Genomic DNA, 228,355 nt, shown 5'->3' on the forward strand with positions numbered 1-228,355 from the left:
CCAGCTCGAGGAACACCTCCTCCAGCACCGGGCCACGCCGCTGCAAGTGCGACAGGGCGACTCCGGCCGCCGCAGCGATGGCACCGAGATGGGCCGGCTCGGCGCCGCGCACGGTGAAGCCGGAGCGCAGGGGCGTGTACGCGATGCCCGCGGCATCCAGAGCATTCGCCAGCGCCGTGCGGTCGGGGGCATCGATGACCGTCGCCACGTCGTCCGCGCCGACGAGGTCGCCGATGTCGCCCTCGTACACCAGCCGGCCGCGGGAGATGACCAGCAGCGCCGACACCGTCTGCTGCACCTCGGCGAGCATGTGCGAGGACACCAGCACCGTTCGTCCTTCGCCGGCCAGCTGGCCGAGGAAGCCGCGCAGCCACTTGATCCCCTCGGGGTCCAAGCCGTTCGCGGGCTCATCGAGCACCAGCACGCCGGGATCTCCGAGCAGGGTGTACGCCAGGCTGAGGCGCTGACGCATGCCGAGCGAGAAACCGCCCACCTTGCGACCGGCGGCGTCGGCGAGCCCCACGAGGCCCAGGACCTCGTCCACTCGTCCGCGCGGGAGCCCGGCGGCCTGCACGGCGACGGTGAGGTGGCCGGCGGCGGTGCGACCCGGATGGAAGCTGGAGGCCTCGAGCGCGGCGCCGACCGTCTGCAGGGGGTGGCGCAGCTCCGAGTACCGGCGGCCGCCGATGGTGGCGCTGCCCGAGGTGGCGCGCACGAGCGCGAGCAGGATGCGCAACGACGTGGTCTTGCCCGCGCCGTTGGGGCCGAGGAAGCCGGTGACCCGTCCGGGCTCGACGCGGGCGGTGAAGTCGTCGACGGCGCGGACCGCACCGAATGTCTTCGTGACCCCACGGAACTCGAGGAGGTGTCCTTCGGGCATCGTCATCCTCTCGTCATCGCCGACCTTCGTCGGCCGTTGCCTCCATCCTGCCCGATCGGCCCGCGCCGGCCGGGTGCCCGCGCGGGAGGCGCCGAGACCGACGGCGCGGGTAACGTTGCGAGCGTGAGCGATGCCGCCGAACCCACCGTGCTGGTCCGCACCGTCCGGGGAGTGGGCCACCTGACCCTCAACCGTCCGCGCGCCATCAACGCACTCGACCTGGGCATGATCCAGACGATCTCCGCCGCCCTGGACCGCTGGGAGCACGACGCCGACATCGAGGTGGTGCTGCTGGACGGTGCGGGCGAGCGGGGCCTGTGCGCCGGGGGAGACGTGCGGGGCCTTCGCGAGTGGATCGTCGCCGGCCGGGTCGACGAGACCGCGCACTTCTTCCGCGCCGAGTACGCCCTGAACCTGCGTATCGCCACGTATCCGAAGCCGATCGTCGTCGTCGCCGACGGTGTGACGATGGGTGGTGGCATCGGGCTGGCCGGGCATGCGGCGGTCCGTGTCGTCACGGAACGCTCGCGCCTGGCCATGCCCGAGACACGGATCGGTTTCACTCCGGATGTGGGCGGCTCGTGGCTGCTGGCGCGCGCGCCCGGACGGCTCGGCGAGTACCTCGCGCTGACCGGCGAGGCGATGGATGCCGCGGACGCCCTCGCTGCCGGCTTCGCCGATGCGCTGGTGCCGAGCGAGCGGATCGGAGACCTGCGCGCGGCGCTGGCCGATCGTGCCGACCCCGGGACCCCGGCCGAGATCGTGCTGCTGTTCGACGAGACGTCGGGGCCGTCTCGGCTCGTCGCGGCTCGTCCGTGGATCGACGACGCTTTCGCGGCCGACACCGTCGCCGAGATCATCGCGCGGCTGCGTGCGCGGCCCGAGGCGGATGCCGTGGCCACCGCCGAGACGCTCGCGGCGCTCGCGCCCACCGCGTTGACCGTCACGCTGGCCGCCGTCCGTGCCGCCCGGCGGTTGCCGGATCTTCGCGCCGCGCTCGCGCAGGAGTATGGCCTCGTACTGTGGTTCGCCCAGACGCAGCCCGATCTGCCCGAGGGCATCCGGGCGCAGCTGGTCGACAAGGACCGCGACCCGCACTGGCATCCGGCCGCGCTCGCCGACCTCGAGGACGGGCTGGCCGAGCGGGCGCTGGCGTTCGAGCCGCCACTGGCGCTGTGGGCGCCGCGATGACGCGCACGCGCGCGCACCGCAGGTGGTCGATCGGCGTCGCGATCGACCAGTTCTTCTTCGTCTTCGCGGGGCTGGCGGCCATCTGGCTCGCCTATCTGGGCTTCACCGAGAGCTTCGCGGTCGGGTGGTGGGGCATCCTCGGCTTCCTGCTGTTCTGGCTGCTGCTGGCCTACCTCGTGCTGCCCCGACTGCACCGGATCCTGACGACGATCTACGTGCCCGACTACTTCATCGGTCGCGCCCGCACGAGCGACGGGCTTCTCGGCGACCCTGTGAACCTCGCCTTCCTGGGAGACGGCGAGCAGATCGAGCGGGCGATGCGGGCCTCGGGGTGGACCAAGGCCGATCCCGTCACCTTCGCGTCGTCCTGGCGCATCGTCACCTCGACCCTGCGTCGCCGCAGCTACCACGAAGCCCCGGTGAGCCCCCTGTTCCTCTTCGGCCGTCAGCAGGACTTCGCCTATCAGCAAGAGGTCGACGGCAACCCGGCGCAGCGCCACCACGTGCGCTTCTGGAGATGTCCGGACGGGTGGCTGCTGCCGGGAGGCCGCCGCGTCGACTGGCTGGCGGCGGGCACGTTCGACACCTCGGTCGGGCTGTCGCTGTTCACCCTGCAGGTCACCCACCGCATCGACGCCGACACCGACGTCGAGCGCGATCACATCGTCGCCACTCTCCGAACCGGCGAGCCGGCCGTGCGGGTGGACGTGATCGCGGACTTCTCCACGGGCTACCACGCCCGCAACGGCGGCGGGGACAGCATCCGCACCGATGGCGACCTGCCCGTGGTCGACGTGCGCGCCGTGCGCATCTCCGAGGAGGCCGTCGCATGAGCGGGCAGCGGCACGTGCGGCCCGAGCGTCGGCCGTCCTACGAGCCGGTGACCCGGCTGCTGCAGCCGATCGCCCATGACCCGAAGATGCCGCGGCCGTCGACGACGGTGACCGGTGCCGCCCTGGTGCTGCTGAGCGCGCTCGTCGGGATCGCCTCGATGGTCGAGCTCGCGGTGAACTGGACGGGCTACGCGAGCCAGCTCGTCCTCGATCTCGACGGCGGCGATGTCACCCCTGATCTGGCCGACGCCTCTCTCGCGGTCCTGCTCGTCGTTCTCGGTGCGGCCGTGGTGATCCAGCTCGTGTGCGTGATCCTGCTGTTCTTCGGCAGCAACCTCGCACGCGTCGCGGTGATGAGCGTCGCCACCCTGTCCATCGCCAGCGCTTTCGCGAGCTGGTGGGCGCGCGATCAGGAGATCACGCTGTTCACGACGCTGCCCGCCCTGGCGCTCGACATCCTCGTGCTGCTCGCCCTGTCCAGCCGCAGCGCCGCGGCCTACGCCCGTCGCAACGAGAAGCGCTGAGAGGTCCCGTGTTCGACAGTCCCCTTTCCGCGTCCGCCTACGAGGTGCTCGGGGTCGCGGCGGATGCCGCCGACGACGAGCTCCGCAAGGCGTATCGCCTGCGGCTGCGTCAGACCCACCCCGACACCGGCGGCGATGCCGCGCTCTTCGTCCACGTGCAGCGCGCGTGGGAGCTCGTCGGCACGCCGGATGCCCGGAGCGCCTACGATCGCGGTCACGGTTTCGGCGCCTCGGCGCCGTCATACGGTCCGGACGGCGCCGACGGTGACGGCAGCGGCGCCGGCACGAGCTGGCGTCCGCCGTCGCGCCCGGCCGACACGCGCCCGCGGGCGCGTTCGTTCGGTCAACCCGGGGGCTGGCGCCGCGAGCGCTATCTGGATCTCATCCGCGAGTGGGCGGGGCGCGGCACCGAGCTGCCCGACCCGTACGACCCGGCGCTGGTGCGCGCGGCCCCGCGCGAGCTGAAGCGGATGCTCGCGGATGCCCTCGCCGAAGAGGCCAGTGCGCGTGTCATCGGTGACCTGGGAATGGGGTACACGGTGTGGCACGACGTCGCCGTGGACCCGCGTGATGCGTCTGTGAAGGTCGATCACATCGTGCTCGGACCGAGCGGCCTCTACGCTCTGCTCAGCGAGGATCTCGGTGGTCCGGTGCGACTGCGCCGCGGTGAGCTGATCGGTGACGGTGTCGAGGGTTCTCCGATCGCCGACCTGGTCACGGGGGCACGCGTGCTGGCGCGCGCGGCGCGTGTCCGCTTCAGCGGCGCGATCGTCGTGCTGCCCGACGACGACGTCGTCAGCGCGATCGAGGAGATCGGCAAGGTGCGCTCGCTGCCGGTCGCGGTCGTCGCCCGTTCGGCGTTGGCGACGGTGCTCCGGCGGGGCCTGACCGGGGCCCGCGACATCGGCGGCAACGAGCTGTTCGACGTGCGCACACGCCTGCAGCAGACCGTGCGCTTCGTCTGAGGAGCGTCCGGCTCGCCGTCTAGGGTGAGGGCATGGACCCCGCCGGCTGGACCTTCGTGATCCTCGCGCTCGCGGTCATCGCGTTCGTCAGCGGCAAGGTGCCGTTGGCGCTCGTCGCCGTGGGTGTCGCGCTCGCGCTCTGGGCCACCGGGGTGCTCACCCTCGGCGAGGCGTTCGCCGGGTTCGGCGACCCCACGGTGCTGTTCATCGCGTCGCTGTTCGTCGTGAGTGAAGCGCTGGATGCCACGGGTGTCACGGCCTGGCTGGGCCATCAGGTCGTCACCCGCGCGGGCGCGGGCAGGGCCCGCCTCACCGTCGTCATCGGCGCTCTGGCGGCCGTGCTCACCGCTTTCATCTCCATCAACGGCGCCGTCGCCGCACTGCTGCCGGTCGTGGTCGTCGTCGCCGTACGTGCCGGCATCGCTCCGTCGAAACTGCTGATCCCGCTGGCATTCGCCGCCAGTGCGGGCTCGCTGCTCACGCTCACCGGCACCCCCGTGAACATCGTGGTCAGTGAGGCCGCCGTCTCCGCCGGCGGGCGGGAGTTCGGCTTCTTCGAGTTCGCGCTCGCCGGCATCCCTCTCGTGGTGTGCACCGTCGTCATCGTCGCGCTCGGCGGAGGACGGCTGCTGCCGTCTCGTAGTGCCGAACGTCTGAGCGATCTCGCCCCCGATCCGCGTGAGCACGCCCAGACCCTCCGCGACAGCTACGACGTCGACCTCGACACCGGCCGCCTGTTCAGCGTGCGCGAGGGCGTCGCCGAGGTGCTGGTCTCGCCCCGCTCGCGCCTCATCGGGCGCACCGCATCGGCGGGCATGACCACGAGCGAGCAGAACCTGGTGATCCTCGCCGTCCGCCGCGGCGAGGAGGACGGGCCGAACGCCTCACGCGGCACCGGTGTCGCCGGATCGCTCGTGTTGCGCGCCGGTGACGCGATGCTGGTGCAGGGGTCGTGGGCTGCCCTGACGCGCTACACCCAATCGCCCGACGTCATCGCCGTCACACCTCCCCAGATCCTCCAGCGCGCGGTTCCCCTCGGCCGAGGCGCCAAACGGGCCATCGGCATCCTGGCGGTGATGGTCCTGCTGCTCGCGACGGGCCTGGTTCCCGCAGCCGTGGCGGGACTGCTCGCGGCCGGAGCACTCGTGCTGACGCGGGTCTTGAGCGTTCCGCAGACCTATCGCGCCATCTCGTGGACCACCGTCATCCTCATCGCCGGGATGGTCCCGCTGTCTTCCGCCTTCGTGTCGACGGGCGCCGCCGACGTCGTCGCGGGCGCCGTCCTCGGCGTCATCGGCACCGGTTCACCCCACCTGGCGCTGCTGGTGCTCTGCGTGCTGACGATGGTGCTCGGCCAGTTCATCTCCAACGTCGCCACCGTCCTGGTCGTGATCCCCATCGCCGTCGCGATCTCGCAGTCGCTCCAGGTGAGCGTGCAGCCGTTCATGATGGCGCTCACCGTCGCCGGAGCCGCGGCATTCCTCACACCGGTCGCGACGCCCGCGAACCTCATGGTGATGCAGCCGGGCGGCTATCGGTTCGGCGACTACGGCAGGCTCGGGTTGCCGCTGATGTTCGTGTACCTCGCGGTGGCGGTGCTGTATGTTCCGCTGATCTGGCCGTTCTGACGCCGCGCGCCGCCGCGGGCGGGCTCAGTTCGCAAGTCCCCAGAGCTGCAGCGGGTGGGTGAGACGCCACCACGCGTCGGGGTCGGGGAGGTCGGCCGTCAGATGCACCCCGACGGTGGTCCCGCCCAGGGGGCCGCGCACCAGCACCTGCCCGACGGCGGCATTCGCCGTGCGGGCCTGTCCCAGATCGAGCGTCGTGGTCGTCGTCGCCGCTGCGACGTTCCAGAGGATCACGGCCGCGTCGGCATCCGTCACGATGTTCGCCGTCGCCCCCCAGGCGGTGCTCACGACGCCGGCGAGCGTGCCGGCCGGCAGCGTGAGGGGCCTGGAGACCTCGGCCGTGACCTCGGACAGCAGACGCGCCGTCTCCTGATCGCGTGCCTCCGCCGTGGGCTGGCCGAGCGCGGTGGCGTAGACGCGCACCGGCGTGGAGCCGACGGTGATGTCCTTCGCGGCGAGCAGATTGTAGAACGCCGCCAGGCTGCCCGTCTTCAGGCCCACCACGCCGGGATCGCTCAGCAGATCGTTCGTGTTGGTGACCTCGCCCGCGCCGGGCAGCTCGACCGTGCGGGTGCGGGCGATCTCCGCGACCACCGGGTGGGCGAGGGCGATCTGCGCCAGGGTGACCAGGGCGGCCGGCTCGGCGGTGTTGGCCGGGTCGATTCCCGTCGGTTCGGACAGCGTGATCGCCCCGAGGCCGTGCCGGTCGAGCCAGGCCCGTGCGGCCTGCGCGAAGACCTCGTCGGTGGGCCAGAGGGTGCTGGCGAGTCGATTGGTGTAGTTGCCCGCCGAGCCCATCAGAATGCCCTGCAGCATCTGGTACTCGCTGAGCGTGCCACCGACGGGCACGTCCAGCGCCGATTCGTCGTCGGCCAGGTAGTCCCAGTAGGTCTGGCGGTCCCGCGAGGTGAAGGTGAACTCCGGGCCGGACTGTCCGACGGCCAGCGGCATCTCGTCGAGGATCATCAGGACGGTGACGACCTTGGAGATGCTCGCCATCGACACGGGTGCGCTCGAGGAGGCCGCGACGGCATCGAATCCCGCGACTCCGACGGCGCCGGCACCGGCGGCCGGCCAGGCCACTGTCGAGGCGGTGGCCACCGGCCCATCGGGCGTGATCTCGCGCACGGTCGGCGCGACGGCCCACAGCGGCCACAGGAGCGTCGCAGCCGCGTAGGCGCCGCAGACGCCGACAGTGGTGAGCAGCGGCACGACCACGCCGGCGCGCAAGGGCGAACGCCGCGGACGCCTCTGCAGCAGGTCGGGCGCGGCGGTGGAGGCCGCCGACGTGTCCACCGCGCCGGTGACGGTCTCGTCGTCGACCCAGGCGAGCGCGCGGCGGCCCGCGCGATTGCGGACGACGATGGTGTCGGTCGGGGCGGTGCTCTCCCGCAGCGCGCGGCGCGACGGCGGGGGCGCGGCGTCCGAGGTCACCCGCCCAACGTACCCGTTCGCCGCTATACTCGAGCGCACAACCACGGGAGTCCGGTGAGCCGGGCTGAGAGGAAGCGATCCACGCTTCGACCGTCGAACCTGATCCGGATCATGCCGGCGCAGGGAGGAGAGAATATGCACGCGTCTGCGTCCCCGTCCACCACCACCTCGTCGGATGCCGCGGCATCCCATTCCCGTATCGGTATCGGCCGTCTGCGCTGGAGAGTTGTCGACATCGTCGTCGCCAGCGTCATCGGCGTCGCATCGGGCCTGATCTTCCTGCTCTGGAACATCGGCTACCTCGGCCCCAAGAGCCTGCTCGACCCGCTGCTGCCCGGCATGCAGGGCCTGCTGGACGGTCCGTGGTTGTTCGCCGGCGTGCTCGGAGCGCTCATCATCCGCAAGCCCGGAGCGGCGCTGTACACCGAGACGCTCGCCGCCGTCGTCTCCGCCCTCGTCGGCAACCAGTGGGGCGGCTTCCTCACTCTGGAAGCCGGGCTCGTCCAGGGGCTCGGAGCCGAGCTCGTCTTCCTGCTGTTCCTCTACCGGACGTGGAAGCTGCCGGTGGCGATCCTCGCCGGAGCCGGCGCGGCCATCGCGGGGGGCATCAACAACCTGATCCTCTGGTATGCCGGGGCCGACGCCGCGTTCACCGTGATCTACATGATCTGCACCACCCTCTCGGGCGCCGTCATCGCCGGAGCCCTGTCGTGGGTGCTCGCCCGGGGCCTTGCCGCGACCGGCGCGCTGGATCGTTTCGCCGTGGGGCGCGAACGCCGCGACCTCGTCTGACGTGGCGGTCGACCTCGGCGGATCGGTCGCACCGGCCGCGGTCAGCGCCCACGGATGGGGCTGGCGACATGCGTCACGGCGGGCCTGGGCGGTGCGCGACGTCTCGTTGCGCATCGACCCGGGTGAGCGCGTGCTCCTGCTCGGCGCTTCCGGCGCGGGCAAGTCCACCCTGCTCCAGGGACTTGCCGGGGTGCTGGGCGGCGACGAAGAAGGAGAGTCGGCGGGAGCGCTGCTGATCGACGGGGCACCGGCCGCGGCGGCGCGCGGACGGGCGGGCCTCGTGCTGCAGGACCCGGACGCGCAGGTGATTCTGGCGCGGGTGGGCGACGACGTCGCCTTCGGCTGCGAGAACCTGGGCGTGCCGCGCGAGGAGATCTGGCCGCGGGTGCACGCCGCACTGGATGCCGTGCGGCTGGACGTCGGCATCGACCGGCCCACGCACGCGCTGTCGGGCGGGCAGAAGCAGCGCCTCGCCCTCGCCGGCGCGCTCGCCATGCGCCCGGGGCTGCTGCTGCTGGATGAGCCGACCGCCAACCTCGACCCGGTGGGCGTCGCCGACGTCCGCGACGCCGTGGGACGCGTCCTCGACGCCACGGGGGCGACGCTCGTGGTCGTGGAGCATCGCGTCGATGTCTGGCTGCCCCTCGTCGACCGGGTGATCGTGCTCGGGGCTGACGGCCTTCTCGCCGACGGCCCCCCGCAGAGCGTGCTCGGCGCGCGGGGTGCGGAACTCGCCGATGCGGGCGTCTGGGTTCCCGGCATCCCTCCGGCCGTGCCTCCCCCGCCCGCTGCCGGCGCGGGGGAGGGGCTGCTGCGCGCGCGGGAGCTGGCCGTCGCGCGGGTGCGCGGCGTGCCGGTCGCGACCGGCATCGATCTCGAGGTCCGCGCGGGTGAGGTGCTCGCGATCACGGGACCCAACGGCGCCGGCAAGTCGACGCTCGGGCTCACCCTCGCGGGACTGCTGCGCCCGGCATCCGGCGAGCTGTCGGCCTCCGCGCCGCTCGCCGCCGGCGCCGCGCCGGCGCCGATCGCGTGGCGCTCACGTGAGCTTCTCACCCGCATCGGCACCGTCTTCCAGGACCCGGAGCATCAGCTGCTCGCCCGATCGGTGCGCGGCGAGCTCGAGGTCGGGCCGCGCGCGCTCGGGATGGACGAGGCCGCCTGCGCCGCCCGCGTCGACGAGCTCCTGGAACGCTTGCGGCTGAGCGCGCTCGCCGCCGCCAACCCGTACACGCTGTCGGGAGGGGAGAAACGCCGACTCACCGTCGCCGCCGTCCTCGCCACCGCCCCGCGTGTGCTCGTGCTGGACGAGCCGACCTTCGGTCAGGACGCGCGCACGTGGGCGGAGCTGGTCGCGTTGCTCGCCCGCCTGCGCGACGACGGATCGGCGATCGTGGCGATCACCCACGACGAGGCCGTCGTCGACGCGCTCCGCGCCCGGCGCTTCGCCCTGGGTGCGCAGGCGGCGGCATGAGCCTGCTCGCCGCGAACACGTGCACCCGGCCCGGTGTCGTCGCACAGCTCAACCCGGTCGCCAAGCTCGCCGCCAGCGCCGTGATCGCCCTGACCCTGATCGTGACGCTGGACTGGGTGTCGGCTGCGGTCGCGCTGGCGCTGGAGAGCGTCCTCTTCCTGTTCGCGGGGCTGCGCTGGCGCGAGTTCTGGATGCGGACGTGGCCGGTGTGGCTGGCCGCGCCCCTGACGGCCCTGACGATCGCGCTCTACGGCGCGGCGTCCGGGCCGGTCTACGTCGAGTGGTTCGTCGTGCGCATCAGCGAGGGCTCGCTCACGCTCGCCGTCGCGACCTTCTTCCGTGTGCTCGCCGTGGCTCTGCCCTCGGTCGTGCTGTTCGTCACCGTCGATCCCACCGATCTGGCCGACGGGCTCGCCCAGGTCTGGCACCTGCCCGCGCGCTTCGTGCTCGGCGCGCTGGCGGGACTGCGGATGGTCGGACTGTTCCTCGAGGACTGGAGGGCTCTCGAACTGGCCCGCCGGGCCCGCGGCATCGCCGATCAGGGTCGGATTCGACGCTTCGCCGGCATGGCGTTCGCCCTGCTCGTGCTCTCCATCCGGCGCGGCTCCAAGCTCGCCACCGCGATGGAGGCCCGCGGCTTCGGTGCTCCCGGTCGCCGAACCTGGGCCCGCGTCTCCCGCTTCGGTGGGCGGGAGTGGATGCTCGTGGCGGTGGGCGTCGCGATCTCGGCGGTCTCCGTGTCGGTCGCCGTCGCCGCGGGCACGTGGAACTTCATCCTCGGCCCGCGTTGAGCGGCAGCTCCACGACGCGGCGGGCGAGCGCCTCCTCGACGACCAGTTCGGTGATCAGCCCCGCCGCCAGCGCGCCGCGCAGCGCGTCGATCTTGGACAGGCTCGACACGGCGCACAGGCGACGAGGGATACGGCGGATGACGTCGAAGGAAGGCCCGCTCGAGCGGTCGTTGAGCTCGATGCCGGAGGTCGAGCCGTCCAGCCGGTAGAACACGGTGGCGCAGTCGCCGACGACGCCGTCGCGCAGCAGCATTCTCAGGTCCTCCCCGGTCAGGTAGCCGCCGGCATAGACGTGCGAGGGAACGTCGGCCTGGGGGGAGCCCAGCCCGAACACGAACACCTGCACGCGCGCCTGCGCGTCCACAACGCGGCGGATGGAGCGCTCTCGCCACAGCAGCTGCTTCGTATGCGGGTCGTCGAACAAGGCGGGCACGGGAAACTGCTGGACGTCGGTGCCGAACGCCTGGCCGAAGCGCTCCAGAATGGCACCCGAGTAGCTGATGCCGGAGGTCGACTCGTTCGCCGCGCCGTTCATCTGGACGATCTGCGATTCGCGCAACCGCTTGGTCGGCAGGTGGCGGGCGATCGCCGACACCGTCGCACCCCAGGCGATGCCGATGCTCGCCTGGGGATCGAGCGTGGTCGACAGGACGTGCGCCGCGGTGCGCGCGGTGCGCTCCAGGCGCTCGGCGTCGGTCGTTCGCGGCGGAGTGCTGACGACATGCACCGAGATGCCGTAGCGCTCGGACAGTCGGCGGGCGACGACGCTCGTGGCCTCCTGCGGCGAATGAACCGTGATCTCCACCAGGCCGATCTCTCGGGCGTGCGCGATCAGGCGCGAGACCGACGATCGCGACAGCTTCATCTCGGCGGCGATCTGCTCCATCGTCTGGTCCTGCACGTAATACAGCTGTGCGGCGTGCAGCGCGTCACGGGCTCGCGCCTCGGCGTCGGTCTCGATGCTCACGGGTCCTCCTGATCATGCACATTCGTGCAGAGTGCGGGCTACGATGCACGTATGTTCAGATCGTTTGCGCGTTCGTTCACCGACGTTTCAGTGTAGATCCGTTCCACCGTGAAAAACGCGCGGCGAGACACTGCGAAGCCGCGGAAGGAAGAGCGATGACCGAGTCGAAGGCGACGATCCGTCCGAACATCCAGGCCCTGAAGGACCGCCCCCATGCGGAGGTCCTGATCATCGGGGGTGGCATCAACGGCATCGCGACGTTCCGCGACCTCGCCCTGCAGGGCGTCGACGTCGCTCTCGTCGAACGCGATGACTATGTCAGCGGCGCCTCCTCGGCATCCAGCCACATGATCCACGGCGGAGTGCGCTACCTGGAGAACGGCGAGTTCCGTCTCGTGAAGGAGTCGGTGACCGAGCGCAACCGGCTCGTGCGCAACGCGCCCCACTTCGTGCGCCCGCTGCCCACGACGATTCCGATCCACCGCACCATCTCCGGCATCCTCACCGCCCCCTTCCGCCTGCTCGTCACGCACGGTCGTGGCAAGCCGAGCGAGCGCGGTGCGCTGCTGATCAAGCTCGGCCTCGTGATGTACGACACCTTCTCGCGCGACGGGGGCGCCGTGCCGCGCCACCGCTTCCACGGCCGTCGCCGCTCGCGCGAGCTGTTCCCCGACCTCGACGACCGGTTCCGCTACACCGCGACCTACTACGACGCCTCCATGCACGACCCCGAGCGGCTCGCGCTCGACGTGCTGCGCGACGGAGCGCGGGAAGAGTCCGCGCGCGCTGCGAACTACGCGCCCGTCGTCGGCGCCGACGGCACGGCGGTCATCATCCGCGACACCGTCACCGGCGAAGAGTTCCCCTTCACCGCCGACGTCGTCGTCAACACGAGTGGGCCGTGGACCGACATCACCAATGGCGCTCTGGGCGCCCCTACCCGCTTCATGGGGGGGACGAAGGGCTCGCACATCGTGCTGGAGAACCCGGAGCTGCTGGAGGCGACCCGCGGCAACGAGATCTTCTTCGAGGCGGCCGACGGTCGGATCGTTCTGATCTACCCGCTGAAGGGCCGCGTCATGGTCGGCACGACCGACATCGACGCCGACCCCTCGACCCCGACCGTCTGCACCGACGACGAGATCTCGTACTTCTTCGATCTCATCGCCCAGGTCTTCCCGCACATCACGGTGGACCGCTCGCAGATCGTCTACACCTTCTCGGGCATCCGTCCGCTGCCGCGTCACGACGACGTCGCCCCCGGCTTCGTGTCGCGCGACTACCGCATCGAGAAGGCGCGCCTGGGCGGGGCCGACGGCGTTGCGGTGATGAGCCTGGTCGGGGGGAAGTGGACGACCTTCCGCGCCCTCGCCGAGCACCTGTCCACCGAGGTGCTCGCCGCGCTCGGCCGCCCGCGTCGGATCTCGACGCTCGATCTCGCGATCGGCGGCGGCGCCGGGTATCCGCGCACCGACGCCGACCGGTCCCGCTGGCTCGAAGCTCACCGCGGAGCCCACAGCGCCGCCTTCGCCGATCGCATGCTGGAGCGCTACGGCACCTACGCCACCGAGATGCTCGCAACGCTTCCGGTCAACCAGCGTCCGCTCGAGCACGCCCCGGGCTACTCGGCGGAGGAGATCGCCTTCCTGGCCGAGCGCGAGGAGGTGGTCACACTCATCGATCTGCTGCTGCGCCGCACGCACATCGCCTTCGTCGGCGGCGTCACCGCCGAGACCCTCGCCGAAGTGGCCGAGGCAGCGGCCCCGGTTCTCGGATGGGATGCCGATGCCATCCGTGCCCAGATCGACGATGCGGCCCGCGTGCTCCAGGAGCGGCACCGCATCGACGTCGAGACCTCCCACCTGGCGCCCTTGAGCGCATGAGAGGCAGGAGGAGCCGCTTCTAGAATCCGGCGCGGCCTGACGCCGGCATCCCCTTCAGGTCATCCTTCCCGCCCGGCGGCGTCGCCGGGGGAACCTCTGCAGAAAGGTCAATGCTGACATGCACGACATCAATCTCGGGCTCTACTTCGTGTCAGAGCTCGTCGGGACGGCGATGCTGCTCCTGCTCGGCGGCGGCGTCGTCGCCAACGTCATTCTCGCCAAGTCGAAGGGCTTCGGCGGCGGCACCCTGATGATCAACTGGGGCTGGGGCCTGGCGGTGTTCGCGGGTGTGCTGGTCTCGTCCTACTCCGGCGCGCAGCTGAACCCCGCCGTGTCGATCGCGCTGCTGATCGCCGGAAAGATCGGCGTCGCGCAGTTCTTCGTGGCCATCGCCGCGCAGCTGGTGGGTGCGTTCGTCGGTGCGGTGCTCTGCTGGCTCGCCTACAAGCAGCACTTCGACGAGGAGCCCGACGCGGCCACCAAGCTCGGCGTCTTCTCCACCGGTCCCGCCATCCGCTCCTACGGCTGGAACCTGGTGACCGAGGTCATCGGCACCTTCGTGCTCGTGTTCGTCATCTTCGCGTTCGCCGATTACGGTGACGTCCAGATCGGCACCCCGGGCGCCCTCGGCCCGCTCACCGCCGTCCCCGTCGCCCTCCTCGTGGTCGGCATCGGCGCCTCGCTCGGTGGGCCGACCGGCTACGCGATCAACCCGGCCCGTGACCTCGGCCCCCGCATCGCGCACGCGATCCTGCCGATCAAGGGCAAGGGCTCCAGTGACTGGTCGTACGCGTGGGTCCCCGTCGTCGGCCCGCTGCTCGGTGGCACGATCGCCGCGCTCGCCGCACCGGCGCTGCTGCACCTCGCGCACCTCTGATCCGTTCCCGATCCTCAACACAGACACCTAGACAAGGACGTCCACTCATGAGTGACTACATCATCGCCCTCGATCAGGGCACCACCTCCAGCCGCGCGATCGTCTTCGACAAGAAGGGCTCGATCATCTCCGTCGGCCAGAAGGAGCACGAGCAGATCATGCCGCGCGCCGGCTGGGTCGAGCACGACCCGATCGAGATCCGCGACAACATGCGCGAGGTCATCGGCATCGCGCTCGGTCGTGCAAACCTGACGCGGCACGACATCGCCGCGGTCGGCATCACCAACCAGCGTGAGACCGCCGTCGTGTGGGACAAGAACACCGGCATCCCGGTGTACAACGCGATCGTCTGGCAGGACACGCGCACCCAGCCCATCGTCGACCGGCTCGCGGGCGACGTGGGAGTCGAGCGCTACAAGGACATCGTGGGCCTGCCGCTGGCGACGTACTTCTCGGGCACGAAGATCGTCTGGATCCTCGAGAACGTGGAGGGGGCGCGCGAGAAGGCCGAAGCCGGTGACCTGATCTTCGGCACGACCGACACCTGGGTGCTCTGGAACCTGACCGGCGGACCCGACGGCGGCGTGCACGCGACCGACGTCACGAACGCGTCCCGGACGCTCTTCATGGACCTGAAGACGCTCGAGTGGCGCGACGACATCCTCGCCGACTTCGGTGTGCCGCGCTCGATGATGCCCGAGATCCGCTCCTCCAGCGAGGTCTACGGCGAGGCGCGCGACACCTCGCTCCTGCGCGAGACCCCGGTGGCCGGTATCCTCGGCGACCAGCAGGCGGCGACCTTCGGCCAGGCGGCGTTCGATGCCGGCGAGAGCAAGAACACCTACGGCACCGGCAACTTCCTGATCTTCCAGACCGGAACCGAGATCGTGAAGAGCGAGAACGGCCTGCTCACGACGGTCGGCTACAAGCTGGGCGACGGACCGGCGCACTACGCACTGGAGGGATCGATCGCCGTCACCGGGTCGCTCATCCAGTGGCTGCGCGACCAGCTCGGCATCATCTCCTCCGCCCCCGAGGTGGAGGAGCTGGCCACGAAGGTCGACGACAACGGCGGCGTGTACTTCGTGCCTGCCTTCTCGGGCCTGTTCGCGCCGTACTGGCGTCCCGACGCCCGTGGCGCGATCGTCGGTCTCACCCGCTTCGCGAACCGCAACCACATCGCCCGTGCCGCGCTGGAGGCCACGGCCTTCCAGACGCGCGAGGTGCTGGATGCCGTCAACGCGGACTCGGGCGTCGACCTCACGGAGCTGAAGGTCGACGGCGGCATGATCGCCAACGACACGCTCATGCAGTTCCAGGCCGACATCCTGGGCGTTCCGGTGGTGCGGCCGGTCGTCGCCGAGACGACCGCGCTGGGCGCGGCGTACGCGGCCGGACTCGCGGTCGGCTTCTGGAACGACCTCGACGAGCTGCGGGCCAACTGGCAGGAGGACAAGCGCTGGACGCCGAACGACGATGTCGCCGAGCGTGAGCGCCAGCTGCGCCTCTGGAAGAAGGCCGTCACCAAGTCGATGGACTGGGTCGACGCCGACGTGAACTGATCTCGCCTCCGCGCGACACCCGGATCGGGGTCGCATACGGTCGCCTCTCGCGAGAAATGACGGCCGTATGCGACCCCGATTCCGTTCGGCGGGGCGGGGGTCAGGTCGCGTTCCAGAGGTCGCGGTAGAACCGCATGCGCTCGGCATCCGCCGCGACGCCGTAGGCCTGCAGGAGGGCGCCCTCCCAGCCCGGTCCGTAGTTCCACTCGGTGCTCATCGCGGCGACCGCGATGTCGGCCCAGCGGTCGGCGACGCCGAGTGCGCCGAGGTCGACGTGGGCGCTGAAGCGACCGTCGTCGTCGAGCAGCGTGTTCGGGCAGCACGCGTCACCGTGGCAGACGACGAGTCGATCGACCGAGGGCGCTGCCGCCCGCTGCAGGGGGAGCCGGATGCCGCGCCGCTTCGCCGCCCTGACACGAGCCGGCACCGACCAATCGAACGGGCAGTCTCGCACGGGCAACGCGTCGTGGAGTGCGCGCAGCCCTGCTCCGACGGCGGCCACCGCCGTCGCAGGGTCGGCGAGCCAGTGCGGATCGACGGCGGACCGCGCCGGGATCGCCCGCGTCACCATCCACTCGTTCCGGTCGTCGGCGCCGTGGACCAGCACGTGCGGCACCGGCGTGTACGCGCCCGCCCAGGCCAGCCGCGCCGCTTCGCCGGCCATCGTCGTCTCCGCGTTGCGCGGCCCGTGCTTGATGTAGCGACCGTCGTCGGTGCGGAAGGTGACTCCGCCGATCGCGTTGCGCCAGACCGGCGTGAGGAGGGCGCCTCCCGCGAGCCGGCTCAGGGAGGGGGGAACCTCGATGTCGTCGCCGGGGATGCTCACGGCATCCATCCTGCCTCTCGCGCCCGTGGCGGCGTCCATGGTGAGATGAAGTGTGCCCACCTCCGTCGCCCGCCGTGTCGGCGCGCTCACCGCTCTCGACGACACCGATGGGCCGGCTGTGGCTCTCGGGGATGCCGCGGCTCGCCACGTTCGTCTGCGTCCCGACGGCCTTCAACCCGCCCTCGGCGACGCGCCCGCGGGCTTCGTGCCCTGGGCGCAGGTGCGTGCGCTGGTCGCCGACGTGCCGACGACGTGGTGGCCGCATCCTGCCCTCGGCGACACCCTCGTTCCGCTGATCGAGGGCATCTTCGGCGGCTCGTCGGGGGATATCGCCGAGACGCCGACCTTTCCCGTCCGGGTCACGACCGACGACGGTGCGGTCCTGGAGTGGCGTGCGACGGCGCATTACCTCTCGGGATATCGGCGGCGGGATGCCGCGCTGGCGGCGCGTCTCGTCGGTCACATGGTCGCCGTTGCGGACTCGCGTGCGCTGCTCGCACGTCCCGACGACCTGCTGTCGCGACTGGGGGAGATCCTCGGCCCGCGCTGAGATGGCATGGTGAGACGTAGTACCGCGTATGCTGGCACTCAGTAGCACGATCCGTCGCTGAGCGACGGGACCGGCCCGGACTTCGAAGGAGAATCCATGGACATCGCCGGCGCATCCGCGCTCGTCACCGGCGGGGCCAGCGGCCTCGGCCTCGCCACCGCCCGACGGCTCGCCGATGCGGGCGCCCACGTCGTGATCGTCGATCTCGCCTCCTCGGCCGGCGCCGACCGCGCCGCGCAGCTCGGCGGCACCTTCGCGGCGGCCGACGTCACCGACCCGGCCCAGATCGCCGCGGCCGTCGAGGCCGCCGCGGCACGGGGACCGCTGCGGGTCGTGGTCAACTGCGCGGGCATCGCCCCGCCCGCCAAGGTGCTCGAGCGCGACGGGTCGCCGAGCGACCTCGCCCACTTCGAGCGCATCATCCGCGTCAACCTCATCGGCACGTACAACGTCATCGCGCAGGCCTCCGCCGCCATCGCGAAGACGGAGCCCGCCGACGGCGGCGACCGCGGCGTCATCGTCAACACCGCGTCGGTCGCGGCGTTCGACGGTCAGATCGGTCAACCCGCCTACTCCGCGAGCAAAGGCGGTGTGCACGCGATGACGCTGCCGATCGCCCGCGAGCTGGCGCGCTACGGCATCCGCGTGGTCACGATCGCCCCCGGGATCATGGAGACGCCGATGCTCGCCGGCCTGCCCGAAGCCGCGCAGGAGAGCCTCGGGCAGCAGGTGCCCTACCCGGCCCGGCTCGGCAGGCCCGACGAGTACGCGAGTCTGGTCGCCGAGATCGTCCGCAACGGCTATCTCAACGGTGAGACGATCCGTCTCGACGGCGCCATCCGGATGGCGCCGAAGTGACCGCCTCGATCATCCACACCCGTGACGGCGCGCTCGCGCGGCTCACGTTCAACCGGCCCGCGTCGCTGAACGCCATGGGCTTCGAGATGGGCACGCTCTGGCGCGACCTCGCCCACGAGATCACCGCGGATCCGACGGTCGGCGCGATCGTGCTGGATGCCGCGGGCCCCGCCTTCTGCGCCGGCGGCGACGTCGTAGAGATGGCGTCCTCCGGCTCGGGCGGCGAAGACATCACGGCCATGGCCCACATCATCCACGACGGCATCCGCACGTTCGTCGAGTCCGCCATCCCGATCGTCGCGGCGGTGCAGGGCGCCGTCGCCGGCGGCGGCCTCGGGCTCATGCTCACCGCCGACTACGTCGTCGCCGGACCGCGCGCGCGGTTCGTCAGCAAGTACGCCAACATCGGGCTGACTCCCGACCTCGGCGTCTCGACGCTTCTTCCCGCGGCCATCGGGCAGACGCGTGCGCTGCGGATGCTGCTCGACGACGTCACGATCGATGCCCCCACGGCGCTGGAGTGGGGTCTCATCACCGAGATCGCCGACGATCCGGGGGCTCGCGCCGCGGAGCTCGCCCGGTTCTGGCTGGGCGGCGCGACGGCCGCGTTCGGGCAGGCCAAGCGCCTCGTGCGCGCCGGCGCGCGGCGCGCCTTCGCCGACAACCTCGACGACGAAGCCCGCACGATCGGCGCCAGCTTCGACACTCCACAGGCGAAGGCCCGTGTCGCCGCGTTCGCCGCGGCATCCACCTCTCCGACCTCTGACAAGGAACGCGCATGACCCTCGCCGGAAAGACCATCCTCATGTCCGGCGGCAGCCGTGGCATCGGCCTCGCCATCGCGCTGCGGGCCGCGCGCGACGGCGCCAACATCGCCCTCATGGCCAAGACCGACACGCCGCACCCCAAGCTCGACGGCACCGTGCACAGCGCCGCGGCCGAGATCGAGGCGGCCGGTGGGCGGGCACTGCCGATCGTCGGCGACGTGCGCAACGACGATGACATCACCGCGGCGGTGCTGAAGACCCACGGCGAGTTCGGGGGCATCGACATCGTCGTGAACAACGCCTCGGTGATCGATCTGTCGGGCTCGCTCGAGCTCGCCGCGAAGAACTACGACCTCATGCAGGACGTCAACGTCCGCGGCACGTTCATGCTCAGCCGTGCGGCCGTGCCGATCCTGAAGGATGCCGAGAACCCGCACATCCTGTCGCTGTCGCCGCCGCTGAACATCACGCCGCGCTGGCTGGGTGCCCACACCGGCTACACCCTCGCCAAGTACGGGATGACGATGGCGACACTCGGGATGGCGGCGGAGTTCGCGGAGCACGGCATCGCCGCCAACACCCTGTGGCCCGAGACGACGATCGCCACGGCCGCCGTGCAGTTCGCCCTCGGCGGCGACCGGATGATGAAGGTCAGCCGCACCCCCGAGGTCTACGCCGACGCGGCGTACGAAGTGCTCACGCGTCCGGCGCGCGAGTACACCGGTCAGACACTCATCGTCGAGCAGGTGCTGCGCGATGCCGGGGTGACGGACTTCTCCCGCTACGCGGCGACACCGGGCACGCCCGACCACGAGCTGTTCCCCGACATCTTCCTCTGAGCCCTGCGTTTCGACTCGTCGCTGCGCTCCTCGCTCAACGACCGGAGGTGTCACTCCCGGTCGTCGAGCGAGCGGAGCGCGTCGAGACGCGGTGTCAGATCAGGCCGAGGCGCGTCAGGGCGTTGCTGACGCCGTCCTCCAGCACACCGGTGGTGACCATGTCGGTCATCGCCTGCAGTTCGGGATCGGCACCGCCCATCGCGACGGCGGTGCCCACGACCTGGAACATCTCGACGTCGTTCCAGCTGTCGCCGATACCGATGGCGTCGGCGGCATCCATCCCGAGCACCGCGAGCACCTCGGTGATCGCCGCGCCCTTGTTGACCCCCTGCTGGCAGATCTCGCCGTTCGAGCCGCCGGGCAGCGGGATGGAACCGGGGATCACATGGAACTGCGGTCCCAGCTCGTCGGCGGCGCGGGTGAGCGTGTCGCTGGCCGTGCTGAGGAAGGTGGCCTTGACCACGGCATCCAGGTCGACCTCGTCGAGCGGACGGTAGTGGTTGAGGAGGGCGACGTCCTCCGAGGCGTCGGCCGCCGCGCGTTCGTCGACCGGGGGATGGGTCCGCACGAAGCGGCGGGCGTGCTCGAGCACGCCGGGGCTGACGTAGACCGTGCCGTCGGTCTGCAGAAAGTAGTGCGCCCCGTGCTCCTCGAAATAGGCGATCATCCGGTCGACGAGGGGGCGCGGCATGAGGTGCGCGACGATCTGCTCGTCGCCGCGGACGGCGAAGGCGCCGCCGTTGGTGATGGCGCCGTCGACGGGGATGGCGCGAACCTTCGGGTTGATGTCGCCGGCCGCGCGACCCGTGCACAGGTACACCAGGTGACCGTTCGCGCGTGCGGCGGCGATGGCGACCGGCGTCGAGGCCGACATCTGGGCCCCGTGTTCGAGGATCGTCCCGTCGATGTCGATGAAGATGATGCGGCGGCGGGACGGGGTTATCGACGAGGAGCTCACGGCATCCATTCTCCCCGGTACGGCTGAACTCCCGGTGTCGCGGTGGTCACCGGACCGAACGTCAGTGCTTCGGCCCGGTGATGAGCAGGATGCCGCCGAGCCCGATCATCATTCCGCCGCCGGTCGCGGTCAGCCGCTCGATGCGCTTCGGCGAGCGCGCGAACCACGTTCGTGCCGCGGCGGCGGCGAGCACCCACATCGAGTCGGACACGACGGCGAGCACCGCGAACACCAGGCCGAGCTCCAGGAGCTGCAGCGGCACCGCGCCCGCCTTCAGATCGACGAACTGCGGCAGCACCGCGACGAAGAAGGCCAGCGTCTTCGGGTTGGTGACGCCCACGACGAAGCCCTGCCAGAGCTGACGGGCGTGCCCGCGCGGCAGCCCGGTCAGATCGGGCGCCGCTGCCGCGCTCTTGCGGTGGCGGATCGCCTGGATGCCGAGGGCGACGAGGTACAGCGAGCCGATGACCTTGAGGATCGTGAACAGGACGATCGACTGCGCCACGAGCGCGCCGACCCCGACCGCGACGAGGGCGACGATCGGGATGAGCGCCAGGCTCACGCCGGCGACGCTCAGCAGCCCGCCCGTGCGGCCGAGCGCGAGGGTGCGACCGACCGAGAACAGCACCGCCGGGCCGGGGATCAGGATCAGCACGAGCGCCGTCAGCGCGAAAGCCAGCAGGTTCTCCCAGGGCACCATGGCGCCAGTTTAGGGCTGCGTACCGCCCCTCCCGCGGCGAGCGGCTACGGTGGCACCGATGACTTCCCCCACAGACCTGCGCACCGCTGTCCGCGACCGTCCTCTCGTGCTCGACGGCGGTCTCGGTACGCTGCTCGAAGCGCGCGGCAACGATCTGAGCGGCCGTATGTGGTCGGCACGGTTGCTGCGCGACGATCCCGATGAGGTCCGCGCCGCCCATGCCGAGTTCGTGGACGCCGGCGCCGACGTGCTGGTCACCTCCTCGTACCAGCTCGCGTACGGCGTCGGGCTGGATGACGACGAGGTGGACGAGCTGCTGCGTCGCAGCGTCGTGCTCGCGCGCGAGGCGGGCGAGGCGTTCGTCGCGGCATCCGTCGGCCCCTTCGGCGCCGTCCGCGCGGACGGCAGCGAGTACACGGGCGCCTACGACGTCGACGTCGACGTGCTCCGCGCCTTCCACCGGCGTCGGCTCGCGGTGCTGGCGGATGCCGGGGTCGACGCCCTGGCCATCGAGACGATCCCGAGCCGGCTCGAAGTGCAGGCGCTCGCCGCCGAGCTCGACCGTCTCGGCCGCCCCGATCTGCCGGTCTGGATCAGCCTGTCCGCAGCCAGCAGCGGCTTCGCGGGTGCGGATCTGGCCGCGGCCCTCGCCGACGCGGCCTCGGCGCCGGGCGTCGTCGCGGTGGGGGTCAACTGCTGCCCGCCCGACGCGGTGGCACCCGCCCTCGCCGCGGTGCCGCCGGGTGTGGTCGGCATCGCCTACCCGAACTCCGGCGAGCATTGGGATGCCGCCGCCCGCGTCTGGAGGGGCGAGGGCGGCGTGCCGACGGCGCTGGCGAGTGCGTGGATCGCGGCCGGCGCCCGGCTCGTCGGCGGCTGCTGCCGCACGACTCCGGCGCACATCGCGGCGCTGGCGGCCTCGATGCGCTGACGGCGCGACGGCGGCGTGCGGCGTGCGGCGTGCGGCGTGCGGGTCAGATCAGGCCGTTGCGGACGAACGCGAGGTAGAGGCCGTCCTCGTCGATCGCGGCGGTGACCTGATCGGCCAGCTCCTTCACGCCGTCGACCGCATTGCCCATCGCGACCGCGGTGCCGACCGCGGCGAACATCTCGACGTCATTCCAGTTGTCGCCGATGCCGACCGCGTCGCGTGCGTCGAGGTCGAGTTCGGTGAGCAGCGAGCGGATCGCGGCTCCCTTGTGCACGCCGCGCGGAGCGATCTCGCCCGAGGCGGCGAAGGCCACCGGGATGGTGCCCCCGACGACCTCGAAGTCGTCCGCCAGCTCGGCCAGAGCCCGCGCCGCGGCATCCTCGTCATCGGTCACGAACACGAGCTTCGCGAGGAGCGCCTCATCGATCTCGTGCGGCTCGTGGAAGACCTTGCCCGGAAGGCCGGCGGCACCGAACCTCTCGGCGAACAGCGCGGACAGCTCCGCCGAACCGAACAGTTGGTCGTACGACTGGAAGTAGCCGTGCAGATCGTTCTCGACCAGGTAGCGCTGCAGCCGCGCGACCTCGTCGGGAGTGAAGAGGGTGGCCGAGACGATCCGCCCACCGAGGCTGGCGAACGCGCCGCCGTTGGTCACGGCGCCGTCGAAGCCGATGTCCATCAGCTCGCCGTGCAGCTCGGCCGTGCCGCGCCCCGTGCTCAGGAACACCAGGTGTCCCCGAGCACGGGCGGCGCGGATCGCCTCCACCGCTGAGAGCGGGATGTGGCGCCCTGCCTGCATGATCGTCCCGTCGACATCGAGGAAGATCGCGCGGGTCATACGGTCAGCGCACCGCCGTTCGTGCGGATCACGTCGGCGTACCAGTGGAAGGACTTCTTCTTGTAGCGATCGAGGGTGCCCGACCCGTCGTCGTTGCGGTCGACGTAGATGAAGCCGTATCGCTTGCTGAGCTGGGCGGTGGATGCCGAGACCAGGTCGATGCATCCCCAGGAGGTGTAGCCCAGCACGTTCACGCCGTCGGCGATCGCCTCCCCGACCTGCACGAGGTGGTCGTTCAGGTACGCGATGCGGTAGCCGTCGACGACCGTCTTCACGCCGTCGATCTCGACGAGCTCGTCCTTCGCGCCCAGACCGTTCTCCACGATGAACAGCGGCTTCTGCCACCGGTCCCAGAACTGGTTCAGCACCAGGCGCAGCCCGACCGGGTCGATCTGCCATCCCCACTCGCTCGCCTCGAGCGTCGGGTTCGGCACGCCGCCCATGATGTTGCCCTCGCCCGTGACCTTCTTCGCGGGGTCGGCCGTCGCGGCCACGGACATGTAGTAGCTGAACGAGACGAAGTCGACCGTGTTCTGCAGGTCTTCGCGATCCTGGTCGGTGATCTCGAGCTCGATGCCCTTCTCGCGAAGAGTCCGCAGGAAGTAACCCGGGTAGGCGCCGCGCGTGTGCACGTCGCCGTAGACCAGGTTCGAGTGGTCGAAGTCCATGACCGCCAGCGCGTCGGCGGGCGACGGCGTCAGCGGGTAGACCGGCATCGACAGGACCATGCAGCCGATCTGGGCGTTCGGGGCGACCTCCCGCGCGATGCGGGTGGCGCGCGCCGAGGCGACCAGCTCGTGGTGCATCGCCTGATAGAGCGTCTGCTCGCTGAGCTCGCTCTTCGGCGTGTTGATGCCGCCAGACATGAACGGTGCGTGCAGCAGCGAGTTGATCTCGTTGAAGGTCAGCCAGTACTTCACGCGGGAGCCGAAGCGCTCGAAGAGCGTGCGGGCGTAGCGCTCGTAGAAGCCGATGAGCCGCCGGTCCGTCCATCCGTCGTACGTCTCGGCGAGATGCAGCGGCGTCTCGTAGTGCGAGATCGTGACGAGCGGCTCGATGCCGTGCTTGTCGAGCTCGTCGAGAAGGCGGTCGTAGAACGCCAGCCCCTCCTCGTTGGGCTCCGTCTCGTCGCCCTTCGGGAAGATGCGGCTCCACGCGATCGAGAACCGGTAGGTCGTGAAGCCCATCTCCGCGAACAGTGCGATGTCCTCGGCGTAGCGGTGGTAGTGGTCGATGCCGACCAGCTTCAGGTTGTCCTCGGTGGGGACCGCGGTGCGCGGGCCGACGATGCCGTGGGGCATGACGTCCTGGACCGACAGTCCCTTGCCGCCCTCGTTGTAGGCGCCCTCCAGCTGGTTGGCGGCGGTGGCGCCTCCCCAGAGGAAGCCCTCGGGGAAGGGGGATGTGGTGGTGCTCATGATGATTCTCCTTGCGTGTCCGGTGTCACTTCGCGGCGGTGACGGAGTCGACCGACACGGCGGTGAACAGGGGCTCACCGTGGGCGATCGGGCCGGACGCGGCATCCGTGATGGCGGGGTACAGGTCGGGGTTGGTCACGATGACAGGCGTCGTCAGGTCGTATCCGGCCTTCTCTATGGCGTCACTGTCGAACTCGACGAGCAGGTCGCCCGCGGCCACCTGCTGTCCGGTGGTCACCTTCACGGAGAAGTGGGCGCCGCCCAGCTTGACGGTGTCCAGGCCGATGTGGATCAGGACTTCGGTGCCGTCGGCGTGACGCAACCCGAACGCGTGACCGGTGGGGAAGGCGGCCACGACCGTGCCGGCGAACGGCGCGTACACGGCTCCGGAGCGCGGCTGGATCGCCACGCCCTGGCCCAGGGCGCCGTCGGCGAAGGCCGCGTCGGCCACCTCGTTCAGCGGGATGACGGTGCCGTCGACGGGAGCCAGCACCGTGACATCGTTCGCGGCGACCGGGGTGGGGGTGGCCGTCGCGACGGTGTCATCGGCGGGCTCCTTGAAGCCGACGATCACGACGAGCAGGAACGGGAGCACGATCGCGGCGAGCAGGCCCAGGCCCAGCATCACCATGTTGCCGTTGCCGAGCAGGGCGGTCAGCGCGAGGCCGGAGGGGACGACGAACGCCTTGGAGAAGACGCCGCCGAGAGCGATGATCGCGCCGCCCAGGGCGCCGCCGACGACGCCGAAGGCGAACGGGCGCTTGAGGGGCAGGTTGATGCCGTAGATCGCGGGCTCGGTGATGCCGGCGAGGAAGCCGGAGAGTGTCGCGGGAGCCGCGAGCGACTTGAGGTTCTTGTTCTTCGCGCGCACCCAGACACCGGCGACGGCACCCGCCTGGGCCAGCACGGCGGCGAACACCGGGCCGATCAGCAGGATCTGACCGGTCGTCTGGAACTCCACCTGGAAGACCGGGACGAGACCCCAGTGCAGACCGAAGATGACGAACACCTGCCACAGGCCGCCCATGATCGCGCCGCCCGCCCACGGGGCGACCTCCCACACCCAGCTGACCGCGTTGCCGACGCCGCGCGAGAGCAGGTCGGAGATCGGACCGACCACGACGAACACGAGCGGTACGGCGACGAGCACGACGATCATCGGAGTGACGAAACGGCGGATCGCGGCGGGGAGCTTTGCGTAGAGGAACTTCTCGGCGTGACTCTGCAGCCACACGACGATGATGATCGGGATGACGCTGGAGACGTAGCTGACCATCGTGAACGGGATGCCGAAGAACGTGAGGTCGGGGGCGCCGTTGAGTGCGACGATCGTCGGATAGACGAGGGCGCCGGCGATGGCCAGCGACGTCCACTCGTTCGCCTTGAAGTAGCGCGCCGCGGTGATCGACAGGACCATCGGCAGGAAGTTGATGAACGCGTCGGACAGCGCGAACAGCACGACGTAGGTCGAGGAGGCGGGGTCGATCCAGCCGAAGGTGGCGGCCGCCGACAGGAACGCCTTGAGCAGGCCGGTGCCCGCCAGGGTCCATAGCGCCGGGGTGAAGATGGCCGAGATCATCGAGATGAAGCGGTTGAAGAGGTTGCCCTTCGGGCCTTCGGCCGGGGCGCTGTCCTGGCCGCCGCCGACGCGGGAGATCTTGCCGATCTCCGCGAACACCTCGGGCACGTCGTTGCCGATGACCACCTGGTACTGGCCGCCGGCCTGGGCGACCGTGATGACGCCCGGAACCGCCTTGACGGCCCCGGCATCCGCCTTGCTCTCGTCCTTGAGGACGAAGCGCAGACGCGTCGCACAGTGCACGAGTGAGGTGACGTTGTCTTCGCCGCCGACGCCGGCGAGGACGCCGGCCGCGGTCTTTGCGTAATCCGCCATCGGATTCGCCTTTCCTTGTGTGTGAAGGGATGCCGGGCACCTGTGCCCGGGCAACAAAAAAACCTGGACTCGGGGAATGCCGAAGCATTCGGTGAGTCCAGGTTTCGCCCGCTTGCGCGGTAACGATCCAGGGATCTGCGATCAAGTTACCACAGGGTCGGTTTCTGTGCCAGGGGTGACCTGTGCGCGGAGGCGTTCGACATGGACGATGAGATACAGCAGCTCTTCGTCGGTCAGATCCGACCCGGTCGCGCCGCGCACGTACGCCTTCACGTGCTCGGCGATCTCGTGCGAACGGGGGTAGCTGTGCTTGGCGAACTCGAAGAACGAGGTGTCGCCGCTGGCCAGCATCGTGCGACTCACGAGACGCTGCAGCAGGAACTGCACATGCAGGATGAAGCGGGCGTAGTCGGGACCTTCGACGTCGAGGCGCACGCCGAGGGACTGCTCGACGACCTCCACGACGTGCTGCACCCGGCGAAACAACAGCGCGGCCGTGCCGTTCGGCTCGTCGCGCGTCGCGTTCAGCAGGTGCATCGTGAGGAAGACGGCCTCTTCGGCGGGCAGCTCCCGGTCGAGGCTCGTGGCGATGGAGGTGGCCATGTGCTCGGCGGTCGCAAACTCCTGCGGGTGCAGCACGCGCAGTTCGGGCATGGATGCCGTCGTGATCCGCATCCCCTTGTCGAGGCGCTCGATCACGTAGGCGACGTGGTCGATGACGGCGATCGTGAAGCGCCGCCCGAGGTCGCGCCCGAGCCGGCGCTCCGCCTCGTCGACCGCCCGGGTTGCCGCTTCGATGATCGGATACGGCACGTCGGCCAGCAGTCGTCGCTCTCGCTCGCCGTCGGCGCCGTTGTCGAGGATGAACGTCTTCTCGACCTTGGCCGGATCGAGCACATCATCGGGCTTCAGCCCGAACGCGAGGCCCCGTCCCATCAGCACGCGCTCGCGCCCGGACTCGTCGATGGCGATGACGACGTTGTTGTTGAGCACCTTGTGCACCGGGACGGCGTGCGTCGAAGGGGTGCGCCGAGCGGATGCCGCGGCGTCGGGGGTGCTCATGCTGAGAAGTCTAGAAGTCGCGCGACGGACCGCTCCGTCGATTTCGTCGTTGTAAAGGTTTCATTACGTACTGAAAGTTCGAAAGATTTAACCCCTACTGTGTGGGTATCTCGCCGGTCCTGCTCCTCGCCGGTGAGGCGCAGCACCTCACCCGTCCCGCAACCCGCAATGAGGAAACCATGAAGAAGAGGCTCTTGGCCGCGGCGGCCACGGTGGTCGCCGCCGCCCTCGCCCTGTCCGCGTGCAGTGCGACATCATCAGATTCCGGCGCCGCTCAGAAGACGGAGATCCGCGTCGCCTCCACCGATCCGCAGCTGATCATCCCCGGGCGGCAGTCCGTCGCCTACGACGTCAACATGGCGGTGTGGTCGCCGCTGGCGTTTTTGAACTCCGACGGTTCGCTCGATTACGTGCAGGCCGAGTCGATCGCGTCGCCCGACGCGACGACGTGGACCGTGAAGCTTCACGACGGCTGGACCTTCCAGGACGGCACGCCGGTGACCGCGCAGAGCTACGTCGACTCGTGGAACGCGGTCGCGTACGGTCCGAACGCGTTCGAGAACTCGGGTCAGTTGGCCAACATCGCCGGCTACGCCGACCTCAACCCGAAGTCCGGGACGCCGACCACCGACAAGATGTCGGGGCTGAAGGTCGTCGACACCGACACCTTCACCGTCACCCTCATCGGACCCGACAGTCAGTTCCCCCTCCAGGTGACGCAGGCGCAGACCGCGATGTACCCCATGCCTGCATCCGCGTTCACGGACTTCACGGCCTACAACAAGCACCCCATCGGCAACGGTCCGTTCCAGTTCGCGCAGGACTACGTCGAGAACGAGCCGATCGTGCTCGACACCTACCCCGGCTACAAGGGCGACAAGCCCACGATCGACCGCATCACGTTCGTCCCCTACACCGACAGCGAGACCGCGTACACCGACGTCCTGGCAGGCAACCTCGACGTCGCCGGCGTCCCGGCATCCAAGCTCACCCAGGCCTCGACCGACTTCGGCAAGCGCCTCTACTCGTTCGCCGCGCCCGGCATCTCCTTCCTGGGCCTGCCGCTGTGGAACGCCGCCTACCAGGACGTGCGGGTTCGTCAAGCCATCTCGATGGCGATCGATCGCCAGGCGATCATCGACGTCATCTACGGCGGCACCTACGACCCCGCGACGGCGTGGACGCCCGCGATCGAGCCCGGGACTCCGACCGGCATCTGCGGTCAGTACTGCACGTTCGATCCCACGGCGGCCAAGGCGCTTCTCGCTCAGGCCGGCGGATTCACCGGCCCCATGGAGATCTACTACCCCGGCGGCGGCGGGCTCGACCCGCTCTACCAGGCGATCGCGAACCAGCTGCGCCAGAACCTGGGCATCGATGCGACGGCCAAGCCCAGCGCCGACTGGGCCGAGTTCCTGCAGAACCGCAACGACCAGAACATCACCGGTCCGTTCTTCTCACGCTGGGGAGCCCTCTACCCCAGCCAGCAGGCGACGCTGCGCGTCTTCTTCATCAAGGGTGGCGGCTGCAACAACTGCATCCCGTGGTACAGCGACGAGGTGGCTTCGGCCATGACGGCAGCCGACGCCGACCTGTCGACGGACGGATCCGCTTACGCCTCGGTGCAGCAGATCATCCAGAAGAACTTCCCGGCGGTGCCGCTGTTCTTCGAGAAGTACTCGTACGTCACCTCCCCGCGAGTCGCCGAACTCGTGACATCCCCGGTAGGCAACCCCACCTACCGTTCGATCGTCCTCTCGAAGTGACGATCAGGGTGCGGAGCGTCCACCCCCCCCCGGACGCTCCGCACCCACCCTTCGACCGCGCCGACCGCGCAGGAGTGCCCGTCATGCCCTTCCCCTCCCTCGCAGAGCTCGATGCCGGCGATGTCCCCGCCGACGGCTTTCCGACCGTCGAGGAGCTGCATGTCGATCTGATGGAGCTGTGCCGCGCACACCCCGACCGCATCACGGCATCCGTCATCGGGCACTCCCGCCTCGGTGAGCCGATCGACCTCTTCACCGTTGCGGGCGGGGCGCGCACCGTGGTCGTGGCGGGAGGCGTGCATCCCAACGAGCCGATCGGCTTTCGCACGATCCAGCACCTCGCACGACTGCTGATCTCTCAGCCGGACGCCTACGGGTTCGATGCGACCTGGCATCTGGTGGCCTGCATCGACCCCGACGGCACTCGCCTGAACGAGCAGTGGTTTCCCGCGCCGCTGCGCCGCGACGACTACTACCGGGGCTTCTATCGCCCGGCGCCGGACGAGCAGGTCGAATGGTCGTTCCCGTTCTCGCACCGCGGCTTCGGCTTCGACGCGCCGATCCCCGAGACCTCCGCACTCATGGAGTTGTTCGACCGGGTCGCCCCGGACGTCTTCGTCGGCTTGCACAACGGTGAGTTCGGCGGGGTGTACTTCTACACCAACGAGCGCGACGGCGCCCTCGCCGGCGAGCTCAGCACGATCCCGGCACAGTTCGGACTCCCGCTCGATGTCGGCGAGCCGGAGATGCCCGACCTCGACGTGCTCGCCGATGCCGTGTTCCGGGCGCCGCTCACGCGTGAGCAGATCGATCGACGCATCGCGCGGGGGCTCGACGACGGCCCGCAGGCGGGCGGCGCGGGCACGGCGGACTACCTCGAGCGCTTCGGCACGACGACGATGATCGCCGAACTTCCCTACTGGGTGCATCCGGACGCGGCCGACCTCACCGACGCAGGCGTCTCCTACCGGGAGGTGATCGCGGCGAAGGCGGCGGCGCTGGACGAGTTGCACGAGCTGATGGGCGGCATCCTCCACGCCGTGCGCGGCGCCCTGACGATCGACTCCCCGTTCCGGCGCGCGAGCGCGGCGTTTGCCGTCGGCATGGGCGCCGTCGCCGCCGCCGAACGCGCGCGGATCGCCTCCGCCGAGACAGACCGCCCCGCCACCGTCGCCGAGGTGTTCGGCAACACGGAGGCGGTGCGCACGTTCCGGTTGCGCTTCGCCGGCATCCTCCGGCGCGCCCTGGATGCCGAGGTGCACGCCGGGACCGCCGCGCCCGTCGTACGCACCGCGCTCGCCGAGCTGACCGCTCGCTGGGAGGAGTGGCTCGCAGCGGACCCCCACGCCGGGCTCGCGCCGGTCCGGCTGAACGCTCTCGTCGGCGTGCAGCTGGCCGCCCTGTTCGCCACCGTCCGCCACCGTGTCGTGCGGAGCGTTGCATGAGTGCCGCGCGCCGCGTGGGCGGACGGCTTGTCGAGTTCGTGATCGTCGTGCTGGGGGTCACCTTCATCATCTATGCGACGGTGTGGGCGCTTCCCGGCGACCCGATCGCGGCCTTGGGCGGCGACCGGCCTCTGCCCGCGAACGTCGTCGCTCAGCTGCGCGCGCAGTTCCATCTCGACGAGCCGCTGTGGCAGCAATACCTGCGCTATCTCGGCGGATTGTTCACGGGGAATCTCGGGACGACCTTCAGCGGTGTGCCCGTCGCCGACCGCATGGCCTCACGGTGGCCCGTGACGATCACGCTCGCCCTGACCGCGTGGGTGATCGAGGTCGTCCTGGGCGTGGCGCTCGGGCTGGTGTCCGGGCTGCGCCGCGACAGCGCGATCGACCGCACGGTGCTGTTCGGCACCATCCTGGCCACCTCCATCCCCGTCTTCGTGGTCGCCGTCAGCGCACAGCTCATCTTCGGACTGCAGCTCGGATGGTTCCCGATCGCAGGGACGGATGCCGGGTGGCCGATGTCCTACCTGCTGCCCGCACTCGTCATCGCGCTCTTCGGGCTCGCCTCCATCACCCGCCTCATGCGCGGCAGCGTGGTCGACTCGATGGACTCCGACTTCGTCAGGACACTGCGAGCCAAGGGCATGCCGCGCCGACGCATCGTCGGCCTGCACGTCATGCGCAACTCCGTGGCGCCCGTGCTGACCTTCGTCGCGATCGACCTCGGCTTCCTCCTCGGCGGCGCCGTGGTCGTGGAGGGCATCTTCAACCTGCCCGGCATCGGCCAGCTCCTCTTCGGCGCCATCCGCACGCACGAGGGCCCGACGATCGTGGGTGTCGGCACGACGCTGATCCTCATCTTCCTCGTGCTGAACGTGTTCGTCGATCTGCTGAACGCGTTGCTTGACCCCCGGAGCCGTCATGACTGAGACCGCCGTCGTCGCCCTCGAGCACATCACCGTCAGCAGAGGCGTCTGGGCGAGCCTGCGCCACCGCGTGCTCTTCTGGCTGAGCGTCGCGATCCTCACCGTGCTCGCCGTCATCTCGCTGGCGCCGGAGGTGATCGGAGGGCTGTTCGGTCAGCCCGATCCGCGCGCCTGCAACCTGCGCGACAGTGCCCAGCCGCCGAGCGCCGCGCACGTCTTCGGGACCGATCTGCAGGGTTGCGACGTCTACGCCAACGTCGTCCACGGCACCCGGACCTCGCTGTTCATCGGTCTCGTCGCGACCGTGATCGCGCTGCTCATCGCCGTGGTCGTCGGCACGCTTGCGGCCTACTTCGGCGGCATCGCCAACACGGTGATCTCTCGCCTGACCGATGTCTTCCTCGGCTTTCCCTTCATCCTCGGGGCGATCATCGTGCTCAACAGCGTCGGGGAACGCACACCCCTGATCGTCGCGGTGGTGCTGGCCGTCTTCAGCTGGCCGACCCTGGCGCGCCTGGTGCGCACCTCGGTGCGGACGGTACGCCGGATGGATTACGTGAGCGCTGCCCGCGCCATGGGCATCTCGCACACCCGCACCCTCCTCACGCACGTGGTGCCCAACGCGCTCGGTCCGGTGCTGGCGATCACGGCGACGATGGTGGGGAGCATCATCGTGGCCGAATCCACCCTGACCTTCCTCGGCGTGGGACTGCGCGCGCCGTCGATCTCGTGGGGTCTGCAGATGGCGAACGCGCAGTCGTACTTCGGCACATCACCGCACATGCTGTTCTTCCCGGCCCTCTTCCTGAGCGTGACCGTGTTCGCGCTCATCACCCTCGGCGACATCCTCCGCGATGCGCTCGACCCGAAAGGACGCCGTCTGTGACCGCTTCCGTCCGTCCCACCGACACCGACTCCGGCGCCGCGGAGCGCCGACGGCGCGCCGTCGCGGATGCCGCGAGGTACGCGGCCCGCTGGTTCGGCTTCCTCGGCGCCCAACGGGAGGTCCCCGGCATCCAAGCCGCCATCCGCATCGACGGCGAGTTGGTCCTCGATTTCGCGTGGGGCGTCGCCGACGCCTCGACCGGTGAAGCCCTCACCGGTGAGCACCTGTTCCGCATCGCCTCGCACTCGAAGACCTTCACGGCGACCGCGGTGCTTCAACTCGCCGAACGCGGCGAGCTGCGCCTGGACGACGCCGTCGCCGCCTGGATCCCGGAACTCGCTGAGACGGAACTGGCCGCCGTGACCGTCCGCGAACTGCTCGCTCATCAGGGCGGGGTGGTGCGCGACGGCCGTGACGCCGACTACTGGCAACGCGGCGGCGCGTTTCCCGACCGTGCCCGACTCATCGAGATCTGTCGTGCGGAGGGGCGGGTGTACGCCCGCAACGAGTTCTTCAAGTACTCCAACATCGCCTACGGCCTGCTGGGGCTGGTGATCGAGGCGGCATCCGGCGTGGAGTACGACGAGTTCACGCGCACCGGCATCTGTGAGCCTCTGGGGCTCGTGCGTTCCGGTTCCGAGTGGCAGCAGGTGCGGCAGGACGAGTATGCGTCCGGTCACACGGCGCGCCTGGCCGATGGTGCGCGCCGCGTCATCCGGCACGTCGACACCCGGGCGCTCGCCGCGGCGACCGGGTGGTTCTCCACCGCGGCCGAGACGACCGCGTATCTCAGCGCGCATCGCATCGGCGACGATCGCCTCCTCTCCGATGACGGCAAACGGCAGGCGCAGCACGCGCACTCCCGCATCGATGTGGGGGGCATTCGACGCGACTACGGACTCGGGTTCGAGCTGCACACCCTCGACGGGCGCCGACTGGTCGGCCACAGCGGCGGGTACCCGGGGCACATCACCCGCACCTGGCTCGACCCCGACGACGGGATCGCCGTCAGCGTCTTCACGAACGCCATCGACGGTCCCGCCGACCTCCTCGCGACCGGGGCGATGGCGCTGATCCGTCTCGCGCTCTCCCACGCGGACGACGACGACCGTGCGGCGCTGCCGGAGGAGCGTTTCGCGAGCCTCTGGAGCGTTCTGGACGTCGCGCACCTCGGCGGCGCGACCTTCGCCCTGCATCCGGCGGCCGACGACCCCGCGCGGTCGGCGGAGCGCGTCGAGATCGACGACGACGGCACGCTGCACCTGCCTCGTCGAGACGGTTTCGGTGCCACGGGCGAGCCGGTCGAGGTGGCGCGGACAGCGGGTGGTGCGGTGGAATCGATCTCGTGGAGCGGCATGACCATGTGGCCTCACGCCGTGTTCACCGAGGCCATGGCACTCCCCGACCCGGGGACGGTTCTGGAGAGGATGTCGCTGTGAGCGAGGAGATCGATCGACAGGCGGAGCCGCTCAGCGAAGAGGCACGCACCTTCGTCGAGGACTTCGCGTTCTCGTGGGGCGCGGCGGGAAACCCGCGGATGGACGGGCGGGTGCTCGGCCTGCTTCTCATCGTCGACCGCCCGTTCCTGTCGTCGGCGCAGATCGCCGACATGCTGGGCGCGAGTGCCGGCGCCGTCTCGATGTCCACGCGGGCCCTCGTGAGCCTCGGCTTCTTGAAGCCGCACTCTCTGCCCGGTGACCGCAACCGCTACTTCCGGGTGGAGGAGGACGTCTGGGGCAGCTTCCTGGCGGGCGAGCGCGACTACGCGCGGCGCGTCACCTCCACCATCGAGTACGGTCTCGACATCCTTCCGGACGATGCCGCCGGCCCCCGCACCCGCCTGCAGAACGCGCGGCGCTACATGATCTGGCTGATGGGCTACCACCGCAAGATGCTGGCCGACTGGCAGGCCTATCGTGATGCCGACATCGACGAGGACGTCGCCCCGTGACCTTGTTGCTCGACGTCCGCGACCTCGCGGTCGACTTCACCACCGGGGGCGAGACGACCCCCGCCGTGCGCGGCGTATCGTTCACGCTCGCGCGCGGAGAGGTGCTCGCCCTCGTGGGTGAGTCCGGCTCGGGCAAGAGCGTCAGCGCGCTGGCGCTGGTCGGGCTGCTGCCGCGCAACGCGGTCGTCCACGGGCAGGCGCTCCTGGACGGCGACGACCTGCTCTCGATGCCGCCCGCACGTCGGGAGGCCGTCCGGGGCACGCGGATCGGCGTCGTCTTCCAGGATCCCGGCAGTGCCTTGGACCCCGTCTTCTCCGTCGGTGCGCAGATCGAGGAAATGCTCATCGTCCACCGTCCGCAGATGACGCGATCCGAGCGACGCGCCCGCGTGATCGAGCTCCTGGAGATGGTCGAGATCGCTGAGCCGCACAAGCGTGTCTCCAGCTATCCGCACCAGCTCTCCGGCGGACAGGCCCAGCGCGTCATGATCGCGATCGCGCTGGCGTGCGATCCGGAGATCCTCATCGCCGACGAGCCGACGACGGCCCTCGACGTCACCGTGCAGCGCGAGGTGCTGGACGTGCTCCGACGCCTGCGCGACAGGGTCGGTACGGCGATCATCATGATCACGCACGACATGGGGGTCGTGGCGGACATCGCCGATCGTGTCGTCGTGATGCGCGAGGGGATCGTCGAGGAGGCTGCGGGGGTGCACGCGCTGTTTTCGGCGCCCGCCGCCGATTACACGAAGCGGCTCCTCGCGGCGGTCCCCCGGCTGGGGGCGCCCGAACGCCCGGACCCGGCCGGCAGTGCGGTCGTCCTCGACGTCGACGCTCTGTCGGTCGTCTACGGACGGGGACGGCGCGCCGTGAACGCGGTGGACGACGTGTCGCTCCAGGTGCGAGAAGGTGAGATCGTCGCGCTCGCCGGCGAGTCGGGATCGGGCAAGTCCACCATCGGGCGCTGCGCCCTCGGGCTGACGCCCATCTCCTCCGGCACTGTGCGCGTCTCCGGTGTCGACCTCCGCGCCGTACGCGGACGCCGCGCCGTGGAGGTCAAGCGCCAGGTCGGCGTCGTCTTCCAGAACTCCACCGCGGCGCTGGATCCGCGGCGGACGGTCGGCGAGGCGATCGCCGAGCCGCTCCGCGTGCATCTGGGGCTGCGCGGCTCCGAGCGAGACGCGCGGGTCGGCGAGCTGCTGGATGCCGTGGGCCTGCCGGGCGCGTGGCGTCGTCGGTATCCGCATGAGCTGTCCGGCGGTCAGCGTCAGCGCGTCGCGATCGCACGATCGATCGCGTTGCGACCTCGTCTGCTGATCGCCGACGAGCCGACGAGCGCCCTGGACGTCTCGGTGCAGGCGACCGTGCTGGAGCTGCTGCGCGAGCTGCAGCGCGACCTCCGGTTCGCCTGCCTGTTCATCAGCCACGACCTCGCGGTCGTCGACGAGCTGTGCGATCGCATCGTGGTGCTGCAGCACGGACGCGTCGTCGAAGAGGGGCCGCGCACCCAGGTGCTGCGGGAGCCGCGACACCCCTACACGCGGGCCCTGATCGCCGCCGCGCCCGTGCCCGACCCCGTCGCGCAGGCGGAGCGTCGCAGCGCCTGACGTTTCGTTTCGATCTCGGCGCTTGACGCGTGCGCCGCGGCAGGTCAATAATCACTCCAGACGTTAAATCGATTTATCACGAGGAAGTGGTGACATGGCTCGCGTTCGCATCTCCGACGTGGCGGCGGCGGCCGGCGTGTCGGTCACGACGGTCTCGCTCGTGCTGAACGACGTCGAGTCGCGCATCTCCCAGGACACGCGCGAGCGCGTGCGTGCTGCTGCCGCAGCCGTGGGCTACGAGCCCAGCGCCCTCGCGCGGGGGCTTCGCCAGCAGCGCACGAAGACCGTCGGACTCATCTCCGACCAGATCGCGACCACCCCGTTCGCCGGTCGGATGCTCGCCGGCGCGCAGGACGTCGCTCGCGCGAACGACCATCTCGTCTTCCTCGTCGACACCGGCTCGGATGCCGCGGTCGAGGACGCCGCCATCCGCGCGCTCACGGCGCAGCAGGTCGACGCGCTCATCTACGCGGCGATGTGGCACCGCATCGTCCCGGCCGGCGTGAACCTGCCCGCCGACACGGTGCTGCTGGACTGCCGCCCGGCGGAGGGCGTCACCGGCTTTCCCAGCGTCGTCCCCGACGATCGCGCGGGTGGAGCGGCGGCCACGCGCGAACTCGTCGCGGCCGGTCACTCCCGCATCGCCTACATCGATACGGACGAGGACCCCGGGCGGCCGATCGCCGCCGACCTGCGCCTCGAGGGCTACCGCGAGGTGCTCCGCGATGCGGGCATCGCCGTCGAGGACGACCTGCACGTGCACGGAGAGACCTCGCACCGCGGGGGGCGGGATGCCGCTGAACGCCTGCTCGACCTCCCGCCGGAGCGCCGCCCGACGGCCATCTTCTGCTTCAACGACCGCATGGCGACGGGCGCCTACACCGCGATCCACGCGCGCGGGCTGCGCATCCCCGAGGACATCTCGATCATCGGCTACGACGACCAGCAGTTCATCGCCGCCGAACAAGACCCCCCGCTGACCACCATCGCCCTGCCCCATTACGAGATGGGCCGCTGGGCTATGGAGGTCGCACTCGGCATCCGTGAAGGGGGAGTGGATGCCGTTCACCAGATGGAGTGTCCCGTCATCCGACGAGACTCCGTGGGCCCGCCGCCGGCGCAAGTCGCCAAACCGAACCGGCGACGGACCTCACAACACACCGAGCGGTCGCGATCCGCGACCCCCGACCGGTGATCGGCGCACGCGTCGATCACGAGACAAGGAAATCACAATGAAGCGCACATCCGTGTCGGTCCTCGCTGCGGCGGGGCTCGTCGGGGTGCTGGCACTGACCGGCTGCGGTCAGGCCGGCAAAGGTGACAGCACGACCGCGGACGGTCGTACCAAGCTGACGATGTGGACGCACTCGGCCGGAAACCCCGCCGAGCTCGCCGTCTACCAGCAGATCATCTCCGACTTCAACGCGTCGCAGGACCAGTACGAAGTCGTCGAGGAGTCCTTCCCGCAGGGTGCCTACAACGACGCCGTCGTCGCTGCCGCGGCATCCGGAGACCTGCCCTGCCTGCTCGACCTCGACGGGCCGATCATGCCCAACTGGGCGTGGGCCGGCTACCTGCAGCCGCTCGGCATCGACACCAAGATCACCGACGCCCTGCTGCCGACCGCCGTCGGGAAGTGGGACGGGCAGATCTACTCCGCCGGCTACTGGGATGCCGCGCTGTCGATCTTCGCCCGGAAGTCGGTGCTGGAGAAGAACAACATCCGCATCCCCACCGTCGACAAGCCCTGGACGAAGGACGAGTTCGGCTCCGTGCTCTCGACCCTCAAGGCCGCCGGCTACGACACGCCGATCGACATCGGCGCCGAGGACAAGGGCGAGTGGTGGCCGTACGCCTACTCGCCGTTCCTGCAGAGCTTCGGCGGCGACCTCATCGACCGCAAGACGATGCTCACCGCCGACGGTGCGCTCAACGGCGCCGACGCCGTCGCCTGGGGCACGTGGTTCCAGAACCTCTTCAAGGACGGCTACGCCAACGCGAACGGCACGGTGGGAAACCAGGAGTTCGTCGACAACAAGGTCGCGCTCAGCTACACGGGCGTCTGGAACGCGCTGGCGTCGGTGGACGCGGTCGGCGATGACCTCGCGATCCTGCCTCCGCCGGATCTGGGCACCGGCCCGAAGATCGGCGGCGGTTCGTGGCAGTGGGCCATCTCCAAGGGGTGCAATGACGCCGACGGAGCTCGCAAGTACCTCGAGTTCAGCTTCCAGGACAAGTACATCACCCAGTTCGCCGACCAGCAGATCGTGATCCCGGCGACCGACTCCGCGGCGCAGGCATCGAAGTACTTCAACGACAAGGGCGTGCTGCGCCCGTTCGTCGAGCTCTCGCAGAAGTTCGCGGTGCTGCGGCCTGAGACGCCGGCCTATGCCGTGATCTCCACGACGTTCGAGACTGCCGCGAAAGACATCATGAACGGCGCCGACGTCAAGACCTCGCTCGACCAGGCGGTCAGCGAGATCGACGCCAACATCTCGTCCAACGACGGATACGGCTTCACCAAGTGAGCCTGAGCGGGTGGGGCGTCACGTCCCACCCGCTCCGCTCGACGACCTCGAAAGAGTCACCATGACTGTCACCCCTGCCACCGCCGTGGCCGAGAAGCCGCGCCGTGCCCTGAGCCGCTTCCGCTCCATCCGCGGACGCGAGACCTGGGCGGGCCTGGCGATGATCGCCCCGGCCGGCATCCTCCTCGTCCTGTTCCTCGTCATCCCCGTGCTGCTCGCCTTCGGGCTCTCGTTCACGAACGCGCGCCTCATCTCGCCGAACCCGCCGCGCTTCGTCGGGCTGGACAACTTCGCCCGTGCCTTCGGCGCTGACCCGATGTTCCTCCAGTCGGCCTGGAACACCTTTCTGTTCGCGCTCGTCGTGGTGCCCGTCCAGGCGGGCCTCGGCCTCCTGCTCGCCGTCCTCGTCAACCGCCGGATGCGCGGCGTCACCGCGTTCCGCGTGATCTTCTTCATCCCCGTCGTGACCTCGATCGTGGTCGTGTCGATCCTCTGGAAGTTCATGTACCAGAAGGACGGGCTCATCAACTCGTTCATCGACACGCTCACCTTCGGCGCGTGGCAGAGCGTCGACTGGCTCAACAACCCCGCGACCGCGTTGCCGGCGATCATCGTGCTGTCGATCTGGCAGGCGGTGGGCTTCCACATGATCATCTGGCTGTCCGGTCTGCAGACCATCCCGGAGGAGCTCTACGAGGCCGCGAAGATGGACGGCGCGAGCCCTTGGCGCCAGTTCACGAGCGTCACCTGGCCGGGCCTTCGCCCCACCATGGTCTTCGTGCTCGTCACGATCACGATCGCAGCCCTCGGACTGTTCGTGCAGGTCGACGTCATGACGCAGGGCGGGCCGACCGGGTCGACCTCCACGATCGTCTACCACGCCGTCCGCAAGGGCTACCAGCAGCAGGAGATCGGCTACGCCGCCGCCATCTCTCTGATCTTCTTCGTCGCGGTACTGATCATCGCGCTCGTCCAGCGCCGATTGACGCGAGACAAGGACTGAGTCATGACCGCCACCCTCACCCCCGCGCGCTACGTCGCCCGCAAGGACGCCAGCGAGAGCCGTCGTCGCCGCATCGGCCGGATTCTCACGTACGTCGTGATGAGCGCCTTCGGCATCCTGTTCCTGTTCCCGCTCGTGTTCATGTTCGTCTCGAGCCTCAAGCCCGACGCCCAGATCCTCCGCGACGTGAACTCGCCCGCGGCGTTCCTGCCCGTCGGCGACATCAGCCTCGACAACTACTTCGGCGTGTTCGACCGCGTCCCCGTCGCCCAGTTCATGTTCAACTCGGTGCTCGTCACCGTGCTGACCGTCGGGCTCGGCCTCATCGTCAACTCGATGGCGGGCTTCGCCCTGTCGCGCCTGCGGTGGAAGGGACGCCTCGTCGTGATGGCGCTGATCATCGCGACGCTGATCGTCCCGTTCGAGACGATCGCCGTCCCGATGGTCTACTGGGTCTCCCAGCTGCCGACCCTCGTCATGGAGGGCGGCGTGCTGAAGTACGACTTCGGGTGGCTGAACACCTATCAGGTGCAGATCGTGCCGTTCATCGCCAACGCGTTCTCGATCTTCCTGTTCGCGCAGTATTTCTCGACCATCCCGGCATCCTTGGACGAGGCGGCGCGCATCGACGGAGCGAGCTGGTTCACCATCTACCGCCGCATCATCGTGCCGCTGTCGGGGCCGGCGTTCGCGACCGTCGCGATCCTCACGTTCCTCCCCGCCTGGAACCAGTACCTCTGGCCGCTCATGGTGGTGCAGAAGGAGGGGCTGCGGCCCGTCATGGTCGGGATGCAGTACTTCTTCCAACTGAACACGGCGTGGGGAGAGGTGATGGCGTACACCTCGCTGATCACCCTTCCCGTCCTCATCGTGTTCCTCATCTTCCAGCGCGCGTTCGTCAGCAGCATCGCGGCCAGCGGCGTGAAGGGCTAAGCAGCTATGTTCGACCTCTCCTCCTCCTGGGTGTGGGACTACTGGTTCGCCGACGACGGCGAGACCTACCACCTCTTCTTCCTCTACGCCTCGCGCGCCCTCCACGACCCGGACGCGCGCCACTACCGGGCCTCGGTCGGTCACGCCGTGTCCGACGACCTCGTGACGTGGACGCCGGTGGCCGACGCCATCGTCCGCGGCGAGGCGGGCAGCTTCGACGATCTCGCGACCTGGACCGGCTCGACCGTCCGCGGCGACGACGGGCTCTGGTACCTCTTCTACACGGGCTCGTCGCTGGCCGCCGACGGCAAGAACGTGCAGCGGATCGGCTGCGCGACCTCGCCCGACCTCCTGGTGTGGACGAAGGCGCCGGGGCCGCTGCTCTCGGCATCCGGGCCCTGGTACGAGACCCTCGAGAACGGCGGCTGGCACGACGAGGCCTTCCGCGACCCGTGGGTGTTCGCCGACCCCGACGGCGACGGCTGGCACATGCTCGTGACCGCCCGCGCGCCCGAGGGGCCGGCCTTCGGCCGCGGCGTCATCGGCCACGGCTGGTCGCCCGATCTGAAGTCGTGGGAGCTGCGGCCGCCGCTGTCGGCGCCCAGCGAGCGGGGCTTCGGGCAGCTCGAGGTCATGCAGGTCGAGGTCGTCGACGGATGGCCCGTGCTGCTGTTCTCCTGCCTTGCGGAGCACGCGATGCCCGCCCGCGCCGTCGAGCGCGGCGGCACGTGGGCGGTTCCCGCGGCGAGCGTGCTCGGACCGTTCGACGTCGAGGCGGCCTACCCCGTCACCGACGAGAGCCTCTACGTTGGGCGGCTGCTCCGACGGCGCGACGACGGCCAGTGGCTGCTGTTCGCGTTCCGCAACCTCGACGAGCACGGGGCGTTCGTAGGCGGGATCACCGATCCCATGCCCGTCGGCTGGGTCGATGGCCGCCTCACGGTGCTCGCACATGCCGGGGTCGCGGCTCCTCCCGCCGCGCATCCAGGCGGCCTCGGTACCCTGGAGTCATGACCGAGCCCAGCCCCGTGCGCACCACCCGTCCCCGTCAGGTGCGCCCGCGCGCGGAGGGCTGGACCCAGCGGCTCGACGCCGACGGCAAACCGCTGCTGCAGTTCGCCGCGCCCAAGCGGGAGATGCCGCCGGTGCACCTGGCGGACTTGACGCCCGAGCAGCGCGTCGAGAAGGTCAAGGAGCTGGGGCTTCCGGGGTTCCGGGCGAAGCAGGTCGAGAAGCACTACTTCCAGCACTACACGTCGGATGCCGCCGCGATGACCGACCTGCCGGCATCCGGTCGGGAGGAGTTCGTCACGGGGCTGCTGCCGCATCTGCTCACCGAGGTGCGACGGCTGGAGACCGATCGCGGCGACACGATCAAGTTCCTCTGGAAGCTGCACGACGGCGCCCTCGTCGAGTCGGTGCTCATGCGTTACCCCGGCCGCATCACGCTGTGCGTGTCGAGCCAGGCCGGCTGCGGCATGAACTGCCCGTTCTGCGCGACCGGTCAGGCGGGGCTCACCCGCAACATGTCGGCTGCGGAGATCATCGAGCAGGTCGTCCGTGCCAACGCCGCGATCCGCGCCGGTGAGCTGGGCCCCGCCGAGCACGCCGACGAGCGCGTCACGAACATCGTGTTCATGGGCATGGGGGAGCCGCTCGCCAACTACAACCGGGTGATGCAGGCCGTCCGCACGATGGTCGACAAGGATCACGGGCTCGGGATGAGCGCGCGCGGCGTCACGGTGTCGACCGTGGGCCTCGTGCCGGCGATCAACAAGCTCGCCGCCGAGGACATCCCGGTGACGTTCGCGCTGTCTCTCCACGCTCCCGACGATCAGCTTCGCGACGAGATGATCCCGATCAACTCGCGCTGGAAGGTCGACGAGGCGTTGGATGCCGCGCGCGGCTACTTCGAGAAGACGGGTCGCCGGGTCTCGATCGAATACGCGCTCATCAAGGACATGAACGACCACGCGTGGCGCGCCGATCTGCTCGCCACCAAGCTCAACGAGCGCGGCCGCGGCTGGGTGCACGTGAACCCGATTCCGCTGAACCCGACGCCCGGCTCGGTGTGGACCGCGTCCGACAAGGATGTGCAGCGCGAGTTCGTGCGCCGCCTCAACGAGGCCGGCATCCCCACCACCCTCCGCGACACCCGCGGCAAGGAGATCGACGGGGCCTGCGGCCAGCTCGTCGCCACCGAGGAAGACCGCGCCGTCGCGGCATCCGTGCCCGTCGACTGAACCGGCGGGTCGCGCCGCGCGCGCTGCCCTCGCGCTGCCGGAACTGCAAGGCCTGCTGCCCGACACGCCGGTGCGGGGTGGCCAGTAGCGGCGTGTCGCCCGGCATCCCTTGCAGTTCGGTTCGAAGGGGCGGGGGATGGCGCCCACGCGGGCGGCTGATGCCGAGACCGCACCATCCTGTCAAGCCTGACCCCGCCCATAGGCGGCGGCAGTAGCGTGGAGGAATGGTCAACTATCGCTATCTCGGCAACAGCGGATTCAAGGTTTCGGAGATCACCTACGGCAACTGGGTGACCCACGCCTCCCAGGTGGAGAACGACGCCGCCATCGCCACCGTGCACAAGGCGCTGGATCTCGGCATCACGTCGTTCGACACCGCCGACACCTACGCCAACACGGCCGCCGAGGTCGTGCTCGGGGAGGCGCTCAAGGGCCTCGAGCGCACCGACTACGAGGTCTTCACGAAGGTCTACTGGCCCATCGGCAAGAAGGGACCGAACGACCAGGGTCTCTCGCGCAAGCACATCTTCGACGGCATCCACGGGTCGCTGCGCCGCCTGAACGTCGACTACGTCGACCTGTACCAGGCGCACCGCTACGACTACGAGACCCCGCTCGAAGAGACGATGCAGGCCTTCGCCGACATCGTCCGCCAGGGCAAGGCGCTCTACATCGGCGTCAGCGAGTGGACGGCCGAACAGCTGCGCGAGGGCGCCGCTCTCGCCAAGGAGCTGAAGTTCCAGCTCGTGAGCAACCAGCCGCAGTACTCGGCGCTGTGGCGCGTCATCGAGGGCAAGGTCGTGCCGACCTCGGAGGAGCTCGGCATCTCGCAGATCGTCTGGTCGCCGATGGCGCAGGGCGTGCTGAGCGGCAAGTACCTGCCCGGTCAGCCCGTGCCCGCCGGCTCGCGTGCGACCGACGAGAAGAGCGGGGCGAACTTCATCAAGCGCTTCCTGCTGGACGAGACGCTCGCCGCCGTGCAGAAGCTCAAGCCGATCGCCGAGCAGGCGGGCCTCACCATGCCGCAGCTGGCGATCGCGTGGGTGCTGCAGAACCCGAACGTTTCGGCCGCCCTCGTGGGAGCCTCGCGTCCCGAGCAGCTCGAGGACTCCGTCAAGGCGTCCGGCGTCGTGCTCGACGCCGAGGTGATGTCGGCGATCGATGAGGCTCTGGCGCCCGCCGCGGTCACCGACCCCGAGGAAACCTACAAGGTCTCGCCCACTTCGCGTCCGCTCTGAGCCGTCTCACGGTGAGACGCGGCGGCTGACGCGCATGGCCACGACGAGCGCCGGCATCCTGCTGTACCGGATCGATCCGGACGGCACGGTGTCGGCGCTCGTCGCACATATGGGCGGTCCGTTCTGGGCGCGCAAAGACGAGGGCGCCTGGTCGATCCCGAAGGGCGAGTTCGACCCGTCGCAGGAGGCGGCGTGGGATGCCGCGGCGCGCGAGTTCCGCGAAGAGCTCGGTGTCGCCCCTCCCGATGTGCCGTACGTCGAGCTCGGCACGTTCGCGTACTCCTCGGGGGCCAAGACCGTCACGGTGTTCTGCGGCGACGGCACCGGATTCCTGACCTCCGATGCCGACCGCGCCGCGCTCGTGTTCGGCGAGTTCGAGATGGAGTGGCCGCCGCGGTCGGGGCGTCGCCAGTGTTTCCCGGAGGTCGATCGTGTCGAGTGGATGCCGCTGGCCGACGCCCGTCGGCGCGTGGTGGCCGGTCAGCGACCGGCGCTCGACGCCCTCGGGGGGCTTCTCGGCTGACCGGTGTTCATAACTCCGGAGTTTCGCGGTGCCGCAAACGTGTCGGGACGGTGAGGTCACCCTGGAGCCCCGCATTTCCGGAGTTGTGAACCGCGGCGGTGCGGAACGCGAGCGGCCACATGCGCCGGTGCGGCGACCTCTTGCGCCCGCGCCACAGGCGGCGAAGACTGTGCGCGATGGAAGGGGTCCTCATGGCACACGGCGACATCACGCACATCGACATCCCGGTCGCGGATCTGGCGCAGGCCGCGGCGTTCTATTCCGAGCTGTTCGGCTGGCAGATCGCGGAGCCGCCGGGCTTCGAGGGCTACCCGATGTGGTCGGCGCCCAACGGCATCAGCGGTGGCGGGCTCGCCCCGCGCAGCGACGGGTTCACCCAGCCGCGTTCGTACGTCGAGGTCGATTCGATCGACGACACGATCGCGACGGCGAAGGCGGCGGGCGGGACCGTCGCCATGGGCAAAGAGCCGATCACCGCGAAGAGCTGGTGGGCCGTGATCGTCGACCCCGACGGCAACCACATCGGCCTGTTCGAGGGGACGACCGAGGACTAGCGCTTCTTCTTCGGCGCCGCGGAGACATCGAGCTGAGGGTGCAGCCCGCCCAGCGACGACCAGGCACTCGCCGTGCCCTTCGCGGCGTGCTCGGCACCGCGGACGGCACGTTCGTCGGCCCACTCGTTGAGCACGTGCCCCTGGTGGCCGCGGACGTGCTCGAGCACGACGTCGGGCAGGCCCGCTGCACGCCGGGCGTCGCGCACCTCGATCAGCTGCTCGAGGAGGTCGCGGTTCTTGGTGGGGGCGCCGGTCGAGGTCTTCCAGCCGCGCCGGCGGTGCCCGTCCATCCAGGAGGAGTACGTGTCGATCGCGTACTTCGAGTCGGCCTGCACGACGAGGTGTGCGACGTCGGCGTGGTCTTCGATCGCCTTCAGCAGGCCCATGAGCTCGCCGATGTTGTTGGTGCCGCTCGGGATCGCACCGGCCGCCCAATGTCCGTCCTCGCCGACCCACGCCCAGCCGGTCGGTCCCGGGTTGCCCTTGCAGGCGCCGTCGGTGGCCACGGTGTACGTGTCGGTCGGGTCGGTCGCGGAAGTCACCGTTCGACGCTACTCGATGGGGCCGGCGACGGATGCCGCGGGACGTAGGGTGATCGCGTGGGCGAGGACTGGCGGCTGACGGGACAGGAGGCCTATCTCCTCGGCCGGCCCCTGCGCCTCGCGCCGTGGGTTCCCTCTCGGCCCGGTGGGGATCATGACCACTGCGAGTTCTGCTGGGCGGAGATCTCTGACGATGAGACCGGCCAGGCCGATTTCTCGGAGGCATGGGTCATCGCGGACGACAACCGGACCTGGGTCTGCCCGGCGTGCTTCGACGACTTCCGGGAGACGTTCGGTTGGGTCATCGTGGAGTAGGCGGTCGCCCCGATAATGAGTGCATGCTCGAGCGTCTCAACGTGCCGGTGGTTGTCGCGGCATCCGCCGACGAGATCACGATTCGACGGGCGCGCACGGACGACGTGCGACGGCTCATGGAGCTGCTCTCCGACGACCCGATCAGTGCGAGCCGTGGTGATATCGCCGATGACAGCGACGGGCCGGTGTATGCCGCCGCGCTCGAACGGATCATCGCCGATGCCGCCAACGACCTCGTCGTGGCTGTGGACGCGCACGGAGCCGTCGTGGGAACGCTTCAGCTCACGCTCATCCCCGGCATGGCGCGCCGGGGCAGCACCCGCCTCCTCGTCGAAGCCGTGCGGGTCGCCAGCGCGCAGCGAGGTGCCGGAGCGATGATGCAGTGGGTCACCGAGCGCGCCGCCGTCGACCTCGGTGCGGACCTCGTGCAGCTCACGTCGGATGCCGCACGTGTCGACGCGCACCGGTTTTACGAGCGCATCGGTTTCGTCGGGTCGCACGTGGGTTTCAAGTATCGGGTTCGGCCCGCCGCCGAAGGGGCGACGGCATGACCGCTATGCGCGTGACGACGGAGCTGGACGAAATCGATCTGGACATCGTCCACCGCTGGCTGTCGGAGGAGGCGTATTGGGCGCTCGGGCGCAGCCGTGAGCTCGTCGAACGCGCCGCCCGGGCGTCGCTGAACTTCGGGGCGTTGGATGCCGACGGCATGCTCGTCGGCTATGCGCGCGTCGTGACCGATCGGGCCACGTTCGCCTGGGTGTGCGACGTGTTCGTCACGCCTTCCGCGCGCGGCGTGGGCGTCGGTACGCTGCTGGCCGAGACGATCGCGGCCACGGTTCGGCCGTGGGGACTGAAGCGGACCATGCTCGCGACCGCCGACGCTCACTGCGTCTACGAGAAGGTCGGTTTCGTGCCGCTGCCGCATCCCGAGCGGATGATGGTCCTCGGCGGCTGATCCGTGCGTTGAGCGGGTTGTTCCCGCAGGATCGCGGCGCACGAACTCCGCAGAAATCGATGAACTCCGCATCCATCGGGGTGATCGGGTGCGGAGTACGTCACAATCTGCGGAGTTCGTCGGGCCTGGGGGCGCGTCGGGGCGACGAGAATGGCACCATGACCACTCCGCGCCCTGCGCTCACTCTCGTCGGCGGACCCACCGCGATTCTCGAGTACGCCGGCATCCGCCTGCTCACGGATCCGACGTTCGACGAGCCGGGTGACTATCCTTCGGGATCGGTGACGCTCCACAAACTCACGGGTCCGGCCCTCGGCCCCGACGAGGTCGGCGACATCGACGTCGTGCTGCTCTCGCACGATCAGCATCCCGACAACCTGGATGCCGCGGGTCGCGCCTTCCTCCCGGGCGCCGGTGCCGTGCTGTCCACGCCCGCGGCGTCGGCCCGCATCCCGGGCGTCCACGGCCTCGAGTCGTGGCAGACCTCGACCGTCGGCGACGTCGAGATCACCGCCGTCCCCGCCCTGCACGGGCCCGAGGGTGCCGAGGAACTGTCGGGACCGGTCACGGGGTTCGTCCTGCGCGCCCCCGGTCACCCGGTCGTCTACGTTTCCGGCGACAATGCCGACACCGCGCTCGTCGCCGAGATCGTCGAACGCATCGGCACGATCGACATCGCCGTCCTGTTCACCGGCGCCGCCAACGTGGGCCGCTTCGGCGACGGCGACCTCACCCTCAACGCCCGCACCGCCGTGGAGGCGGCGCGGGCGCTGGGGGAGGCGATCATCGTTCCGGTGCACGCCGAGGGGTGGCACCACTTCACCGAGACGCGTGAGCGCCTCGAGCGCGAGTTCGCCTACGCGGGACTCGCCGACAGGCTGCTCGTGCCGGTGGCGGGCGTGCCGCTGGCGCTCTGACCCGACGTCGCGCCGGCCTTCGACAACCGCAGCCACGTCTCGACGACGGTGTCGGGGTTGAGCGACACCGACTCGATGCCCTCCGCGACGAGCCACTCGGCCAGATCGGGATGATCCGACGGTCCCTGCCCGCAGATGCCGACGTATTTGCCCGCCGCGCGGCAGGCGGCGATCGCCATCGACAGCAGGCGCAGCACGGCCGGATCGCGCTCGTCGAACGTCGATGCCACCAGTCCCGAGTCGCGATCGAGCCCGAGGGTCAGCTGGGTCATGTCGTTCGAGCCGATCGAGAACCCGTCGAAGAACTGCAGGAACTGATCCGCGAGCAGCGCGTTCGACGGCAGCTCGCACATCATGATGACCTTGAGGTCGTTCTCGCCGCGGCGCAGGCCGTTCTCGGCGAGCAGCTCGACGACCGCATGGCCCTCGCCGACGGTGCGAACGAACGGCACCATCACCTGCACGTTCGTGAAGCCCATCTCGTCGCGCACGAACCGCAGCGCCTCGCACTCCATGTCGAAGCACGCGCGGAAGTCGGGGGAGATGTACCGTGACGCGCCGCGGTAGCCCAGCATCGGGTTCTCCTCGTGCGGCTCGTACAGCTCGCCGCCGACGAGGTTGGCGTACTCGTTCGACTTGAAGTCGCTGAGTCGCACGATCACCGGCTCCGGCCAGAACGCCGCCGCGATCATCGACACGCCCTCCGCCACTCGGCGCACGAAGAAGTCGCGCGGCGCGTCGTAGGCGGCCGTCGCGTCGGCCACACGGCCGCGCAGCTCGCCCTCCAGTGCGTCGAACTCCAGCAGCGCCCGCGGGTGGATGCCGATCTGCCGGTTGATGATGAACTCCAGCCGCGCCAGCCCCACACCGCGGTGAGGCAGCCGCGAGAACGAGAAGGCCTGGTCGGGCGTGCCGACGTTCATCATGATCTTCACCGGCGCCTCCGGCATCGAGTCCAGCCGCGTGACCTCCTCCTCGAAGGGCAGGATGCCGCGGTAGACGAACCCGGTGTCGCCCTCCGCGCACGACACGGTCACCTCGTCGCCGTCGGTCACGATGGCCGTGGCATCGCCCGTGCCGACGACGGCGGGGATGCCGAGCTCGCGTGCGATGATCGCCGCGTGGCACGTCCGCCCGCCGCGGTTGGTGACGATCGCGCTCGCGCGCTTCATGATCGGCTCCCAGTCGGGATCGGTCATGTCGGCGACGAGCACCTCGCCCGGCTGGAACTCGGCCATCTGGTCGAGACTGCGCAGCACCCGCGCGGGTCCGGCGCCGATGCGCTGACCGATCGCCCGTCCGGCCGTCGCGACCTCGCCGCGCGCGCCCAGCACGAAGCGGCGGATGACCCCGGCCTCCACCCGTGAGACGACCGTCTCGGGCCTGGCCTGCAGGATGTAGAGCCGTCCATCGATGCCGTCCTTGCCCCACTCGATGTCCATCGGCCGGCCGTAGTGCTCCTCGATGATCAGCGCCTGGCGTGCGAGCTCGACCAGGTCGGCGTCGTCGATCGAGAACCTTCGGCGCTCGGATGCCGGGACATCCTCGAACCTGGTCGACGCGCCCGCTTCACGGGCATCGGTGTAGCGCATCGCGATGGCCTTCTCGCCGACCGAGCGCTTCAGCACCGCCGGGCGCCCTGCGCGCAGGGCCACCTTCGAGACGTAGAACTCGTCGGGGTTGACCGCGCCCTGCACGACGGCCTCGCCCAGTCCGTACGAGCTCGTGATGAACACGGCATTCTCGAATCCCGACTCGGTGTCGACGGTGAACATGACGCCCGCCGCGCCCACGTCGGAGCGCACCATCTTCTGGATGCCGGCCGACAGGGCCACCTCGTCGTGGTCGAACCCGTGGTGGGCGCGGTACGCGATGGCGCGGTCGTTGTACAGCGACGCGAACACCGAACGGATGGCGGCGAGCACGTTGTCGATGCCCGCGACGTTGAGGAAGGTCTCCTGCTGGCCGGCGAAGGAGGCGTCGGGGAGGTCCTCGGCGGTCGCCGAGGAGCGCACCGCGAACGAGGCGCCGGGGTGCTCCGCCGTCAGCCGCTCGTACGCGGTGCGGATCGAGGACTCCAGTTCCGCGGGGAAGGGCTGCTCCTCCACCCACGCCCGGATCTGCGTGCCGGCGTGGGTGAGGGCCGCGACATCCTCCACGTCGACCTCGGCGATCGCCGCCGCGATGCGCTCGCGCAGCCCTCCTTCGGCGAGGAACTCACGATAGGCGTCGGCGGTCGTGGCGAAGCCGCCGGGAACGCTCACGCCGGCGGCGGACAGGTGCGACACCATCTCGCCCAGAGACGCGTTCTTGCCGCCCACGGCGGGGAGGTCGGCCATGCCGAGCTGATCGAACCAGAGGATGCTGCTCATGTGTCGAGCCTTTCGGTGGGTGCGGTGTGCGCGGTGTGTGCGGTGGAAGGGGAAGCGGAAGAGTCAGGTGCGGAGCTTGAGGGACTGCATGATCACCGCTGACATCTCCTCGACGCTCTTGGTCGACGAGTTCACGAACGGGATGTGGGTGCGCCGGTAGAGGTCTTCGGCGCGGCGCAGCTCGAGGGTGCACTGCGCGAGGCTCGCGTACGTCGAGTCGGGCCTGCGCTCGTGGCGCACCTGGCTGAGTCGCAGCGGCGTCGTGGTCAGCCCGAAGCAGCGCGCCGCGTAGGGGGCGATCGCTCGCGGCAGTCCCTCGGTGGGAAAGTCGTCGTCCGTCAGCGGGTAGTTCGCCACGAGCAGTCCGTACTGCAGCGCCAGGTACATGGTCGTCGGCGTCTTGCCGCAGCGCGATGGTGCGACGATCAGCACGTCGGCCTGATCGAGGGCGCGCATGCTCTGCCCGTCGTCGTGCTCGATGGCGTACTCGACCGCGCGCATCCGCGCGAAGTACTGCTCGGTGTCGCCGACGGTGTGGAACGAGCCGAGCTGTTCGGATGCCGTCGTGCCGAGCGCCGCCTCGAGCTCGGTGAGATGGCCGCTCAGGAGGTCGATGTGGGTGGCGCGAGCACCACCGAGCGTGCGTGCGACCGCGGGCGAGCGCACGGTGTGGAACACGATGGGCTGCATCCCGGCATCCGCTGCCCTGTCGATCTCGCGGGCGACCGCGGCCGCACCCTCGGCCGAGTCGACGAACGGCACGGTGTGATGGCGGAAGGAGACGCCCGGGAAGTTGACAAGCAGGGCGCGGCCCAGCGTCTCCGCGGTGATGCCCGTCGAGTCGGAGACGAAGTAGGCGGCACGGGGCGTCGTCACACGGCCCTCCTCGTCGTCTCGGCGGTCCCCGACGGCGGATCGGGGGTCGGTCCCATGACCGATTGCTCCGAGACTACGAAAGATGCGGCATACCTCTGCGCGTATCAGCGCGAAAGAATGGTCATTCTTGACGCTGTGGCAGAAAAGAAGAGGGGCGGATGCCGCAATCCCTGCGGCATCCGCCCCCTTCCCGGCGCGGCGGGACGTGCACTCAGATCTGAGAGCGCGGCCCCGGCTCGACGATCTTGTTGAAGCCGGTGACCGGCTGGTTCTCATCGAACGACACCACGGGGCGACGGAAGCCGCGGGTGAGGATGACGAGGTACACGAGCCCGAGGCCGGTCCAGATGAGGCCGACGGTGAGCGCGTGGTCGTCGAGGTTGACCCACAACAGTCCCGTGAGCGCCATGCCGATCGCGGGCATCACGATGTAGTTGAAGATGTCGCGCGGGGTGCGACGACGTCCCTGGCGAACGGCGAACCAGGCGATCACCGAGATGTTCACGAACGTGAACGCGATGAGGGCGCCGTAGTTGATGTAGTCGACGATCTGATCGAGCGTGAACGCGATGGCCGCCAGGCTCACGATGCCGACCAGCACCACCGTGAACGCCGGCGTGTGGGTGCGCGGGCTGATGTAGCCGAAGAAACGCTTCGGCAGCACGCCGTTGCGGCCCATCACCAGCAGCATGCGGGCGACCGACGCGTGCGAGGCGAGCCACGACGCCAGCGTGGCGGCGAAACCCGCCGCCGTCAGCACCGACTGCAACACGATGCCGCCCACCTGCGAGCCGATCTCCGGCAGCGTCGAGTCGGCGATCGCCTCGGGCGGGAACGCGTCGCTGGACGGGAAGCGCAGCTGCGTGAAGTAGGCCGCGACGAGGAAAATCGCGCCGCCGACCAGCACCGTCAGCAGGATGGCGCGCGGCATGGTCTTCGGGTTCTTCGCCTCCTCCGCGTACATCGTGACGGCGTCGAAGCCGATGAACGAGAAGCAGACGATGGTCGCGCCGGCCAGCACCGCGCCGAACTCGACCTCCGGGTGGAAGAACGGCTGCACCGAGGCGACCGTGCCCGCGCCAGCGCCCTGCACCAGCTGCACGATGACCATGACGACGAACACCGCCATGACGACGATCGAGAAGATCAGCAGGATCATGTTGACGTTGGAGGTGCCGCGCATCGTCAGGTAGATGATCCCGGTGACGGCCGCGGTGAAGCTCACGACCCACACCCAGCCGGGGATGTCGGGGAAGAGCGCCTCCATGTAGCTGCGGAGGATCAGAGCGTTGACCATCGGCAGCAGCAGGTAGTCGATGAGTGACGTCCAGCCGACGAGGAACCCGAGACTCGGGTGCATCGATTCGCGGACGTACGTGTACGCGGAGCCGGCGCTCGGGATGACCCCGACCATCTTGCCGTAGCTGATCGCCGTGAAGCCCATGACGACGAGGGCCAGGGCGTACGCGGCGGGCACGACGTTGTTGGTCTCGACGGCGACGTTGCCGAAGGTGTCGAACACGACCGTGGGTGTCATGTAGCCGAGGCCGAGGCCGACGATCGACCACACCCCCAGCGAACGGGCAAGGGTGGCGGAGCGAGAGGATGCCGACGTGGCGGCGAGTGACTCGTTCGTGATTCCTCCTGATGATGAGGTGTTTCGGGTGCTCGAAATACTAGGGTCGGCCTGTTTCGTTTGTGTAGCGTCGCCGTCACCGCTGATGACGCGTCGGCGCCATGTTCGGACGATTCGACCGAGGATCGTCCGTTCGCGGACGAAGGGTGCGGGCTCAGACCCCGCGCAGCCCGTCCGTGCGCTCGAAGATGAGGCTCGTGTTGGTCGCCGCGACGATCGAGTGCGTGGAGAGGTGGTCGGTGACGAAGGAGCGCAGGTCGGCGCTGTCGCGCCCGCGGAAGTGGATCACGAAGTCCTCAGCGCCGGCGACGTAGAAGTACTGGGCGACGTCGGGGTGGGTGCGCAGCTCCTCGGCGAACCGGGTCAGCTGCGCGCGCGCCCCGGGGCGGATCCGCACCGAGACGAGCGCCTCGGTGCGATAGCCCAGCGCGGCGGGGTCCACGTCGACCGTGAAGCGGCGGATCACCCCGCGGGAGACGAGCCGCGAGATGCGCGCGTGCACGGTGGATGCCGCCAATCCCAGCGTCGCGGCGAGGCGGCTCAGCGGCTGGCGGGCGTCGCTGCGCAACTCGTCGATGAGTCGGAGATCAGCGGCATCCATCGACGTATCTGCGGAAGAAGCGGCCATGTGCCGAGCATAGTTCGATCGGAGTGACTGATTTCACTGAATCTTCGGATGCTCTTGTCGTGCATCGAGCGGGCTGACATCGTGATCGCGCTGCACCGCTCCACTCCCCTTTCCGCGGACCATTTTGAAGGAGTCCCGCCCATGATCATCGGTGTTCCCGCAGAGATCAAAGACAGCGAGCGCCGCGTCGGCATGACGCCCACCGGCGTCGACGAGCTCTCGGCGCACGGTCACCGTGTGCTCATCCAGAGCGGCGCCGGCGTCGGGTCGGGCTTCAGCGACGACGCCTACCGTGCCGCGGGAGCCGAGATCGTCTCCGAGGCCGCCGACGTCTGGGGCGCCGCCGACCTGCTCGTCAAGGTCAAGGAGCCCATCGCACCGGAGTACGGCTTCCTCCGTAAGGACCTGACGCTGTTCACCTACCTGCACCTGGCCGCCGCCCCGGCGCTCACGCAGGCGCTCCTTGATGCCGGCACCACCGCGATCGCGTACGAGACCGTGCAACTGCCCGACCGTTCGCTGCCCCTGCTCGCGCCCATGAGCGAGATCGCCGGGCGACTGTCGGTGCAGGTCGGTGCGCAGCAGCTGCTGGGCCCGGCCGGTGGCCGCGGCATCCTGCTCGGAGGCGTCCCCGGCACCCCGCGCGGGCGGGTCGTCGTGATCGGCGGCGGCGTCGCCGGCACCCACGCCGCGCAGATGGCCGTGGGACTGGGGGCACACGTCACGATCGTCGACCTGTCGATCCCGCAGCTGCGCCGCCTCGACGAGCGTTTCGACGGCCGTGTGGACACGCGGGTGTCGACCCGTTCGACCATCGCCGACCTCGTCGCCGATGCCGACCTCGTCATCGGCTCGGTGCTGGTGCCGGGCGCGGCGGCGCCCAAGCTCGTCACGCTCGACATGGTGGAGCGGATGCGCCCGGGCTCGGTGCTCGTGGACATCGCGGTCGATCAGGGCGGCTGCTTCGAGGGCACGCACGCGACCACGCACACCGACCCGACCTACCGGGTGCACGATGCGATCTACTACGCCGTCGCCAACATGCCCGGGGCCGTGCCGCTGACCTCGACCCTTGCGCTCACGAACGCGACGCTGCGCTACACGCTCGCGCTCGCCGACCTCGGCACCGACGCCGCGCTCGCCGCTGACGCCTCGCTGGCGGCGGGCCTGTCGATCCGCGGCGGCGAGGTGATCGACACCCGCATCCTGGCCTGACGAACGCCGCAGATACGAACGAACTCCGCATCCGATCACGCGATCGGATGCGGAGTTCGTCGCATTCTGCGGAGCTCGTGATCCGGGTCAGAGCCGGGCCCAGGCCTCCGTGAGCACGGAGCGCAGGATCTGCTCGATCTCGTCGAACTCGGCCGGGCCGATGGTGAGCGGCGGGGCGAGCTGGATCACGGGGTCGCCGCGGTCGTCGGCGCGGCAGTAGAGCCCCGCGTCGAACAGCGCCTTGGAGAGGAAGCCGCGCAGCAGCCGCTCGGACTCGTCGTCGTCGAAGGTCTCCTTCGTGGCCTTGTCTTTGACCAGCTCGATGCCGAAGAAGTACCCGTCGCCGCGCACATCGCCGACGATGGGCAGGTCGAGCAGCTTCTCGAGCGTCGCGCGGAACACGGGCGAGTTCTCGCGCACGTTCTCCAGCAGCTTCTCCTCCTCGAACACATCGAGGTTCTCCAGCGCGACGGCCGCCGAGACGGGGTGTCCGCCGAAGGTGTAGCCGTGCGGGAACGACAGGTCACCGTGCGCGAAGGGCTCGTAGACGCGGTCGTTCACGATCGTGCCGCCCAGCGGCGCGTAGCCGCTGGTGACGGCCTTCGCGAACGTGATCATGTCGGGCTGGTAGTCGTAGGCCTGAGCCCCGAAGTAGTGGCCGAGGCGTCCGAAGGCGCAGATCACCTCGTCAGAGACGAGCAGCACGTCGTAGCGGTCGCAGATCTCGCGCACCCGCTGGAAGTAGCCGGCCGGGGCGGGGAAGCAGCCGCCGGCGTTCTGCACGGGCTCGAGGAAGACGGCGGCGACCGTTTCGGGTCCCTCGAACTGGATCATCTGCTCGATGCGGTCGGCGGCCCACAGGCCGAACTCCTCCGGCGTGCCGCCGCCGAAGCCGGACTCCGCGGCGCGGTAGTAGTTGGTGTTCGGCACGCGGAAGCCGCCCGGGGTGACCGGCTCGAACATGTGCTTCATGACCGGCAGGCCGGTGATCGCGAGGGCGCCCTGCGTCGTCCCGTGGTACGCGATCGCCCGGGAGATGACCTTGTGCTTGGTGGGCTTTCCCTGCAGCTTCCAGTAGTGCTTGGCGAGCTTGAACGCGGTCTCGACCGCCTCGCCGCCGCCGGTGGAGAAGAAGACGTGGTTGAGGTCTCCCGGTGCGAGGTTCGCGATACGGTCGGCGGCTTCGATGCCCGACGGGTGGGCGTACGACCAGAGCGGGAAGAAGGCGAGCTCCTCCGCCTGCTTCGCGGCGGCCTGGGCGATGCGGCGGCGGCCGTGGCCGGCGTTGACGACGAACAGGCCGGCGAGCCCGTCGATGTAGCGCTTGCCGCGCGAGTCCCAGATGTGGTGGCCCTCGCCCTTGACGATGATGGGCACTCCGGGGCCCTCGGTCATCACCGACTGGCGTGCGAAGTGCATCCAGAGGTGGTCGCGGGCCTTGGCCTGCAGGTCGGCGTCGTCGATGGTCATCGTGTCCCCCAGTTGTAGAGCTGACGGTGGAGTTTGAGGTAGACGAAGGTCTCGGTCGAGACCACCTCGGGAAGGGCGCGGATCTGCTCGTTGAGCAGGTCCATGAGGTCGTCGTCGTTCTCGCAGACGACCTCGACGAGCAGATCGAACGATCCCGCCGTCGACACCACGTAGCTGATCCCCGGCAGGGTCGACAACTGCGCGGCGATGCCGCGGGTGTCGCCGGCGATGCGGATGCCGATCATCGCCTGACGGGCGAAGCCGAGCTGGAGTGGGTCGGTGACGGCGACGATCTGCATCACGCCCTGGTCGACGAGCTTCTGCACGCGCTGACGCGTCGCTGCTTCGCTGAGACCGACGGCCTTCGCGATCTCGGCGTACGGTCGGCGCCCGTCCTCTTGCAGCTGCTCGATGATCGCTTTGGACGCGGCATCCAGGGTCTGTCGACGCGAGGGCGCGGTTTCCGTCGTTTGGGGCATGATCGGCGACGATATCAATCGCCGCAGTGAATAATCAAGACTGAATCAGAAGTTCGCGACGGACGCCTGCCCGCCGCGCCCCGCCCCTCCGACCTCACTGGATTCGGAAACGTGCAGCAGAATCGGATGCCGTCAGCCGCCGCCGCCGCATCCGTTGACGTCCGCCGCATCCGTTGCGGCCGCCCGGTCAGCGCATGGTGTCGAGGATGCCGGTGAGGTCCTCGAACGTGGTGCGGGGGTTCAGGATCGCGAACCGGGCGTTCGCGCGGCCCTCGTGGCTCGACGGCGTGACGAAGGCGTGCTGCACGTCGAGCAGGCGCTGCGACCACGCCTCGTAGTCGGCGCGCGTCCAGCCGTCGCGCTCGAACACGACGACGCCCAGTTGCGGCTCGCGCACGAGGGAGAACCCGGGCCGAGCCGCGATCTCGTCGGCGATCCGCCGGGCGAGCACGATCGAGGCGCTGACCGCCTCGCGGTAGGCGGCCGCGCCGTGGGTGGCGAGCGAGAACCACAGCGGGAGTCCCCGGGCGCGGCGGGTGAGGTGGGCCGCGTAGTCGGACGGGCTGTAGTCGGAGCGGTCGGTCAGGGTGTCGAGGTACTCCGCGTGCTGCGTGTGCGCACGCCGGCCCTGCTCGGGGTCGCGGTAGATGAGAGCGCAGGCGTCGAAGGGGGCGAACAGCCACTTGTGCGGATCGACGATCACCGAGTCGGCCTGCTCGACGCCGGCGTACAGGTGACGGGCGAGGGGTGACAGTATGCCGGCGAGGCCGTAGGCGCCGTCGACGTGCAGCCAGATGTCGTGGGCGTGGGCTGCCGCCGCGACGCCGGCGATGTCGTCCACGATGCCGAAGTTGGTCGAGCCGGCGGTCGCGACGACGGCGAACACCCGCTCGTGCACGTCGGCGAGCACCTCCGCGACGGCGTCGCCGCGCAGCACCCCGTCGGCATCCGTGGGCACCGTGATGACATCGACGTCCATGACCCGCGCCGCCGAGGCGATCGAGGAGTGCGCCTGCGAACTGCAGACGACCGCCCAGCGGGTCGGCGCGGCGGCGCCGGTGTCGGCGCGGTGCGCGCGCGCCGCTTCCCGCGCGGCGACAAGGGCGGAGAGGTTGCCGAGCGTGCCGCCCTGCACGAAGACGCCGCCCGCGCTCGCCGGCAGACCGAACTCGTCGGCGAGCCAGCGCAGCACCTCGTTCTCGGCGTGCACGGCGCCGGCGCCCTCCAGCCAGGAGCCGCCGTAGAGTGCGCTCGCCGACACGACGAGGTCGAACGCCGCCGCCGCCTTCGTGGGCGCGGTCGGGATGAAGGAGAGATACCGCGGGTCGTCGGTCGTGATGCAGGCCGGGGCCAGGACGTGCGTGAACACCCCGAGTGCGCGCTCGGCGCCGACCCCCTCTTCGGAGATCGTCCGCCCCGCCAGTCGGCTGAGCTCGGCGGCGGGCAGCGGCTTGTCGAGCGGCGTGTCCTGCGCGAGCAGGCGTTCGCGGGAGTAGTCGAGCACGAGGTCGACGATGCGGCGCGTCTCGGGGGTGACATCGTGCATGCGGGCGGCGTCGGTCATGTGCGGTCCTTCAGTGCGGGGGTGCGCGGCGGCACCGGTCGTTCGGGGGTGAGCGTCTCGATCGCGCAGCCGAGGCGCAGGAGTGCGACGTCGTCGCCCGCGCGTCCCGCGATCGTGAGGCCGATCGGCATCCGGATGTCGTCCATGAGCCCCATCGGCACCGTCACGGTCGGGATGCCGAGGTGACGGATGGCGAGGTTGCCGTTCGCGACCCAGACGCCGTTGCGCCAGCCGAGCTCGGCGGAGGCCGGGTTCACGTCCATGTCGGCGGGTCCGACGTCGGCGACGGCGGGGAAGACGACCGCGTCGAGCCCGAGGCCGGCCATCCATTCCTCCAGGTCGACCCGCCGGGTGCGCTCCAGGCCCCTCAGCCCCTCTTCGAGCTCCGGCATGTCGCGCCAGGTCATTCCGGGGTTCTCCCGCACCCAGTCGGGGTAGGTCGCGATGTCGTCGTCGAACCCGGTGTAGCGGTCGGGGAGCGCCCCCTCGGGGTGCGGGAAGATCCGTGCGCCGTCGACGTTCGTGAGCGAGGACAGAGCGGGGTCGCCGTTCGCGGCGAGGAAGTCCTCCCACGCCCACGCCGACAGGTCGACGATCTCGCGCCGCAGGTAGGCGGGCGAGACGAATCCGCGCGTCGCGATGGTCGGTGCTTCCGGCCGGTCGCCCTCGTAGGTGCTGACCACGGGGAAGTCCACCTCGACGACCTCGGCGCCCGCCGCCTCGAGGGACGCCCGCGTCTGCTCCCACAGCGCGATGATCGACGCGCGGGTCTGGATGCGCTGGCCGGTCGGGCCGCCGATGCCCGGGGCGGGGGAGGTTCCGGCATTCGGGTCGGCGTTGATGTACATCCGGGGGATGCCGAGGCGCAGGCCCGCCACCGACGCGCCCGCGCCGAGCGCACGGTAGTCGTCCGGGCGCACGGCGGACGGCGCCGGCAGCGGGATCCACGGCTGTGTGCGCCAGAAGTCGCCGCGGGTGTCGGGGTCGTCCGCGACGATCACGTCGAGCACTTCGAGCAGGTCGGCCATCGTCCGGGTGTGGGGGACGACGACGTCCATCGTGGGCACGAGCGGCCAGTTGCCGCGCGTGGAGATGACGCCGCGCGAGGGCGTGTAGGCGCACAGCGCGTTGTTGCTCGCGGGCCCGCGGCCGCTCGACCACGTCTCCTCGCCGAGTCCGAACGCCGCGAAGGATGCCGCCGTCGCCGTGCCCGACCCGTTCGACGATCCGGAGCCGAACGGCGCGGTCAGCCAGTCGGCGCCGTACGGGCTCTCCGCCCGTCCGTAGACGCCGCGCTGCATGCCGCCGTTGGCCATCGGTGGCATGTTCGTGAGTCCCAGGCAGATCGCCCCACCCGCCCGCAGGCGCTCGATCGTGAACGCGTCGCGCTGGGCGACCAGTTCGGCGAAGGCGGGGGAGCCCGCCGCGGCGGTGAGTCCCCGCACGAGGTAGCTGTCCTTCGCCGTGTAGGGGATGCCGTCCAGGGGTGAGAGAGTCTTGCCGCGGGCGCGACGCTCGTCGGATGCCGCGGCTTCCGCGAGCGCGTCGGGGTTGCGGACGACGACCGCGTTCAGGGCGGTCGCGGTGGCGGGTCCGTCGTAGGCATCGATGCGCGCGAGGTAGGCCTCGATGAGTTCGACGGCCGTCGCACGCCCGTCGTCGAGGGCGGCGCGCAGCTCGGCGATCGAGGCGTCGACGACGTCGATCACGAGGTCACCCCGCGCGGCAGGGCCGGCTGCTGCTGCGTGATGCAGTGGATGCCGCCGCCGCGCGCGAAGATCGGGCGGGCGTCGACCGTGACGATCTCGCGCCCCGGGTAGGCGTCGGCGAGGATCGCGCGGGCCTCGGCATCCGCTTTGTCCTCGCCGAAGCCGCAGGCGATGACGCCGCCGCCCACGACGAGGTGGTTGACGTAGCTCCAGTCGACGAAGCCCTCGCCGTCGCGCAGGGTCGCCGGCGCGGGCAGCTCGACGACCTCGAGACGGCGTCCGGCGGCGTCGGTCTGAGTGGCGAGCAGCTCGCGGAGCGCGGCACTGACGGCGTGGTCGGGGTGCGCCGCGTCGCGCTGCGTGTGCAGGAGCACGCGACCGGGGGAGGGGAAGGTCGCGACGATGTCGACGTGGCCGTTCGTGCCGAAATCGTCGTAGTCGCGGGTGAGGCCGCGCGGCAGCCAGATCGCCGTCGTCGTGCCGAGGGTGCGGGCGAGCTCCGCTTCGACGCGCGCGCGATCGGCGTAGGGGTTGCGCCGCGGGTCGAGCTGCACCGTGTCGGTCAGCAGCACCGTGCCCTCGCCGTCGACGTGGAAGCCGCCGCCTTCGGCGACCAGGGTCGAGGAGATGAGTTCCGCGCCGACCTCGGCCGCGACGATGCGGGCGTGCTCGGCGGAGCGTTCCCAGCGTGCCCAGTCGTGTGCGCCCCAGCCGTTGAAGATCCAGTCGACCGCGCCGAGGACGCCGGGGCGCTCGTCGTCGATCACGAACGTCGGGCCGTGGTCGCGCATCCAGAACTCGTCGACGGGCGCTTCCAGGACCGTGACGTCACCCGGCAGCATCCTCCGGGCGCGCGCGAGCTCGGACGGATCGACGACCATCGTCACCGGCTCGAAGCGGGCGATGGCCGCGGCGACCTCCGTCCACGCCGCGTAGCCCTCTTCGCGCTCGGCGTCGGTGTCGCCCAGGGTTGGTCCCTCCACGGGGAAGGCCATCCACGTGCGCGCGTGCGGCGCGGTCTCGCTCGGCATCCGCCAGCTCATCGGCATCCTCGACTCTCGTGCGGTCCTGGAGTAGCTTATTGATCACATGATCAACTCATCGGAGGGTAGCGAGCCGATGCCGCAGACGTCAACCACCGGGCGCGCACGATTGAGCGCCGAGCAGCGCCGGGAGCAGATCGCGGGCGCTGCGCGCGAACTCGCGCTCGCCGACGGGCTGGATGCCGTGACGCTGCGTGCTGTCGCGACGCGCATCGGCGTGGCCTCGGGGTTGGTCGCCCACTACATCCCGAGCATGGACGACCTGGTCGCCGACACCTTCTTCGACATCGTCGCCGGCGAGCTCGAGGAGGTGCGGGCGTTGCTTCCCGACGCTGCCGCTCCCGTGCGGATCGGCGCGCTGCTGCGGACGACGCTGGATCCCGCACGCCGCGACGTCACCCTCGTCTGGGTGCAGGCGTGGGCACTGGGCACGCGCAACGCTCCGCTCGCCGAGCGGGTGCGCGCGGCGATGGACGCCTGGCGTGCGCTGATCGCGGAGGAGGTCTCTCGGGGGATGGCGGCCGGCGTCATCCCGGCGGGTGACGCAGAACCGCTGGCCTGGCACCTGCTCGCCATGATCGACGGACTCGGCGCGCACGGCCTCGTCGGCTGGGGCGCGGGTATCGATCCGGTGTCGCCCGTGCTCCGTGCCGCGGCGGGACTGCTCGGCGTCGAGGTCGGTGCGTTCAGTCCAGACTCGCCATGACGTGCTTGAGGCGGGTGTAGTCCTCGAAGCCGTAGACCGAGAGGTCCTTGCCGTACCCGGAGTGCTTGAAGCCGCCGTGGGGCATGTCGGAGACGAACGGGATGTGCGCGTTGATCCAGACGCAGCCGAAGTCGAGGTCGCGCGAGAACCGCAGCGCTCGCGCGTGCTCGCGGGTCCAGACGGATGCCGCGAGTGCGTACGGCACCCCGTTGGCCAGCGCGAGCGTGTCCTCCTCCGACGTGAACGGCTGCACCGTGAGCACCGGGCCGAAGATCTCCTGCTGCACGACCTCGTCGTCCTGGCGGACGCCGGTGACGATCGTCGCCTCGAAGAAGCAGCCGGTGTCGCCCTGCCGGCGCCCGCCGATCGCGATCGACGCGTGCGACGGCAGCCGGTCGACGAACCGCTGCACCCGCGCGAGCTGGTCGGGGTTGTTCACCGGGCCGAAGAAGGCCTCAGGGTCATCCGGCGCGCCCGTCTTCGCGTGATCGCGGGTGTGGGCGACGAGCTTCGCGATCAGCTCGTCGTGCACCGCGGCATCCACGAGCACGCGCGTCGCGGCCGTGCAGTCCTGGCCGGCGTTGAAGAACGCGGCCTCCACGATGCCGCGCGCGGCCCGATCGAGGTCGGCGTCGGCGAACACGAGCGCCGGCGCTTTGCCGCCGAGCTCGAGGTGCACGCGCTTGAGGTCCCGCGCGGCCGAGGCGGCCACCTGCATCCCGGCGCGCACCGAGCCGGTGATCGCGACGAGCTGCGGGGTGGGGTGCTCGACCAGCATCCGACCGGTCTCCCGATCGCCGAGCACGACGTTGAGAACCCCCGCGGGAAGGATCTCGGCGGCGAGCTCGGCGAGGCGCACCGTGGTCTGCGGCGTCGTCTCGCTCGGCTTCAGCACGACGGTGTTGCCCGCCGCGAGGGCAGGACCGATCTTCCACACCGCCATGTTCAGCGGGTAGTTCCACGGCGTCACCTGCGCGACCACGCCGATCGGCTCGCGGCGGACGTACGACGTGAAACCCTCCGCGTACTCCGCCGCCGCCCGCCCGTCGAGGTCGCGGGCCGCGCCCGCGAAGAAGCGGAGCTGGTCCACCGACTGCACGATCTCGTCGGCGACGAGGCTCGCGCGCGGCTTGCCGGTGTCCTGCGACTCCAGATCGGCGAACTCCTCCGCGTGCGCCTCCAGCGCATCCGCGAGGCGGAACAGCAGCAGTTGGCGCTGGGCGGGCGTCGTCCGCTTCCACGTGTCGAAGGCGCGGGATGCCGCCGCGAACGCGGCATCCACCTCCGCCGCCGTCGAGACCGGAGCGTGGCCGTAGACCTCGCCGGTCACGGGGCTCACGAGCGGCAGAGTCGCACCCGATGACGCGACCGGCACGCCGTCGATGATGTTGCGGAGCACCGCTGTCGACGCGGTCACGACGCCACCTCGGCGTCGGTGACCTCCAGCGCGCGGTCGATGACGTCGAGGCCGCGCACCAGATCGTCCTCCGAGATGATCAGCGGCGGCGCCACGTGCACGCGGTTGAAGTGCGTGAACGGCCACAGGCCCGCCTTCTTGCACGCCGCCGCGAACGCGGCCATCGGGGCGGCATCCGCCCCCGACGCGTTGAACGGCACGAGCGGCTCGCGACTGTGCCGGTCGCGCACGAGCTCGATCGCCCAGAACAGGCCCAGACCGCGGACCTCCCCGACCGACGGATGCCGCTCGGCCATCTGCTCCAGTCGCGGGCGCACGACGCGCTCGCCGAGGTCGCGGACGCGCTCCAGGATGCCGTCGCGGCGGAAGACCTCGAAGGTCGCCACACCCGGGGCGCAGGCCAGCGGGTGGCCGGAGTAGGTCAGCCCTCCCGGGAAGGAGACCGTGTCGAAGTGCGCGGCGATCCGGTCGGAGATGACGACGCCGCCCAGCGGCACGTAGCCCGAGTTCACGCCCTTCGCGAAGGTGATGAGGTCGGGCACGACGTCGAAGTTCTCAAACCCCCACCAGGTGCCCAGGCGCCCGAAGCCGACCATGACCTCGTCGGCGATGTAGACGATGCCGTAGCGGTCGCAGAGCTCGCGCACTCCCGGCAGGTAGCCCGGCGGCGGGATCAGCACGCCGTTGGTGCCGACGACCGACTCGATGATGATGGCGCCGATGGTCGAGGCGCCTTCCAGGATGATCGTCTGCTCGAGATGGGCGAGCGCACGCTCGGCCTCCTGCTCCTGCGAGTCCGCGTGGAACGGCGACCGGTAGGCGTACGGGCCGAAGAAATGCACGACCGAGGCGTCGGCCGGCTCGTTGGCCCACCGGCGCGGGTCGCCCGTGAGGGTGATCGCGGTCGAGGTGTTGCCGTGATAGCTGCGGTACATCGCCAGCACCTTGCGCTTGCCGGTGACCAGGCGCGCCATCCGGACCGCGTTCTCGTTGGCATCGGCCCCGCCGTTGGTGAAGAACACCTTCGAGAAGCCGTCGGGAGCGATCTCGCTGATGCGGCGCGCCAGTTCGCCGCGCGTGGCGTTGGCCATCGACGGCTGGATCGTGGCCAGCCGCCCCGCCTGCTCCTGGATCGCCGCGACGAGGTCGGGATGCTGGTGGCCGAGGTTGAGGTTCACCAGCTGCGACGAGAAGTCGAGGTAGCGGGTTCCCGCGTAGTCCCAGAACGTCGCGCCTTCGCCTCCCGCGACCGGCAGCGGGTCGATGAGCGCCTGCGCGCTCCACGAGTGGAAGACGTGGCTGCGGTCGTCGCCGCGGACGGCGGCGTCGGCCGCCGGGTCGGCGATCGGGTCGATGGTGCTCATGATGTCTCCTCCGGATGCCGCGGACTCAGTGGTTGCTCGGGAAGCCGAGGCTGATCTGGCTCTCGCTGGGGTCGGGCCAGCGGGTCGTCACGACCTTGCTCCGCGTGTAGAAGTGGATCGACTCCGGGCCGTAGATGTGCGAATCGCCGAACAGGGAGTTGCGCCACCCGCCGAACGAGAACGCGCCCACCGGCACCGGGATCGGCACGTTGATGCCGACCATACCGACTTCGATGTCGAACTCGAACTGGCGGGCGGTGCCGCCGTCGCGCGTGAACACCGCGGTGCCGTTCGCGAACGGACTCGCGTTGATGAGAGCGACCGCCTCGTCGTACGTCGCGACGCGGGCGACGGAGAGCACGGGGCCGAAGATCTCCTCGTCGTAGACCTTCATGCCGGGGGCGACCCGGTCGACGAGCGAGACGCCGATGAAGAAGCCATCGCCCTCGAAGCGCTGTGCGGTGCCGTCGACGACGACCGTCGCGCCCTCCGCGGCGGCGCCGGCGACGTACGAGGCCACCTTGTCGCGGTGCTCGCGGGTGATGAGCGGTCCCATCTCGCTCGCGGCATCCGTGCCCGGCCCGATGGTCAGCCCGGCGATGCGCTCCGCGACCTTCGCCACGAGGGCGTCGGCGACGTCGTCTCCGACCGCGACGAGGACCGAGACGGCCATGCAGCGCTCACCGGCCGACCCGTAGGCGGCCGAGACGGCGGCGTCGGCCGCGGCATCCAGATCGGCGTCGGGCATGACGACCATGTGGTTCTTCGCGCCGCCGAGGGCCTGAACGCGCTTGCCGGCCGCGGCGGCCCGCTCGTAGATCGAGCGGGCGATCGGGGTCGAGCCGACGAAGCTGACGGCACGGACGGTGGGGGAGTCGAGGATCGCGTCGACGGCCACCTTGTCGCCGTGCACGACGTTGAGGACACCGGCGGGAAGGCCCGCCTCCTCGTACAGACGCGCCAGGAAGAGGGCGGCGGAGGGGTCCTTCTCGCTCGGCTTGAGGACCACTGTGTTGCCGCAGGCGATGGCGGATGCCGTCATCCACAGCGGCACCATCACCGGGAAGTTGAACGGGGTGATCGCGCCCACGACGCCCACCGGCTGCTTCACCGAGTGCACGTCGACGCCCCGCGACACCTGTTCGGCATGCTCGCCCTTCAGCAGGTGCACGAGCCCGGCGGCGAACTCGACGTTCTCGATGCCGCGGCTGATCTCGCCCTTCGCATCCGAGAGCACCTTGCCGTGCTCGGCGGTGATGATCGCGGCCAGCTCGTCGGCGCGTTCGACCAGCAGGTGGCGGAGGCGGAAGAAGACGTCCGCCCGCTTGATGAGGCTCGTCGCGCGCCAGGCCGGCAGCGCCGCCGCGGCCGCCGCGATCGCGGCATCCGTCTCGGCGGTCGACGCGAAGGCGACCTCGGCCTGCACGGCACCGGTCGCGGGGTCGTAGACGGGGCCGGTGCGTTCGGTCGATCCGACGGACTGGCCGGCGATGTGATGACGGATGAGGTCCATGAGTGCTCCTGTTCGGACAGTTCGACCGGGTCGTGACATGCTTATGCTGACGGAGCACAGGGGGGAGACGCAGGTGTCTGATCGTCGCGATGTGGACGGTTCTCGGACAGAACGTCCGGCCGCCGTTCTGCCGACCGTCTCCGAGGTGCTGGCCCTCGACGCCTTCGCGCCCGGCGCGCCGGTCGTCGTCGTCGTCGGCGGAGCCGCGTTGGAGGCGCCCGTGCGCTGGGTGCACGTCTCCGACAGCGCGGATGTCGCGCGGCTGCTCGAAGGCGGAGAGCTGCTCCTGTCCACCGGTTCGGGATGGCCGGACGATCCGCGACGGCTGGCGCACTTCGTCGCGCAGCTGGCCGAGGTGGGCGCTGCGGGCATCGTGCTCGAGCTGGGCGCCCACTACCGCTACGTGCCGGCGGTGCTGGCCGATGCCGCACGCAGCGCCGACATCGCGCTGATCGTGCTGCACCGAGAGGTGAAGTTCGTCACCATCACCGAGGCCGTGCACCGCCGGATCATCGCCGACCAGACGGCGGCTCTGGAGGCCCGCGACGCGGTGCGCACCCTGTTCACGGGACTTGCGCTGCGCGGGGCGCCGACGGAGTTCATCGTCGAGCAGGTCGGTCTCACACTGGCCGCCCCGGTGGTCTTGGAGAGCGTCGGACACGAGGTCGTCGTCGCCCACGTCGGCGGTGCCACCGAGACCCGCACGCTCCGCGACTGGGCGCGTCGGTCCCGCGCCGCCGCCTCGGCACCCGACCGGGAGGGGCGCACGATCGTGCCGGTGGAGGCCCGCGGCATCCGCTGGGGATGGCTCGTGGCGCTGCCCGGCGCCGCCCACCTCGCCGGACGCGACGCCGTGCTCGAGCAGGCGGCCACCGCGCTCGCCCTCGGCAGGCTCGCCGATCCCGGCGGCGAGGAGTGGTCGCGGCTGGGGCGTCGGCGCGTGGTCGACGCGCTGATCGACGGACGATTCACCAGCCTGTCCGCGGTGGCGGCGCGATTGGATGCCGCGGGCATGCCCCTCGTCGGCACGGTGGCCTTCGCGGCGGTCGCCCTCGTGTCGTCGGGCCGGGGCGGCGACGCGGTCACGGTCGCGGCCGCCGCCGACATCGCCGCCGCGGCGGTCGGCGCGCGGGTCGTGTGCGGCACGAGCACGACCCTCGACGACGGGTCGGCGCTGGTGCGCACGCCGCTGATCCTGGCGGTCGCGGGCCGCGCGACGAGCGCTGCCGACAACCGTGCCGACGCCTTCGCCGTCGCACTCGAAGACGCCTTGCGGGCGGGGTCGACGTCGGCGCGGGCGCGGGTCGTGCTCGGCCCGGGCGCGGTCATCCCCGCGCTCGAGCCCGCGGCCGCGTACGAGCGCGCGGTCGGAACGCTCGTCGCGGGCCTTCGCGAGACGATCGACCTCGTCGGTGCCGACGACAGCTTGCGCGGTGCTTCCCGCCGCGGCGCGGACGGCCGGCGCGTGGCCGAGCGTCCCCTCACCCGGGTGGTGGCGGCGCTGCGCGACGATCATCGCCTCGTCGCGCACGCGGAGCGGATGCTCGATCCGGTGCTGGCCGACGGTCGCGCTCGGGGCGGCGACCTTCTCGAGGTGCTGACGGCGCTGCTCGCGCATCCGTCCAACCGCACGGCGGCCGCCGAAGCGGCGCACCTGTCGCGGTCTGTGTTCTATCAGCGCATCGCCCTGCTCGAAGACCTTCTCGGCGTCGATTTCGACGATGGGGAGCAGGTCGCAGCTCTCCATGTCGCCGTGCTGACCCATCGGCTGCACGCGGCCGGGTGAATCCGCACGCGGTTGGCGCCTTCTGTATGCATTAGGGCGCCGAAAGTGGTCATCTCTTCCTCGCAGCCTCGCTGATGTATACACTATGGGTGTCGAGAGGAGACCGCGTGCGTGCCAGTGACCGTGCCTACCGGGTGCTCCTCGACGAGATCCAGTCCGGCGATCTGGCGCCCGGCACGGTGCTCGCCGAAGTCGAGCAGTCCGTCCGCCTGGGCGTCAGCCGCACGCCGCTGCGCGAAGCACTCGGGCGCCTCCTCGCCGACGGCCTCGTCGTGCAGCCGTCGCCGCGCCTCACGGTGGTCAGCGACATCGATGCCGGCGACATCCGCGAGCTCTTCGAGGTGCGCCGCGCCCTGGAGGAGACGGCCGCGCGCCTCGCCGCCGGCGGGGCAGAGGGAGCGCTGTTCGCAGCGTTGGCCGGTGAGTTCGCCCGCACGGATGCCGCCGCCGACCCCGACGCCTACTACGCGCTCATCGCGCGCTTCGACGAAACGCTCGACGCGGCCGTCGCCAACGACTACCTGACCGCGGCCCTGAAGACCGTGCGCACCCACCTCGTCCGGGTCCGCCGGCTCGCGCGCGACAATCCGGCGCGGCTCGCGGCATCCGTCGCCGAGCACCGCCTGATCGCATCCGCCGTCGCCGCAGGCGACGCGGAGCTCGCCGCGCACGCCACCCACGTCCACTTGCACAACGCGCTCGTCGCCATCCTCGCCTCGTTGGAAGGAACCCCATGACCGTCATCCACCACGTCCGTGTGCACCGGAGCGAAGAGAACCTCGCCCGCGAAGACCAGCTCGCACACAAGATCGCCGAGGTCGCCGCCGACCCGGTCGCCGTCGAGCCCGCCGTCGTCGAGATGATCATCAACCGCCTCATCGACAATGCGTCCGTGGCGGCGGCATCGCTCACCCGGGGCCCCGTCACCGCGGCGCGCGCCCAGGCCCTCGACCACCCGGTCTCGCGGGGAGGTTCGGGTGCGACGGTGTTCGGCGAGCCGAACGAGGTGCGCACCAGTCCCGAGTGGGCGGCGTGGGCGAACGGGGTGGCCGTGCGCGAGCTCGACTACCACGACACCTTCCTCGCCGCGGAGTACTCGCACCCGGGCGACAACATCCCGCCGATCCTCGCCGTCGCCCAGCATGTCGGCGTCGACGGCGCGGCCCTGGTGCGCGCCATCGCGACCGGCTACGAGATCCAGATGGACCTCGTGCGCGCCATCAGCCTGCACAAGCACAAGATCGACCACGTCGCGCACCTCGGTCCGTCGGCGGCCGCCGGCATCGGCACCCTGCTCGGGCTCGACGCCGACACCATCGCCCAGGCCGTCGCGCAGGCGCTGCACACGACCACGGCCACTCGTCAGTCCCGCAAGGGCGAGATCTCCACGTGGAAGGCGCACGCCCCCGCCTTCGCCGGCAAGATGGCGGTCGAAGCCGTCGACCGGGCGATGCGCGGGCAGACCTCCCCGTCGCCGATCTACGAAGGCGAGGACGGCGTCATCGCATGGATGCTCGATGGCAAGGATGCCGCGTACGACGTTCCGCTTCCCGCGCCCGGCGAGCCCAAGCGTGCGATCCTCGACTCCTACACGAAGGAGCACTCCGCCGAGTATCAGGCGCAGGCGTGGATCGACCTGGCCCGAAAGCTCCACGGCAGCCACCCCGAGCTCGCCGACCCGGCGAAGGTGGAGAGCATCGTGCTGCACACGAGCCACCACACCCACTACGTGATCGGCTCGGGAGCGAACGATCCGCAGAAGTACGACCCCCAGGCCTCCCGCGAGACCCTCGACCACTCGATCCCGTACATCTTCGCCGTCGCGCTGCAAGACGGCGGCTGGCACCACGTCGACTCGTACCTGCCCGCTCGCGCCGCCCGCGAAGACACGGTGGCGCTGTGGCACAAGATCACGACGGCGGAGGATGCCGAGTGGACGCGTCGCTACCACTCCGAAGACCCGGACGAGAAGGCGTTCGGCGGCCGCGTGGAGATCCGACTCACGGACGGCTCGACGCTCGTCGACGAGATCGCCGTCGCGGACGCCCATCCGCTCGGGGCGCGCCCGTTCGCCCGCGCCGACTACGTGCGCAAGTTCCGCCTGCTCGCCGAGCCCGTGCTCGCCCCGGCCGAGATCGAGCGGTTCCTCGCCCTCGCCGAGCGGCTGCCCGACCTGACCGCCGACGAGGTGCGGGAGCTCAACATCGTCGGCCGCGACGGCGTGCTGGCCACGGCGGCGAGCCCGAAGGGGCTGTTCTGATGCTGTACAGCCAGACCCCGGCATCCGAGAAGCGGCGCGTCCTGCGCGAGCGTCTGCGTGCGGGGGAGTTCGTGCGCTTTCCCGGCGCGTTCAATCCCCTGTCGGCGCGGCTCATCGAGCAGAAGGGCTTCGAAGGCGTCTACATCTCCGGGGCCGTGTTGAGCGCCGACCTCGGCCTTCCCGACATCGGCCTGACGACGCTGACGGAGGTTGCCGGGCGCGGTCAGCAGATCGCCCGCATGACCGAGCTTCCCGCGATCATCGACGCCGACACCGGCTTCGGCGAGCCGATGAACGTCGCCCGCACCATCCAGACCCTGGAAGATGCGGGGCTGGCGGGCACCCACATCGAAGACCAGGTGAATCCGAAGCGCTGCGGTCACCTCGACGGCAAGCAGGTCGTCGACACCGGCACCGCCCTCCAGCGCATCCGCGCCGCGGTCGACGCCCGCCGCGACCCGAACTTCCTCATCATGGCGCGCACCGACATCCGTGCCGTCGAAGGCCTGGACGCCGCCATCGATCGCGCCAAGGCGCTCGTGGATGCCGGGGCCGACGCGATCTTCCCCGAGGCGATGCGCGACCTGAGCGAGTTCGCGGCCGTGTGCGCCGCCGTCGACGTGCCGGTGCTGGCGAACATGACCGAGTTCGGCAAGAGCGACCTGTTCACCGTGGACCAGCTCCGGGGCGCGGGCGTGCAGATCGTCATCTGGCCCGTCTCGTTGCTGCGGATCGCGATGGGCGCGGCATCCCGTGCGCTGGATACGCTGAACGACGAGGGGCATCTGACCTCGCGTCTGGGCGAGATGCAGCACCGCGCCGACCTGTACGACCTGATCGACTACGAGTCGTACAACCATTTCGACTCGGACGTCTTCAACTTCCAGATCACGAAGGAGTGACATGAGCGACCAGCAGATCCAGCCCCAGATCCACAAGGGCCTCGCCGGTGTCGTCGCCGATGCGACCGCCATCAGCAAGGTCAACCCGGAGACGAACTCACTGCTCTACCGCGGCTACCCCGTGCACGAGCTGGCCGCCACGCAGTCCGCCGAAGCGGTCGCGTACCTGCTGTGGAACGGCGAGCTTCCCACCGACGACCAGCTCGCCGAGCTGCGCGCGACCGAGCGGCAGCACCGGGCGCTCGCCGACGACGTCAGGGCCGTCATCGACCTGACCCCGATGGATGCGCATCCGATGGACGAGGCGCGCTCGGCCGTGAGCGTCCTCGGTGCGCGCGATCTCGCCGGCACCGGGTCGGTGCTCGACGCGAGCGGCTCTCGCGAGGAGAACCTGGCCCGCAGCATCCGTCTGTTCGCCGCCCTCCCCGCGATCGTCGCGTACGGTCAGCGTCGTCGCCGCGGACAGGAGCTCATCGCCCCGCGCGACGACCTCGACTACGCGGCGAACTTCCTGTGGATGACCTTCGGCGAGGAGTTCGACCCGGTGGTCGTCGACGCGTTCAACCGCTCGATGATCCTGTACGCGGAGCACTCGTTCAACGCGTCGACCTTCACGGCGCGGGTCATCACCTCGACCCTCAGCGACCTGTACTCGGCCGTGGTCGGTGCGATCGGTGCGCTCAAGGGACCGCTGCACGGCGGTGCGAACGAAGCTGTGCTGCACATCTTCGACGAGATCGGCGATGCCGACAACGTGGCGCCCTGGCTTGATCGAGCCCTCGCCGACAAGCGCAAGATCATGGGCTTCGGTCACCGCGTCTACAAGCACGGCGACTCGCGCGTGCCGACGATGAAGGCCGCCCTCGACACGCTCATCGCCTACTACGACCGCCCCGATGTCGAGGCGCTCTACGCGACGCTGGAGCGCGAGTTCGTCGCCCGCAAGGGCATCTACCCGAACCTCGACTACCCGTCGGGTCCCGCGTACAACCTGATGGGCTTCGACACCCTGACCTTCACCCCGCTGTTCGTCGCGGCGCGGGTCGTCGGGTGGACGGCGCACATCATGGAGCAGGCGGCATCCAACGCGCTCATCCGTCCGCTGTCGGCCTACAGCGGCGTGGACGAGCGTCACATCGAGGGGTTCGTCGACGAGGCCGGCACCTCGACGATTTCGCTGCGCGCCGCCGAAGCCGAGGGCTGAGCGCTCATGCGTTCCGCCGTCATCGTCGACGCCGTCCGCACCCCGTCCGGCCGCGGCAAGCCCGGTGGCGCCCTCAGCGGCATCCATCCCGTGGACCTCGCCGCCTCCGTGCTGCGGGCGACGCTCGAGCGCAACGGCCTGGAATCGGCGCAGATCGACGACGTGCTGCTCGGCTGCGTCAGCCAGGTGGGTGCGCAGACGATGAACATCGCGCGTCAGGCGGTGCTCGCCGCGGGATTCGATGAGCGGGTTCCGGCGACGACGATCGATCGGCAGTGCGGGTCGAGTCAGCAGGCGGCGCAGTTCGCGGCGCAGGGTGTCATGGCCGGCCAGTACGACATCGTCATCGCCGGCGGCGTCGAATCCATGAGCCGCGTGCCGCTCGGGGTCGCGGCGTCGGTGGCCGGCTCGCCGTTCTCGCCGGGCCTGCACGCCCGCTATCCCGACGGGCTCGTCAACCAGGGCGTGTCGGCCGAGCTGATCGCGGCGCGGTGGGGATTCTCGCGCGAGGAGCTCGACGCGTTCGCCGCCGAGTCGCACGAACGCGCCGCCGAAGCGCAGGCCCAGGGGAGGTTCTCCTCGCAGGTGCTGTCCATCGACGGTGTCGAGGTCGACGAGACGGTGCGGGCGGGAACCACCGTCGCGGGGCTGGCCGCGCTGGCGCCGTCCTTCCGCACGGACGCGATGGCCGAGCGCTTCCCGGAGATCGCGTGGCGGATCACGCCGGGCAACTCCTCGCCGCTGACCGACGGTGCCTCCGCGGTGCTCATCATGAGCGAGCAGAAGGCGCTCGAGCTGGGGCTGACGCCGCGGGCGCGCTTCCATGCCTTCGCCGTCGTCGGTGACGACCCCCTGATGATGCTGACGGGCCCGATTCCCGCGACGCGCCGCGTGCTCGAGCGCAGCGGGCTGACGATCGACGATCTCGACGCGTACGAGGTCAACGAGGCGTTCGCCCCGGTGCCGCTCGCGTGGGCCGCCGAACTCGGCGCGGATGCCGCCAAGCTCAACCCCTGGGGAGGGGCGATCGCCCTCGGGCACGCGCTCGGCTCCAGCGGTACGCGCCTGCTCGGCACGCTTCTCGCGCACCTCGAGGCCACCGGGGGACGCTACGGGCTGCAGACCATGTGCGAGGGCGGCGGCATGGCCAACGCCACGATCATCGAACGGCTGTAGGGGTGGCGTTTCGACTCGCTGCGCGAGGAGCGCAGCGAGTCGAAACGCACTACGCCCGCGGCACCCGCAGGGTGACGATCTCGAACGGCCGCAGCGCGAGGTCAGCGTGCGTCGCGTCAGCCGCGGTGATCGACGTGGGCTCGATCTCGCGCTCCAGCAGATCCGTCTGGGTGAGCTTCGCCGCGTCGAACCCGAGGCTCACGCGCGCCGCCGCACGACGGCCGAGGGCCTCATAGAGGCGCACGACGACATCGCCGCTGCCATCCTCGGCGAGCTTGACCGCTTCGACGACGACGCCCTCGTGGTCCACGCTCACGAGCGGCGCGATCTCGGTCACGTCCGCCTCGATCGTCCGCACCGGGAGGTTCGCCCGGTAGCCCTCCCGCACCGCCGTCTGGACGTCGGCGCCCACCGCGACTCCCACGTGCAGGTGATGACGACCCTGATCCTGCGTGGGGTCGGGAAACAGTGCGCCGCGCACGAGCGACAGCCGCGCGGTCGTCACCGTGCCGCCGCCGTCCCGCGCCTGGCGGGTGATGTCGTGGCCGTAGGTCGAGTCGTTGACGATCGCGACACCGAAGTCGGGCTCGGCCACCCGCACCCAGCGATGGGCGACGGTCTCGAAGCGCGCGGCATCCCACGACGTGTTCGTGTGGATCGGGCGTTCGATGTGGCCGAACTGGATCTCCGAGGCGGCGGTGTGGGTGTGCACGTCCAGCGGGAACGCGAACTTGAGCAGCTTCTGCTGCTCGTGCCAGTCGATGTCGAGGTCGAACGACAGCACCCGCGATCCCTCGTCGAGCCGGATGCGCTCGACGAGCTGCGACGCACCGAACGTGCGCGTGACGACGATCACGTCAGCCTCGACGGCGATCGAGGCGGCGCCGTCGAGATCGGTCACGTGGTGGCGGTAGTGGGCGTCGATGTCCCACGCGTCCCACTGCGTCGGGGTGTCGCGATGCAGCTGCGGCAGTCCGAGCGCGCCGCCCGGGGCGACGGCCTCTCGCCCCGAGGCGAGGTCGACCAGCGAGGTGACGAGGCCGCGGCCGTCGATGCGGGCGCGGACGATGCCGTTGTCGAGCACCCATCCGTCCTCGTCGACGCGGGGCGTGACGGATGCCGGGAGCGCCGCGGCCGCGGCGCCGAGCGCCGGAGCGCCGGACCGCTCGTGCGGCGCCGCGTTGACGGCGAGCAGATGCGGCCCCGTGCCGGCGATCGCTGCGAGGCTGTCGGCGATGATCTCCTCCAGCTCCCGGGCGACGGCCGCATAGTTGCGCTCCGCGTCACGGTGGACCCAGGCGATCGATGAGCCGGGCAGGATGTCGTGGAACTGCTGCAGCAGCACCGTCTGCCAGATGCGGGCCAGGCGCTGCGCCGGATAGGGGGTGCCGACGCGCACGGCGGCCGTCGTCGCCCACAGCTCGGCTTCGCGGAGCAGATGCTCGCTGCGCCGGTTGCCTTGCTTCGTCGGCAGCTGACTCGTGTACGTGCCGCGGTGGAACTCGAGATAGAGCTCTCCGGCCCACACCTCGGGGGCGGGGTATTCCGCTTCGGCCGTCGTGAAGAAGCGCTCCGGCGTGGAATGGACGGTCCGGGGCGACCCCTCCAGCGAGGCGGCGCGTGCGATGGCCGCCGTCATCTCCCGCGTCGGGCCGCCGCCGCCGTCGCCGAATCCGTACGGCAGCAGCGACACCGTGCCGCGCCCCTTGTCGGCGTAGTTGCGCTCGGCGTGGGCGAGGTCGGCCGAGGAGACGTCGGAGTTGTACTTGTCGACCGGCGGGAAGTGGGTGAACAGCCGCGTCCCGTCGATGCCCTCCCACTGGAAGGTGTGGTGCGGCATGCGGTTGGTCTCGTTCCACGAGATCTTCTGGGTGAGAAACCAGCGCGCGCCGGCGGCCTTCGCGATCTGCGGCAGCGCGCCGGTGTAGCCGAACGAATCGGGCAGCCAGACCTCTGGAGTGTCGATGCCGAACTCGCGCTGGAAGAAGCCCTTGCCGGCGACGAACTGGCGCGCCAGCGCCTCACCGCCCGGCATGTTGGTGTCGGATTCCACCCACATGCTCCCGACGGGGATGAAGCGTCCCTCTCGCACGCGCTCGACGATGCGCGCGTACAGGTCGGGGTAGTACTGCTTGACCCATGCGAACTGCTGGGCGGACGAGCTCGCGAACACGTAGTCGGGGTCCTCGTCCATGAGCGAGAGCACGTTGGAGAAGGTGCGGGCGACCTTGCGTGCGGTCTCGCGCACCGGCCACAGCCACGCCGAGTCGATGTGGGCGTGGGCGACCGCGTGCAGCGTGTGCGCACTCGCGTGAGCCGGGCGCGCCAGCAGCGGAGCGAGCACGGCGCGACCGGCGGCCGCGGTGCCGGAGACGTCATCCGGGTCCACCGCGTCGATCATCGCCTCGAGGCCCGCGAGGATCTCGGCACGGCGCGGGCTCGCGGCATCCAGCTGCTGCGCCAGCCCGTGCAGCGCGACGGTGTCGGCACGCAGCGCCGCGACCTCGAGATCGCGAAGAGCCACGTCCACCTGTCGCAGACGGTAGATGTGGTCCGTTCCGGCGGTCGCCGGGTCGCCCAGCGGCGTCGGCTCGAACGTGAAGAGGCTGCCGACGTCGGGGTTGGATGCCGCTTCGATGAACACGTCGATGCGCCCGTCGGCGTCGATCGCCTCCGTCACGGCGTTGTTGAAGGGGGCGATGCCGCGCAGCGGTCGCCCGTCCGTGGTCCACACCATCGCCTCGCTCTGGAAGCCGACCTGACCGCTCGTGAAGCCGAGGTCGACCAGCAGCTCGGCGCGCGTGCCCGCCGGCAGCGAGCCGTCGGTATCCCGCCACGACGACGGCACATGGCCGCGCACGCGCAGCCATGTCGTTCCCCACGGGCGCCCCCACGCGCGTCCCACGGCGAACGGGGCGAAGTCCGCGGCGCTCGCCTCGGCGAAGGACACCGGCTCGCCCGGCGCCTCCCACAGTTCGATGTCGAGGGGGGCCGTGGTGCGGTGGATGTTCGCGGTCAGCCGCTCACGGAGGAAGCGGTCGATGCGCAGCTGGGCGAGAGCACTGCGGTCGTGCATGGGGAGGTCCTTTCCGGACGGGGAGGGGAGAAGGAGGAAGGAGGGCTCAGCCCTTGACGCCGCCGGCGAGGGCGAACGAGCTTCCCGTCAGGCGCTGCATCAGCAGGTAGAGCACCAGGATCGGCACGGAGTAGACCATCGCGAAGGCCGCGAGCTGGCCGTAGGCAACCGCGCCGTGGTTGCCGAAGAACTGGAAGATGGCGACGGATGCCGGCATCTTCTCGGCGCTGAACAGGAGCACGAACGGGACGAAGAAGTTCCCCCAGGCCTGCGTGAACACGAAGATGAAGACGACGCCGATGCCGGGACGCATGAGCGGCAGCACGATCTGCGCGAGCGCCCGCATCGGGGATGCGCCGTCGACCCATGCCGCCTCTTCGAGCGACACGGGCACGGAGTCCATGAAGTTCTTCAGCATCCAGATCGCCATCGGCAGCGAGGTCGCCGCCATGAAGAGCACGACGCCGAGTAGCGAATCCAGCAGCCGCAGCTGCACGAACATCGCGTACACCGGCACCATGAGCGCGGTGATCGGCAGGCACGAGCCGAAGAGCACGCTGTAGAGGAAGCCGCGCTGGAAGCGCATGTTGAAGCGCGACAGCGGATAGGCGGCCAGGATGCCGACGACGACGGTGAGCGCGGCCGTTCCGAACGAGATGATCGCCGAGTTCCACAGCGGCAGGAACGACTGGTTGAACGTCAGCACCTGCGCGAAGTTGTCGAACGTCACGCCGTCGGGGATCGACATCGACACCGTCGCGGCCGGGTTGATCGACGAGAGCACGATCCACGCGATCGGCACGACGAAGATGATGCCGAGCACGACGAGGATGATGTTCGCGAGCCACCGGCCGCGGTTGCGCACCGGCGAGTCGACGGTCAGGGTGCTCATGGCGGCGACGCTCATGATTCGACCTCCGGCTTGAGGATCTTGATGTAGAGGATCGCGAAGACGGCGCCGAGCACGATCGTCACGGCGGCGATCGCGGTGCCGTAGCCGACCTGGGCGAACTTGAACGCCTCCTGGTAGGCGAGAACGGGAAGCGTCGAGCTGCGCGTGCCGGGACCGCCACCGGTCATCACCCAGATGAGACCGAACGTGCCGACGGTCTGCAGGGTGGTCAGCATGAGGTTCGTGGCGATCGAGCGGCGGATCATCGGCAGCGTGATGAGGAAGAAGCGCTGCACCGAGTTGGTGCCGTCGATCTGCGCCGCTTCCGTGATCTCCGGAGGAACTTCGGCGAGAGCCGCGTTGTAGACGAGCATCGAGAACGCCGTTCCGCGCCAGATGTTGGCGAGGATGACGGCGAGCATCGGATAGTCGATGAGCCAGCTGACGCTGCCGAGTCCGAGTGAGGTGAGCGTCGCGTTGAGCGTGCCGTCGGAGGAGAAGAAGGCGTAGAGAGCGAAGGCGGCGACGATCTCGGGGAGCACCCAGGAGATGACGACGAGTGTGCTCACGACCGTGGACAGGGCTTTCGAACCTGCACGGGTCAGCACGGCGAGGGCCATTCCCAGCACGTTCTGGCCGATGATCGCCGAGAAGAAGACGAACGACAGCGTGAGGCCGACCGAGCTCCAGAAATCGGGGTCGGAGAACAGCGAGACGTAGTTGTCGAACCCGATGAACTGCGGCTTCGCGGCGCGGTACCCGGTGAGGGCGGCGTTGGTGAGCGAACCCCACAGCGCGAAGATCATCGGTCCCACGAGGAAGATCACCAGCAGGATGATCGCGGGGATCAGCGGTGTGGAGCGGGAGAGTGAACGGAGGGTGCCGCCCCGCCTGCGCTCGGCCCCGTCGGGGGCCGAGCGCAGGGGCGACGATGCGATCGTCGACATGGTGGTCAGTTGCCCTGAGTCACCTTCTGCGCCCCGACGATCTTGGTGAGCGCGCCGTCGTAGGTCTTCGCGGCCTGCTCCGGGGTCGCATCACCGGTGATCACCGACTCCGTCGCCTGCTGGATGGCGCTGGAGATCTGCGAATAGTCGGGCGTCGCCGGGCGGAAGTGGGTGACCTTCACGAGGTCGGCGAAGAACTTGAAGGTCGGGTTGTAGCCCAAGTAGTCCTGGGAGGTGGCGACGTCGTCACGGACGGCGATCTGGCTGTTCTCCGTGTCGTACTTGAGGGTGTTCTCCTTGTTCAGCGCCATCGCGATGAAGTCGAACGCCGTCTTGGGGTGCTTCGTCTGCGAGCCCACCGCGAGCGTCCATCCGCCCGACATCGAGGTCGCGCCCGGGTCGGCACCGTCCTGGGTCGGCATCTTCGCCAGGCCCATCGTCTGCTGCCAGGCCGGCCACGCGTGGTCGCCGGTCATCCATCCGCCCGGCAGCCACGACCCGTCGATCGCCATGGCGACCTTGCCCTGCGGGATCAGCTCGGTCGACACGCGGCTGCCGATCGTGGGGTCCAGAGCGAGGTCGAGCGGGGTCGCGAGGCCCTTGTCGTAGAGCTCCTTGTAGAACGACAGCGAGTCGGTCATGCCCTTCGAGCCCGTCACCCACTTCTGGGAGTCGTTGTCGTACAGGGTCGAGCCGGTGCCGTACATGAGCATCTCGAAGCCCTGCATCGAGGTCTGCTCGCCGGCGGCCTTGCCACCGTAGATGTTGAGTGGCGTGACGTCGGGGACGGCGGCCTTGATCTTCTCGGCGGCCGTGATGATGTCGTCCCAGCTCTTCGGCTGCCAATCGGCGGGCAGGCCCGCCTTCGCGAAGATGTCCTTGTTGTAGTAGATGCCGCGGGTGTCGGTTCCCATCGAGACGCCGTACGTCTTGCCGTCGTCGCCGAGGCCGGCCTGCTTGGCCGCGTCGTAGAACTGGCTCCAGTCCGCCCAGTTCGCGACGTAGTCGTCGATCGGCAGCAGGTATCCGGCGGCGGAGTCGGACTTGATCTGGAAGGTGTCCTCGTAGATCACGTCCGGCGCGGTCTCGGGCGAACCGTTCATCAGAGCGAGCTTGGTGAAGTACTGGTCTTCCGACTCGATCGGCTGCAGTTTCACGGTCGCGCCGGGGTTGGCGGCCTCGAACTCGGGCTTGACCTTCTGGAAGAGGTCGTCGAGTTGATGGAAGGCCGCCGTCTTCTGGTAGACGACGGTGATGGTCCGCTCGCCGGACTCGGTGGCGGGGGCGGCGGGTGCGCTGCCGCTGCAGCCGGTCAGGGCGAGTCCGGCCACCGTGATGGCGGCGGCAGCGCCCAGAACTTTGTATCGCATTCCTGCTCCTTTGCTAGGGGATGGCGTCAGCTCGGCGCTGAGCGTGATTAATCTATCAACTTGATAAATGAGGTCAAGTCACGATTGCATCTCGGCGAGCAATGAGCGCGGATCGCCCTCAGTCGGTGATGAGCAGGTGCGAGGGGCGCGCGGTGAAGGCGCCGTCCAGCACGAGACAGGCGGCTCCGACGGCGGCGACGTCCGTGCCGAGGCGCGATTCCCGCAGGGTGAGCGGGCGCACCGTGGTCATTCCGCCGGTGCGGGGCAGGGCATCTGCGACGGCGGGCCGGAGGAACGGGCTCAGGCGTGCCCAGACGGGGCCGCCGAGGACGGCATCGGTCAGATCGAGGAGGTTGTCCAGCTGCACGAGTGCGCGCGCGATGCGCGCAGCGGCTCGGGTCAACGCCGCGACCGGCTGCGGCTCGCCCTCCAGCGCACGCAGGCACAGCTCGTCGAGCGCGGCGCGAGGATCGCGTGGCGTCGTCTCCCGGGCGGAGCGGAGGCCGGCCTCGCTGAGCAGCGTCGCCGGTTCGAGTGAGACTCCGAGGCACCCGCGCGCGCCGCACCCGCACGCCGGCCCATCCGGGTCGACGATCAGGTGGGCGATGTCCCCGGCGTTGGAGCTCGCTCCGCGCAGAGGAGTGCTGTCCAGGGACAGGCCGACACCGGCGCCGGCGCCGTAGTAGAAGAACAGTGCGTCGCCCAGATCGCCGGCCGGCGTCACCCACAGCTCGCCGACCATGGCGGCGATCACGTCCTTCTCCAAGAGCGCGGGCAGTCCCGTCGTCATCGCCAGCTCCTCCCGCAGTGGCGTGTCCGACCACTCCGGCAGCAGGGGCGGGTTCAGCAGCAGGCCGGCATCCGTGTCGAGGGGGCCGGGTGCGGCGATGCCGACACCCAGGACGCGAGTCGGATCGGGCAACGAGTCGACGAGGTCGCCGGCGACCGCGCTGATCGCCTGGAGCTGTCGGCGGCTGGAGGCGCCGGTCGGCTGGATCTCCCGGTGCTGGACGATGCGACCTGCCAGGTCGAGCAGCACCACCGTGGTCACCGCAGGGTCCAGGTGCACGCCGATCGCGAAGCGCGCCGAGGGTTCGAGCGCGAGCATCGTCCGGGGCTTGCCGGGGCCCGTCCCGACTTTTCCCGCCTCGGCGATGAACCCCTCCGCCGTGAGCCGGCGGGTCACATTGGTGAGGGTCTGCGCAGACAGTCCGGTCTTCTCGGCGAGCTCCACCCGGCTCATGCCGTCGGGGGAGCGCCGGATGAGGTCGAGGATCAGGGCCTGGTTGTAGTTGCCCACGCCGAGGAGGTTCGACCCGCGCGTGCTGAGCATCATCGCCCTCCTCCCGTGGTCGCCGCGCCTTCACGCTAGTACGCGGGACAGCCGGGTGCCCGCAGGAGGGCGATCGGAGCGTCGCGCAAGATACTAGGACGTCCATGTAAAGTGATCGCTGTGCCCTACCGGGCACACCTCCGGCTGTCGATCTGTTTCACAAGGACGTGACGCGATGAGCATGACTGTGTCTCCCCCCCTCTCCGCCGACGAGCGCGGCGCCATCCTCGAGGCCGTGCGCGACTTCGCCCGGACGCGGCTGGAGCCGCACGCGCTGGAGTGGGATCGCGACAAGCGCTTCCCGCGGGAGGTGCTCGCCGAGGCCGGCGAGCTCGGCCTCGGCGGGCTGTACGTGCGTGAGGACGTCGGTGGCACGGCCCTCGCCCGCGAGGACGCCGCGCTCGTCTTCGAACAGCTGTCGATGGGCGATCCCACGATCGCCGCGTACATCAGCATCCACAACATGGTCGCGTGGATGATCGACACCCACGGCACCTCGGCGCAGCGTCACGAGTGGCTGCCGCGGCTGACGACCCTGCGCGACCTCGGCGCGTACTGCCTGACGGAGCCCGGCGCCGGCTCGGATGCCGCGGCCATCACCACCAGTGCGATCGCCGACGGCGACGCCTACGTGCTCACCGGGGTCAAGCAGTTCATCTCGGGCGCCGGAGAGGCGGCGGTCTACGTCGTCATGGCCCGCACCGGCGAGCCCGGCGCGCGCGGGATCAGCGCCTTCCTCGTGCCGGCGGATGCCGAGGGCCTGAGCTTCGGGCCCAACGAGCGCAAGATGGGGTGGAATGCGCAGCCCACTCGTCAGGTGATCCTGGACGAGGTGCGAGTCCCGGCATCCGCTCTGCTGGGTAGCGTGGGCGAGGGGTTTCGGATCGCGATGAGCGGGCTCAACGGGGGTCGGGTCAACATCGCGGCCTGCTCCGTCGGCGGTGCCCAGTGGGCGCTCGATCGTGCCGTGCGCTACGTGCACGAGCGCTTCACGTTCGGTGAGGCGCTCGCCGAACGACAGAGCGTCGTGTTCGCGCTCGCCGACATGGCCACGCAGCTGCAGGCGGCCCGCGCGCTCGTCCGCGACGCCGCCCGCGCCATCGACACCGGGGCCGACGATGTCGCCGTGCAGTGCGCGATGGCCAAGCGGTTCGCGACCGACGCCGGCTTCGAGGTCGCCAACCGGGCGCTGCAGTTGCACGGCGGGTACGGCTACCTGCAGGAGTACGGGATCGAGAAGGTGGTGCGCGATCTGCGGGTGCATCAGATCCTGGAGGGAACGAACGAGATCATGCGGGTGATCATCGGCCGCGACGTTCTGGGAGCATGAGCACATGAGCGACTACTCCACGATCCTCGTCTCCACCCGCGGCCGCGTCGGCTGGATCACCCTGAACCGCCCCGAGGCGCTCAACGCGCTCAACTCGACGCTGGTGGACGAACTCGCCGCCGCGGCGGTCGCGTTCGACACCGACGAACAGATCGGCTGCATCGTCGTGACCGGCTCGGAGCGCGCCTTCGCCGCCGGAGCCGACATCAAGCAGATGGAGGACGCGTCGTCCGTCGAGATGGCGCTGCGCAACCCCTTCGCCGGCCTTGAAGCCTTCTCGCGTGTGCGCACCCCCGTCATCGCCGCCGTCGCGGGGTACGCGCTCGGCGGCGGGTGCGAGCTGGCGATGGCCTGCGACATCATCCTGGCAGCCGACAGCGCCCGCTTCGGCCAGCCGGAGATCACGCTCGGCGTCATCCCCGGCCTCGGTGGCACGCAGCGTCTGCCGCGCGCGATCGGCTACTACAAGGCGGCCGAGCTCGTGCTCACCGGGCGGATGATGGATGCCGTCGAAGCCGAGCGGGCCGGTCTGGTCTCCCGCGTCGTGCCCGCCGCCGACCTGCTCGTCGAGGCGGAGGCGATGGCCGAGCAGATCGCCGCGAAGTCGCTGCCCGTGCTCTACGCCGCGAAGGAGTCGCTGCGGGCCTCGCTGGAGACCAGCGCTGCTGAGGGGCTGCGTTTCGAGAAGCAGGTCTTCACGTCGCTCTTCGCGCTCGACGACCAGAAGGAGGGAATGGCCGCCTTCCGGGAGAAGCGTCCGCCGCGTTTCACGAATCGCTGACGACGTCGCCGGCCGACCGGCGCAGTCGCGCCACGATCGCGACGAGGTCTTCCACGTCGCCGGCCTCGAGCCCCGGCGCGGCGAACACCGCGGCGTTGAGCGCCGCCGTGGCTCGCGCCGCCAGGTCGCGCCCCGCTGTTGTCAGGGCGACCAGCGTTGCCCGGCGATCGCCGGGGTGCGGCTCGCGCGTGACGAGCCCGGCCGCTTCGAGCCGGTCGACGGTGTTGGTCACGCTCGTCGGGTGCACCTGCAATCGGCTCGCCGCCGACGACAGCGGCATCCGTCCCTCGCGGGTGAAGCTCAGCAGCGTCAGCAGCTCGTACCGGGCGAACGTGAGCGAGAAGGGCTTCAGAGTCTCGTCGACGCGCGCCAGCAGGATCTGGTGCGCCCGCATGACGCTCGTCACCGCCGCCATTCCGGCCGCCGCCTCCGGCCAGCCGTGCGCCACCCACTGGCGACGCGCCTCCGCGATCGGATCGCGCGGCGACGAGGGCGTGCGGCTCACGGGGATCTCCTCGAACGGCTCGGCGCTCGGGATGCCGTGCGCGCTGATCTCACGCTAGCGCGGCAGCCGCGGTGTCACCGAGGGTGAACCTGAGTGTCAACAGGTGCGATACTGAGTCGCACCTTCTAGAATGAATGCGTCGCAAGGAGAACCGATGAAGATCGTGGTGCTGGTCAAAGAAGTCCCTGACACCTACGGCGACCGCAAGCTCGACCTCGAGACCGGGCTCGCCGAGCGGTCCGCGTCGGAGCGCGTGCTCGATGAGATCGGCGAGCGGGCCCTCGAGGTGGCCCTGTCGTACGCCGATGCGCACGCCGGCACGGAGGTCGCCGTGGTCTCGATGGCAGCGGAGGAGGCCGCGGCCACCATCCGCAAGGGGCTCGCGATGGGCGCGGCATCCGCGCTTCAGGTCGTCGATCCGGCGCTGGCCGGCGCCGATCTGGGCGTGACGGCGGTCGTACTCGCCGCTGCGGTGCGTCGCATCGGGTTCGACCTGGTCATCACCGGCAACCTCTCCACCGACGGCACCGGCGGCGTGCTGCCGGCGATGATCGCCGAGCACCTGCAGGTGCCGCAGGCCACCGCGCTGTCGGCGGTCACGATCGGCGAGGGCGAGATCACCGGCACGCGCGCCACCGACTTCGGCACTGCGCAGGTGAGCGCGACGCTGCCGGCTGTCATCTCGATCACCGAAGCTCTGCCCGATGCCCGGTTCCCGAACTTCAAGGGCATCATGGCGGCGAAGAAGAAGCCGTTCGAGACCGTATCGCTGGCCGACCTGGGCGTCGACGTCGACCCGTCCGTGGCCGCCCAGTCGATCATGACGGCGGTCGCCGAAAAGCCCCCGCGCGGCGCGGGAATCAAGATCGTCGACGAGGGCGACGCCGCGGACAAGCTCGCGGCCTTCCTCGTCGAGAACCGACTGGCCTGAGAACGGCCCTGGGAAGAAGACGGTGGAGAACGTGATGGTGGATGTCGCCTCGGACTCGATTCTCGTCCTGCTGGATGTCACGCCGGGCGGCGAGCTGGCCAGCTCGGCTGCCGGACTGCTCGGTGCCGCCGCTGGCATCGGCACGCCGGTCGCGCTGATCGTCGCCGACGAGAAGGCGCATGCCGCCCTCGCCGCGGCGGCGGGTGCGCTGGGCGCCGCGGTCGTGCTCACCGCGGGACTCGGCGGCGCGGACGGGTCCCTGACGCTGCCCCTGGTCGATGCCGTGGCCGCGGCATCCGAGCGCGTGAAGCCCGATGCCGTGCTCGTCTCGAACTCCATCGAGGGACGCGACATCGCCGGGCGGTACGCGGCGCGCTCGCGTGCGGCCCTGGCCGTGGACGTGGTCGGCGTCTCCCGCGACGACGAGGGCGTGCTCGCACAGCACTCCGTCTACGGCGGGGCGTACAACGTCACGAGCGCGGCCACCTTCGGCCCTCTCGTCGTCACGGTGCGCCAGGGCGCGGTCGATGCCCGCGCCGCGGCCGTCGCCGAGCCACGGGTGGTTCCGCTGGAGGTCGCCGCATCCGGCGCCCCGTCGGCGCGGATCACCGGCTTCGAGGCCGAAGTCGCGGCATCGTCGCGGCCGGAGCTGCGTGGAGCGGCGAAGGTCGTCTCCGGTGGACGCGGACTCGGCTCGGCCGAGAAGTTCGCGCTCGTCGAGCAGCTCGCCGACGCTCTCGGCGCGGCCGTCGGCGCCTCGCGGGCCGCCGTGGATGCCGGGTACATCCCTTACTCGCACCAGGTCGGTCAGACCGGCGTGTCGGTGTCTCCGCAGTTGTATGTCGCTCTCGGCATCTCGGGAGCGATCCAGCACAAAGCTGGCATGCAGACCGCGAAGACGATCGTCGCGATCAATAAAGACGGCGACGCCCCCATCTTCGACATCGCCGACTTCGGCATCGTGGGGGACGTGTTCACGGTCGTCCCGCAGCTGATCGCCGCCCTCGACGCCAGGAAGGCCTGATGGCGACCGGCGGATCGTCGATGCGTCGCGGGCTGCCGCGCATCGCCGGGGGTGAGCCGTGGCCGCCGGCCGCGAGTGCACCCGCGGAGGTCGCCGTGGAGGCGGCACCTGTCGTGGAGATCACTGTCGCCGACGCAGGCATGGCGTCGTCCGCCGTCGCGCCGACGAACTCGGGGGAACAGGCGACCGCGGTGGCCGCCTCCGCACCCTCCCGCGGCAGCGAGACCGTCGTACGCCGGGGCTTGCCGCGCGTCGCCGGAGGCGAGCCGTGGCCGACCGGCGTCGTCGCTGCTGCCGCTGACACCGAGGCGGCGTACGCGGAGGCGGCCGCGGTCTCCGCTCCGACGCCCCGACCCGCCGCGGCCGACGGCGCCCCATCGGTGCGACGCGGGCTGCCCCGCGTCACGGGCGGCGACGCCTGGCCACCCGCCGACACCGCGGTGGCTGCCTCGACCGCGGTGGCCGTGGCCGCCGTCGATGCCGCGGCGCCCGGTGAGGAGAATGCCTCCGCGGAGGTCGCCCCCGCCGCCGACCGCCCTCTCGTTCCCGCCGTCGCCGAGGGTCCGCGTGCGCCGCTGACCGTACCGCGGACCGCCTGGGCCGGTCGTGCCGCGTCGCGTCGGCCGCAGCCGAAGCCCGAGCCGCAGCGCATCGGCCCGTTCACGAAGACGCAGTGGGCGGGCGCCGTCATCGTCGGCGGGATCGGGCTCCTGTTCGCGGCGGGCATGGCCGTGCTCGCGGTGCGGTTCCTGCTGAGCCTCGACGGCCCGCGCGATTTCCTCGCAACCTACCCCGGTGAGTATCACCTGCCCGACGGTGCGCCCGTCGGCATCCCCGCGTGGCTCGGCTGGCAGCACTTCTTGAACGTGTTCCTGATGGTGCTGATCATCCGTTCCGGGCTCACGATCCGCCGCGAGAAGCGGCCGAGCGTCTTCTGGGCCCCGAAGAACAACCCCAAGGGCAAGACGAGCCTGACGATCTGGTTCCACCAGGGCCTCGACATCCTGTGGCTCATCAACGGCGCCGTCTTCCTCGTGCTGCTGTTCGCCACCGGCCAGTGGATGCGGATCGTGCCGACGAGCTGGGAGGTGTTCCCCAACGCGCTCAGCGCCGCGCTGCAGTACGTGTCACTGGACTGGCCGACCGAGAACGGCTGGGTCAACTACAACGCGCTGCAGCAGCTCGCCTACTTCTCGACCGTGTTCATCGCGGCTCCCCTCGCCGCGATCACCGGGTTCCGCATGAGCGGGATGTGGCCGAAGAAGAACCTCAAGCTCAGCGCCGCCTACCCGATCGAGTGGGCTCGGAAGGTGCACTTCCCGGTGATGCTGTTCTTCGTCGTGTTCATCATCATCCACGTCGTGCTGGTGCTCGCGACCGGGGCGCTGCGAAACCTCAACCACATGTACGCCGCGCAGGGCTCGGTCGACCCGACGGCCTACGCCGACAACTGGACGGGCTTCTGGCTGTTCGTCGTCTCGCTGGTCGTCATCGCCGCCGCATGGGTCGCCGCGCGGCCCCTCGTGCTCGCCCCGATCGCCCGCCTGTTCGGCACGGTCAGCGGGCGCTGACGCGCGATCGCCGCCCCGACATCGGCCGCCGCTCAGCCGAGCATCTCCGCAGAATGCGACGAACTCCGCATCCGATCGGCGATGTGGATGCGGAGTTCGTCAGAATCTGCGGAGTTGGTGAGCGCCGCGGACGGGCGCGGCGACAGTGACGGCGGTCAGCGGACGAAGCGGACCTCGGTGAGCGTCTCGCCGAGGAACGGCTCGGTGTGGCTGGCGCCGTCGAGGGCGAAACCATTGCGCGCGTAGAAGCGGTGCGCCCGCGGGTTGTCCTCGGCGACCCAGAGGTAGAGCTCCTCGTCGGGCTCGGCGGCGGCATCGAACAGCTGCTGCCCGATGCCGGTGCCGTGGAACTGGTCGAGCAGATAGATGAAGTAGAGCTCGCGCGTGCGGGGGGCATCGCGGTCGCGCGCCGGGCCGGAGCCCACGAAGCCGACGATCTCGCCGCCGACGAGGGCGGCGAACATCTTGAACTCGGAACCCTGGTGGGCCCAGTGGGTCCACAGTTCGGCGAGGCGCTTGGGCGAGACGTTTTCCAGAGCAGCCTTGCTGATGAGGTGGTCGTAGGTTTCGTGCCAGCACGTCGCGTGGACACGTCCGAGGGCCTCGGCATCCACGTCACGAACGGGACGGACGACGGTGTCGGTCTGCGCTGAGATGTCGGTGGGGGCTTCCATGGCCAGACTCTACGGCGGCCCTTCGGATTCACGAAATCGACGGATGCCGTGCGCCAACCCCCTCCGGACCCGGTGCGCAGGACTGTGGGAACCCCACAACAGACGCCGGGCGACCATCGCGCAATCCGCTAGCATCGCGCTTCGTGAACGTATGGTGGCGGACCCTCTTGACCATCTGGCGCGCGAAGGTGCTGCTGCATCGGCGCGGCCCGTTGCCGCCGCGCACCGTGGGGCGCATCAGGCTGCGGACGCTCCCGACCGACATCGACCTCCTCGGTCACATGAACAACGGCCGCTACGCCTCGCTGTTCGACCTCGGCCGCTTCGACCTGCTCATCCGCACCGGCATCTGGGATGCGATGAACGCGCAGGGCTGGTACGCAGTGGTCGCCAGCGAGACGGTCACCTTCCGCAAGTCGCTGCAGCTGTGGCAGCGCTTCACGGTCGAGTCGCGCCTCTACGCCCATGACGACAAGGCCGTCTACCAGATGCACCGCGCGGTCGTCGACGGCGAGGTCTACGCCGAGATGATCGTCCGCGCGCGCTTCCTGCGGCGCACCGGCGGCGTGGTGAACACCGACGAGCTGTTCGAGGCGCTCGCGCGTCCGGACGACCTGCCGCCCTTGCCGGAGTGGGTGGCCGACTGGGCCCGCGACAGCGCGCTTCCTTCGACGAAGGCGCCCGCCCCGAGCGTGTGGGACTGAGCCCGCGGCACCGCTCCCGTCAGACCCGACGGTCGATGAACGCCTCGGCGAGAGCGTCGCGGACGCTGCGGATGCCGGGACGGCTGCGGCTGGATCGGCGCGCGGCCGTGAAGATCTCACGGGCCGGGTCGCCCGGAAGCGCGCTCAGGTGCACCGGGGGTGCGCCGCCGGCCCACAGCAGATCCGGGAGCAGTCCGACGGCGTGACCGGCGGCGATCAGCTCGGCATGTCCGCTGAGGTCGGCGAGCTCGAAGCGCACGTCGGGCTCGAATCCCGCGGCGCGGCACTGCTGCATCGCCCATTCACGTGCCGCCGTGCCGCGCGGCTCCATCACCCAGGCGCGCTCGGCCAGCTCGGCGAGCGGTCCGCTCGCCCCCGCCGTCGCCAACCGAATCGGGTCGACGCCGAGCAGATCGCGGTCGAGTTCGGAACGGTGTGGGCGGGTGAGCCCCGGGTACTGCTCGGCGATCGCGAGGTCGAAGCCGCGCGCGCCCAGCTCGAACAACCCTTCTTCGGGCGGCAGCTCCGCGATCTCCACCCGGAGGCCGGGGGCGCGTTCGGCGAGCAGGGTCAACGCGGCGGGGACGAGAGCGCGAGCCGCCGTCTGCAGCACGGCGAGGCGCACCGGCGCGATGCCCAGGCGTGTGTCCTCCAGCTCGCCGCGGATCTCCTCGTCGGCGTCGAGGGCGCGCGCCGCGTATGCCGCGAGCGTCTCGCCGTGCGCGGTCAGCCGCACGCGGCGGCCGTCGGGGGCGAGCAGTGCCACCCCCGCATCGCGCTCGAGCTGGGACAGCTGTTGCGAGATCGTCGACGGGCTGTACGACAGCGCCTCCGCGACGGCGGCGATCGTGCCGCGCTGAGCGAGTTCATGCAGCAGCCGGAGTCGTCTCAGCTCGAACACGCCCGCTCCTCTCGGCATCCGTCGTCGTGTGCGCCGCGGCGCGGTCGCGCCGGAGAAAACATCGACGTCATCGAAGGATATCCATCAAGGATCATCGCTTTTGCCGAATCATATGCGTGCCTCACGCTGGACGCATGCAGACAGTGCACTCTGGAGACGTGACCGACGACACCACCACGCCCCCCTCGGCATCCCCGCTCGCCGACAGCGCCGTCTCCCTGGCGCGACGCTGGGTGGACGAGTCCGCAGCGGCCGACGTCGATCCCGCCGCCGAACGGCTCGCCGGCGTGCTCAAGGACCCCCACGGGCTGCCGTTCACGATCGGCTTCGTCGACGGCGTCATGCGTCCCGAGTCGTTGAGCGCCGCCGCGGCGAACCTGCAGCGCGTCGCGCCGCTGGTGCCCGATTTCCTGCCCTGGTATCTGCGGGCCGCGGTGCGCACCGCCGGTGCCGTGGGGCCGCTCCTTCCGGCGCCGACGGTGCCGCTCGCGCGCCGCGCGCTGCGCGAGATGGTCGGCCACCTGATCGTCGATGCCCGCCCCGACAAGCTGGGCCCGGCGCTGACGGCCATCCGCGCCTCGGGTGCGCGCCTCAACCTGAACCTCCTGGGCGAGGCCGTGCTCGGCGAGGCCGAAGCGCTGCGCCGCCTGGACGGCATCCACGATCTCATCCGCCGCGACGACGTCGACTACGTCTCGGTCAAGGTGTCGGCCATCGCGAGCCACATCTCGATGTGGGCCTTCGACGAGGTCGTCGACCGCGTCGTCGAGCGCCTGCTCCCGCTATACCTGACGGCCTCCTCCTCGCCGGGGCCCGAGTCGGCGCAGACGTTCATCAACCTCGACATGGAGGAGTACCGCGACCTCGACCTCACGATCGCGGTGTTCACCCGGCTGCTGGAGGATCCGCGGCTGCGCGAGCTCGAAGCGGGCATCGTCCTGCAGGCCTATCTCCCCGACGCCCTGCCGGCGCTGCGGCAGCTCACCGCCTGGGCGCAGCAGCGCGTCGACGACGGGGGCGCCCGCATCAAGGTGCGACTCGTCAAGGGAGCGAACCTCGCGATGGAGAGGGTGGATGCCGTCATGCACGGCTGGCCGCTGGCGACCCACGCGAGCAAGCTCGACGCCGACGCCAGTTACCTGCGGTGCCTCGACGAGGCGCTGCGGCCGGAGAACTCCCGGGCGGTGCGCCTCGGCGTCGCCGGCCACAACCTCTTCGACATCGCGTACGCGTGGCTGCTGGCGGGAGAGCGCGGCGTCCGGGGCGACGTCGAGTTCGAGATGCTCCTCGGGATGGCGCAGGGACAGGTGGCGGCGGTCTCGCGCGAGGTCGGCCACGTGCTGCTGTACGTGCCGGTGGTGCGGCCGGACGAGTTCGATGTGGCCATCAGCTACCTCGTGCGCCGACTGGAGGAGAACGCGTCGAGCGACAACTTCCTCTCGGCCGCTTTCGACCTGGCCGATGACCCGGCGATGTTCGCGCGGGAGCGCGACCGTTTCCTCGTCTCGCTGGACCGGGCCGCCGACCCCACCCTTCCCGTCGGCCCTCAGCGGACGCAGGCGCGGCTGGACGGCGGCGCCGCCGCCGCCGCGACACGCCATGCCCTCACCCGCCCGGAACCCGCCCCCGAGATGGCAGAGGGCGCCGCCGACGGCGATCTGACGCAGGTGGTGCTCGGCATCGCCGACGGACGCAGCGACGGCGAGTCCTTCGTCGACACCGCGGTCTTCGACCTGCGCGAATCCGCCGCCGCGGAGGGGGCGCCGGGGTTCGCGAACGCGCCCGACACCGATCCCGCGCTTCCGGCCAACCGCGCCTGGGCCGACGAGATCCTGGCCCGGGTCGCCGCGTCGACGGCGGGAGAGCCGACCATCGCCGCAGCGCGCATCGACGACCCGGCGTCGCTGGAAGACACGGTCGCGCGGGTGCGGGCGGCCGGCGTGCGCTGGGGCGCCGTGCCTGCGGACGACCGCGGGAACGTCCTGCGGGCGGTGGCGCGGGCGCTGCAGAGCCGCCGCGGCGAGCTCATCGAGGTCGCGGCGAGCGAGACCGGCAAGGTCTTCGCCGAAGCCGATGTCGAGGTCAGCGAGGCGGTCGACTTCGCGAACTACTACGCCGCGACGGCGCGTGAGCTCGACCGGGTGAGCGGCGCGGTGTTCGTCCCGGCCGCGCTCACGGTGGTCGCTCCGCCATGGAACTTCCCCGTCGCGATCCCCGCCGGCGGGGTGCTGGCCGCACTCGCGGCGGGATCGGGCGTCGTGTTCAAACCCGCCCCGCAGGCGCGGCGCTGCGCTGCCGTCGTCGCCGAGGCCGTCTGGGAGGCGTTGGATGCCGAGGGCATCGAGCGCGACATCCTCGCCCTCGTCGACATCGACGAGAAGGAGCAGGGTCAGCAGCTGATCGCACATCCCGACGTGGATCGCGTCATCCTCACCGGCTCGTGGGAGACGGCGCAGCTGTTCCGCTCGTGGCGGCGCGACCTGCCTCTGCTCGCCGAGACGAGCGGTAAGAACGCCATGATCGTCATGCCGTCCGCCGACCTGGACCTCGCGGCATCCGATCTGGTGAAGAGCGCCTTCGGTCACGCGGGCCAGAAGTGCTCCGCCGCCTCGCTCGCGATCCTGGTGGGACCGGTCGCGCGTTCCGAGCGGTTCGCCCGCCAGCTCATCGATGCCGTCCGGTCGCTGCGCGTGGGAGCGCCCTCCGATCCGCTGAGCGAAGTCGGGCCGGTGATCGAGACGCCGCGCGGCAAGCTCGACTGGGCCCTCACCACGCTCGAGGAGGGGGAGAGCTGGCTGGTCGCGCCCGAGCTCATCGACGGCTCGGCCGACGCCGACGCCGCCGCCCTCGCCGGGCGCCTCTGGCGGCCCGGCATCCGGGTCGGGGTACGCCCGGGATCGCGCACTCATCTCGAGGAGTTCTTCGGCCCGATGCTGGGGATCATGCACGCTTCCTCGCTGTCGGAGGCCGTCGAGCTGCAGAACGCGGTCGCCTACGGTCTCACCGCGGGCCTGTACACGCAGGACCCGGCCGACCTCGAGCTGTGGCTCGATCAGGTCGAAGCCGGAAACCTCTACGTCAACCGCGGCATCACCGGCGCGATCGTGCAGCGTCAGCCGTTCGGCGGCTGGAAGCGCTCCTCGGTGGGCGCCGGCACCAAGGCCGGGGGCCCGAACTATCTGATCGGGCTCGGCTCGTGGCGTCCCTCGGGCGGGGGTGCGCCGTCCTCGACGCTGCACCTGCGCGGGCTGGATGGGCGCATCACGTCTCTCATCGAGTCTGCCCAGCCGTCGCTGGACTACGAGGCCTTCGAGTGGCTGCGTCGCGGGGCGCTCTCTGACGCCGTCGCCTGGGACCGCGAGTTCGGCCGTGTCAAGGACGTGTCGCGGCTCGGCGTGGAGCGGAACCTCTTCCGGTACCGTCCCGTCGAGGTCGCGGTGCGCGCGACGAAGGATGCCGCGTGGCAGGCTCTGCTGCGCGTGGTCGTCGCCGGGGTGCGCGCCGGTGGCGCGATGACCATCAGTGCGCCGGTGGGGCTGCCGGCCGGAGTGCGCCGCGCGCTCGGCGACCTGGACGTCGCCGTGTTCGTCGAGTCGGACGAGCAGTGGATCGAGCGACTGCAGGTCGCGCGCGCCGACGGTGAGGCGCCGCGCGTGCGGCTGGTCGGGCCCTCGGCATCCGTTGCGGGCATCCACGACGCACTCGTTACCGCGACCGACGGCGATGTCGACATCGCCGTCTACGCCGGAGAGGTCACCACCGCCGGGCGCATCGAACTGCTGCCATTCCTGCGCGAACAGGCCGTATCGATCACCGCGCACCGCTTCGGCAACCCCGACGACTGGAGCGCCGAGGTCATATGACGCGGAAGGAGCCCCTCGATGTCCGCGAGCTCGCGGCATCCGAGGTCGATCGGATCGAGGCGGATGAGCCGCCCGGCAAGGGGTTCGTCCGGGAGATGTGGCGGCTGCAGGCCGCCGGTCAGAGCGTGCTGCTGGTCGCGTGGGACGGCGATGTGCCGGTCGGGTCGGCGCAGCTCGATCTGCGCACGGCGCCGGTCGAGCTGAAGAACCTCAACGTCCGAGCCGACAGCCGGGGCCGCGGTGTCGGCACCGCGCTGATCGCTGCGGCGAAGGCATGGATGCGCGCACGCGGCCACGCGCAGCTGAGCATCGGGGCCGGCGTGGACAACCCCGCCGCGCGACGCCTGTACGAGCGTGTGGGCTTCGTGGGGACGGGGGAGGTCTCGACGATCACCTATGACTACGTGGATGCCGAGGGCATCTCGCGCACGGCCACCGAAACCGACGAACGCCTCATCGCGGAGGTGAGCTGACTCCTCGCGCGCGGTCGAGAAGAGAAACAACTTATCTTTCTGGTGATGGAAGGTTTCGCACGCGAGCATGATCCTGGCGCATCTGGGGAGCGCCAGACGGCGACCGGCTCACGCGCACGAGCGCGTCAGATCCGACCGTCTTGTGACACGCCGGGGGGAGTGTCGCTCTGGGGCCGGGGATTCACTCGACCCCAGAGCTCCCGCGGTCCTCGTCCTCGGATTCGTGCTCGACCGTCTCGACCGACACCATCAGCCCCTTGACGAGCGCGTGCACGCCCAGACCGAACAGGGTCCACGTGCCTTCGGGGACGTCGTCGGATGCGGTCGCCACGACGGTCGGGTGGGGGGTGCCTTCGATCGCCCGCAAGGCGAAGCCCTCCGACATCGCTGCCAGCAGTTCGGTGAAGCCCTCGATGGTGAGCGGACTGCGCAGGCGCAGGCCGTAGGCCTCCATCAGCCAGAGGTAGAACCGTGCGAAGGCTGCGGTGGATCCCTGGCGACGCTCTCGCGTCGCCTCCTGCAGCTCCGGCCAGGTCTCGGCGGCCGCCCGCAGAGCCAGGGTCACGAGGAACTGCTGTGTGTCGATGTCGTGGGCCGGGCCGTCCGTGTCGACCGTGATGCTCTGCACATGTGCAGCGGAGCCGACCCGGATCACGTCGTCACCGTCGGCGCCCGCGGCGACGAGGTCCTCGATCGCGGCGCGCGGATACTCGGCGGGGTCGCTGCGGATGCGCAGGCGCACCATCGCCACCGCGAGATCACGCTGGTAGTCGTTCTGATCGGCCCACAGGCGGTACGCCGCCCCGGTGGTCAGTCCGGCCCGTCGCAGCACTTCCTGCAGGCGGATGTGTTGCACGCCGGCCGCCACGCCGCGCTCCAGCAGCATCTGCATGCCGACACGCAGAAGCAGTGCGCGCGTTTCCTCCCCCGTGCGACGGGCCATGGGACGAATCTACTCAGCGGAATGAACCCCGCAATGGCCTTGACACCCTCGGCGGATGCCGAGGGCGCTCTGGCACAATGGGGATGGCGAGGAACGAGGATCTCGAATGCCCGAGCGTATCGCCCATCACCGCCGGTACCTGATGTGCCGACCCGAGCACTTCACGGTGCGTTATTCGATCAATCCGTGGATGGAGCCGGCGCGACCGACCGACACGGCCAAAGCCGTGCGTCAGTGGCAGACGCTGTACGACACGTACCTCGCCCTCGGTCACGAGGTCGAACTGATCGACCCGCTGCCGGGGCTGCCCGACATGGTCTACACGGCCAACGGCGGCTTCGTCGTCGACGGCCGGGCGCTGGGAGTGCGCTTTCGTGTGCCGGAACGGCGCGGCGAGGAGCGTCCGTTCATGGACTGGTTCGCCGCCGCCGGCTTCGAGGTGATCGAACCGGTCGAGGTGCAGGAGGGCGAGGGGGACTTCCTCCTCGTCGGTGACACGATCCTCGCCGGCACCGGATTCCGCTCCGTCGGCGACAGCCACCGCGAACTCGCCGACGTCTTCGGCCGCGAGGTCGTCTCGCTGCGCCTGATCGATCCCCGGTTCTACCACCTCGACACCGCGATCTGCGTGCTCGATCCCGTCGAGGGTGTGGCCGGGGTGGATGCCGCGAACATCGCCTACCTGCCCTCCGCGTTCGACGAGGCGTCGCTGCGGGTGCTGGAAGAGCGCTACCCGGATGCCATCCTCGTGTCGGACGAGGACGGCGCCGTGTTCGGCCTGAACGCGGCATCCGACGGGCGGAACGTCTTCCTCTCGCCGCGTGCCACCGGGTTCGACGCCCAACTGCGCGAGCGGGGCTACGTTCCCGTCCCCGTCGACCTGTCGGAGCTGCTGCTCGGCGGCGGGGGCATCAAATGCTGCACGCTCGAACTGCGAGGAAACACATGAGCTCCGCCATCTCCATCGACGAGTCCTCCGCCGCCCTCATCGCGGCCGAGGACGAGCACGTCGCCCACAACTACCACCCGTTGCCGGTCGTCATCGCCCGGGGCGAGGGGGCCTGGGTCACCGACGTCGAGGGCAAGCGCTACCTCGATCTGCTGGCCGCCTATTCCGCCCTCAACTTCGGGCATCGCCATCCAGCCCTCCTGGCCGCCGCGACCGCGCAGCTGGGACGGGTGACGCTGACCAGTCGCGCCTTCCACAACGACCAGCTCGGCACGTTCGCCGCGGCGCTGGCCGAACTCTGCGGCAAAGACCTCGTGCTGCCGATGAACACCGGCGCCGAAGCGGTCGAGACGGGGATCAAGGTCGCCCGCGCGTGGGCGTACCGCACGAAGGGCGTCGCTGCGGATGCCGCGACCATCATCGTCGCCGACGGCAACTTCCACGGTCGCACGACGACCATCGTCGGCTTCAGCGACGACGAGCAGGCGCGCGCCGGCTTCGGCCCGTTCACCCCCGGGTTCGTCCGCGTGCCGTACGGGGATGCCGACGCCATCGCCGCCGCGATCGACGAGAACACCGCCGCGGTGCTGGTCGAGCCGATCCAGGGTGAGGCGGGCGTCGTCATCCCGCCCGACGGCTACCTCCGCGCCATCCGGGAGGTGTGCGACCGCGAAGGCGTGCTGTTCATCGCGGACGAGATCCAGTCCGGGCTCGCGCGGGTGGGTACGACGTTCGCCTGCGACCGAGAGCAGGTCGTGCCCGACGTGTACCTGCTGGGCAAGGCGCTCGGCGGCGGGATCGTGCCCCTGTCGGCGGTGGTCGCCGACCGCGACGTGCTCGGCGTCATCCGTCCCGGCGAGCACGGGTCCACGTTCGGAGGCAACCCGCTCGCGGCGGCCATCGGTGCGCAGGTGGTGCAGATGCTGGCATCGGGGGAGTTCCAGACGCGCGCCACCGCGCTCGGTGAGCACCTGGAGGCCACGCTGGCACCGCTCGTCGGCAACGGCGTCACCGCGATCCGCGTCGCCGGGCTCTGGGCCGGCGTCGACATCGATCCGGCGCGCGGAACGGGACGCGAGATCGCCGAGCGGCTGCTGGCGCGCGGGGTGCTCGTGAAGGACACGCACGGTCAGACGATCCGCATCGCGCCGCCGCTCGTGGTCCGTGCGACCGAGCTCGACTGGGCCGTCGAGCAGCTGCGGCTCGTCCTCGAAGGCTGAGAGCCGCCCGGCTTCAGGTCACCGTGACCGACACCCGGGGCCACCCGGTAGCGCCGTCCGGCGCCGGTGGGGCGACCGTCTGCGTCTGCGGCTGGCCGTCGGTCCCGATCGCGCGTGCCACGATCGTGTGCGGCCCCGCCGTCGCCCGCCAGGGGAGGGACCACTGCACCCACGTGTCGGCCGAGATCGCGGTGGCGAGCGTCGCGTCCTGCCAGTCACCGCCGTCGATCTGCACCTGGACGCCGCGAACGCCCACGCGCTGCTGCCAGGCGACGCCGGCGATCACCGCGTCGCCGGCCGTGACCGCGGTGCCCCGGCGGGGGACGTCGATGCGGCTCGCGAGCTTGATCGGGCCCCGCTCGGACCATCCGCGCGGCGTCCAGTAGCCCTGCGCATCGGAGAAGCGCGTGACCTCCAGATCGGTCACCCACTTCGTCGCCGACACGTAGCCGTACAGGCCCGGCACGACCATCCGCACGGGGAAGCCGTGCGCGATCGGCAGCGGCTCGCCGTTCATGCCCACGGCGAGGATCGCATTGCGCTCGTCGGTGAGCGCCTCCAGCGGCGTGCCCGCGGTGAAGCCGTCGATCGACGTCGAGAGCACCATGTCGGCATCCGCCTGCACGCCGGCCCGCGACAGCAGGTGTCGGATCGGGTAGCCGAGCCAGCGCGCAGTGCCGATCAGATCGCCGCCCACCTCGTTCGAGACGCACGTGAGGGTGGTCACGCTCTCTTCCAGGGGAAGGGCGAGCAACTCGTCCCAGCCGATCTCCACCTCGGTGTCGACCTTGCCGTGGATACGCAGTCGCCAGGTCGCCGGGTCGATCTGCGGCACCGCGAGCGCCGTGTCGATCCGGTAGAAATCGCCCGTGGGCGTGATGATCGGCGCGAGCTGCGGGATGCCGAGGTCGGCGCCGGCCGGCACGCTCACCGTCTTCGTGGCGCGCGGAAGAGTGATCGCCGCGCGGACCGCGGTCGCGGCACGGGCCCCCGTCTGCAGCGCCCACCCGCCGACGGCGGCCAGGGCGCCCGTCGCCGCCGCGCCGGCGGTCCAGAGGAGGAAGGTGCGGCGGGTGGCTCCGGCAGGCATCGCGGCGTCCGGCACGGCCCGTGGCGATGCGGCCGCGAGAGCCCGCGGGACGAGCAGGCTCAGCCCGAGGAGGGTCGCCCCGGCGCCGACCGCCGGCGGCACGACGGCGAGGGCCGCGGCATCCGCCCGGGTGACGGCCGCTCCGGCGCCGACGAGACCCAGCACGACGACCAGCGTCTGCGCGGCTCCCATCGAACGGCGGGCGAGCAGGCCCGCCGCCGCGCCCAGCAGGAGCAGCCCGAGGGCGACCGCGGTGACCAGTGCCGCCTTGTCGCCGGTGCCGAACAGGGCGATCGCGAGGTCTTTGCCCCAGGGAGGTGCGAGGTCGATGAGCGCTCCGCCGACGGCGGTGATCGGGCTCGCGCCGACGATGGCGCCGGTGAGTTCTGCGAGGCCCGCTCCGAAGGCCGCCGCGGCGGCTCCGGCGAGCGCGGCTCGACCTCGTGATCCCGTGCGCATGCGCTGATCATAAGTCGCGGATGCCGCCGAGGAGAGGCAATCTGCCGAGGACAGGCAGGTGGGATGGAGGTGTGCCTGCGTCGGGCAGGTTGCCTGTGCCGGGTCGGCGTCTGGAGGCAGAACCGGCGGCATCCGTCGTCACACTCAGGAAACACGGCCCGGGCTAGGCTCATGGCATGGGTGACCTGTTCGACGGATACGGCTCGACGCTGGCTCCGCGCAAGACCGTCTCCGGCGTCGCGGCCTTCGACGAGATGTTCGCCGCGCCCGCCTCCGCCGGCGCCGCAGCGACGTCCCGTCCGGCGTACCGCGAGCTGTATCAGGCGCTCGCCAAGATGACGCAGGAGGAGCTGCGCGGACGCACCGAGTCGCTCGCCAGTTCGTACCTCGCGCAGGGCGTGACGTTCGACTTCGCCGGCGAGGAACGGCCGTTCCCGCTGGATGCCGTGCCCCGCGTGATCCGGTACGACGAGTGGTCGCATATCGAGAAGGGCGTGCAGCAGCGGGTGCGTGCCCTCGAGGCGTTCCTCGATGACGCGTACGGCCATCAGCACTGCGTGCGCGACGGCGTGCTGCCGGCAGCCCTGATCGCCTCCAGCCAGTACTTCTACCGCCAGGCCGCCGGCATCCACTCGGCCAACGGTGTGCGCATCCAGGTGGCCGGCATCGACCTCATCCGCGACGAGAACGGCGAGATGCGGGTCCTGGAGGACAACGTGCGGGTGCCGTCCGGCGTCAGCTACGTCATCTCCAACCGTCGGGTGATGGCCCAGACGCTCCCCGAGCTGTTCGTCTCGATGCGGGTGCGTCCCGTCGGCGACTACCCGAACAAGCTGTTGCAGGCCCTCCGCGCCTCGGCCCCGCCCGGTATCGACGATCCGAACGTCGTCGTGCTGACGCCCGGTGTGTACAACTCGGCCTATTTCGAGCACACGCTGCTGGCGCGGCTCATGGGCGTCGAGCTCGTCGAGGGGCGCGACCTGCAGTGCGTCGGCGGCAAGGTCTTCATGCGCACGACCCGTGGACCGCGCCGCGTCGACGTCATCTACCGTCGTGTGGACGACGACTTCCTCGACCCGCTGCAGTTCCGCGCCGACTCGATGCTGGGTGCTCCCGGCCTCATGCTCGCCGCGCGTCTGGGCAACGTGACCATCGCGAACGCCGTGGGCAACGGCGTCGCCGACGACAAGCTGCTCTACACGTACGTGCCCGACCTCATCCGCTACTACCTCGCGGAGGAGCCGATCCTCAAGAACGTCGACACGTGGCGGCTCGAAGAGCCGGCCGCCCTCGAAGAGGTGCTCGACCGGCTCGACGAGCTCGTCGTGAAACCGGTCGACGGCTCGGGCGGCAAGGGTCTCGTGGTGGGCCCGGATGCCTCGCCGGCGGAGTTGGAGAAGCTGCGCAAGAAGCTCATCCGCGACCCGCGCGGCTGGATCGCGCAGCCCGTCGTGATGCTGTCGACCATCCCGACGCTCGTCGAGGACGGAATGCGTCCGCGCCACGCGGACCTGCGCCCGTTCGCCGTCAACAACGGCGACGAGGTGTGGGTGCTGCCGGGAGGGCTGACGCGCGTGGCGCTGCCGGAAGGCCAGCTCGTCGTCAACTCCTCGCAGGGCGGCGGGTCCAAGGACACCTGGATCGTCGGCGGCGACGCCCCGCACCGCGGTGATCGCGTCGTGCAGACCGCGGGCGGACTGGCGGGGCTGGTCGCCGATCAGGCCTCCGTCACCGAGGCGATCCCGATCATCTACGACGCGCAGGGCGAGCAGTCGCACTCGCCGCAGGATCGTCCCCTGAGCACGCAGGAGCAGCAGGAGCAGCAGCAACAGGGACGCGATGCGCAGGAGGTGACGCCATGCTGAGCCGGATCGCCGAGAGCCTGTTCTGGATCGGACGCTACATCGAGCGCAGCGACGGCACCGCTCGCATCCTCGACGTGCACCTCCAGCTGCTGCTGGAGGACCCCTGGATCGACGAGGACACCGCGTGCCGCTCGCTCATGGGCGTCATGGGCTCGGTGCCTCCGCCGCCCACCGTCGAGGTGACCCGTTCCGACGTGCTCACCAGCCTCGCCGTCGACCGCGCCAACCCGTCGAGCATCGCGTACGCCGTGCAGGCTTCGCGCGAGAACGCCCGTCGGGCGCGTGAGATCGTCTCGACGGAGCTGTGGGAGACGCTGAACACGACCAACTCGCGGATGCCGCGGCGCCTGCACAACGAGAAGGTGCACGAGTTCTTCCAGTGGGTGCGCGAGCGCTCGGCGCTCGCCGTGGGCATCTCCGACTCTTCCACGAGCCGGGACGAGGCGTGGCAGTTCCTGACGCTGGGGCGCGCGATCGAGCGCACGGACATGACCGCACGACTTCTCGCGACGCGTGCGCTGACCGAGGCATCCGGGCCGTCGTGGACGACGATCCTCCGCTCGTGCGGCGCCTACGAGGCGTACCTGCGCACGTACCGCGGGATGCCGAGCGCGTCCAACGCGGCCGAGTTCCTGCTGCTGGACCGGCTGTTCCCGCGCTCGATCATCTACTCGATCGCCCAGGCCGAGGCCTGCATGCGCGAGATCGACCCCGTGGCCGATCGGGTCGGCCACTCGAACACCGTGCTGCGGGCGCTGGGTCGCATCCGCAACGACCTGGAGTACCGTCCCATCGGCGAGATCCTGAGTGAGCTGCCCGATCACATGGAGCGCGTCCAGAAGGTCACGCGGGAGGCGTCGGAGGCCATCCGCGGGCGCTTCTTCCCCACGCACGCCGAGCCGAGCTGGATCGGAGAGACATCATGATGCGGCTGCGGATCGAGCACACCACCGGTTTCGCCTATCAGGGCGACGTGGGAGCGTCGTACAACGAGGCACGGATGCTGCCCATCTCCACCGACAGTCAGTTCGTGCTGAGCTCGCAACTGGACATCGACCCGTCGACGAGCGTCAACTACTACCTCGACTACTTCGGCACTCGCGTCGCCGCCTTCGACGTGCTCGCCGGCCACCGGTCGCTGGAGATCACCGCCCGCTCGCTCGTCGAGGTGCGCCCGCGGCCGCTCGAGTTCCCCGAGCTGAGCTGGGAGCGGCTCGCAGCCGAGAGCGTGCGCTCGATCGGCACGGTGGAGATGCTCGGGCAGTCGACCCGCACGAGCCCGCATCCCGAGGTCGCCGAGCTCGCGCGCGACATCGCCGCCCGTCACGATGAGCCCGCCCGCGCGGCGCTGGAGATCGCGACCGCCGTCGGCGACGCGATGGAGTACATGCACGGCATCACCGGCGTGCATTCGACCGGTGCGGAGGCGTGGGTCGAGCGCAAGGGCGTCTGCCAGGACATCACCCACATCACGCTCGGGGCCCTCCGCGAGGTCGGTATCCCCGCGCGCTACGTGTCGGGATACCTGCACCCGCAGCCGGATGCCGAGGTCGGCGTGCCCGTGACCGGCGAGTCCCACGCGTGGGTGGAATGGTTCTCGGGCGGGTGGCAGGGGTTCGATCCGACCAACAACGCCGAGATCGGCGACCGGCACGTGCTCGTCGGCCGCGGCCGCGACTACAACGACGTGCCGCCGCTGCGGGGCGTCTACGCCGGCCCGTTCAAGAGCAACCTCCACGTGAAGGTCGCCATCACCCGGGAGGCGTGAGACCTCCGGAGATGACTCCGGGATGGCTGGGTAGGCTGAACCGGTGACGACGTGGCGCAGCTCGCAGAAAGCGGATCGTCGCGCACGCCTGCTCAGCGAGGCCGCCGCGCTCTTCGCGCGGCGCGGATTCGCGGCGGTGACCACCGTCGAGATCGGCGAAGCGGTCGGGATGAGCGGACCCGCGCTCTACAAGCACTTCCGGAGCAAGGATGCGCTCCTCGCGGAACTGCTTCTCAACGCGAGCGAGCGTCTGCTGCAGGGCGCTCGCGAGATCGTCGCTGCCGCCCCGGTCACGGATGCCGCGGCGGCGCGCGCTGCGCTGGACGAGCTCATCGCATTCCATATTGGCTTCGCGACCGCGGCCCCCGACATCATCCGCATCCAGGATCGGGAACTGGCCGGACTCGACGCGGAGACCAACCAACGCGTGCGCCGGCTGCAGCGCGAGTACGTGCAGGACTGGGACGCGGTGCTCGCCGCGGCTGTTCCTCGCCTGAGTGCGGCCGAACGCGAGACGCGGCTGCTCGGGGTCTTCGGGCTGCTCAACTCGACGCCCCACAGCGCGCCCGCCAGCGGTGCGGAGGCCGCCGGTATCCTCGCCGCGATGGCGCACCGGGCTCTGGTCGAGGGATGATCACGCCCGTCGCGGCGCCGCGGGCAGGCATCGCATGAGGGTCATGCGCGTCGCGGTGGCCACGACCTCGCCGCGCTGGTTGCGCATCGCGTGGGCGAACTCCACGATGCCCTGCCCCGGTCGGGACGACGACAGGCGCTTTCGGGTGATGAGCGTCTCGGCGTAGAGGGTGTCGCCGACGCGCACCGGCGCCGGGAACGCCACCTGACCGAAGCCCAGGTTCGCCACGATCGTTCCCTGCGTGAGCTGGGCGACCGAGAGACCGACCATCGTCGACAGGGTGAACATGCTGTTGACGAGACGCTCCCCGAACTCGGTATCGGCCGCCCACGCGGCATCCAGGTGCAGCGACTGCGTGTTCATGGTGAGCGTCGTGAACAGCACGTTGTCGGCCTCTGTGACGGTGCGCCCGGGAGCGTGCACGTAGAGCGCCCCCTCGACGATCTCGTCGAAGTAGAGCCCCCGCTGCTCGATCCGTGTCGGAGCGATGTCGTCGCTCATGCGTCCTCCTTCTCGATCGTGGCCACGATGCCGCCACGGGCGACCTGATCGCCGGCGGCGACCCGCAGCCGCACGGTGCCGGCCACCGTGGCGCGCAGCACGTGTTCCATCTTCATCGCCTCCACCGCCACGATCACCTCGCCCACCTCGACGTGGGCGCCCTCGTCGACCGCCACCATGACGACGGTGCCCGGGAGGGGGGAGGTGAGCGTGGGGGAGGCGTCGGCTGCGCGGTCCCGCCCGTGCACCTCGCGATGCGCGCGCACGTGGACCGCGTCGCCGTCAGCATGCAGCCAGAGCCCGCCCGGTCCCGCAGCGAACGGGAAGGAGCGTCCGAGACCGCCGATGCCGACCGTTGCCCGTCCCTCGTCGAGGGCGACCGTGGCGGCTCGTGGTTCGCCGTCACCGACCGCGACGCGCAGAGGCGACGCCCACACCCGCACCCGCTCCCGCCGCGCAGAGGTCTCGAGGTCGAACACGCTCGGTGCCGCCGGACCGAGCCGCCACCCGTCGGTGCGCGCCCAGGGTCCTGTCGGGCCGGTTGCGGTCGCGCACTCGGGCTGTGCGTGCATGACGAGAGCGGCCTCCGCGAAGGTACGCTCCGAGGTCTCGGGAAAGGGCAGGTCGTCGAAGACGCGGGCGATGAGCCCGGTGTCGAGCTCGCCGGCGACGACTTCGGGGCGTTCGAGCAGCAGCCTCAGGAAGGTGAGGTTGGTCTCGAACCCGAAGATCGCGGTCTGCTCGATGGCTCCCACGAGGCGACGCCGCGCCTGCTCGCGGCTCGGCGCCCACGCGATGAGCTTCGCGAGCATCGGGTCGTAGTCGGTGGAGACAGTCACGCCGTCCTCGAGGGACGTGTCGACGCGGATGCCGGGACCCGAGGGGTGCACGACCCGTTCGACGCGGCCTCCGGTGGGCAGGAAGCCCGCCGGCGGGTCCTCGGCGTACACGCGCACCTCGATGGCTTGGCCGTTCAGGCGTACATCCTGCTGGCGGAACGGCAGCGGCTCGCCCGCGGCGATCTTGACCTGCAGCTCCACCAGATCGAGGCCGGTGACGAGCTCGGTGACCGGGTGTTCCACCTGCAGGCGCGTGTTCATCTCCATGAAGAAGAACTCGTCCGGCCTGTCGCCGGGAACGATGAACTCCACGGTGCCGGCGCCCACGTATCCGACGCTGCGCGCCGTCTCGCACGCGGCGGCCCCGATGCGGGCGCGCGTCGCGGCATCCAGCAGCGGGGACGGAGCCTCCTCGACCACTTTCTGATGCCGTCGCTGCAGCGAGCACTCGCGCTCGCCGAGATGAACGACGTTGCCGTGGGTGTCGGCGATCACCTGCACCTCGATGTGTCGTGGCGTCGTGACGTAGCGCTCGAGGAAGAGCGTGTCGTCGCCGAAAGAGGCGGCCGCCTCGCGTCGCGCGGCGGCGACGGCCGCCGGAAGCTGCGCCTCCTCCTCGACGACGTGCATGCCTTTGCCGCCCCCGCCCGCGGAGGGCTTGATGAGGACGGGGAAGCCGACTTTCGCGGCGCCGGCGATCAGCTCCTCGTCGGTGAGGTCGGGGCGGGCCAGGCCCGGAACCGTGGGTACGCCCCTGGCTTCCACCGTCTGCTTGGCGGAGATCTTGTCGCCCATGATCTCGATCGCTGTGGCGCTCGGGCCGATGAAGACGATGCCGGCATCCGCGCACGCGCTCGCGAACGCGGCGTTCTCGGCGAGGAAGCCGAATCCGGGGTGGATGGCCTCGGCGCCGGTCTGCCGTGCGGCATCCAGCACCCGCTCGATCGACAGGTAGCTCTGAGCGGCGGGGGCGGGCCCGAGGCGCACCGCTTCGTCGGCGAGACGGACATGCACGGCATCGGCGTCGGCGTCGCTGAAGACGGCGACCGAGCGGATGCCGAGGCTTCGGAGGGTGCGGATGATGCGCACGGCGATCTCGCCGCGGTTGGCGATGAGGACCTTCGTGATGGTGGTCATGCGATCACATCCGGAAGACGCCGTAGCCGGCATCGGTCATCGGGGCACGGGAGACCACGTCGAGAGCGAGTCCGAGCACGTCGCGCGTCTGCGCGGGCTCGATCACGCCGTCGTCCCAGAGCCGGGCGGTGGAGTAGTAAGGGCTGCCCTGGCGCTCGTACTGCGCGCGGATGGGTGCTTCGAACGCCGCCTTCTCTTCTTCGCTCCAGGCGGTTCCGGCGGCGCTGAGCTGCTCGCCCCGCACGGTCGAGAGCACGGATGCCGCCTGTGCGCCGCCCATGACCGACACCCGCGCCCCCGGCCACAGCCACAGGAAGCGCGGGGAGTAGGCGCGACCGCACATGGAGTAGGTCCCGGCGCCGAACGATCCGCCCACCACGACCGTGAGCTTCGGCACGCGGGCGCAGGCGACGGCGTTGACCATCTTCGCGCCGTGCTTGGCGATGCCGCCGTGCTCGTACTCGCGCCCCACCATGAAGCCCGTGATGTTCTGGAGGAACAGCAGCGGGATGCCGCGTTGGTCGCAGAGCTCGATGAAGTGCGCCCCCTTCAGCGCCGATTCGGCGAACAGGACGCCGTTGTTGGCGACGATGCCGACGGGGTGGCCGTGGATGTGGGCGAAGCCGGTGACGAGGGTCTCGCCGTACTCGTGCTTGAACTCGGCGAACCGGCTGCCATCGACGAGTCGGGTGATGATCTCGCGCGCGTCGTAGGGCGAGGTCAGCTCGACCGGCACCACGTCGTAGAGGGTCTCGGCGTCGTGCAGGGGCGGATCGGCCGGGCCGCGGTCGTAGGGCAAGGCAGCGGGTCGCGGCAAGGTGGCGACGATGTCGCGAACGATCTGGATCGCGTGGTGGTCGTTCTCGGCGAGATGATCGGTGACGCCCGAGATGCGCGAGTGTGTGAGCCCGCCGCCGAGTTCCTCCGCGGTGACGACCTCGCCGGTCGCGGCCTTCACGAGCGGCGGCCCACCGAGGAAGATCGTTCCCTGGTCGCGCACGATCACGGTCTCATCGCTCATTGCGGGCACGTAGGCGCCGCCTGCGGTCGAGGATCCCATCACGGCCGAGATCTGCGCGATGCCGTCGCGCGACATCCGAGCCTGGTTGAAGAAGATGCGGCCGAAGTGGTCGCGGTCGGGGAACACCTCGTCCTGCAGGGGCAGGAAGGCGCCGCCGGAGTCGACGAGGTAGATGCAGGGGAGGCGGTTCTCGGCGGCGACCTCCTGCGCACGCAGGTGCTTCTTCACGGTCATCGGGTAGTACGTACCGCCTTTGACGGTGGCGTCGTTGGCGACGACCATCACGTGGCGCCCCTGCACGAGGCCGATGCCGGCGACGACCCCGGCGGCGGGGGCGTCGCCGCCGTACAGACCGTGCGCGGCGAGGGGTGCGAGCTCGAGGAAAGGACTGGCCCGGTCCAGCAGCAGATCGATCCTGTCGCGAGCGAGCAGCTTGCCGCGGTCGGTGTGCCGTTGGCGCGCGTTCTCGGGCCCGCCCTGTGCGGCTCTCTCGCGCACCTCGCGCAGCGTCGCCACGAGCTCGCGGTACCCGTCCGTCGTCGTCGACACGGCATCCTCATTTCGGTTATCAATCAGTAACCCAATCAGGAACATAGCGCCTGAGGCGAGGATTGTCCACCGTCATCATCGATCTGGGGCTGGAGCACGATGGTGCGGCACAATATTGCGATGAGCACGTCCGCCGAGCAGCCGCCGTCCTACTGGTATGTGGACGAGGACGCGCGCTCGACGTCGGTCATGGAGGCCATGCGCTCCTACCGGGCTGCCGAGGTCGCGATGCGGCGGAGGACCCAGCAGTCGATGGACATGGGGGAGAACGAGCTTCTCGTGCTCCGCTTCCTCGCGCGCGCACGCCTGCGCCACGAGGATGTGACGCCCGTCACCCTGAGCCGCTATCTCGGGATCACCTCCGCGTCCACGACCGCACTGCTGGACCGGCTCGAGAAGTCCGGCCACATCACGCGGACCCCCAACCCCGGCGATCGCCGCAGCGTGCTCATCCGCTCCAGCGAGAAGTCCGATGACGAGGTGCGTCAGACGCTCTCAGCGATGCACGAGCGCATGATGGCGGTCGTTCGCGAAATGGATCAGGACCAGCGGGACACGGTCATCCGCTTCCTCGACGCGATGCGCGTCGCGGTCGATCACATCGACGCGTAGTCGCGAGCGATCGTGGGGTCGGCGATCTCGTCGGCGGCGTCGGTCGCGGCATCCAGGAAGGCGATCACGGCGGCTCGTCCCTCCTCGGACAGATGGTCGATGGTTGTCGCCACGCGGTTCTCGAAGGCGTCGACCAGGGTTGCAACCTCGGCTGCCGCGCGCGCGGTCGGAGCGATGAGGATGCTGCGCCGATCGGTGGGATGGCTCACGCGCTGAACACTCCCGAGGCGCTCCAGCCGGTCGAGCAGGGCCGTCGTCGACGCGGAGCTGATGCCGAGGTGGCGCGAGATCTCGCTCGGCTTGACGTCGGTTCCCGCGCGATCGCAGGCCAGAACGTACTGAAGGATGCGCAACTCGTTCTCGCCGAGGGCGGCATGGGTGCGCACGCGCTGATGCATCTGCGCGTCGGCCGCTCTGAAGCGTGCCAGAGCATCCAGGACGGGGGTCGCGTCGGGCGTGTGTGCGGTCGTCACCTCACCCACCTCCCAGAAGAAGTCATCGCCGAAAAGCTACGGTGCCACCAATATAGCTCATGAATTATCTCGCTTGACTAACTACTTATTCACGGAATAACCTTTCTCGTAACCAACCGGGCGTAACGCACCACACCGAGGGAGTCACGATGGGACGCATGTACTACGGCAACAGCTCCGACGCGATCGAGATCGACGACGTCGACCTCGCCCACCTGCGGATGGTCGCGATGACCAAGCTCCGCCGGTCGGAGGGCTTCAGCCTCACGTTCTCGTCGCCCGCCGACGGGCGGACGGCCCTCTGGGTGCACAGCGCGATTCCGCTGCGCTTCGAGTTCGACGACGCGGAGCCCATCCGCCTCGACCCGGCACGCGTCAACGAGATCGCCCAGGCGGCGGCATCGGCATCCGGAATCGTCATGGAGCGGGCCCTCGCCACGGTGCCGTCGCGTGCAGAACTGGCGGCCGTGGCATGAGTATCGCCGCTCCGGCGTCCGCGGGGCGCGTGACCTGGGCCCGTGTCAGTGAGGACTTCTTCGTCGCCTCACGCACCGGCGACTACGTGGGCTGCGTGGAGGGCACGCCCGACGGACACTTCGTCGGCTTCGACTCGCGCTCGACCCCCGTCGGCCGTTACACGACCCTGGTCGACGCTCAGCGCGCGGTGTTCGGCGCTCATGCCGCGCGGCCCGAACCCGGTGTCGAGTCGCCGTCGACGCGCGCGCAAGCGCTGTGGCAGACGGCGGCGACGGTGAGCGGAATCGTCGCGCTCGGCGCGCTGGCGACCGCCGTGTTCACGACGCCTCTGGTCTAGATCGCACCGCGCGGTGCGGCTCAGACCGCGGCCGTCGATGCGTCGGCGATGGCCTGCTCGGTGCGTTCCTGCAGATAACCGCACAGGTCGGCGAGGGCGGAGAGATCGGCCGACAGGCGAGCCACGCCCGCGGCGTCGAGGTCGAAGCCCTCGGTGCGGGGCTCGAACGTGACCATCCATCGAGCCTGACCGTCGGTGACGATCGGCTGGATATAGGTGACCGTGGAGGCGTTGCTCAAGGCGACGACCACCAGGCCCGATTCGGGCCCCGGCGTGAAGTCCTTCTCGAGAACCGAGACGAAGGAGGGGTCCACGCGCCGGTCGTCGAGGTAGTCGCGCACCCATGCCGCGACCGTCGCCTGGTTGCGATAGGGCATGGGAACCTCGATCCGTGGCTTCAGTGTGCCGGAAGGCACAACACCCATTATGCCGCCCGTGGGCGCAGCGCCGTCGACAGCAGGAGCGACATCGCGGAAACGGGATTCGAGTCGTCCGCGAGCCAGCGGATCTGAATGCCCTCCCACCCCGTGATGACCAGAGCCGCCAGGGCGCTGTCGTCACCGACCGGCGGATCGATCCTCCCGGCGGCGCGATCGGTCGCGATCGCGGCAGCGTAGTCGGCGATGAGGCGCGCGTAGCGCTGCTGGAGCCAGTCGTGTGCCTCGTGTCCCGGGTAGGTCGCCTCCGCCGAGACGATCGAGAACATGCGCACCAGCTCCCGACGGTCGAGGTTGCGCTCGACGATGCCGAGCACGGTCGGGATGAGGCCGTCGCGACGGGTGCGTGCGAGAAAGTCGGCGTCTGCGGCATCCTCCTGCTCCAAGACGGCTGCCAGCAGCGACACCTTCGTCGGGAAGTGATGCATGACCGTCGTCAGGCCGAGCCCCAGCTCGGCGGCGATTTGGCGCAGTGAGCCTCCGCGGTAGCCGTGCGCGCTGAAGATGGCCGTCGCCGACGCGATGATCTCCGCGCGCCGTTCGGCCGACTTCGCGTACGGACCGCGGCGAGCCGGAGTCGGGGTCGTCATGGCATGACAGCGTACCGTGGGGCCCGTCGAAAAACCGTGCATCTGCACGATATTCGAGATAGGATGCCGTCATGGCAACGCAGGCACGGGAGTATCGCTGGGTCCGAGACGGAGCGACGGGGGCGCGGCGCATGCGCTACGGCGCCGACTACAACCCTGAGCAGTGGTCCCGCGACGTCTGGGCCGAGGACATGCGTCTGATGCGCGAGGCCGGCGTGAACGTCGTGTCGCTCGCCATCTTCTCCTGGGCGCTGCTGGAGCCGCGTCCGGGCGAATACGACTTCACCTGGCTCGACGAGGTCATCGATCTGCTGCATGAGAACGGCATCGACGTCGACCTCGCCACGGCGACGGCCTCGCCGCCGGCCTGGCTGTCGCAGCGGCATCCCGAGATCCTTCCGCAGACCGAGGACGGCACCGTGCTGTGGCCGGGTGCCCGCCAGCACTGGCGGCCCACCTCTCCCGTGTTCCGTGAGCACGCCCTGCGACTCGTGCGCGCCCTCGCCGAGCGCTACGGCGAGCATCCTGCGATCATCGCCTGGCACATCTCGAACGAGCTGGGCTGCCACAACATCTACGACTACTCCGATGACGCCGCCCGCGCCTTCCGCGGCTGGCTTCGGCAGCGCTACGGCACGCTCGATGCTCTCAACGACGCGTGGGGCACGGCCTTCTGGTCGCAGCAATACACCGAGTGGGATCAGATCCTGCCCCCGCGCACCGCGCCCACGCACCGCAACCCCGGCCAGCGGCTCGACTTCGAGCGCTTCTGCTCGGATGCCGTCCGCGATCACCTCCGCGCCGAGGCCGCCGTGCTCGCCGAGGTCACACCGGACATCCCGTTCACGACCAACTTCATGGTCGCCCAGAACGTGCGCGACATCGACTACCCCTCGTGGGCGGGCGACGTCGACTTCGTCTCCAACGACCACTACCTGCGTCCCGGAGAGGTCGGCCGTGACGACCTCTCGTTCTGGGCGAACCTCACTGGCAACATCGCCGAGGGGCGGCCGTGGTTCCTCATGGAGCACGCGCCGAGCGCGATCAACTGGCGCGAGGTGAACCCGCCCAAGCGGCCGGGCGTGCTGCTGCGCGACGCGCTGACCCACGTCGGGCACGGCGCCGATGCCGTGTGCTTCTTCCAGTGGCGTCAGTCGCGGGCCGGGGGCGAGCGCTACCACTCCGGCATGGTGCCGCACGCCGGCGCGCACAGCCGCGTCTTCCGCGACGTCGTCGCGCTCGGCGCGCGTCTGGGTGAGCTGTCGGCGGTCACCGGTTCGCACCGCGAGCGTGCCCGCGTCGCCGTCGTCTTCGACTACGAGTCCTGGTGGGTCAGTGGGCGCGACTCGCACCCCACCGACGCGATCCGCTACGACGACGAGACGCTGGCCTGGTATCGCGCGCTGCTGGATCTCGGTGTGCGCGCCGACGTCGTTCCGGTCTCGGCATCCCTCGACGACTACGACGTGGTCATCGCGCCGATGCTGCACGTCATGCCCGACGCGTTGCGCGCCCGGCTGGAGGACGTCGTCCGCAGCGGTCGTCATCTCGTGACGACGTACTTCTCCGGCATCGTCGACGAGCACGACCGGGTGTGGCTCGGGGGCTACCCGGGTGCCCTTCGCGACGTCCTCGGCGTGACGGTGGAAGAGTTCGTGCCGCTTCTGCCCGAAGAATCGGCCCTGCTCGCCTCCGGCGCCCGCGCGGCGCACTGGAGCGAGCGGATCTCCCGCGTCGGCGCCGACGTCGAGGTGCTGGACACCTACGCGGCGGGCGAGCTCGCCGGGATGCCGGCCGTCACCCACCGCCGTGTCGGGACCGGGTCGGCGACCTACGTGTCCGCCGACCTCGGTCGGGAGGGCGCCCGCGCTCTGCTCGAGCGTCTCGCCGGTGAGATCGACGCGCTCGCAGCCGACCCGCTCGCGGCGGGAGGCCGGCTCGAGGTCATCGTCCGCGGGGACGAGGCGACCCGGCACGTGTTCCTCGTCAACCGCACCGACGAGGAGGTCGTCATCGATGCCGCCCGCGTCGCCCCGCGCGGCGTGGAGGTGCTGACCCTGCACGCGGGTCCGGCGGATGCCGCCGCCGTCGGTGCCGGGCGCGGCAGGATGGACGCATGAGGGAGCGCATCGCCTGGGACGGCGGAACGTGGACGACCCCGCCGGCAGCCGTGCGCGCCCAGGGCGATGCGCTGGCCGTCACGGCCGTCGAAGGCAGCGATGCGTGGCGTCGCACCGCGTACGGCTTCATCCATGACACCGAGCACGCGTTGATCGCCCCGCTGCCGGTCGGCACCGCCATGGAGGTCGTCTTCGAGGCCGACTTCACGGCGCAGTTCGATCAGGCGGGCCTGTTCGTGCGCGCCGATGAGGAGCGCTGGATGAAAGCCGGAGTCGAGAACGCCGACGGTGTGCTCGGAGTCGGCGCCGTCGTCACCGACACCATGTCGGACTGGTCGGTCGGGGCCGTGCCGGAATGGGCGGGGCGGCGACTTCGCGTCCGCGTCAGCCGCGGCGAGGACGCCCTCACGGTGCGTGCCGGCGTCGACGGCGAGCCGATGCGACTGGTGCGGGTCGCGCCGTTCCGCGGCGACCTCGACGCGCAGGCGGGACCGATGGTGTGTGCGCCGACGCGCGCCGGCCTCGAGGTCGTGTTCACCGAGTGGCTGCGCACCGAGGCCGACGCGTCGCTGCACTGATCACGCCCGCGGTTCGTATCGTCGCAGCTCCTGGGTGCGCGCGACGAGGTCTCGCAGGTCCTCCAGCTCGCCGGTGATGATGCCGGCCGTGCGCGCCTGGACCAGGATGTTGCCGAACGCCGTCGCCTCGACCGGTCCCGCGACGACCGGCAGGCCGCACCGGTCGGCCGTGCGCTGACAGAGCAGTTCGTTGAGCGCACCCCCGCCGACGAGATGCACGGTGCGCACGTCCACGCCGCCCAGCCGGGACGTGGTGGCCACGGCATCCGCGAAGGCCTGCGCGAGCGACTCGACGATCGCGCGGACGTACGCGGCACGCGTGCGGGGCGGGGCCATTCCGTGCTCGTCGCACCACGCGTCGATGCGCGCCGGCATGTCGCCGGGGGCGAGGAAGCGGGGGTCGTCGACGTCGAACACGGGCGCGGCGGATGCCGGGACCTGCGCCGCGGCGGCCAGCAGCGTGCCCAGAGCGAGTTCCTCTCCGCCGCGCGACCAGCCGCGGACGCTCTCGCTGAGGATCCACAGCCCCATGACGTTGTGCAGCAGGCGCACGCGCCCGTCGACGCCCCCCTCGTTGGTGACGTTGGCCGCGCGCACCGCGGGGGTCAGCACCGGATGGGCGACCTCGACGCCGACCAGCCCCCACGTTCCGCACGAGATGTACGCGGCGGCCTCGGCCCGCATGGGCACGGCGACGACTGCGGATGCCGTGTCGTGCGAGCCCACCGCGACGACGGGAGCCGCACCTCCCACGACCGCCTGGACGGAGGGCAGCAGCTCGCCGATCCGCTCGCCGGGAGCGATGAGGGCGGGAAGCAGCGCGCGCGGCAGTCCGAGAGCGGCCACGAGCTCGTCGTCCCAGCGTCGGGTCCGCGCAGCGAGCAGGCCCGTCGTCGACGCGTTGGTGAGCTCGGCGCGGCGCGCGCCGGTGAGCCAGAAGGCGATGAGATCGGGCATCAGCAGCAGTGTGTCGGCGACCGTCATCAGCTCGGGCGGCTCGGCGGCGAGCTGATACGCCGTCGTGAAGGGCAGGAACTGCAGTCCGTTGCGGGCGAACAGCTCGTCGCGCGCGATGGTGGCCTCCACCGCCGCGACGCCGCGCGCGGTGCGCTCATCGCGATAGTGGAACGGGACGCCGAGCAGCCGACCCTCCCGCAGCAGGCCGTAGTCGACGGCCCACGAGTCCACGCCGATGCTCTCCAGGCGCGCCTCGGCGCGGAACGCTTCGCGCAGTCCGCGTAAGGATGCGCCATAGAGCCCTGCGGCATCCCAATGCAGGCCGTTGCCCAGACGGATCGGATCATTCGGAAATCTCGCCACCGTCTCGGCCTCGAGGATGCCGCGGCCGATGCGCCCGAGGACGACCCGTCCGCTGGTCGCGCCCAGATCGATCGCGGCGACCGCGCGCGGCGTGCTCATCGCAGGAACGCGGCCGCGACACCCGAGTCGACCGGGACGTGCAGGCCTGTGGTGCGCGACAGCTCCGGCCCGGTGAGCACCGACACCGCGTCGGCGACGTTCTCGGGGACGACCTCGCGCTTGAGGATCGTGCGGTTCGCGTAGAACTGGCCGAGATCCTCCTCCTTGACCCCGTAGGTCGCGGCGCGGTTCGCGCCCCAGCCGGCGGCGAAGATGCCCGAGCCGCGCACGACGCCGTCCGGGTTGATGCCGTTGACACGCACCCCGTGCTCGCCGAGCTCGACCGCGAGCAGACGCACCTGGTGCGCCTGGTCGGCCTTGGTCGCGGAGTAGGCGATGTTGTTCGGGCCGGCGAACACGCTGTTCTTCGACGAGACGTAGATGACGTCGCCGCCCATCTTCTGCGCGATGAGCGCCTTCGCGGCCGCCTTCGACACGAGGAAGGAGCCCTTGGCCATCACATCGTGCTGCAGATCCCAGTCCTTCTCGGTCGTCTCCAGCAGCGGCTTCGACAGCGAGAGACCGGCGTTGTTGACGACGAGGTCGATGCCGCCGAACGCGAGGACCGTCGCATCGATCGCCGCCTGGACGGCCTCGGCATCCGCCACGTCCGCGGCGACGCCGATCGCGACGTCCGGCCCGCCGAGCTCGGCGGCGGCGGCCTGGGCCTTGGCGAGGTTGAGGTCGGCGATCACGACGCACGCGCCCTCGGCGGCGAGGCGTCTCGCGATGGCCTTGCCGATGCCCGAGGCCGCCCCCGTGACGAACGCGATGCGCCCCTGGTGGCTCTTCGGCTTCGGAAGGCGCTGCAGCTTCGCCTCCTCGAGCGCCCAATACTCGATGCGGAACTTCTCGGCATCCGAGATCGGCGTGTACGTGGAGACCGCCTCGGCCCCGCGCATGACGTTGATCGCGTTGACGTAGAACTCGCCCGCGATGCGCGCCGTCTGCTTCGTGGCGCCGTAGGAGAACATGCCGACCCCGGGCACCAGCACGATGAGCGGGTCGGCGCCGCGCATCTGGGGGCTGTCGGCGTCGGCGTGCGCGTCGTAGTACGCACGGTAGTCGGCGCGGTAGTCGGCGACCAGCTCGTGCAGGCGGGCGAGCTGGTCGTCGAGGGATGCCGTGGCCGGCAGGTCCAGCAGCAGCGGCTTCACTTTGGTGCGCAGGAAGTGGTCGGGGCAGCTGGTGCCCAGCGCGGCCAGGCGCGGCGCCGACTCGGATGCGAGGAACTCCAACACGGTGTCGCTGTCGGTGACGTGACCGAGCATCGGACGGTCGGTCGAGACGAGACCGCGGATGGTGGGCGCGAGCGCGGCCGCGCGGGCACGCCGCTCCGCGACGGGAAGCGCGCGGTAGCCGTCGCGAACTCCTCCGAACGGAGCCGGATCACCGTGTTCGGCGAGGTAGGCGGCGGCCTCCCCGATGATCGTGGCGGAGTTGCGCTTGGCCTCAGCGCTGGTCTCGCCCCACGCCGTGATGCCGTGACCGCCCAGGATCGTGCCGATCGCCTGCGGGTTCTCGGCCTTGATCGCGGCGATGTCGAGCCCCAGCTGGAAGCCGGGGCGCCGCCAGGGCACCCAGACCACGCGATCGCCGAAGATCGCGCGGGTGAGGGCGGGGCCGTCGGCGGCGGTGGCGATCGCGATGCCGGCATCGGGGTGCAGGTGGTCGACGTGCGCGGCATCCACGAGCGCGTGCATCGCGGTGTCGATCGAGGGGGCCGCGCCGCCGCGCCCGTGCAGGCAGTAGTCCAAGGCGGCGACCATCTCGTCTTCGCGGTCGCCGCCGGGGTAGACGTCGACGAGCGCGCGCACGCGCTCCAGACGAAGGACCGCGAGTCCCGATTCGGTGAGCGTGCCGAGGTCGCCCCCCGAGCCCTTGACCCACAGCAGCTCGACGGGCGCCCCGGTGACCGGGTCGATGTCTGTGCCCTTGGCAGACGTGTTGCCGCCGGCGTAGTTCGTGTTCGCGGGGTCGGCGCCCAGGCGGTTGCTGCGGGCGAGGAGCTCGGCGACGGTGGCGTTCGTCATCTCAGGCGCCCCATCCCGCCTGCACGCCGCCGACACGCTCGGCCGCGATGCGTTCTGCGTAGCCGGATGCCGCGTACGCCCGCATCGGATCGACGGGAAGTCCGCGCTGCTCGCGCCACGCGGCCAGCTGCGGCCGGACGTCGGTCTGGAACGCGTCCATCAGGATCGCGTTCGCGGTGAGCACGTCGTTGCTCTGCTGGGCGACGCTCAGCGCCTGCCGATCGAGCAGGAGTGCGCGCGCCGTCATCTCCTGCACGTTGAGCACCGAGCGGATCTGGCCCGGGATCTTGTCTTCGATGTTGTGGCACTGGTCGAGCATGAACGCGACATCGGGACTGTTCAGCCCACCGCCGCGGATGACCTCCACGAGGATCCGGAACAGCTGGAAGGGGTCCGCCGCCCCGACGATGAGGTCGTCATCGGCGTAGAACCGGCTGTTGAAGTCGAAGGAGCCGAGCCGGCCGAGGCGCAGCAACTGCATGACGATGAACTCGATGTTGGTGCCCGGAGCGTGGTGTCCGGTGTCGAGGCACACCATCGCCTTCTCGCCCAGCGCCGCCACCTGCACGTAGGAGGTGCCCCAGTCGGGAACGTCGGTGTGGTAGAACGCCGGCTCGAAGAACTTGTACTCCAGGACGAGGCGCTGCGCGTCGCCGAGGCGTGCGTAGATCTCCTGCAGCGAGTCGTGGAGGCGGTCCTGGCGGGTGCGCATGTCGTTCTGGCCCGGATAGTTCGACCCCTCGGCCAGCCAGATCTTCAGATCGCGCGATCCCGTGGCATCCATGATGTCGATGCAGGCGAGGTGGTGGTCGATGGCCTTGCGGCGGATGCGCTCGTCGTGGTGCGTCAGTGCGCCGAACCTGTAGTCCTCGTCCTGGAACGTGTTGGAGTTGACGGTGCCCAGGCGCACGCCGTGGTCCTCGGCGTGCCGGCGCAGCGCACCGTAGTCGTCGACCGCGTCCCAGGGGATGTGCAGCGCGACGCTCGGGGCGAGGCCCGTGAGGCGATGGACCTGGGCGGCATCCGCGATCTTCTCGAAGGGGTCTCGCGGGGCGCCCGCCGTGGCGAAGACGCGGAAGCGCGTGCCCGAGTTTCCGAATGCCCAGGAGGGGAGCTCGATGGCCTGTTCGGCGAGGGTGGACAGGTTCTCTGGTGACAGCGACGTCATGCTCGGACTTCTCTCGACAGCGACTTGAATCGTTTCAAACGCTAGTGTCGTTGAAACGATTCGTCAAGGTCGGCAGGGAGTGAAGATGGGCGTCAGCGTGAAGGACGTCGCTGCCGCCGCCGGCGTCTCGGTGGGCACGGTCTCCAATGTGCTCAATCGGCCCGAGAAGGTCGCCGCCGAGACCGTCGCCCGTGTTCAGCAGGCCATCGAGCGTCTCGGGTTCGTGCGCAACGACGCGGCGCGCCAGTTGCGCGCCGGCCGCAGCCGCTCGATCGGGCTCGTCGTGCTCGACATCGCCAATCCCTTCTTCGCCGAGATCGCCCGCGGGGCGCAGGAGCGCGCCGCGGCCGAGGGGCTCGCGGTGCTGCTGGGCAACAGCGATCATCTGCGCGACCGGGAGGAGGCCTACCTCGATCTGTTCCGTGAGCAGCGCGTCAACGGCGTGCTCCTGACTCCGACCGCGCGCGACGCCGCGCGTCTGGAGCGGCTGCGAGCCGCGGGCATCCCGGTGGTGCTCGTGGATGCGGAAGACCACGACCTCGGTGTGCCTTCCGTCGCGGTCGACGATGTCGAGGGGGGATTGCTCGCCGCCGCTCACCTGCTCTCGCTCGGACGTCGTCGGTTGGCCTTCGTCGGCGGGCCCGCCGACGTGCGTCAGGTCGCCGACCGGCTCGCCGGCGCTCGCCGGGCGCTCGCTGCGGTGCCGGATGCCGTGCTCGAGGTCATCGACGTCGACGCGCTCACGGTGCGCGCCGGACGCCGCGTCGGCGACGCGCTCGCCGCCCGACCGCCGGCGCAACGGCCCGATGCCGTGTTCTGTGTCAACGATCTCCTCGCCGTCGGGTTGCTGCAGGGGGCGGCGATCCTCGGCGGCATCCGGGTTCCCGAAGAACTCGCCCTCATCGGGTACGACGACATCGACTTCGCGGCGACGGCCGTCGTGCCGCTCTCCTCCGTCCGACAGCCCGCGCGCAGCATCGGGGCCACCGCGGTGGAGCTGCTGCTCGAGACGATCGACGGTTCCGCGCCGACGCGCGCCGTGCGCTTCCGCCCCGAGCTGGTGAGGCGAGACTCCACCGACGCGTGAGAAGACGCGTCGGAAGCTGCACGCGTCAGAGGGTCGTCATCCCGCCGTCGACGGCAAAGAGGGCCCCGGTCGCGAAGGCCGCGTCGTCCGACGCGAGAAACGTCATGATCCCGCAGACATCGTCGGGGGTACCGGCCCGGCCGAGCGGGATGCGGCCGATGATCGCGTCGCGTGCGCGCGGGTCGCCCGTGATGGTCGACACGAGGGAGGTCTCCGTGTACGCGGGGACGACGGTGTTCACCCGGATGCCGCGGTCGGCGTACGCCGCCGCGACGGTGCGGGTCAGGCCGTGGATCCCCGCCTTCGATGCGCTGTAGGCAGTGAAGTCGCGTCCCTCGCCCGTGAGCCCGGTGGGGCTGCCGGTCAGAATGATCGAGCCGCCGGCACGTGCCCGCATCGCGCGCACGGCGTGCTTGACCGTGAGGAACGTTCCGGTGAGGTTGATGTCGAGGGTGCGCCGCCACACGTCGAGGTCGAGGTCGGCGATCGGGGCGTCGTGGCCGAACAGCTGCACGCCGGCATTGGCGACGACGACGTCCGGCGCCCAGCCGGCATCCTCGAGGCGGGCGAATGCCGCCGCGACAGCCGTTTCGTCCGAGATGTCGAACTGTTCGGCTCGTGCCGCCGCGCCCAGGGCGGTCGCCGCGGCGGTGGCGGCGACGCCGTCGCGATCGGCGACGACGACGCGTGCGCCCTCGGCGACGAAGCGTTCGGACACCGCTCGTCCGATGCCGGTGGCGCCGCCGGTGACGAGCGCTGTCTTGCCCGTGAGTCGTGTCACGAGAGTTCCTTTCAGGCCGGAATGACGACGGTGCTGAACGATGCCGCCGGAAGCTCCAGCGACAGCACCTGCGCACCCAGCAGCAGGCTGATGGGCATGACCTCGTCGAGCTCGTTGTGCAGCACGACGACGAGCGAGCCGTCGGGGTTTCGGAACACGAGCTGATTGTCGTGACCGGCGACGCACCAGGTCGGCAGCACGCGGGCGCCGGGCGCGACGAAGGCGCTGACGTGCTTGAGCACCAGATAGTCGGGCGTGTAGCGGAAGGTGCGCGTGTCGGGATCGACCACGACGAGCGAGTTCTGCGTCCAGCCCCAGCGGCTGCGCCCGCCCTCGCGGAGGGCGATGTTCCAGTACTGGTAGGCGTTCGCGCCGTTGCTGAGGAAGTGCTTCATGAGCCGCCACGCGTAGCGTGCCTGACGCCAGTCGTTGCGTCCGTCGCCGCACTCCTGCTCGCTCTGATAGATCTGCAGCTCGGGGTGCAGGCGGTGCACCGCCGCCACGGCGCCCTTGCCCGCCCACTGCACGCCGACGCCGGAGACGACGGCCGCGGCCTGCGGATCGGCGAGCACATCCTCGACGAGCCGATCATCGGCGCGTTCGAGCGTTCCGAGGAAGACCTCCACGCCGCGGGCGGCCATTTCGGGTCCGAGGTGGCGCAGGAACGCCGACAGCCCTGACGGCGTCCACGTGCAGCTGGGGAAGACCTGCGCCGAGTTGAACTCGTTCTGCGGCATGACCATCGACACCCGGATGCCGCGCTCGGCATACCCGTCGACGAACTTCCCGACGTACGCGGCGTAGGCGGCGAGGTGCTCCTCGTCGACGCGGAACATGTCGGTGCCCTCGGCGCCGACCTGATCGGGCTGCAGCCCGTTGTCGACGTCGCCGAAGAACGGGTGCGGTAGAGCGCCGGCGTAGTGGCCGTTGCGCTTCATCCAGGTGGGCGGACTCCAAGGAGAGGCCCACAGCACGAGGTCGGGGCGGTGGGCGCGCGCGGCGCGGATGAACGGGACGAGCGTGTCGTCGTCGTGCGACAGATCGAAGTGCGCGAGCGCCAGGTCGCCGGGGGTCTCGTCGTACGAGTACCAGTCGCGGGAGAAGTCGTTCGCGCCGATCGGCATGCGGCAGATGCCGAACGAGGCGCCCACGCCCGGGGCGAACAGCTCGCGGATGATGCCGGCTCGTTCGTTCGGTGTCAGCAGGCTCAGCGCGTCCCAGCCCAGCTCGTTGAAGCAGGCGCCGAAGCCCTCGATCTCCTGCTGCGGATCGTCCAGGGCGACGATGACGTCGGGCATCCTCGACGGGCTCGCGAGCGGCGCCACCTCCTGCCTCTGCCACGCGGCATCCGGGGTGGTGACGATCCCGTGCACCGCACTCATGCCGCGACCCGCGTGAGGCGGACGGCCATGAACTGCCGCCCCGGAAGTTCGACGCGGACCTGACCGGTGTGCGTGCCCGCCACCTCGTCGACGGTCATGTTCCAGGTGTCGATCACCTCGACGCGCCACGAGCCTTCACCGAGCAGGACGTTGCGAAAGCGCGGGCGGTTGAAGCCGAAGTAGCCCACCCGCACGTCGTCGGTTCCGGCCCAGGGGACGTCCCAGTCGCTGGGCAGCGGATCCCAGACGCCGTCGGGCGCCTCGGCGAGCAGCCGCTCGAGGAAGGCGATGCGCGCGGGGGAGGTGCCGTGCAGCACACCGCCCTTGGACCACCACAGCACCTCGTCGTCGTCGGCATCCACCTCGGCGTCCAGGGCCGGCGGGTAGTAGGTCTCACCGTGGCCCACATAGCCGCCGCGCACGGCGCCCTCCCAGAAGCGTCGGGTCATCTCCTCGCCGGTGATGTTGCCCCAGCCCTGGTCGATGTCGCCCTCGTAGGCGCACTCGTCGATGACGACCGGCTTGCCCCAGCGCTCCCGCCACTGATCGGTGTTCTCGGCCGTGCGGTAGACGTCGACCCGCTGGATCGAGACATGCGTGATCCACGGGCGGTCGTAGTCGTAGAACGGACGGCAGTTGTGGATGGAGGTGAGGTGTCCGAACGGATCCTCCTCGCCGACGATCGCCGCCAGGCGCTCCCAGTCGTCGAGGTCCTTCGACCACAGCAGGTCGTACTCGTTCGCCAGCGACCACCAGACGTTCGCGTAGCCGGCGAGGCGGCGCACCACGTAGCGCAGGTAGCGCTCGTCGACGGCGGGTCCGAGGTCGCAGAAGCCCCAGCGATCGTAGGCGTGGAAGAGGATGAGGTCGGCTTGGATGCCGAGATGCGCCAGCTCGACGATGCGCTGCTCGAGGCGGCGGAAGTGCGCGGGGTCGAAGCGGGTGAGATCGAAGCCGTCCGCGAGGGTGCCGACGAAGGGGAAGTCGGCGGGCTCGTTCGCGTTGTAGAGGTACGACTTGGGGAACACGCACATCCGCAGCTTCGTGAAGGGCGACGCGGCGAGGGTGGCGAGGGTCTGCTGCTGGCGCGACTCGCTCTGGTGCGTCCACGCGTAGGCGGTCGTTCCCAGCGGCCGATGGCGCGTGCCGTCCGCGTGGCGGAAGTGGAACCCGTCGACGCGCACCGGGCCGTGCGCGTCGACGGGAGCGGGGGCGACATCCACGGCGCCCGCGACGCCGTCGAGCGATCGGGCGGTCGAGCGGGTGCGGAAGCGCCAGGTGCCCTCGGCATCCGCGAGAGCGCGGATGACGTAGACGCCCTCGCCGTCGTAGAAGCCGCCGACGCGGACGACGCTGCCGTCGGGACGGGTGAACAGGGCGTCCAGCTCCACGTCGACGAACGGGTTGCCGTGCGAGGGGCCGATGAGGCGCACCTCGAGCGGGTCCCAGCGCCGCACCGCGCGGGAGGGGGCGAGCGCCGCAGACCCCGGGGAGGCGTCGTCGGACTCGTATGCCGGGTCCGGCGCGATCGCCGAGGCGTGCGGCGGACGCGCGGTGCCGTCGCCGACCTCGGCCAGCGCCGCCCAGAGCGCGTCGCGCGCCGCCGGCTCTTCCAGCTCGGGAACGAGCGCAACGAGCTGGCCGAGGCGGGCGGTGCGGAACTGCTGCGCCATCGGGGAGGCGGCGATGCCGGGCAGGTGCCTTTCGAGCACCGCGCGGCCGGCGGGGCTGTCGAGCGTCTCGCCGAACGTGCTGGCGCGGTCGAACATGGAACTCCTCAGGATCAGGCGGTCGTCGCCGCGCGGATCGCGTGATCGACAGCGGCCAGCACCGGCGGCGGCGTGAACAACAGGGCAGACGCGAGCGGCCGACCGGCGGCCCAGGTCGTCGCGTCACGGACGGCGTCGACGCGCTCGGGTGCCACATCGGCCAGCGTGTCGAGCAGCGCGCGGTAGGCGCGCGGATCGTCGATGACGGCGGCGAGATCGGCGTCGAGCCCGGGCAGTTCGGGTCGTACCGGAGCGGATGCCGCAGCGACATGCCACTCGTGCGCACCGGGGCCGACGGTAGCGGCGACGCCGGGAAGATCCACCTCGGCGGTCGTGCCCGCCGGCACGGTCGCGGTCACGACGACGCTGTCGCCGTCGCGGCGCCAGGAGACGGCCGCCTCGCCGTAGGGGGTCAGATGGCGCGCCGATGCGTGGGTGAGTGCGGCGAGGGGGCGCGGCGCGATGCGCAGACGTCGGTAGCCCGGTTCGGCCGGAGCGAGACCGGCGACCGAGCGGTGCAGCCAGTCGGCGACCGCGCCGAGGGCATAGTGGTTGAACGAGGTCATCTCGCCGGGGTTGACCGATCCGTCGGGCAGCAGCGAGTCCCACCGCTCCCACACCGTCGTCGCTCCCTGTGTGATCGGATACAGCCACGACGGGCACTGCGTCTGCAGGAGCAGCCGCTCCGCGGCATCCACGTGGCCGGTGGCGGTCAGTGCATCGGCGACCAGCGGTGTGCCGACGAAGCCGGTGCCGATACGGTATCCGCCCTCGCGGACGAGCGCCGCGAGGCGCCGCCCGAGCGCGGCGCGGGTGCCGGCATCCACGATGAGGTCGAACTGCAGGGCGAGGGCGTACGCCGTCGGGGCGTCGCTCATCATGCGTCCGGCGGGGGTGACGTACTCGGCGGCGAACGCGCGGCGGGCGGCGTCGGCGAGTGCCGCGTAGGCCTCGGCATCCTCGTCGTGTCCGAGCAGTCGTGCGGCATCCGCGACCTGTCGCAGGGACCGGGCGAAGTACGCGCTGGCGACGATGTCGGCGTCGACCTTCGCCTTTCCGGGCTTGTCCGGCGGGGCGGCGGGGTCGAGCCAGTCGCCGAGCTGCATGCGGCCGGCCCACAGCCCCGAATCACCCGCGTCGCGGCGCACCGCCTCGACCCACGCCCGCATGCTCGGATACTGCGCGGCGAGCACCGCGCGGTCACCGAAGCGCTCCCATAGCACGCTGGGCACGACCGTTGCGGCGTCACCCCACGCGGCGACCGGTCCGCCGCCCGCGAACGACGGCAGCGCCGCCGGCACGACGACGGGAACGATCCCGCCGTGACGGTTCTGCTCGTGTGCCAGGTCGCGCAGCCACGAGGTCAGGAAGCCGTCGCAGTCGTAGAGGAACGTCGCGGTCGGCGCGAACACCTGGATGTCTCCCGTCCACCCCAGTCGCTCATCGCGCTGCGGACAGTCGGTGGGAATCGACAGGAAGTTGCCGCGCATGCCCCAGCGCACGTTCTCGTGCAGTCTCTCCACGAGGGGGTCGGATGCCGAGAACCACCCGGTTCGGGCGAGGTCGGTGTGCAGGACGACGGCCTCGACATCCGCGGGGTCGAGGTCGAGGCCGGTGATCTGGGCGTAGCGGAAGCCGTAGAAGCTGAAGCGCGACTCGAGGAGGTCGTCGTCGCCGGACAGATCGAAGGTCGCCGTCGCCTCCGCGTTGCGCAGGGGGCGAAGCGCCAGTTCGCCCTCGTCGAGCACTTCGGCGTGGCGGACGACGACGCGGGTCCCGGCTGGGCCTTTCGCGCGGATCCGCAGGCGCCCGACGAGGTTCTGTCCGAAGTCGAGGATCGTGCCGCCGGACGCCGACGGGAGGACCGCCGCGACCGGCACGGTCTCGATACGGCGCACGGGAGGCGCGATCCGCGGCTCGGGGACGGGGACGTTCTCGTAGCCGGGTCGCGATGCCGCGCCCACGCGCGCGGGCGTCCACACCGCGTCGTCGAGGCTTCGACGCAGATCCTGGTGCTCGCCCGCGTAGATGCCGCTGTCGACGACGGGTCCATCGCCGGTCGCCTCCCAGCCGGGGCCGGTCGCCGCGAGGGTCGCGGAGGTGCCGTCCGCGTAGGTGACCCGCAGCTGCGCCAGCCAGGATGGCTGATCGCCGTAGAGGCGGTCGGTGAAGGTGAAGAAGCCGTACTTCTCCGTGTACCAGGCGCCTGCGATCGTCGCCGCGAGCTCGTTCTGCCCGTCCTGCAGGAGGGCGGTGACGTCGACGCTCTCGTGAACGAGGCGATCCCGGTAGGCGGTCCAGCCCGGGGAGAGCACGTCGTCGCTGACGGCGACGCCGTTGACGGTCGGCTCGGCCACGCCCAGCGCCGTCCAGAAGAGGACGGCGCGCGTGACGTCACGGTCGAGCACGAAACGCGTGCGCACCGCGGCGGGCTGCGCCTCGCGCGTCGGATCAGCCAGGCCCACGGGAGCTGCGACCCACTCCTCGTCGGCGAGAAACCCCGCCTCGACGACGAGCGCATCGCTCCATGCGGTGCAGCGACCATCGGTGCTGTGCGCCCGCACCCGCACCGATCGGCGCTCGCCGGGAGCGAGGGGGCGAAACGGCCAGGAGACGAGGGCGCTCTCGCCGTCGTGCAGGGCGAGCGTGATCTCGCCGTCGCTGAGCTCTGCCCTCGCCTGCTGCCAGCCGGTGATCTCGCCGCCGACCACCCAGCTCAGGCGAGGGGTCGCGGTGGCGACGACATCGCTGTCGTGGCGCAGCTCCGCGCGCAGACTCGCAATGACCGCGGTCATGCCGACGCGCTCAGGAGGGCGCCCAGCTCACGCGCCAGCGCGACGGCGCGCGGATCGGCGCCACCCGGCCACGGCCCGCGGACGATCGTCCAGGCGAAGGTCAGGCCCGTGTCGGGATCGGCACACGCCAGTGCGCCCGCGGCGCCATCGTGGCCGAAGGCGCGCGGCCCACCGAACGCGAGCTGTTGCGACGGCTTCTGGAAGACGATGGCGTGGGCACGGTCGTGCTGGTGGAGCACTTCGTCGTAGCCGCGGATCTGCTGCTGGCCGATCTGCTCCACGGTGTCGGCGGACAGGAACGGGGCGCGACCGTCGACGCCCGTGACCGCGGCGGCGAAGAGGCGGGCGAGCCCCCGTGCGGTGCCGGTGCCCGCCGTGGCGGCATGGCCGTAGCGGTAGTTGCGGGGCGAGTTGGTGTGGTCGATGTCGCGGCTGAGGGCGCCGAAGACCACCGGACCCAGCGCCGAGAACTGCGGGGTGCCCGTCGCCGACACGGGCCGGATCATCGGACGCAGCGGCGTGAAGCGATGCTCCTGGTCCTCCGGCAGGCCGAGGTAGAAGTCGACGTCGTGCGCCGCGCGGATCTCCTCCTCGTAGAACTCGTGGAGGGTTCGCCCCGTCACCCGGTAGACCAGTTCGTCGCCCAGGCTGCCGATCGTGGTCGCGTGGTAGCCGAACGCGCTGCCGGGGTGCCAGTAGGGCCGGGTGTCGGCCAGCCGCGCCGCGGCCGCATGGTGGTCCCACAACTCCTCCCACGTGAGGGGCGTCGTCGCCTGGGGAAGTCCCGCCTGGTGCGAGAGCAGCTGGCGCACCGTGACGGCATCCTTGCCCTTCACGGCGAACTCGGGCCAGTAGTGCGCGACGCGCTCATCCAGATCGAGCAGCCCGCGCTCCACCAGCAGACCCACCGACAGGCCGATCGTGTTCTTCGTGACCGAGAACGGGATCAGCAGCGACTCGCCGGTCAGGTGCGGTCCGCCCCAGGCGTCGAGCACCGGCACGCCGCGATGGAAAGCGCCCACTTGGAAGGAGAGATCGTCATCCCCGCGCAGGTACGTGTCGAGACGGTCGACGACGGCGGACAGGCGCGCATCGGCGCTGCCCTGCAGCAGGGATGCCGCGACCGGCTCCATCGTGTGCGTCGCCCGCGTCATGCCGACACCTCCCAGTCGACGCTCAGCGGCAGCTGCGCAACCGACGAGCCGACCCGGAGAGCGAACGTGCCGGGCTCGACGCTCCAGCCGTCACCGTCCCAGTGCGCCAGGCGTCGCTCGGGAAGGGCGATCGAGACGGTCGCGGATGCGCCGGCCTCGACGGTGACCGCCTCGAATCCGACGAGCCAGCGCTCGGGGCGCTCGATCGCCGACCCCGGCCGTTCGGCGTACACCTGCACGACCTGCTTGCCGGAGCGCGCACCCGTGTTGGTGAGCGTCACCGCGACCTCGCCGCCGTCGCGGCGCGCGTCGTCCCACGACCACGTCGTGTAGCCGAGTCCGTGGCCGAACGGGAAGGCGGGCGTCGCCTCGTCCTTCAACCACGCGCGGTAGCCGATGTGGATGCCCTCCGTGTAGCGCAGGACGCCGTCCTGCGGGGTCACGTCGGTGACGGGGACCTCGGCGAGGGAGGCCGGCCAGGTGGTGGGCAGGCGCCCGCCGGGCTCCTGCGCACCCGTGAGGATGTCGGCGATCGCGTGGCCGAACTCCTGTCCGCCGAAGTAGCCCTGCACGACGGCGGCGACCTCGTCGGCCCAGGGCAGCACGACGGGCGAGCCCGCGTTGACGACGACGATCGTCGGGGTGTCGGTGGCCGCGACGGCCCGGACGAGCGCGTCCTGCGCGCCGGGGAGGTCCAGGCTCGTCCGGTCGTAGCCCTCGGACTCGACGCGTGAGTTCGTCCCGACGACCACGACGGCGACCTCGGCGGATGCCGCCGCGCGCGCGGCCCGGGCGATCAGCTCGGCATCCGGCGTGCGCTCGGGGGCGATGCCGACCGTGGCACTCAGGGCGCCGGCGAGAGCGCCGGACGCTTCGCGGGAGAACTCGACGCGGATCGTGCGCGCCACCCCGGCCTCCACCGCGACGCCGGTCGTCAGCGACGGCGGGTTCAGGAACGCGGCGCCGAGGTCGGTGCCCTCGATGACGGGGCTGTCGTCGAGCATCAGTTCGTCATCGACGTACAGCCGTCCCTCGCTCGCGCCGGCGAAGCCCAGCTCGATCGTGCCGGATTCGGTCGGCGTGAACCGTGTCTCGAAGATGACGGTCCGGCTCGCCTCGATCGGGGCGTCGCCGCCGAACCAGACGAGCGCCGTCGAGCGGCGATCTTCGGCGAAGAGCTCGGCGCCCTCCGCATCCAGGAAGCGCACCCGCAGCCCCGGCTCTCCGGTGACGGGGTTCTGCAGCTGGGCGAGGGGGATCTCGGCGACCCCCTCCTGCACGATCGCGCCGAGCTCGTAGGAGATCTCCACTCCGGGCAGGGCGGCGCGCAGCCCGTCCAGCGGAGAGACGACGTGGGCGGGGACGACCGTGGCGCTGCCGCCGCCCTGCGTCCGGGCGTCGCGGGCGTTCTGGCCGATGATCGCGACCGATCGCAGCGACGTCGGGTTCAGCGGCAGCGTGCCGTCGTTGCTCAGCAGCACGGTTCCGGCCACGGCCGCCTCACGGGCGAACGCGGGCCCGTCGATCTCGCCGGTCGCCGCCGGGACGCTGTCGCCCAGGGCGCCGACGCGCTCGGCCAGCAGCAGCAGACGCAGCACCTTGCGGTCGAGGTCGGCCTCCTCGACGCGTCCGTCGTGGACGGCGGCGACGAGTTCGGCCCAGGCGGGCGCCGGGCCCGGCATGGCGAGATCCTGCGCGGCGGCGACCGCGTCGAGCGAACGCACCGCGGTCCAGTCGCTGATGACGACGCCGTCGAAGCCCCACTCGGAGTTGAGCGGCGTCTCGAGCAGGTCGTTCTCGGTCATGGTGACGCCGGCGACGGAGTTGTACGAGCTCATGATGGTCCACGCGTGCGCGTCGGCGACGGCCCGCTCGAACGGCGCCAGGTACAGTTCGCGGAGGGCGCGTTCGTCGACCTCGACGTTCACCGTGAAGCGGTCGGTCTCGGAGTCGTTCGCGACGTAGTGCTTGGGGCACGCGGCGACGCCGCTGTCCTGCATGCCCGCGACGTAGGCCGCGGCCAGCTCGCCCGACAGCTGGGGGTCTTCGCTGAAGCACTCGAAGTGGCGTCCTCCGAGCGGGCTCCGGTGCAGGTTGATGGTCGGACCGAGCACGACGTCGACGTCCTTTGCCCGCGCTTCGGTCGCCGCCGCGGCGCCGTAACGGTAGGCCAGCCCGGCATCCCACGAGGCAGCCAGCGCCGAGCCGGACGGGAGGTTCAGCGACGGCTCACGCTCATCCCAGCGGGGCCCGCGCACGCCGGCGGGACCGTCGGAGAGGGTCATCGCGCGCAGGCCGATCTCCGGCAGCGGCACCGTCGTCCAGAAATCGGCGCCCTGGACGAGAGTGGCCTTCTGCTCGAGTGTCAGCTTCTCGAGCAGGGGGCGCAGGTGGTCGACGGGGGAGGTCATGGTCATCCTTTCGAGGGCAGGTTCGGGATCCGGGGCGTCGCGGAGTCAGGCGGCGTCATCAGGCGGCGTCATCGTGCGGCGGCCTCGGCGGAGAGGACCGCGCGGCGGGCTGCGCGGCGCTCCTCCTGCTTGTCGGGGTCGGGGACGGGCGCGGCCATGAACAGGCGCTGCGTGTACGGATGCTGCGGGCGCGAGGTGACCTGGTCGCCGTCGCCGGATTCCACGATCTCGCCGCGGTACATCACCGCGACGCGATGACTGACGTGGCGGACCACGGCGAGGTCGTGGGTGACGAACAGGTAGGCGACGCCCGTCCGCTCCTGGATCTCGATGAACAGGTCGAGCACGCGGGCCTGCGTCGACAGATCGAGCGCCGAGACCGGCTCGTCGCAGACGATGAGCCGCGGGCTCAGTGCGAGCGCGCGCGCGATCGCGACGCGCTGGCGCTGGCCGCCGGAGAACTCGCGCGGCAGGCGGCTGCGCGCATCGGCGGGAAGGCCCACCTGGTCGAGCAGGTCGCGCACGCGCGTCTTCGCCTCGGCAGATCCGACGCCGGCGACGGTGAGAGGCTCGGTGAGGATCTGCTCGACCGTCATCGACGGGTTCAGCGACGAGTACGGGTCCTGGAACACCACCTGGATCTGCGAGCTGAGCGCACGGCGTTCCCGTCGACTCAGGTGGGAGATGTCCTGTCCGTCGAAGCGGATCGTCCCCTCCGTGACGGGGGCCAGGCCCAGGGCGGCCCGGCCCAGGGTCGTCTTGCCCGAGCCGGACTCGCCGACCAGGCCCACCGTCTCGCCCGGCTTGATGTCGAGCGAGACGCCCTTCAGCGCGCGGAAGGGCTCGGCTCGGAATCCCTTGCCCGGGTACTCGACGACGAGGTCGGTGACTTCCAGCAGTGGCGCGGTCATGCTCCGGCTCCGTTCGTGACAGGGGTGAGAGGCCCGCGCGCCGGACCCTCGTCGAGGATCGCGTCGAGCAGTGTCTTCGTGTAGGGGTGTCGCGCATCGTTGAAGATGGCCCGGACGGGTCCCTGCTCGACGAAGCGTCCGTTCTGCATGACGGTCACGCGGTCGCACAGGTCGGCGACGACGCCGAAGTTGTGCGTCACGAGCAGCATCGCCATGTTGCGCTCCGCCTGCAGGTCGCGCAGCAGATCCAGCACCTCGGCCTGCACCGTGACGTCCAGGGCCGTGGTCGGCTCGTCCGCGATGATCAGATCGGGGTCCGTCGAGACGGCCCCGGCGATGAGCACGCGCTGCGCCATACCGCCGGAGACCTCGAACGGGTACGCGTCGAAGGTGCGCTTCGGCTGCGGGATGCCGACGCGCTCGAGCAGGCCCAGCGCGCGATCGCGCGCCTCGGCCTTGGACAGCCCGAGGTTCTTGCGGAGCGGCTCGACCAGTTGGCTGCCGATCGTGAAGGACGGATCGAGGTTGCTCATCGGCTCCTGCGGGATGTAGCCGATGCGCTTGCCGCGGATGCCTGTGTAGACGCGTTCGGAGGCGTCGGCGAGCTCGGTGCCCTCGTAGAGGATCGAGCCGGAGGTGACGCTGCCGCCGCGGGGGAGCAGTCCGAGCACCGCGAAGGCCGTCTGCGTCTTGCCTGAGCCCGATTCGCCGATGAGGCCGTGGACCTCGCCGCGGCGGATGTCGAGCGAGGCGCCGTGGACGACCTCGATGTGCGAGCCGTCGGGCTGGTCGTAGCCCACGTGCAGGTCGCGCACCTGCAGGACGGCGTCGGGCGCCTTGCTGCGGGTGTCTTCGGGGTGGACGATCACGTCGATGTTCTCGATCACGGGCGGCTCGTCGAGGTCGACGAGGTCGCCGCCGCCGGTGCGCACCGACGTGGTGACGGCAGCGATCGACCCGGTCGCGGTCGTCACCACGCGCCGACGCTTGCGGCGCACCGTGACGGTGCGCTCGAGCTCGTCACGCATGACGTTGGCGAGGAGGGTCAGGGCGATGCAGGTGAGCGCGATGGCGAGCGAGGGCCACAGCATGAGCAGCGGCTGCTTGTAGATGCTCTTGAAGCCGTCGTTGAGCATGGCGCCCCACGTGGGCACCGACGAGTCGCCGAGACCCAGGAACTCAAGGCCCGACTGGATCGCGATCGCGATGCCGGCGATGATCGCGGACTGGATGATGATGGGCGCGCGCACGACCGACAGCACATGGCGGCCGATGATGCGAGCGTCGCTCAAGCCCGAGACCCGCGCGGCATCCACGTAGAGCTCCGCGCGCACCGCCGTGACGGAGGCGAACACCAGCCGGAAGGAGCCGGGGGAGAGCAGGATGCCGAAGATGAACATCGACAGCCAGACGGACGGGCCGAGCGCGGCACGCGCTGCGAGCAGCACCACCATCGCCGGCAGCGCCATGTTCAGCTCGGTCACCCAGGTGGCGACGGTGTTGAACCAGCCCTGGTAGTAGCCGGCGATGAGGCCCGAGACCACGCCGAGCACCAGCGCCGTCACCAGCGCGACCAGTGCAGCGGCGATGCTCGTCTGGGTGGCCAGCAGCAGTCGCGAGAACACGTCGCGGCCGGCGCTGTCGGTGCCCAGCAGATGGTCGGCGCCGGGAGGGGCGAGGATCGCGCGGATGTCGGCGTAGTTCGGATCCTGCGGGGCGATGAAGGGGCCGATGATCGCGATGAGCACGACCAGGGCGAGGAAGCCGAGGGAGACCAGGCCGAGGGGACGGCGCACGAGCCGGCGCATCAGCGAGACACGCACGGGCGCGACGGGGACGGAGTTGGGAACGTCGACAGCGGTCATGACAGACGCACCTTCGGGTTGAGAGCGGCCTGAGCCAGATCGATCAGGAGGTTGACGATGACCACGATGATCGCGAAGACGATCACGAGGCCCATGACGGCGGGGATGTCGCCCTGCGTCGTCGCCTTGACGGTGAGCTGACCCATGCCGGGGATGGCGAAGACCTGCTCGACGATGACGGCGCCGCCCAGCAGGCCGATGAACTGCACGGCGAGCACGGCCAGTGCCGGGCCGCCTGCGTTGCGCAGCACGTGCTTGTAGACGACGGAGGTGCTCGACAGTCCGCGGGAGCGGAGCGTGCGCACGTAGTCGCGCGACATCGCGTCGATGACCGAGCCGCGCACCTGCTGGGCGACGGTGGCGATCGCGCCGAGGGAAAGGGCGATGATCGGCAGGGTGACCGAGGCGACCCATCCGCTGAAAGAGGTCGTCAGCGGGACGAAGCCGGTGGCCTTGAACCAGTGCAGCTCGATCGCGAACACGAGCACGAGGCCCAGGGCGATGAGGAAGCCGGGGATGGCGAAGCCGATCAAGGAGAGGAACTGCACGAGTCCATCGATCCAGCCTCCACGGCGCGCGGCGAGCACCCCCAGCACGACCGAGAGGATCGCCGAGACGAGCGTCGCGCCGATGACGATCGAGAGGGTCACCCCCACGCGGCCGGAGACGCTGACGCTGACGAGCTCACCGCTGAACCAGCTGCGGCCGAGGTTGCCCGTCAGCGCCGAGGTCAGCCAGTCCCCGTACTGGACGAGCAGCGGACGGTTCAGTCCGAGCTCCTCGGTCTTCTTCGCGACCGTCTCGGCGGTCGCGGTCTCGCCCAGGATGCGGCGCGCGATGTCGCCGCCGGCAGCGTAGAGCAGCGTGTAGGCGAGGAAGGAGATGACGAGGATGAGAACGACCCCTGCGGCGAGCCGTCTGAGAATGAAGCTGAGCATGGCTCTTTCCCTTTTCGAGCGGCGCTGCCCACCTGCGATGAGCGCAGGCGGGCAGCGCGGCGGGGTCAGTTCTTCGGCGAGAAGCTGAAGATCGACGGGTAGGCGTTCGTCGGCCAGAAGTCGACGGTCGTGTTCGCATCGGTGGCGAACGAGCCCTGCACGCGGAAGAACGGTGCGAACCAGGCCTGGTCGACCAGGTACTTGTTCAGGTCCTTGAGCGCCTGGGCGGCCTCATCCGTCGATCCGAACTGGATCGTCTTGATGAAGGCGTCGATCTTCGGGTCTTCCGCCTTGAACGGGTTGAACGTCGCGTTCGGGGCGATCATGAAGTTGATCAGCTGCCAGTCGGGGTCCTGCTGCAGCGCCATCCACGTCGCCGGGTACTTCGGCGCGAGCATGTCCGAGATGAAGTTGTTGGTGCCGCTCTCGGTGTACTGGACGGTGATGCCGATGTCCTGCAGCTGCTGCTTGATCAGATCGAACGAGGTCTGGAAGGCGGGCACCGACGGCATGTTGATTGTCAGTCCGTTGGGGTACCCCGCGTCGGCGAGGAGCTTCTTGGCACCGGCCGGGTCATACGCGTAGGTGCTGTCCAGCGCTGCATCGTAGGCGACGGAGGACTTCGGGAAGACCTGTTCGGTGACGGTGCCGTAGCCGCTCTGGAGGGACTTCAGCAGGGCCTCGCGATCGAACGCCATGTTGATCGCCTGACGGACCTTGACGTTTCCGAGTGCCGGGTTCATCGTGCCCGAGCGGTCCAGCAGCAGCAGGCCCTGGAAGTCGAGCTCGTTCGACGCGATCGTCCAGCCGGAGGCCTCGACCTCGCCGATGGTGGTGTTGTCGGCGACCTTCGCGCCGTTCGCCTCGCCGGCCTTGATGGCGTTGAGGATGGCGGTCGTGTCGTCGATGACGTTGACGGTCAGGTTGTCGTACTTGACGGCATCCTTGTTCCAGTAGTCGGGGTTCGCCTTGTACACGTAGGTCGTGCCGGTCACGGATGCCGAGGTGTCGAGGATGTACGGACCGGAGCCGACGGGGCGCGTGGCCACGTCGGAGTCGGAGAACGACGACGGCGCCGCGACGAGGCCCTGCGCGAGCGACAGGGAGTTGAGCAGGGCCGGGTTCGGCGCCGGCAGCGTGATGGTGACGGTGTGGTCGTCGGTCGCCGCGTACTGGTTTCCCTTCATGGTGCCCGCCTGCGGCGACGTGCCGTCGCGGAAGCGCTCCATGCTGGCGACGACGGCCTTCGCGTCGACGGGGGTGCCGTCGGTGAAGGTCGCGTCGGTGCGCAGCGTCAGGGTGAGGACGGTCTTGTCGTCGTTGTACGACCACTCGGTCGCCAGGTTGGGCTGGAGTTCGCCCTTCGAGTCCTGTCGCAGGAGCGTGTCGAACACCGCCTCGAAGTACTCGCTGCGGTTGCCCCACTCGGCGCCTGCGCCGATGTCGTAGCTCGTGGGCGCGGCGATCGAGATGAGTGTGAGGCGATCTGCGCGTGCGCCGCCTGAGCTGCTGTCGCCTGCGGACTCGCCGCCGGCGCAGCCGGTCAGTGCGAGTGCCGCGACGACCGCGAGGGCTGCTGTGGCCTTCCAACGGAACATCTTTGGTCCCTTTCTCGGGTGAGCGATACCCCTGCGGATCGCTCTGTCGGGGGACGCTAGCAGGAAATCCGAATGGACACTAGGTTTTTGGAGCAAATATCGAGTGATCGCTAGGTTTTTGTTATGAGAGCGTGCACACTGGGGGCATCGGCGCCGACTCGCGGCGACCGGGATAGGGCACGATGGTCACGATGACCGACACCAACACACCGCGGCGCAGCCAGCGCGGCGAGTACGCGAAGAGCGAGCTGACGCGCGGCGCGATCCTCGACGCCGCCTTGGAGGTCTTCGCTCAAGGCGGGTACCGCGCCGGATCGCTGCGGGAGATCGCTCAACGCGTCGGGATGAGTGAAGCGGGGCTGCTGCATCACTTCAAGAACAAGAGCACCCTGCTGCTGGCCGTGCTCGACCATCGCGACGAGCAGTCGCGCCAGATCGTCAACTTCGACGACGCGGACGGTGTGGAGACGTTGCGCGCTCTGGTGAAACTCGCGCGGTACAACGCGTCGATCCCGGGTGTCATCGAGCTGTTCTGCACGCTGTCGGCCGAGGCGACCTCGCCGTCGCACCCGGCGCACGAGTATTTCCTGCGCCGGTACGAGTATGTGCGGGAGAGCATCACGGTGGCGTTTCGGAGGATCGCCGCCGAGGGGCGGCTGATCCGCGAGATCGACCCGTATCGGGCGGCCGTCGCGACCACGGCGATGATGGACGGGCTCCAGGTGCAGTGGCTGTTGGATCCGACGTCCACCGATATGGCCGACGCCCTGGCAGAGTTCTTCCGCGGTTACGTGCGCGGGTACGACCTCGACGCGCTCGAGCAGCTGCTCGACGCGCGCGCCGCCGAATCCCTCGTGAGCGGCGAGGGTTCCGGCTCGGGTGCCACGCTGTGAAGCGGGTTCCCTTCCACGACGGCTGGACGGTCGGACCGAAGCTCGGAGCCTTCGAGAGCCGCGAGGGTGCCGGTGCTCCCGTGCCGGTCGCGATCCCGCACGACGCGCTGCGCGATCTGCCGCGTTCCGCCGATAACGACGGGGGCGTGCATTCGGGCTACATCCCGGGTGGGGTCTTCGTCTACGAGCGCTCCTTCGAGGTGCCGGACGACTGGCGCGAGCGGAGCGTGCTGCTCGAGTTCGAGGGCGTGTACCGCGACGCCGTCGTGTTCATCAACGGAGACTTCGCCGCGCATGAGCCCGACGGCTACGCAGCCTTCGTCGTCGCCGCGGATCCCTTCCTGCGCTTCGGTGAGACGAACACGGTGACGGTCGAGGCGCGCGCGCACCGCGACAGCCGGTGGTACACGGGTGCCGGCATCTACCGGCCCGTGCACCTCATCGTCGCCGATCCGGTGCACCTGGGTCTCGACGGCACGACGGTGACGAGCCCCGACATCGACGACGATCGTGCGATGGTCGAGGTCGCGACCGTCGTGGAGAATCTCACGCGCCACACGCGCACGCTGCGAGTGCGCTGGCATCTCGCCGATCCATCGGGAGCCGTCCTCGCGCGAGCAAGCGCACCGGTGACGGTACTGCCCGGTGAGCAGGCGATGGCGAGGGCGCGCATCTTCGTCGCGCGCCCCGAGTTGTGGTCGCCCGACCATCCGGCCCAGCACGAGGTGCGTATCAGCCTGGACGCTGCCGACGGCGCGGTCATCGACACGGATGTCGTGCGCTTCGGCATCCGTCGCCTGCAGCTGGACGCGCGCCGGGGTCTGCGCATCAACGGTGTGGAGGTGGATCTGCGCGGGGCATGTGTGCACCACGACAACGGCGCGCTCGGGGCGATCACGCATCCCGATGCCGAGGATCGACGGGTGCGGCTGTTGAAGGATGCCGGGTTCAACGCGATCCGCAGTGCGCACAACCCGGCATCGCGCGCCCTGCTCGAGGCGTGCGATCGTCACGGCATGCTCGTCATGGATGAGCTCAGCGATGTGTGGACGCGCGCCAAGACCGGATTCGACGCGTCCGTCGGGTTCGCGGCGCGGTGGCAGGCAGCGGTGGCGGCGCTCGTGGCGAAGGACCGCAACCGTCCGAGCGTGATCCTGTACTCGATCGGCAACGAGATCCTCGAGCTGGCGACGCCGCACGGGGCGACCTGGAGTCGGCGCCTCGCCGAGGAGTTCCGGCGGCTCGACCCGACGCGGTATGTCACGAACGGCATCAACGGGGTCATCGCCAACATGCAGCGACTGCCGGAGATCCTCGGCGAGATCGCGGCGACCGACCCGAACACGATGATGGCCGGTCTCGGTGCTCAGATGGCCGCCGCCAACGCGTCGGAGCTCATCACCCGTTCGACGGAGGAGTCGGCCTCGGTGCTCGATGTCGTGGGCTTCAACTACGGCGATGCCCGGTACGAGATGGATGCGGAACTTTTTCCAGGGCGGATCATCGTGGGGTCGGAGACCTTCCCCGACCGGATCGCCGACCTGTGGGATCAGGTGCGCAGGCTCCCGCACGTCATCGGCGACTTCACGTGGACGGGGTGGGACTACGTCGGTGAGGCCGGCATCGGGCGGGTCGAGTACACCGACGTCGACGGATACCGCTCGACCGGAACCGCCGGCCCCTTCCCCTGGCTGTTGGCGCGGTCTGGAGACATCGATCTCACGGGTCGGCGAACGCCCGCCTCGTTCTACCGGGAGATCGCGTTCGGCCTGCGCAGCGAGCCGGCGATCGCCGTGCATCGCCCCGCGCATCACGGTCGCCCGGTCGAGAAGACGCCGTGGTCGTGGGACGACGTGGTGTCGTCGTGGTCGTGGGGTGTCGAATCGGGCTCGCCGGTGACGGTGGACGTGTACGCGGATGCCGAGGAGGTCGAGCTGTGCCTCATCGGCGCGAGCGGCGAGGTCGTGGTCGGTCGCGCGACGGTCGGCGATCCGCGACCGCTCATCGCCCGGTTCGAGACGCAGTACCGGCCGGGCCGGCTTCTGGCGATCGCGCGCCGGAACGGGGTGGAGGTCGGCCGGACCGCGCTGGTGACGGCGGGCTCGCCGGCGTTGCATGTCCGCGTCGAGGAAGACACCGTCGCCGCCGACGGGGGACTCGCACACGTCGTCATCGAGTTGGCGGACGCGGATGGCATCGTCGCCTGCGATGGCGACACCGAGGTCACGGTCACGGTGGCCGGCCCCGGCGAACTCGCCGGGCTCGGCTCGAGCCGAGGTCAGACGACGGAGTCGTTCGCGGGCCCCTCGCGTCTGACCCACGACGGGCGCGCGCTCGCTGTGGTGCGCGCCACGGGCAGCGGGGAGATCGCCGTCGCCGTTGCCGCGCCCGGGTATGTGCCCGCCGTGGTGCGGGTCGTCGCAGGAGCGTCGACTGCTCGCTGACCTGTGCCCACCTCGCTCAGAACGGGGGCGGATCCTCGGTCGCGGGAACGAACCTCACCAGTGACGGTGGCCGGTCGGTGTAGCGGCGCCCCGTGGGGCCGGTCCACTCGAGTGTTCCGCCACCGAGATGGCGCACACGCCAGGCGGTGTGGTGTTTCATCGTGTGGTGGCGTCGGCAGAGGTGCGCCAGGTTCTCGTGTGCGGTCGCGCCGCCGTCTGCCGCTGCGGTCGTATGGTCGCGGTCGCATCCGTGGGCCGGCCGGGTGCAACCGGGCGCGCGGCACCGTTCGTCGCGCGCGGCGAGGTAGCGGGAGAGTTCCGCGCTGGGGCGATAGCGGTCGACGGCGACCGGGATGCCGGTGTGCGGATCGGTGAACACACGATCCCAGCCGGGCGCCAGTCCCGCGAGTCGGCGGGCGATCGCCGGGTCGATGGGGCCGTGACCTGCGAGCATGGCAGGTCCGCCCGCCGGGTCTCCGGCGAGGGTCAATGCGGGGACCGTCACCTGGATGCGGGCGCGGATGGCGTCCAGACCCGCGCCGGTGGCCGTCGTCGATGGTGCTGCGGTCAGCAGCAGGTCGCCGAAGACGTCGGCGCGAACCTGCGCGAGGGTGCGGCGCTGCGCGTCGGCGGATCGGCTGGTGACGATGGTGTCGGCATCGTCGCCTCGGGCTCGCCGGGGCTCGCCGCACGCCTCCTTGGAAGTGTCGGTGTCGGTGTCGGTGTCGGTGTCGGCATCGGTGTCGGTGTCGGTCCGGTCGACGATCGTCCGCGCGCGTGTCGTGAGCGAGTCGTAGATCGCGTACGCGATCGGCGCGGGCAGGTCGGCGATGAGTCTGGCCATGCCGTCGTCGAGGTCGAACAGGCGCACGGATCGCTCGTCCGCTGCCCGGTGCACGGCGTCGTCGAACGCCGCCGGGTCGATGGTCGCCGCGATGGCTTTCGCCGCTTGGGTCATTCGCGAGGGAGATTCCGTCCGTGCCGCCTCGAGCGCGAGGGTTTCGAAGCGGGCGCGATCCTCGCTTGTTCGCAGCACCGCGCCCGCTCGCGCGATGGCCCAGGCATGGCCGGCGTCGATCTCGCCGTCGGCCCATGACGCGTGGGTGCGAGGAAACAGCGTGGTCAGCAGATACGCCTCGGACATCCGTCGCTGCACGCCCCGGTCTGAGGCGCGCAGCGCCATGCCCAACTCCAGCGCCACTTCCCGAAGCGGCAGGTCCGCGTCGCTCGACCGGAGGGGTGAGCTGCCCCGCTGCTGAGCTTCTTGTCGCAGCAACGCGGTCCGATCCGCGACCAGTCCGACCGCGTCGGCCAGCAGTCGAGCTTCCTCGGCCTGGACTTCGGCTATCCGCCGCCGCGCATCCACCACATCGGCGACCAGCCGGTCCAGCGCCGGCCACAGCGTATCGAGCACGCGGCCGATGTCGGCCACGTCTTCCCGGTGCGCGCTCACGTGCATCATCCCCTCGCCCCGGACAGGCCGGAGGCGCAGAACCCGCATCAGGATCGGGGGGGATACGCGGGGCTTCTCTCCTTCAATAATAGAACAAAGATTCGAATATTGCAATGGACAATTCGCACACATCGTGATTCGCGACGGGGTGCGATGCATGATGGGTGGCGGCAGAGGCCGGTTCGTGGTGGTGCTACCGCCGTGTCGGATCGGGCAGCGAGATCGGCGTCGTTCCCGCCACCTCGTCGCTGAACTCCTCCGGGGTCACGATCGACAGGGGCCGGGTCTCGTCCAGCGAGAGGGCGAAGCGGCGCGACTCGTGGCGGTGCAGGCGCCCCGACCACAGCAGCCATCCGAAGCCGACGGCGAAGGCGACGAATGCCGCCGCGGCCCCGAGCAGGATGGCGGCACGCGCCCCGTATTCCGCGGCCACCCAGCCGACGATGGGAGCGCCGATCGGCGTGCCGCCCATGAGGATCGCCATGTACAGCGCGAGCACGCGCCCGCGCAGTGCCGGATCGGTCGTCGTCTGCACGTAGCCGTTCGCCGTCGTCAGCGTCGTGACCACCGAGAACCCGGTGAACATCAGCGTGATGGCGTACAGCCAGTAGTCCGGCATGAACGCCGAGACCGTTCCCGCGACCGCGAACATGCCGGTGCCCACGATCACGAGACGCATCCGCGCACGATCCCGCCGGGCGGCCAACAGGGCCCCGGCGAGTGAGCCTATGGCCAGGATCGAGCTCAGCAGCCCGTAGCCGTCGGCATCCCGTCCGAACTCGAGGGCCATCGTCGAGGCGAAGATGGGGAAGTTCATGCCGAAGGCGCCGAGCAGGAACACCATCACGAACGTCACGATGAGGTCGGGGCGGCTGCCGACGTAGCGGAAGCCGTCGGCCAGGCGCGACGCGCCGGGCGCGGTGATTCGCGGCACGAGCTCGTCGGAGCGGATCAGTCGCAGGGCCACGATCATCGCGAGGAACGTCACCGCGTTGACCAGGAAGACCCAGCCGGTGCCGACCGCGACGATGACGACGCCGGCGGCGGCGGGCCCGATCATCCGGGCGCCGTTGAAGGATGCCGCGTTCAGCGCGACCGCGTTCGAGGCGTTCTCGCGGTCGACGAGATCGGACACGAACGCCTGGCGCGTCGGGTTGTCGAAGGCGGCCACGAGGCCCAGCGCGAAGGCGAAGACGTACATGAGGGGCAGCGTCATGACGCCGCTGAGGATCAGGATGCCGATGGTCGCCCCGAGCACGAGCAGCGAGCTCTGCGTCACCATCAGCAGCCGTCGCCGTTCGAAGCGGTCGGCGACCCAGCCCGTCACGCTCACCAGCAGCAGGGGAGGCGCGAACTGCAACGCCATCGTCACGCCCATCGCCCCCGCGTCGTTGTGCGTGAGCTGCGTGAGCACGACCCAGCTGAGAGCTGTGGCCTGCATCCAGGCGCCGATGTTGGAGACCAGGGCGCCGATGAACCAGACGCGGTAGTTGAAGACCGAGAACGAGCGGAACATCGCGTTCGATGAGCGGGTGGACGAACTCATCGGGCGGCCACCTCCCGCATCAGCTCGGCGGCGGAGCGCAGCAGCTCGCGCTGCGACGCCGTCAACTCGGCCAGGGCGTCTTCGAGCCACGAGTCGCGGCGCCGGACGGTCTCCTCCACGACCGCGCGACCCGCGTCGGTGAGCGCGATGTTGACCTTGCGGCGGTCGTCGGCATCGGTCGTGCGCGTGAGGTAGCCCGATTCCTCCAGGCCGTTCACCGTGCGGTTCATCGACGGCGCCGACACGCGCTCCCGGTCGGCGAGTTCGCCGAGGGTGTGCTGCCCGTGCACCGACAGGGCGGCCAGCACGGCGAACTGCGCGTCGCTCATGGTGTCGACCGCCCGCTGGGAGCGAAGCCGTCGCGCCAGACGGAAGGTCGCCATGCGCAGATCTGCGGCGGGCGAGGACAGGTCGGGTGCGGCGGGTGCGGGCGTGCTGTCGGTGCTCATGCTGTTACTTAGCATAGCTCATTAGTCTTGCTAAGTATCACGTGGGCGGTGTCAGGCGGATGCCGCCGGATCGGATTCTCAGCTCCGCACGGGCGGCTCCTCGGCATCCGTCTCGCCTCGCCGCCGCTCGCGGCCCAGCGGAATGGTCGCGAGAAGTCCCACCACCAGGAAGCCGGCCGCGGTGAACGCCGACAGTCGCGTCGCATCGGAGAACGCCGCCTTCGCGTCGGCGGCGATCGGCGCGGTCGCCGGGTTCGCGGCGAGGCCCGCGATGGCGCCGCCGGAGCTGTCGACGACGGCCGACACGATCTGATCGCGCTGCTGCGGCGGCAGGCCGCGGTCGTCGAGCGACGACGACAGGATGCCGGCGGTGCCGGTGAACAGCACTGTTCCGAGGATCGCGATCCCCAGCGCCGAGCCGACCTGTCGGGCCGTCGACTGCGTCCCCGACCCCTGTCCGGACAGCTCGACCGGCACGTCCTGCAGGATGACTCCGGTCAGCTGCGCCGTGGCGAGTCCCACGCCGAAGCCGTAGACGAACAGCGCAGGCAGCAGCCACAGCCAGGCCGACTGCGTCCCGGCATCCGCGCCGACGACGAGGCCTGCCGCGATCACGCCCACGATCTCGGCGACGAGTCCGGCGCGGACGATCAGCACGGCGCTGACCTTGCCGCTGGAGGCTCCCGCGAACCCGCTGGCCACGAACGAGCCCGCGGCGAGCGCGATGAGGATGAGGCCGGTCTGCAGGGCGTCGAATCCGAGGACGAACTGCAGCCACAGCGGCAGCGACAGGATGATCCCGAACTCGCCCAGCGCCACGACGAGCGCGGCGATGTTGCCGCTGCGGAAGCTCGCGATCGAGAAGAGGCGGGGATCGAGCAGGGTCGGTCGTCCCCGACGCGCCTGGCGCCGCGACCACGTCACGAAGCCCACCGCCGCCAACAGTGCCAGAGTGAAGGCGACCGGTACGGGCGAGACGGAGAACGGCCAGCTCCAGCCGCCGACGGTGAAGGGGTCGTTGACGTCCCACCATCCGAGGGTGCGGCCTTCGATCAGGCCGAAGACGAGCGCTCCGAACAGGATGACCGACAGTACCGCGCCGACCGCGTCGAGCGTGGGAGCGTTCTGGGCGCGCGACTCGCCCACCGCCCACAGCACGCCGATCGCGATGATCACGCCGAGGGGGATGTTGATGCCGAAGGCCCAGCGCCACGAGAACGAGGTGGTCAGCCAGCCGCCGAGGAGGGGCCCCACCGCCGCCATGCCGCCGATCGTCGACCCCCAGACCGCGAAGGCGATGCCGCGCTCACGACCCTGGAAGGTCGAGTTCAGCAGCGACAGCGTGCTGGGCAGCATCATGGCGCCGCCGACGCCCTGCACGAGACGGGCGAGGATCAGCAGGTCGCCCGTCGGCGCGAACGAGGCGATCACCGACGCGACCGCGAACAGCGCGACGCCGATCAACAGCAGGCGTCGCCGTCCGATGCGGTCGGCCAGCGACCCGAACAGCAGCAGCAGTGCGGCGAACACGAGCGTGTACGCCTCCTGCACCCACTGCACCTGTGTGGAGGTGATCCCCAGGTCATCGACGATCGCCGGAATCGCGACGTTGACGATCGTCGAGTCGACGATGATGAGTGCGACCGCGAGGCTGATGAAGACCAGACCGATCCAGCGGCGAGACGTGACGTCCTTCATGAACGGCTAGCTTATCTAGCAATTTTCCAGCTGCCAACCGCCGGTCCTAGACTCGGGCCATGGCAGCGGCGCAGCGCGAGGAACGTTCCTTCATCGATCCTCACGGCATCCGCACCATCTACGACGTCTACGAGCCGGGCGACGATGCCGCGCCCGTCCGCGGCGTCGTGCAGATCCTCCACGGCGTCGGGGAGCACGCGGGCCGCTACACCCACGTCGCCGAGGCGCTCACGGCGGCCGGCTATCTCGTCTACGCCGACGATCACCGCGGGCACGGGCGCACCGGCCTGGAGCAGCACGGAGGAGACGTGCGCCGGCTCGGTCGACTCGGCCCCGGTGGGCTTCGGGCCGCCGTCGCGGCCTGCGCTCAGCTGAGCAGCATCATCCGCGCCGACCACCCCGGGCTGCCCCTCATCCTCGTCGGACACTCGTGGGGCTCGTTCCTCGCGCAGATGCTGCTCGACCGGCATCCGCGGGACTACGACGCGGTCGTCCTCACCGGCTCGGCGCTGCGCTGGCCCGGAGCCCTGAACTCCGGTGACCTCAACGCGCCGTGGAAGGCGCCCGACGCGATGGGGTCGGAGTGGCTGTCCTCCGACCTCGCGGTCGGCCGCGCGTTCCTCGACGACCCGCTGACCACCTCGGAACCGCTCGCGAAGCTCTTCGGCCCGCTCGACACGCTGCGGCTGATCGGCAAGCCCGCGAAGGACCTTCCCCGCGACGTGCCGCTGTTGCTGATGATCGGGCGCGACGACACCGTCGGGGGCCCGCGCAGCATCCACCGTCTCGCCGAGGCGTATCGGCGCCGCTCCGGCCTCACCGATGTCACGACGCTGATCTACCCCGACATCCGCCACGAGGTGTTCAACGATGTGACCCGCGAGGCCGTGATCGCCGATCTGATCGCGTGGATCGACCGGCACCTCCTGCACGCGGCGTGACGGCCGGATCGCGTCGCACCGACGGTGCGCCGGAGGGCTGCCTCCACCTCGTACGCTGGAGTCATGCACGGGGAGTACAAGGTTCCGGGCGGCAAGCTCGTCGTCGTCGACCTCGAGGTCGATAACGGGCGCATCGCCGATTTCCACCTCGCGGGGGACTTCTTCCTCGAGCCCGACGACGCGTTGGCCGACATCGACGCCGCCGTGACGGGGCTTCCCGTGGAGACGGATGCCGCGGGCATCGCGGCCGCCGTCCGCGGGGCGCTGCCCGACGGCGCGCAGCTGCTCGGGTTCACGCCCGAGTCGGTCGGCACGGCCGTGCGCCGGGCGCTCGTGACCGCTCCCGGCTGGCGCGACTTCGAGTGGGAGGTCGTGCACGAGAAGGCGGTCTCACCCGCCATGAACCTCGCCCTCGACGAGGTGCTCACGACGCGCGTGGGCGATGGCCGACGCAAGCCGACCCTACGTATCTGGGAGTGGAACGAGTCGGCCGTCGTGATCGGCTCGTTCCAGTCGTACCGCAACGAGGTCGACCCCGACGGCGCAGCGCGGCACGGATTCGACGTCGTGCGGCGCATCTCCGGCGGCGGCGCCATGCTGATGGCGGCGGGCTCGATCGTCACCTACTCGCTCTACGTGCCCGCCGCGCTCGTCGCCGGCCTCACCTTCGCGGACTCCTACGCGTTCCTCGACGACTGGGCCCTGCAGGCGCTGCGCTCGCTCGGCGTGGACGCCGTGTACCAGCCGCTCAACGACATCGCCTCGCCGGCCGGAAAGATCGGCGGCGCCGCGCAGAAGCGGCTCGCGAACGGCGGCGTGCTGCATCACGCGACGCTGTCGTACGACATGGACGGTCAGGTGATGACCGAGGTTCTGCGCATCGGCCGCGAGAAGCTCAGCGACAAGGGCACCGTCTCTGCGGCCAAGCGCGTCGACCCGCTGCGGAGCCAGACGGGACTGCCGCGCGAGGCGATCATCGAGCGGTTCATGCAGACGTTCTCCACGCTCTACGGCGCCGAGCCCGGTCATATCACCGAAGAGGAATACGCCGAGGCCGAGGTCCTCGTCGAGGAGAAGTTCTCCACCGACGCCTGGCTGCACCGCGTTCCGTGACCCACGCACCGGCACCCGGCACCGTCGACGTTCCCGGCGCCGTCGAGATCCACCACGGCGACAACCTCGCGGTCGCGCGCGCACTCCCGGATGCCGCGTTCACCCTGATCTACCTCGATCCGCCGTTCAACACGGGTCGGCTCCAGGGCAAGGCGATCGAGTCCGCCGACCGCAGCGGCGTGCGCGGTGAGGTCAAAACAGGCTTTCGCGGCACGAGTTACTCGCGCCTGCGCGGCGATCTGCGCCGCTACGACGACCGTTTCGACGACTACTGGGAGTTCCTGGAGCCGCGCCTGCGGGAGGCGTGGCGACTGCTCGCCGCCGACGGCACCCTCTACGTGCATCTCGACTACCGCGAAGCCCACTACGCGAAGGTGCTGCTCGATGCGCTCTTCGGGCGCGAGTGCTTCCTCAACGAGCTGATCTGGGCGTACGACTACGGCGCCAAGAGCCGCCGCCGGTGGCCGACGAAGCACGACACGATCCTGGTCTACGTGAAGGACCCGCGCGGGTACTGGTTCGACTCGGACGCCGTGGACCGAGAGCCCTACATGGCGCCCGGGCTCGTCACCCCCGAGAAGGCGGCTCGGGGAAAGCTCCCGACGGACGTGTGGTGGCACACGATCGTGCCGACCAGCGGTCGCGAGAAGACGGGCTATCCCACGCAGAAGCCGGAAGGCATCCTTCGCCGGATCGTTCAGGCGTCCAGTCGACCCGGTGACCGCGTGCTGGACCTGTTCGCCGGCAGCGGCACCACGGGAGCGGTGTGCAGTGCGCTGGGGCGCGACGCGGTGCTCGTGGACGACAACCCCGAGGCGATCGCGGTGATGCGTCGGCGCATGCCGCAGGCGCGCATCGTGGATGCCGGGCCGCGGTCGCCCGTGCCGTGATCGGCCCGTGCCGTGATCAGCCCGTGCCATGATCGGACCGTGCAGAGCGATCCCGAGATCCTGATCACCGCCGGACGTGTGCGCGGCCGCTGGCGCACGGCGGCGGACGGGAGCCGATCGGCCGCGTTCCTCGGCATCCCGTTCGCGGAGGCGCCGGTGGGAGAGCGGCGTTTCGCCGCGCCGGTGCGCGTCGCGGCGTGGGAGGGCACGCGGGATGCGGGCGCGTTCGGGGCGACGGCGCAGCGCGGTGACCCCGGGATCACCCTCATCCCCGAGCCCAGCATCCCCGGCGACGGCACGCTCAACGTCAATGTCGTCACGCCCGATCCGGGAGCCGCCGGGCTTCCGGTACTCGTCTGGATCCACGGCGGAGGCTTCTTCTCCGGCTCGCCCGCCAGCCCCTGGTACGACGGACGTGCTTTCGCGCGCGACGGCGCCGTGACCGTGACCATCTCGTACCGGCTCGGCGTGGACGGTTTCGGTCACATCGACGGCGCGCCCTCCAACCGCGGCGTGCGCGACTGGCTCGCGGCGCTGGAGTGGGTGCAGGAGAACATCGCGGCCTTCGGCGGCGATCCCGCGCGCGTGACGATCGCCGGCCAGTCGGCCGGGGGCGGTGCCGTGCTGACCCTCCTCGGGATGCCGTCGGCACAGCACCTTTTCCACCGGGTGTGGTCGCTGTCGGGCGCCCTCGGCGACGTGGAGCCCGAGCGGGCCCGCGCCCTCACCACCGCCATCGCGGCCGCAGCCGGGGTCGCCGCCGACCGCGACGGGCTCGCATCGATTCCCGAAGAACGCCTGCTCGCGCTGCAGAAGCAGGCGACCGCGATCGATCCGAAGGCGGCGGCGGAGATGCTCGCCGCCGGGCTCGCCCTCGGTCCCGAGATCGACGGCGAGCTGCTGCCGCGCGCGACGGGTGCGTCATTCGCGGCCGGGGTGGGGGCGGACAAGCCGCTCGTGCTGGGCACGACCGACGATGAGTTCACGATGATCTTCGCGGGCGCGCCCCGGGCGTTGCGCTGGGTGCCCGCGAGCATCGTCCTCGGCCGTCTCGGACTGGAGCGAGGGCGCCGTCGCGCCTACCTCGCGGCCAACCGCGACGTCGTCGTGCACGGTACGACGCGTGTGGCCGGCCGCTACCTCACCGACCGCATGTTCCGGGAGAAGAACGTGCAGCTCGCCGATGCGCGGGGCGCGGCGCCCACCTGGATGTACCGCTTCTCGTGGCCGTCGGGACGCTTCGGGTTCGCCGAGCACTGCCTCGACGTGCCCTTCTTCTTCGACTGCCTGGATGCCGAGGGCATCGTCCCGCTGGCCGGCGACGAGCCGCCGCAGACGCTCGCCGACGCGGTGCACGCCGACGCGGTCGCGTTCGTCGCGGGCGGCGATCCCGGCTGGGAGCGGTGGAGTGCCGCGCAGCCCGCGCGGATCTACGACGTGCCCGTCTCGGAGCGGGTCGACGCGTACGCCTCGGTCGCGCCACTGCGCTGAGCACCCGCAACCGCACCTTCGTCCGCACCGGCAACGGCACCCGCGACCGGTCGGCTCGCTGCTGCCATGGCGGCGGTGCGGCCGGCGGAGCGCCCCGCGACGGCGTCGTAGAAGGTGAGCGCAAGCCGGAGGGGTCCGAGCTCGAGGGGGCGGAAGTCGCGGGTGCGGCGCAGGCGCTCCCACAGGCGCGGGTCGAGCTCGCGCAGATACCCGCGAGCGCGGTGGGCGTGCGCCGTGTTCGAGGCGATGCGGATGGTGCGCGCCTCCTGCAGCCACGGCAGGCTGAACGACAGGTTCTCGCGTGTGCTCTCGGCCGCCGCCTCGATGGCGACGGCATCCGGCTCCACGCCGAGATGTCTCGTCGCGTGACGCGCCATCACGACCGCTTCCGGCTCGCTCCCGCGCACGGCGCCGCCGGAGAAGACGAACAGTGCCCCGGGCGGCGCCGAGCGCACCGCGATACGCGTCCGCCACGCCTGCAGAGCGTTCAGGCGACCGTCCTCGCGCGAGCGGAATCCCAGCACGAGCACCACGTCGCGCCCGTCGGTCGGGCCGATGGCCGGGCTGGCGGGGTAGGCGCCGCGGGAGGTGCGCCACGCCTGCACCTCACCGAACGCGAGCACCGCCGCACCCGCCGCCGCGAGCCACAGCATCCATCCGAGGGCTCTCACGTGCTCAGGAAGGCGAGCAGCGCCTCGTTCACCTCGGCGCCGTGGGTGCGCAGCAGCCCGTGCGGGGCGCCGTCGATCTCGACGTAGGTGATGGAGGCCACGAGTGCTCCTTCCGGGATGCCGCGGGTCGGCGTCCCGCCCTCGACGCTACCCGTCCCGGTGCGCGCCGTCAGAGGGGTGCACGGTGAACACGTGCGCCGCGCCGAAGCCCGCGGCGGCGAACGCCGCGGCGACACGGGCGGTCGCCTCCTCGACCAGTTCGCGGTCGATGAGCGCGATCGCGGCGCCGCCGAAGCCGCCGCCGGTCATGCGGGCGCCGACGGCCCCTGCTGCGCGCGCGGTCTCCACGGCCAGGTCGAGCTCGGGCGTGGAGATCTCGAAGTCGTCGCGCATCGACGCGTGCGACGCGTCAAGAAGCGCGCCGATCGCCCGCGGTCCCTCCGCGCGCAGCACGCGCACGGCGTCGAGCACACGCTGGTCCTCCGTGACGACGTGGCGGACGCGCCGGAAGGTCACGTCGTCCATCAGCGCACGGGCGCGGTCCAGGTCGGCCGGCACGAGGTCGCGCAGGGCCGCGACGCCCATGATCTCGGCTCCGCGTTCGCAGGCCTCGCGGCGCTCGCCATAGCCGCCGGTGGAGTGCGCGTGGCTCACGCGAGTGTCGATGACGAGCACCTCCAGACCGGCGTCGGCGAACCCGAGCGGCACGACATCGGCCTCCAGCGACCGGCAGTCGAGGAAGATGCCGGCGTCGGCGCGGCCGAGCATCGACGCCATCTGGTCCATGATCCCGGTGGGGGCTCCCACCGCCAGGTTCTCGGCGCGGCGACCGGCCTGGGCGAGATCCACCGGCGAGAGGGAGAGCTGCCATACGTCGTTGAGAGCGGATGCCGTGGCGCCCTCGATCGCCGCCGATGACGAGAGCCCTGCGCCGACGGGGACGTCGGAGGCCAGAGCGATGTCGACCCCGGTGAGGCCGTCGGCGTCGCGGCCGGCGGCACGCGCGGCATCCCGCAGCGCCCACGCCACCCCGAGCGGATAGCGCGCCCACTCGACGATCTCGTCGCGGCGGGCGGGGAACAGTGCGTCGAGGTCGGCGAGAGCGACCTCCACCGGCACCGGATCGAACGTCGACACGACGCGGATGCGCCCGTCGCCGCGCGTGCCCAGCGCCGCGATCGTGCGGCCGTCGATCGCGAAGGGGAAGACGAAGCCGTCGTTGTAGTCCGTGTGCTCGCCGATCAGGTTCACCCGTCCCGGAGCCGACCAGTATACCGCGGGCTCTGCGCCGGTGAGCTCGCCGAAAAGGTCGTGCGCGTCGGTGCGTGGTGTGGCCGTGGTCGTCACAGCTGGACTCCTTCGATGGCGGATCGCAGCCGATCGGCGGCGGTCTCGGGGGGGACGTCGCCGATCCAGGCACCCATGGCCGCTTCGGATCCGGCGAGGAACTTGAGCTTGTCGGCGGCGCGACGCGGGCTCGTGATCTGCAGGTTCAGGCGCACCGTGTCGCGACCGACGTGGACGGGTGCCTGATGCCAGGCGGCGATGTAGGGGGTCGGATCGCCGTAGAGGGCGTCGATGCCGCGCAGCAGTCGCAGATAGATCGGTGCGAGCTCGTCGCGCTCGGCGTCGTCGAGGGCGGCGAAGTCCGGCACGTGACGGTGGGGGAGCAGGTGCACCTCGATCGGCCAGCGCGCGGCGAACGGCACGAAGGCGGTCCAGTGCTCTCCCCGCAGCAGCACGCGGGGGCCTTCCTGCTCGAACGCGAGGATGCGTGCGAACAGATCGGGCGCGGTGCGGTCGATCGTGTCGAGAAGGCGGGTCGTGCGGGGCGTGATGTACGGGTACGAGTAGATCTGGCCGTGAGGATGCTGCAGCGTGACACCGATCGCCTCGCCGCGGTTCTCGAACGGGAACACCTGCTGCACGCCGGGCAGCGCCGACAGGGCCGCCGTGCGGTCGGCCCACGCCTCGATCACCGTGCGTGCGCGCGTCGGCGTCTGCGTGCCGAACGAGCCGCTGCGCTCCGGTGAGAAGCACACGACCTCGCAGCGGCCGACGCTGGTGCGGGTGCGACCGAGGCCCAGGTGCGCGAGGTCGTCGAGCCCGCGCGGGGGATCGGATGCCGCGGGGGCGTCTCCGGTCGCCTCGGACAGTGCCGGACCGAAGGAGGGCGAGCGGTTCTCGAAGACGGCGACGTCGTAGTGCGAGGGGATCTCCGACGGATTGGTCGGGGTCTGCGGGGCGAGCGGATCGAGTTCGGCGGGCGGCAGGAAGGCGCGGTTCTGTCGGGCGGCGGCGACGGAGATCCAGTCTCCCGTGAGGATGTCCTGGCGCATGGTCGCCGTCGCCGGGCGGGGGTCGAGGCTGCGCGTGTCGAGGGCGCGATCGGGGCCGAGGGTCGTGTCGGGGTCGTCGAAGTAGATGAGGTCGCGCCCGTCGGCGAGTCGGGTGGGGCGCTTGACGACGCCCGCGCCGAGCGGCGTCGCGGGGGCCGTCGGCGGTGTCGCGGGGGCGAGGTGAGGAGGCGGCTCCGGCATGTTCACGATAACACGATACGGCTATGTGCGTGCTATCGTCAACACGGAGGTCGGGATGGCACACAAACGCGCGTCGATGGCGGATGTCGCACGGATCGCGGGGGTGTCGGCGCAGACCGTCTCTCGTGTCGTCAACGCCAGCCCGCGGGTCGACCCCGCCACGCGCGCCCGCGTCGAGGAGGCGATGGCACGCAGCGGCTACCGCATCCACCGCGCCGCCCGGGCCCTGCGTACGGGGAGGTCCGGCACGATCGGCGTCGTCGTCTCCACGCTCGCGACCGTCGGAAACTCGCTCATGCTCGAGGCGGTGACCGATGCCGCCGCCGAACGCGAGCACGACGTCGCGGTGGTCACCCTCGGCTCCGGAGACGCCGCCGAAGCGCTCCAGCGGCTCAACGAGCAGGGAGTCGACGGCGTGGTCGTCATCAACGAAGCCTCCGCTCTCGTCCGCTCGGCGGATCTGCCGACCACTCTTCGACTCGTCGTCGTCGACTCGCCGCCCGACGACCGGTTCGCCGGCGTGGAGACCGATCATGCCGGGGGAGCGGCCGGCGCGACCGCGCACCTGCTCGCACTCGGGCACGCCACGGTCGCGCACATCGCCGGGCCGGCGACCTCGTACGCGGCCGCCGAGCGCGAGCGCGGATGGCGCGACACCCTCGAGGCGGCGGGGCGTCCCGTCGGCGCACTGGTGCGCGGCTCGTGGAGCTCGGCATCCGGCTACGAGGCGGCGCAGACGCTCATCGGCGACGGCGCCGTCGGCACCGCTCTGTTCGTCGCGAACGATCAGATGGCCCTCGGCGCGCTGCGTGCCCTCGCCGAACACGGTGCGCGGGTGCCCGAGGATGTCAGCGTCGTCGGCTTCGACGACGTCGACGACGCGGCCAACTACCGCCCTCCTCTCACGACGGTGCGCCAGCACTTCGACCGGCTCGGCGCCCAAGCCGTGGCCGCTCTGCTCGACGAAGCCGACGCGCCCGACTCCGCGGTGGCGAAAGCCGCGACCCGCGCGGTGATGCCTGCCCCGCTCATCGTGCGCGACAGCACCGGCCCCGCGCCGGTCTGAGCGCGGCGCGTGCGCCGAGGTCAGTCGACGGCGACGGCGCGGATCAGTGCGGCGGCCTGCGGCTGCAGCACCGGCGGTCGGAGCCCCACGGATGCCGCCGCGCGTCCGGTCATCGTGACCGGATCGGCCTGCCAGGCCAGCGGCGACTGGCCGAGATAGCCGCCGGCACCGTCCGGGATGGCGATCGAGACCCGGTACCGACGGTCGGGGTCGAGCCCCGGCAGGGTGATCGGCGCCGGCGGGTGCAGGGCACTCGTCCGCACCTGCGTGTGCACGTAGACGGCCCGCGAACGATCGCGCGCGACGGCGCCGCGCAGGTCGAGGGCGGGGTCGGCGAGGTCGGCGTGCACGCGTCGGCCGGTGGCGATGAGCTCGCGGTGCTCGCGGTACAGATCCACCCACGCGGCGATCTGCGTGAGGGTGGTTTCGTCCTCCGCGGTGAGGTTCCACTCGATCCCGAAGTGGCCGAACAGTGCGGTCAGAGCGCTGAACGGCAGCGAGACGCTCCGTCCCGTCGAGTGCACGACCGGGCTCGTCAGATGGGCGCCCATCATCTCGGGCGGCACGATCAAGCCGGTGTAGCGCTGCGTGTCCAGCCGCTCGAGGGGATCGAGGCAGTCGCTGGTCCAGATGCGATGCGTGCGCTGCAGGATGCCGAGATCCACGCGCGCCCCGCCCGAGGCGCACGACTCGATCTCGAGCCCGGGATGGCGATCGAGCAGCTCGTCGAGCAGGCGGTACAGCGCGAGGACGTTCTCGTGCGTCCGCGCCGCGCCGTGCGCACCCGATCCCGCTTCGGCGAGATCGCGGTTGTGATCCCACTTCAGGTACGCGATCGGGTACTCGTCGAGCAGGGCGTGCAGCCGGTCCGCGATGTAGGCATAGGCGTCGGGGTGGGACAGATCCAGCACCTGCTGCTGGCGGCCCGGCGGGGGCAGCTCGTCCCGCGCGCGCAGGATCCAGTCGGGATGCCGCCGCGCCAGCTCGCTGTCGGGGCTGACCATCTCCGGTTCCACCCAGAGCCCGAACTCCATTCCGAGCCCGCGCACATGCTCGATCAGCGGGCCGAGGCCGTCGGGCCAGACCTCGGCATCCACCCACCAGTCCCCGAGCGCGGTGGTGTCGTCTCGGCGGCCGTGGAACCACCCGTCGTCGAGCACGAAGCGCTCCGCGCCGACGCGCGCACCGCGGTCGGCGAGGGTGCGCAGCGTGTCGAGGTCCTGACGGAAGTACACCGCCTCCCACGTGTTGAGGGTGACCGGCCGCGGTCGCCGCGGATGAGAGCTGCGCGCCCGCAGCTCCTCGTGGAAGCGGGCGGCGAGCTCGTCGAGGCCGTCGCCCCACGACCCGACCGCGTCGGGAGTCTCGTAGCTCTCGCCCGGGCCGAGGATGATCTCGCCCGGCTGCAGGAGCTCGCCGGCGCGCAGCACCGCGTCGCCGGTGGGCGTGCGTTCGGCGAGAAGGCGGTGCTCGCCCGACCATGCCAGGTGGATGCCGTGCACGAGGCCGCGCTCGAAGCCGAAGCCGGCAGTTCCCGCCGCGAGCAGGAGCGTGGCGTCTGCGCCCGGTCGTCCGCGGCGGCTCTCGCGGGCGAAGGCGCCGATCGTGAACGGCTGGCGCTGCGGCGCACGCTCGCGCAGGTGGTGGCCGGTCGTGCTCAGCAGTTCCGCGGCGGTCGGCGGCACGGGAAAGCCCGCGGTGAGGGCGCCCACTCGGTAGGGGGTGCTGCCGAGGTTGGTCAGTCGCAGGCGCTGATGCAGCAGGCCGCTGGGTCCGAGGCTCAGCACGAGACGCACCTGGAGACCGGCCGCGTCGTCGCGGAGGGTGACGGTCGCGGCATCCGGGGCCACCTCGGCATCGACGAGTCTCAGACGTGTCGAGAAGTCTGCGCCCGCGCGGTCGCCGATCAGTCCCGGAGTGGTCAGCCAGCCTCCGGACTGCTGGGGGAGCAGGGTGAGGCGGCCGGTGGCGTCCAGGCCGCCCGAGACGCGCTGGGGGACCGCGGCGCGGGCGAGGTCGGCGAGATCCGCCGCGCTGAGCTCGCCGAGATCCTGCCCCCAGTGCACGATGATCGGCTGGTCCGCCGACACGAGATCGAGCACGACGCTCGTGCCGCCTGCGCGAAGGTGCGCGTGGGAGGGGGAGGCGGGGGCAGAGGTCACGAGAGATCGTCCTTCATCGGCGAACGGGTATGCGGTGCGGTGGAGGCGCGCGTGACGAGTGCCGTCGACACGTGGTGCACGCCGCCGGCGACCGGGCGCCCCTCGATCTGGTCGACGACCAGCGAGACCGCGAGCGAGCCCGCGGTTCCGAAGTCCTGGCGCACCGTGGTCAGCGGCGGCCAGAAGTAGGCCGCCTCGGCCATGTCGTCGAACCCGACGACGCTGACCTCGCCGGGCACAGCGCGACCGCGTTCGTGGAATGCGCGCATCGCGCCGAGCGCCATCTGGTCGTTCGCCGCGAACAGCGCGGTCAGCTCGGGTTCCTCTGCGAGCAGGCGGCCGATGCGGTAGCCCGACTCGGCCGTCCAGTCGCCCACGTGAACCTGCGGCATGCGCCTGCCGGCCTCCTCCAGCGTGGACTGCCAGGCCAGGCGCCGAAGCTCGGCGGCGCGGGATGCGGGCGGCCCGGCGATGTGCCAGACGGTCTCGTGCCCGAGCGCGAGCAGATGCTCGACGGCGAGGCGACTGCCCTGATCCTGGTCGGCCGTCACGGAGGGCAGCTCGTCTCCGGCGCCGGACTGGATGAGAACGCTCGGCATCCCCGCGGGAAAGCTGACGGATGCCGAGGACATCAGATGCGACTCGATCACGACGATGATGCCGTCCACCGCGTCCTGATCCAGTCGGGAGACGGCGGAGGCCACGGCGTCGCCGGCGGCGAGGGCGGGCTGGGCCTGGATGAGCTCGATGGCGTAGCCCCGCGCGGCCGCCGCGGCCAGGATTCCGCCGATCGTGCCGACGTTGCCGAGCGAGTCGAGGCTGAAGACCACGACGCCGATCGACCCGAAGGCTCCGCGCCGCAGCGCACGGGCCGCCACGTTGGGGCGGTAGCCGAGCTCGTTCATGGCCGCAAGCACACGGTTGCGCGTCGAATCCGCGACCCGCTCGGAATTGTTAGCCACTCGTGACACGGTCTGTCCGGAGACCCCCGCGCGCCGCGCGACATCTTGCAGCGAGGCGCCGCGCGCGCGTTCCGCTGAGCCGTTCATCCGCGTTCTCCCTTGAGCGTCGATCCGGAACTCTTGACACATGTTGACGTCAACATGCTACTCTCGACCTCGCCATGTTGACGTAAACATGGCCCCGTCCCACAGAAGGCTCTGACGAAGATGTCCGCACTCACCGCTCCCTCACCGGCTCCACGCCGCGTGCGTCGGACCGACCGCCAATGGGCGGGGTTCTGGTTCGTCCTGCCCTTCCTCATCGTGTTCGCCGTGACGTTCCTCGCGCCACTGGCCTACTCGATCTATCTCAGCGTCTTTCGCACCAAGCTCATCGGCGGCACGTCTTTCGTCGGGGCCGACAACTACCTGCAGGCGTTCTCGGACCCGCAGTTCTGGGCGGGCTTCGGAAACGTCTTCCTCGTGCTGGTCATCCAGGTGCCGATCATGCTGCTGCTGGCGCTCGTCGCGGCCCTCGCGCTGGACTCGCGGCGCCTGGCCGGCAGCTCGTTCTTCCGCATCGGCATCTTCCTGCCCTACGCGGTGCCCGGCGTCGTCGCGGTGCTCATGTGGGGCTTCATGTACTCCGACCGCCTGGGACTGGCGGGCAACATCAATCAGCTCGTCGGCTTCGACCTGGTCACGCCCTTCACCCAGCAGTGGATCCTGCTCGCGATCGGCAACATCATCACGTGGGAGTTCATCGGCTACAACATGCTGATCTTCTACTCGGCGCTGCGCACCATCCCCGAAGACCTCTACGAGGCGGCGGCGCTGGACGGTGCCGGTCAGTTCCGCATCATCCGCGCGATCAAGCTGCCGGCCCTGCGCGGTGCGCTGGTGATCGCGACGATCTTCTCGATCATCGGCAGCTTCCAGCTGTTCAACGAACCCAACATCCTCAAGACGCTGGTCCCGAACCTGCTCACGACGTACTTCACCCCGAACATGTACGCCTACAACCTGAGCTTCATCGGGCAGCAGGTCAACTACGCCGCCACCATCGCGATCATCATGGGCATCATCACCGCCGTCATCGCCTATGTCGTACAGCTGCGCGGCACCCGTAAGGAGAACCGCTGATGGCCGGCCTGCCTCTCGACCACACCGGCACCATGACCGGTCGTCCCCGTCGCCGTCGGCGCTCCGAGATCGGTGAGAAGGGGCCGCGCAAGTCGCCCCTGCTGACGATCATCATGTCGCTGTTCCTGGTCTACTCCTTCCTGCCGCTGCTGTGGCTCGTGATCAGCTCGACCAAGACGCAGCAGTCGCTGATCGGATCGTTCGGCCTGTGGTTCTCGGGGCCCTTCGCCCTGTTCGACAACATCGGACAGGTCCTCACCTACAACGACGGCATCTTCCTGCGGTGGTTCCTCAACACCCTCATCTACGTCGTGATCGGGGCGGGCGGCGCGACGCTGCTGGCGACGCTGGCCGGCTACGGCCTCGCGAAGTACAACTTCCCCGGCAAGCGGGCCGTGTTCGCGGTGATCCTCGGCGCCATCGCGGTGCCCGGAACGGCGCTCGCGGTGCCCACGTTCCTCATGTTCAGCCAGCTCGGCCTCACGAACACGATGTGGGCGATCATCATCCCCTCGCTGATCTCGCCCTTCGGCCTGTACTTGATCTGGGTCTACGCGGTCGACTCGGTGCCCACCGAACTGCTCGAAGCGGCGCGCGTGGACGGCTCCGGCGAGTTCCGCACGTTCTTCACGATCTCGCTGCGGCTGCTGGCGCCCGGCGTCGTCACGGTGGCCCTCTTCGCGATCGTGGCGACCTGGAACAACTACTTCCTGCCCCTCATCATGCTCAACGACCCGAACCTGTTCCCGCTGACCATCGGTCTGCAGCAGTGGAACCTCCAGGCGGTCGGCGTCAGCTCGCAGCCGATCTTCAACCTGGTCATCACCGGGTCGCTCCTCACGATCGTTCCGATCGTCATCGCCTTCCTCCTCCTCCAGCGCTACTGGCAGTCCGGCCTGAGCGCGGGAAGCGTCAAGCAGTGACAGGGGTGTCACTGCGCGGCGTCCCCTCCCCACCCACCCACCCACATCCGACAAAGAAGCGGAAGGACACAGCATGACAAGCACCAAGAAGATCGCGCGCGTGGTCGCGATCGGAGCCACCGCGCTCCTGATCGGCGGCGGCCTCGCGGCGTGCGCCGGCGGCAACGGCGGCTCGAGCTCGGGCGGCGGCAGCGCGTCGTCGATCGACGAGGCCCTCAAGGCCGGCGGCGAGATCACCTACTGGACGTGGACGCCTTCCGCCAAGGATCAGGTCGCCGCGTTCGAGAAGGCGTACCCCAACGTCAAGGTCAACCTCGTCAACACCGGTGGCGCGAACGACAACAACACCAAGCTGCAGAACGCGATCTCGGCCGGCTCGGGCATCCCCGACGTCGTGCAGATCGAGTACCAGTCGCTTCCGCAGTTCCAGCTGGCCGGTTCGCTCCTGGACCTCAGCTCGTACGGTTTCGGCGACCTCAAGGACGACTACACGGCATCCACGTGGGGCGCGGTGTCGCAGAACGGCGGCATCTGGGGCCTTCCGCAGGACTCGGGCCCCATGGCCCTGTTCTACAACAAGGAGGTCTTCGACAAGTTCGGTCTGACCGTGCCGAAGACGTGGGACGAGTTCGTCGCGGCGGGCGAGAAGCTGCACGCGGCCGACCCGACGAAGTTCATCACCAACGACCAGGGCACCGACGCCGGCTTCGGCACGTCGATGATCTGGCAGGCCGGTGGCCGCCCGTTCAAGACCGATGGCGAGAACGTCACGATCGACCTGAACGACGCGGGCGCGAAGAAGTGGACCGGTGTCTGGGACAAGCTGCTCGCGAGCGGCTCGCTCGGCAACATCCCCGGCTGGAGCGACCAGTGGTTCCAGGCTCTCGGTGACGGCACGATCGCGTCGCTGCCGATCGGCGCCTGGATGCCGGGTGTTCTCGAGGCCAACGTCCCCGGCGGCAAGGGCAAGTGGGCTGTCGCGCCCATGCCGACCTACGACGGCACCCCGGCCACGGCCGAGAACGGTGGATCGTCCGAGGTCGTCATGAAGGGCTCGAAGAACCAGGCTCTCGCGGCCGGCTTCCTCAAGTGGCTGAACAACTCGCAGGACTCGATCGACGTCTTCCTGAAGTCGGGCGGTTTCCCCGCGACCACGAAGGACCTCGAGTCGCCTGACTTCCTGAACAAGACCTCGGACTACTTCGGTGGCCAGGCCATCAACAAGGTTCTCGTCGACGCGACCAAGTCGGTGGGCACCGGGTGGCAGTACCTGCCGTGGCAGTCGTACGCCAACAGCATCTACGCCGACACCGTCGGCAAGGCCTACCTGAACAAGACGTCCATCGCGGACGGACTGAAGGCCTGGCAGGACAAGAACGTGTCCTACGGCACGGACCAGGGCTTCAGCGTCAACAAGTAAGCCCATCGCAGGATCTGCGGCGGTGGGGTGGTCCCGATCACCCCACCGCCGCGGCTGTGAGAAGACAGTGATTGAGAGGCCCGCATGGCTACCGGATCCTTCCGCATCGGCGAGAGCGACTTCCTGCTGGACGACCAGCCGTATCGGGTGCTCAGCGGGGCCCTCCACTACTTCCGTGTGCACCCCGACCAGTGGGCCGACCGCATCCGCGCCGCCCGCCTCATGGGGCTGAACACGATCGAGACGTACGTCCCCTGGAACGAGCACGAGCCCGAGCCGGGCGCCTTCCGCGCCGACGGCGCGCTCGACCTCGCCCGCTTCCTCGACCTGATCGCCGCCGAGGGGATGCACGCGATCGTCCGCCCCGGGCCCTACATCTGCGCCGAGTGGGACGGCGGGGGCCTTCCCGCCTGGCTGTTCTTCGACGGCGACATCGGCGTCCGCTCGGCCGACCCCCGCTTCCTCGCGCCCGTGACCGCCTTCTTGCGCCGGGTGCTGGCGATCGTGGTGCCGCGCCAGATCGATCGCGGCGGCCCGGTGATCCTCCTCCAGGTCGAGAACGAGTACGGCGCCTACGGCGAGTTCACGACGCAGGAGCGCGAGAGCTATCTGCGGGCCCTGCGCGACACGTACCTCGACGCGGGCGTGACGGTGCCGCTCACGAGCGTCGACCAGCCGACGGATGAGATGCTCTCGCGCGGCAGCCTGCCCGAGCTGCACCGCACCGGCTCCTTCGGCGGCAACGTCGCCGACCGCCTGCGCGTCCTACGCACGCATCAGCCCACCGGGCCGCTCATGTGCTCGGAGTTCTGGTGCGGATGGTTCGACTACTGGGGGTCGTTCCACCGCACGTCCTCGACGGCGGCATCCGTCGAGTCGCTGGAGGCCCTGCTGCAGGCGGGGGCCTCGGTCAACATCTACATGTTCCACGGCGGCACCAACTTCGGCCTGACCAACGGTGCCAACGACAAGGGCGTGTTCGAGCCGACCATCACGAGCTACGACTACGACGCGCCCCTCGATGAGGCCGGTCGGCCCACCGAGAAGTTCTGGGCGTTCCGCGAGGTCATCGCCCGCTACGCGCCCGTTCCCGCCGCGACCGCGGCCGACCTGCTGCCGCCGCTCGCGGCGGCGCCCGCGGCGGCTCCGCTGGAACGCGTCGCCTCCCTCGCCGCGATCCTGAACGCGGAGCCCGCACAGCGTCACGACCACGCGCCGACGATGGACGAGCTCGGCGTCGCGCGCGGCTTCCTCCGCTATGAGACCCGCCTGGCGCAGGGCGAGACGCCCGTGGTGCTCGCGATCGGCGAGGTGCGCGACCGTGCGTGGGTGAGCCTGGACGGCGTGCCCGTCGGGATCCTGTCGCGCGACCGTCGCGAGCGCACCCTCGTGCTGCCGCGCGGCTCCGGTGTTCTCGGCATCCTCGTCGAAGACCAGGGCCGCGTGAACTACGGCCCGCGCATAGGCGAGGACAAGGGCCTGATCGGCCCGGTCACCGTCGGCGGGATCGCCCCCGCCGACTGGGATGTCGTCGTCGTGCCGTGGGAGCAGCTGCCGGCGCGCGTCGCCGGTGCCGCCGCGTCGGATGCCGCGCCGAGCGCCGGTGCGGCGGTGCTGCGCGCCGTCGTCGAGCTCGACGCGCCGCGCGACCTCGTGCTCGACCTGACGGCGCTGGGCGCCGGGCTCGTGTGGATCGGCGACGCCTGCCTGGGCCGCTTCTGGCAGACGGGCCCGCAGCACTCGCTGTTCGTCCCCGCGCCGCTGACGCGGGCGGGCCGTAACGTGTTCACGGTGCTCGACCTGGAGCCGACCGGCGCCGCCGAGCTCGCGTTCAGCGATCGGCTGCTGCTCGGGCCTGTCGAATGGTGAGGCCTGTCGAATGGTGAGGCCTGTCGAATGGTGAGGAGAGAACCCATGACCGCACGTGTGCGTGGTGCCGAGATCATCGGCGACGTCGACCCGCGAGTGTTCGGCGGGTTCGTCGAACATCTCGGACGTCACATCTACGACGGCATCCATGAGCCCGGGCACCCGAGTGCGGATGCCGAGGGCTTCCGCACCGACGTGATCGCGCTCGTGCAGGAGCTCGGCGTCACGACCATCCGCTATCCCGGCGGCAACTTCGTCTCCGGCTACCGCTGGGAGGACGGGATCGGGCCGCGCGAAGATCGGCCGCGGCGCCTCGATCTGGCGTGGCGATCGACCGAGACCAACCAGGTGGGTCTGCACGAGTTCTCGTCGTGGCTCGACAAGGTCGGCAGCGACCTCATGCTCGCGGTCAACCTCGGCACGCGCGACGTCGCCGAGGCGCTCGACCTGCTCGAGTACGCGAACGTCGCCGCCGACACCGCGTGGACCCGCCAGCGCGCCGCGAACGGGCGGGACACCCCCTTCGACGTGCGCATGTGGTGCCTGGGCAACGAGATGGACGGCCCGTGGCAGCTCGGCCACCGCAACGCCGAGGACTACGGCAAGCTCGCCTCGCGCGCGGCCAAGGCGATGCGCATGCTCGATCCCACCCTCGAGCTCGTCGCCTGCGGCTCATCGGCCCGCGACATGCCCACCTTCGGGGCGTGGGAGCGCGACGTGCTGCGGCATACGTTCGACGACGTCGATTTCATCTCCTGCCATGCGTACTACCAGGAGCGAAACGGCCAGGCGCAGGAGTTCCTCGTCTCGGCGGTCGACACCGACCTGTTCGTCCGCGAGGTGGTGGACGCCGCCGACAACGTCGCGCGCGAGCGCGGGTCGGACAAGCGCATCATGCTCTCGTTCGACGAGTGGAACGTCTGGTATCAGTTCGCCGACGACGGCACCAAGGCGGGCGATCTCGTTCCGGACGGCTGGCCCGTCGCCCCACGGCTGCTCGAAGACCAGTACAACGTGATGGATGCCGTCGTCGTGGGCGATCTGCTCATCACGCTGCTCCAGCACGCCGACCGCGTGCGCTCCGCCTCGCTCGCGCAGCTCGTGAACGTCATCGCGCCGATCATGACCGAGCCGGGCGGCCCCGCGTGGCGCCAGACGACCTTCTTCCCCTTCTCGCTCACCTCCCGCCTCGGCCGCGGCACGGCGCGTCGGATCGAGATCGATGGCGCACCGCGGGTGCAGAGCGCGCGTTTCGGCGACGTCTCGGCCGTCAACGCGGTCGCCACGACCGACGACGCCGGCACGAGCGTGTTCCTCGTGAACCGGTCGGTGACGGATGCCGCGGAGCTGACCCTCGACCCGGGTGCGCTGGGCATGGCATCCGCCGACGTCGTCGAGGCGTGGATCGTCACCGACCCCGATCACCGCGCCGCCAACTCCCTCGCCGCCCCCGAGCGGGTCGCGCCGCTGGCGCTCGCGGTCGCTCGCGAGGGCGACCTGCTGCGCGTCGCGCTGCCGCCCGTGTCGTGGGCGGTCGTCCGCCTCGGCTAGCCTCCGCTCCGCGCGTTCTCCCGCGCGAGAAACCACATCCGCCACGAGAAACCAACGCAGCGGGTGTTTCTCGCGCTGAATGTGGTTTCTCGCGGCGCGGCGCGCGCCCGCGCTGCGCCTCAGTCGGCGATGAGCTCCGCAGAGCTGCGCTCGTTCGACAGCACCGGATGCCACGCGCCGGCGAGTCGAAAGCGGAGCGTCGGCGTCGTCGCCGTGTCGGTGTCCGTCATCGACCTGTGCCGAGAGCGTCGTCGATCGCGTCGCGGACGACGCCGATCCCGTCGCCGGTCGTGACGAAGCGGATGCCGAGCTGATCCGCCGCGACGGTGAGGTCGATCGACGCGCCCGCCTGGTTCTTCGCCGGACAGGACCAGGTCGATGAGCCATCCGACCGAGAATCCGCTGACGCTCTGCTTTGCGGAAGCGCTCACCACTCGCGAGTCTGCTGCGGTGACACTGGCGACGACCTTCGATGCCCGCGCCTCGTCGGAACCGCTCGACGAACCTGAACATGCCGTACACAACACCAACGCGGCGGCTGACGCCACCACAGCCACCCATGCGCGCCTCAAGAAGTGGTCCAGGTCGTTCACATCTCCAAGAGCCGGCAGATGTTTCTCCCGCGTGAGGAACCACATCCGCCGCGAGAAACCACCGCAGCGGGTGTTTCTCGTGCTGAATGTGGTTTCTCGCGGGCGCGCGACTCGGGGCGACGCTGCGCGTCAGGCGGCCGGGTCGTCCCAGGAGGAGGCGGCCACGAGACCGTCGAAGAAGCTCAGCATGATGTTCGCGATGTCTCCAAGCGGGGTGGAGAAGGTCGCGACCATGATCTGCTTGGATGCGGGGACCGTGTACCAGTAGTCCGCCGTGAGGGTGACGGCATGCGCCTCGGGCTGCTCGGGCAGCACCTGGTGGTCGACATGGTGGAGACGCAGGATCTCGGAACCGTCGATGGAGAGCCGCCGCGCCGTCTCGTGGTGCGGCTGGCCGCTCTTCGCGAACGACTTCTGCAGCACGTCGATGACCTCGTCAGGATCCGTCCCGAGGGCCGGGCTCATCCGCAGATCGGGTGGGGAGTAGATCGTCAGCGTCACCGGCATCGGTAGCCCCGGCCTGATCTCGGTGGCGATGAACATCGCCTGCGCGTGGCCCTCCTTCGCCGTGGCGATGGCCTCGGCGAGGTCGCGGCGCATCCGCGCCCGCACGGTCGCATCGACGTCGCGCGTGCCGACCACCGACGTGACGAACTCGGCGATGAGCTCCGCAGAGCTGAGTTCGTTCCACAGCACCGGATGCCACGCGCCGGCGAGCCGAAACCGGAGCATCGGCGTCGTCGCCGTGTCGGTGTCCGTCATCGACCTGTGCCGAGAGCGTCGTCGATCCCGTCGCTGTTGACGTCGATCCCATCACCGATCTTGCTGTAAAGAATGCCCAGCTGGTCGGCTGCGGCGGTGAGGTCGAGCGAGGCGCCCGACTGACTCTTCGTGAAGAGATCGATGTGACCGGGCTCGCGGCTGCCCGCATGGCGCGCGGCCAGCAGGAGTGCAGAGAGCTCATCGGAGGTGACGGGGTCGTCACCGGACATGACGACTTCCACGATCCAGCCCGAGGAGAAACCACTCTGCCCCTGCTCGACCGTTGCGCTCGCGACGCGAGAATCGGCCGCTTCCACGGCGCTGACGACGGCCGATGCGTCAGCATCCCCGCTTTTTCCCGATGACGGCGAGCACGCCGTGCACAACACGACAGCCGCCGCAACAGCGGCCGCGACCGTCCATCCGCGTCTCATTCCGGCCATGAGTAGTACTCCGTTTCGGTGTAGCTGTTCGCCCCGTCGAAGAACCGGTCGAGATCGTGCACGTCGCCGAGGTCTGTCATGTGCGCCTGGAGGGTCTTTGCGTACTGCCCGGCGTCGTGGATCTTCGTCACGTCGGTCGGGTTGCCCGGCGCGGCCGACGTGATCGTCTGCCAGTTCGGGCGAGTGGGAGGAGGCGTGAAGAAGTCGAGCTTCGGGACGGGGTCGCCCTCGTGCTGCACGGAGATCACGCGCGTGCGGTCCGGGATCGGCATGTTGTCGATCGGTGCGCCGCAGACGACGACGGCACCGAAGTTGTAGTCGTCCGAGCGGTAGGCGGCGAGGTGGCCCGCGAGGATGCCGCCCTGACTGAACCCGACGAGCATGACGGGGTCCCCGTTCGGCCCGCCCTTGATGCCGGCCTGGTCCATCGCCTCGAGGGCGGCGCGCTCGTACTGGGTGCGCAGACTCGGAAAGAGCACGAGGGCCATGTTGCTGTCGACGTCGTTGACCGCGCCGGAGTCCTTCATCGCCTGGAAGAGCTCGAAGTCCTTGCCGGACATCGTGGATGCCAGCGCCTGCCAGTCCTGCGTGCTGGGGAGCACGACCCGCCACGACACCGATCCGTCGGCCTGGACGATCTTCTGGATCTTCACGACCGTCTCGTCGGAGCCCCCCTCGCTGTCGACGAAGGCCGCCTCGCCGAACACATCCTTCAGCTCGCCGGGTGCAGTGTCGCTCTTACAGAACTCCCCATGAGAGTCGCACGCCGCCGTGCGTCAGCGCGCGTTGCGGCGCGCCTCCCAGCCCGTGCGCACCATCTCGTCGACGGTGTAGCGGTTCGCCCAGTCGAGGTCGCGAGCGGCGAGCTCGCCCGTGGCGACGATGCGGTCGGGGTCGCCGGGGCGGCGAGGCCCGATCTTCGGTGTGAAGTCGATGCCGGTCACGCGGGCCATCGCATCCATGATCTCGCGCACGCTCAGGCCGTTCTGCGACCCCAGGTTGTAGGCGGCCTCGATGGGCTCACCCGCCTCGAGCCGCTGCGCCGCGACGACGTGCGCGGCTGCGATGTCGCCGACGTGCACGTAGTCGCGCACGTTGGTGCCGTCGGGGGTGTCGTAGTCGTCGCCGTTGATCTGCGGGGTCTCGCCGGCGAGCAGCTTCTCGAACACGATCGGGAAGAGGTTGTGGGGGCTCGTGTCGTACACCGACGGGTCGGCCGAGCCGACCACGTTGAAGTAGCGCAGCGACGTGTGGCGGAGGGGCTGCTCGTCGGATGCCGTCGCCACGCCCTGATCGCGCAGCAGCCATTCGCCGATGAGCTTCGACTCGCCGTAGGGCGACGCGGGGCGCTTGGGCAGGTCCTCGGTCACCAGGGGCACGTCGGGGGTGCCGTAGACCGCGGCCGAGGAGGAGAAGACGATGTTGTGCACACCGGCATCCGCCATGGCCGCCAGTACGACGCGGGTGCCCTCGACGTTCTGCTCGTAGGTGTGCAGCGGGCGCTGCACCGAGACGCCCGCGTACTTGAATCCGGCGACGTGGATCACGCCCGTGACGCCGTGTTCGCGCATCGTGTCGGCCAACAGCGCTCGATGCAGGATCGTGCCCTCCACGAACGGCACGCCCTCCGGCACGAACGACGCGTGGCCGCTCGAAAGGTCGTCCACGACGACCGGGGCGATGCCCGCCGCCTGCAGGGCGCGCACCACGTGCGCACCGATGTATCCCGCTCCGCCGGTCACAAGCCACGTCATGTGTCCATCCTGCCCGATGCGAGCCGGTGCCCGATGCCGCGGGCCGGTGAACGCGTAGCATCGCGCCCATGACCCGCGTCGTCCTCGCCCCCGACAGCTTCAAGGGCTCGATCCCCGCCGCCGCGGCCGCCGCCGCACTGCGCGACGGGTGGCGGTCGGTGCGGCCCGCCGACGAGGTGGTTCTGCGGCCGATGGCCGACGGGGGAGAGGGGACGCTGGACGCGTTCGCCGCTGCCGTCCCGGGCGCGACGCGGATGCCGCTCACGGTCACCGGGCCCGCGGGAACGCCCGTTGAGACCGCATGGCTGCTGCTGCCGGACAGCACCGCGGTCGTCGAGCTCGCGGCGACGAGCGGGATCGAACTGCTCGGCGGCCGGTTGCGTCCCTGGGACGCGTCGACGCGCGGGTTCGGCGAGGCGATCGCCGCCGCGCTCGAGCACGGCGTGGAGCGCCTCGTCCTCGGCATCGGATCGAGCGCGTCCACCGATCTCGGCGTCGGTATGCTCTCGGCGCTCGGTGCCGGGTTCGTCGACGGCGACGGAGCCGCGGTGCCCGACGGCGCCGGCGGGCTGGCGGCGATCGCCCACGTCGACACCGCTGCGCTGCGACAGCCTCCTGCCGGCGGCATCGTCGTGCTCTCCGATGTGACCACTCCGCTGCTCGGCCCCTCGGGTGCGGCGGCGGTCTTCGGGCCGCAGAAGGGCATCGATGACATCGCCCGCGCAGAGGCGGGTCTCGCGCACGCCGCGTCGCTGTTCCCGCTCGATCCGATGGTGGCGGGCGCGGGCGCGGCGGGAGGCACCGGCTTCGCCCTGCTGACCTGGGGTGCGCGGCTCGTCTCGGGCGCCGAGGAGATCGCCCGCCTCGTGGGGCTGGTCGAGGCCGCCGCGACCGCTGATCTCGTCGTCACGGGTGAGGGGGCCTACGACGATCAGTCCGCGGCCGGAAAGGCCCCCTCCGTGGTCGCCGCGGCGGCCGGCGCGGCCGGAGTGCCGACGGCCCTCGTCGCCGGACGGATCGCCCCCGCGGCGGATGCGACCGCGTTCTGCGCGGCGATCGCGCTCACCGACCTCGCCGGGTCGGCGGACGCCGCGCTCGCCGATCCCGCCCGGTGGCTGCGCGCCGCCGGGGCGCGGCTCGCAGCGGGGGTCGCGGGCGTCGCGTGAGGAGTGGGCGCCGCGGCGCCGCGCACGTCGCGTGTTGACGTCAACATCGCGATTCCTCTAGGCTGGGATCGAGCCATGTTAACGGTAACATGACGCGCTCCCGGTTCGCGATGATGCGACACAGAGAGGAACCCCCCACGATGAAGTCCCCCGGCCTGATCGCGCTCGCCGCCGTCACCGCCCTCGGTCTCACCGGACTCGTGGCGCCGCTCGCGGCTCCCGAGCCCGCGGCAGCGGCATCTGCGCCCCCCGTTGTGACGATCACCCCCAACCCCGCCTACGCCTCCGAGCCCTTCGAGGGTTGGGGGACGAGCCTGGTCTGGTTCGCGAACGCCACCGGCGGCTATCCGGAGGAGGTACGCCAGGACCTCCTCGACAAGGTGTTCGGCGAGAAGGGGCTCAACCTCAACATCGCCCGCTACAACATCGGCGGCGGCAACGCGACCGACGTGCCGTCCTACCTCCGGCCGGGCGGCGCGGTGGAGGGGTGGTGGAATCCCGATCTCGGCAAGAGCGACGGCTTCGGACCGATCACCTCGACGTACGCCGACCGCGCGCGCTACGCCGCCGCGTGGAGCCCCGACGACCCGTCCGCGTTCAACGGGAACGCCGACGCGACCCAGCGCTGGTGGATCGAGGCGCTGAAGGACAAGATTACGAAGTGGGAGGCGTTCAGCAACTCGCCGCCGTACTTCCTCACGCAGAGCGGCTACGTCTCCGGCGGGATCAACAACGCGACCGCCGAGCAGCTCGCCCCGGCCGACATGGACAAGTTCGCCGGCTACCTCGTCAAGGTCGTCGAGCACCTCGAGCAGACCTACGGCATCACCTTCGACTCGCTCGACCCGTTCAACGAGCCGAACACGAACTACTGGGGCACGACCATCCCGCAGGGCGCGACCTGGCCGAGCTCGGCGAGCCGCCAGGAGGGTGCGCACATCGGCCCGCAGCGCCAGGACCAGATGATCCAGGCGCTCGCCGCACGCCTCGCCGCCCCCGGCACCACCACGAAGGTGCCGATCTCCGCGATGGACGAGACGAACCCCTCGACCTTCGTCACCGATTGGAACGGGTGGTCGCAGCCGTCGAAGGATGCCGTCGCCCAGCTCAACGTGCACACCTACGGCACCTCCGACCGCACGATGGTGCGCGATATCGCCAAGACCGCCGACAAGCCGCTGTGGATGAGCGAGGTCGAGGGCGACTGGGACACGTCGGGCACCGGCTTCAACCAGACCAACATCGACAACGGCCTGGGCATGGCCGGCCACATGATCGACGACCTCCGCGAACTCGAACCGCGCGCCTGGGTGTTCTGGCAGCCGGTCGAAGACCTCTACAACATGCAGAAGGTCGAAAAGCTCAACTGGGGCAGCGTCCTCGTCGACTTCGACTGCAACGCCGACGGCAACTCGAAGCGGCGTCTCGCCGACGGCGACGCCGACCCCTCGTGCAAGGTCGTCACCAACGCGAAGTACAACACGGTGCGCAACTTCACGCACTTCATCCGCCCCGGCGATCACATCGTGCCCACCAACGACATGCAGACCACCGCTGCCGTCACGGCATCCGGGAACGGGGTGAACCTCGTGCACGTCAACACCGAGACCACCGCGCGCACCGTGCGGCTGGACCTGTCGAACTTCGCATCCCTCGCGCCGGGCGCGACCGTGACGCCCGTCGTCACCACGCAGTCTCCCGCCGACGATGTCGAGAAGAACGCGCTCGTCCGCGGCTCCGCCGTGGCCGTCGACCCGATCACACGCACGGCCACCCTCACGGTGCCGGCCAAGTCCGTCACGACCTTCGTCGTGTCGGGTGTTTCGGGGGTGGCCGCGTCCGCCCCGCAGGTGAAGGATGGTGCGGGCTACCAGCTTCTCGGCGTGCAGAGCGGCAAGGCCCTCACCGTGCAGGGGACAGGCCTGACGATCCGCAGTGCGGCGGCGACGGCGGATGCCGCGGCGGCGCAGACCTGGACGGCGACCTCGCTCTCCGGTGCGGGCTCGGACCGCCAGCGCGTGCTGCTGCGGGCAGCCGACGGGCGCTACCTGGCATCGTCCGGGACGAACCTGACGGTGATCAGCGCGACGCCGGAGCAGGCCGCAGCGAACCCGGCGGCGCAGTGGATTCCCACGACGCTGGACGGCCGCGGATTCTCGCTGCTGAACGTCGCGGCCACCCGCGTGCTCGACGTCAACGGCGCCGGCACGGCCGACGGCACCAGTGTGGGGCTGTGGACCTCGAACAACGGTGCGAACCAGGCCTGGACGCTCGCCCCGACCGCGGTGCAGAGTGTGCCCGACGTGACGGTCACGACCGCGGTGGGCGTCGCGCCGGTGCTGCCCGCCACGGTGCCGATCCGCTATGTGGGCGGCGGCACGCGCACGGCGCCCGTGGCCTGGAGCCTCGACGGCCACGACTGGGCCCCGGGCACCACCACCGTCTCCGGCAGCGGCACCGATCTGTTCGGCGCGCCGTTCACCGTGCGTGCGGTGGTCGATGTCGGTGCCTACACCTCCGCGCTGCCCGTCTCGCTCACGACCTACACGGGCGCGTCCGTGGCCACGGTCGCCGCCGTGGCGCCGACGACGGTGCCGCTCGAGGTGCGTGCCGGTGGGGCGACCGCCTCGGCGCCCGTGACCTGGTCGTGGTCGGGTGTGACGGATGCCGCGTTCGCCGAGCCCGGCGTCGTCTCGATCACCGGCAGCGCGAGCCTCGCCGGCGGGGGCACGCTCCCGGCCACGCTCAGCGTCATCGTCACGGTGCCGACGGAGGACAACGTCGCACGCACGAGCACGGCGTCGGCGACCTACACCGAGAGCGGCTATCCCGCCTCGAACACGATCAACGGGATCACGACGGACAAGGCGTGGTCGAACTGGCGCGGCGGCACGCTCAACGCCTCCGACACCCTGACCTACGCCCTGTCCGCGGCGGTTCCCGTCCCGCACGTGAAGGTGTACTTCAAGCGCGACGGCGGCACCTCGTGGGCCCGGACGATGCACGTCGACTATCGACTCGGCTCGGGCCCCTGGGTCACCGGAGACACGATCACCGTCGGGACCCCGGCGTCCGGCGATCCCGTCGTCGACGTCCCGGTCGGCGCGGCATCGGCCGATCAGGTTCGCGTCGTGATGAACGCCTACCCGAACACGCACCTGATCGTGTCGGAGGTCGAGATCTACGCGCCGGCCCCGTCGGCGTCGTCGGTCGCGGACCTGACGCGGCTGAGCGTCGGCTCCACGCCGGTGAAGGACTTCGCCGCCGACCGCACGGCCTACGCGGTATCGGTACCCGGGTCGGCGTGGCCGACCGTGGCCGCCACGGCCGTCGACGAGGATGCGACGGTCGCGATCGTCCAGCCCGCCGACGCGGGGGGTGCGGCGATGGTCCGCGTCACCGCCGTCTCCGGTGCCCAGAAAGTGTACACGGTCGCCGTCGCGCGCGACGCCGTCGTCTCGGGGGTCACGATCACCGGCACCCCCACGGTCGGCGCGAGCCTGACGGCGGTCGCGGGCACGGTCGACCCGTCGACGGCGCAGGTGACGTACGCGTGGCGTCGTGATGGCGTGCCCATCAGCGGAGCGGTGTCGGCGCAGTACACCGTGACGACCGCCGACGTCGGTCACGCGCTGAGCGTCGCACTCACGGCATCCGCCGACGGGTTCACGGCCGCCACCGCGGTCTCCGACGCCGTCACGGGCCAGGATACGACGACCACGCCGACGCCGTCCCCGAGCGGTTCTGCATCGCCGTCCCCGTCGGCATCCGCCGGACCGGGCGCGCCGGGCGAGGACGACCTCACGGCGGCGCTGCAGGGGGCGATCTCGGGTCCCGCGACCATCACCGCCGGCAGCACCGTGTCGATCCAGGTCGGGACCGACCGTGCGGGAAGTTCGGTCGGTGCGTGGCTGTTCTCGACGCCGCGAGCCCTCGGCACCGCAACCGTCTCGGCAGCGGGAACGATCGCCGTGACCGTTCCGACGGATGCCCCGGCGGGCGCGCACCGCCTCGCGGTGACCGACGCCTCCGGAGCGGTGATCGGGTGGTACGCGGTCACGGTGACGGCCGCGCCGACGGCGCTGGCGACGTCCGGCGCCACGGCCCCGTTCGGTGTGGCTCTGGCCATCGCCATGCTCCTGGTCCTCGCCGGAGCGGCGCTGGTCCTGCGTCGGCGTCCCGCGCGAGGCTGAGTGAGCGGAAGCGGCCCCGGTCCCTCTGCGTGAGGGCCGGGGCCGCTGTCGTTCGTGCGGTCAGGCGTCGCCGCGTGTCAGGCGTCGCCCAGCGCGGCCGCGACGACGGCGCGGGCTTCGGCCTGCACGTCGCGCAGGTGCTCCTCGCCCCGCAGCGACTCCGCGTACAGCTTGTAGACGTCTTCGGTGCCGGAAGGACGAGCGGCGAACCAGGCGTGCTCCGTCTGCACCTTCAGGCCGCCGATCGCAGCCCCGTTGCCCGGCGCGTGCGAGAGCTTCGTGGTGATCGGCTCGCCGGCGAGCTCCGTCGCGGTGACGGCCTCCGGGGCGAGCTTGGACAGGGCTGCCTTCTGAGCAGGCGTCGCGGGGGCATCCACACGCTGATAGGCGGAGGCACCGAACTCCGCCTCCAGCTCCGCGTAGCGCTGCGACGGGGTCTTGCCGGTCACCGCGAGGATCTCCGCCGCCAGCAGACACAGCAGGATGCCGTCCTTGTCGGTCGTCCACACCGAGCCGTCGAAGCGGAGGAAGGACGCTCCGGCGGACTCCTCGCCACCGAACACGACCGAGCCGTCGAGCAGACCGGGGACGAACCACTTGAAGCCGACGGGAACCTCGAGCAGCCGGCGGCCGAGGGAGGCCACGACGCGGTCGATGATCATCGACGACACGAGCGTCTTGCCGACCGCGGCATCCGTCTGCCACTGCGGACGGTGCGCGCACAGGTAGTCGATGGCTACGGCTAGGTAGTGGTTCGGGTTCATGAGGCCGGCGTCGGGCGTGACGATGCCGTGGCGGTCGGCGTCCGCGTCGTTGCCGGTGAGGATGTCGTACTCGTGGCGTCGGGCGACGAGGGCCGCCATCGCGGACGGCGATGACGGATCCATGCGGATCTTCTCGTCCCAGTCGAGCGTCATGAATCGCCATGTCGGGTCGACCTCGGGGTTCACGACGGTGAGGTCGAGCCCGTAGCGCTCGCCGATCAGCTGCCAGTACTCCACCGAGGCGCCGCCCAGCGGGTCGGCGCCGATGCGCACGCCCGCCTTCGCGATGGCGGCGACGTCGATGATGGTGGCGAGATCGGAGACGTACCCTTCGCGGAAGTCGTACGAACCGAGGGTGTCGGCGTCGATGTCCTTGAAGGGCGTGCGGCGCACGCCGTCGAGACCGGCGGCGATGAGGGCGTTCGCGCGATCCGCGATCCAGCCGGTGGCATCGGTGTCGGCCGGGCCGCCGTGGGGCGGGTTGTACTTGAAGCCGCCGTCGCGGGGCGGGTTGTGCGAGGGGGTGACCACGATGCCGTCGGCCCGGCCGGGGTCGTCGGCGGCCAGGTCGCGGTTGTAGGTCAGGATCGCGTGGCTGAGCGCCGGGGTCGGCACCCACGCGTCGCGGGAGTCGGTGCGCACGTCCACACCGTTGGCGACCAGAACCTCCACGGCCGTACGCTCCGCCGGAAGAGACAGACCGTGCGTGTCGCGGCCGAGGAAGAGGGGACCGCGGATGCCCTGTGCCGTGCGGTAGTCGACGATCGCCTGGGTGGTGGCGAGGATGTGGTCCTCGTTGAAGCTCGTGCTCAGCGACGAGCCGCGGTGGCCGCTCGTGCCGAAGGCGACCCGCTGTTCGGCGACGGCCGGATCGGGCTTGAGATCGTAGTAGGCGGCGATGAGCTCATCGATGTCGACGAGGTCGGAGGCTTCGGCTGGCTGTCCTGCGCGGCTCATGTCCACAGTCTGTCACTGCCGCGGCGCCCGTGCTCACTCTCGGTGCAGGACCGATGTCGCCGTGCTGTCGGACAGCTTGTTGATGAGCGTGAGCGTGTCGGGCTTGCACCCGTACTTCGCGTCGCTGATCGGCGCGACCGAGATCTGCTGGCTGATGGCGCCGGCATCCGTGCCCTTGCCGTCGATCGTCGCGACGATCTCCAAGCCCGACGTGTCCTGGGTCTGGCTGCCGATCCCGTTGCCGGTGACCGTGTAGGTTCCCGTGATCGAGCCCTTGAAGTTGATCAGGATGGTCGTTCCCGACACGTTCGCGGTGACCTGCTCGGCCGGGGTCCACTTGTAGGTCCCGTCCTTGCGGAGGATGAGATCCGCGGTGCCGACGGGAGTGAACTTCGCACCGGATCCCGCCATGAGCGAGTTCACGTCGTTGTAGAACGCGGTGACCTGGTCCTGGCCCATGTGCCACGCGCCGACGAGGCAGGCGAGGTCGGCGGTGGGCGACGGTGACGGTGTCGCGCTCGGCGTCGGCGTGGGGGTGGCGCTCGCGGAGCCGGTCGGTGTGGGCTCGGTCGCCGGCTTCTCCTCGACGGGGGCGCATGCGCTCAACCCGAGCGCGAGGACGGCGGCGGTGACGACGGCGAGGGGGGAGAATCGGCGGATCACCCCTTCAGCGTAGGCTGTCACCCGTGACTTCCGCGCCTTCGCCGACCGGGGCGTCTGCGGCATCCGTGCCCGCGCGCCGTACCTACAGCTATCTCGGACCGGCCGGAACCTTCACCGAAGCGGCGCTGGCGCAGGTGCCCGAAGCGCGCGATCAGATCTGGCGTCCGGTGCGCAATGTCGCCGAAGCGCTCGCCGATGTCGTCGAGGGCCGGTCGGATGCCGCGATGATCGCGATCGAGAATTCGGTCGACGGCGGAGTGTCCACGGCGCAGGATGCGCTGGCCACGATGCCCGGGCTGAGAATCATCGGTGAGTATCTGGTCCGCGTGAACTTCGTGCTCGTCGCCCGCCCGGGAACCCGCATCGAAGACGTCACCCTCGTGGCCGCGCACCCGGTCGCCTACGCGCAGTGCCTGCGGTGGCTGTCGGCGCATCTGCCCGACCACGCGCACCTGCCGGCGTCGAGCAATGTCGCCTCGGCCGTGGACATGCTGGAGGGTGTGAGCGACGCGGATGCCGCGGTGGCGCCGCCGGCGATCCTCGAGCACCACGACCTCGAGCTGCTCGCCGAGGAGATCGGCGACAATGCCAACGCCGTCACGCGTTTCGTGCTGGTGGGGCGCACCGTGGCGCCGCCCGCGCCGACCGGCGCCGACAAGACCTCGCTGATCGTCGAGCTGCCCGAGGAGTATCCGGGAGCGTTGATGGAGATGCTGGAGCAGTTCGCGACGCGGGGGATCAACCTGTCGCTGCTCGCCTCGCGACCGATCGGCGACGCCCTGGGGCGCTACCGGTTCGTCATCGACGCGGACGGGCACATCCAGGACGAGCGCATGGCCGACGCGCTGCTGGGCCTGCGGCGGTTCAGCCCGAAGATGATCTATCTGGGCTCCTACCCGCGTGCCGACCGCGCGATCGTGCACTATCCCGAGCGCTATTCGGATGAGGTGTTCGTCGAGGCCCGCGACTGGCTGCGCGCGCTCATCTCCGGCGCACCGGAGGCCTGAGCTTCCCGCCGCGCGCCTCAGGCCGCGAGCAGCTCGAGGGTCTGGATACGGCCGGCGGCGGCATCCATCGCCTCTTCGTCGTACGCGCCCGACACGGGCGAGACCATGACCTCGTCGACGCCGTGGCGAGCGGCGAACGCCGACAGTGCGGCACGCGCCTCGTCGCCGGTGCCGACGAACCAACGCCGCCGCAGGGCGTCGATCAGGGGCGCGGCGAGACGGTCCTCCGCCTCCGCCGCCGCGGCCTGCTCGACGCTCTCCAGAGCCGTGAGCGGGCGCCCGCCGCGCAGACGCGCCATCATGCGTGCCTGCGGCAGCATGCGCTCCTCGGCCTCGGCCGTGGTGGCGGCGACGACCGCGTTGGCGGTGAGGAAGGTTCGGGGTGCGTCGAGGTGCGCCGACGGCTGGAACTGTCCCCGGTAGAGATCGAGGGCCCGTTCGAGTCCCTCGCCGGAGAAGTGATTGGCGAACACATACGGCAGCCCGACGGCGGCGGCCAGCTGCGCCGAATAGTCGCTGGAGCCGAGCAGCCACACCTCGGGTGCGCCGGTCGCCGCCGGCGTGGCGTGGATGCCGTAGCGGTCGTCGCCGTCGCCGCGGCCCGTGAGGCGCACCGTCGCACCCTCGGGCGACATGAGCGCGCCGATGTCGCGCACGTGATCGGGGAAGCGGTCGACGTCGCTGGAGGTGCCGCTCATGCGCAGCAGCTGGGTGATGACCGGGTCGCTTCCCGGAGCCCGCCCGAGGCCCAGGTCGATGCGGCCGGGGGCGATCGCCTCGAGGGCGGCGAACTGCTCCGCGACGACGAGGGGCGCATGGTTCGGCAGCATCACGCCGCCGGAGCCGACCCGGATGCGCGACGTGCGTGCGGCGGCGGCGGCGATCAGCACGGGCGGGGTGGTCGACGCGACAGCCGGCATGTTGTGGTGCTCCGCGAACCAGTAGCGGCGGTAGCCCAGATCATCGGCGCGCTGCGCCAGAGCCAGCGAGGCGGCGACCGCCTGCGTGCTGGTCTGGCCGGTACGGACGGGAACGAGGTCGAGAACAGAGAGCGCGAGAGACATCTACGGAGACAACCCCGCGACCGCCCGCCGCATTCCGCGGGCGGGATTCACCGGGCGTTCTTGACGGCGTCGTAGGCCGCCAGGGCCGCGTCGCGCGATGCCTTCAGATCGACGAGGGGCTCCCTGTCCGCGGCATCCGGCGCCCACTCGCGGACGTACCGTCCGTCGGCGTCGAACTTCTTCGCCTGCAGCTCGGGGTTGAAGATGCGGAAGTAGGGGGCGGCATCGGCTCCCGAGCCGGCGACCCACTGCCAGTTGAAGGGGTTGCTCGCGGCATCCGCGTCGACGAGGGTGTCCCAGAACCACTCCTCGCCGCGGCGCCAGTCGATGAGGAGGTTCTTGATGAGGAAGGACGCCGTCACCATCCGCACCCGGTTGTGCATGAAGCCCGACACCCAGAGCTCGCGCATCCCGGCATCCACGAGGGACACGCCCGTCTCGCCCCGTTGCCACGCCCGCAGCATGGAGGGCTTGAGCCGGGGCCAGGGGAAGGCGTCATAGGCCGGCTTGAGGTTCCTCGTCGCGAGGTCGGGGGCATGGAAGAGGGTGTGCCAGGCGAACTCGCGCCAGCCGACCTCGGAGAGGAAGCCTCCGACGTGGGCTCCCGACGCCACCGCGGCGTGCCAGACCTGGTGGGGGCTGAGTTCTCCCCAGCGCAGCCGCGGCGACAGCATCGAGGTCGCGCCTCCGGCGGGTTCGTCGCGGGCGCGGTCGTAGTCGGCGACATCCTCGGCGAGGAACTCCCGCAGGCGGCGGCGCGCGGCCAGCTCGCCGGGCGTCCAGCGGTCGCGCAGCCCGCCCGCCCAGTCCGGTCTCGTCGGCAGGAGGCCCCAGTCGTCGAGGTCGTCGGATGCCGGGTAGCTCGACACCCCGCGCAGCTCGCGCGGCTCCGGCAGGGGCTCGCGCGGCGCGGGCAGCTGCCGGCACGCCTTCCAGAAGGGCGTGAACACCCCGTAGGGGGTGCCCGCGCCCGTACGGACGGTCCACGGCTCGAACAGCAGCGACGCCGCGAACGAGCTCACCTCGAGGCCGCCCGCTCGCAGCGACGTCTTGAGCCCGGCATCCACCTCGCGCTCGGGCGCGCTGTAACGGCGGTTCCAGAAGACCGCGCCGGCACCGACCTCCCGGGCGAGCGAAGGAATCACCTCGGATGCCGCGCCGCGGCGCAGAACGAGACGTGAGCCCTTCTCGCGCAGGCGCTCGCCGAGCTCGGCGAGGGAGTGATGCAGCCACCACCGGGCGGCGCCGCCGAGGGGACGCACGCCTGCGGACTGCTCGTCGAGCACGTAGACCGCGATGACGGGCTCGCCGCGATCGACGCCCGCGTGCAGGGCGGGGTTGTCCGCGAGGCGGAGGTCGTCGCGGAACCAGACGAGGCTCGGGGATGCCGACATGGTTCCATCGTGCCCGGGTGCGTCCGGGTGCGGCGAGGCCTTGCGCGCGCGGTGGCCGGCGGGTTAGAGCGCGGGGGAGGTGTGCCCGGCGGGCACGGCGAGCTGGAGCGCGCCGGCGTGGATGCGGACGTCGACGGCCGTGGCCTCGCCGAACTCATCCCCGTCGAGCTGCACGGGCGTGGCGGCGCCGGCCGCGATCTGGATGCCGGTGCCGCGCGCGTACCGGATGGAGTTGTCGCGCGTGCGCAGCCGCAGAATCCGCCGGCCGGCGCGGAACCGGCGCAGCACACTGTTGTCCCACGCGACGCGGCGCCAGACCGCGAGCCAGCCGAAGGCGGTCTTGGGCTGGAAGATCGCGATGTCGAGCTGTCCGTCGGCGACCGATGCCTCCGGGATCAGCTCCAGCCCGGCCGGCAGCGAGCCGCAGTTCGCGAACAGCACGCTCTGCACGTGCGCGCGGTGCATCCGGTGGCCGGCGACCTGGTACATGATGCCGAAGGGCTTCGCCTTCACGAGTGAGCGTGCGGCGCCGTCGACGTAGGCGACCCAGCCGACCTTCTTCTTCAGATCGCCACTGGTGTTGGCGATCATCGCGGCATCCAGACCCATGCCGCCCATCACGACGAACGCGCGCTCCTCGCGCTCTCCGTCGGGACGAACCATCTCCGCGAACCCGACGTCGATCGCCTGCACGTCGCCCTCGAACGTCGCCGCGATCATCGCGTCGGGATCGGTGAGCGGCAGCTGCAGGTTGCGGGCGAGCAGGTTGCCCGTGCCGCTCGGCACGATCGTCAGGGGCACCTCGGTGCCCGCCATCGCCTCGCTCACCGCGCGGACCGTGCCGTCGCCGCCCGCGACCAGCACCGCGTCGGCTCCCGCCGCGATCGCCTCGCGCGCCAGTCCGTCGCCGAGTTCGTCGACGGTCGTCTCGTAGAAGAGGGGCTCGCCCCATCCGGCATCCGCCGAGTGTCGGGTCACCGCATCGCGCAGCTCGTCGACCTCGACCTTGATCGGGTTGTAGACGAGCGCCGCGCGGCGGCGCGAACCGTCGTCGGAAGGGGCGGCAGCGTCAGCGGGGGCCATGCGGCTAAACATACCCGGAGCTGAACACCAGCGGCGGGGCGGGCGGGTCGTGGCGCCGCGGCCTTCGCTGGTGCCGTGGCGATGGACGGTAGAACGGAGGGATGGAGCACATGCCACAGATCCACCCCGCCCTTCGCTGGACGGGGTGGATCGCGTTGTTCCTCAGCCTCGCGATCCCGCTCGGGAACTCCCTCGTCGCCATGGCGGTGTTCAGGAATCCGTCCTGCGAGAGCGTGCGATGGAGCTTCGCGCCGTTGCTCGCGACGTGCGAACCCGCCACCGCACAGCTCACGGCCTACGGTTGGTTCGGCACCGCCCTGGTCCTCACTCTCTTCGCGTCCGCCACAGGGATCGCGGCTGCGGGGATAGCTCGCAGCGGCGCGCTTCGCGGCGCGCAGCGCGCCGACGCCGTCCACTTCGGCATGACCCTGCTTGCTGTGGTCGCGATCGCCGCGACAGCACTCGTGCGCCAGTGGGATCCATCGCAACCCGTGAACGCATGGCTTCTCTTCGCCTCCGCGGGAGGCATGGCCGCGTACATCGTGTCATCGCTGATCCTCGTGTTCCGCCTCGCGGCGAAGCAACGTCTCTAGGAACACTTCGTGTGCGGCGACTCCTCGAGGCGACATGCCCGACGGCTGAGCGCGCGCGAACCCGCGAACTAGACTTGTCGGGTGATCGATCTCGCTCTGCTCCGTGACAACCCGGACCTCGTCAAGCGCTCGCAGCAGGCCCGCGGCGAGTCGCCCGACACGGTCGACGAGGCGATCGAGGCCGACCGTGCACGACGCGCCGCGATCACCGCCTTCGAGGAGCTGCGCGCCGCGCAGAACGCACACGGCAAGACCGTCGCCGCCGCGCCCAAGGAGGACAAGCCGGCGCTCGTCGCCCAGGCCAAGGAGCTCAGCGACCGCGTCAAGGCGGCGCAGCAGGCCGTGACGGCCGCCGAAGAGGCGGCAGATGCGGCCCTCGCGCGCATCGAGAACATCGTCATCGACGGCGTTCCGGCCGGGGGCGAGGAGAACTTCGTCACCGTGCGAACCCACGGGCAACCGGCATCCTTCGACTTCGAGCCGCTCGATCACCTGGCCCTCGGCGAGAAGCTCGGCGCCATCGACATGGAGCGCGGCACGAAGGTCTCGGGCAGCCGCTTCTACTTCCTCACCGGCATCGGCGCGCGCCTGGAGTACGCGATCATGTCGCTGGCCCTCCAGCGCGCGGTGGATGCCGGGTTCATCCCCATGATCCCCCCGACGCTCGTGCGACCGGAGGTCATGCGCGGCACCGGCTTCCTCGGCCAGCACGCCGACGAGGTCTACAAGCTCGAGGCCGACGACCTCTACCTCGTCGGCACCAGCGAGGTGCCGCTCGCCGGCTACCACATGGGCGAGATCCTCGACCTGACGGCGGGCCCCAAGCGCTACGCGGGCTGGTCGACGTGCTACCGCCGCGAAGCCGGCTCGTACGGCAAGGACACCCGCGGCATCATCCGGGTGCACCAGTTCAACAAGCTCGAGATGTTCGTCTACACGACGCCCGAGGATGCCGAGACGGAGCACCTGCGCCTCGTCGCGCTGCAGGAGCAGATGCTGCAGGACCTCGGCCTCAGCTACCGCGTCATCGACGTGGCCGCGGGAGACCTCGGATCCAGCGCCGCCCGCAAGTACGACGTCGAGGCCTGGGTCCCCACGCAGGGCGCGTACCGCGAGCTCACCTCGACGAGCAACTGCACGACCTATCAGGCGCGCCGACTGGACGTCCGTCACCGCCCGGCCGTCGAGGGTGGGGGCGCGGGCAAGACCGCTCCGGTCGCGACGCTCAACGGCACGCTCGCGACGACGCGATGGATCGTGGCTCTCCTCGAGACCCACCAGCGTGCCGACGGCTCGGTGGTGATCCCCGAGGTGCTGCGGCCCTACCTCGGCGGCCTCGAGGTGGCGGAGCCGATCGCATGAGCGGCGCGCGCGCCGAGGACCGTCTGCCACCCACGGGGGCGATCGAGGTCGTCGACGCGCCGGAGGCCGCGCACCTCGTCGACGACCTGGCGACGGATGCCGAGAACCCCGCCGTCACGACGGAGCGCCTCCTCATCGCGCTCGACGTCGACGGCACGGTGCTGCTGGAGGACGAAACTCTCAGCCCGGGGGTCGTGGACGCGATCGCGCACGCTCATCGAGCCGGACACGAGGTGATGCTCGCCACGGGTCGCAGCTGGGAGAGCACCCGCGGCATCCAGCACGTGCTCGAGCTCGCCCCGGAGTACGCGGTGTGCTCCAACGGCGCCGTGATCATGAAGCGCATCGGGGGCGACTTCGCGGAGGAAGGCCGCTACGAGCGCTTCCACGTCGAGACGTTCGATCCGTCCGAGGTCGTCGAGCTGCTGCGTGCGCACCTGCCGCACGCAAAGTACATGGTGGAACTCGCCGACGGTGAGCGGCTCTACACCGAACGTCTCGACGACTGGAACCTCGCGCATGCGCGCCGTGTCGACTTCGCCGAGCTCGTCGCGCAGCCCGTCTGCCGCGTCGTCGTGGTCTCGCCCGATGACACCGACGAAGACTTCCTGGCCCTGGTCGAACGCATCGGCCTCAACAAGGTGTCGTACGCCGTGGGCTGGTCGGCATGGCTCGACATCGCTCCGCAGGGCGTCGACAAGTCGACCGCGCTGGAGCGCGTGCGCACCTGGCTCGGCGTCGAGCCCGACCGCGTGCTCGTGATGGGTGACGGACGCAACGACCTCGGGATGTTCCGCTGGGCCCTCGATCACGGCGGCCGTGCCATCGCGATGGGACAGGGGCCCGACGACGTGCGCCGCGAAGCGGGCGAGGTCACGGCCTCGGTCCACGCCGGCGGCGTCGCCGAGATCCTGCGCGATCTCTGACGCCTTTTCAGCCACCGCCCAGGACGAGGCGCGATGATGGGCATCGTGCGTCGACTAGACTCGTCGCCTGTCTGAGGGATGCCGCGGCATCCGTCAGGGAGGGTTGTCCGAGCGGCCGATGGACCCGGTCTTGAAAACCGGTGGGCAGAGATGTCCCGTGGGTTCGAATCCCACACCCTCCGCAGAAGCGGTCGTGCCCGCTGTCGAAAGGTCCCCCGTGAGTCCACGCCCCGAGCGCCCTCGTCGGCAGCCCGTCGCCCGCCACGGCATCCTGAAGTCGCCGCACCCGCTCGCGCAGGTGCTCGCGATCCTCGCGGCGATCGTCGCGGTGGCGGTCGTCAGCACGACGGCGGTCGGCGCGTTCTATGTGTGGGATGCCGCCCGCGCCGTCCAGGCGGCCGGTGTCTCGATCGGTGGGGACGACACTCAGCTTCCGCCCACGCTCGGCGAGATCGAGGGCGGCGCCAACATCCTCGTCGTCGGCACCGACTCCTGCGAGGGGCCGAACGCCGCGCTGTCGGGCGCCTGCCAGGCCGGCGACACCGACGGTGAGCGCAACGACGTCACGATGCTCGTGCACATCTCGGACGAGCCGCGTCGCGTGACGGTCGTCTCCTTCCCGCGCGACATGATCGTGCCCATTCCCTCGTGCACGGGCCCGGACGGCACCCAGTACTCCGCGATGAGCGGCCAGATGCTGAACGCGTCGTACATGTACGGCGGCCTGACCTGCACCGTCGCGACCATCGAGAAGCTCACCGGCATCGACATCCAGTTCGCCGCCGCGACGCGGTGGACCGGCGTCATCGCCATGTCCGACGCCATCGGCGGCGTGGACGTCTGTGTCGCCGACGACATCAGCGACAGTCACACCGGCCTCGATCTGACGAAGGGCGAGCACACGCTGAAGGGCGTGGAAGCCCTGCAGTTCCTGCGCATCCGCCACGGCATCGGCGACGGATCGGATCTCGGGCGTATCTCGAATCAGCAGCAGTTCTTGAGCTCCCTCGTGCGCAAGCTGCAGTCCGAGGGTGTGCTGGGCAACCCGGCGACCCTCTTCAACCTCGCCAACACCGCGATCTCGCAGGTGACCGCCGATCCGCCGCAGGTGGTGCTGAGCAAGTCGTTGGCGAACCCGCAGAGCATGGTGCAGATCGCGATGGCCGTGCGCAGCGTCCCCTACCAGGACATCGTCTTCGTGCAGTACCCCACGGTGTACGCGACCGGCGGCTCTCGCGTGGACCCTGTCACCTCGGCGGCCAAGGTGCTCTTCGACGCGCTCGCGAACAACCAGCCGATCCAGCTGACCGGCTCGACGAGCGAGGGCTACGGCACCGAGGTCGTCGGTGAGGCGACACCCACGCCCGCCGATCCGGGCGCCACCCCCAGCCCGACGGCCACCGGCGACGCGGGGGCGACCGCTGCGGCGCCGACGCCGACGCAGGAGGCCGTGCAGCTGCCGTCGTCCATCACCGGGCAGACCGCGGCCCAGGTCACTTGCACCGTCGCCCAGCGTTGATCGCGCCGTGAACCGGATGCCGCGGCATCCGGTTCGGCAGGGCGGTTCGAACCCGTTATGATTGCGGGGTGCGTTCGCGCGGCTCCGGCCGGCAGACGCCTGGAGACGTCGCATAGTCAGGCCTAGTGCACCACCCTGCTAAGGTGGAGTCCCCTTACGGGGACCGAGGGTTCAAATCCCTCCGTCTCCGCCACGTGATGTCTCCGGGCATCCTCAACGGACGAACCCCCGCTTTTGCGGGGGTTCGTCCGTTTTTGTCTGTCCGCTCGTCGGCGAGGCGCCGCGCGGCGGGCCTGCACGTCGTGCGTGCGCGGGCTTCTGGCGGGGATCTGCGCGGGGTCTGTTACGGCCGTGTAAAAACGTCGGCGCATTCGCTCGTAGCCCTTGCAATCGCGCGTCCTACCCCACAAAATCTTCACATACGAGAATCCGCTCTCAAATAGTAAGAAGACGCTGAAGGGGGAGTTGCGCAGAATGACGACACGACGACACGCAGAGATCTCAGGAGCAGGATTCGCCGGCCTCACGGCCGCCGCCGCGCTCGCGAAGCGCGGGTGGAGCGTGCGGGTGCACGAACGCTCCAGCGATCTGCGCACGGAAGGCGCGGGCATCGTCTTGTGGGGCAACAGCCTCCGCGTGCTCGATCGCCTCGGCGCCACGCCCGATCTCGAGTCGCGAGCCATGCGCTCGCCCGCCTACGAGACCCGGATGAACAACGTCATCAAGTCGCAGGAAGACATGGAGGGCGTGCGATGGATCTCCGTCACCCGCCCGCACCTGTATCGGACGCTGCTCACCGTCGCACGAGAAGCGGGCGTCGAGATCGTCGCCGGTTCGGAGGTCAGCGGCGCGACGCCCGACGGTGTGCTGACGCTGGCGAGCGGCGAGACCGCCCGCGCCGACCTGATCGTCGGCGCCGACGGCGTCAACTCGGCCGTTCGCGATGCCCTCGGCATCCCGCTTCGCCGTGAGCGTTCCCGCGACGGGATCACGCGCTTCCTCGTCCCGCGCCGCAAGGCGGACCTCCAGGCGCTCGAGCCCGACACGGAGTGGGACAACTACATCGACTTCTGGAACCTCGAGCCCCGCGTGCTGCGGGTGCTCTACGTGCCGTGCAACGCGGAGGAGCTCTACATCGCGCTCATGGCGCCCGTGGACGACTCCCAGGGCTCCAAGGTTCCGATCGACCTGGAGCTGTGGTCCTCGAACTTCCCGCACCTACGTCCTGTCCTCGAGGAGGCCGCCCAGCTTCCCGGCCGCTACTACGGCTACCAGACGACCCGGCTCGACCACTGGACGGAGGGCAGGGTCGCCCTCATCGGCGACGCAGCGCACGCCATGTGCCCGGCGCTCGCGCAGGGGGCCGGCACGGCGATGCAGAATGCGTGGACGCTCGCCGAGGCGGCGACGGCTTCGAGCGATGCGGACATGGCGGCGTCCCTGAGCGGCTGGGAGCGCCGGGAACGGCCGTACACCGACCGTGCGCAGGACCGTTCGCAGTACTACGCCGACACACGACAGATGGCGGAGGGGTCGCAGTTCCAGGGCGACATCCTCGAGACCGCCCTCTACGACCCCACCGACCCGCATCGACACGAGGTGACCGCATGAGCATCGATCCGTACTACCGCGTCCGCGCCATCCACTCCTTCGTGCAGGAGACGCTCCACGACGTCGGCCCTGCACCCGCCCAGCCGCTCATCAAGGCCGCGGTCGCCGCGGTGATCGAGAACCCCTTCGCGGGCCGATGGGAGCAGGATCTGTCGCCGCTCACGCTGCCGAGCGCGAGCCTCGGCACGGAGCTGGGGCGTCGTGCCGTGGCGCTGCTCGGCGGCCGTCCTGTCGAGTCCTACGGGAAGGGCGGGATGGCGGGGATCGCCGGAGATCAGGAGCACCTCGTGGCGTGCGTGACGACGGTCTTCGGCGATGCCTTCCGTGACGCCGTCGGCGGGGGCAAGGCCTGGATCTCGTCCGCGTCCAAAGTCGCCGTCGCCGGGGCGAGCATCGACATTCCCCTCGCGTACAAGGACGAGGTCTATGTTCGTTCCCACTATGACGCGATCACGATCACTCTTCCGGACGCCCCGCGTCCGTCGGAGCTCGTGGTCATCGCCGCCGTTGCGACGGGCGGACGACTCAACGCCCGCGTCGGCGGGATGACCGTCGCCGACGTCCTCGCGCGCGACGCGAGCTGACCAGCACCTACCTCTCTGGGAGACACCGTGACATACCAGCACACGCAGTACTTCGAGGACGGGTCGATCGCGAGCACGCTCGCCGATGTGGCGCGTGCTCATCGCATCCTCGAGCTCGAGGGCCACGGCGACATGTCGATGGGCCACCTCTCGTACCGCGACCCGTTCGGTCGCGGGCTCTGGCTCAAGCGCGGCAACCTGGCGCTGTCCGAGGTCGTCGACGACGACTTCATCCTCATCGACTTCGACGGCAACGTGCTCGAAGGCACGGGGTTGCGCCACCTCGAGTGGCCGCTGCACGCCGAGATCATGCGCGCGCGCCCGGACGTGAACTTCGTCGGCCACTCGCATTCGCACTTCGCGACCGTACTGGCGTCGTCGACGGAGGACCTGCATCCCTACAACAATCACGGGATCTGGTTCGCGTACGAGGGCGTGCCGCGTTTCGCGGACACCTGCCACATCGTGACCACCGTGCCCCTGGGCGTCGATGCGGCGAAGGCCCTCGGCACGGCGCAGGCGATCTTCCTGGCCAACCACGGCGTCGCCTTCGTCGGCTCGACGGTCGCCGAAGTGACCCTCACCGGGATCTTCCTGGAGAAGGCGTCGCGGTTCCAGGTAGACCTCAAGTCCTCCGGCTTCGCGCCCATCCTCCCCGACCCCGAGGAGGCGAAGGAGAAGTTCGACAGAATCTACCCGCCCAAGGCCCAGCACAACTTCTGGACCTACTTCAACCGCCGCCTCGACCGTGTCGAGGCGCTCCAAGGCATCGGCATCTCGCAGATCAGCCTCCCGCCCGGCGTCTGACAACCACCCGACAAGACAAGGATCCCTGATGACTCTTCCTTCTATCGCCGCCGTCATCGGCTCCGGCACGATGGGCCCCGGCATCGCGGCCACGCTCGCGCGTGCCGGCGTCGTCGTTCGTGTCTACGACATCTCCGACCAGGCCATCGATGCCGCGATCGCCTCGTACGGCATCGTCAACGGTGTGCTGGAGGCGGTCGGCACGCCGACCGCCGAGGGCGGCTCCGTCGACTTCGGCACCGACCTTGCGGCCGCGGTCGCCGGAGCGGAGCTCATCATCGAAGCGATCCCGGAGCGCATCGAGCTCAAGCGGTCGCTGCTCCAGCAGCTCGAAGACGGACTCGTCGGCGACGACACGATCATCGCGTCGAACACGTCCGGCATCCCGATCACGACGATGGCCGAAGGGATGCGCCTGCCGGGTCGCCTCATCGGCATGCACTGGTCGAACCCGCCGCACCTCATCCCGATGATCGAGGTCATCCCGGGCGAGGCGACCGACCCCGCGCTCGTCGACAAGCTCGTGTCGATCGTCACGGCGTTCGACTACGTCCCGGTCGTCGAGAAGGAGACGCCGGGATTCGTCGAGAACCGCGTGCTCTACGCGATCCTCCGTGAGTGCCTGGACCTTCTCGAGAAGGGCATCGTCACACCCGAGGGGCTGGACGCCTGCGTCAAGTGGGGCATCGGCTACAAGCTCTCGGTCGTCGGCCCCACCCGTCTGCTCGACATGGCCGGGCTGGACATCTACAAGGCCGTCTCCAGCTACCTCAACGCCGACCTCGCGGACGGCAAGGGCACCCCCGCCATGATCGAGGACAAGATCGCGGCCGGAACGCTCGGGTTCAAGACCGGCGGCGGCATGTACGAGTACGACGGCCCCGACGCCGTCGCCGAGAAGCGCCGTGAGATCGTCACCGGGCTGATCGCCGCCCGCAAGACGCTCTCGTCGATCCCGAACGTCTGATGACGGGCGCGGTCTGCGTCGAGCGGATCGCCGACGGTCTGCACCGGACGAGCGGTGCGGACGTCGACCTCGCGTTCCGGATCCAGGGCGTGGGCCCCGCGGTCGTGCTGTTGCACGGCACCTCGGCGAACCACGCCGTCTGGGAGCCCGTCGCCGAACGCCTCGCGTCCACCGCGACGGTGATCGCACTCGACCAGCGTGGCCACGGGCGCAGCGACAAGCCCGCCCGCGGCTACGCCGGTCCGGACTTCGCCGGGGACGTCGTCAGCGTGCTGGACGCGCTGGGCATCGATCGCGCCGTCGTCGCGGGCCACTCTCTCGGAGGCCGCAACGCCTGGCTCGCCGGAGCCCTTCATCCGGACCGTGTCGCCGCGGTCCTCTCGGTCGACTACACCCCCTACGTGGAGGCGTCCGTGCTCGACGACCTCGCGCTCCGTGTCGCCGGCGGACACCGCGGCTTCGAGAGTGTGGAGCAGATCCGCGGCTACCTGCGCGAGCGCTACCCGCGCATCCTGCCCGCCGCCGTCGACCGCCGCGCGCGCTGGGGCTACGAGAAGCGGGCCGACGGGCTGTGGTGGCCCCTGGCCGCACCGGATGCGATGAGCCAGCTCATCGCGGGGTTTCGGACGCCGTGGGATGCCGAGTTCCGAGCCGTGCAGGCCCCGATGGTCGGCATCCGCGGAGGTCGTAGCCGCATCGTCAGCTCCGCCGCATGGGCGGCCGCGATCGCCGCGCGTCCCGCGGACCGCTGGGTCGACGTGGACGAGGCCGACCACTATATTCCGGAAGAGTTCCCCGATCTGGTCGCGGACGAACTGGACCGTCTGATCGCCGAATCCCTCCCCTCACCCTCGTCCGTACCCCCACCCTGGAAAGGAACGCTCTGATGGCGCTCTTCGTAGACAAGCTGCAGATCTCGAGCCCCGACATCGCCCCCCTCGAGAGGTTCCCCTTCGAGTTCACCGCGGACGGCGGCAACTCGGTGCCTCGCCTCGAGTTCTCCGGAGCACCCGAGGGTACCGTCGAGTACGCGATCATCTGCCATGACCCGGACGCCCCCCTTCCTCAGGGGTTCACCCACTGGGTGGTGTACGGCGTCTCGCCCGAGGCGACCTCGCTCGACCTCGATGCCGACGGCGTCCGGGTGGCTCCCAACGGCGCCGGCTTCCCCATCTACTACGGACCGCAGCCTCCCGAAGGTCACGGCATCCACCACTACTACTTCTGGGTGTACGCGCTCCGCCGCCCGGTGGAGGGGGAGCCCTCGCGCGAGGAGTTCCTGGAACGCTACGGTGACGCGATCATCGAGCAGGCGCGATTCGTGGCGGTCTGGAGCCGCTGATGGCGATCACCGACGCGCACGTCCACGTCGGCGATTTCCCGATGTTCGGCGTGACACTCGATCAGGACCGGCTCGGTCCCTATCTCGCGTCGAACGACATCGACACGGCGATGGTCTTCCATCAGGACAACGCGATGGTCCAGCGCACCATCGCCGACCTTCCCGGTGCGTACGGCCTGTACTGGGCCGACCCGAAGAATCCGGACGCTGTCCGCGAGCTGCGGGACTTTCTCGACGACCCGATGTTTCGCGGCGTCAAGCTGCACCCCCTCATGGAGGGCTTCCACCCGAACGACCCGATCGTCTGGCCGCTGATCGAGGTGCTGATCGAGCGCGGGCTTCCGGCCCTGATCCACTGCGGCCACCCGATCTTCTCGCTGCCGTGGAGCATCGAGGAGCTGATCGTCCAGTTCCCGGAGGCGAAGATCATCCTCGGGCACATGGGCCACGGCAACGTGGTCTACATCGACGCCTCGATCGCCGTCGCCGGGCGGCATCCGAACGTCTGGCTCGAGACGAGCGGGATGCCGATGAGCCTCAAGATCGCAGAGGCGGTGGAGAAGGTGGGCGCCGACCGCGTCATGTACGGCTCGGACGGCCCGTGGCACGAGCCCAAGGTGGAGCAGCTGAAGGTGCAGCTCGCCGGTCTCGAGCCCGATGATCTGGATGCCGTCATGAACCGCACGGCGCAGCGCCTCTTCCTCGGCCGCTGAGGAGGCCTCAGGCGGTCAGGCGCGCTCCCGCCAGCGCCAGGACGCGCGCGATGTCGCGCGCGATCTGGACGCCTTCCGGGCCGGCGAACTGCTCCTGACCGCCCTCGCGGTGAAAGGCCCAGCCTTCGGGACGTCCGACGCCGACGAGCGCCGCGGGAACCACGCGGGTCACGGCCCCGAAGTCGGTGGCGAACGGCAGGGGAGGGGTGTCGTCCAGGATCGGCCTGCCCGCCGCGGCGAAGGCGTCGCGAACGACGTCGGACACGTGCGGGTCCGGCACGATCGCATCGATCTCGTTCCCTCGCTCCCAGCGGGCCTCCGGGAGGGCGGCGCGCAGGGGGGAGTGCAGGTCATCGAGCCCGTCCCGCGTCGACGAGAACAAGAGCACCTGTGCCCGCAGAGACAGCCCCGAGCCCTCCTCGACATCGCCGTCGATCACCAGGGTCTCCAGCATCACGTTCGCCCGCGGGAGGGCGTCGAGGGCCTGGAGCAGCCGCCTCGCGGCCGACAGCGGCGCGCAGTCCGCATCGTCGAGCAGCGTTCGCGTTCCCTCGACGATCGCGGTTTCGCGCCGCATCCACAGCGTGCGGGTCCACACCGCGTCGAGGAACTCCGGGTGCGCGTAGAGCGCGGCGTCCACACCCGTCCACACACCGCCAGCCGCGGTCAGTGCCTTGCCGCTGCCGAGGAGCTGCGTGCGTGGCGCGTGGATCTCATCCGCCGGGCAGCCCACCACCACGACCGTGCCCGTCAGCTGCTCGCGGACGTCGGCCAGTGCGAGCGCCGCCCCGACGACTCCCGCCGCCTGCGCGGAGTGTCCGCAGGAGTGGGTGGCGACGGTGCTCCCGTCGTCCGTGCGGTGAGCGGGAGCAGCGTCGTAGACCGCGGCGAACCCGACGGTGCCTCCCGGCCGCCCCGTCGCGAGCTCGGCGCGGAAGGCCGTGGAAAGTCCCGCGACGCCGGTGTCGACACGGAAGCCCGCGTCCTCCAGGACGCCGACGAGGAAGCGCGAGGTCTCGGTCTCCTCGTGAGAGAGCTCGGGATGGGCCAGAAGGAAGTCCGAGATCCTCCGGATGTCGTCCTCGCGCGCGCGAAGCGCGGCGAGGACGGGGGTGTCGAGCGTCATCTCAGTTTCCCTTCGCCAGGAAGTGTGCACAGAACGACTCCGCGATCGCCAGCACCGCGGCGTGCACCGGTCCGGCCGTGATGGAGGGAATGACGGAGGCGTCGACGACGTAGAGACCGTCGATGCCGCGGAAGCCCAGATCTGGTGTCACCGGGGCGTCGTCCGAGGCGCCCATCTGGAGCGTTCCGACCGGGTGATGGTGCGTGATCGCCGCCGCCGCGATGAACTCGTCGATCTCGGCGTCGGTGGACACGCCGGGAGCGGGGAGCACCTCCTCCCCGCGCCACGGGGTCAGTGCGTCGCTCTGCCCGATCATCCGCGCCCGCTCGAGCGCGACCCGGAACATCTCACGATCGTGCTGCGTGTCGAGGTAGTTCGGATCGATGAGCGGGTCGTCGTCCAGGGCGGGGCCGGTGATTCTCAGCTCGCCGCGGCTCGTCGGGTTCGTGACGCCGAACAGGAAGCTGTAGGCGGCACCGGGCTCGACATCGACGCAGAAGGACTCCGAATGGCTCGGCGCCACAACGCAGCCGACGACGACGTCGGCGCCGCCGCCGGTCGCGGTCAGATCGGCGGCGGATTGGTAGGACATCGATTCCGACAGGTTCAGGCGGGTCGGCGGGACCGGCTGCGCGGCGCGGTAGAGGTTGCCCGCGCCCAGCAGGTGGTCGTGCAGGTTCTTGCCGACACCCGGCGACTCCCGCACGGTCTGAACGCCCGCTGCGCTCAGCACGTCCGGGTCGCCGACCCCCGACCGCATCAGCAGCAGTGGATCGGCGATCGAGCCTGCCGCGAGGATCACGGTGTCGGCCGCGATCGTGAGCGTCTGTCCGTCCACGGTGACCACCGCGCCGCCCACACGGCCGTCGCGGTGGAGGATGCGGTGCACGAGAACGCTCGTCAGCACGGAGAGGTTGGGGCGGTCCATGACCGGGTCGAGATACGCATCCGCGACCGTCACGCGCTCGCCGCCGCGGATCGTCAGCGAGTTGGGGGTGGTTCCGAGCATCTCGCCACCGTTGTGGTCACGCAGTCGGGCCACGCCCAGTGAGGCCCAGCCGGCGATGAAATCCTGCGTGAGCGGGCTCACGAGCTCCGGTCCGGGGAGCAGCACCGGCAGCGGGCCGTCGGCCCCGTGGACGGCGTCGGCACCGTCGGAGAACGACTCCATCCCGATGAAGAAGGGAAGCAGCGCATCCCATCCCCACCGGTCGTCGCCGGTGGCCTGAACCCATCGGTCGAAGTCGGCCCGGCATCCGCGCATGTGGGCATTCGCGTGCAGCAGGCTCGAACCGCCCAGCCCCCGCCCGCGCGCCCAGCTGAGGCTGCGCCCCCCGAGCCCGCGCTGGGGTGCGGTCCGGTAGTCCCAGTCGTAGCTGCGATGCTGGATGAAGGGCCAGAGCTCGGGGCGGCGCATCTCGGGGTCGCTCACCCGCGTGCCCGCCTCGAGGACGAGGACTCTCCGCGACGGGTCCGCACTCAGGCGGTTCGCCAGGACGCACCCGGCGGATCCGGCTCCGATGATGAGAACGTCGACTCCCGTCGTGCCGCCTGTCGTCGCCACGGCGCGGAGCTCAGTTCCGCGTGTGGCCGCCGTCGACCACCAGCAGCTGGCCGGTGACCCACGCGGCCTTCTCCGAGGCGAGGAACGCGACGGCCGGCGCGACGTCCGCGGGCACGCCGCGGCGACCGAACGCCTGCATCGGAACGACATAGTCGAACCCGTCGCCGTGCCCGGTGGTGAACACGCCCTCGCTCGCGATGATGCCCGGAGCCACCGCGTTGATGGTGATGCCGTGCGCCCCGATCTCGCCGGCGACGGCCCGGGTGAAGCCGACGACGGCGCCCTTGGTGGCGACGTAGTCCGCGCAGTTGGGCGTGCCGGCGACGAACGTGTTCGACGCGATGTTGACGATACGGCCGTATCCGTGGGGCTTCATCGCCTCGACGGCCGCCTTCGTCATGTTGAACAGACCCTCTCCGTTGACGGCGAACGTCCGCCGCCACTTCTCGATCGTCAGCTCGTCGAACGGCGTGAACGGCACGAGGCCGGCGTTGTTGACGAGGATGTCCAGTCGCCCGTAGGCGGAGACGACCTCGCCGACCACCGCCTCGGCCTGGGCGGGATCGGAGACGTCGAGCAGCTTGGCGACGCCGCCGATCTGCTCCGCGACGGCCGTCGCCCCCTCCAGGTTGATGTCGGTGACGACGACGGTGGCGCCCTCCGAGGCGAGTTCCTTGGCGATGGCGGCGCCGATGCCCTGTGCGGCACCGGTCACGATTGCGACGCGTTCCTTCATGACGTGTTCTCTCCGTTCGGTTCTGTGATGTCGTGCGGGACGGTCAGCGTCCGCCGTAGTAGCCGGGTGCGAGTGTCCACGAGAGGAAGGGTTCGAGCTCGTGGGAGGGATAGAGATCGGCGTCCTTGACGCGACTCAGGTAGTTGAGACGCCGGATCGCCTCGACGGACTTGACGGGATCGAGGTGGAAGCCCGCGATCCACTCCTTCTCCAAGGTGGTGTGGGTGTATGCGGCATCCCCGCAGAAGAGCATGTTCCGTTCGTTCTCGAACTCGACGAGCAGTGAGTAATGCCCCGCGGTGTGCCCGGGCGTCTCGATGAGGGTCACGCCCGGGACGATCTCGTAGTCGCCGGAGATCGGCTGATACCGCGCGCCGGGGAAGTCGAACGACAGGTCGGAGTATCCGAGGCGTTCGAACGGCTCGGGGTAGCGCACCTGACGGAGCTCCATCTTGTGCACGAGGTGGGTGGCGTTGGTGAGGTACTTGTTGCCGCCGACGTGGTCGAAGTGGAAGTGCGAGTTCACGACGATGTCGATGTCCTCCGGCTTGTAGCCGATCTTCGCGAGCTGTCCGGGGATCGTCTGCTCCGGCGTCTGCTCCGGCAGCTCGAAGGGGAGCACCGCCTTGACGTGCTCGAGGTCGAAGCCGGTGTCGTAGAGGATGAGTCCGTCGGCGTGTTCGACGAGCACGGAGTAGACGGGAAACCGCACGGGGTTGCCGAGATTGATGTGCCAATGCACGTCGGACTCGTCGATGACCAACGTGCCGCCGTCGAGCAGATAGACCTTCGGGTCGGTCATTCTGAGCCTCCAAGTTCTCACATTGTCGGTAGTGGCACTCAGAGTATGAGAATTTTCACGGCCAGGGCAATCCCCTCCCGCAAGATTTACAGAGCCGAAACACGCTGCCGCGGTACCCGGTGTCGGGCCGGTGGGCGCGGTCGGCGTCCGTCACGCGTCCGGTGGCCCCGCGTGGACGCCCGGGTGGTCCTCGTAGGTGGGCTCGAGGTCGTAGTGCACCCATCGGTAGCAGTGGTCGAGCATCGGGGAGGCGGCGAAGTCCCCGATGCAGTTCGTGTCCTGATAGCGCTGCGTGCCGTCGGCTTGATGCCAGAAGATGCGGCAGATGACCTTCCAGGTGGTGGCGTCGGCGACCTCGGCGGCGGGGATGAGGTGCGCGCTCGGCAGCCAGCACTCCGTCCAGTCCGCCGATGCGACGTCGATCGTCGAGGTGCGCGGTGCGACGCGGGCGAGGGTGCGCAGCGCGGCGGCATCCTCCGCCGACAGGCCGCTGGGCGGTGTGGGGGGTGCGCTGGTCGCCGGAGTGGTCGCGGGGCTCGCGGCGCAGCCGCCGAGCGTGAGGGCGATGAGAAGTGCGCCCGGGGCGCACAGGTGTCGTATCGATCGCACGGCGGTCCTCCATCTGTCGGGTTCGATCATGCTGGGTGCTTCTTGTTGCGAGCGTGTAACGCCTGTTTCAGGTTCGTAAACGCTTCCGTCAAGCGTTGACGGCCGTGAAAAATTCTCATATGGTCACCTCACCGTTGCACATTATGAGAGCAGACGCAGGCTCGCTCGACGTACGAACGGTCATCGATGCCAGGAAGAGGAATCCAGATGAACCACTCACATCACAGCAGCCAGCTCCGCCGCCTCGTGCGCGTCGGCACGGCGCTGGCCGCTGTCTCCGCCCTTGCGCTCGCCGTCACGGCGTGCTCGTCACGCGGTGAGTCCCCCGGGGGAGCGACGTCGTCGTCCGCCGCGGGCCGCTCCGTGACCACGCTCGCCTGGGTCGGGCCCGAGAACGAGACCGATCTCGGATGGAACCAGATCGGGCTCGCGAACTCGAAAGCGGCCGCGGACCAGCTCGGTCTGAAGTACGTGTCGATCGCCGACGCCGGATGGGACAACACGGAGACCGTGCTGAACCAGGTGATCAAAGACGACGGCGCCGACTTCGTCATCGCGCACGCCTCCGGCTACGGCGTCGCCGCCAAGACGGTCGCCGCGCAGACGAACGTGCCGATCCTGATCCAGGACTCCGGCATCGATCCGGTTCCCGGACAGATCGCCGAGGCGCTCGTCAAAGCCGAGCAGGGCGGCTACCTCGCCGGCATCGCCGCGGCGAAGGCCACGACGAGCAAGAAGGTCGCCGTCGTCATCTCCGCCGACGACGTGAACTGGCTCAACATGGCCGCCGGCTTCGCGCAGGGCGTGTACTCGGTCGATCCCGCGATCACGGTGCTCTTCGGACAGATCAGCGCGGACGGGTACGCGGACTCCGCGGGTGGCAAGGCCGCGGTGGACACCGTCATCGCCGGCGGCGCAGACGTCGTCTTCGGCATGGGCGACGGCGCCACGCTCGGCTACATCCAGTCGATCAACGAGCACGCCGGCGTGAAGTACATCGCCGACCTCGGTGATGTGAGCTCTGCCCTCAAGGACAAGAACTCCCTGCTGACGACGGTCGTCTGGGACTACACGCCCACCTACCTCCAGGCGGTCAAGGACGTCGAGGCGGGCACCTTCGGTTCGAAGAACTACGAGCTCACCGTCGGCAACAAGGGGCTCTACCTGCAGGACACCGCCAACATGACCGATGCCATCAAGGCGGCCGTCAAGACGGCGACCGACGCCATCGACGGCGGATCGATCACCCCGAAGGGCGCGGCCAACGCGGAGGACGTCAAGGCCGTCATCGCAGCGAAGAGCTAGCACCGTCCTGTCGACAGCCCTGTCCGTGTCGGATCGGCACTCGCCCACGAGAGCCGGTCCGACACGGACCCGGTCCGCCTCGCGCCGCGGCGCGATCGGTGAACGCATGAGGAGAAACGAAGCGTGAGTCCCGTCAGTGAGCCCGGAGTGATCTCGCTCAAGCACATCACCAAGGCATTCCCCGGGGTGGTGGCCAACGACCGCGTCAGCCTCGACATCGTCGGCGGCCAGGTGCACTGCCTGCTCGGCGAGAACGGCGCCGGGAAGTCGACACTGATCAGCATCTTGGCAGGAATGCAGCAGCCGGATGCCGGTCGCATCGAGGTCGACGGCGTGCCGACGTCCATCAACTCCCCGAAGACCTCGGTCGGGCTGGGGATCGGCGTGGTGCACCAGCACTCGACCCTGGTCCCCTCCTTCACCGTGCTGGAGAACCTGATGCTGGGGGAGAGCGGATTCCTCCTCGGCAAGAAGCGGGCCCTCCAGCGGCTCGAGACGCTCGCCGATGTGCTCGGTGCGGACATCGACCCGGACGCCCTCGCGGGGGACCTCGGTCTCGGCCAGCAGCAGCAGGTCGAGATCGCCAAGGCGATGTGGAAGGGAAGTCGACTTCTCGTGCTCGACGAGCCGACGTCGATGCTGACCCCGCAGGCGATCGACCATCTGGCCGCCTCGGTCGCCCAGATCAAGGCGCGCGGACTCGCCGTCGTGTTCGTCACCCACAAGCTCCGCGAGGCCTACACGATGGGCGACTGCGTCACCGTGCTGCGCGGCGGCCGCAACGCGGCGTTCATCAGCGTGGAGGAGCTCGCCTCCTACGACGAGCGCGCGGCGCAGAACGCCATCCTGTCCGCCATGTTCGGCGAGGACCTCGGTGCCGCCGGTGCGGATGCCGCGGAGCTCGCCGGAGCGACCGAAGCCCGGCGCGACGTGCCCGAGATCGACCTCGCGACGCGAAAGCCGCGACTCGAGCTGTCCGGCGTCTCGACGAAGGGGCGCGGGAACGACATCGACGTGCAGAACGTCAACCTCACGGTGCACGAGGGTGAGATCCTCGGCGTCGCGGGAATCGACGGCCACGGTCAGGGAGCGCTCGCCGAAGTGGTCGCCGGTCAGCGAGCGGCCGCGGACGGCGTCGTCCGCTTCGACGGCAGCGCGATCACCGCGCTGGGAGTTCGTCGCCGGCAACGTCTGGGCGTGCGCTACATCACGGACGACCGGCTCCACGAGGGCACGGTCGGAAGCATGTCGGTCGCGCTGAACCTCATCCTCAAGCGCATCGGCGAAGCGCCCTTCTGGCGTCTCGGCCAACTCGACACCCGTGCCGTCAACGCGGAGGCAGAGAAGCTGATCCGCGAGTATGCGATCAAGACGCCGTCGGCGTCGACGCGGGTGGGAACGCTCTCGGGCGGCAACATCCAGAAGGTCCTGCTGGCAAGAGAGCTCGGCCACGGCGCGAAGCTCGTGGTGGTCAACAAGCCGACCTACGGTCTGGACCTGAAGACCGTCGCCCTCGTCCGAGACATCCTCCGCGACTTCGCCGCCGCCGGCGGCAGCGTCTTGCTCCTCTCGACCGATCTGGACGAGCTCGTCGAGCTCTCCCATCGGATCGCGGTCATCTCCGGCGGCGAGATCGTCGGGGTCGTCCCCAACGAGAGCCATGGCACGGCGGAACGGGTGGGGCAGTACATGACGGGCGCGATCGAGGGAGTTCACTGATGGCCACGACGACATCGCGCGCGAGGCGCTCGATCGATGCGGTGGTCCGGGCCGTGCTCCCGGTCGTCCTCGCGTTGATCACGGCGGGGCTGATCATCGCCGCCATGGGGAAGGACCCGCTCGACTTCTTCGGCGGAGTCTGGAAGTACGGAGTCACGGGAACCAACTGGCAGGACAGCCTGGTGTTGATGGCGCCACTGCTGATCATCGCCGTCGGGCTCATCTTCGCCTTCCGGGGGCAGCTGTGGAACCTGGGTTACGCCGGGCAGTACCTGCTCGGCTCCGTCGTCGCGTCGGGGGTCGCCCCGATGCTCTCGCCCGTGCTGCCCGGCTGGGCCGTGATCCTGGTCGTCCTCGTCGGCTCCGTCGCGGTCGGCGCGGCTTGGTCGCTTCTGCCCGCGATCCTCAAGGCGCGGTTCGGCACGAACGAGATCATCACCTCTCTCGTGATGTCCTTCATCGCGGTCGGGGTGGTCAACCTGCTCATCAAGGGGCCGTTCCGGGACCCGAAGGTCCCCGCACCGCAGACACCCGTCATCGACGGTGATGCTCTCCTGTCGTTCATCGGGGACACGAAGGTGCACATCGGGTTCGTGATCGCGATCGTGCTCGCTCTCGCCGCGCAGTTCCTGTTCAGCCGCACCGCGTTCGGCGTCCGGCTCGACGTGTTCGGGTTCAGCCCGAAGGCGGCCCAGCATGTCGGGATCAACAGCACCGGGATGATCGTGCTGCTGTTCGCCGTGTCCGGGGCCCTGATCGCACTGGCCGGCTCCGTCGACGTGCTGGGGCACTACACGTATCAGCGCGCGAACTGGAGTCCCGCCTACGGAGATGCCGTCATGCCCTTCGTCTTCCTCGCCCGCCTGAGCCCCCTGGCGGCGATCCCCCTCATCGCCTTCTACGCCGTCTTCGCCACCGGCGGCATCCTGGCAGCCCAGCACACCGGGCTCAACTCCGACTTCCTGCTGGTGGTCGTGGGGCTGATCCTCGTGTTCATGACCATCACGGAGTACGTCGGGGAGAAGCGGCGTACCGGCCAGAGCTACCTGCCTGCGGGACTGAAAGCAACCGCCCTCCAACCGTTCCGACGTCTCGGACTCGCAAAGGGAGACAACTGATGGGTGATCTGCTCTCGGCCAGCGTCATCACGGTGTTCATCGCCTCGATCATCCTGCAGACCATGCCTCTGATCCTCGCGAGCGTCGGTGAGACGATCGGCGAGCAGTCCGGCGTGCTCAACCTCGGCATCGAGGGCGTGATGCTGGTGGGTGCGCTCGCCGGCTATGCGGCCGCTGTCGCGACGGGGAGCGTATGGCTGGGAATGCTCGGCGGGATCGCGGGCGGCGTGGTGGCGAACCTGCTCCTGCTCGTGCTGAACACCTGGCTCGGGCTGAACCAGATCGTGGTCGGCCTCGCTGTGACCCTCATCGGAGAAGGCATCACGAGCGTGCTCTACCTCCAAGCCTTCGCGAAGAGCCCGCAGAGCATCCCGCCGAACTCGTGGTCCATCCCCGGGCTGTCCGACATCCCGGTGATCGGGCCCGCTGTCTTCCGGCAGTCCGGCGTCTTCTGGGTCTGCATCGCGGTGCTCGTCGTCGTGGCCTTCCTGCTCTCGCGGACCAACTGGGGGCTGGCCGTGCGCTCGGCCGGACAGAAGCCGGCATCGCTGGATGCCGCGGGCGGCAGCGTCATGCGCGTCCGGGCGCAGGCGGTGCTGCTCAACGGGGCCTTCGTCGGACTGGGCGGCGCCTACCTCTCGGTGCTCGCGACGGGAACCTTCACCCCGTTCATGACGAACGGCCTCGGCTTCCTCGCCATCGTCATCACGATGCTCTCGCGCGGGAAGGTCGCATGGATCGTGCTGACGTCCCTGCTCTACGGCATCGCGGTCGCCGTCAAGAACCCGCTCCAGCTCATCGGGGTGTCGATTCCGGCCGACGTCTTCCAGATGCTGCCCTTCGTCGTGGTGATGATCACCCTCGTGCTCTTCGCGCGCAGCTCCGTCGTCCCTCCCGCCCTGGGCAACCCGTACACGCGCGGCGCTCGCTGAGCTCCGTCCCAAGAAAGGCACGTGCCAGATGCAGAAACTCGAGTTCACCCTCTCCGCGGGTCCGGTCGATGTCAGCGCGCAGACGCTTGCCGGCCTGGCGCGTCCGATCCAGTACCACTACGACGACGACTTCAAAGCCACGTTCCGACGCTGCGAGGCGAAGGTCGCCGACGTGCTGCGCACCACCAACGACGTGATCATCATGCAGGGTGAGGCGATCCTGGCTCTCGAAGCGGGTCTGCGGGCGCTGATCACCCCGGGGATGCACGTGCTCAACCTCGTCCAGGGCGTCTTCGGCAAGGGGACCGGGTACTGGGTCTCCGCCTTCGGGGCGAACCTCCACGAGATCGAGGTCGGTTACGACGACGCCGTCGGTGCCGACCGGGTGGAGGAGTACCTCGATGCCCACCCCGAGATCGAGATGCTGTGTCTGGTCGCGTCCGAGACGCCCTCCGGAACCGTGAGCGACGTCGCCGCCATCGGATCGATGTGCCGTGACCGCGGCATCCTCACCTTCATCGACACCGTCTCCGGCGTGCTGGGGATGGAGACGCTCGTCGACCGGTGGGGGCTGGACTATGTGGTCACCGGGCCCCAGAAGTGCCTCGGCGGCGCTCCCGGGCTCGCTCTCGTGTCGGTCAGCCCGCGCGCCTGGGAGAAGATCTACGCCAACCCCGCCGCCCCGCGCGATTCGTATCTGTCGCTGCTGGACTTCAAGGAGAAGTGGCTGGGGGAGGGGCGCTTCCCCTACACGCCGTCGGTCGCGGATGTGAACGGGCTCGAGGCCGCTCTCGATCAGGCGCTGGCGGAAGGCGTCGACGAGGTCATCGCGCGCCACGCCGCCGCCCAGCGGTTGACGATGGCCGGCGCGGAGGCGATGGGGCTGACGTTCTGGGCGCGACGCCGCGAGATCATGTCCGCGTGCGTAACCTCCATCCGGCTGCCCGAGGAACTCGACAACGCCACGGTACGTGATCATGCGCGGCACAAGTACGGGGTGATGCTCTCTCACGGCCAGGGTGCGGGAAACCTCATCAGGCTCTCCCACATGGGTTCCACCGCCGGCGGATTCCACTCCGTCGTGGGGCTCGCCGCCCTCGGTCGCACGCTCCGTGACCTCGGTATGCCTCTGGACATCGGCGCCGGTGTCGAGGCCGCCCTTGACATTCTCAGCGCCGAGCGATGACCGGCGACACGCGCGAGCGCCCTGGGACTCCGTGCGGGAGGGCGGCAAGATGGTGCGTATGAAGTCGCCCGAGGTTCCTGAGTCGTCGCCGGCGCTGGTCCAGCGGACGAAGGGCGTCGACAGTGCGCGGCGTGTCCTGCAGATCCTCCTGCAGTTCTCGGACGGCCGTCCCGAGCTGACCATCGATGACATGCTCGAGACCCACGAGATTTCGGTGCCGAGCGCCTACCGATACCTCGCGCTGCTGCGAGAGATGAACCTGATCGAGGAGCGCGGGAAGGGCGTCTTCGTGCTCACGCCTCAGATCCTGAGGTTGGCGCGGGCCGCCGAGATCTCACTCGATCACCGCACCGAGGTGCAGCCCATCCTCGACCGCCTGAGCGCGGAGACCGGGGAGACCGCCCTGTATCTGCGCCAGGTGAACGACGCGGCCGTGTGTCTGGCGATCGCCGAGAGCGACCACCCGATCTCCATCTCGTTCCAACCGGGCCACCTCATGCCGCTGCATGGCGGCGCCGCGGCCAAGATCCTCTTCGCGGAGTTCTCCGACGCGAAGCGCAATCAGTATTTCGAGCGGCTCACGCCGCCGCTCGGGCGGGCGCAGCGCGCCGCCCTCGTCGAGAGCCTCGAGGAGATCAAGCGCACGGGCTACGCCGAATCCGTGGCCGAGGTGGATGCCGGGGTCTGGGCGGTCGCCGCCGCGGTGCGCCTGCACGGCGCGCTGATCGGCGCCATCACCGTGGTGGCGCCGGAGTATCGGCTGGACGACGAGCAGAAGGAGCGCATCCGCACCGCCGTGGGCGTCGCGGCGGATGGCTTCGTCACCCTCCTCCGCCGCTGAGCGTGCTCCCCGCGCCACCCGTCGTCGGCCCCCCGGGAGAGAGCGACGACTGACGGGTGCGCGGTCGCGACGGCGACACCGCCGTTCACGCGGCGTACAGTGCCGGCGTCAGAACACGTCGCCCAGGTCCCAGCCCCCGTCGTCGCCCGCGTCGAGGCCGCCGTCCGCGCTGTCGACGGGCGGCGCCGGCGGGGGCGTGAACAGTCCCGAGATCCCCTGAGCCAGCAGCACGCCGCCCGCGACACCGGCGGCTCCCGCGGCCGCAGTGCGCAGGAAGCTGCCGCCCCCTCCGGCGGCGGCCGGCTGCGGTTCGCCGCTCTCCCGGCGGGAGCCGAAGAGGCCTCCCCAGCGGCCGCGCCCGGCGTCGGCGGGCGCCGGGCCGGCCGCCGCGGGCGGCGCGTCGGGGACGGGCCCGCCGCTCGCGGGCGCCGCACCGGATGCCGCGAGGGCCTCCTTCTGCAGCAGAACCGTCTGGACGAGGAAGTAGAGCGCGTCCGCCTGCGAGCCGATGAGCTGGTCGATGAGGCGCGCGGCCTCCTCGTCCTTCTGGAGGGGAGCTGCGCCCCGCACGGCGTCGGCGAGGTCGACGATCAGTCGCACATCGGAGGTCTGCATGGGGTGTCCTTTCGTCGCGCGGGCGCCGTGGGTGTGCCCGCTCCTCCATGCTCAGCGGACGCGGACGACGCAACCATCCGCCGAACGGCCGAAGCCCCGCGCCGACCGGCGGGCACCGTCCGTCCGGCCGGGGTCCGTGTCCGCGGGCTCAGCCGGCGTGACGCGGCAGGGAGAGCCGCACGAGGAAGCCGTCGTCCTTCGGGTGCGCATCCAGGGTCCCCTCGAGGATCTCCGCGCGCTCGCGCAGTCCGCGCAGGCCGAGACCGGCGCCGGGCAGCTGGAGGGGGCTCTCCGTCATCGCCCCGTTGGTCACCGTCACACCGCACCAGCGATCGTCCTGCCAGAAGGAGACCGTGACGGGCGAGCCCGGGGCATGTTTGCGCACGTTGGTCAGTGCTTCCTGCACCGTGCGGTAGACGGCGCGCTGCGCGGCCGGACCGAGTCCCTCCGGAGGTGTGCCGGTGACGGTGAGAGGCATCCCGCTCGTCGCGAGCAGACCCGACAGCTCCGCGAGGGTGGGCTGCGGGGCCAGACCGGGACTCTGGGTGCCGGCCGCGCGCAGCAGCATCACCATCGACCTCAGCTCCTCCAGGGTGGTCGAGCTGAGGGCGCGGATGGATGCCGCGGCCTCACGGGCGGCGGGATCGGTCACCGTCACCTGGAGCGCGGCGGCCTGGACCGCGATCAGGCTCACCTGGTGCGAGACGACGTCGTGCATCTCGCGGGCGAGCTGGTTGCGCTCGCGAGCGAGGAGCGTCTGGGCGTAGAGCTCGCGCTCGTGCCGCTTGGTGGTCTGGATCTCGGCGATCCGGGCCTGCAGGTCGCCGGCGGTCTGCACGAGCTGACCGAGCAGGATGGGCGCGGCGGCCGTGGCGAGCTGGTACACGAAGGTGACCACGGTCCAGCTCTGGTCGGCGATGAGCTGATCGGTGAGGGGCCACCCGATCGCCTCCGCGGCGGCGAACACCGCGCCGCACGCGAACAGCAGCCCGCGTCGTCGCGACCGGGTCGACAGGGTGAACAAGGCGATGACGGGGGCCGCCAGGATGTTGGCCACGAGCGCACCCGGGAGCGTCAGCACGACGGCGAGCAGCGGCCATCGCCGTCGCAGCAGCAGCGCGGCGCACCCGATGATGCAGACCACGAGGGTCAGCGGGTCGTCGGTGTCGGCGGTGAGATACACGTCGGCCGCGGCGACGGCGACGGCGAACAGGTCGACGATGACCGGCGGGATGCGCCGCCACCCGGCGACGAACCCGTTCACGAGGCGGCGTCCCGATCGGGCAGCAGCCCCGCGCGCTGCGCGGCCAGCGCGGCCTGCACCCGGCCGGCCACCCCCAGCTTCGCCAGGATGGCGCTGACGTGGTCCTTCACGGTCCCCGCCCCGAGGTAGAGGCGGCCGCCGATCTCCGCGTTGGACAGGCCCTCCGCGACGAGCGTGAGCACCTGCTGCTCGCGGTCGCTGAGAGTGCCGACCCGCTCCGCCTCGGCATCCATGACGGACGCCGTCGGCGGATGGGACGCGAGCAGACGCTGCGAGGCCCGCGGGGCGAGCACGACGCCGCCCGCGGCGAGCGCACGCACGTACTGGGCCAGTTGCTCGGGTTCGGTGTCCTTCAGGAGGAACCCCGAGGCGCCGGCGTTGAGGGCGGCCAGCACGTACTCGTCCGCGTCGAAGGTCGTGAGCATCGCGATCGCCGGACGGTCGGGCCGCCCGTTGAGGACGTTCAGCAGGGTCAGGCCGTCCACCTGCGGCATCCGGACGTCGAGCAGCAGCACGTCCGGCTTCTCGGCCTCGATGACCTCGAGCGCGTCGACGCCGGTGGCGCTGGCGACGACCCGGATGTCGGGGGTCGCGTTCAGGATCATGGTGAAGCCGCTGCGCACCAGCGCCTCGTCGTCCACGATGATGACACGGATCATCCGCTCCACCTCCCTGTCTCAGAACGCTAGATCATCCCGGCCTCGTCGGGGCGCGGTGGAGCCGGCGTCCCCCCACCCGTCGGGGGCTGCTCCCGCCGATCGGGTGGCGGGGTGACACCTCTCGGGCGATGTGTGCGGATGCCGATGCTGGTGTGCTCGATGACGTGAAACCCGCGTCCGCCGCCGTCCTGCGCACCGCTGTGCGCTCCCCGCTGTCCCTGGCCGTCGCCGCCGGCGCCATCGGCATGGGCATCGCGCACGTCTCCGCCGCCGGCGAGGTGGCGTTCGAGGGTGCCGTCTTCAGCGTGCTCTCATGGGTGGGGCTCGTCGCGATGCTCGCCGTCGTCGAGCGTCAGAGGGGGAGCGTGCGCGCGGCCCTGGTCGCCGCGGTCGGGACGGCGGTCGCCGTCGTGCTGGGTGGGCTGAGCGTGCTCGCGGGGCTGGGTGAGTCGCTGTCCCAAGCGGCGCTGCAGCACCAGCCGTGGACGCCGTCGGTCACCACGGTCGTGCTGGCGCTCGCGGCCTCGGGGTCACTGCGTGAGCCGACGCGCCGCAGCGTGCGGTGGGCCGTGCTCACCGTCGTGGTCGCGATGCTGCTGGTCAACGGACACGCGTCGGACGTCGCGCGCGCCGTCGCCGTGCTCCCCGGTCTCGCCGTCGCGGCGTGGTGGGCTCGACCGGCGGCATCCGGGGCGTGGACGAGGGGGGCGCGCAGCACGTGGCGCCGGACGGTCTCGTCCGCCCTCCTCGTGATGGCCAGCGCGCTCGCGCTCGCCGCGGTCACCCCCGATGCCAACGGCGTGCTCGCGTGGACCGGGGCCGCCGTCGACCCCGCCGTCGCACCGCTGGCCGCCGCCCTCCTCGTCGTCAGCGCACTGCTCATCGACCTCGGTCGTGTCGTCGGCGTCGTCCTGGCCGGCACGATCCTGCTCTTCGTCGCCGGGGTGGTGTTCACGGAGGTGCTGCTGCCGGCCGCCCTCGACGGCGACCTCTTCTGGTCCGGCATCAGCGGCGCGGACGCGGAGTGGCAGATCGTGATCCTCCTCGCGGGGCTCCTGCCCGCGCTCGCCGCCCTGCTCGTCGTCGCCGGCGCACGCGCCGTGGTGCGCCGCGCCGCCCCGGTCGCGACCGCGGCCGATCGCGCCGCGGCCCGCGCGGCCGTCCGCCGCCGCGGGACGGGCACGTTCGCCCACATGGCCACCTGGGCGGGCAACTCGATCTGGACGGGCCCCGACGGTGCGCTCGTCGCCTACCGCGTTCGTTCCGGTGTCGCGTTCACCGTCGGCGACCCGATCGGCGACGACCGCGTCGCCACGATCCGCGCGTTCGCGGCCTTCTGCGAGGAGCGGGGGTGGATGCCGGTGTTCTACAGCGTCCACGACGAGACGGCGGACGCGCTCGCCGTCGCCGGATGGTCGCGCACGCCGGTCGGCACGGAGGCCGTGCTGTCGACGGCGGGCTTCAGCCTGTCGGGCAAGCGCCGCCAGGATCTGCGCACGGCCGTCAACCGCGCGGCGCGCGAGTCGGTCACCGCCTCCTGGACCCGCTACGTCGACCTCGACGCGAGCACCCGGGCCCAGGTCGACGGCATCTGCGCCGCGTGGGCATCCGACAAGAGCCTTCCGGAGATGGGCTTCACCCTCGGCGGGCTCGCCGAGCTCGTCGACGAGGACGTGCGCCTCATGCTCGTCGTCGGCGCCGACGGACGCGTGCACGCGGTGACGAGCTGGCTGCCGCGCCAGCGGGACGGCGTCGTGGTCGGCTGGACGCTGGACGTCATGCGCCGCGCGGAGCAGGCGATGCCGGGTGCGATGGAGTTCGCCATCGTCTCCACGATCCGGCGGGCCGAAGAGGACGGCGTTCCGACGGTGAGCCTGTCCGGCACGCCGCTGGCACCGCACGCCGGCACGGTGCCGGGCCGGCTGTCGCGCCGCGTCGTGCGCGCGCTCGAACCCGCCTACGGCTTCTCCTCGCTGGAGCGGTTCAAGGGCAAGTTCGGTGCCGAGCACGATGCGCTCTGGATGTGCTTCCCGGAGGCCCTCCAGCTCGGCCGCATCGCTCCCGCACTCGTGAGGACGTACGTGCCGCAGCTGCGTCTGCGCGGCGTGATCGCGGCGCTGAAGGCGATGGCATGAGCGCGGCGGTGGGGCAGGAGGCGCCGCGGACGCGGCCCGCCGGGCTGCGCGCGCGGTGGGCGGCGTTCGGCCGCGCTCCGCGCATCGTCGGGGTCGATGTGGCGCGAGCGCTCGCCGTCTTCGGGATGATCGGCGTGCACGTCGGTCTCGCCGGCGCCGTCGATCCGGACGGCTCCCTCGGCTGGCCGGCTCTGCTGGAGGGGCGGTCCTCGATCCTCTTCGCCGTGGTCGCCGGGATCTCCGTGGCGTTGGCGACGGGCGGCGCCGCCCGGCCCGAGGGCGACGCGGTGCGCTCGGCGCGGCTGCGCCTGGCGGGGCGGGCGATCGCGGTCCTCGCGATCGGGCTCGTGCTCGAGCTGCTGGGCACGCAGATCGCGGTGATCCTCCCGGTCTACGGTGTGCTGTTCCTGCTCGTGATCCCCTTCGTGGGGATGACCACCCGCACGCTCGTGACGGTGGCGGCGGCGCTCGCCGTCGTCGGCCCGACGTCCGTGGCGTTCGTGACCGCGGTGACGGGTGCGACCGGGGCGTCGGCCGGCGCCGGCGTGCAGTTCCTGCTCACCGGCGCGTATCCGCTCACGGTGTGGATGCCGCTCATCCTCGCCGGCCTCGCGGTCGGCCGGAGCGACCTGCGTCGTACCCGGACGGCCGTGGTCGCCCTCGTCTCGGGCGCCGCGCTCAGCGTCGTCGGGTACGGGCTCGGGGCGCTCGTCGCGGCCGACCCCACGGCGTGGCTCACGCCGTTCCTGCCCGGCGGGTCTTTCTCGTCGTCGGCGTCGCTGCCGGGCGGATCGTCCGCGGTGATGTCGTCGATGTCGGGGCTCTCAGGAGGGCCCGGGATGCCGGGGCTGCGGGGCGCGCTCGACGTGCCCACCGCGCTCGCGCAGGCGTGGGCCGTCTCGCCGCACTCCGGGGGCACGCTCGAGATCGTCGGGTCGGGCGGCGTCGCGCTGCTCGTCGTCGGCGCCTGCGTCCTCGCCGGACGCCGGTTCCGTGCGGTGCTCGTGCCCCTTGCGGCGGTCGGATCGATGCCGCTGACGGCCTATGCCGCCCACGTCCTCTCGTTCGCCGTGCTCGTCTCGCCCCTCGCGGTGGCGCCGACGGTGATGGGCGTCGACGGGGGCGGGTCGCTGTGGTTCTGGCTCGCCTTCGTCGCGGCGCTGCTCGTCGGCTGCACGCTCTGGGCCCTGCGGGCCGGGCGGGGGCCGCTCGAGCGCCTCACCGCCTGGGCGGCGGCGGCCGCCGACCGGCCGAGCCGGACGTCGACGACGTGGTGACGACCATCCTCCTCGTCGCCGGGGTGGGGCTGTTGATCTGGTCGCTGTGGAGTCGGACCTTCCGCCGCGTCACCGTGAACGGCCCGATCGTGATGACGGGGCTCGGGCTGATCGCCGGTGCGCTCCTTCCCACGCAGGGCGTGCTGTTCATGGAGTCCCCGGCGACGCTGCTGCTCGCCGAGATGGTGCTCGCCTTCCTGCTGTTCGTCGACGCGCTCGACGTCCGCGGCAGCGTGCGCTCGCAGTTCACGGGGGTGCCGGCGCGCCTGCTCGGCATCGGGCTGCCGCTGTCGCTGGTGCTCGTCCTCGCCGTCGGGCTGATCCTGCCGCTCGGGCTCTCGATCGCCGTCGTCCTGGCGATCGCGTGCATCTCGGTTCCCGCGGACTTCGCCCCGGAGACGTCGCTGGTGCGCGATGAGCGCATCCCCGCCCGCGTGCGCCGCTGGCTGAGTGTCGAAAGCGGCTACAACGACGGACTCGTCTCGCCGCTGCTGCTGGGAGCGCTCGCCTTCGCCTCGGCGGGCACCAGCGGCGACGCCGGCCGGGCGTTCGCCGTGGCCGCGCCGGCCGGGCTCATCGCCATCGTCGTGGGCGGGGCGCTCGGGGCGGCGATCGGCGCCGCGACGGGGTTCGCCGACCGCCGCGGGTGGACCGAGCCGCAGAGCATGCGCATCGCGTTCATCGCCGCGCCGCTGGTGGTGTTCGCGGCGGCGGTGCTGCTGCACGGCAACGGCTTCGTCGCCGTGTTCGTCGCCGGTATCGCCATCCGCCTGACGCGCGGGGAGAAGGGGCTCGACCGTGCCGAGCTCACCCTGCTCGAGGACGTGTCCTGGCTCACGAACCTCCTGCTGTGGCTCGCCTTCGGCTTCGCGGCGGTCGTCCTGCTCAGCGAGACCTACGACTGGTGGCCGGCCATCGTCCTCGCTCTCGTCGCACTCACAATCGGACGCATCGTCCCCGTCGGCATCGCGCTGCTGGGCAGCGAGGCCACCCGTTCGGAACGGATCTTCGTCGCCATCATGGGGCCGCGCGGAGCGGCATCCATCGTGTTCGGGCTCATCGCCGCGAACGCGCTGCCGGGCGAGGAGGGCTTCCTCGTGCTGGCGGCGACCTGCATGGTGGTCCTCGGCAGCGTCGCGATCCACGGCATCGGCGGCCCGCTCCTGATCCGTCGGCTCTGGGGCCGCGCGGTTCCGGCGCGCGTGTAGCGCAGTCTCCTCGCCGCCGGGGCGGCCGTCGGCTACGTCATCGCCACCGCGGCACCCGACACCCGGATGCCGCCGCGCGCGGGGATGTCCACGCGCAGCCGGCTGGGCCGTCCCACGTGCGCGCCCTGCGCGATCGTGATCCGTCCGGGGACCGCGACCGCGTCGAGGCTTCGCAGATACGCGCCGAGGGAGGCGGCGGCCGAGCCGGTCGCGGGGTCTTCGGTGATGCGGCCGACGGGGAAGAGGTTCCGTGCCGCGAAGCGGTCGGGCCCGAGCCGCCGCGCGACCGTGATCGTCGCCGGCCAGCCGCGATCGTCCATCAGGGTGCGCACCCGGTCGGGGTCGAACGCGAACGTGTCGAACGGGCGGGCGTCGGCGAGGACGAGGATCGGATGGGGGTTTCCCGCATCGGACAGCCGCGGAGGCAGCGCCGGGTCGAGATCCGCCGTCGTCAGCGACAGCAGCCCGAGGATGGCGTCGCGATCGCCGTCGGGCAGCTCGCGCACCGCCGGCTCCACGCTCGTGAACGCCGCCCGGACGCCGTCCGCGCTCCGCTCCACCTCGATGCGGATGTCGCCGACCGCGGTCGCGAACACGATCGTGTCGCCGTCGGCATGCCCGCGTTCGGCCAGGGCGACGGCGGTCGCGACGGTCGCATGCCCGCAGAAGGGCACCTCTGCGACGGGGGAGAAGTAGCGGATGCCGAGGGCCCCGTCCGCGCGCTGCGCGATCACGAAGGCGGTCTCGGCGAAGTCGACGTCCGCGGCGATGCGCTGCATGTCGGCCGCGTCGAGCCGGCCGGCGTCGAGCACGACACCGGCCGGGTTGCCGCCGGCGGGATCGGAGCTGAACGCGCTGTAGCGGAGGATCTCGGGGTCGCTCATCGTCTCAGGCTAGGCCGCCGGGGACGGCACCAGGAGCCGTCCGGTGATGACGGCGCCGTGGAAGGTGCGGATGGCGACCGTCGCCCATGCCGTCAGCAGCAGCGCGAACAGGGCGTAGGCGATCACCGCGAGCAGCGTCGACCCGGTGTGCAGTGCGAGGCCGCTGGCCGCGGTGACGCACGTGCCGACGGGGAAGGTGAACGACCACCACGTGAGCGCGAAGGGCAGCCCGGCCCGCGCCGTGCGCACGGTCAGCGCGATCGCGATCGTCAGCCACAGCAGTGCGAAGCCGAACACGGGCAGCCCCAGCAGCACGGCGGCGATCGTGATCGCACCGGCCCAGGCCCCGTCGACGGCGGCCGGTGCGTGGGTGGCGAGCTGGTTCGCCGCGGTCACCGACTGGCCGAGGGGGCCGAGCACGATCCAGAGGGTGGGCACCATCGCCGCCGGGCCGACCTTGTGGCGGGCGAGCCGTCCCCAGATCTGCGGAAGGATCGCGAGCGTCGACAGGAACGCGACGCCGATCATCAGGCCGCAGACGACGAGCAGGGTCAGGCGCGCCTCGCCGACGGGGAGGTGATCGATCAGCAGTGCTCCGGTGGCCGCCGACACCATCGGGGGGACCACGGGCATGAGCCACCCGCCGAAGGCGGCATCCGGCGTCGCCTCGTGCCGGGTGAACTGCAGATACGGGATCGCGGCCGCCGTGGCCAGTCCGAGCGCGGTGCCGGCGGTCCACAGCACGGCGTCGACGGCGATCGCGACGGGTTCGGTGAGTAGGGGGATGCCGACGAGCAGGGCGCCCGCGCCGACGGTGAGCATGGCCATCGCGGGCGCGCCGTAGAAGTGCGCGACGACCGGGTGCAGGTGATGGCCGCGCGCCGCCTGCGGGTGCCACAGCCAGTGCAGCGCGGTCGCGACGAGCAGGACGAGCAGCAGCACCGCGGCGAGCAGCCAGGCCACGAGTCCCAGCGCCCGCAGGGGCGCGGGCGACCCGGGCAGGGTGACGGCGGCGGTGGCGACGATGCCCGTGCCCATCACCGACGCGAACCAGTTCGGCGTCACCGCCGACACCAGGGCCCTGCCGGTCGGGACGTCGCGGAAGAGGCGGCGGGCGCGAGGGACGGGCGCGGTGGCGGTCATGGCTCCAGCCTGGTGCACCACCGCTCGGCGCGGAAGCGCCGTATCGTTGTCGGGGCACAACGTCCGCTTGTGACCGGAGGGGAGGGGGCGCATGGCCGACCTCGACGCGCTACGCCTTCTCGCCGCCGTCGGCGAGACGGGCAGTCTCACCGCTGCGGGGCGACGACTCGGGGTGACGCAGCAGGCCGCCTCGGCGAGGCTGCGCGCGCTCGAAACGGAGATCGGCGCCGTGCTCGTCGCGCGGGGAGCACGAGGATCCGTGCTGACCGCGGTCGGCGAGCTCGTCGCCGGCTGGGGAGGCGATGTCGTCGCGGCCGCGGCCCGGTTCGACGAGTCGGTCGCGGCATTGCAGGAACGTCGCCGCGGCACGCTCCGCATCGCCGCGAGTCTGACGATCGCCGAGTACCTGCTGCCCGACTGGCTGTCGCAGTGGCGGCGGCGGGACCCGGCCGCCGCCGGTGTGCGGCTGGATGCCGAGAACAGCACGGCCGTCATCGCTCGGGTCCGCCGCGGCGGAGCCGAGCTCGGTTTCATCGAGACCCCCGACCTGCCCGACGACCTCGATCGCGTCGTCATCGCGCGCGACGAGCTCGTCGTGGTGGCGGCGCCCTCCCACCCGTGGGCGTCGGCGGCACGGATCACGCGGGCCGAGCTCGCGGCCACGCCGCTCGTGCTCCGCGAACGGGGCAGCGGCACCCGGCGTGCGCTCGACGCCGCGCTGGAGGAGGGGGGCACCCCGCTGGTCGCCGCGCCGGCCGCCGAACTGCCCTCCTCGCTGGCGGTGCGCACGACTGCCGCGACCGGTTTCGCCCCCGCCGTCGTCAGCGCTCTGGTGGTGCGCGACGACCTCGCGGCGGGGCGGGTGGTGCGCGTCGCACTCGAAGGGCCGCCTCTCACGCGACCGCTGTCGGCGGTCTGGGCGCGCGGCCGAGCGGTGCCCGCGGCATCCCGTCTGCTCGAGGCGATCGCCGAGCTCGTCGGCGCCGACGTGTGAGCGCTGCGCTCAGCGCGGGGGCTGGAGCAGCCGCGCGAACGTGCGGAGGGTCTCGCTGAGCCCGATCGACGGCTCGAGCAGCCACTGGATCTGCAGGCCGTCGGATGCCGCGATCAGCAGGGCCGCGAGGTCTTCGGCGGGGACGTCCTCGCGGATCTCGCCGTCGGCCTGCTGCCGGCGAAACGATCGGGTGAGCTCGCCGCGCACGCGCTCGAAGCGGGCGGAGAAGAACTCGCGGCCGACGTCGTTGCCCGCCTCCAGAGAGGCCGCCAGCAGCGTCGTGTACAGCTGGACCAGTCCCGGCACGTCGACGTTCGCGATCGCGGCGTCGATCATCGTGTCGACGCCGGGCGTCACGGCCGTGTCCGCGGAGGCGTTGCGCTGGATCTCGGCGTGCGCGTAGACGGCGACCAGCAGCTGCTCGCGGGAGTCGAAATAGTGCAGCAGGGCGGCATGCGAGACGCCGATCGCCTCCGCGATGCGACGCAGCGACGTGCCGTCGGCCCCGCGCTCGCGGAACACCTCGATGGCGCGGTCGAGGATCTCCTGACGGCGGGCGACCCCCTTCGGCTGCAGGCCGCGCCGGCCGATCACCGTCTCGTCGCCCGTGCCGTCCGTCGTGCTCACGGCATCCAACCTAGTCGATGTTCGAGAAAAAACCTCCACATGGAGGTTTTGTGGTACCGTCGCCTCAGCGCCACGCGGACGATGCGCCGCGAGCGCCGCACACACGAGACAACGAGGTTCGAAGGACGCACGTCATGACACTGCCCGTCGCTTCCGTCCAGCTGTACACGCTGGCCAAGGAGTTCACCGCCGATATGGGAGGCTCGCTCGACAAGCTCGCCGCCATCGGTCTGCGCAACGTGGAGGCGTTCGATTTCGTCTCCCGCCCCACGCAGATCCGCGCCGCCCTCGACGCGAGCGGACTCGCGTCTCCGACCGGCCACGCGCCGCTCCTGTCCGACACGCTCTGGACCCCGGACGGCCAGATCCCGACACCCGCGCCCGAGGTCGTCTTCGCGGCGGCCGCAGAGATCGGCATGACGACGGTCATCGACCCGTTCGTCGCCCCCGAGCGGTGGCTCACGGCCGACGGCGTCGCCGACATCGCCGACCGGCTCAACCGCGCCGCAGAGAAGGCGGCCGAGTTCGGCCTCAGCGTCGGTTACCACAACCACGCGCAGGAGTTCGTGGCCTCGTTCGACGGCGCCACCGCCTACGAGCGCTTCGTGGCGCTGACCGATGAGCGTGTGCAGATCGAGCTCGATCTCTTCTGGGCGCTCACCGGCGGCCAGGACGTGCCCGCCCTCGTCTCGGCGCTCGGTGACCGGCTGGTCGCCGTCCACGTCAAGGACGGTGTCGTCCCGGCATCCAACCCGTGGGCTCCCGGCGCCGAGTCCTTCGGCTCGGACAGCCTCGACCAGCGCCACGCCGGCACCGCCGACGTGCCGCTCGCGGAGGCCCTGAAGGCGGGCACGGCGATCCGCTACGCCGTCATCGAGTACGACAAGGCCCCGGGCGACGTGTTCGAGGACATCGCCGCCAGCTTCGCCTTCCTCCGCGACGGGGGGTACGTCAAGTGAGTGCCCTCCGCGTCGGCGTCATCGGCACCGGAGTCATCAGCCAGACCTACCTCGAGAACCTGACCTCCTTCCCCGACGTCGAGGTCGTCGCCGTCGGCGATCTCATGCCCGAGCGCGCCAAGGCCAAGGCCGAGGAGCACGGGGTGCCCAGCTGGGGCACGGGTGAGGACGTCCTGGACAACCCTGACGTCGACCTCGTGGTCAACCTCACGATCCCGGCGGTGCACGTCGAGGTGTCCAAGGCCGCCGTCGCCGCCGGCAAGCACGTCTGGACCGAGAAGCCGCTGGGCCTGGACCGCGTGAGCACGCGTGAGCTGCTCGCGCAGGCCGAGGCGGCCGGCGTGCGCATCGGCTCGGCCCCCGACACGATCCTCGGCCCCGGCTTCCAGACCGCCAAGCGCGCCATCCGCGAGGGCGTCATCGGCACGCCGCTGTTCGTGCAGACCTCGTTCCAGACGCAGGGGCCCGACCTCTGGCACCCGGAGCCCGCGTTCCTGTTCGCCCAGGGGGCGGGACCTCTCCTGGACATGGGTCCGTACTACTTCTCGGCGCTCGTGAGCCTGCTCGGACCCGTGGCCGGCGTCACGGCGCGCGGCTCGCGCTGGCAGAAGACGCGCCAGATCCACACCGGGCCGCGCGCGGGGGAGAGTTTCCCCGTCGAGGTGCCCTCGACCGTCCAGGTGCTGACCTCCTTCGCCGGCGGACAGCACGGCACCCACCTGCTCAGCTTCGACTCGGCGCTGGAGCGACACGGCGTGATCGAGATCCACGGTTCGGAGGGCACGATCGTGCTGCCCGACCCGAACGCGTTCACCGGACGCATCGCGTACGTGAAGCCGCTCGGCGTGATCCGTGACGGCATGCGGTTCGAGCAGGAGTGGGTCGAGGTCCCCGAGCAGGGCACCGTCGTCGGTCGCGGTCTCGGCGTGCTCGATATGGCACGCGCCATCGCGGAGGGACGTCCCCACGTCGCGACCGGCGAACTCGGCTATCACGTGCTCGACGTCATGCTGTCGGCGCAGGAGTCCGCCGGTACCGGCGAGACGCTGACGATCGGCAGCACCGTCGCCGACGTGCCGCTTCTGCCCGAGGGGTTCGACCCCTTCCAGAGCACGCTGGCCTGAGCCGCGGCCACGCGCACACCGAGAGGGGTGGATGCCGGGAGCACCGGCATCCACCCCTCTTCGTCGCCTGTCAGTGGCCGGCGTGCGGATCGACGACCATCACGGTGCCGTCGGGGCGCACGAGCGCCGCGTCCTGCACGGCGCCGAGTGCCGGTGTGGCCACGACGGCCACGAGGGCGGCGGCCAGCAGCAGGGGAACCGTGCGGATCGCGCCGGCCGGTGCCACGCGCCGGCGAGCGTCGGCGATGATCATCACGGCCGCCGTCAGAAGGAGGATGACCGCGACCGCGGCGGCCAGAATGCTCGCGCGGCCTCCGGTCAGAACGACAAGCGCGGCGACGCCGAAGACAGTGACGAGCGTCGACGCCGCCGCGGTCCGGGGCAGGAGCAGGCGGCCGGCGCTCAGCGCCGCCGCACCCCAGGCCAGCCACAGCAGTCCCGCCACGGCGAGGACGACTCCCGACCCGCGGGCCGCGCCCGAAGACGCCTCACCCGTGATGGCGGCCGCGCCCATGCCGATCGAGACCAGGCCCGCCCCCCACGCGAGCGGCACGGTCCAGGCGCGCAGGGCGGCTCCCGGAGCGGCCGCCGCGCGGGAGGGCGCGCTCATGCCGTGACCGACCGTGCGCCGCGCTCGGCGCCGAGAGCCACACCGAGCAGCACGATCGCGCTGGCGAGGTGCAGGAAGTGGTCGGGGACGTTCAGCGCGAGGATGTTCGCCGAGGTGCCGACGAGGAAGAAGCCGACCACGCCCAGCAGCAGATAGGCGGCGCCGATGGTGGCGTTGACCGTCTTGGCGGCGCGCACGCCGCTGAGGCCCGCGATCACGAGCGCGGCACCGATGAGAAGGTGAGCGATATTGTGCAGCGGGTTCACGGCGAAGATCCCCAGCAGCAGTCCGCCGTCGGTGGCGAGGAATCCCACGCCGCCGGTGACGGCGAAGCCCAGGGCGCCGACGACGAGGTAGACGGCGCCGAAGACGGTGGCGACGAGACGGTTCGGTGACGAGTTCATGACGGACCTCCTGTTCGGGTCGCGACCGGTGTCGTGACGGAGGTTGTTCGAGGCTCGACGCCGAACGGATTGGCGGGCGGGCTGCGCGTCAGGCGAGCCGCGCCGCCAGGATCCGTGTCGCCGCGTGCGCATCGAGTCGATGACCGACCGACTCCGGCGAGATGATCAGCTCGGCGTGCGGCATCGCCGCCGCGAGGCGCTCGGCCGCCGCGCTGAGGAACGGGAAGGTCTGCTGACCGCAGAGGATCGTCACCGGGACGTCGACGGCGAGCATGGCATCGGTCGGCGTGGACAGCTCGCGCGCGAGTGTCGCGTCGTAGACGGTCGACTGCGCCAGCGGCACGACACCGGCGAAGGCGTCGGTCGCGCGGAACTGCGCGATCATCGCGTCGGGAAGTCCGACCGCCTCGCGCTGGAACAGGACGACGGCCTCCTCGCGATCTCCCGCGTCGACGAGCGCCTGGATGCGCGAGGGGAGATCGGGAGCCGGCTCGTGGACGCCGAAGTGGAACGGGGGTTCGGACAGGAACAGTGCGCGCACCGGCACGCCCGTCTCGGCGACGAGGGATGCCGCGTACAGCCCGATCACCGCGCCGGAGGAGTGGCCCAGCACCGCCGCCTCCCCTCCCGCGCCGGCGATGACGGCGGCCAGATCCTCCGCCTCCCGACGCAGCGAGAACGGCTTCGTGTCGCCGCTGTCGCCGCGGGCGCGCCGGTCGTATGTGATCGCCCGGAGGCCCGCATCGGCCAGCGCCGCGCCGAGCGCGGCGGCATCCTTCGCCGTCGACAGGGCGCCGTTGACGATCACGACGGCGGGCCCCGATCCGGTGTCGTGGACGGCGAGTCGGGTTCCGTCGGCGGAGGTCACATGATGCATGGCCCGATGCAAGCACCGACCCTCGACATCGTCAAGACATCGCGTGGCGTCGGAGCGCAGGGGGCGGATTCAGAGCAGGTCGGCGCGGTGCACGAGTGCGCCGGCGCCGATGAGCGGGGCATCCCCGCCCAGCCCGGCACGCACGACCTTCAACCGCCCGGCGTAGGCGTTGACGGCGCTGTCGCGAACGACGCGTTCGATGCGGTCCGGATAGTCGTCCGCCACGAACGAGAACCCGCCGCCGACGACCGCCAGCTCGAGATCCAGCAGGGTCGCCGCGCTCGTGAGGCCGACGCCCACCGCATGCGCGGACCGCGCGACCGCCGCGACCGCCACCTCCTCGCCCGCGCGGTACGAGACCGCGAGCTCCTCGCCGGTCGTGCCCGCCCAGCCCTGGGCGCGCGCCCAGGCGACCGTGTGCGGTCCCGAGGCACGCTGCTCGAGGGTGGATGCCGCCGGCTCGCCGTCGACGTCGGCGACGAGGATCTGACCGAGGTGTCCCGCGTTGCCCGAACCACCGGCGACCAGCCGCCCATCCGACACGATGCCGCCGCCGACACCCGTCGACACGACGAACACGATCGCGTTGCGCACCCCGCGCGCGGCACCCCGCCACGCCTCGGCGAGGGCGATGCACGTGCCGTCCAGGCGCAGCGTCACGGCGTCCAGCCCACTTGCGGTTCGCACCGCCGCCACGATGGCGAATCCGTGCGCCGCGGGAAGGTTGATCGGCGCGATGGTGCCGGCGGTGATGTCGATCGGCCCGGCCGCGCCGATGCCCGCCGCGACGACCTCGTTCCACCGCGGGTGCGCGCGGCATCCGTCGATCACCTCCGTGAGGCCGCGCTCGAGCACGGTGAGGTCCGTGGCGGCGCCCGCGCCGGTCGGGGTGCGGTGGCGCGAGCCCTCGACGATCGCGCCGTCCGCGTCGACGAGGGCGCTCTCGATCTTCGTGCCGCCGAGATCGATCGCCAGTGCCAGAGTCATGCCGCGTCCTTGAGGAGTCGTCGAGAGGGGGGCGGCGCCGGGAGTATGCCGGGCGCCGTATAGACGTAAGCGTAGTGTCGGCACCAGCGATCGGCACCCGCCTTTGGCTTCGCCCCACGGGCATCGTCTCCCGCGATGGACCGCCGATCAACGGAGCCGGTCATGGCCACACTCACCCCCGCATCCACTCTCGGCCCGATCCGACAGACGTACGCGACGTCGGAGACGTTCCCGCCGGTCGCGCGTTCGTACACCCAGGTGTCGCAGGTGGTGAAGGAACTCGGGCTGCTGCGCCGGGCTCCGGTCTTCTACGCTCTCGTCGGCTCGGCGCTGGCCCTCTGCCTCGCCGGATGCGTCGCCGGCTTCGTCCTGCTGGGCCAGAGCTGGTTCCAGCTGCTCATCGCGGCGGCGCTCGGCATCGTGCTGACCCAGGTGGCGTTCCTCGCCCACGAGGCGGCGCACCGGCAGATCCTGTCCTCGGGGCCGGCGAACGATCGCCTTGCGCGCATCCTCGCCGCCGGCGTCGTCGGCATCAGCTACTCGTGGTGGGACTCCAAGCACTCCCGCCACCACGCCAACCCCAACCGCGTGGGCAAGGACCCCGACATCGAGGTCGACACGATCTCGTTCCTCGTCGAGGATGCCGTGCAGGCCCGCGGCATCCGCCGGTTCATCACCCGCCGCCAGGGCTGGTTCTTCTTCCCGCTGCTGACGTTGGAGGGGCTCAACCTGCACGCGCACGGCATCCGCCACCTGCTGTCGCGGCAGCCGGTGAAAAAGCGCGGACTCGAGTTGGCGCTCATCACGACGCGACTCGCGGTCGTCATCGTCCCGGTCTTCCTGCTCCTGCCGCTCGGGATGGCCTTCGCCTTCCTCGGCGTCCAGCTCGCCGTGTTCGGCGTGTACATGGGGGCATCGTTCGCCCCGAACCACAAGGGCATGCCCGTCATCGATGCGAACGCCCGACTGGACTTCTTCACCAAGCAGGTGCGCACGTCCCGCAACATCAACGGCGGCTGGTGGGCCACCTGGATGTTCGGCGGCCTCAACCACCAGGTCGAGCACCACCTGTTCCCGAGCATGGCCCGCCCGCACCTCTCACGCGCTCGTGCCGTCGTGCGCGACTACTGCAAGGGCGCCGGCATCCCGTACACCGAGACGAGCGTGTGGCGCTCATACGCCATCGTCATCGACTACCTGAACCGCGTCGGCCTCGCGGCGCGCGATCCGTTCGACTGCCCGATGGTCGCCGGCTACCGCCGCGCCTGACGGCCCACGGCGGCGCCGGCTCCGGTCGCGTCAGGCGTTGCGCTTCACGACGCGCATGAGCCACGCGATGATCGCGATGAGCAGAATGACCAGTCCGATCCACAGCAGGAACTTCGCCGCCTCGACGAAGACCCCGAGAAGGATCAGGACGATACCGACGATGAGAAGGATGAGTGCGAGTGCCATGCGCTCAGTGTGCCCTCGTCGCGCGCGCGGGCGCGGGGGGTTGACATCGTCGCGGGAGGCTGTCAAGCCCCTCGTCGAGGCCGCCCGGTTCGGCTGTACTGAGGATCACCATCCCACGTACTGACGATCCCCGGCGAGGTCGAACTGTGAAAGACATCCTGATCGAGGGGCATCGCATCCTCACGACCGATGACGTCGCGGATGCGGTGCTGACGTACGCGCAACGCCTGAACCAGGCCGGCTCCACCGACATCGTCGAGTTCCCCAGCATCGACGACGGTGCCCTCAGCGTCTGCCGGATGCTCCTCGGCAGCGGCATCCCCGTCGCCGTCTTGGACGCGACGACCTCGCTCGCCTCCGACATCCTGGGTGCCGACCGGGCGTGCGCGGAGATCTCCCGACGCACGGCGGCGCTCGCCTGACGGATCAAGCCGATCGGGGCGCACGTGACTCGCACGTTACTGTGGAGCGGTGGGACGGTTCAGTTACGACGGCAGTGTCAAAGCGGAGTTCGACGATCGCGTGCTCGCGCACCTGCAGGTCGTCATCAGTCAGAAGCTCCGCCGCGGCGAGACATTCACGTTCACGTGGCGCAACGACACGAGCCTCGGCGATGGGCGTACGGCCATTTGGCTCCATCCGCACGCGTCGATCGTCTACTCGTATCACGGCAGTCGTCAGCCTGCCCTGAACCGGGCGTGGCTGGAGGCACTGACGCACGCCGCGAACTCGACGGCGGGGCTGCAGATCGTCCCCGAGCCCGAGGGGCCATACTCCGGTGAGGTCTTGACCGGCTGACGGCCTCGCGCGTCGCACGGGTGCGGCAAGCTGTCAATCCCCTCGCCCCGCCGGCTGGCTTCCCCGACAGTGGGGGAGAAGGCGGTGACGACGATGACGGCGATGACGCAGACAGCGCATGTCGGCGGCCACCTCGAACTCCTCCCGATCGATGAGGATGCCTGGCGATTGTGCGACCGGCGCGTGAGCGCACGCGACGCCGAGTTCGTCGTGGCCTACATCGAGCGCACGGACGGCGGGTTCGAGACGGTCTGGATCAGAGGCGGTGCTCGGCGATCACGCCTGTCGTCGCTGGAGGAGTGCGTCGAAAGAGGCGAGGAGATCCTCCGCGCGCAAGAACAGTCGACCTCGAGCCGGCCGGTTCCGATCCCGCACTTCCCTCCGGCGCGCGGACTCTGAGGCGATCAGTCGTCGGCGACGGCGACCGTCTGGGGAGCGTTGTCCGCGTCGCCCTCGACCGACTCGATCTGCTCTTCGGCGAGCTGGATGCCGCCGGACGTGCTCGCCGACTGGGCCAGCTCTTCGATCCACGCACGATTCAGCTCGGTGGGCTCGGGATCGTCGAAGACGAAGCGCAACGGGATCGATGGATGCAGCCAGATGGTGCTGCGGCCTCGGGTCTCGCCGTCGGGGTGCTGCCACGACACGGTGAAGCTCTCGCCGCGGCGGAGCTTGGTGGCCACGACCACCTTCAGGTGTGCGAGCACCCTGTCCTCGATATGGATCGGAGTAGCCGAGCCCCCGTAATAGATCGTGCCCACGGTGCGATTGTAGGCCGTGCGGCGATCAGGGAGCGACGAGACTCACGCCGGCCTGCCCGAGGGCGTTCGCGAGAGGGGGAGGTGGGGGAGCGTCGGTGATGAGGTAGTCGACGCCCTCGAGGGGGGCGACCTGGGCGAAGAGCCGACGTCCGAGTTTGGAGGAGTCGGCGAGCACCGCCGTCCGGTCGGCGCGGTCGATCATCTCCGCCATCATGGTCGCGTCGCCGAGGTTGCTCGTCGAATACCCGGACTCGTCGACGGCGCCGACAGCGACGAGAGCGAGGTCGCAGCGGATGTCGAGTTCGCGCCCGCCCGCTGCCATCGCGAAGGTCACCGGGCCGGTGGTGGCCTGCGTGATCGTGCGGACGGCTCCGCCGAACACGTAGAGGTCGCGAAACGCCGACGGGGCGATCTCCGCGGGGATCCTCAGATTGTTGGTCGCGATCGTGAGATCACGGTGCCCTCGAAGGGCACGGGCGACGGCGAGCGTCGTCGTGCCGGCGTTGAGCATGACGACCGCGCCGTCGTCGACCATCTCGGCGGCGAGCCGGGCGATCTTCTCCTTCTCCTCCACCTGCACGCGCAGGCGCACGTCGAGACCGCGATCGCGCAGTGCCCCGTCGGTGGCGCTCACGGCGCCGCCGTGTGTGCGGATGAGAGCGCCCTCGCGATGGAGCTGGTCGAGGTCGCGGCGCACGGTGTCGATCGACACGTCGAAGTGCTCCGACAGCTCGGCCACCGTGACCTGTCCCTGCTCGGCGACGTAGGCCGCGAGGTCGGCTTTGCGGCCGGCGGGAAGTCGACGGCCACGGGAGGCTGCTTTGTCCATGTCTTCATCCCTAGCACAGCGGATGCCGTTTTCGCGCCCATAACGTGCAAAAGACGGCAGAAGAGGGCAATTTGCGGAGAGAACCCCTTGACGTAGCGGCAAAAGACGGCATAATGGTGCTGAAAGACGCATTAATCCGCAGTGGTGCGGAGTGCGCACAAACTCAAAGAGGAGAAACGATGTCCAGAGTGGGGCGGGGTCACAGCACGGCCCGCACGGTTCTCGGCGCGGTTGCGGCGGCAGTGACGCTGGTCGCGATGGCGGGCTGCTCCAGCAGCGCGTCGCCGTCCGGCAGCGGCGACGCCGGCGGAGATGTCACGATCGAGTTCGCGCAGTGGTGGGAGCCGGAGCTGCCCGACGGGCAGTTCCGCGCGTTGATGGACCAGTTCGAGTCCGAGAACCCGGGCATCAAGGTCAAGCTCGTCAGCGGCCCGTACGCATCGACGAAGGAGCAGCTGTTCGCCGGCGCGGCATCCGGCACCATGCCCGACGTCGTCGGCCTGGACGGCGCGTGGGTCAACGATTTCGCCTCCAAGGGCGTGATCGCGAACCTCACCGACCTGATGACGCAGAACAACTACGACGAGAGCCAGCTCGCCAGCCAGATCAAGGTCGACGGCAGCACCTACATGATCCCGGTCGTCAACTTCGTCTACCCGATGTTCACCAACGACGACCTGCTCGCCAAGGCCGGTGTGGCCGCACCCCCGTCCACGCGCACCGAGTTCGCCGATGCTGCGAAGAAGATCAAGGCCCTCGGCGGTGACGTCTCCGGCTGGGTGCTCCCGCTCTCGCTCGAAGCTCCCAACGGCGTGCAGAACGACGTGATGTCCTGGGTCTGGGCCTCGGGCGGATCGATGCTGAAGGACGGCAAACCCGATCTCACCAACAAGGACGTGACGTCTGCGATGGACTACATCGACGGGCTGTGGAAGGACGGCGTCATCGCCTCCGGCTCCTTCACCATGAAGGAGCAGGACAAGGTCGAGGAGTTCACCAACGGCCGCGTCGGCATGATGATCGACTCGCTGGCGCACATCAACCTGATCCGTCAGTCGAACCCGAACCTCAAGTTCTCGATCTCGGCCATCCCGGCCGCTGACGGCTACACGGGTCAGCGGGGCATCCCCTACGCGTCGTGGGGCATCGGCGTCGCCGAGAACTCCGCGCACAAGGATGCCGCGTTCAAGCTCGTGTCGTTCCTCATGAGCAAGGACACCAACTCGAAGCTGTCGACCCTCGCCAAGGCGTTCCCCGGCAACACGCAGTCCACCCCGGACTTCTCGGGCAGCGACGAACTGTTCAAGAAGGCCTTCGACATCTACAAGGCGGGCTATCCCGCGAATGAGTTCACGGGCCTGCCGACCGCGGAAGACCTCATGCGCCAGCTCGGCCAGCAGCTGCAGACGGCCCTCGACGGGCAGCAGTCCATGGGCGACGCGCTGAAGAACGCGCAGACGTCCTGGGCCGCGGCGTTCTGAGTCGTCCCACCCACCCGGGTGCCGCATCGCTGCGCGACAGCGGTGCGGCACCCGTCCACCCACCCCTCCGGTGCCCCCGGAACCCCGCAAGGAGCCGTGCGGTCTCATGACCCTCAAAACACCCGTCTCGATGGACACCGAAGTGCTGGTGACCGGCGTCGCCCACTCGCGGCGTCGTCGCCAACTGCGGCGCACCACGGAGTCCTACGGCTTCCTCGCGCCGACGCTGATCCTGCTGCTCGTCCTGATGATCGTCCCGATCGTCATGGTCATCGGCTACTCGTTGCAGAGCAACGTCATCCTCAGCAAGCACAGCGAGTTCGTCGGGCTGGAGAACTACCTCACCGTCCTCGGCGATGCGACCTTCTGGAAGGCGACCTCCAACACGGTGGTCTTCACGGTCGTCAGCGTCGCCGCGCACCTCGTGCTCGGACTCGGCTTCGCCCTCATGCTGAACAGCCCGCTCATCGGCGGCTTCTCCCGCGCCGTCTTCCGCGGCCTCTACGTCCTGCCGTGGCTGTTCACCGTCGCCGTCATCGCCGTGCTGTGGCGCATGCTGCTCGCCCCCAACGGCGTCATCAACTTCCTGCTCCAGTCTCAGATCGAGTGGCTCGCCTCCCCGCAGCTCGCCCTCGGCACCGTGACCTTCATCAACATCTGGGCCGGTTACCCCTTCTTCATGGTGAGCCTGCTGGCCGGGCTGCAGGGCATCCCCAGCGATCTGTACGAGGCGGCCACCGTCGACGGTGCGAGCAGCGTGCAGCGCTTCTGGAACGTCACCCTGCCGCAGCTGCGCCCCATCATCGTGAGCCTGCTGCTGCTGGACCTCATCTGGACCTCTCAGCAGTTCGCCCTCATCTGGATGACCACCGGCGGGGGCCCGATCGATGTGACCGAGGTGCTCAGCACCTACACCTACAAACTGGCCTTCGCCAAGTACGACTTCTCGCTCGCGGCCACCGCCGCCGTGCTCGTCCTGCTCATGTCGATGGTCCTCGCCGTGTTCTACGTGCGGCACCAGAAGGCGAGGGATTGAGATGGCCATGTCCGTGCAGACCCGTCGGCGCACCGCTCGTGCCGGCGTCTACCTCGGCCTCATCCTCGGGGCGGTGTTCGCGGCCGGTCCCGTGCTGTGGATGCTGTCGAACTCGTTCAAGTCGAACACCGAGATCTTCGAGCTGCCGCCACGACTGATCACCGACACGTTCTCGTTCGACGCGTACATCGCGATCTTCACCAACCCCGAGACGATGCGCTTCTTCCTCAACAGCTACATCGTCGCCGGTGCCGTGACGGTGCTGACGCTGCTGGTCGCCATCCAGGCGGCGTACGCCTTCAGCCGGTTCGAGTTCCGCGGCAAGCGTGTGCTCAACGTCATCATCGTGAGCGTGCAGGCGGTGCCGCCGATCACGCTGCTCATTCCCTACTTCGGTCTGATGGTGGGCCTCGGTCTGTACAACACGTATCCCGGCCTGATCCTCACCTACATGGTGTTCACGCTGCCCTACGCGATCATCATGATGACCGGCTACTTCAACACCCTGCCGCGTGAGCTGGACGAAGCCGTCCGCGTCGACGGCGCGGGATCGATGACGGCGCTGTGGCGCGTGCTCGTGCCCATCTCGGTGCCCGGCATCGTGTCGGTGGGCATCTACACGTTCATGATCGCGTGGAACGAGTACCTGTTCGCCCTGACGCTGACCCGCACGATCGACATGCGCACCGTCCCCATCGGCATCCAGCTGCTGATGGGCCAGCACTCCTACGAGTGGAACCAGATCATGGCGATGAGCGTGCTCGGCTCGATCCCCGTGCTCATCCTCTTCCTCTTCTTCCAGCGCTACTTCATCAGCGGCCTGACGGCCGGCTCGGTGAAGAGCTGACCGAACCCCACCCCACCGAACACAGGAGAATCCACCGTGGTGCTGTACACCGGCAAGTCCATCCTCGACATCGCCAACCAGAACAACTTCGCCATCCCGGCCTTCAACATCAGCGATTGGGCGATGTTCCTCGGCGTCATGGACATCAGCGAGGAGAAGAACGCGCCCGTCATCATCGCGATCCACCCCGACGAGGTCTCGCACGTGACGACCGACCTCATCGCCGCCATCCGCGAGCGCGCGCACCGCTCGCCCGTGCCCGTCGCGATCCACTGGGACCACGGCGGCACGTACGAGCAGATGATCGTCGCCATCCAGGCCGGTTTCACGTCGGTCATGATCGACGCGTCGCTGCTGCCGTTCGAAGAGAACGTCGCGCTGACCCGCAAGGTCGTCGAGGCCGCGCATGCCGTCGGCATCCAGGTGGAGGGTGAGCTCGGCACGATCGGCGCCAACGACAGCTACGGCGAGTCGGGCGCCGCGGAGATCATCTACACCAACGTCGACGACGCCGTGCGCTTCGTCGCCGAGACCGGCGTCGACAGCCTCGCGATCGCCATCGGCACCTCGCACGGGCTCTACCCGTCCGACAAGAACCCGGAGCTGCGTCACGACCTGCTCGAGCAGATCAAGGCCGCGGTCAAGATCCCCCTCGTCCTGCACGGCGGCTCTGCCAACCCCGACGCGGAGCTCGCCCGCGCCGTCTCGCTCGGCATCAACAAGATCAACATCTCCAGCGACATCAAGGTGAGTTACCACAACCGCATGCGCGAGATCCTCGGCATCGATGAGCGTCTGCGCGAGCCGAACGCCATCCAGCCCGAGCCGATCGCCGCCCTCAAGGTGACGGCCGCCGAGAAGATCGACCTGTTCGGCGCCGCCGGCAAGGCCGAGCTGTACTGACCGAGGCCGGCGGGAGATCATCGACACCATGAGCGCGCGACTCGTCCTCGGACTCGGCGGCACCGTCGACTACGAGATCCGGTGGGATGCCGCGATCATCAGCACTCTGGCCCGCCACTACGGCGTGCGGCGGGACGAGCTGGTGAGCGCGGCGCCCATCGAGGACGAGCGTGCGCTCATCGTCGCGATCCTCGGTCTGCTCGAACGCGGCGTCGGAGGGGAGCGGTTCGCCGCCTCCTCCGACCTGCTCGACGCCTTCGCGGCGCGTTTCGACACGGCGGTGACGCTGGGCGGGACGGGTGTGCGCGCGGGAATCGCGCTGGCGCACCTCGGCATCCCGAGCACGCAGCACCTCGTGAGCATCGACGACAACGTGCGACGGCTCATGCCGCCGATCATCGACTGGGTGTGCTCCGCCGCGGCGGACACCCTCGACCCGCACCTGATCGTGCAGTACCCCGCGGGGGCCGTCGTCGCGCTCGCCGACGGGGAGATCGTGGCACCGTCGGCGAACCGCGTGATCGTCGCCAACGATCGCCCCAACCGCGAGATGGCGATCGCCCCCCAGCTCGGCGAGCGCCTGCGCGACGCCGACGCCTTCCTCGTGTCGGGGTTCAACACGATGCAGGATGCCGACCTGCTGGCCGCGCGTCTGGACGACCTGTGGGCGGCGATGGGGCATCTTCCGGCCGAGGCGTTGGTCTACTACGAGGATGCCGGGTTCTATCGCCGTGAGTTCGCAGCGATCGCCCGCGATCGCCTGCTGACGCGCATCGACGTCTACGGCATGAACGAAGACGAGCTGCAGGAGTACGTCGGTCGGACCGTCGACCTGCGCGATCCCGCGCAGGTCGACGCCGCCCTCGCCGAGGCGCACCGGCTCATCCCGGTGCCGGCGCTCGTCGTGCACACGCGCTTCTGGTCGATCGCGGTCGGCCCCCGCGCGCGGCGCCACCGCTCCGCCCTCGAGGCGGCGGTCCGGGTCTCGGGCACGCGCTACCGTCTCGGCGATGTGTTCGACGCGGCCGACCTCGACGACACCGGGCGACTGCCGCGGCATCCGGACGGCGTCCGCGTCGTGGCGGCGATCGAGGCGTCCCGGCCGGATGCCGCGGGGGTGGCCGCCGTCGTGGTCGACACGGCGACGCCCACCACCATCGGTCTCGGCGACAGCTTCGTCGGCGGATTCCTGTCGGTCACGCGTGCCGCCGCCGACGCGGTGTCGGCGCTCTGACGGCGATCGTCATGCCGATCCGGCTGCCCTCGAACCGCCCCGCGGACCGCTTCTACCGCGGCGGCGCCCGCATCTGCGCGTTCCGCGCCGAGCCGCCACCGGCCGGACGCGAGCCGGAGGACTGGATCGCCTCCACGACGACCGTGGCCGGCGAGGCGCGGACGGGCCTGACGGTGCTCCCCGACGGTCCGGGCGGTGCCGGCATCCTGCTGCGCGACGCCGTCACGGCCGACCCCGTGCACTGGCTGGGCCGTGCGCACGCGCAGCGGTGGGGCGCCGATACGCGTCTGCTCGTGAAGCTCCTCGATGCCGGCCAGCGCCTCCCGGTGCACGCCCACCCCGACGATGCCTTCGCGGCCGCTCATCTCGGCCGCGCGCACGGCAAGGCCGAGGCCTGGTACATCCTCTCCGGCGGAACGGTGCACCTCGGGCTGCGCGACGACATCGCTGCCGACCGCCTGGCGGGGATGGTGGCGCGTCAGGAGACCGACGAGATGCTGGCGTTGCTGCACCGCGTGGACGTGCACGCGGGCGACGTGGTGTGGGTGCCGCCCGGAGAGCTGCATGCGATCGGCGAGGGGGTGCTGCTGCTCGAGCTGCAGCAGCCCGAAGACCTCTCGATCCTGCTCGAGTGGCGCGGCTTCGCGCTGGACGGAGCAGCCGACGGCCACGTGGGGATCGGCTTCGACCGCGCCCTGACCGCCGTCAACCGTCGGGCGCGCAGCGCCGCCGAGATCGCCGGGCTCGTCCACCCGGCGCCGGTCGGGAACGAGGGGCCGGTGCTTCCCGCAGCGGCGGACGCGTACTTCCGCCTCGAGCGTCACGTCCTCGACGGCTCGGCCGTCGTCGCTGCGGGCTTCGCCGTCGTGGTCGTCACGGCGGGCGAGGTGGTGATCGGCGGCGCCGACGCGCGTGCGGGAACGACGTGGCTGATCGCGGCGGCAGAGGGCGATGTGGTCGCCAGCGGCCGCGGTGAGCTTCTGGTCGCGCGGCCACCGGCGCCGTAACCTGTCGCGTTCGGTGCCCGGGCGGGCGTCAGGAGATGCGCGAGTGCTCGCCGAGGCGGTGCCAGGTGCGGTTGTGGTAGACCAGCGCGTCGCCGGGCTCGCCCGGGGCGACGTCGCGCTCAAGCTGGGACTGCAGCGCGTGCGCCGCGAACACGGTGGAGCCGCCGGCATCCATCCGCTCGATGACGGCGCACCGCACCCACGCCCGCACATCGTGGTAGACCGGCTCACCGGTGACCAGACGTGACCACGGCTGCGACCCGTCGAAGCGATCGACGCCGCTGGTGGCGCCGAGGCGGGCGAGGTCGAGGTCGTGGGCGTCGAGCAGGTGGACGACGACCGTCTCGGCCTTCGCGAGCACGGCGGCCGACGACGACAGGGCCGACACCGAGAAGATCAGCAGGGGAGGCTCGGCGCTCACGCTCGCGACACTCGTCGCGGTGAGCGCGACCGGTCCGTCGCCAGCGTCGGCGGTGATGACGGCGACGCCGCCCGGGTGGCCGCGGAAGAGCGCCTTGAACTCGTCGGGCGACAGCGACGACGAGAAGCCCGGTGAGGTGAGGTCGGTGGTGTGGTGCGCGGGGGCATCGACCGGCACGGCGATCGGTGCGGTGGGCGACGAGGTCATATCTCCACGGTAAACGCCCTGGCGCAGGCCGGCTCCGTCAGACGCAATACGGCGACATGTCCGGAGCCGTGAACCGTCAGGAAGAGGCTGCGGCGAGGGCCCGGTCCAGGTCGGCGATGAGGTCGGATGCCGTCTCGATGCCGATCGAGAGGCGGATGAGCCCGTCGCCGATGCCCAGACGCTCGCGCTCTTCGGGAGGGAACGACACGTGCGTCGTCGTCGCCGGATGCAGGGCCATCGAGCGGACATCGCCGATGTTCGTCATGCGACTGATGAGGCGAAGGCTGTCGAAGAAGCGCTCCGCGGCGGCCCGTCCGCCCCGGACGGTGAAGGCGAACACCGATCCGGCGTGGCCGCCGAAACGCTCCTGCGAGATGCGGTGGAAGGGGCTCGTGGGCAGAGCCGCGAAGTCGACGCTCTCCACGGCGGGGTGCGTCGTCAGCCACGCGGCGACGGTCTCGGCATTCTCGAGGTGCTTCGCCATGCGCAGCGACAGGGTTTCGATGCCCTGCTGCAGCAGGAACGAGTTGACCGGCGACAGAGCGGCGCCGAGGTCGTTGACGATGCCGAAGCGCAGGTAGGCCTCGAGTGCGCGCTCGCCGTGGCTGTCCACGAGCGCGGGGCGGCCCGGGGCGGCCGGCGCGGTCAGCCCCGGGTAATCGCGGGACGAGCCGGCCCAGTCGAAGCGGCCGCCGTCGACGATCACACCCGACAGGGCGGCGCCGTGCCCGGTGAGGAACTTCGTCGAGGAGTGCACGACGACATCGGCGCCGTGCTCGAGCGGGCGGATCAGGTACGGGGTCGCGACGGTGTTGTCCACGATCAGCGGGATCGTGTGCCGCTGTGCGATGCGAGCGACCGCGGCGACGTCGACGAGGTCGTTCTTCGGGTTGGGGATCGTCTCGACGAAGATCGCCTTCGTCTGCGGCGTGATCCGCCGCTCCCACTCGTCCTCGTCCGCAGCGTCGCGGACGTAATCGGTCGACACGCCCAGTCGCGCGAAGGTGCGATCGAACAGGATGCGCGTGCCGCTGTAGATGCTCGCGGTCGACACGAGGCGTTCGCCCGCACCGGCGAGGCCCAGCAGCAGCGCCGTGATCGCCGCTTGGCCCGAGCCGACGACGATCGCCCCGGTCCCTCCTTCGAGCGAGGCGATGCGACGCTCGGCGACCTCGTGGGTCGGATTGAGGTTGCGGGAGTACAGCTGACCCGTCTCGGCGCCCGTGAAGCGGTCCTCGGCCTGCGCGAACGAGTCGAAGCGATAGGCGGCCGTCAGGTAGATGGGGGTGATGCGCGCGCCGTGGTTGCGCTCGTCGACCTCGCCGGCGTGCACCTGTCGGGTGTCGAAACCGTAGTCGGCGCTGTCGGGCTGCGTGCTCACCAGCACAGATTAGGGCGACGCGGGCGATTGTGACGGATCGGCCGTAACACTTCGCGGCATCCCCTCGGCCGGCGTCGTCCGTCGGCGGAGGTGCCACGCGCGCGGATGCGGACAGCGACAACGGATGCGGACAGTGACAACGGATTCGGAGCAGGCGCCGCGCAATCTCCGCTTCCGTTGACCGCATCCGCATCCGCGTCCGCATCCGCATCCGCATCCGCGTCCGCATCCGCGCGGCACCGGCGCGCGGCCCGGCGCCGCTAGCGTGGAACCATGAGCGACAAAGCACGCTGGGCGGTCCTGGGCGCCGGCGTCATCACGGGTGACTTCCTCGCGGCGCTGCCGCACGCCGAACACGGAGTCCTGCACGCGGTGGGCGCGCGCGACGGCATCCGGGCGCGTGAGTTCGCCGACCGCTACGGCGCTGCGGTCGCCGGCACGTACGACGAGGTGCTCGCGCGCGACGACGTGGATGCCGTGTACATCGGCACCGTCCACACGACCCACGCCGAGCTCGCCCACGCCGCGCTCGATGCGGGCAAGGCGGTGCTGTGCGAGAAGCCGCTGGGCATCTCGGTCGCCGAGACGGAGGCCGTGCTCGCCCACGCTGCGCGCGTCGGGCTTCCCGTCGTCGAGGCGTTCAAGTACCGCTTCGGTCCGTTCGCGGAGCGTCTTCGCCAGCTCATCTCGTCGGGCGCGATCGGCGAGCTGCGGTCGGTGGAGTCGACGCTCGGCTTCACCGCCGACGCGCACGATGGGCGTCTGTTCGACCCGGCGACGGCCGGCGGCGCGATCCTCGACGTCGGGTGCTACCCGGCATCCCTCGCCGTGGGGCTGGCCGCATGGGCGGGCATCGACCACCCGCCCGTGATCGTGGATGCCGACGGCGTCGTCGGCGCCGTCGATGAGCAGGCCCGGGCCACCGTCGCGTTCGGCGGGTTCGAGGCGCGCATCGCCACCGCGATCACCGCGGACCTTCCCCGCCGTGCGGTGGTGCGCGCAGCGGAGGGCGTCCTCGAGATCGAGAACGTCTGGGGCAGTCGCGTGGTCTCGACCGCCGACGCCGTGCTGCGCCGCCCCGACGGCACCGTCGAGCGGATCCACACGCAGACGTCCAGCCCCATGGCCGTCGAGGCCGATGCGACGATCCTGGCCCTGCGGGACGGCCGCACCGAGGCTCCCGAGATGCCGTGGGCGCAGACGCGCACCACGGCGGGCCTGCTCGAGGACTGGCGGGCCGCGATCGGCTGAGCCGGGTCCGCCACTCGGCCCCCGGCATCCGGCTACCGGCATCCGGCTCCCGGCACTGCGTCGGCGCCGGCGTCGGCGCACGCGAATGCGGAAACCGTCAACGGATTCGGATGCGGGGGGTTTCTCCTTTCCGCATCTGTTGCCCGTCTCCGCATCCGTTGTCATCCGACGCGGGCCCGGCCGGGC

At 70.3% G+C, this 228,355-nt stretch carries 203 protein-coding genes, 2 tRNA genes, 1 pseudogene and 1 riboswitch (1 of these 207 cut by a window edge); of the genes and pseudogenes, 115 read left to right on the forward strand and 91 right to left on the reverse strand.

The annotated features are described in order from the left end of the window. A protein-coding gene (locus DEU37_RS01135; protein ID WP_121189599.1) for an ATP-binding cassette domain-containing protein crosses the window boundary here: on the reverse strand, positions 1-880 show its 5' portion. 209 nt of this gene lie to the left of the window's left edge; the window shows 880 of its 1,089 coding nt (coding positions 1-880); its start codon is at positions 878-880; the stop codon falls past the left edge of the window. Between the two features lie 123 nt (positions 881-1,003). Here DEU37_RS01135 and DEU37_RS01140 point away from each other — a divergent pair, with 123 nt between their 5' ends. Genes DEU37_RS01140 through DEU37_RS01160 form a run of 5 tightly spaced genes read left to right on the forward strand, consistent with a single transcriptional unit; the run spans position 1,004 to position 6,021 of the window. Continuing rightward, positions 1,004-2,071, forward strand: coding sequence for an enoyl-CoA hydratase/isomerase family protein (locus DEU37_RS01140; RefSeq protein WP_121188874.1), 1,068 nt, complete (start codon positions 1,004-1,006; stop codon positions 2,069-2,071). Further along, a complete protein-coding gene (locus DEU37_RS01145; protein WP_121189600.1) occupies positions 2,068-2,904 on the forward strand; it encodes an LssY C-terminal domain-containing protein in 837 nt (278 codons plus the stop codon). Before DEU37_RS01140 ends, DEU37_RS01145 begins: the two co-directional genes overlap by 4 nt. Next, positions 2,901-3,428, forward strand: coding sequence for a hypothetical protein (locus tag DEU37_RS01150; protein ID WP_121188875.1), 528 nt, complete (start codon positions 2,901-2,903; stop codon positions 3,426-3,428). Before DEU37_RS01145 ends, DEU37_RS01150 begins: the two co-directional genes overlap by 4 nt. 8 nt (positions 3,429-3,436) lie before the next feature. Then, entirely contained in the window at positions 3,437-4,393 is a 957-nt protein-coding gene (locus DEU37_RS01155; RefSeq protein WP_121188876.1) for a DnaJ domain-containing protein, read from the forward strand. Positions 4,394-4,425: 32 nt separating this feature from the next. After that, complete coding sequence (locus tag DEU37_RS01160; protein ID WP_121188877.1) at positions 4,426-6,021, forward strand: SLC13 family permease; 1,596 nt, start codon at positions 4,426-4,428, stop codon at positions 6,019-6,021. A gap of 24 nt (positions 6,022-6,045) precedes the next feature. Here the strand turns inward: DEU37_RS01160 and DEU37_RS01165 are convergent, their stop codons facing one another. After that, positions 6,046-7,455: a D-alanyl-D-alanine carboxypeptidase gene (locus tag DEU37_RS01165; protein ID WP_259457093.1), complete on the reverse strand. Its 1,410-nt coding sequence runs from the start codon at positions 7,453-7,455 to the stop codon at positions 6,046-6,048. Between the two features lie 33 nt (positions 7,456-7,488). Beyond that, positions 7,489-7,598, forward strand: a riboswitch (TPP riboswitch). Here DEU37_RS01165 and DEU37_RS01170 point away from each other — a divergent pair. From DEU37_RS01170 to DEU37_RS01180, 3 genes are all read left to right on the forward strand, one after another. Continuing rightward, entirely contained in the window at positions 7,591-8,247 is a 657-nt protein-coding gene (locus DEU37_RS01170) for an ECF transporter S component (protein ID WP_121188878.1), read from the forward strand. (Overlaps the previous riboswitch by 8 nt.) A 91-nt stretch (positions 8,248-8,338) precedes the next feature. After that, positions 8,339-9,721, forward strand: a complete 1,383-nt coding sequence (locus DEU37_RS01175; protein ID WP_121189602.1) for an ABC transporter ATP-binding protein — start codon at positions 8,339-8,341, stop codon at positions 9,719-9,721. Next, positions 9,718-10,512 (forward strand): energy-coupling factor transporter transmembrane protein EcfT, encoded by a 795-nt coding sequence (locus DEU37_RS01180; protein ID WP_121188879.1) that lies wholly within the window; start codon positions 9,718-9,720, stop codon positions 10,510-10,512. Before DEU37_RS01175 ends, DEU37_RS01180 begins: the two co-directional genes overlap by 4 nt. Here the strand turns inward: DEU37_RS01180 and DEU37_RS01185 are convergent. Further along, positions 10,493-11,479 (reverse strand): sugar-binding transcriptional regulator, encoded by a 987-nt coding sequence (locus DEU37_RS01185; protein WP_121188880.1) that lies wholly within the window; start codon positions 11,477-11,479, stop codon positions 10,493-10,495. The genes DEU37_RS01180 and DEU37_RS01185 overlap by 20 nt on opposite strands. Before the next feature lie 155 nt (positions 11,480-11,634). Here DEU37_RS01185 and DEU37_RS01190 point away from each other — a divergent pair, with 155 nt between their 5' ends. The 3 genes from DEU37_RS01190 to glpK all read left to right on the forward strand — a co-directional run bounded on the left by DEU37_RS01190 (position 11,635) and on the right by glpK (position 15,801). Continuing rightward, positions 11,635-13,362 (forward strand): glycerol-3-phosphate dehydrogenase/oxidase, encoded by a 1,728-nt coding sequence (locus tag DEU37_RS01190; protein WP_121188881.1) that lies wholly within the window; start codon positions 11,635-11,637, stop codon positions 13,360-13,362. 118 nt (positions 13,363-13,480) lie between these two features. Further along, positions 13,481-14,239 carry an MIP/aquaporin family protein gene (locus DEU37_RS01195; protein ID WP_121188882.1) on the forward strand — a complete coding sequence of 253 codons (759 nt, stop codon included), beginning with the start codon at positions 13,481-13,483 and terminating at the stop codon, positions 14,237-14,239. A 47-nt stretch (positions 14,240-14,286) separates the two neighbouring features. Continuing rightward, positions 14,287-15,801, forward strand: coding sequence for a glycerol kinase GlpK (gene glpK / locus DEU37_RS01200; protein WP_121188883.1), 1,515 nt, complete (start codon positions 14,287-14,289; stop codon positions 15,799-15,801). A gap of 100 nt (positions 15,802-15,901) precedes the next feature. On the opposite strand, the gene DEU37_RS01205 is transcribed toward glpK, so the two are convergent. Beyond that, positions 15,902-16,627: an aminoglycoside 3'-phosphotransferase gene (locus tag DEU37_RS01205; RefSeq protein ID WP_121189603.1), complete on the reverse strand. Its 726-nt coding sequence runs from the start codon at positions 16,625-16,627 to the stop codon at positions 15,902-15,904. A gap of 52 nt (positions 16,628-16,679) precedes the next feature. Between DEU37_RS01205 and DEU37_RS01210 the strand changes: the two genes are divergently transcribed. The 4 genes from DEU37_RS01210 (at position 16,680) to DEU37_RS01225 (ending at position 19,641) form a co-directional block, all read left to right on the forward strand. Next, positions 16,680-17,177 carry a hypothetical protein gene (locus DEU37_RS01210; RefSeq protein WP_121188884.1) on the forward strand — a complete coding sequence of 166 codons (498 nt, stop codon included), beginning with the start codon at positions 16,680-16,682 and terminating at the stop codon, positions 17,175-17,177. Between the two features lie 96 nt (positions 17,178-17,273). Continuing rightward, a complete protein-coding gene (locus tag DEU37_RS01215; RefSeq protein WP_121188885.1) occupies positions 17,274-18,035 on the forward strand; it encodes an SDR family NAD(P)-dependent oxidoreductase in 762 nt (253 codons plus the stop codon). Continuing rightward, entirely contained in the window at positions 18,032-18,817 is a 786-nt protein-coding gene (locus tag DEU37_RS01220) for an enoyl-CoA hydratase/isomerase family protein (RefSeq protein ID WP_121188886.1), read from the forward strand. The genes DEU37_RS01215 and DEU37_RS01220 overlap by 4 nt, the downstream gene beginning before the upstream one ends. Further along, the gene (locus DEU37_RS01225) at positions 18,814-19,641 is read left to right on the forward strand and encodes an NAD(P)-dependent oxidoreductase (RefSeq protein ID WP_121188887.1); all 828 of its coding nucleotides are present in this window, start codon (positions 18,814-18,816) and stop codon (positions 19,639-19,641) included. Before DEU37_RS01220 ends, DEU37_RS01225 begins: the two co-directional genes overlap by 4 nt. A gap of 94 nt (positions 19,642-19,735) precedes the next feature. Here DEU37_RS01225 and DEU37_RS01230 read toward each other — a convergent pair whose 3' ends face one another. Together DEU37_RS01230 and DEU37_RS01235 are read right to left on the reverse strand one after the other, a co-directional pair. Then, complete coding sequence (locus tag DEU37_RS01230; protein ID WP_121188888.1) at positions 19,736-20,599, reverse strand: Cof-type HAD-IIB family hydrolase; 864 nt, start codon at positions 20,597-20,599, stop codon at positions 19,736-19,738. Between the two features lie 61 nt (positions 20,600-20,660). Then, positions 20,661-21,299 (reverse strand): LysE family translocator, encoded by a 639-nt coding sequence (locus tag DEU37_RS01235; protein ID WP_121188889.1) that lies wholly within the window; start codon positions 21,297-21,299, stop codon positions 20,661-20,663. Between the two features lie 58 nt (positions 21,300-21,357). Between DEU37_RS01235 and mmuM the strand changes: the two genes are divergently transcribed. After that, complete coding sequence (gene mmuM, locus DEU37_RS01240; protein WP_121188890.1) at positions 21,358-22,230, forward strand: homocysteine S-methyltransferase; 873 nt, start codon at positions 21,358-21,360, stop codon at positions 22,228-22,230. 43 nt (positions 22,231-22,273) lie between these two features. Here the strand turns inward: mmuM and DEU37_RS01245 are convergent, their stop codons facing one another. From DEU37_RS01245 to DEU37_RS01260, 4 genes are all read right to left on the reverse strand, one after another. Beyond that, a complete protein-coding gene (locus DEU37_RS01245) occupies positions 22,274-23,068 on the reverse strand; it encodes a Cof-type HAD-IIB family hydrolase (protein WP_121188891.1) in 795 nt (264 codons plus the stop codon). Continuing rightward, positions 23,065-24,486: a glycoside hydrolase family 1 protein gene (locus tag DEU37_RS01250; RefSeq protein WP_121188892.1), complete on the reverse strand. Its 1,422-nt coding sequence runs from the start codon at positions 24,484-24,486 to the stop codon at positions 23,065-23,067. The genes DEU37_RS01245 and DEU37_RS01250 overlap by 4 nt, the downstream gene beginning before the upstream one ends. Positions 24,487-24,511: 25 nt before the next feature. After that, a complete protein-coding gene (locus DEU37_RS01255) occupies positions 24,512-26,380 on the reverse strand; it encodes a beta-glucoside-specific PTS transporter subunit IIABC (RefSeq protein ID WP_121188893.1) in 1,869 nt (622 codons plus the stop codon). A 141-nt stretch (positions 26,381-26,521) separates the two neighbouring features. Then, the gene (locus DEU37_RS01260) at positions 26,522-27,442 is read right to left on the reverse strand and encodes a PRD domain-containing protein (protein WP_121188894.1); all 921 of its coding nucleotides are present in this window, start codon (positions 27,440-27,442) and stop codon (positions 26,522-26,524) included. Between the two features lie 179 nt (positions 27,443-27,621). On the opposite strand from DEU37_RS01260, the gene DEU37_RS01265 reads away from it, so the two are divergent. From DEU37_RS01265 to DEU37_RS01340, 16 genes are all read left to right on the forward strand, one after another. Further along, complete coding sequence (locus DEU37_RS01265) at positions 27,622-29,208, forward strand: ABC transporter substrate-binding protein (protein ID WP_121189604.1); 1,587 nt, start codon at positions 27,622-27,624, stop codon at positions 29,206-29,208. A gap of 83 nt (positions 29,209-29,291) precedes the next feature. Continuing rightward, on the forward strand, positions 29,292-30,653 hold the full coding sequence (locus DEU37_RS01270; protein ID WP_121188895.1) for a M14 family zinc carboxypeptidase: 1,362 nt from the start codon (positions 29,292-29,294) through the stop codon (positions 30,651-30,653). Next, on the forward strand, positions 30,650-31,582 hold the full coding sequence (locus DEU37_RS01275; protein ID WP_121188896.1) for an ABC transporter permease: 933 nt from the start codon (positions 30,650-30,652) through the stop codon (positions 31,580-31,582). The genes DEU37_RS01270 and DEU37_RS01275 overlap by 4 nt, the downstream gene beginning before the upstream one ends. After that, positions 31,575-32,465, forward strand: a complete 891-nt coding sequence (locus tag DEU37_RS01280) for an ABC transporter permease (protein ID WP_121188897.1) — start codon at positions 31,575-31,577, stop codon at positions 32,463-32,465. The genes DEU37_RS01275 and DEU37_RS01280 overlap by 8 nt, the downstream gene beginning before the upstream one ends. Then, entirely contained in the window at positions 32,462-33,904 is a 1,443-nt protein-coding gene (locus DEU37_RS01285; RefSeq protein WP_183043552.1) for a serine hydrolase, read from the forward strand. The genes DEU37_RS01280 and DEU37_RS01285 overlap by 4 nt, the downstream gene beginning before the upstream one ends. Beyond that, positions 33,901-34,416 carry a GbsR/MarR family transcriptional regulator gene (locus DEU37_RS01290; protein ID WP_121188899.1) on the forward strand — a complete coding sequence of 172 codons (516 nt, stop codon included), beginning with the start codon at positions 33,901-33,903 and terminating at the stop codon, positions 34,414-34,416. The genes DEU37_RS01285 and DEU37_RS01290 overlap by 4 nt, the downstream gene beginning before the upstream one ends. After that, positions 34,413-36,023, forward strand: coding sequence for an ABC transporter ATP-binding protein (locus DEU37_RS01295; RefSeq protein ID WP_121188900.1), 1,611 nt, complete (start codon positions 34,413-34,415; stop codon positions 36,021-36,023). Before DEU37_RS01290 ends, DEU37_RS01295 begins: the two co-directional genes overlap by 4 nt. Before the next feature lie 94 nt (positions 36,024-36,117). After that, positions 36,118-37,218: a LacI family DNA-binding transcriptional regulator gene (locus DEU37_RS01300; RefSeq protein WP_121188901.1), complete on the forward strand. Its 1,101-nt coding sequence runs from the start codon at positions 36,118-36,120 to the stop codon at positions 37,216-37,218. Between the two features lie 37 nt (positions 37,219-37,255). Then, on the forward strand, positions 37,256-38,551 hold the full coding sequence (locus tag DEU37_RS01305) for an extracellular solute-binding protein (RefSeq protein ID WP_121188902.1): 1,296 nt from the start codon (positions 37,256-37,258) through the stop codon (positions 38,549-38,551). Positions 38,552-38,612: 61 nt separating this feature from the next. Beyond that, positions 38,613-39,554, forward strand: coding sequence for a carbohydrate ABC transporter permease (locus DEU37_RS01310; RefSeq protein WP_121188903.1), 942 nt, complete (start codon positions 38,613-38,615; stop codon positions 39,552-39,554). A gap of 3 nt (positions 39,555-39,557) precedes the next feature. Next, on the forward strand, positions 39,558-40,487 hold the full coding sequence (locus DEU37_RS01315) for a carbohydrate ABC transporter permease (RefSeq protein WP_121188904.1): 930 nt from the start codon (positions 39,558-39,560) through the stop codon (positions 40,485-40,487). A gap of 6 nt (positions 40,488-40,493) precedes the next feature. Next, positions 40,494-41,501, forward strand: a complete 1,008-nt coding sequence (locus tag DEU37_RS01320) for a family 43 glycosylhydrolase (protein WP_121188905.1) — start codon at positions 40,494-40,496, stop codon at positions 41,499-41,501. After that, entirely contained in the window at positions 41,498-42,730 is a 1,233-nt protein-coding gene (gene rlmN / locus DEU37_RS01325; protein ID WP_121188906.1) for a 23S rRNA (adenine(2503)-C(2))-methyltransferase RlmN, read from the forward strand. The genes DEU37_RS01320 and rlmN overlap by 4 nt, the downstream gene beginning before the upstream one ends. Before the next feature lie 224 nt (positions 42,731-42,954). After that, positions 42,955-43,968: an aldo/keto reductase family protein gene (locus tag DEU37_RS01330; protein WP_121188907.1), complete on the forward strand. Its 1,014-nt coding sequence runs from the start codon at positions 42,955-42,957 to the stop codon at positions 43,966-43,968. Between the two features lie 34 nt (positions 43,969-44,002). Next, positions 44,003-44,491 (forward strand): NUDIX domain-containing protein, encoded by a 489-nt coding sequence (locus tag DEU37_RS01335; RefSeq protein WP_121188908.1) that lies wholly within the window; start codon positions 44,003-44,005, stop codon positions 44,489-44,491. Between the two features lie 191 nt (positions 44,492-44,682). Further along, positions 44,683-45,045, forward strand: a complete 363-nt coding sequence (locus DEU37_RS01340) for a VOC family protein (protein WP_016464131.1) — start codon at positions 44,683-44,685, stop codon at positions 45,043-45,045. Here the strand turns inward: DEU37_RS01340 and DEU37_RS01345 are convergent. Beyond that, the gene (locus tag DEU37_RS01345; protein ID WP_121188909.1) at positions 45,042-45,587 is read right to left on the reverse strand and encodes a ribonuclease H; all 546 of its coding nucleotides are present in this window, start codon (positions 45,585-45,587) and stop codon (positions 45,042-45,044) included. The two genes, DEU37_RS01340 and DEU37_RS01345, sit on opposite strands and share 4 nt — an antisense overlap. Positions 45,588-45,644: 57 nt before the next feature. Here DEU37_RS01345 and DEU37_RS01350 point away from each other — a divergent pair, with 57 nt between their 5' ends. From DEU37_RS01350 to DEU37_RS01365, 4 genes are all read left to right on the forward strand, one after another. After that, positions 45,645-45,902, forward strand: coding sequence for a hypothetical protein (locus DEU37_RS01350; RefSeq protein ID WP_121188910.1), 258 nt, complete (start codon positions 45,645-45,647; stop codon positions 45,900-45,902). 23 nt (positions 45,903-45,925) lie between these two features. After that, complete coding sequence (locus DEU37_RS01355; RefSeq protein ID WP_121188911.1) at positions 45,926-46,453, forward strand: GNAT family N-acetyltransferase; 528 nt, start codon at positions 45,926-45,928, stop codon at positions 46,451-46,453. Beyond that, the gene (locus DEU37_RS01360) at positions 46,450-46,860 is read left to right on the forward strand and encodes a GNAT family N-acetyltransferase (RefSeq protein ID WP_121188912.1); all 411 of its coding nucleotides are present in this window, start codon (positions 46,450-46,452) and stop codon (positions 46,858-46,860) included. Before DEU37_RS01355 ends, DEU37_RS01360 begins: the two co-directional genes overlap by 4 nt. 158 nt (positions 46,861-47,018) lie before the next feature. Next, positions 47,019-47,777 (forward strand): MBL fold metallo-hydrolase, encoded by a 759-nt coding sequence (locus tag DEU37_RS01365; protein WP_121188913.1) that lies wholly within the window; start codon positions 47,019-47,021, stop codon positions 47,775-47,777. On the opposite strand, the gene ppsA is transcribed toward DEU37_RS01365, so the two are convergent. The 4 genes from ppsA to DEU37_RS01385 form a co-directional block, all read right to left on the reverse strand. After that, positions 47,717-50,149: a phosphoenolpyruvate synthase gene (gene ppsA, locus DEU37_RS01370; protein ID WP_121188914.1), complete on the reverse strand. Its 2,433-nt coding sequence runs from the start codon at positions 50,147-50,149 to the stop codon at positions 47,717-47,719. The genes DEU37_RS01365 and ppsA overlap by 61 nt on opposite strands. 63 nt (positions 50,150-50,212) lie before the next feature. Further along, positions 50,213-51,025 carry a pyruvate, water dikinase regulatory protein gene (locus tag DEU37_RS01375; protein WP_036285625.1) on the reverse strand — a complete coding sequence of 271 codons (813 nt, stop codon included), beginning with the start codon at positions 51,023-51,025 and terminating at the stop codon, positions 50,213-50,215. 211 nt (positions 51,026-51,236) lie between these two features. Next, positions 51,237-52,595: an APC family permease gene (locus DEU37_RS01380; RefSeq protein ID WP_121188915.1), complete on the reverse strand. Its 1,359-nt coding sequence runs from the start codon at positions 52,593-52,595 to the stop codon at positions 51,237-51,239. Positions 52,596-52,815: 220 nt separating this feature from the next. After that, positions 52,816-53,289 carry an Lrp/AsnC family transcriptional regulator gene (locus DEU37_RS01385; RefSeq protein WP_231477218.1) on the reverse strand — a complete coding sequence of 158 codons (474 nt, stop codon included), beginning with the start codon at positions 53,287-53,289 and terminating at the stop codon, positions 52,816-52,818. 141 nt (positions 53,290-53,430) lie between these two features. Here DEU37_RS01385 and ald point away from each other — a divergent pair, with 141 nt between their 5' ends. Next, on the forward strand, positions 53,431-54,504 hold the full coding sequence (gene ald, locus DEU37_RS01390; RefSeq protein WP_121188916.1) for an alanine dehydrogenase: 1,074 nt from the start codon (positions 53,431-53,433) through the stop codon (positions 54,502-54,504). Positions 54,505-54,591: 87 nt separating this feature from the next. On the opposite strand, the gene DEU37_RS01395 is transcribed toward ald, so the two are convergent. From DEU37_RS01395 to DEU37_RS01415, 5 genes are all read right to left on the reverse strand, one after another. Further along, the gene (locus tag DEU37_RS01395) at positions 54,592-55,974 is read right to left on the reverse strand and encodes an aspartate aminotransferase family protein (protein WP_016464143.1); all 1,383 of its coding nucleotides are present in this window, start codon (positions 55,972-55,974) and stop codon (positions 54,592-54,594) included. Beyond that, positions 55,971-56,453: an Lrp/AsnC family transcriptional regulator gene (locus tag DEU37_RS01400; protein ID WP_016464144.1), complete on the reverse strand. Its 483-nt coding sequence runs from the start codon at positions 56,451-56,453 to the stop codon at positions 55,971-55,973. Before DEU37_RS01400 ends, DEU37_RS01395 begins: the two co-directional genes overlap by 4 nt. 187 nt (positions 56,454-56,640) lie before the next feature. Beyond that, entirely contained in the window at positions 56,641-58,017 is a 1,377-nt protein-coding gene (locus tag DEU37_RS01405) for an aminotransferase class V-fold PLP-dependent enzyme (protein ID WP_121188917.1), read from the reverse strand. Continuing rightward, positions 58,014-59,726, reverse strand: a complete 1,713-nt coding sequence (locus DEU37_RS01410) for an amidase (protein WP_121188918.1) — start codon at positions 59,724-59,726, stop codon at positions 58,014-58,016. The genes DEU37_RS01405 and DEU37_RS01410 overlap by 4 nt, the downstream gene beginning before the upstream one ends. Beyond that, positions 59,723-60,769, reverse strand: coding sequence for an agmatine/peptidylarginine deiminase (locus tag DEU37_RS01415; RefSeq protein ID WP_121188919.1), 1,047 nt, complete (start codon positions 60,767-60,769; stop codon positions 59,723-59,725). Before DEU37_RS01415 ends, DEU37_RS01410 begins: the two co-directional genes overlap by 4 nt. Positions 60,770-60,845: 76 nt before the next feature. Here DEU37_RS01415 and DEU37_RS01420 point away from each other — a divergent pair, with 76 nt between their 5' ends. Next, positions 60,846-61,475, forward strand: coding sequence for a TetR/AcrR family transcriptional regulator (locus tag DEU37_RS01420; protein WP_005047783.1), 630 nt, complete (start codon positions 60,846-60,848; stop codon positions 61,473-61,475). On the opposite strand, the gene DEU37_RS01425 is transcribed toward DEU37_RS01420, so the two are convergent. Genes DEU37_RS01425 through DEU37_RS01435 form a run of 3 tightly spaced genes read right to left on the reverse strand, consistent with a single transcriptional unit; the run spans position 61,456 to position 65,769 of the window. After that, positions 61,456-62,892, reverse strand: a complete 1,437-nt coding sequence (locus DEU37_RS01425; RefSeq protein WP_121188920.1) for an aminobutyraldehyde dehydrogenase — start codon at positions 62,890-62,892, stop codon at positions 61,456-61,458. The two genes, DEU37_RS01420 and DEU37_RS01425, sit on opposite strands and share 20 nt — an antisense overlap. Continuing rightward, positions 62,889-64,256 carry an aspartate aminotransferase family protein gene (locus DEU37_RS01430; protein WP_121188921.1) on the reverse strand — a complete coding sequence of 456 codons (1,368 nt, stop codon included), beginning with the start codon at positions 64,254-64,256 and terminating at the stop codon, positions 62,889-62,891. The genes DEU37_RS01425 and DEU37_RS01430 overlap by 4 nt, the downstream gene beginning before the upstream one ends. A gap of 25 nt (positions 64,257-64,281) precedes the next feature. Then, positions 64,282-65,769: a CoA-acylating methylmalonate-semialdehyde dehydrogenase gene (locus tag DEU37_RS01435; RefSeq protein ID WP_005047778.1), complete on the reverse strand. Its 1,488-nt coding sequence runs from the start codon at positions 65,767-65,769 to the stop codon at positions 64,282-64,284. Positions 65,770-65,842: 73 nt separating this feature from the next. Here DEU37_RS01435 and DEU37_RS01440 point away from each other — a divergent pair, with 73 nt between their 5' ends. The 6 genes from DEU37_RS01440 to DEU37_RS01465 all read left to right on the forward strand — a co-directional run bounded on the left by DEU37_RS01440 (position 65,843) and on the right by DEU37_RS01465 (position 73,097). Next, positions 65,843-67,555: a PucR family transcriptional regulator ligand-binding domain-containing protein gene (locus DEU37_RS01440; protein WP_310790667.1), complete on the forward strand. Its 1,713-nt coding sequence runs from the start codon at positions 65,843-65,845 to the stop codon at positions 67,553-67,555. 107 nt (positions 67,556-67,662) lie between these two features. After that, positions 67,663-68,292 (forward strand): GntR family transcriptional regulator, encoded by a 630-nt coding sequence (locus DEU37_RS01445; RefSeq protein ID WP_016464152.1) that lies wholly within the window; start codon positions 67,663-67,665, stop codon positions 68,290-68,292. Further along, positions 68,289-69,815 (forward strand): MmgE/PrpD family protein, encoded by a 1,527-nt coding sequence (locus tag DEU37_RS01450; protein ID WP_121188923.1) that lies wholly within the window; start codon positions 68,289-68,291, stop codon positions 69,813-69,815. The genes DEU37_RS01445 and DEU37_RS01450 overlap by 4 nt, the downstream gene beginning before the upstream one ends. Further along, the gene (gene prpB, locus DEU37_RS01455; protein ID WP_121188924.1) at positions 69,815-70,717 is read left to right on the forward strand and encodes a methylisocitrate lyase; all 903 of its coding nucleotides are present in this window, start codon (positions 69,815-69,817) and stop codon (positions 70,715-70,717) included. Before DEU37_RS01450 ends, prpB begins: the two co-directional genes overlap by 1 nt. A gap of 1 nt (position 70,718) precedes the next feature. Next, on the forward strand, positions 70,719-71,921 hold the full coding sequence (locus DEU37_RS01460; RefSeq protein ID WP_121188925.1) for a bifunctional 2-methylcitrate synthase/citrate synthase: 1,203 nt from the start codon (positions 70,719-70,721) through the stop codon (positions 71,919-71,921). A gap of 6 nt (positions 71,922-71,927) precedes the next feature. After that, positions 71,928-73,097, forward strand: a complete 1,170-nt coding sequence (locus DEU37_RS01465) for a thiolase family protein (protein WP_121188926.1) — start codon at positions 71,928-71,930, stop codon at positions 73,095-73,097. Between the two features lie 49 nt (positions 73,098-73,146). Here DEU37_RS01465 and DEU37_RS01470 read toward each other — a convergent pair whose 3' ends face one another. The 5 genes from DEU37_RS01470 to DEU37_RS01490 all read right to left on the reverse strand — a co-directional run bounded on the left by DEU37_RS01470 (position 73,147) and on the right by DEU37_RS01490 (position 80,718). Further along, entirely contained in the window at positions 73,147-76,173 is a 3,027-nt protein-coding gene (locus DEU37_RS01470) for a glycoside hydrolase family 38 C-terminal domain-containing protein (RefSeq protein WP_121188927.1), read from the reverse strand. Positions 76,174-76,219: 46 nt separating this feature from the next. Then, entirely contained in the window at positions 76,220-77,080 is an 861-nt protein-coding gene (locus DEU37_RS01475) for a carbohydrate ABC transporter permease (RefSeq protein WP_121188928.1), read from the reverse strand. Beyond that, a complete protein-coding gene (locus DEU37_RS01480) occupies positions 77,077-78,012 on the reverse strand; it encodes a carbohydrate ABC transporter permease (RefSeq protein WP_121188929.1) in 936 nt (311 codons plus the stop codon). The genes DEU37_RS01475 and DEU37_RS01480 overlap by 4 nt, the downstream gene beginning before the upstream one ends. Positions 78,013-78,017: 5 nt before the next feature. After that, positions 78,018-79,382, reverse strand: coding sequence for an extracellular solute-binding protein (locus tag DEU37_RS01485; RefSeq protein ID WP_121188930.1), 1,365 nt, complete (start codon positions 79,380-79,382; stop codon positions 78,018-78,020). Between the two features lie 118 nt (positions 79,383-79,500). Then, positions 79,501-80,718: an ROK family transcriptional regulator gene (locus DEU37_RS01490; RefSeq protein WP_259457095.1), complete on the reverse strand. Its 1,218-nt coding sequence runs from the start codon at positions 80,716-80,718 to the stop codon at positions 79,501-79,503. A 172-nt stretch (positions 80,719-80,890) separates the two neighbouring features. On the opposite strand from DEU37_RS01490, the gene DEU37_RS01495 reads away from it, so the two are divergent. Both DEU37_RS01495 and DEU37_RS01500 read left to right on the forward strand, forming a co-directional pair. Further along, entirely contained in the window at positions 80,891-82,045 is a 1,155-nt protein-coding gene (locus DEU37_RS01495) for an acyl-CoA dehydrogenase family protein (RefSeq protein WP_121188931.1), read from the forward strand. A gap of 4 nt (positions 82,046-82,049) precedes the next feature. Continuing rightward, positions 82,050-82,826 carry an enoyl-CoA hydratase-related protein gene (locus DEU37_RS01500; RefSeq protein ID WP_121188932.1) on the forward strand — a complete coding sequence of 259 codons (777 nt, stop codon included), beginning with the start codon at positions 82,050-82,052 and terminating at the stop codon, positions 82,824-82,826. Here DEU37_RS01500 and DEU37_RS01505 read toward each other — a convergent pair. Then, the gene (locus DEU37_RS01505; RefSeq protein WP_121188933.1) at positions 82,813-83,331 is read right to left on the reverse strand and encodes a MarR family transcriptional regulator; all 519 of its coding nucleotides are present in this window, start codon (positions 83,329-83,331) and stop codon (positions 82,813-82,815) included. The two genes, DEU37_RS01500 and DEU37_RS01505, sit on opposite strands and share 14 nt — an antisense overlap. 154 nt (positions 83,332-83,485) lie before the next feature. Here DEU37_RS01505 and DEU37_RS01510 point away from each other — a divergent pair, with 154 nt between their 5' ends. The 3 genes from DEU37_RS01510 to DEU37_RS01520 are packed head-to-tail and all read left to right on the forward strand — an operon-like array spanning position 83,486 to position 86,857. Next, positions 83,486-84,262 carry an electron transfer flavoprotein subunit beta/FixA family protein gene (locus DEU37_RS01510; RefSeq protein ID WP_121188934.1) on the forward strand — a complete coding sequence of 259 codons (777 nt, stop codon included), beginning with the start codon at positions 83,486-83,488 and terminating at the stop codon, positions 84,260-84,262. A 34-nt stretch (positions 84,263-84,296) separates the two neighbouring features. Next, positions 84,297-85,286: an electron transfer flavoprotein subunit alpha/FixB family protein gene (locus tag DEU37_RS01515; RefSeq protein ID WP_121188935.1), complete on the forward strand. Its 990-nt coding sequence runs from the start codon at positions 84,297-84,299 to the stop codon at positions 85,284-85,286. Then, entirely contained in the window at positions 85,286-86,857 is a 1,572-nt protein-coding gene (locus DEU37_RS01520) for a cytochrome b/b6 domain-containing protein (RefSeq protein ID WP_121188936.1), read from the forward strand. The genes DEU37_RS01515 and DEU37_RS01520 overlap by 1 nt, the downstream gene beginning before the upstream one ends. A 155-nt stretch (positions 86,858-87,012) precedes the next feature. On the opposite strand, the gene DEU37_RS01525 is transcribed toward DEU37_RS01520, so the two are convergent. Then, a complete protein-coding gene (locus DEU37_RS01525) occupies positions 87,013-87,531 on the reverse strand; it encodes a GNAT family N-acetyltransferase (RefSeq protein WP_121188937.1) in 519 nt (172 codons plus the stop codon). Between the two features lie 143 nt (positions 87,532-87,674). Here DEU37_RS01525 and DEU37_RS01530 point away from each other — a divergent pair, with 143 nt between their 5' ends. Then, entirely contained in the window at positions 87,675-88,235 is a 561-nt protein-coding gene (locus DEU37_RS01530; RefSeq protein ID WP_121188938.1) for a thioesterase family protein, read from the forward strand. Between the two features lie 19 nt (positions 88,236-88,254). Here DEU37_RS01530 and DEU37_RS01535 read toward each other — a convergent pair whose 3' ends face one another. Next, a complete protein-coding gene (locus tag DEU37_RS01535) occupies positions 88,255-89,136 on the reverse strand; it encodes a LysR family transcriptional regulator (protein ID WP_121188939.1) in 882 nt (293 codons plus the stop codon). 134 nt (positions 89,137-89,270) lie between these two features. Between DEU37_RS01535 and DEU37_RS01540 the strand changes: the two genes are divergently transcribed. Both DEU37_RS01540 and DEU37_RS01545 read left to right on the forward strand, forming a co-directional pair. Beyond that, positions 89,271-92,999, forward strand: coding sequence for a bifunctional proline dehydrogenase/L-glutamate gamma-semialdehyde dehydrogenase (locus DEU37_RS01540; protein ID WP_121188940.1), 3,729 nt, complete (start codon positions 89,271-89,273; stop codon positions 92,997-92,999). Further along, positions 92,996-93,472: a GNAT family N-acetyltransferase gene (locus DEU37_RS01545; RefSeq protein WP_121188941.1), complete on the forward strand. Its 477-nt coding sequence runs from the start codon at positions 92,996-92,998 to the stop codon at positions 93,470-93,472. Before DEU37_RS01540 ends, DEU37_RS01545 begins: the two co-directional genes overlap by 4 nt. Positions 93,473-93,653: 181 nt before the next feature. Here DEU37_RS01545 and DEU37_RS01550 read toward each other — a convergent pair whose 3' ends face one another. Continuing rightward, entirely contained in the window at positions 93,654-94,415 is a 762-nt protein-coding gene (locus tag DEU37_RS01550; protein ID WP_121188942.1) for a hypothetical protein, read from the reverse strand. 106 nt (positions 94,416-94,521) lie between these two features. Between DEU37_RS01550 and ddaH the strand changes: the two genes are divergently transcribed. Next, positions 94,522-95,364 (forward strand): dimethylargininase, encoded by an 843-nt coding sequence (gene ddaH / locus DEU37_RS01555; protein WP_121188943.1) that lies wholly within the window; start codon positions 94,522-94,524, stop codon positions 95,362-95,364. Next, positions 95,361-96,584, forward strand: a complete 1,224-nt coding sequence (rocD, locus tag DEU37_RS01560) for an ornithine--oxo-acid transaminase (RefSeq protein ID WP_121188944.1) — start codon at positions 95,361-95,363, stop codon at positions 96,582-96,584. The genes ddaH and rocD overlap by 4 nt, the downstream gene beginning before the upstream one ends. A 13-nt stretch (positions 96,585-96,597) precedes the next feature. On the opposite strand, the gene DEU37_RS01565 is transcribed toward rocD, so the two are convergent. Next, positions 96,598-98,133, reverse strand: a complete 1,536-nt coding sequence (locus DEU37_RS01565) for a molybdopterin-dependent oxidoreductase (RefSeq protein ID WP_121188945.1) — start codon at positions 98,131-98,133, stop codon at positions 96,598-96,600. A 176-nt stretch (positions 98,134-98,309) separates the two neighbouring features. Here DEU37_RS01565 and DEU37_RS01570 point away from each other — a divergent pair, with 176 nt between their 5' ends. The 4 genes from DEU37_RS01570 to DEU37_RS01585 are packed head-to-tail and all read left to right on the forward strand — an operon-like array spanning position 98,310 to position 102,400. Further along, positions 98,310-99,998, forward strand: a complete 1,689-nt coding sequence (locus tag DEU37_RS01570; protein WP_016464170.1) for a circularly permuted type 2 ATP-grasp protein — start codon at positions 98,310-98,312, stop codon at positions 99,996-99,998. Further along, a complete protein-coding gene (locus DEU37_RS01575) occupies positions 99,992-100,924 on the forward strand; it encodes an alpha-E domain-containing protein (protein ID WP_016464171.1) in 933 nt (310 codons plus the stop codon). Before DEU37_RS01570 ends, DEU37_RS01575 begins: the two co-directional genes overlap by 7 nt. Beyond that, complete coding sequence (locus DEU37_RS01580; RefSeq protein WP_121188946.1) at positions 100,921-101,766, forward strand: transglutaminase family protein; 846 nt, start codon at positions 100,921-100,923, stop codon at positions 101,764-101,766. Before DEU37_RS01575 ends, DEU37_RS01580 begins: the two co-directional genes overlap by 4 nt. A gap of 43 nt (positions 101,767-101,809) precedes the next feature. Continuing rightward, positions 101,810-102,400, forward strand: a complete 591-nt coding sequence (locus DEU37_RS01585) for a TetR/AcrR family transcriptional regulator (RefSeq protein WP_121188947.1) — start codon at positions 101,810-101,812, stop codon at positions 102,398-102,400. On the opposite strand, the gene DEU37_RS01590 is transcribed toward DEU37_RS01585, so the two are convergent. The 3 genes from DEU37_RS01590 to DEU37_RS01600 are packed head-to-tail and all read right to left on the reverse strand — an operon-like array spanning position 102,401 to position 106,492. Continuing rightward, a complete protein-coding gene (locus tag DEU37_RS01590; protein ID WP_121188948.1) occupies positions 102,401-102,901 on the reverse strand; it encodes a MaoC family dehydratase in 501 nt (166 codons plus the stop codon). It lies immediately after the preceding gene. Further along, positions 102,898-104,877, reverse strand: a complete 1,980-nt coding sequence (locus DEU37_RS01595; protein WP_121188949.1) for a biotin carboxylase N-terminal domain-containing protein — start codon at positions 104,875-104,877, stop codon at positions 102,898-102,900. Before DEU37_RS01595 ends, DEU37_RS01590 begins: the two co-directional genes overlap by 4 nt. Before the next feature lie 4 nt (positions 104,878-104,881). Next, the gene (locus DEU37_RS01600) at positions 104,882-106,492 is read right to left on the reverse strand and encodes a carboxyl transferase domain-containing protein (RefSeq protein WP_121188950.1); all 1,611 of its coding nucleotides are present in this window, start codon (positions 106,490-106,492) and stop codon (positions 104,882-104,884) included. 75 nt (positions 106,493-106,567) lie between these two features. Here DEU37_RS01600 and DEU37_RS01605 point away from each other — a divergent pair, with 75 nt between their 5' ends. Further along, entirely contained in the window at positions 106,568-107,059 is a 492-nt protein-coding gene (locus DEU37_RS01605) for a MarR family winged helix-turn-helix transcriptional regulator (RefSeq protein WP_183043554.1), read from the forward strand. On the opposite strand, the gene DEU37_RS01610 is transcribed toward DEU37_RS01605, so the two are convergent. Continuing rightward, a complete protein-coding gene (locus DEU37_RS01610) occupies positions 107,044-107,532 on the reverse strand; it encodes a MarR family winged helix-turn-helix transcriptional regulator (protein ID WP_036286981.1) in 489 nt (162 codons plus the stop codon). The two genes, DEU37_RS01605 and DEU37_RS01610, sit on opposite strands and share 16 nt — an antisense overlap. 149 nt (positions 107,533-107,681) lie before the next feature. On the opposite strand from DEU37_RS01610, the gene DEU37_RS01615 reads away from it, so the two are divergent. Both DEU37_RS01615 and DEU37_RS01620 read left to right on the forward strand, forming a co-directional pair. After that, positions 107,682-108,008, forward strand: coding sequence for an RNA polymerase subunit sigma (locus DEU37_RS01615; RefSeq protein WP_121188952.1), 327 nt, complete (start codon positions 107,682-107,684; stop codon positions 108,006-108,008). After that, a complete protein-coding gene (locus tag DEU37_RS01620; RefSeq protein WP_121188953.1) occupies positions 108,005-108,346 on the forward strand; it encodes a peptide ABC transporter permease in 342 nt (113 codons plus the stop codon). The genes DEU37_RS01615 and DEU37_RS01620 overlap by 4 nt, the downstream gene beginning before the upstream one ends. A 20-nt stretch (positions 108,347-108,366) precedes the next feature. Here the strand turns inward: DEU37_RS01620 and DEU37_RS01625 are convergent, their stop codons facing one another. Together DEU37_RS01625 and DEU37_RS01630 are read right to left on the reverse strand one after the other, a co-directional pair. Next, on the reverse strand, positions 108,367-108,723 hold the full coding sequence (locus DEU37_RS01625) for a protein-L-isoaspartate carboxylmethyltransferase (RefSeq protein ID WP_121188954.1): 357 nt from the start codon (positions 108,721-108,723) through the stop codon (positions 108,367-108,369). 47 nt (positions 108,724-108,770) lie between these two features. Beyond that, on the reverse strand, positions 108,771-109,373 hold the full coding sequence (locus DEU37_RS01630; RefSeq protein WP_121188955.1) for a TetR/AcrR family transcriptional regulator: 603 nt from the start codon (positions 109,371-109,373) through the stop codon (positions 108,771-108,773). Positions 109,374-109,444: 71 nt separating this feature from the next. Here DEU37_RS01630 and DEU37_RS01635 point away from each other — a divergent pair, with 71 nt between their 5' ends. Continuing rightward, positions 109,445-111,493 (forward strand): beta-galactosidase, encoded by a 2,049-nt coding sequence (locus DEU37_RS01635; RefSeq protein WP_121188956.1) that lies wholly within the window; start codon positions 109,445-109,447, stop codon positions 111,491-111,493. After that, a complete protein-coding gene (locus tag DEU37_RS01640) occupies positions 111,490-112,071 on the forward strand; it encodes a DUF1349 domain-containing protein (RefSeq protein ID WP_121188957.1) in 582 nt (193 codons plus the stop codon). Before DEU37_RS01635 ends, DEU37_RS01640 begins: the two co-directional genes overlap by 4 nt. Here the strand turns inward: DEU37_RS01640 and DEU37_RS01645 are convergent, their stop codons facing one another. The 3 genes from DEU37_RS01645 to rhaI are packed head-to-tail and all read right to left on the reverse strand — an operon-like array spanning position 112,072 to position 116,691. Next, complete coding sequence (locus tag DEU37_RS01645; RefSeq protein ID WP_121188958.1) at positions 112,072-113,490, reverse strand: rhamnulokinase family protein; 1,419 nt, start codon at positions 113,488-113,490, stop codon at positions 112,072-112,074. It lies immediately after the preceding gene. Beyond that, complete coding sequence (locus DEU37_RS01650; RefSeq protein WP_121188959.1) at positions 113,487-115,523, reverse strand: bifunctional aldolase/short-chain dehydrogenase; 2,037 nt, start codon at positions 115,521-115,523, stop codon at positions 113,487-113,489. The genes DEU37_RS01645 and DEU37_RS01650 overlap by 4 nt, the downstream gene beginning before the upstream one ends. Before the next feature lies 1 nt (position 115,524). Then, positions 115,525-116,691, reverse strand: a complete 1,167-nt coding sequence (gene rhaI, locus DEU37_RS01655; protein ID WP_121188960.1) for an L-rhamnose isomerase — start codon at positions 116,689-116,691, stop codon at positions 115,525-115,527. Between the two features lie 85 nt (positions 116,692-116,776). On the opposite strand from rhaI, the gene DEU37_RS01660 reads away from it, so the two are divergent. Continuing rightward, positions 116,777-117,778: a LacI family DNA-binding transcriptional regulator gene (locus DEU37_RS01660; RefSeq protein WP_121189606.1), complete on the forward strand. Its 1,002-nt coding sequence runs from the start codon at positions 116,777-116,779 to the stop codon at positions 117,776-117,778. A gap of 25 nt (positions 117,779-117,803) precedes the next feature. Here DEU37_RS01660 and DEU37_RS01665 read toward each other — a convergent pair whose 3' ends face one another. The 10 genes from DEU37_RS01665 to DEU37_RS01710 all read right to left on the reverse strand — a co-directional run bounded on the left by DEU37_RS01665 (position 117,804) and on the right by DEU37_RS01710 (position 133,382). Beyond that, positions 117,804-118,559 (reverse strand): SDR family NAD(P)-dependent oxidoreductase, encoded by a 756-nt coding sequence (locus DEU37_RS01665; protein WP_121188961.1) that lies wholly within the window; start codon positions 118,557-118,559, stop codon positions 117,804-117,806. Between the two features lie 11 nt (positions 118,560-118,570). Next, positions 118,571-119,941, reverse strand: a complete 1,371-nt coding sequence (locus DEU37_RS01670) for a glycoside hydrolase family 30 beta sandwich domain-containing protein (RefSeq protein ID WP_121188962.1) — start codon at positions 119,939-119,941, stop codon at positions 118,571-118,573. Then, a complete protein-coding gene (locus DEU37_RS01675) occupies positions 119,938-121,710 on the reverse strand; it encodes a DUF5605 domain-containing protein (RefSeq protein ID WP_121188963.1) in 1,773 nt (590 codons plus the stop codon). The genes DEU37_RS01670 and DEU37_RS01675 overlap by 4 nt, the downstream gene beginning before the upstream one ends. A gap of 14 nt (positions 121,711-121,724) precedes the next feature. Then, entirely contained in the window at positions 121,725-124,505 is a 2,781-nt protein-coding gene (locus tag DEU37_RS01680; RefSeq protein WP_121188964.1) for an alpha-L-rhamnosidase, read from the reverse strand. Then, the gene (locus DEU37_RS01685) at positions 124,502-125,659 is read right to left on the reverse strand and encodes a serine hydrolase (protein ID WP_259457096.1); all 1,158 of its coding nucleotides are present in this window, start codon (positions 125,657-125,659) and stop codon (positions 124,502-124,504) included. The genes DEU37_RS01680 and DEU37_RS01685 overlap by 4 nt, the downstream gene beginning before the upstream one ends. Further along, positions 125,656-128,070 carry a glycoside hydrolase family 3 C-terminal domain-containing protein gene (locus DEU37_RS01690; protein ID WP_121188965.1) on the reverse strand — a complete coding sequence of 805 codons (2,415 nt, stop codon included), beginning with the start codon at positions 128,068-128,070 and terminating at the stop codon, positions 125,656-125,658. The genes DEU37_RS01685 and DEU37_RS01690 overlap by 4 nt, the downstream gene beginning before the upstream one ends. A gap of 68 nt (positions 128,071-128,138) precedes the next feature. Next, on the reverse strand, positions 128,139-128,981 hold the full coding sequence (locus tag DEU37_RS01695; RefSeq protein WP_121188966.1) for an ATP-binding cassette domain-containing protein: 843 nt from the start codon (positions 128,979-128,981) through the stop codon (positions 128,139-128,141). Continuing rightward, the gene (locus DEU37_RS01700; protein ID WP_121188967.1) at positions 128,978-130,846 is read right to left on the reverse strand and encodes a dipeptide/oligopeptide/nickel ABC transporter permease/ATP-binding protein; all 1,869 of its coding nucleotides are present in this window, start codon (positions 130,844-130,846) and stop codon (positions 128,978-128,980) included. Before DEU37_RS01700 ends, DEU37_RS01695 begins: the two co-directional genes overlap by 4 nt. Next, positions 130,843-131,784 (reverse strand): ABC transporter permease, encoded by a 942-nt coding sequence (locus DEU37_RS01705; RefSeq protein ID WP_121188968.1) that lies wholly within the window; start codon positions 131,782-131,784, stop codon positions 130,843-130,845. Before DEU37_RS01705 ends, DEU37_RS01700 begins: the two co-directional genes overlap by 4 nt. A 65-nt stretch (positions 131,785-131,849) precedes the next feature. Then, positions 131,850-133,382 carry an ABC transporter substrate-binding protein gene (locus tag DEU37_RS01710; protein ID WP_121188969.1) on the reverse strand — a complete coding sequence of 511 codons (1,533 nt, stop codon included), beginning with the start codon at positions 133,380-133,382 and terminating at the stop codon, positions 131,850-131,852. Between the two features lie 191 nt (positions 133,383-133,573). Here DEU37_RS01710 and DEU37_RS01715 point away from each other — a divergent pair, with 191 nt between their 5' ends. Continuing rightward, on the forward strand, positions 133,574-134,275 hold the full coding sequence (locus tag DEU37_RS01715; protein ID WP_121188970.1) for a TetR/AcrR family transcriptional regulator: 702 nt from the start codon (positions 133,574-133,576) through the stop codon (positions 134,273-134,275). Next, positions 134,272-136,719, forward strand: coding sequence for a glycoside hydrolase family 2 TIM barrel-domain containing protein (locus tag DEU37_RS01720; RefSeq protein WP_121188971.1), 2,448 nt, complete (start codon positions 134,272-134,274; stop codon positions 136,717-136,719). The genes DEU37_RS01715 and DEU37_RS01720 overlap by 4 nt, the downstream gene beginning before the upstream one ends. A gap of 16 nt (positions 136,720-136,735) precedes the next feature. On the opposite strand, the gene DEU37_RS01725 is transcribed toward DEU37_RS01720, so the two are convergent. From DEU37_RS01725 to DEU37_RS01740, 4 genes are all read right to left on the reverse strand, one after another. Continuing rightward, complete coding sequence (locus DEU37_RS01725; protein WP_259457152.1) at positions 136,736-138,178, reverse strand: HNH endonuclease signature motif containing protein; 1,443 nt, start codon at positions 138,176-138,178, stop codon at positions 136,736-136,738. A 187-nt stretch (positions 138,179-138,365) separates the two neighbouring features. Then, positions 138,366-139,718, reverse strand: coding sequence for an MFS transporter (locus tag DEU37_RS01730; protein WP_121188973.1), 1,353 nt, complete (start codon positions 139,716-139,718; stop codon positions 138,366-138,368). Further along, on the reverse strand, positions 139,715-140,167 hold the full coding sequence (locus DEU37_RS01735) for a MarR family winged helix-turn-helix transcriptional regulator (RefSeq protein ID WP_121188974.1): 453 nt from the start codon (positions 140,165-140,167) through the stop codon (positions 139,715-139,717). The genes DEU37_RS01730 and DEU37_RS01735 overlap by 4 nt, the downstream gene beginning before the upstream one ends. Before the next feature lie 78 nt (positions 140,168-140,245). Beyond that, positions 140,246-141,865 (reverse strand): DHA2 family efflux MFS transporter permease subunit, encoded by a 1,620-nt coding sequence (locus DEU37_RS01740; RefSeq protein WP_121188975.1) that lies wholly within the window; start codon positions 141,863-141,865, stop codon positions 140,246-140,248. Positions 141,866-141,924: 59 nt separating this feature from the next. On the opposite strand from DEU37_RS01740, the gene DEU37_RS01745 reads away from it, so the two are divergent. The 4 genes from DEU37_RS01745 (at position 141,925) to DEU37_RS01760 (ending at position 146,300) form a co-directional block, all read left to right on the forward strand. Next, on the forward strand, positions 141,925-142,806 hold the full coding sequence (locus tag DEU37_RS01745) for an alpha/beta fold hydrolase (protein ID WP_121188976.1): 882 nt from the start codon (positions 141,925-141,927) through the stop codon (positions 142,804-142,806). A gap of 63 nt (positions 142,807-142,869) precedes the next feature. Continuing rightward, positions 142,870-143,919: a biotin/lipoate A/B protein ligase family protein gene (locus DEU37_RS01750; RefSeq protein WP_121188977.1), complete on the forward strand. Its 1,050-nt coding sequence runs from the start codon at positions 142,870-142,872 to the stop codon at positions 143,917-143,919. After that, a complete protein-coding gene (locus DEU37_RS01755) occupies positions 143,916-144,809 on the forward strand; it encodes a site-specific DNA-methyltransferase (RefSeq protein WP_259457097.1) in 894 nt (297 codons plus the stop codon). The genes DEU37_RS01750 and DEU37_RS01755 overlap by 4 nt, the downstream gene beginning before the upstream one ends. Positions 144,810-144,848: 39 nt before the next feature. Further along, positions 144,849-146,300 carry a carboxylesterase/lipase family protein gene (locus DEU37_RS01760; RefSeq protein ID WP_259457098.1) on the forward strand — a complete coding sequence of 484 codons (1,452 nt, stop codon included), beginning with the start codon at positions 144,849-144,851 and terminating at the stop codon, positions 146,298-146,300. Here the strand turns inward: DEU37_RS01760 and DEU37_RS01765 are convergent. The 4 genes and pseudogenes from DEU37_RS01765 to galT form a co-directional block, all read right to left on the reverse strand. Beyond that, positions 146,240-146,971, reverse strand: a complete 732-nt coding sequence (locus DEU37_RS01765) for a YdcF family protein (RefSeq protein WP_259457099.1) — start codon at positions 146,969-146,971, stop codon at positions 146,240-146,242. The two genes, DEU37_RS01760 and DEU37_RS01765, sit on opposite strands and share 61 nt — an antisense overlap. Beyond that, a pseudogene (locus DEU37_RS01770) lies at positions 146,968-147,063 on the reverse strand (alpha/beta hydrolase); the annotation flags it as partial. The gene DEU37_RS01765 and the pseudogene DEU37_RS01770, both read right to left, overlap by 4 nt. 55 nt (positions 147,064-147,118) lie before the next feature. Next, on the reverse strand, positions 147,119-148,318 hold the full coding sequence (galK, locus tag DEU37_RS01775) for a galactokinase (RefSeq protein WP_121188980.1): 1,200 nt from the start codon (positions 148,316-148,318) through the stop codon (positions 147,119-147,121). Next, positions 148,315-149,511, reverse strand: coding sequence for a galactose-1-phosphate uridylyltransferase (galT, locus tag DEU37_RS01780; RefSeq protein ID WP_121189609.1), 1,197 nt, complete (start codon positions 149,509-149,511; stop codon positions 148,315-148,317). Before galT ends, galK begins: the two co-directional genes overlap by 4 nt. 55 nt (positions 149,512-149,566) lie before the next feature. On the opposite strand from galT, the gene DEU37_RS01785 reads away from it, so the two are divergent. Then, positions 149,567-150,577, forward strand: a complete 1,011-nt coding sequence (locus tag DEU37_RS01785; protein ID WP_121189610.1) for a LacI family DNA-binding transcriptional regulator — start codon at positions 149,567-149,569, stop codon at positions 150,575-150,577. A 20-nt stretch (positions 150,578-150,597) separates the two neighbouring features. Here the strand turns inward: DEU37_RS01785 and DEU37_RS01790 are convergent, their stop codons facing one another. Further along, on the reverse strand, positions 150,598-152,739 hold the full coding sequence (locus tag DEU37_RS01790) for an alpha-galactosidase (RefSeq protein ID WP_121188981.1): 2,142 nt from the start codon (positions 152,737-152,739) through the stop codon (positions 150,598-150,600). Beyond that, positions 152,736-153,830 carry a LacI family DNA-binding transcriptional regulator gene (locus DEU37_RS01795; RefSeq protein WP_310790669.1) on the reverse strand — a complete coding sequence of 365 codons (1,095 nt, stop codon included), beginning with the start codon at positions 153,828-153,830 and terminating at the stop codon, positions 152,736-152,738. Before DEU37_RS01795 ends, DEU37_RS01790 begins: the two co-directional genes overlap by 4 nt. Positions 153,831-153,908: 78 nt before the next feature. Here DEU37_RS01795 and DEU37_RS01800 point away from each other — a divergent pair, with 78 nt between their 5' ends. From DEU37_RS01800 to DEU37_RS01820, 5 genes are all read left to right on the forward strand, one after another. Next, positions 153,909-154,823, forward strand: a complete 915-nt coding sequence (locus DEU37_RS01800; protein ID WP_121188983.1) for a carbohydrate ABC transporter permease — start codon at positions 153,909-153,911, stop codon at positions 154,821-154,823. 32 nt (positions 154,824-154,855) lie between these two features. After that, positions 154,856-155,746 carry a carbohydrate ABC transporter permease gene (locus DEU37_RS01805; protein WP_259457153.1) on the forward strand — a complete coding sequence of 297 codons (891 nt, stop codon included), beginning with the start codon at positions 154,856-154,858 and terminating at the stop codon, positions 155,744-155,746. 73 nt (positions 155,747-155,819) lie between these two features. Then, entirely contained in the window at positions 155,820-157,166 is a 1,347-nt protein-coding gene (locus DEU37_RS01810) for a sugar ABC transporter substrate-binding protein (RefSeq protein WP_121188985.1), read from the forward strand. Positions 157,167-157,250: 84 nt separating this feature from the next. After that, on the forward strand, positions 157,251-159,035 hold the full coding sequence (locus tag DEU37_RS01815) for a beta-galactosidase family protein (protein WP_121188986.1): 1,785 nt from the start codon (positions 157,251-157,253) through the stop codon (positions 159,033-159,035). 45 nt (positions 159,036-159,080) lie between these two features. Continuing rightward, positions 159,081-160,586, forward strand: a complete 1,506-nt coding sequence (locus tag DEU37_RS01820) for an alpha-N-arabinofuranosidase (protein WP_121188987.1) — start codon at positions 159,081-159,083, stop codon at positions 160,584-160,586. 722 nt (positions 160,587-161,308) lie between these two features. Here DEU37_RS01820 and DEU37_RS01825 read toward each other — a convergent pair. From DEU37_RS01825 to galE, 4 genes are all read right to left on the reverse strand, one after another. After that, entirely contained in the window at positions 161,309-161,941 is a 633-nt protein-coding gene (locus tag DEU37_RS01825) for a hypothetical protein (RefSeq protein WP_121188988.1), read from the reverse strand. Beyond that, positions 161,938-162,171 carry a hypothetical protein gene (locus tag DEU37_RS01830; protein ID WP_147424838.1) on the reverse strand — a complete coding sequence of 78 codons (234 nt, stop codon included), beginning with the start codon at positions 162,169-162,171 and terminating at the stop codon, positions 161,938-161,940. Before DEU37_RS01830 ends, DEU37_RS01825 begins: the two co-directional genes overlap by 4 nt. Positions 162,172-162,371: 200 nt before the next feature. After that, entirely contained in the window at positions 162,372-163,091 is a 720-nt protein-coding gene (locus DEU37_RS01835; RefSeq protein WP_121188990.1) for a hypothetical protein, read from the reverse strand. Between the two features lie 69 nt (positions 163,092-163,160). Beyond that, positions 163,161-164,138: a UDP-glucose 4-epimerase GalE gene (galE, locus tag DEU37_RS01840; RefSeq protein WP_121188991.1), complete on the reverse strand. Its 978-nt coding sequence runs from the start codon at positions 164,136-164,138 to the stop codon at positions 163,161-163,163. 68 nt (positions 164,139-164,206) lie between these two features. Between galE and DEU37_RS01845 the strand changes: the two genes are divergently transcribed. Then, entirely contained in the window at positions 164,207-165,304 is a 1,098-nt protein-coding gene (locus DEU37_RS01845; protein ID WP_121188992.1) for a glycerate kinase, read from the forward strand. Between the two features lie 140 nt (positions 165,305-165,444). Next, the gene (locus DEU37_RS01850; RefSeq protein WP_121188993.1) at positions 165,445-169,497 is read left to right on the forward strand and encodes an RICIN domain-containing protein; all 4,053 of its coding nucleotides are present in this window, start codon (positions 165,445-165,447) and stop codon (positions 169,495-169,497) included. Between the two features lie 77 nt (positions 169,498-169,574). Here the strand turns inward: DEU37_RS01850 and pgm are convergent, their stop codons facing one another. Both pgm and DEU37_RS01860 read right to left on the reverse strand, forming a co-directional pair. Then, positions 169,575-171,218: a phosphoglucomutase (alpha-D-glucose-1,6-bisphosphate-dependent) gene (gene pgm / locus DEU37_RS01855; protein WP_121189611.1), complete on the reverse strand. Its 1,644-nt coding sequence runs from the start codon at positions 171,216-171,218 to the stop codon at positions 169,575-169,577. A gap of 33 nt (positions 171,219-171,251) precedes the next feature. Further along, positions 171,252-171,881: a hypothetical protein gene (locus DEU37_RS01860; RefSeq protein WP_259457100.1), complete on the reverse strand. Its 630-nt coding sequence runs from the start codon at positions 171,879-171,881 to the stop codon at positions 171,252-171,254. A gap of 23 nt (positions 171,882-171,904) precedes the next feature. Here DEU37_RS01860 and pheA point away from each other — a divergent pair, with 23 nt between their 5' ends. Next, positions 171,905-172,888, forward strand: a complete 984-nt coding sequence (pheA, locus tag DEU37_RS01865) for a prephenate dehydratase (protein WP_121188995.1) — start codon at positions 171,905-171,907, stop codon at positions 172,886-172,888. A 17-nt stretch (positions 172,889-172,905) separates the two neighbouring features. Here the strand turns inward: pheA and DEU37_RS01870 are convergent, their stop codons facing one another. The 3 genes from DEU37_RS01870 to DEU37_RS01880 form a co-directional block, all read right to left on the reverse strand. Next, entirely contained in the window at positions 172,906-173,952 is a 1,047-nt protein-coding gene (locus tag DEU37_RS01870) for an LLM class flavin-dependent oxidoreductase (protein WP_121188996.1), read from the reverse strand. A gap of 47 nt (positions 173,953-173,999) precedes the next feature. After that, positions 174,000-175,346, reverse strand: coding sequence for a deoxyribodipyrimidine photo-lyase (locus DEU37_RS01875; RefSeq protein ID WP_121188997.1), 1,347 nt, complete (start codon positions 175,344-175,346; stop codon positions 174,000-174,002). 63 nt (positions 175,347-175,409) lie between these two features. Continuing rightward, complete coding sequence (locus DEU37_RS01880; protein WP_121188998.1) at positions 175,410-176,429, reverse strand: diacylglycerol kinase family protein; 1,020 nt, start codon at positions 176,427-176,429, stop codon at positions 175,410-175,412. 110 nt (positions 176,430-176,539) lie between these two features. Between DEU37_RS01880 and DEU37_RS01885 the strand changes: the two genes are divergently transcribed. The 13 genes from DEU37_RS01885 to DEU37_RS01945 all read left to right on the forward strand — a co-directional run bounded on the left by DEU37_RS01885 (position 176,540) and on the right by DEU37_RS01945 (position 186,853). Then, positions 176,540-177,022, forward strand: coding sequence for a hypothetical protein (locus DEU37_RS01885; protein WP_259457101.1), 483 nt, complete (start codon positions 176,540-176,542; stop codon positions 177,020-177,022). 81 nt (positions 177,023-177,103) lie between these two features. Then, on the forward strand, positions 177,104-178,384 hold the full coding sequence (serS, locus tag DEU37_RS01890; RefSeq protein WP_121189000.1) for a serine--tRNA ligase: 1,281 nt from the start codon (positions 177,104-177,106) through the stop codon (positions 178,382-178,384). Continuing rightward, positions 178,381-179,310: an HAD family hydrolase gene (locus DEU37_RS01895; protein ID WP_121189001.1), complete on the forward strand. Its 930-nt coding sequence runs from the start codon at positions 178,381-178,383 to the stop codon at positions 179,308-179,310. The genes serS and DEU37_RS01895 overlap by 4 nt, the downstream gene beginning before the upstream one ends. A gap of 97 nt (positions 179,311-179,407) precedes the next feature. Further along, positions 179,408-179,492 (forward strand) — tRNA-Ser (locus DEU37_RS01900). Between the two features lie 35 nt (positions 179,493-179,527). Further along, complete coding sequence (locus tag DEU37_RS01905) at positions 179,528-180,829, forward strand: LCP family protein (protein WP_121189002.1); 1,302 nt, start codon at positions 179,528-179,530, stop codon at positions 180,827-180,829. A 101-nt stretch (positions 180,830-180,930) separates the two neighbouring features. Further along, positions 180,931-181,022, forward strand: a tRNA-Ser gene (locus DEU37_RS01910). A gap of 281 nt (positions 181,023-181,303) precedes the next feature. Continuing rightward, positions 181,304-182,440 (forward strand): NAD(P)/FAD-dependent oxidoreductase, encoded by a 1,137-nt coding sequence (locus DEU37_RS01915; RefSeq protein ID WP_220699810.1) that lies wholly within the window; start codon positions 181,304-181,306, stop codon positions 182,438-182,440. Beyond that, positions 182,437-183,024 (forward strand): amino acid synthesis family protein, encoded by a 588-nt coding sequence (locus DEU37_RS01920; protein WP_121189003.1) that lies wholly within the window; start codon positions 182,437-182,439, stop codon positions 183,022-183,024. The genes DEU37_RS01915 and DEU37_RS01920 overlap by 4 nt, the downstream gene beginning before the upstream one ends. A 27-nt stretch (positions 183,025-183,051) precedes the next feature. Beyond that, positions 183,052-183,831 (forward strand): class II aldolase/adducin family protein, encoded by a 780-nt coding sequence (locus DEU37_RS01925; RefSeq protein WP_121189004.1) that lies wholly within the window; start codon positions 183,052-183,054, stop codon positions 183,829-183,831. 28 nt (positions 183,832-183,859) lie between these two features. Then, a complete protein-coding gene (locus DEU37_RS01930; RefSeq protein ID WP_121189005.1) occupies positions 183,860-184,798 on the forward strand; it encodes a 3-hydroxyacyl-CoA dehydrogenase NAD-binding domain-containing protein in 939 nt (312 codons plus the stop codon). Next, a complete protein-coding gene (locus DEU37_RS01935; RefSeq protein ID WP_121189006.1) occupies positions 184,798-185,685 on the forward strand; it encodes an alpha/beta fold hydrolase in 888 nt (295 codons plus the stop codon). The genes DEU37_RS01930 and DEU37_RS01935 overlap by 1 nt, the downstream gene beginning before the upstream one ends. Beyond that, the gene (locus DEU37_RS01940) at positions 185,685-186,140 is read left to right on the forward strand and encodes a YbhB/YbcL family Raf kinase inhibitor-like protein (protein WP_121189007.1); all 456 of its coding nucleotides are present in this window, start codon (positions 185,685-185,687) and stop codon (positions 186,138-186,140) included. Before DEU37_RS01935 ends, DEU37_RS01940 begins: the two co-directional genes overlap by 1 nt. Then, on the forward strand, positions 186,140-186,853 hold the full coding sequence (locus DEU37_RS01945; RefSeq protein WP_121189008.1) for an amidohydrolase family protein: 714 nt from the start codon (positions 186,140-186,142) through the stop codon (positions 186,851-186,853). Before DEU37_RS01940 ends, DEU37_RS01945 begins: the two co-directional genes overlap by 1 nt. Before the next feature lie 7 nt (positions 186,854-186,860). Here the strand turns inward: DEU37_RS01945 and DEU37_RS01950 are convergent, their stop codons facing one another. From DEU37_RS01950 to DEU37_RS01970, 5 genes are all read right to left on the reverse strand, one after another. Continuing rightward, positions 186,861-187,979: a M20/M25/M40 family metallo-hydrolase gene (locus tag DEU37_RS01950; RefSeq protein WP_121189009.1), complete on the reverse strand. Its 1,119-nt coding sequence runs from the start codon at positions 187,977-187,979 to the stop codon at positions 186,861-186,863. Position 187,980: 1 nt separating this feature from the next. Continuing rightward, positions 187,981-189,543 (reverse strand): GMC family oxidoreductase, encoded by a 1,563-nt coding sequence (locus tag DEU37_RS01955; RefSeq protein WP_121189010.1) that lies wholly within the window; start codon positions 189,541-189,543, stop codon positions 187,981-187,983. Positions 189,544-189,553: 10 nt separating this feature from the next. Beyond that, positions 189,554-190,279 (reverse strand): SDR family NAD(P)-dependent oxidoreductase, encoded by a 726-nt coding sequence (locus tag DEU37_RS01960; RefSeq protein WP_121189011.1) that lies wholly within the window; start codon positions 190,277-190,279, stop codon positions 189,554-189,556. A gap of 43 nt (positions 190,280-190,322) precedes the next feature. Then, on the reverse strand, positions 190,323-191,081 hold the full coding sequence (locus DEU37_RS01965; protein WP_121189012.1) for an N-acyl homoserine lactonase family protein: 759 nt from the start codon (positions 191,079-191,081) through the stop codon (positions 190,323-190,325). Positions 191,082-191,231: 150 nt separating this feature from the next. Then, positions 191,232-191,720 carry a hypothetical protein gene (locus tag DEU37_RS01970; protein ID WP_147424839.1) on the reverse strand — a complete coding sequence of 163 codons (489 nt, stop codon included), beginning with the start codon at positions 191,718-191,720 and terminating at the stop codon, positions 191,232-191,234. Positions 191,721-191,897: 177 nt separating this feature from the next. On the opposite strand from DEU37_RS01970, the gene DEU37_RS01975 reads away from it, so the two are divergent. From DEU37_RS01975 to DEU37_RS02000, 6 genes are all read left to right on the forward strand, one after another. Further along, the gene (locus DEU37_RS01975) at positions 191,898-192,995 is read left to right on the forward strand and encodes a BMP family protein (RefSeq protein WP_183043556.1); all 1,098 of its coding nucleotides are present in this window, start codon (positions 191,898-191,900) and stop codon (positions 192,993-192,995) included. Positions 192,996-193,118: 123 nt separating this feature from the next. Beyond that, entirely contained in the window at positions 193,119-194,714 is a 1,596-nt protein-coding gene (locus DEU37_RS01980) for an ABC transporter ATP-binding protein (protein ID WP_121189015.1), read from the forward strand. Further along, complete coding sequence (locus DEU37_RS01985; RefSeq protein WP_121189016.1) at positions 194,714-195,832, forward strand: ABC transporter permease; 1,119 nt, start codon at positions 194,714-194,716, stop codon at positions 195,830-195,832. Before DEU37_RS01980 ends, DEU37_RS01985 begins: the two co-directional genes overlap by 1 nt. Then, entirely contained in the window at positions 195,832-196,764 is a 933-nt protein-coding gene (locus DEU37_RS01990) for an ABC transporter permease (protein WP_121189017.1), read from the forward strand. The genes DEU37_RS01985 and DEU37_RS01990 overlap by 1 nt, the downstream gene beginning before the upstream one ends. A gap of 28 nt (positions 196,765-196,792) precedes the next feature. Beyond that, on the forward strand, positions 196,793-197,950 hold the full coding sequence (locus DEU37_RS01995; RefSeq protein WP_121189018.1) for an alanine--glyoxylate aminotransferase family protein: 1,158 nt from the start codon (positions 196,793-196,795) through the stop codon (positions 197,948-197,950). A gap of 58 nt (positions 197,951-198,008) precedes the next feature. Next, a complete protein-coding gene (locus tag DEU37_RS02000; RefSeq protein WP_183043557.1) occupies positions 198,009-198,791 on the forward strand; it encodes an IclR family transcriptional regulator in 783 nt (260 codons plus the stop codon). Between the two features lie 108 nt (positions 198,792-198,899). Here DEU37_RS02000 and DEU37_RS02005 read toward each other — a convergent pair whose 3' ends face one another. The 3 genes from DEU37_RS02005 to DEU37_RS02015 form a co-directional block, all read right to left on the reverse strand. Beyond that, a complete protein-coding gene (locus DEU37_RS02005) occupies positions 198,900-199,406 on the reverse strand; it encodes a DUF2076 family protein (RefSeq protein WP_121189020.1) in 507 nt (168 codons plus the stop codon). A gap of 148 nt (positions 199,407-199,554) precedes the next feature. Beyond that, positions 199,555-200,670 carry a sensor histidine kinase gene (locus tag DEU37_RS02010; RefSeq protein ID WP_121189021.1) on the reverse strand — a complete coding sequence of 372 codons (1,116 nt, stop codon included), beginning with the start codon at positions 200,668-200,670 and terminating at the stop codon, positions 199,555-199,557. Further along, on the reverse strand, positions 200,667-201,329 hold the full coding sequence (locus DEU37_RS02015; RefSeq protein WP_121189022.1) for a response regulator transcription factor: 663 nt from the start codon (positions 201,327-201,329) through the stop codon (positions 200,667-200,669). The genes DEU37_RS02010 and DEU37_RS02015 overlap by 4 nt, the downstream gene beginning before the upstream one ends. A 152-nt stretch (positions 201,330-201,481) precedes the next feature. On the opposite strand from DEU37_RS02015, the gene DEU37_RS02020 reads away from it, so the two are divergent. Genes DEU37_RS02020 through DEU37_RS02030 form a run of 3 tightly spaced genes read left to right on the forward strand, consistent with a single transcriptional unit; the run spans position 201,482 to position 205,949 of the window. Continuing rightward, positions 201,482-203,464 (forward strand): bifunctional lysylphosphatidylglycerol flippase/synthetase MprF, encoded by a 1,983-nt coding sequence (locus DEU37_RS02020; protein WP_259457102.1) that lies wholly within the window; start codon positions 201,482-201,484, stop codon positions 203,462-203,464. Further along, positions 203,461-204,741 (forward strand): heparan-alpha-glucosaminide N-acetyltransferase domain-containing protein, encoded by a 1,281-nt coding sequence (locus tag DEU37_RS02025; RefSeq protein ID WP_121189024.1) that lies wholly within the window; start codon positions 203,461-203,463, stop codon positions 204,739-204,741. The genes DEU37_RS02020 and DEU37_RS02025 overlap by 4 nt, the downstream gene beginning before the upstream one ends. Further along, positions 204,735-205,949, forward strand: a complete 1,215-nt coding sequence (locus tag DEU37_RS02030; protein WP_121189025.1) for a cation:proton antiporter — start codon at positions 204,735-204,737, stop codon at positions 205,947-205,949. The genes DEU37_RS02025 and DEU37_RS02030 overlap by 7 nt, the downstream gene beginning before the upstream one ends. Positions 205,950-205,981: 32 nt before the next feature. On the opposite strand, the gene DEU37_RS02035 is transcribed toward DEU37_RS02030, so the two are convergent. Together DEU37_RS02035 and DEU37_RS02040 are read right to left on the reverse strand one after the other, a co-directional pair. Next, a complete protein-coding gene (locus DEU37_RS02035) occupies positions 205,982-206,833 on the reverse strand; it encodes a PhzF family phenazine biosynthesis protein (RefSeq protein ID WP_121189026.1) in 852 nt (283 codons plus the stop codon). A 9-nt stretch (positions 206,834-206,842) separates the two neighbouring features. After that, positions 206,843-207,976 carry a TDT family transporter gene (locus tag DEU37_RS02040; protein ID WP_121189027.1) on the reverse strand — a complete coding sequence of 378 codons (1,134 nt, stop codon included), beginning with the start codon at positions 207,974-207,976 and terminating at the stop codon, positions 206,843-206,845. A 91-nt stretch (positions 207,977-208,067) separates the two neighbouring features. On the opposite strand from DEU37_RS02040, the gene DEU37_RS02045 reads away from it, so the two are divergent. Next, positions 208,068-208,970, forward strand: a complete 903-nt coding sequence (locus DEU37_RS02045; RefSeq protein WP_121189028.1) for a LysR family transcriptional regulator — start codon at positions 208,068-208,070, stop codon at positions 208,968-208,970. Positions 208,971-208,979: 9 nt separating this feature from the next. On the opposite strand, the gene DEU37_RS02050 is transcribed toward DEU37_RS02045, so the two are convergent. After that, entirely contained in the window at positions 208,980-209,597 is a 618-nt protein-coding gene (locus tag DEU37_RS02050) for a TetR/AcrR family transcriptional regulator (RefSeq protein WP_121189613.1), read from the reverse strand. A 134-nt stretch (positions 209,598-209,731) separates the two neighbouring features. On the opposite strand from DEU37_RS02050, the gene DEU37_RS02055 reads away from it, so the two are divergent. Together DEU37_RS02055 and DEU37_RS02060 are read left to right on the forward strand one after the other, a co-directional pair. Further along, on the forward strand, positions 209,732-210,556 hold the full coding sequence (locus DEU37_RS02055; protein WP_121189029.1) for a sugar phosphate isomerase/epimerase: 825 nt from the start codon (positions 209,732-209,734) through the stop codon (positions 210,554-210,556). Next, the gene (locus DEU37_RS02060) at positions 210,553-211,680 is read left to right on the forward strand and encodes a Gfo/Idh/MocA family protein (protein WP_121189030.1); all 1,128 of its coding nucleotides are present in this window, start codon (positions 210,553-210,555) and stop codon (positions 211,678-211,680) included. The genes DEU37_RS02055 and DEU37_RS02060 overlap by 4 nt, the downstream gene beginning before the upstream one ends. Before the next feature lie 70 nt (positions 211,681-211,750). Here DEU37_RS02060 and DEU37_RS02065 read toward each other — a convergent pair whose 3' ends face one another. The 4 genes from DEU37_RS02065 to DEU37_RS02080 form a co-directional block, all read right to left on the reverse strand. Continuing rightward, a complete protein-coding gene (locus DEU37_RS02065; RefSeq protein ID WP_121189031.1) occupies positions 211,751-212,290 on the reverse strand; it encodes a hypothetical protein in 540 nt (179 codons plus the stop codon). Continuing rightward, a complete protein-coding gene (locus tag DEU37_RS02070; protein ID WP_016464226.1) occupies positions 212,287-212,694 on the reverse strand; it encodes a DUF4383 domain-containing protein in 408 nt (135 codons plus the stop codon). The genes DEU37_RS02065 and DEU37_RS02070 overlap by 4 nt, the downstream gene beginning before the upstream one ends. Positions 212,695-212,782: 88 nt before the next feature. Beyond that, a complete protein-coding gene (locus DEU37_RS02075; RefSeq protein WP_121189032.1) occupies positions 212,783-213,571 on the reverse strand; it encodes an alpha/beta fold hydrolase in 789 nt (262 codons plus the stop codon). A gap of 69 nt (positions 213,572-213,640) precedes the next feature. Next, the gene (locus DEU37_RS02080) at positions 213,641-214,558 is read right to left on the reverse strand and encodes an ROK family protein (protein WP_121189033.1); all 918 of its coding nucleotides are present in this window, start codon (positions 214,556-214,558) and stop codon (positions 213,641-213,643) included. A gap of 162 nt (positions 214,559-214,720) precedes the next feature. On the opposite strand from DEU37_RS02080, the gene DEU37_RS02085 reads away from it, so the two are divergent. After that, complete coding sequence (locus DEU37_RS02085) at positions 214,721-215,827, forward strand: acyl-CoA desaturase (protein WP_061683768.1); 1,107 nt, start codon at positions 214,721-214,723, stop codon at positions 215,825-215,827. A 30-nt stretch (positions 215,828-215,857) separates the two neighbouring features. On the opposite strand, the gene DEU37_RS02090 is transcribed toward DEU37_RS02085, so the two are convergent. Further along, entirely contained in the window at positions 215,858-216,013 is a 156-nt protein-coding gene (locus tag DEU37_RS02090; protein WP_016464229.1) for a hypothetical protein, read from the reverse strand. A 146-nt stretch (positions 216,014-216,159) separates the two neighbouring features. Between DEU37_RS02090 and DEU37_RS02095 the strand changes: the two genes are divergently transcribed. The 3 genes from DEU37_RS02095 (at position 216,160) to DEU37_RS02105 (ending at position 217,210) form a co-directional block, all read left to right on the forward strand. Continuing rightward, on the forward strand, positions 216,160-216,435 hold the full coding sequence (locus DEU37_RS02095) for a hypothetical protein (RefSeq protein ID WP_036316390.1): 276 nt from the start codon (positions 216,160-216,162) through the stop codon (positions 216,433-216,435). Between the two features lie 49 nt (positions 216,436-216,484). Next, complete coding sequence (locus tag DEU37_RS02100; RefSeq protein ID WP_005049636.1) at positions 216,485-216,811, forward strand: hypothetical protein; 327 nt, start codon at positions 216,485-216,487, stop codon at positions 216,809-216,811. A gap of 102 nt (positions 216,812-216,913) precedes the next feature. Continuing rightward, positions 216,914-217,210, forward strand: a complete 297-nt coding sequence (locus tag DEU37_RS02105) for a hypothetical protein (protein WP_259457103.1) — start codon at positions 216,914-216,916, stop codon at positions 217,208-217,210. 5 nt (positions 217,211-217,215) lie between these two features. Here the strand turns inward: DEU37_RS02105 and DEU37_RS02110 are convergent, their stop codons facing one another. Further along, positions 217,216-217,572, reverse strand: coding sequence for a hypothetical protein (locus DEU37_RS02110; RefSeq protein ID WP_121189034.1), 357 nt, complete (start codon positions 217,570-217,572; stop codon positions 217,216-217,218). A 25-nt stretch (positions 217,573-217,597) separates the two neighbouring features. Further along, complete coding sequence (locus DEU37_RS02115) at positions 217,598-218,401, reverse strand: DeoR/GlpR family DNA-binding transcription regulator (protein WP_121189035.1); 804 nt, start codon at positions 218,399-218,401, stop codon at positions 217,598-217,600. Positions 218,402-218,580: 179 nt separating this feature from the next. Here DEU37_RS02115 and DEU37_RS02120 point away from each other — a divergent pair, with 179 nt between their 5' ends. From DEU37_RS02120 to DEU37_RS02145, 6 genes are all read left to right on the forward strand, one after another. Next, on the forward strand, positions 218,581-219,882 hold the full coding sequence (locus DEU37_RS02120; protein WP_121189036.1) for a sugar ABC transporter substrate-binding protein: 1,302 nt from the start codon (positions 218,581-218,583) through the stop codon (positions 219,880-219,882). A 106-nt stretch (positions 219,883-219,988) separates the two neighbouring features. After that, positions 219,989-220,918 (forward strand): carbohydrate ABC transporter permease, encoded by a 930-nt coding sequence (locus DEU37_RS02125; RefSeq protein ID WP_121189037.1) that lies wholly within the window; start codon positions 219,989-219,991, stop codon positions 220,916-220,918. Between the two features lie 7 nt (positions 220,919-220,925). Then, positions 220,926-221,765 (forward strand): carbohydrate ABC transporter permease, encoded by an 840-nt coding sequence (locus tag DEU37_RS02130; RefSeq protein ID WP_259457104.1) that lies wholly within the window; start codon positions 220,926-220,928, stop codon positions 221,763-221,765. 36 nt (positions 221,766-221,801) lie between these two features. Beyond that, a complete protein-coding gene (locus tag DEU37_RS02135; RefSeq protein WP_121189039.1) occupies positions 221,802-222,668 on the forward strand; it encodes a ketose-bisphosphate aldolase in 867 nt (288 codons plus the stop codon). A 28-nt stretch (positions 222,669-222,696) separates the two neighbouring features. Next, positions 222,697-223,902, forward strand: a complete 1,206-nt coding sequence (locus tag DEU37_RS02140; protein WP_121189040.1) for an ADP-dependent glucokinase/phosphofructokinase — start codon at positions 222,697-222,699, stop codon at positions 223,900-223,902. A gap of 11 nt (positions 223,903-223,913) precedes the next feature. After that, a complete protein-coding gene (locus DEU37_RS02145; protein WP_121189041.1) occupies positions 223,914-224,909 on the forward strand; it encodes a class I mannose-6-phosphate isomerase in 996 nt (331 codons plus the stop codon). A 28-nt stretch (positions 224,910-224,937) separates the two neighbouring features. Here the strand turns inward: DEU37_RS02145 and DEU37_RS02150 are convergent, their stop codons facing one another. Continuing rightward, entirely contained in the window at positions 224,938-225,537 is a 600-nt protein-coding gene (locus DEU37_RS02150; RefSeq protein ID WP_121189042.1) for a flavin reductase family protein, read from the reverse strand. A gap of 76 nt (positions 225,538-225,613) precedes the next feature. Then, positions 225,614-226,924, reverse strand: a complete 1,311-nt coding sequence (locus tag DEU37_RS02155) for an O-acetylhomoserine aminocarboxypropyltransferase/cysteine synthase family protein (protein ID WP_121189043.1) — start codon at positions 226,922-226,924, stop codon at positions 225,614-225,616. A 267-nt stretch (positions 226,925-227,191) separates the two neighbouring features. Here DEU37_RS02155 and DEU37_RS02160 point away from each other — a divergent pair, with 267 nt between their 5' ends. Then, the gene (locus DEU37_RS02160; protein ID WP_121189044.1) at positions 227,192-228,169 is read left to right on the forward strand and encodes a Gfo/Idh/MocA family protein; all 978 of its coding nucleotides are present in this window, start codon (positions 227,192-227,194) and stop codon (positions 228,167-228,169) included. Positions 228,170-228,355 lie beyond the last annotated feature (186 nt).

The sequence above is a fragment of the Microbacterium sp. AG790 genome, from assembly GCF_003634765.1.
In the GTDB taxonomy this organism is placed as follows: Bacteria; Actinomycetota; Actinomycetes; order Actinomycetales; family Microbacteriaceae; genus Microbacterium.

Coding starts and splice junctions, on each gene's coding strand:
- DEU37_RS02065 (WP_121189031.1), bottom strand. CDS start 212,290: ATGAGCGCGCCCTCCCGCGCGGCGGCCGCTCCGGGAGCCGCCCTGCGC.
- DEU37_RS02130 (WP_259457104.1), top strand. CDS start 220,926: ATGTCCGTGCAGACCCGTCGGCGCACCGCTCGTGCCGGCGTCTACCTC.
- DEU37_RS01335 (WP_121188908.1), top strand. CDS start 44,003: ATGGCCACGACGAGCGCCGGCATCCTGCTGTACCGGATCGATCCGGAC.
- DEU37_RS01160 (WP_121188877.1), top strand. CDS start 4,426: ATGGACCCCGCCGGCTGGACCTTCGTGATCCTCGCGCTCGCGGTCATC.
- DEU37_RS01725 (WP_259457152.1), bottom strand. CDS start 138,178: ATGCACGTGAGCGCGCACCGGGAAGACGTGGCCGACATCGGCCGCGTG.
- DEU37_RS02035 (WP_121189026.1), bottom strand. CDS start 206,833: ATGAGCGACCCCGAGATCCTCCGCTACAGCGCGTTCAGCTCCGATCCC.
- DEU37_RS01340 (WP_016464131.1), top strand. CDS start 44,683: ATGGCACACGGCGACATCACGCACATCGACATCCCGGTCGCGGATCTG.
- DEU37_RS01705 (WP_121188968.1), bottom strand. CDS start 131,784: ATGCTCAGCTTCATTCTCAGACGGCTCGCCGCAGGGGTCGTTCTCATC.
- DEU37_RS01950 (WP_121189009.1), bottom strand. CDS start 187,979: ATGACGCTCGACACCCCCGTCCTCGCCGCGCTTCGCGCGCGCGAGGAC.
- DEU37_RS01305 (WP_121188902.1), top strand. CDS start 37,256: ATGAAGCGCACATCCGTGTCGGTCCTCGCTGCGGCGGGGCTCGTCGGG.
- DEU37_RS01795 (WP_310790669.1), bottom strand. CDS start 153,830: ATGTGTCAAGAGTTCCGGATCGACGCTCAAGGGAGAACGCGGATGAAC.
- galT (WP_121189609.1), bottom strand. CDS start 149,511: ATGCCGGAGCCGCCTCCTCACCTCGCCCCCGCGACACCGCCGACGGCC.
- DEU37_RS01395 (WP_016464143.1), bottom strand. CDS start 55,974: ATGACCATCGACGACGCCGACCTGCAGGCCAAGGCCCGCGACCACCTC.
- DEU37_RS01940 (WP_121189007.1), top strand. CDS start 185,685: ATGGCGCTCTTCGTAGACAAGCTGCAGATCTCGAGCCCCGACATCGCC.
- DEU37_RS01875 (WP_121188997.1), bottom strand. CDS start 175,346: ATGTCGGCATCCCCGAGCCTCGTCTGGTTCCGCGACGACCTCCGCCTC.
- DEU37_RS01995 (WP_121189018.1), top strand. CDS start 196,793: ATGCAGAAACTCGAGTTCACCCTCTCCGCGGGTCCGGTCGATGTCAGC.
- DEU37_RS01650 (WP_121188959.1), bottom strand. CDS start 115,523: ATGACGAACGCCACCGTCGCCGAGCTCCTCGCCCGCAGCAACCGCCTG.
- DEU37_RS01620 (WP_121188953.1), top strand. CDS start 108,005: ATGAGTATCGCCGCTCCGGCGTCCGCGGGGCGCGTGACCTGGGCCCGT.
- DEU37_RS01800 (WP_121188983.1), top strand. CDS start 153,909: ATGTCCGCACTCACCGCTCCCTCACCGGCTCCACGCCGCGTGCGTCGG.
- DEU37_RS01580 (WP_121188946.1), top strand. CDS start 100,921: ATGATGCGGCTGCGGATCGAGCACACCACCGGTTTCGCCTATCAGGGC.
- DEU37_RS01485 (WP_121188930.1), bottom strand. CDS start 79,382: ATGCGATACAAAGTTCTGGGCGCTGCCGCCGCCATCACGGTGGCCGGA.
- DEU37_RS01675 (WP_121188963.1), bottom strand. CDS start 121,710: ATGTTCGACCGCGCCAGCACGTTCGGCGAGACGCTCGACAGCCCCGCC.
- DEU37_RS01565 (WP_121188945.1), bottom strand. CDS start 98,133: ATGCGCACGGGATCACGAGGTCGAGCCGCGCTCGCCGGAGCCGCCGCG.
- DEU37_RS01360 (WP_121188912.1), top strand. CDS start 46,450: ATGACCGCTATGCGCGTGACGACGGAGCTGGACGAAATCGATCTGGAC.
- DEU37_RS01815 (WP_121188986.1), top strand. CDS start 157,251: ATGGCTACCGGATCCTTCCGCATCGGCGAGAGCGACTTCCTGCTGGAC.
- DEU37_RS01935 (WP_121189006.1), top strand. CDS start 184,798: ATGACGGGCGCGGTCTGCGTCGAGCGGATCGCCGACGGTCTGCACCGG.
- DEU37_RS01235 (WP_121188889.1), bottom strand. CDS start 21,299: ATGGTGCCCTGGGAGAACCTGCTGGCTTTCGCGCTGACGGCGCTCGTG.
- rlmN (WP_121188906.1), top strand. CDS start 41,498: ATGACCGAGCCCAGCCCCGTGCGCACCACCCGTCCCCGTCAGGTGCGC.
- DEU37_RS01600 (WP_121188950.1), bottom strand. CDS start 106,492: ATGTTCCTGATTGGGTTACTGATTGATAACCGAAATGAGGATGCCGTG.
- DEU37_RS01480 (WP_121188929.1), bottom strand. CDS start 78,012: ATGTCGACGATCGCATCGTCGCCCCTGCGCTCGGCCCCCGACGGGGCC.
- DEU37_RS02000 (WP_183043557.1), top strand. CDS start 198,009: ATGAAGTCGCCCGAGGTTCCTGAGTCGTCGCCGGCGCTGGTCCAGCGG.
- DEU37_RS01300 (WP_121188901.1), top strand. CDS start 36,118: ATGGCTCGCGTTCGCATCTCCGACGTGGCGGCGGCGGCCGGCGTGTCG.
- DEU37_RS01280 (WP_121188897.1), top strand. CDS start 31,575: ATGACTGAGACCGCCGTCGTCGCCCTCGAGCACATCACCGTCAGCAGA.
- DEU37_RS02070 (WP_016464226.1), bottom strand. CDS start 212,694: ATGAACTCGTCACCGAACCGTCTCGTCGCCACCGTCTTCGGCGCCGTC.
- DEU37_RS01415 (WP_121188919.1), bottom strand. CDS start 60,769: ATGAGCTGGCGGATGCCGAGCGAGACCGCGCCGCACGCGCGCACGTGG.
- DEU37_RS01250 (WP_121188892.1), bottom strand. CDS start 24,486: ATGAGCACCACCACATCCCCCTTCCCCGAGGGCTTCCTCTGGGGAGGC.
- DEU37_RS02150 (WP_121189042.1), bottom strand. CDS start 225,537: ATGACCTCGTCGCCCACCGCACCGATCGCCGTGCCGGTCGATGCCCCC.
- DEU37_RS01975 (WP_183043556.1), top strand. CDS start 191,898: ATGAACCACTCACATCACAGCAGCCAGCTCCGCCGCCTCGTGCGCGTC.
- DEU37_RS01500 (WP_121188932.1), top strand. CDS start 82,050: ATGAGCGACTACTCCACGATCCTCGTCTCCACCCGCGGCCGCGTCGGC.
- DEU37_RS01700 (WP_121188967.1), bottom strand. CDS start 130,846: ATGACCGCTGTCGACGTTCCCAACTCCGTCCCCGTCGCGCCCGTGCGT.
- DEU37_RS01385 (WP_231477218.1), bottom strand. CDS start 53,289: ATGGCCGCTTCTTCCGCAGATACGTCGATGGATGCCGCTGATCTCCGA.
- DEU37_RS01660 (WP_121189606.1), top strand. CDS start 116,777: ATGGGCGTCAGCGTGAAGGACGTCGCTGCCGCCGCCGGCGTCTCGGTG.
- DEU37_RS02105 (WP_259457103.1), top strand. CDS start 216,914: ATGACGCAGACAGCGCATGTCGGCGGCCACCTCGAACTCCTCCCGATC.
- DEU37_RS01805 (WP_259457153.1), top strand. CDS start 154,856: ATGACCGGTCGTCCCCGTCGCCGTCGGCGCTCCGAGATCGGTGAGAAG.
- DEU37_RS01550 (WP_121188942.1), bottom strand. CDS start 94,415: ATGGCCCGTCGCACGGGGGAGGAAACGCGCGCACTGCTTCTGCGTGTC.
- DEU37_RS01575 (WP_016464171.1), top strand. CDS start 99,992: ATGCTGAGCCGGATCGCCGAGAGCCTGTTCTGGATCGGACGCTACATC.
- DEU37_RS01920 (WP_121189003.1), top strand. CDS start 182,437: ATGAGCATCGATCCGTACTACCGCGTCCGCGCCATCCACTCCTTCGTG.
- DEU37_RS01170 (WP_121188878.1), top strand. CDS start 7,591: ATGCACGCGTCTGCGTCCCCGTCCACCACCACCTCGTCGGATGCCGCG.
- DEU37_RS01520 (WP_121188936.1), top strand. CDS start 85,286: ATGGCGACCGGCGGATCGTCGATGCGTCGCGGGCTGCCGCGCATCGCC.
- rhaI (WP_121188960.1), bottom strand. CDS start 116,691: ATGACGTCGCTGTCACCAGAGAACCTGTCCACCCTCGCCGAACAGGCC.
- DEU37_RS02025 (WP_121189024.1), top strand. CDS start 203,461: ATGAGCGCGGCGGTGGGGCAGGAGGCGCCGCGGACGCGGCCCGCCGGG.
- DEU37_RS01630 (WP_121188955.1), bottom strand. CDS start 109,373: ATGACGACCCCGACTCCGGCTCGCCGCGGTCCGTACGCGAAGTCGGCC.
- mmuM (WP_121188890.1), top strand. CDS start 21,358: ATGACTTCCCCCACAGACCTGCGCACCGCTGTCCGCGACCGTCCTCTC.
- DEU37_RS01430 (WP_121188921.1), bottom strand. CDS start 64,256: ATGAGCACCATCGACCCGATCGCCGACCCGGCGGCCGACGCCGCCGTC.
- DEU37_RS01845 (WP_121188992.1), top strand. CDS start 164,207: ATGACCCGCGTCGTCCTCGCCCCCGACAGCTTCAAGGGCTCGATCCCC.
- ppsA (WP_121188914.1), bottom strand. CDS start 50,149: ATGAGCAGCATCCTCTGGTTCGATCAGCTCGGCATGGCCGACCTCCCC.
- DEU37_RS01820 (WP_121188987.1), top strand. CDS start 159,081: ATGACCGCACGTGTGCGTGGTGCCGAGATCATCGGCGACGTCGACCCG.
- DEU37_RS01825 (WP_121188988.1), bottom strand. CDS start 161,941: ATGACGGACACCGACACGGCGACGACGCCGATGCTCCGGTTTCGGCTC.
- DEU37_RS01420 (WP_005047783.1), top strand. CDS start 60,846: ATGCCGCAGACGTCAACCACCGGGCGCGCACGATTGAGCGCCGAGCAG.
- DEU37_RS01740 (WP_121188975.1), bottom strand. CDS start 141,865: ATGAAGGACGTCACGTCTCGCCGCTGGATCGGTCTGGTCTTCATCAGC.
- DEU37_RS02145 (WP_121189041.1), top strand. CDS start 223,914: ATGCCGATCCGGCTGCCCTCGAACCGCCCCGCGGACCGCTTCTACCGC.
- DEU37_RS01930 (WP_121189005.1), top strand. CDS start 183,860: ATGACTCTTCCTTCTATCGCCGCCGTCATCGGCTCCGGCACGATGGGC.
- DEU37_RS01515 (WP_121188935.1), top strand. CDS start 84,297: ATGGTGGATGTCGCCTCGGACTCGATTCTCGTCCTGCTGGATGTCACG.
- DEU37_RS01685 (WP_259457096.1), bottom strand. CDS start 125,659: ATGACGCGGGCGACGCACACGATGGAGCCGGTCGCGGCATCCCTGCTG.
- DEU37_RS02125 (WP_121189037.1), top strand. CDS start 219,989: ATGACCCTCAAAACACCCGTCTCGATGGACACCGAAGTGCTGGTGACC.
- DEU37_RS01450 (WP_121188923.1), top strand. CDS start 68,289: ATGACCGTCATCCACCACGTCCGTGTGCACCGGAGCGAAGAGAACCTC.
- DEU37_RS01180 (WP_121188879.1), top strand. CDS start 9,718: ATGAGCCTGCTCGCCGCGAACACGTGCACCCGGCCCGGTGTCGTCGCA.
- DEU37_RS02005 (WP_121189020.1), bottom strand. CDS start 199,406: ATGCAGACCTCCGATGTGCGACTGATCGTCGACCTCGCCGACGCCGTG.
- DEU37_RS01810 (WP_121188985.1), top strand. CDS start 155,820: ATGACAAGCACCAAGAAGATCGCGCGCGTGGTCGCGATCGGAGCCACC.
- DEU37_RS01490 (WP_259457095.1), bottom strand. CDS start 80,718: ATGATGCTCAGCACGCGCGGGTCGAACCTCCTCGGCGTGGGCAACTAC.
- DEU37_RS01460 (WP_121188925.1), top strand. CDS start 70,719: ATGAGCGACCAGCAGATCCAGCCCCAGATCCACAAGGGCCTCGCCGGT.
- DEU37_RS01495 (WP_121188931.1), top strand. CDS start 80,891: ATGAGCATGACTGTGTCTCCCCCCCTCTCCGCCGACGAGCGCGGCGCC.
- DEU37_RS01750 (WP_121188977.1), top strand. CDS start 142,870: ATGCACGGGGAGTACAAGGTTCCGGGCGGCAAGCTCGTCGTCGTCGAC.
- DEU37_RS01590 (WP_121188948.1), bottom strand. CDS start 102,901: ATGAGCGACGACATCGCTCCGACACGGATCGAGCAGCGGGGGCTCTAC.
- DEU37_RS01670 (WP_121188962.1), bottom strand. CDS start 119,941: ATGAGTGCGGTGCACGGGATCGTCACCACCCCGGATGCCGCGTGGCAG.
- DEU37_RS02080 (WP_121189033.1), bottom strand. CDS start 214,558: ATGACTCTGGCACTGGCGATCGATCTCGGCGGCACGAAGATCGAGAGC.
- DEU37_RS02140 (WP_121189040.1), top strand. CDS start 222,697: ATGAGCGCGCGACTCGTCCTCGGACTCGGCGGCACCGTCGACTACGAG.
- DEU37_RS01885 (WP_259457101.1), top strand. CDS start 176,540: ATGCCACAGATCCACCCCGCCCTTCGCTGGACGGGGTGGATCGCGTTG.
- DEU37_RS01365 (WP_121188913.1), top strand. CDS start 47,019: ATGACCACTCCGCGCCCTGCGCTCACTCTCGTCGGCGGACCCACCGCG.
- DEU37_RS02120 (WP_121189036.1), top strand. CDS start 218,581: ATGTCCAGAGTGGGGCGGGGTCACAGCACGGCCCGCACGGTTCTCGGC.
- DEU37_RS01625 (WP_121188954.1), bottom strand. CDS start 108,723: ATGCCCTATCGCAACCAGGCGACGGTCGCGGCATGGGTGCGCGACTAC.
- DEU37_RS02075 (WP_121189032.1), bottom strand. CDS start 213,571: ATGCATCATGTGACCTCCGCCGACGGAACCCGACTCGCCGTCCACGAC.
- DEU37_RS01435 (WP_005047778.1), bottom strand. CDS start 65,769: ATGGACCTCATCCGTCATCACATCGCCGGCCAGTCCGTCGGATCGACC.
- DEU37_RS01735 (WP_121188974.1), bottom strand. CDS start 140,167: ATGAGCACCGACAGCACGCCCGCACCCGCCGCACCCGACCTGTCCTCG.
- DEU37_RS02085 (WP_061683768.1), top strand. CDS start 214,721: ATGGCCACACTCACCCCCGCATCCACTCTCGGCCCGATCCGACAGACG.
- DEU37_RS02045 (WP_121189028.1), top strand. CDS start 208,068: ATGGCCGACCTCGACGCGCTACGCCTTCTCGCCGCCGTCGGCGAGACG.
- ald (WP_121188916.1), top strand. CDS start 53,431: ATGATCATCGGTGTTCCCGCAGAGATCAAAGACAGCGAGCGCCGCGTC.
- DEU37_RS01730 (WP_121188973.1), bottom strand. CDS start 139,718: ATGAGTTCGTCCACCCGCTCATCGAACGCGATGTTCCGCTCGTTCTCG.
- DEU37_RS01715 (WP_121188970.1), top strand. CDS start 133,574: ATGACCGACACCAACACACCGCGGCGCAGCCAGCGCGGCGAGTACGCG.
- DEU37_RS01605 (WP_183043554.1), top strand. CDS start 106,568: ATGAGCACGTCCGCCGAGCAGCCGCCGTCCTACTGGTATGTGGACGAG.
- DEU37_RS01960 (WP_121189011.1), bottom strand. CDS start 190,279: ATGAAGGAACGCGTCGCAATCGTGACCGGTGCCGCACAGGGCATCGGC.
- DEU37_RS01245 (WP_121188891.1), bottom strand. CDS start 23,068: ATGACCCGCGCGATCTTCCTCGATGTCGACGGGACGATCATGCAGGCA.
- DEU37_RS01270 (WP_121188895.1), top strand. CDS start 29,292: ATGCCCTTCCCCTCCCTCGCAGAGCTCGATGCCGGCGATGTCCCCGCC.
- DEU37_RS01690 (WP_121188965.1), bottom strand. CDS start 128,070: ATGACCTCCCCCGTCGACCACCTGCGCCCCCTGCTCGAGAAGCTGACA.
- DEU37_RS01190 (WP_121188881.1), top strand. CDS start 11,635: ATGACCGAGTCGAAGGCGACGATCCGTCCGAACATCCAGGCCCTGAAG.
- DEU37_RS01255 (WP_121188893.1), bottom strand. CDS start 26,380: ATGGCGGATTACGCAAAGACCGCGGCCGGCGTCCTCGCCGGCGTCGGC.
- DEU37_RS01525 (WP_121188937.1), bottom strand. CDS start 87,531: ATGGAAGCCCCCACCGACATCTCAGCGCAGACCGACACCGTCGTCCGT.
- DEU37_RS01970 (WP_147424839.1), bottom strand. CDS start 191,720: ATGATCGAACCCGACAGATGGAGGACCGCCGTGCGATCGATACGACAC.
- DEU37_RS02040 (WP_121189027.1), bottom strand. CDS start 207,976: ATGACCGCCACCGCGCCCGTCCCTCGCGCCCGCCGCCTCTTCCGCGAC.
- DEU37_RS01785 (WP_121189610.1), top strand. CDS start 149,567: ATGGCACACAAACGCGCGTCGATGGCGGATGTCGCACGGATCGCGGGG.
- DEU37_RS01710 (WP_121188969.1), bottom strand. CDS start 133,382: ATGTTCCGTTGGAAGGCCACAGCAGCCCTCGCGGTCGTCGCGGCACTC.
- DEU37_RS01215 (WP_121188885.1), top strand. CDS start 17,274: ATGGACATCGCCGGCGCATCCGCGCTCGTCACCGGCGGGGCCAGCGGC.
- DEU37_RS01895 (WP_121189001.1), top strand. CDS start 178,381: ATGAGCGGCGCGCGCGCCGAGGACCGTCTGCCACCCACGGGGGCGATC.
- DEU37_RS01870 (WP_121188996.1), bottom strand. CDS start 173,952: ATGTCTCTCGCGCTCTCTGTTCTCGACCTCGTTCCCGTCCGTACCGGC.
- DEU37_RS01275 (WP_121188896.1), top strand. CDS start 30,650: ATGAGTGCCGCGCGCCGCGTGGGCGGACGGCTTGTCGAGTTCGTGATC.
- DEU37_RS01315 (WP_121188904.1), top strand. CDS start 39,558: ATGACCGCCACCCTCACCCCCGCGCGCTACGTCGCCCGCAAGGACGCC.
- DEU37_RS01595 (WP_121188949.1), bottom strand. CDS start 104,877: ATGACCACCATCACGAAGGTCCTCATCGCCAACCGCGGCGAGATCGCC.
- DEU37_RS02115 (WP_121189035.1), bottom strand. CDS start 218,401: ATGGACAAAGCAGCCTCCCGTGGCCGTCGACTTCCCGCCGGCCGCAAA.
- DEU37_RS01265 (WP_121189604.1), top strand. CDS start 27,622: ATGAAGAAGAGGCTCTTGGCCGCGGCGGCCACGGTGGTCGCCGCCGCC.
- DEU37_RS01150 (WP_121188875.1), top strand. CDS start 2,901: ATGAGCGGGCAGCGGCACGTGCGGCCCGAGCGTCGGCCGTCCTACGAG.
- DEU37_RS01990 (WP_121189017.1), top strand. CDS start 195,832: ATGGGTGATCTGCTCTCGGCCAGCGTCATCACGGTGTTCATCGCCTCG.
- ddaH (WP_121188943.1), top strand. CDS start 94,522: ATGCCCGAGCGTATCGCCCATCACCGCCGGTACCTGATGTGCCGACCC.
- DEU37_RS02090 (WP_016464229.1), bottom strand. CDS start 216,013: ATGGCACTCGCACTCATCCTTCTCATCGTCGGTATCGTCCTGATCCTT.
- DEU37_RS01850 (WP_121188993.1), top strand. CDS start 165,445: ATGAAGTCCCCCGGCCTGATCGCGCTCGCCGCCGTCACCGCCCTCGGT.
- DEU37_RS01645 (WP_121188958.1), bottom strand. CDS start 113,490: ATGAGCACGCCGCGCGCGGTCGCCGCGATCGATCTGGGCGCGACCAGC.
- DEU37_RS01545 (WP_121188941.1), top strand. CDS start 92,996: ATGACGCGGAAGGAGCCCCTCGATGTCCGCGAGCTCGCGGCATCCGAG.
- DEU37_RS01400 (WP_016464144.1), bottom strand. CDS start 56,453: ATGCCCCAAACGACGGAAACCGCGCCCTCGCGTCGACAGACCCTGGAT.
- DEU37_RS01465 (WP_121188926.1), top strand. CDS start 71,928: ATGCGTTCCGCCGTCATCGTCGACGCCGTCCGCACCCCGTCCGGCCGC.
- DEU37_RS01260 (WP_121188894.1), bottom strand. CDS start 27,442: ATGAGCACCCCCGACGCCGCGGCATCCGCTCGGCGCACCCCTTCGACG.
- galE (WP_121188991.1), bottom strand. CDS start 164,138: ATGACGTGGCTTGTGACCGGCGGAGCGGGATACATCGGTGCGCACGTG.
- DEU37_RS01880 (WP_121188998.1), bottom strand. CDS start 176,429: ATGGCCCCCGCTGACGCTGCCGCCCCTTCCGACGACGGTTCGCGCCGC.
- DEU37_RS01310 (WP_121188903.1), top strand. CDS start 38,613: ATGACTGTCACCCCTGCCACCGCCGTGGCCGAGAAGCCGCGCCGTGCC.
- DEU37_RS01945 (WP_121189008.1), top strand. CDS start 186,140: ATGGCGATCACCGACGCGCACGTCCACGTCGGCGATTTCCCGATGTTC.
- DEU37_RS01470 (WP_121188927.1), bottom strand. CDS start 76,173: ATGCACGACCGCAGTGCTCTCGCCCAGCTGCGCATCGACCGCTTCCTC.
- pgm (WP_121189611.1), bottom strand. CDS start 171,218: ATGAGCCGCGCAGGACAGCCAGCCGAAGCCTCCGACCTCGTCGACATC.
- DEU37_RS01745 (WP_121188976.1), top strand. CDS start 141,925: ATGGCAGCGGCGCAGCGCGAGGAACGTTCCTTCATCGATCCTCACGGC.
- DEU37_RS01640 (WP_121188957.1), top strand. CDS start 111,490: ATGAGGGAGCGCATCGCCTGGGACGGCGGAACGTGGACGACCCCGCCG.
- DEU37_RS01965 (WP_121189012.1), bottom strand. CDS start 191,081: ATGACCGACCCGAAGGTCTATCTGCTCGACGGCGGCACGTTGGTCATC.
- DEU37_RS02160 (WP_121189044.1), top strand. CDS start 227,192: ATGAGCGACAAAGCACGCTGGGCGGTCCTGGGCGCCGGCGTCATCACG.
- DEU37_RS01830 (WP_147424838.1), bottom strand. CDS start 162,171: ATGTCCGGTGACGACCCCGTCACCTCCGATGAGCTCTCTGCACTCCTG.
- DEU37_RS01570 (WP_016464170.1), top strand. CDS start 98,310: ATGGGTGACCTGTTCGACGGATACGGCTCGACGCTGGCTCCGCGCAAG.
- DEU37_RS01405 (WP_121188917.1), bottom strand. CDS start 58,017: ATGACCGACGCCGCCCGCATGCACGATGTCACCCCCGAGACGCGCCGC.
- DEU37_RS01985 (WP_121189016.1), top strand. CDS start 194,714: ATGGCCACGACGACATCGCGCGCGAGGCGCTCGATCGATGCGGTGGTC.
- DEU37_RS02015 (WP_121189022.1), bottom strand. CDS start 201,329: ATGATCCGTGTCATCATCGTGGACGACGAGGCGCTGGTGCGCAGCGGC.
- rocD (WP_121188944.1), top strand. CDS start 95,361: ATGAGCTCCGCCATCTCCATCGACGAGTCCTCCGCCGCCCTCATCGCG.
- DEU37_RS01635 (WP_121188956.1), top strand. CDS start 109,445: ATGGCAACGCAGGCACGGGAGTATCGCTGGGTCCGAGACGGAGCGACG.
- DEU37_RS01225 (WP_121188887.1), top strand. CDS start 18,814: ATGACCCTCGCCGGAAAGACCATCCTCATGTCCGGCGGCAGCCGTGGC.
- DEU37_RS01145 (WP_121189600.1), top strand. CDS start 2,068: ATGACGCGCACGCGCGCGCACCGCAGGTGGTCGATCGGCGTCGCGATC.
- DEU37_RS01475 (WP_121188928.1), bottom strand. CDS start 77,080: ATGAGCGTCGCCGCCATGAGCACCCTGACCGTCGACTCGCCGGTGCGC.
- DEU37_RS01540 (WP_121188940.1), top strand. CDS start 89,271: ATGCAGACAGTGCACTCTGGAGACGTGACCGACGACACCACCACGCCC.
- DEU37_RS01615 (WP_121188952.1), top strand. CDS start 107,682: ATGGGACGCATGTACTACGGCAACAGCTCCGACGCGATCGAGATCGAC.
- DEU37_RS01695 (WP_121188966.1), bottom strand. CDS start 128,981: ATGACCGCGCCACTGCTGGAAGTCACCGACCTCGTCGTCGAGTACCCG.
- DEU37_RS01915 (WP_220699810.1), top strand. CDS start 181,304: ATGACGACACGACGACACGCAGAGATCTCAGGAGCAGGATTCGCCGGC.
- DEU37_RS01320 (WP_121188905.1), top strand. CDS start 40,494: ATGTTCGACCTCTCCTCCTCCTGGGTGTGGGACTACTGGTTCGCCGAC.
- prpB (WP_121188924.1), top strand. CDS start 69,815: ATGCTGTACAGCCAGACCCCGGCATCCGAGAAGCGGCGCGTCCTGCGC.
- DEU37_RS01195 (WP_121188882.1), top strand. CDS start 13,481: ATGCACGACATCAATCTCGGGCTCTACTTCGTGTCAGAGCTCGTCGGG.
- glpK (WP_121188883.1), top strand. CDS start 14,287: ATGAGTGACTACATCATCGCCCTCGATCAGGGCACCACCTCCAGCCGC.
- DEU37_RS01510 (WP_121188934.1), top strand. CDS start 83,486: ATGAAGATCGTGGTGCTGGTCAAAGAAGTCCCTGACACCTACGGCGAC.
- DEU37_RS01330 (WP_121188907.1), top strand. CDS start 42,955: ATGGTCAACTATCGCTATCTCGGCAACAGCGGATTCAAGGTTTCGGAG.
- DEU37_RS01355 (WP_121188911.1), top strand. CDS start 45,926: ATGCTCGAGCGTCTCAACGTGCCGGTGGTTGTCGCGGCATCCGCCGAC.
- DEU37_RS01680 (WP_121188964.1), bottom strand. CDS start 124,505: ATGACCGCGGTCATTGCGAGTCTGCGCGCGGAGCTGCGCCACGACAGC.
- DEU37_RS02055 (WP_121189029.1), top strand. CDS start 209,732: ATGACACTGCCCGTCGCTTCCGTCCAGCTGTACACGCTGGCCAAGGAG.